Source organism: Roseibium sp. HPY-6, assembly GCF_040530035.1.
Classification (GTDB): domain Bacteria; phylum Pseudomonadota; class Alphaproteobacteria; order Rhizobiales; family Stappiaceae; genus Roseibium.
Genome location: NZ_JBEWCD010000001.1, coordinates 509378 through 737978 on the forward strand (window position 1 = coordinate 509378; position 228601 = coordinate 737978).

The following is a 228601-nucleotide window of genomic DNA, read 5'->3' on the forward strand; positions in this document are numbered from 1 at the left end:
GAAACTGGAGACAACAATAGGACCAACGAGAGTTGAGGTTATCGTAACGGCGCGCGGTGCTCTGTCTGCAGCAAAGCCGCTGCTTCCGGAAAAGAGCTAATTCCATTTGCGCTTCGCGCACGCTTGTGGCCTGTTAGGGCCTTCTAAAGGGCCGTGCATTCTTCGGCCAGCCATTCTGTTCCAAATTCAAGGATCCGTTATGAGTTCCATCGATAAGGTCTTGGCGCGCATCGAGACCAATTTCGAAGCCAGCCTCGATCGACTGTTCGACCTTCTCAAAATCAAAAGCATATCGACCGACCCTGAATTCGCAGCACCGTGCCGTGAAGCTGCAGAATGGCTCGCGCGTGAACTGAAATCGATCGGCATTGAGGCATCCGTGCGCGATACGGCCGGTCATCCGATGGTTGTCGGGCACCGCAAATCCGGCAAACAAGGCCCGCATGTACTTTTTTATGGCCATTACGATGTGCAGCCTGTCGATCCCCTGAACCTTTGGGATCAGGACCCGTTTGAACCCAGCATCAAGACACGCGAGGACGGCAGTAAGATCATTGTTGCCCGCGGTGCATCCGACGACAAAGGTCAATTGATGACATTCGTCGAAGCCGCCCGCGCGTTTATTGAGGAAACCGGCGACCTGCCAATCGACGTGAGCATTCTGTTCGAAGGAGAAGAAGAATCCGGTTCTCCGTCGCTTGGCCCGTTTCTGGATGCGCACAAGGATGAACTGTCCTGTGATCTAGCCCTCGTATGCGACACGGGCATGTGGGACGCGCGGACGCCGGCAATCGCGGTCATGCTGCGCGGCATGGTCGGTGACGAAATCATCGTCAAGGCCGCGAGCCGCGACCTCCACTCCGGCATGTATGGCGGATCGGCACAAAACCCCAACCACATTGTCGCCAGCATCATCGCCGGTTTGCACGATGAAAACGGCAAAGTGACCCTGCCCGGCTTTTATGATGGCGTGATCGAACTGCCTGAAGACGTCAGCAGGATGTGGGATGGTCTCGATTTTTCCGTCGAGGATTTTCTCGGCGAGGTTGGGTTGAAGTATCCGCGCGGTGAAAACGACCGCAAGCCACTGGAGCACCTTTGGTCGCGACCGACCGTTGAAGTCAACGGTATGTGGGGCGGTTATCAGGGCGCCGGCTCAAAGACGGTCATACCTTCCGAGGCCCATGCCAAATTCACGTTCCGGCTGGTAGGCGATCAGGATCCGGACAAGATCCAGCAATCCTTCCGTGACTATGTCCGCTCCAAGATACCGGCTGACTGCTCCGTCGAATTCATTGCCAAGGACGGCAGCCCTGCCCTTCGTCTCGATTTCCAGATGCCCGCGCTCGAAAAAGGCGAAGCCGCCCTCAAGAACGAATGGGGCAAGGAGGCGGCTCTCGTCGGAATGGGTGGGTCTATCCCCATTGTCGGCGATTTCAAACGCACCCTGGGCATGGACACCTTGATGATCGGCTTCGGTTTGGAAGACGACCAGATCCATTCGCCGAACGAGAAATATAATCTGACAAGTTTTCACAAGGGCATTCGGTCCTGGGCACGCGTCCTTGACGAATTGTCGAAGAACTGACGGCGGACAGCGGCAAACCGGCATCTCTGCAAGTTGAAAGCGTACGGGATAAAAACATGAAATCCATTTGCGTCTTTTGCGGATCCAGCTTCGGATCGCGTGAAAGTTATAAGGAAGCGGCCCGCTCAACGGGCCGCGTCATTGCCGAAAACGGGTATCGGCTCGTTTATGGCGGCGCCAAGGTCGGTCTGATGGGAACCGTTGCCGACGCTGCTCTTGAAGCCGGCGGTGACGTTATCGGGGTATTGCCGAAGTCGCTTCAGGAAAAGGAAATCGGTCACGAAGGCCTGAATGAACTTCATCTCGTTGGTTCGATGCACGAACGAAAGGCGATGATGGCGGATCTGTCCGACGGCTTTATCGCCTTGCCCGGAGGCGTCGGAACACTGGAGGAAATCTTCGAAGTCTGGACCTGGGGCCAGCTCGGTTATCACGAAAAACCCTGCGGTTTTCTCAATGTCGGCGGCTACTACGATCACCTGATCGCTTTTTTGGATCATCAGACCGAAGAAGCCTTCACGAAGCCGGTGATGCGCAGCATGGTTCAGATCAGCGAATCCGCACAAGGCCTGATTGACCAGTTTAAGTCCTATGAACCACCAAGTACGCCGAAGTGGATAAAGAAAGACGAAACCTGAGGAGGTTCCAGGGAACGCAGCGGGCTGGGCCTGAACTTTCCACAGCACCGTCTCGCTGCAATTGCAAAATAATCCAGAGTTGTTAAACCCTTGTGAGAACTGCGTGCAAAGCGCAGCCCGCAATAACGATGTGTTTGGTCCATGCGCTGCCGATTTTTAAACGCTTTTACAGTCTCATTTGCCCTGGCTGTTGCGGCCTGCTCACCGACAGCCGATTTTGACGGGACTTCAGGCCGGCTTGTTCAGACATCAAACGTCACGCTTGTCCAGATTACCGAAGATAGTGTCGGCGGAATCACGCCCGAGACACGATACGGCTCCAAGTCAATCGAATCGGCTCTGCCCGGCTTCACCACCGAAGGCATTCAAACGGCGGTGGAAAACAAAACCGAATGGGCGCTTGCGGCTTTCAATACCGATGGCTTTCAGGTTCTTCAGGTCTTCAAGGGTCAAAATGGCAAGGTGCGTTCGGTTCACGGCGTTACCCATCATCTGCAGGGGCCCAATGGCGAGCGGATCGGTATGACATTGGGTGACATTGGCACCGCCAAGGCCGATTGCCGCGCCGGCAAGAATCTCTGGCGTGGGATGGCCATCTGCAAATCGCGCGGACACCCGAACGTTGAACTGGTCTACGCGATCCCGGGTTACCAGGGACCATTCGACCGGCTGCCGCCGTCAAAGGAGCTGTTCGACGCCGAGTTGCAGCGCATTTTGTGGACGCCGAAAAGCTGACAAAATCGTCTGCCTGTAGGGCTCTCCCGGACGAATTGTAATCCACATCACAATCCGAAAACGCGTTCCCCGCTAAGCTTTTTCCACGCTAAGGCGAGGAAGCGGTCATGATGAGGTATGGAGACAAACGCAAGCAACATATCCAGATGGTGTGTCCAGCAGTGCGCACGCCGCTGCAAAAGAGCGAAGACCAGCAAGAAAAGGTCAGTGTAAAGCAAAGTTGACCTTGCCGGAGCTTTCTGGCGCCCCGTCAGGATGGACAATTTGCACCAGCACCCGATACTCGATGTGCATTTCATCGAATCGGACAGGGCTGGGGTCCACCATTGAAAAAGGCATTCTTTTGCACGCTAGTAGGCCTTGCATCCCTTTTAGGCCCGGCAATTGATGTCTTTGCATCGCCACCTTCACCGGAAGCAACCAAAATCCTTTTCGTCGGGAACAGCCTGACGCTTGGCAATGATCTGCCTGGACTGGTGAAAAGCATTGCTGCCTCCAAAGGCGTGAGCATCGTCACGCGGACAGCCGCCAAAGGAAGCGCACGCCTGGCACACCACGCCGAAAACCCTCAGTTAAGAGCACTCCTTGACGAAACCGCCTGGGATTTCGTGGTTCTTCAGGAGCACAGCCAGTTGCCGGCGCTGCGCGACGAAGACGTGGCCAAAAAAACGCTCCCCTACGCGAGCTGGCTTGCAGAGCGCGCGCGACTCATGTCGCCTGCAACCCAGGTCGTTTTCTACATGGCAATGGCCCATAGAGACGGTGACCAGTTCAACAAGACCAGTTTTTCGGAGGTAGGAACATACGAAGGCATGCAGCAACGGAGCAACGTCACCTACAATCGAATGGCCAGGGAGAACGAGGCTTCGGTGGTCCCGGTCGGTGTTGTGTGGTCCCATATGCGAACCAGCCATCCGGACGTTGAGCTTTACGTTGATGAGCGCCACCCGACAGTCGCGGGCAGTTACTTGGCTGCGTGCGTCTTTTTCACCACTTTGTTCTCACAAGGCTGCGAAGGGGCATTTCAGCCCGTGACACTCGCTGACGGCACGGGCCTCAAGATCCAGAACCTGTCCGATGACGTGTTGCTTCGCAATGCCGGCATCCAGTGACCTGACCCCTCCTATTCCCCCAAATGGCACCGTGACCTTTGCCGAATCCTGGTTTAAGCCTGGGACATGACATCAAAGGCGAAAACAATCGATCCGCAAATGCTCGCAACGGATCTGAAGGAAGGCAAACGCGCGGCTCTCGCCCGCGCGATTACACTTGTTGAATCGAAAAAGGCTGACCATCGCCATGTCGCGCATCAGTTGATTCAGGACGTGCTGCCGCTGACCGGCAAGGCCTTGCGGATCGGTATTACCGGCGTGCCGGGCGTTGGCAAATCAACGACCATCGACACGCTCGGTTCCAATCTGACGGAAGAAGGCCACAAGGTCGCGGTTTTGGCGGTCGATCCCTCGTCAACCCGCACCGGCGGATCGATCCTGGGCGACAAGACACGCATGGCAAGGCTTGCGACCGATCCGAAAGCGTACATCCGCCCCTCCCCATCCGCCGGAACGCTCGGCGGCGTTGCCGCCAAAACCCGCGAGACCATGCTGTTGTGCGAAGCTGCCGGTTTCGACGTGATCCTGGTGGAGACTGTCGGTATCGGCCAGTCTGAGACGACCGTTGCCGACATGGTTGATTTCTTTCTTGTTCTCATGCTGCCGGGCGCCGGGGATGAACTTCAGGGCATCAAGAAGGGCGTGCTGGAAATTGCCGATATGATTGCGGTCAACAAGGCAGATGGAGATGGTGCAACCCGTGCACGCTCGGCTGCGGCCGACTACCGTGCTGCCCTCCACATTCTCGCGCCGAAATCTCCCAACTGGACACCGCCGGTCATTACCATATCGGGTCTCGTCAATCAGGATCTCGACACGCTTTGGCAGCAGATTGAACAATACAGTCACCGGATGCAGGCCAGCGGCGAATGGCAGGAAAAACGCTCCCGGCAACAGGTTGCCTGGATGTGGGACATGTTGCAGCAGCGCATGAGCGAAGCGCTCAGAACCAACAAAAAAACAGCCGAGCGATTGAAGTCTCTCGAAAGCAGCGTTCACGACGGAACAACTGCGGTTTCGCTTGCCGTTGACGAACTTGCCGACCTGATGGGCCTATCGGAATGACAGGAGCAGCCAAGACAATTCTGGTGACGGGTTTCACGCCGTTTCCGGGGGCGCCGGTCAACCCGACGGAACAGCTGATGAGGCGTTTGAGCAAACGTCTGGGCAAGCATCAGTCCGGCGTTGAGTTCATTTTTGAGGTACTGCCGACAACCTGGGCCGGACGGCAGGAGGTTACTTCGAAGCTGCGCGAAGAACTCCGGCCGGATGCAATTGTGCATTTCGGTGTCGATGGCACACGGCGGACGCTCAATGTCGAAACCCGGGCTGTCAATCGCGCGACCAGAATCCGCACAGACGCTGATGGCAAATCGCCCACGCGCCCTGAACTTGCCCCAGGCAATGAAAGGGCAAGGTCGGCGACGCTTCCCGCACGCGCCCTGCTCGAAGCCGCGAAAACAGCCGGTGTACCGTCATCTCTTTCAACGAATGCCGGAACTTATCTTTGCAACGCCACCTTGTGGGATACCCTGGGGTCCGGTGTGCCCTCCATTTTCATCCACGTCCCGTCCCTGCCGAAAGGCAGGCAAGACATGCGCCCGTCCTATCCGGCCATTGAGGAAGCCGCAGTCAGATTGCTGAAGGAAACCGCAAGACGGCTGCGGTAAACCACTCCCGGCAAGTCGAGCGCTGTCCCGGACTTTATCCAGGACCTTTCTCAACACTTGAATGGGCCTCGGCTCAAAGCCGGGGCGACATCGAAAGCGCGGATGAGGAAAAAGTTACGAATTTCAGTTTAGATTATCGAAGATAAATTCAGTCACGCAAGGCCCCGAAAACGACGACAATGCCGCCTTATGAATTGAGCTTTCCGCTGAAAGTAATATGCACCCTGATCGTAGTCCTTCCGCTAGCCTGGCTCATCTCGGCATTTACAGAGGGTCATTTCCTGACGACAGCCGTTTCACTCATCTGCTTTGTAATTCTTATGGAACTTGTGAAAGCATTTGCACGGTCATTGCGCTGAAAAAGGCTGGCCAGTATTCGAAAAGTCTTGTTTTGACATCAGTTCGACGTATTGGACTTCAGCGCTCAAGAAGCCTCTCTACCTGCCGGACACAGTCCGCAGCCATTTCCGTTGACAGACCTGCACGTCCCAGAACCCTCAGCCCGAAATAGGCGGAAAGCACCCCGCGTGCGGTTTCCCGGTTCCCTGCGTCATCCCGAGGCCGATCGTCTGTCAGAGCCTTGAAAAAGGCATTTTCCAGCCGGTGTACCATCGCCTGAAGCTTGTTTTCCGCTTCGCCACCTTCCGCCGCCTTGTCGATCAGTGCATTACACAAAAAGCAGCCGAGCCGGTCTCCGTCCGCCCTCACCGCCTGTGCCACCTTTTCGAAAAGCCCCAGGATGCGGTCGCGGCCCGTGCCCTGGGCAGTGTCGGACAGATAGGCAACGGTCCCACTGATAACCTTGTCATTGTAGCGATCAAGCGATTCCAGATAGATGGACTGTTTGTCCTGGAATGCCTTGTAGAAAGACCCCTTGGTTATTTCCATCGCCGCAAGAAGCTCCGACAGCGAAGCCTCTTCATAGCCCACGTCCCAGAACAGGGTCATGGCCTTGTCCATCGCCTCTTCGGGGTCAAACTCACGTGGTCTTGCCATGTTCCATCCTCGTCTTCACAAAGACATCAACCGGCACTCACGCTCTTGTGTTTTGTACCGATCGGTTCCCAACCGTATGTTTCTTTCACCGGCATGAACGGTCGACTCTGATCAGTTAGGAACCGAATGGTACCGAAATATGGCGATCAGGGCAATCTCTTCCAAGCCGGCTCAAATCGAACGCCTTTCAAAGGCTGACCCCTGGGAGTCTTTTCAAATGCTCAAGAACCTGATCCGCGGCTCCGTTGCTGCTCTCGTTGTTGTTTCCGGTCTCGTATCCAGCGCCTTTGCTGCCGGTTTTGACGTGAACGCAACCGTCACCGGTCTCGCGCTGCGCGGTGTGGACCCGGTCTCCTACTTCACAAACGGCGCTCCGCTGGACGGCGACTTCTCGATCACTGAAGTTCATAGTGGCGCAACCTACCGTTTCGTTTCTGAAGAAAACCGTGACCTTTTCAAACAGAACCCGGAAAAGTACCTGCCGGCATATGGCGGCTTCTGCGCCTTCGGAACGGCCATGGGCGTCAAGGTGGACGGTGATCCCGACCTGTGGAAGATCGTCGACGGCAAGCTCTACCTGAACCTGTCCGAAAGCATCCAGGAACGCTGGAACAAAGACATTCCGGGCTTCGTCAGTTCCGCAGACGACAACTGGACGCAGATCGAAAACACCGATCCGAGCGAACTCTAATCGATCTTTCTGCCCCCTGAAGATCGATTGCCACCGGCCGGGTGCGTCCCGGCCGGTTTTTTGTTGCTCCTGTGCGGTGTGAAGATCCCGGCTTATGTCCGGACGACGTAAAGCGCACGCCGCTTCCGCGAACCTGAAGCAATTCCTGCCACTCCGGCACGCCCCTTGCTGAGTTCTAAGTCAAAACCTGACTTGCCTCCCAACTTGGGACGCTTCCAGCTAATGGTCTTGCCGATGACACGCGATATTTCAAAACTGAGCCGACGGGCGTTTCTTGCCGGGACAGCAGTGTGCCTTTCCGGGACAACCTCTGTGGCACAAATGAAAGTCGCCGATCTCCGAGGCTCGATCGATTCCGCCGATCTGGGTCTTCTGCCTAATGCGGCGAATGACCAGACCGCCCAGTTTCAGAACGCGGTCAACCGGGCCGTAGAACGTGGGCGGGCGCTCTTTCTTCCGGCAGGAACCTACCCCGTTGCCAACCTACGCCTGCCCTCGGGCACGCTGATTGTCGGTGTTCCGGGCAGAACGCGGCTTGTCTATCAGGGTGGCGGCGGTCAGTTGATCCGGGCCGAAGGCGTCAGCAACATCGGAATCCAGGGCGTCACCTTCGACGGCGCCAACCGGTCGATCGGCGATTTCACCGAAGGGCTTCTTCATTTCGTTGGCGTTCGCAATCTCTCGCTCGACAATTGCGACATCGCCGGCTCCTCGAAGATGGGTGTCGTGCTCGACAGGTGCTCGGGCCGGGTTGAAAACTGCAGGATCTACGGCGCGGCTGAAGCAGGTCTCAGGTCCAACGAGGCAGACGGCCTGTCGATCACGGGAAACACCGTGACGGATTGCGCCAATGGCGGCATCTGGATCCATCGCTGGCGCGACGGCGAAGATGGCACGATCGTCTCGGGCAACCGGATCGAGCGCATCGATGCGCGTTACGGCGGAACCGGTCAGTTCGGCAACGGGATCAACGTTTTCCGAGCACATGGCGTTCTCATCTCGAACAATCGCATCACCGACTGCGCATTTTCGGCTATCCGGTCCAACACCGGCTCGAACGTCCAGATAATCGGCAACTCCTGTCTGCGATCCGGCGAATGCGCGATCTATTCGGAGTTCAACTTCCAGGGCGCGGTCATTTCCAACAACATTGTCGATGGCGGCACCACCGGCATTTCAATCGCCAATTTCATGGATGGCGGCCGCATGTCGGTCTGCTCGGGCAACCTCATTCGGAACATCACCGAAGACGGCCCCTACCCGCCCGAAGTCTCCGGATTTGGAATCGGGATCGCTGCAGAAGCAGACACGACGTTGACCGGCAATGTCATCGAAGGTGCACCGAGGTTCGGCATGCTTCTTGGCTGGGGCCCATACATGCGCAACATCGCGGCCTCGCAGAACATTCTGCGCGACTGCGGCACGGGCATTGCGGTAACCGTCGTTGACGGCGCCGGACCGGCAGCCATCACCAACAACATTGTCCAGGGGTCGAAACTCGGCGCGATCAAGGGGTATCGCTGGCTGGAAGCGGCAACGGATGAACTGAACAATACAACACGTTTTGCCAACCTGACCGTGACAGGCAATCAGGTAAGCGCCTGAGCGTCACTCATCGGAAAGGGCGAAGCGTAACGAAAGGCATGAAAGGCCGCCGTCAACCTTGCGGGCTTCGTGGGTTGGCAGCGCAATGGTCGAAAAACCGGCAGCTTCGATCGCTGCCCGGGTCTTCGGATACGCTTCTGGAACAAGAACGACATCGTTGATCCGGATCACGTTGGCAGCATACTCCTCGCCGTCCGGAACAATGACGACCTTGCGATCCCCGAAGAACCCGCTTCCCGCCATGACACCCGTCGCAAGAACAACGCTGTCACCGAGTGTCGAGCAGGCCGTCTTGAAGTGAAGGACGCCTTCCGGCGTCTCGCAGATTTCGGCCGAATATCCCAATTCTGAGAGAATATCGCGGAAAGCGCGGGCACCCTTTTGATCCGTGCGTGCCGACAGACCGATCAGGATAGTGTCGTCCAGCATAAGCACGTCTCCGCCGTCGACATGCCCGCCCTCGGGCAACTCGATGACTTTGTCAAACCTGGCGGCAAGCGCCGGACGGATGTGCACAGCTTCACCGGCGCGGGTTTCAGCTCCCGGACGGAGCAGGATCGCGCCCTCCGGCAGGCAAAAAGCAGGGTCCTCGACGAAGCAGCTGTCCGGATACTGTTCAAGCGGCGGCAGGACATCCACCGTCAAACCCGCCTCTTGCAGGGCGCTTACATAAAGCGCATGTTCTTCGCGGAATTTGGCACCGATCGGGTCACCGGCATCAAGCGCCCGCAGTCCGTTTGCAACGCTGTCGGACGGCAGCCGCGTGATGGCATGCGTGAAACGAAACGAAAGTCCTGGCCCGTGCGGCATCTGGAAACTCCAATGAAACAATCAGCGCTACGAGCAACCATCCGATTGGCTGTTTTGCAAGACCTTCCGCACCTGAAACAGTGTATCGAACGGGCATACGCACAGGACAAGGCCCGGATCAAAAACCTTCCCGACGTTTCTGCCGGTCTGGAAGAGGCCTTTCACTCAAACACTATCCTTGTCGCGGAAGTCGACGGCAGGCGCGCCGGCTGCGCCATTTTGAGCTTAAAGGGCTCAGAAGCGCATCTGATCAACCTTGCCGTCGACCCCGGCTTCATGGGGCGCGGTCTCGGCAGGCAGCTGGTTGAAGCGGCAGAACGGAAAGCGATTGAACATGGTGCGCTCGACATGCATCTTGCGACCCATCCGGAGATGCCTCGCAACGTTTCGATGTATTCGAAGCTCGGCTGGAATGAAGCTTCAAGAAATGCTCATAAAATCCTGATGCTAAAGAAATTAAGATAATACCTGCTTCAATGCAGACAGGAATCCGTCAGTAGGTTTGATATGGCCCGCCTGAATGCCTCTGCGGGTGAGCACCGGCGGATTGACGAGGCTGTCAAGCAGGACCGATTCGTCTTCATTAAGGTCAAGCATGACCTCCAATATCGCGCCGATCATCACTTCCGACGCCCTCGTTGCGCCATCATCGCATTTCAAGGCGATGCCAAAGCCGAGCTCGGGAACGGCAGCACAGAAGACACCCTCAGCGCCGGTTTTTACGAACACGCGGCCCCGAAAGACGTCCATGACCTGCGTGCAAAAGCGATCGGCACCGGCGACCATGTAGGGTTCGTTGATGCAGGCATCATAGATCTGCCGGGCTGCATCCGCGCGCAGGGGGTCCAGCCCCTCGCCTGTCCCGAAGGCGGCGAAAGCGCCAGCGAAATTCTTCAAAGGTGACGCATAGGTCGGGATCGAACACCCATCCGTGCCGCAGACATCTTCAGAAAGCGTGTCGCCCGTGAGTTGCTCCATGACAAGTCGAATTTCGCGTTGCACGGGATGATCGGGGTTTATGTACCCGCGAGTCTCCACACCCATGCTTTTCGCAAGGCCGAGGAACCCGGCATGCTTGCCCGAACAGTTGTTGTGAAGCCCGCAGGGGACTTCATCGGCAAGGATCAGCTTGGCGGCATCTTCCATGCGTTTTGGCCATTGAGGACCGCATTCCAGATCGTCCTCGCTCAGTCCCGCTTTCATCAGCATCACGCGCGCTGCATTTGCATGGACTTCTTCGCCGTTGTGAGACGCGCATGCGAGGGACAACTCGGCATCCGTCAGATCCAGCGCTTCCGACGCACCGGACTCCACAAGCGGCAAGGCCTGCAGCGCCTTGATCGCGGATCGCGGAAAAACCCTGGCCTCAACATCGCCGATCCCGCAAACGAGCGTACCCTTTGTGTCGACAATCGCAACACTGCCACGATGCTGGCTTTCCGTGAGATTGCCACGCGTGACATTCACCAGAGCCGGATTGTCCATGAGGTTTTTCATCCTGTTAATGCGGTCGTTCCAGGCTAAGCGGATTCGCGGTCGTCTGCAGTCAAAAACGACGAGAGCCGCGCGATCGCCTCATCGATGACCCAGTCCTTCTTGCAAAAGCAAAAGCGAAGATAGCCGGTCGGTGCATCAGACCCGTAGAACGCTGAAACCGGAACGGTCGCAACGCCCGCCTCTTTGACGAACTTTTCGCACACGCCGACATCGTTGTCGCCGAGCCCGAGATCTTCAATGCCGCAGGTCAGGAAATAGGTGGAAGCGCAAGGCAGCACCGAAAACCCTAGCGCGCTGAGACCTTTGGCCATGCGGTCCCGCTTCAAAGTTAGGTCCTGCGCAAGACCCGCATAGTACTCATCGTCCTTTTGCAGACCATAGGCAACGGCGCGCTGAAGGTTCGGGGGCGTCGTAAACGTGACCCACTGATGCGCCTTTCCGATCGGGTCGATCAGGTGCGCCGGACCGGTAACATATCCGACCTTCCAGCCCGTCAATGAAAACGTTTTGCCGGCAGAACCGATGCGAACCGTGCGCTCGCGCATGCCATCAAACGTCATCAGCGGCCGATGCGCAGCGCCGTCGAACACCAGATGTTCGTAGACCTCATCACAGATCGCATAGGCATCATGTTCCTGGCACAGTTGCGAAATCAGCGTGAGTTCGGCTTCAGAAAACACCTTTGCCGTGGGGTTCATCGGGTTGTTGATCAAAATGGCTTTGGTGCGACCCGAAAAGGCGTCGCGGAGCGCCTCTTCGTCGAGGCCCCAATTCGGTGGGCTTACCCTGACCCTGACAGGAATACCGCCCGCGCGCCGTACAAGCGGCAGGTAACAGTCATAAAGCGGCTCAATCAGAACAACCTCATCTCCCGGCGACACCAGCGCCATGATGCAGTCTGCAAGGGCCTCTGTGGCACCTGACGTCACCAGCACCTCGCTCGCAGCATCAACCTCAAGGCCGTAAAACCGTTTGTTAGTCGCTGCAACGGCCTCGCGCAATTCGGGAAGGCCGAGCATCGGCGGATATTGGTTCGGGCCTTCGATCAGCGCTGAAGCAGCGACCTCTCGGATATCCTCCGGTCCGTCCACATCAGGAAAGCCTTGACCGAGATTGACGGCATTATGCGCCATCGCGAGCCGGGACATTGTTTCAAATACGGTTGTTTCTATTCCGGTGAACACCGGATTGCTCGGCTTCATAACTACTCCCAAACCTGTTTTGCCGGTTCTAGTCGTCCCGCGAACGACAGTCGAGCAATTTTGTCCCGTAACAGGCGGAGTATCCTCCCCCGAAATTACCTGAAGAACGCAGAAACTCGGCGCAACTTGGCGTTTCCTGCATGGCAGCTATTCACCGCCGCTCTTGCTGCATTGCAACAAATCTATTAGAAAGCTCTAAATTGATTTAGGTCAGTATATGTGTCCCAGTCCGGCTGGGCGACCGTCTCACCGAATAAAACAGACTGGAGCCCGTCTTGACAGCACGTGCCGGGGCCGTTGCGCCTTTACAATCGACAAAACTGGATGCTTCGCGCATCAAAACCGAATTGCTCGCGGGCTTGACTGTTGCGCTGGCGCTGGTGCCGGAAGCCGTTGCCTTCGCATTTGTGGCGGGCGTCAATCCGCTCGTGGGTCTATACGCTGCCTTTTTCGTTGGCCTGATCACCGCCTGCATCGGTGGTCGTCCCGGCATGATCTCCGGCGCAACCGGTGCCTTGGCCGTTGTCATGGTTTCGCTTGTGGCTCAGCACGGCGTTGAATACCTGTTCGCGACCGTGGTTCTCATGGGCATCTTGCAGATCGGTGTCGGCGTCCTGAAATGGGGCAAGTTCATTCGAATGGTCCCCCACCCGGTGATGCTGGGTTTCGTCAACGGTCTGGCGATCGTCATTTTCCTGGCGCAACTTGGCCAGTTCAAGGTCCCGGACGGTGCCGGCGGCTTGACCTGGATGGCCGGCCCGCAGCTTTTCCTGATGCTTGGACTTATCGCGCTCACCATGGCGGTTATCTGGATACTTCCAAGGTTCACCACCGCGTTTCCGGCACCGCTTGCCGGCATTCTCGTGGTGTCCGGCCTGGTACTGGGGTTCAACCTGGATACGAGATCGGTGGGCGATCTCGCATCGATCGCGGGCGGCCTGCCGGAATTTCATATTCCAATGGTTCCACTGACGCTGGAAACGTTGCAGATCATTCTGCCCTACGCGGTCATCCTCGCGGCTATCGGCCTGATTGAATCCCTGCTGACGCTGAACCTCGTTGCCGACCTAACCAACACCAAGGGCGGCGCTTCCAAAGAATGCGTAGCCCAGGGCACCGCCAACATCGTGACCGGCTTCTTCGGCGGCATGGGCGGCTGCGCGATGATCGGCCAGTCGATGATCAACGTGAAATCCGGTGCGCGCACACGGATATCCGGCATCGCAGCCGCGCTGTTCCTCCTGTCCTTCATCGTAATTGCCTCGCCGCTGATCGAACAGATCCCGGTCGCAGCGCTTGTCGGCGTGATGTTTATGGTTGTCATCGGCACATTCGCCTGGACCAGCCTCAAGATCGTGCACAAGATCCCGCTGACCGACGCACTGGTGATGGTCATCGTGACCGGTGTCACGGTCTATGCGGATCTGGCGGTTGCCGTTGTGGTCGGCGTGATTATCTCCGCCCTCGCCTATGCCTGGAACGCGGCCAGCCGCATCAGCGCGCGCATCGGCACCAGCAAGGAAGGCTGGAAGGTGTACCGTCTCTCAGGTCCGCTGTTTTTCGGTTCCACCACCGGTTTCGCCGACCTGTTCGATCCGCAAAAAGATCCTGAGGACATCGTCGTCGACTTTATCGACAGCCGCGTCGTCGACCACTCAGGTCTCGAAGCCATCGATGCGCTGGCTTCAAAATACGAAGCTGCCGGAAAACGTCTTCACCTGCGGCACCTGTCTCCTGACTGCAAGAGGCTTCTTGCCAAGGCCGGCAACCTTGTCGAAGTCTCCGTGCTCGAGGATCCGGACTACGAAATTGCGGTGGACTACGGACAAACCTTCGAGGCGACTGAAAAAGCATCCTGACGTTCATAAAGCACTCGCAGCAACCAGGCCCCGGCGATCCCAGTCGCCGGAGCCTGATTTTTTTCGGTTTCTTTGAATTTCATCGTGAATGTTCACGGCAATGTGAAATAACGTCTAAAAATACGCTATGAATTCAGTGACACCGCACCTGTTCACTCGGAAAGTGCCGTCTTGCTGCGCAACAAACTCTTCATAACGCCAACCCTGGCGACCGTTATCGGCACTTTTGTTGTTATTACGGCCGCTGCCATCCTGATGATCCAGGCCGTTATTTCAGAAAAGCTGATCCGCCAGCTTGGTGGCGGGCTCGTTGATCTTGGCATGGATACATCTGAAGCCGCCTTTGTAGAGCAGCTTCACGCCGTTACCGAAACCGCCGACTATACCCACGCCGGATGGGAAACGGGAGAGCTGACTTACGACGATCCGGATCACCTCGTCGCCTATATTTACGGTGCCCTGGCCCCTCAGGATCGTGTCTCGTTCATGGTCATGGTCGACGAAACCGGCAAGGGCGTGGACGTCGACCGCGGCGATGCCGATGGCGACATTTATGGCGGCGACGTTGATGTTGCATCGGAAATCCCGAGCCTCATGCCCCTTCTGAAAAGAGCGTCGGAAAAGGCTGGTCCGTTCTGGAGCGAACCGCTCTACATGCCCAGCAGGAAACATACCTATTTCGTTTACACCTACCCGTTTTACAGAGGAGACACCTATCGTGGCAGTTTCCTGATCGGAATGTCTCTGGAGCGCATCTCAGACATTACCTGGTCGATCTCCACAGATGACATCACCGTATTCCTGATGCGGGAGAAGACCCAAGAGATTGTCGCCCACCCATTGCTGGAAGACCACTTCGAAGAGTTGGACCAGGACGATCCCCTGCTTCATGTCAGCCAGATTTCCGATCTTTTCCTGTCTGACTTTTCCACGATGCGGGTTATCGACAACACGGACTACAACATCGCGGACGGTCTGGAACTACGTACCGGCTTTGACACGGAGGGCAACAAACGCTTCATCATCATTGAGCAGGAAAACGCCAACCTGAAGGGTTTGCCCGCGCGCATTGGTGTTCATTTTCCTGCCGAATACCTGGATCAACCGCTGCAGCAGCTTCTCGTCGCCATCGTCGTCGGCCTTGGCCTCCTGATGCTTTCCCTGATCGGCGCTGTTCTCCTGGCGCGCCGCATTGCCAAACCCGTCCGGCGGGCGGCGAGTGCCGCAAAGGATGTTGCCGGACTGAAATTCAGCGACGTGGATCCACTGCCCCCCTCCATCATCAGGGAGCTTGATGATCTTGCGAACGGCTTCAATGCCATGGTTGGCGGTCTGGCAGCGTTCAACCGCTATGTGCCGCGCACGCTCGTTCAAAAACTTCTGAGCGAAGGGCGTGCCGAAGCCGTCCCGGAAGAACGTGAGGTTGCCGTTCTCTTCACTGATATTGCCGGTTTCACATCCGCATCGGAGGGAATGTCGGCGAGCGAAACCGCTGCGTTCGTCAACCATCATCTGTCTCTGTTGGGAGCGGAAATTGCGAAACAGGATGGAACGATCGACAAGTATGTCGGTGACAGCGTCATGGCCTTCTGGGGCGCGCCGGAACACCTGGAAAATCCGGCCGAACCCGCTGCCCGCGCAGCGCTTGGCATGGCGTCAGCGATTCACGCGGATAACGTGGCGCGTGCGAACCGGAACGAAGCGCCTGTCCGGATCCGGGTTGGAATTCACATGGGTCCCCTGGTTGTCGGGGATATCGGAGCGCCGGAAAGGGTCAACTACACGGTGATCGGCGATACCGTAAACGCTGCTGCGCGTCTGGAGAGCCTCGGCAAGGAAATCGACGATACCGCAGAAATCATCATCCTTGCCTCGGTCGATATTGCATCCAGACTGAGCCCCGACATACGTCAGGAACCGATCGGCCCGCAAATGGTGAAAGGCAAGTCGGAACCGGTCGAAGTGGTCCGGCTCCTGCCTGACTAAGACGCATCTAGCGCAAATTGGGGCGGCTCTAGGCGACAGCTCTTGGCCGGGGCGTGTTGGATTGCGCCGGGAAGATATCGCGGTGCAAAGACGGTGTACCGCCGATTGCACTTTCAACAGCGCGCAAAAACGCTCCGAAGGTCCACTCGCCTTCATGCCGGTTGGTTACGCGGAACGAGTCATGCGGAATGCGGCACCCCAGTTCCCTTTCGACCGCCATGATCAGACCGATCGCGTCCAGGCTATCGGCCCCCAGTTTGCTCAGCGTAACATCAGATGTAAGCATCCAGGTGGACACGTCGAGATCTCTCGCCACAATGGCTTTAACTTTCTCAGCAATTTCAGACATTTGAACCTAATGAATAATATGGTGCGTACATTAAATGAACTAACACGCACAAATAGCATCAGGGTTGTATCAAGGCAATCTTCCGATTGGTAAATTTCACGAGACCGGGCAGTTATTTCGCTGTCATAGTAAATTTCCGGTGGAAAGTCTGGACAGGGAAAAGCCTGCGCCGTCTTGCGTGACCGCCCCAGGCAATTCCCGGTAGCGGAATCGATCTTGTCGAAATCACTTTTTGTCTACTGACGCGCCTTGAGACGCAGGCGGTGCTGCTCAAATCTGTTTGCCAGCAGGTAGGCGCCTGCAGCAGCAGCCGCAACCGCCAGAAGTCCGATACCGAGGTCTACCGGAGCCGAAAAAGGCAGTCGGAATGCGAATTCGAAGATCTCGATGTAGCCGGCGGTAAAGACTGCAAACAGGCAACCGGCGACGAGGAACATCACGGCATCTTTAGAAAGAACACCCCGCCTCCGTCTGGCTTGAAACGTTTGAGAAACGAGGAAATAGCCGAAGACCGCCAGGAAAAAGGCCGCAAAGGCGACCAGCAGTAGACCCAGATTGACCAGAAGTGTCATGACGCAAGACCCGCATCGTATCGTTGGAGACTTTGTGGACTTTGAGCGCAGCCGTGACGGGCCACGCAAACAAGAGAGCGGCAGCAGTCTGCTGCGCCTTCCAAGAATGGTGTTTGAAGGCCTGCATATCCAGCTTTGTGACCAACTTTTAATTTGTCCTATGAGGACAGGATCCAGGAAAAGGCGAACAAGCCCCCCACTACGACCTTCCATCCGGTAAAGCGTTTCTCGCCTTCTTGTGACGTTTGCGGAGCTGAATGTGCGTTTCAATGGGGCATCACGCTCCCAATCTAAGGCGAAGGCCAGAAGGCCCGACCGCAGAATTCACCGAACACCATTTGGAAACGACAGGACCCCGAAAATGCAGACCCGCAGACAGTTTTTCGCCCTCAGCACCGGATTGGCAGCCACCGCGATTGCCTCCAGTACATTGCCGTCTTTCGCTGCTGGGAAATCGAGAAAGGGCAATTTTTCAGGCCGCAGCAATCATGTGACGACAGGCCAGACCGTGCTCAACTCCAACAACGTCGTCCTGCAAAGCAACTTCAGTCTCGACGGGGCACCAGACCCCAGGGTCGGGCTCGGCAAGAACGGCAAGTACGACCCGAAAACCGATCTCGGTGCTTTGAAAAAGCTGAACGGCAAGCAAACCTACCGCCTCGGCGGCGGCATTGATGCGTCCGGTTATAACGAGGTCTACATCTGGTGCCGTAAATTCAATGTGCCGCTTGGGGTGGCAAAGCTGGGCAACTGAGCCCTTCGAAATTGCTCAGCCGCCCCGGCCTCAAGCCGGGGCACATGGCTGAATGGAAGTCGGGCATGCGAACCGACTTGGAACTCGGATGGCCCCGCGCGGCGCTCGCATCAACGTTTGACAAGATGATTGGCGATCAGGCTTCCAATGACGATGCCAGTGACAAAGAAGCAAAACAGGGTGGCCGCAGGCAACAGGCCAACTGAAACAACGCTAAAAATCAGGTACCAGTCTGCAAAGGAACCATTCGCTGTCGGTCCTTGCGGGACTGCCAGCATTCGAAAGGCAAAGAACGCGGATACAAGAATGGATGTACCGCCAGTGATCGGCGAATTCGGCCAACGTTTGCGCTTTGGCGGGAAAATGGACCAGGCAAAGACGGCAAACAAAAGTGCGGCGACATGAACTGCGAGCAGCAGATTGTTCAGGCCTATACCGTCGACGAAACTATCCAAATCAAAACCTTAGTCAAAAGGACCTGAAGCTGCTGAAACTTAACTCAGCCGCCCCGGCCTCGAGCCGGGGCCAATTGTCGGAAAAGGTCCCGGATCAAGTCCGAGACTTCGCAGAATTATGCGACGTAATCACCGCACCAGGATGTTCCTGAACTGCCAGGGGTCCTTCTTGTCGAGGTCTTCTTTGAAAAAGCCCGGGCGCCCGTCGAGCGGGGTCCAGTCGGTGTAGTATCCTTTGACCGGACCGAGGTAAGGCATCTGGACTTCTAGGCAGCGCTTGTAATCCATCTCGTCGGTTTCAACGATGCCGGCCTCCGGGTTTTCCAGAGCCCAGACCATGCCCGCAATGACAGCGGACGTCACCTGCAGTCCGGTGGCATTCTGGTAAGGAGCCAGTTTGCGCGTCTCCTCAACGGAAAGCTGCGAACCGTACCAGTAGGCATTCTTCTTGTGGCCATAGAGCAGGACACCGAGCTCGTCGATACCGTCCCGGATTTCATCTTCTTCCAGAACGTGGAGTTTCTCTTGCACCTTGCCGGCCGCCCCAAAAAGCTCGTGCAATGACAGCACCGCATCATTCGCCGGGTGATAGGCATAGTGACACGTCGGCCTGTAAGTGACCTTCTTGCCGTCTTCCAGCGTGAAGTAATCGGCGATGGAGATGGATTCGTTGTGCGTCACCAGAAATCCGAACTGCGCGCCCGGCGTCGGGCACCAGGTGCGTACACGCGTGTTGGCGCCCGGCTGTTCCAGATAGATCGCCGCGTTGCAGCCTTTCTTGTGACTTTTGGCGTTTGCAGGTTTCCACTTTTCGTGCGTTCCCCAGCCGAGTTCTGCCGGCTGAAAGCCCTCGGAAAGAAACCCTTCGACCGACCAGGTGTTCCAGAAGACGTTAGGCGGTTTCGGTCCCTTGGCGCGTTGCGTGTCGCGCTCGGCTATGTGGATGCCCTTGACGCCGACTTTTTTCATCAGCTTTGCCCAGCCCTTGCGGTCGGTCGGCTCCTTGAACTTGACGCCGGTTTCGGTCGCAACATCGACAAGCGCTTTCTTGACGAACCAGGACACCATGCCCGGATTGGCACCACAACAGGAGACCGCCGTCGTGCCACCGGGCTTCTTCTTCTTTTCGCGGCGAACCGTTTCGCGCAGAGCGTAGTTCGTGCGATCTGCGGCCGGCGCATTTTCATCAAAGTAGAAGCCAAGCCACGGCTCAACCACAGTGTCGATGTAGAGAACGCCGAGTTTGCGGCACAGTTTCATAAGATCGAGAGAAGACGTGTCGACCGACAGGTTCACAACAAATCCCTGCCCTTCGCCTTCGGTGATCAAAGGCGTCAGGATGTCCTTGTAGTTGTCCGGCGTCAGCGCGACTTTGTGGAACTTATAGCCGCGATCCGTCACCAGCTTGGCGTCCGTATCGACCGGATCGATGACGGTGAACCGTGACTTGTCGAACTTGAAGTGACGCTCGATCAGCGGGAGCGTTCCCTTGCCGATGGACCCAAGCCCGATCATGATCACAGGTCCGGTGATGGTTCCGTGAACAGGATACGCAGTTGAGCTTGCCGGGGCCTTGGGAGCCGTCTTTTTCGGGGGCGCCTTGCGCGCTGTAGCCGGTTTGGTCGCGGAAGCCTTGGCTGCGACCGGCTTTGCAGCTGCGCCCTTTGGTGCTGCGGGCTTGGCAGCAGCCGGTTTTGCCGCCGCACTTTTGGGAGTGGCCTTGCTTGCTGCCGGTTTGGCAGCTGCGCTTTTCGGAGCCGCTTTGGCTGCGGCTGGTTTGGCTGCCGCGCTCTTCGGAGCCACCTTCGCGGTTGCGGGCTTTGCCGCTCTGGTCTTTGGGGCGGCCTTGGCTGCAGCCGGCTTCGCCGTTGCGCTCTTCGGAGGGGCCTTGGCTACAGCAGGTTTTGCTGCTCCTGCCTTCGAAGCGGTCTTTGTTGCCGCTGGTTTCACCGCTGCACTCTTCGGCGCGGCCCTGCTTGCTGCCGATTTCGCCGCTGCGGTTTTTGGAGCAACTTTGGGCGCTGCCGGTTTCGCTGCTTTGGTCTTCGGGGTGGCCTTGGCTGCAGCTGGTTTCGCCGATGCGTTTTTCGGAGCAGCTTTGGCCGCTGCCGGTTTCGCTGCCGCACTCTTTGAAGCTGCCTTCGTCGCTGCGCTCTTCGATGCTCCGGCCTTGCCCGAAGCGGATTTTGCTGCCGCGCTTTTGGGGGCGGCAGCCTTCGCCGCCGCTGGCTTCGCTGTTCTTGTTTTCGGGGCCGTCTTGGTTGCAGCAGGCTTGGCGGCAGCAGCTTTAGCCGCCACGGGCTTCGCCGCTGAACTCTTCGGTGCCGCTTTGGACACAGTGGGCTTTGCTACCGCCTTTGCCGAAGTCGACTTTGCTGCCTGGCTCTTCGGTACTGCTTTTGTTGCCGCCGGTTTTGATGCGGTCGTTTTCGATGTGTTTGTTCGGGAAGAAGGGGCTCTGGATCCTGAGGACTTCGTCGCTCCGCGTTTTGCAGCAGGTTTGCGCGTCGCCGGTGCTTTAGTGGCGGCCTTCTTCGGCGTGCCGCCGTTGGATTCATCAGTCAAGTTCCGAACTCCAATCTTTCCCGCCGGCCTCGTCTCTGGACAAAGCGCGGCTTTAGGTGTTTCCCCTCAAAGCGAAGAGGCGCACTTATTGCACCTTGCGTTACCTCTGACGGTTTTCGAGCCGGATTTCAAGTCTTGAATTGGTCTTTTTCTTGGCGGGCGAACACCAGCTACACTGATTTCCTGAGGTCCGGAGTGTTTTTGCTTCCATTAAAAACCAACGTCGTGTTGCTCTCTCCGGCAGGTTTCAAGAGACCGTCCAGTCTTGCAAGATGACCGACCGACAAGTCGATACCTAGAAACCGTCGCTGATCAAAAGGTCCGGGCAAATCGACACGATCCAGCCTGCCCGGCTGAAAGCCAAAGCGATCATAGTAAGCCTGATCACCGACAAGGATCACAGACCCATGGCCATGTACAGCAGCCTGGGTCAGCGCATGGCGCATCAGCCGGTCGCCGATTTTCAGGCCGCGCATGAGGGGACAAACAACGAGCGGTCCGAGCAGCAGGCTTTGGTTTCCCGCCTCGTCCGCAACGGACCAGAGCCGGACAGAGCCGGCAAGCCGGCCTGCCGCATCCGTTGCCACAAAAGCAAACACAGGCAGTTGGCCTTCGCGCAACCGCTCGCAGGTTTTCAAGTGACGATCTTCGCCGAAACTGAGGTCGAGCAAAGCCTCGCGGGCGCTGAAATGCTCCAGCGCCTCGTCAACGATGGTGATCATGGCCGCTCGTCCTAGATGACGTGGGACGCCAGTGGCGCAAAGCCGTTGAAGCCCACCGACGAATAGGTCGTCGTATAAGCGCCGCAAGCCTCGATCAGAACCTTGTCGCCTATGGAAAGGCTGACTGGCAGTTCGTACGGCGTCTTTTCGTAAAGAACATCGACGCTGTCGCAGGTCGGCCCGGCCAGAACACAAGGCGTGGTCCTATCGCCATCGCGCGGGGTCCGGATCGGATAGCGGATCGCTTCGTCCATTGTCTCGGCAAGGCCGTGGAACTTGCCAATATCCAGATAGACCCAGCGCACCTCTTCCTGCGCGGACTTCTTGGAAATCAGAACGACTTCGGCTTCGATCATACCCGCATTGCCGACCATGCCCCGGCCCGGTTCGATGATGGTTGAGGGAAGCCGGTTGCCGAAATGTTTGGACAGCGCCTGGAAGATGGCCTCGCCGTAGCGCGGTACGCCCGGCACGTCTTTCAGGTAACGGGTCGGGAACCCGCCACCCATGTTGACCATCTTCAGCTCGATGCCGCGCAGCGCCATTTCCCGGAAGGCACCTGCCGCCATGGCGAGAGCGAAATCCCAGGCTTCGAGATTTGCCTGCTGAGAGCCGACGTGGAAGGAGACGCCGTAGGCCTCGAGGCCGAGCCGGTGGGCGTGTTCCAGGACGTCGGGTGCCATTTCAGGGTCGCATCCGAATTTGCGGGAGAGCGGCCATTCGGCGCCGACACCGTCGCACAGGACCCGGCAGAAGACTTTTGAGCCGGGAGCGACACGGCCGATTTTTTCGACTTCTTCGATGCAGTCGACCGCAAAGAGCCGGACGCCAAGGTCAAAGGCACGCGCAATGTCCCTCTCCTTCTTGATGGTGTTGCCGTAGGAAATGCGGTCTGCCGAAGCGCCGGTGGCCAGCACCATTTCAATTTCACCGACCGAGGCGCAGTCGAAAGAAGAGCCGAGGCTTTCGAGAAGCGAGAGGATCTCCGGTGCGGGATTGGCCTTGACCGCATAATAGACCGATGTGTCCGGAAGGGACCGCGCAAAGGCTTCAAAATTGTCACGCACGATGTCGAGGTCGACAACAACGCAAGGTCCGTCGTCGTCGCGTCGTCGCAGGAAGTCGCGGATACGCTCGCTCATGGGGATCTCCCCTTTCCAAATCTGGCCGCAGGCACGCAAAGTCCGGTTGGCGCGCTGCAGTTCACGTCGCAGGGTGCCGCAATACGCACCGGGCCTCCCCCGGGATGGAACCGGAGGCCGGGTTGACTGCGGCGACGGTTGGGCGATCGCGACACTGAACATGTACGCAAACGCTTTCCCGCGTCGGGAATGCCGTTGATTGGATCGGAGATACCGAACCGCACGTCGGGCAAGGATGTAACAAGTGCCTCTTCAGTGACGCCGGAGGTTGGAAACCCCGGCAGAGACCAAAAAAGCCCTCTTACGTCGTTGCTTTAAGCCGTACGGATCTGCTGCCCGCCCCTTGGCGGTTTTTGTGGCAGCGGCCCCTTAAGAGATGTTTTTCTAAAACACCCCATGAACGACCTCGGGCACGTGCGAATTTGGGCAGGCGCTATATGCGCTTGTTTGGATTTCCGCGCAAGCAGAAAATGACCGGGCTGCAGGATTTTTTCATCAACTTCTTCTGACCGGGTTACCCCCGGTCGTCAAAGACCGCCCGTTCGGCCGTTCACGTGCGCTTAGAACGTCTCGTCATGGATCTTGTCTTCACGAACACCGCGTGCCTCAAGGCCGGATTTGAGCTCGGCGAGAAATCCTGCGGGACCGCAGAGGTAATAATCGGCATCCGCGTTTGACACCAGACCGGTCAACAGATCTGCCGATACCCTGCCCTTTTCCTGATAGTCCCGGCCGTGCAGATCTTCGGCATGCGGACGGCTGTAGACGATATGGGTCCTGATGTTTGCCCTGCCCTTGACAAGTTCGCAAACTTCGCTGCGAAACGGATGATGATCCCCATCACGCGCGCCGTGCACAAACAGGATCTCCCGCGCATCCTTCTCTTCGATAAGTTGATGCAGCATGCTCAGCACTGGCGTTACGCCGACGCCTGCGCTGACAAGAACGATGGGGCCGCTGCCTTTTTGAAGGACAAAATCACCCGCGGGCTTGCGCGCCTCCAGCATAGCGCCAACCTCAAGCTTGTCATGAAGAAACCCGGAAACCAGGCCGTCGGCTTCACGCTTTACCGAGATCCGGTATCGGCTTTCGTTCGGCGGTCCGGACAGCGAATACGTCCGCTGCACTTTGGCATCGATTTGCGGGATCATGATTTCGACCGGCAGGTGCTGTCCTGCCTTGTGCACCGGAAGCGGGCCGCCGTCGCGCGGCTCAAACACAAAGGAGGTCACATTGGCGCTTTCCCAGATCTTATCGACAAGCCTCAGGGAACGGGCGGTACTGCCGTCCTCCTGCCAGCGCAATCTGAGTGCGCCGGAAAGCTCCACGATCTCCTCGATTTCGAGCGATACAAGCTGACGCGCACCGGGAAAACGCGCCACATCTTCAGAATCAAAGTCGATCGACGCCTTGCCGGTCAGCTGCAACAGGCTTCCGGTTGAAAAATCGAGAAAGAGAAAGCCTGCTCGCCCGTCAAGCAGGATGTTTCCCAACGTATTGTAGAACTTGTTGCCGGCATAATCGGGAAAGCGGATCCTGCTTTCGCTCACGACTTCGACAAAGCCGCGCTCGCCGCCGCGATGGGAGGCATCCATGCCAAAGGACCGGTTTTGCCCTTGCCCTTCGTATCCGGACCCGATGAAAAACGTGTCTGCGTTTCTGATCCAGTTCTGTTGTGCAGCGCTCAGCGCCTTGCTGCGCGTTGTAGTCCCAGACGGTTCTTTCTCGCTCCACCAGTAGTCGCGCGAGCGGATATATTGCGGGCAGTTTCCAAAGGACTGGCCAACTGTAAAGCGGAGCCCATTGTCGTCAGCGCCGACGAGCCTGCCATTCACGCGGTTGCGGCGGCGGGTTGCGAGTTCGATGCCAACCAGACCGATATCCGCACCTGTCGAAAGCGAGCCTTCCAAAGCATCGCCTGCCGCCGGTTTGGACAAAATCTCAAGCGAGGTCGGGTCAGGCGAACGCACGAACCCGACAGGTCCTTCGAGCACCGTCGCCCAGGGTCTGCCCTTTTCATCACGTGCGGACACGATCATGAAAGGTTGATCCTGGAAGAAGTTACGGTGCTGGTCGGGCATGAAATCGCGAATGGCGCCGCGTGCCCAGCGCTCGACATCAAAGTCGCCAAGCCGCTCCTGCACCTTCCGTTCACCGTCATGAAACGGTGAAACAGTCCTGGACATCTGATCGATCGGTTTCACGCTACCATCCTCGCTCTTTGACGGGTGGCCGGACACGCCCAGTGCGTGTCCGGTCAAAACGCTGTTTTACGCAGCCAGTCCGGCTTTCGTGGCCGGCATGGCTTCAAAGCCCGGCAATCCTTCAACACGCTTCAGGAAGCTTCGAATGTTCGGATAAGGCTCTAGGGAGACATTTCCTTCCGGCGCGTGGGCCGTATAGGTGTAAATCGCAACATCGGCGACGGTCGGTTTCTGACCGACCAGCCAGTCGCGACCCGCCAGATGGCCTTCCAGGATCCCGAAAACATAGTCGGCGATCGCCTTCGCCTTGTCCGTATCGAGCTCCGCACCGAAGACGGTCACAAGCCGGGCAGCGGCAGGCCCATTGGCGATTTCATTGGCGGCGAGCGAAAGAAAGCGCTGGATCTCCGCCTCTTCAACCGCATCACCAGACAGCCAGTCCGGTGCATATTTGCGTGCCAGGTAAACCAGGATCGCATTGGAGTCGGCAACGACAACGTCGCCATCTTCAATGACAGGAACCTTGCCGGCCGGATTGAGCGACAGGAACGGCTCCTTCTTGTGCTCACCGGCGGCGAGATCGACGAAGACGAGCTCGTGATTGATACCGGCAAGGCCGGCAAACAGTTCAACCCGGTGACAGTGTCCGGAAAGCGGAAAATTGTGAATGCGGATTGCGTTGGACATGACGGTTTCCCCTTAAGGTCCTGGTCTCTCGGTGGCACCGGAAACTCCCGCCCGATGCGCTGAACGCAATATGTCACCTCACCATCACGGGGATAATCTTCTTTTTCATTCAATTATTATGTACAAAGCATACATAATATAAATGCTCTGTTCGCGCTGAAAGGCAGGCACCTTGGACAAGATCGAAATGATGCGGGCGTTTGTTGCCGTCGCACAGGACAGCTCCTTCACCGCCGCAGGGCGCCGGCTTGGGCTGTCAACAAAACTCGTCAGCAAATATGTACAGCAGCTGGAAAGCCAGCTTCGAACGCAACTCTTCAATCGCACGACGCGCAGCGTCTCGCTGACGGATGTCGGCGCGGCTTACCTGGAGCATTGCCGGCCGATCCTGGAACAGCTCGATGACCTCGATTCCCTGGTGCAGGAACGTCAGGGCGCTCTTGCCGGGCTCATCCGGCTGACCGCGCCGACAGGCTTCGGCAGCACGCGGCTCTGCGAGGCTCTGGCTCCGTTTTTGCGCGATCATCCGGATGTTGAACTCGACATGCGGCTGACCGACAACAGACTGGCGCTTGTGGAGGAAGGACTGGATCTTGCAATCCGCATCGGTGCCTTAAAAGACTCATCCCTTCGGGCGCGCAAACTTGCCGACATGCCGCTTGTCCTGTGCGCATCCCCCGACTATCTGGACCGCCACGGCAGGCCGAAAGACCCAAGGGCGTTGAGCACCCATGTGTGCCTGGTCGACAACAACCAGTCGGAGATGAATGTCTGGCGGTTTCGCTCAGGCGGGAAAGAAAACGTGCTTCGCCCGACCGGAAACGTCCGGTCCAATTCTCCGGGCGCTCTGGCGCGCATGGCGATGGGCGGCCTCGGCATCACGATCGCGCCCCTTTACGCAATAGAGGACGCTCTCACGGACGGGCGGCTCGAACATGTGCTTCCCGAACATGCTACAGACGCCTTCGGGGTCTATGCACTCTATCCGCCGAACCGTCATCTCACACGGCGGGTGCGGGCGTTGATCGATTTTCTGGCAGCTGAGTTCGGCTCACGGTGGCAGGCGGATACGATCTCAACCGGCAGTCGGAATTGAGTTACTCGACACTCCGCAGGACTCTGATCAGATGCTCGGCGAAGGCACGCACCCGGCGGGGTTGGGCACGGCTCGGCGGGAACAGGATCTGCAATGGTGAACCCGGTGGCTCATAATCGCGAAGCAGCTGGATCAACCGGCCAGCGCGGATGTCCGCCGCGCAATCGAATTCAGACTTCAAGGCAATGCCTCTGCCTTGCAGCGCCCATTCGCGCACGAGCGCGCCGTCATTGGCGATCAGGGTGCCGTTCACCGTGACAACGTGCTTTACGTCCCCTTTCCTGAATTCCCAGCTGTTGTCGATATTCTGGCCGAACCGCATCATCAGGCAGGTGTGGTCCCTGAGATCCGCAGGGGTTTCCGGCGCACCGTGTCTTTCAAGATAGGCCGGTGAGGCGCACAGGATCCGCCGACGGGTGGCAACGTGTTTGATCCTGAGAGAACTGTCGCTGATAGCGCCAAACCGCACCGCCAGATCAATCCCGAGCCCGACAATATCGACATAACCGTCCGACAGATGCAGATCGATCGATATCGAGGGATGGTTGGTCTGAAAGTCTGCAATCGCACCTGAAATGATGTTGCGCCCTAAGTCTTCAGGAGCGCTGATCCGGATCAGGCCGGACAGTGTTTGCGCGCCTGAGCGAATACGGCTGTCCAGCTCCTCGACCTCGCCGAGAACGGCACGCGCACCCTCAACCAGAACCCGCCCCTCTTCCGTCAGACTGATTGACCGGGTTGTCCGGTTGAGGAGAACAACATCGTAGTGGGCTTCAAGCGCAGCCAGCCGCTCTGACACAGTGGTCGACGACAGCCCGGCCTCACGCGCCGCGGCGGCAAGACTGCCTTTTTCAACGATCGCCAAAAAGAGAGAGATATTATCGAGGAGCATTATACGGATTTTCCGGATTGTTTCTCCGAATTCTGCCTGTTTATCCGAAATCGTCAAGCAGCTAGGTAGTTCCCATCGCAAATCAAACAGGAACCCACCCCATGGCCAAGCTCACAATCGTCGCAAATATCAAAGCCAATCCGGACAAGGTCGAACTCGTCAAATCCGAGCTCTTGAAACTGATCGACATCACGCGCGCCGAAGCCGGCTGCATCAACTACGACCTGCACCAGGACAACGAAAACCCGGCTCATTTCATGTTCTATGAAAACTGGGAGAGCCGTGAACTCTGGCAAACCCATATGAGTGCGCCGCACCTGGCCGCTTATATGGAGGCCACAGAAGGTGCCGTTGCAGAATTCACGCTGAACGAAATGACCGTAGTCGGCTGAAGACTTTTCTTTCCGGCGGCCCGCCTGACAAAAAGACACCGGCCGCCCACCTGAATCAATCTGGAAACAAATCCATGAAAGCCGTTGCACTGACTCATTATTTGCCGATCGACGACCCGAACTCCTTTCTGGATGTCGATCTCCCGAAACCTGTTCCGGAAGGCCGTGATCTTCTCGTCGCCGTGAAGGCGGTTTCCGTCAACCCGGTTGATACAAAAGTGCGGGCCCCGAAGGACACCGTTGAAGAAACGCCCCGTGTGCTCGGTTGGGACTCAGCCGGTGTCGTTGAGGCGGTCGGACCCGATGTCACGCTCTTCAAACCTGGAGACGAAGTATATTATGCCGGCGACATCACCCGGTCCGGATCGAATTCAGAGTTCCAACTAATCGATGAACGCATCGTCGGTTTGAAACCGAAAACCCTGGGCTTTGCAGAGGCCGCCGCGCTGCCTCTGACCACGCTGACCGCTTACGAATCCTTCTTTGATCGGCTCGGCATCGACCGGGACGGCGGCAACAAGGGCGAGAGCATTTTGATCATTGGTGCGGGTGGCGGTGTCGGGTCGATCGGCATTCAGCTGGCAAAAGCAGCCGGTCTGAAGATCATCGCAACCGCCTCACGCCCGGAAACCTCCGCCTGGGTGCGGGAACTCGGAGCCGATGAAGTGGTCAATCACCGGGAAGACATGGTCGCCCAGGTGCGCGCTCTCGGTCACGAGCATGTCGACCATATCGCCATCTTCAATGACATGCGCCATTGGGAAACGGCGGTAGAGTTGATCCGCCCTGAGGGAGCCATCGTTACCATCGACGACACCAGTCTGCCGATGCCCATGGAAAAAATGAAAATGAAGGCGGCCAGCCTCCACTGGGAGTTCATGTTCGCAAGAGCCATGTTCCAGACACCGGACATGATCGAACAGCACAAGCTTCTGACCTATGTCGCCGCAGAGATTGATGCTGGCCGTATACGTACAACACTCGACACCATCCTCAGTCCAATCAACGCGGCGAACATGCGCAAGGCGCATGCGCTCATTGAAACCGGCACCGCGAAGGGCAAGATCGTGCTAGAAGGGTTCTGATCTGCTGCGCAGCCGGAAAACCGGCTGCGCTTTGCCAAACCGTCATCATTCACATTCCGGGAACATGCTCCATGGCTGCACTTCAACCGCCCGTCTGCGACTTCGGCTGGCAAGCGCCTCATTTCACCCTGCCTGCTACGGACGGCAGCACCTATAAACTGGCAGATGTCGCCGGAGAACAGAGCACGCTGGTGATGTTCATCTGCAATCACTGCCCCTTCGTGTTGGCTATCATGGACAAGATCATCCGCGACGCCCACGACATGAAGGAACATGGGATCGGTGTGGTTGCGATCTGTTCGAACGACCCTGTTTCCTATCCTGCCGACAGTTTCGAAAACATGCAGCTGATGGCGGAAAAGCACGCGTTCCCCTTCCCTTACCTGCATGACGCGGACCAGAGTGTCGCGAAAGACTATGATGCCGTGTGTACGCCGGATTTCTTCGGGTTCAACAAGGATATGCAACTGCAATACCGCGGCCGCCTTGATGCAACACGCATGGGATCATCGCCTTCCGACTTGCGCCGCGACCTTTTCGAAGCCATGAAACAGATCGCGGAAACCGGTAAGGGTCCGGAGGATCAGATCCCGTCGATCGGTTGCTCCATCAAGTGGAAATAGGAGATCAGGCCAAGATGCAGATAACCCAGCTCAACCACGTCAACCTGCGCACCACGCAGCTTGACGCAATGATCTCCTGGTACCAGGACGTGCTCGGTCTCAAGTCGGGTCCCCGGCCTGATTTTCCCTTTCCCGGTGCCTGGCTCTATGCGGGCGAAACGGCATTTGTGCATCTGGTTGGCATTGATGGCGATGCTGGAACGGGTTCCGAGGTCGAACTGAAGCTTGAGCATTTTGCCTTTTCTGCAAACGGGGCGAATGAGTTCGAAAACCGGCTTCAGGAACGGGGTGTAGAGTTTCGCAAATCCGAAATTGCGGCCGTAAACCTCGTTGCCTTTAACGTCTGGGACCCGGACGGCAATCACATTCACGTTGATTTCCGCGTAGATGAATAACTGTCCGGCGATCGCTGTTGCCTGACCGGACGCCCGCGCTAGCTTTCACTTTGGTTCCGACACGTTATGACCCAGAGAATGAGGCCAGACATGATCCGTTTCCTCACAGGCGCAGCCGCATTGTCCCTTGCCGCGACACAGGTGGCAGCCGAACCCCATCGCTATGAAATTGACCCGACACACACGACGATTGCCTTTATGGTCGACCATATCGGCTACGCGGACACCCTCGGTGTTTTTCTCGATTTCGAAGGCGGGTTTACCTACGACATGGATACCAAGGAGCTGTCAGACCTCGAAATCACGGTCAAGACGGCAAGCGTGGAATCCTTCAATGAAGCCAGGGACAATCACGTTCGCAACAAGGACTTCCTGGATGTCGAGAATTACCCGGTCATGACATTCACGGCTCAAGGTGGAAACGCCACGAGTGACACCACCGGCACGGTTGAAGGCAATCTGACACTTCTCGATCAGACACAACCTCTCGTTCTGGAGGTGACACTCAACAAGGCGGCCAAATATCCATTTGGCCACAGTCGCTTCACCCTCGGGATCAGCGCGCGCGGTACTGTTCAACGCAGCGCGTTCGGTATGACCTATGCGGTCGAGAACGGCTTCGTCGGAGACGACGTTGAGCTCATTATCGAAACCGAAGCCATGCGCGTTGAAAACTGACCGGGCAGAAGACGAAGCCTAGACCGCCTTGTCCATCAGCGGACGGAGCGCCGGATGAATGTTTGGGCTTTCCTCGCGGATGAACCGCAGGAGAGCCTTTTCATTCTCATGCAGAACACCATCGCGGCCAATCCGGTCCACAAGCCAGCCGGCCTCGTCTTCAGTCACGACTTCGTTCAGCGCGATCTCGGTCTCCATTGCGGCGCTCCTTGCCGCGAACGGATCGGACTCGTCCGCGTAAGCGCTCCGGATACCGCTGACGCCGCCGCTGACCATCTTGCGGAAGAAGCCGCCAAGACCGCCCTCGTAACCGCCAGGCTGGCTGAGCCAGTCTTCACGCGCGAGCGCAGTCTCGCGCGGCGGTGGTGTGAAACCCGACATGGCCATGAGGTGGTTTGCGATTGCCTTCGAGAAGAGCTCCGACCAGGCAGGCGCGTTCTCTGATTCAATGGTGGCATCATTCAGATCGAAGAGTATCTCGGCTTCCGCCCTTGAGATGGCAATCCCGCCGCAGCCGGCACCGGCATAAAGGACGCGCCGCAGAATTTCGACTTCGCCGTCAGAAACAACGCCCGGTTTCAGCTCATTGCCTGCTCTTGTCGCCCCTTTTCCGGAAACGACGGCATCGGCAACGCTCTTCAGGGCAAAGTGCTCCAGGCGCTCCGGCGCTTCGCGCGCCTTTTCAAGAACAAAGAGAACGGCGTCAAGTTCCGACCGGCTGCAGACATGCCCATCGGCGGTGATCTGACCGATCAACCAGCCTGCATTCTCCTCAGAGACATATCCTTCCGGGCGTACCTGATTGACCAGGATATCGGCGACCGCTTCCGGAAACAGTTCGTACCAGGTTTGCGCATACGTCAAACCGGCATTGTTCAGTCTGAACAAGGCAGCGCCTTCGTCAAGCGACACAACCATATCCCCATAGATATGGCGGCGCAGGTTAATGACGTCGTCTACTCCGACATGTCCGTCAGCGATTTTCGCGGCGACAAATTCACTCAAATCCGGCTTGGCCATGTGATCCCCCTGGAAACTTCTAGGGGTAGTATTGCCGATAATTCTTGAGATTCCCGTAACGGAAAAAGGGAGCCACTTTCGTGGCTCCCTCAGTATCTCCCCGCACTTGGGGGCATTCAGACGCGGGGAGATTATTCAGGGGAGTTCGGGGTTTCAGCCGCGGTGCTTCTTGCCTTTTCCGCCTTTCTTTTTTCCACCCTTGAAGTCTGCTTTGGTGATTACGCCATCCTTGTTCCGGTCTGCCCGTTTCATCAGGTTGTCCAGGCGTTTTCCGGCTTCTTCCTGGGTAATCCCGAGGCTGCCGTCGGCATCGGCGCGCTGGAACATGTTGACGATCCTGTTTTCATTGACGGCCATCCAGAGCGGACCGAACTCTTCAAGCGTGAAGGATCCGCTGCCATTTGTGTCGGCCAAAGCAAACAGCTCTGCCCGTTTTGCATCGAAGTCTTCTCTTGTGACTGATCCGCTGCCGTCCGTATCGAACATTGTCATGAACATGCGGGCCGGACCGCCGCGCCCGCGGCGCTCACCACGTTCGGCGCGCTGTTGACGTTCGCCGCCGTTTTCCGCCGCTTGTCCGCGCTGGCCGCGCACACGCTCGATCGTGCCGTTACCATCGCGATCAAGCCGGTTGAACATCCGGTTTGCGACGACGTCCACTTCTGCCTGTGTCACGGTTCCGTCGCCATCGGAATCAAGAAACTGGAAGGCACGTACCATCCGGTCGTTGGAACGCTCCATGAAATGGGCCTTGAATTCTTCCAGGCTGATTTCGCCATTCGCGTCAGCATCCGAAGCTGCGAATTCCTGGGCCCGAACTTCCGATATCTCGGCTTCGGTGATCACGCCGTCCTCGTCGGCGTCGAAACGCTCGAACAGACGCTCTGCGCGCTGTTCACGGTCGCCACGGCCATGCCCGCGGCCCCATTTGCCGCGTTCGCCCTTATGCGCGATCTGCTTGCCCTCAGCCTGCTGTATCTGTTGCCCCCCGTCCCCTGCCGCAACACCGCTTTGGGCGAAGGCGGGAAGACCGGCTGTCAGCGCGGTTCCCGCGACACTCGCAGCCAAAGCGGCAATTGCAATTTTCTTGAACGGTTTCATTCCAACAACTCCTTGTTCGTTGATGGGCTCAAGGTAGGAGGCAATTGTCGCAGGAATACCCATGCAACAACCCTTAAGTGTCGCCAACTGTCCCCGCATGCCCCGGCGATACACTTTGTTACAAGTTCGGCTCGCAAGAAGACCGGCCTGTTATTATTTTGGCCGTAGAAACAAACACCTTGCATGCGCCCATACTTTAAAAGCAGAGGCGCGCCCGGTAAGACAACGGATACGCACGACAGGAGAGCCATGTGAGCGACCCGAGCCCGCATATTCTGGTGGTGGACGATCACCGCGACATTCGCGAGACGCTGGCCCGTTATCTCATCAAAAATGGGCTCAGGGCCACGACGGCTGAAAACGCGGCCCATGCACGCAAGGCTTTGAAAGCCGCGTCCATCGATCTCGTCGTGCTCGACGTCATGATGCCCGGTGAAGACGGGCTGTCCTTATGCCGTCACCTCGTGGAGACCGGTTCGATGCCGGTTATCCTGCTCACGGCCATGGCAGATGATACCGACAGGGTCATCGGGCTTGAGATCGGGGCAGACGACTATGTGACCAAGCCCTTCAACCCGCGCGAACTTCTGGCAAGAATCCGCGCCGTTCTCAGACGGACGTCGCTCGCTCCGCGGGAGCGCGACCCGATCGAGCAGGAACGCCTTCATTTCGACGGCTGGCAGCTCAACGTCTCACGCCGCGAACTGACGGATCCTGACGAGGTGACCGTTCCACTTTCTAGTGGTGAGTTTCAGCTGCTGTGTGCGTTTTTAAAACGTCCAAAAATGGTTTTGAACCGCGATCAGCTCTTGGATCTGACCACGGGACGAACGCCCGGCGTCTTTGACAGGTCGATCGACAATCAGGTCTCGCGACTGCGCCGGAAAATCGAAGTTGATCCCAAAGATCCCAAGATGATCAAGACGGTCTGGGGCGGCGGTTACATGTTCACCGCAGAAGTGAAAGATCACGCTGAATGAATCTCGGTTTCGCGAAAAGAGGCCTCGGATTTTTGTGGCCCCGCTCGCTGGCGTCCCAGCTGATCGTGCTGCTGCTGGCAGCGATTTTCGCTGCACAGGCCCTCAGCATCTGGATCTTCCATGACGAACGGCGCATTGCCCTTGTTGCCGCCGCACGCGACAACCTGCTCGCGCGCGCGGTTTCGATTGCCGAATTGCTCGAAGATACGCCGGCCGCCCTGCAAAGCCGCATCCTTGAGGCCAGCAGCAGCCGCTTCGCCGTGTTCTGGCTGGGCGACACGCCGCTTGCGCGAACGCCGGGAACGTCGCGCTTCGAGCAGCGCCTGCAGGGGATCATTTCAGAGCGGCTCAATCACGGTCAGACCGTTCACCTCAATATCCTTGCCGACGAAAAACGCGGTCCCAAGGTTCGCCGAGATGCAAATGGCGACACGGTTGATCCGAGCTGGCGGTCCGTTCCAAAGAAAGAACGTCCCTACAATCTTCGCAAGATCATGAACAAGCCTGAGGACCTGTCGCTTTCCATCCAGATGACCGACGGACGCTGGCTGAATGTGGCGACCAGCTACCGTCCGCCCGATGGTGCTTTCAGGTCGCTGATCGTACAGCTTCTTCTTACCTCGATCGCAACCGTTGTCATAATCGGGTTCGCGGTACGGCGCGTCACCCGTCCTTTGAAGGAACTGGCCGTTTCAGCTGAAAAACTCGGCCGTGGCGAGGAACGCAAACCGCTCGATCCGAGCGGACCGAAAGAAGTCCGTGCACTGACGTCTTCCTTCAACGACATGCAGGACAGGCTCACCCGGTTCGTGAAGGATCGAACCCGCATGCTGGCCGCGATCAGCCACGACCTGCGCACCCCGATCACCTCCTTGAGGATCCGGGCGGAGTTCATCGATGATGATGAAAACCGCGAAAAGATGATCGAAACCTTGGAGGAAATGGCAGCAATGACCGAGGCAACGCTTCGTTTTGCAAAGGACGAAGCGCATTCGGAGGGTGCGGAAGAAACCGACCTGGGCGCAATGCTGGAAAGCCTTGCTGGAGACCAGAATGATCTCGGGCATGATTGCAGCGTGACCCTTGAAAAGGACGTCCTGCTCACCTGCCGTCCGGTCGCGCTCAAGCGTGCCTTGCGCAACCTGGTCGAAAACGGTGTCCGCTACGGCGGCTGCGTTTCTATCTCGGCAGCCACGACGAATGGCGAAGTGGTTATTCGGGTGTCGGACCAAGGTCCGGGTATTCCCGAAGACCGCTTCAAGGATGTCTTTGAACCCTTCGTCCGGCTTGAAGAATCCCGCAGCGAGGAAACGGGCGGCATCGGGCTTGGTCTCGCCATCACGCGGTCGATCATCCATGCCCATGGCGGAACCATTCAGCTGACGAATGGAGATGAATCCGGGCTGGTGGCAGAGGTTAGATTGCCACTTGGTGCGGGACAGTCGACTTAGTTGCGAGTTGGGAACAACACTCCGTATTTCGGCCGAAATGTGTTTCGGCAACACCGATCCGACAATCGCCTTTTGTAGCGGCGTTCGCCCACAAACAACTTCAATTTGATGCTACCACAATCAGCATGCCTCATCTGCAATCCTGTGGAGCTTGTTCCACACTAACCGTAGTCTGGATCTTGAGATGGACCCCTTTGCCCCGGAAACATTTGGCGAGCTGAACGCCCATGACTACGACGAGCGCAACGATCCAGGTACAACGGCGGAAGAAGTTGCCCTGATCCGGGAGATGGCCGGCAATGGCCGCGTCCTGGAACTGGCAATCGGCACGGGCCGGGTCGCCATTCCCCTTTCGCAAGCTGGCGTAGACATCACAGGGATCGAAGCATCGCAACTGATGGTGGACCGTATGCGGGAAAAACCTGGCGGCAAGGACATTCCGGTCATCATCGGAGACATGGCCAAAGTCGCCGTCGACGGTTCCTTTGATCTCGCCTTCCTTGTGTTCAATACAATCTTCAATCTGCAAAGCCAGGAAGAACAGATCCACTGTTTCGAAAATACCAGTAAGCATCTGAAGCCAGGCGGAACTTTTCTGGTTTCAGCCTTTGTGCCCGATTTCGGCTCTTTTCAGAACAATCAGCAGGTTGGCATTCGCCACATGGCGCGTGACAGCGTCTGGTTGGATACTTGCCGACATGATCCTGCGGGGCAGCTGCTGGAGTTTCAAAGGGTCAAAGTCACGGAAAGTGGTTTGCGTCTTGTGCCCTTGCGTTTGCGATACATCTGGCCCGCCGAAATGGACTTGATGGCCCGTATGGCCGGCCTCGTTCTCAAAGACAGGTGGGCGGCGTGGGACCGGTCTAAATTCGGACCCGACAGCAAGATGCATGTTTCAGTTTATGAAAAGAGGACTTAAACCACTAATCAACGACCTCTGTCGCTTTTGAATTTTACGTCTTTGAATACGTCGCCTCGTCCACCGCCTCAAGCCAGTCGGCGACGGAACCGTCCATCTCCTCGTGGATCGCAAGATGAACCATGGATGTCTGCGGACCGGCACCGTGCCAGTGCTTTGCACCTGGCGGGATCCAGACCACGTCCCCGGGCAGGATGGCAAGCTTGTCCTGGCCCCAGAGCTGGACGAACCCTGCCCCGTCGAGCACATGCAGGGTCTGGCCGAGCGGATGTGTGTGCCAATGGGTGCGCGCGCCCGGTTCGAAAGAGACTTTCGCGGCCCGCACCCGAGCCGGGACCGGTGCTTCGATGACCGGCTCCTGCCAGACTGTCCCTGTGAAATAGTCTGGATTGGCACGTTTGCTCGGTCTCGACCCGGCTTTGTAAACGGTCAGAAAGCTCATGGTTTCACCTCGCCGGTTACTTTCTGGCACTCGATGGCACCGTTGTGCTCATGCGCTGTGGCCAGTTGATCAGAACAACACCTGAAATGGCAAGGCAAATCCCGGCAAAAGTTTCCGCGTCCAGGCTTTCGGACAAAAAGACGACACCGAGGACAACGCCGACACCCGCGCGCAGATACGCCTGGCTGGCAGTCCCCATGGCTCCGAGCGTGATCAGCAGACGAAAGTAGATCAGAAACGCGAGCGCAGTGCAGACCACGCCAAGCATGATGGCGGCCGTCCATCCCGTTGGGCCTGGCGTGAGTGTCCAGGGCGCTTCGGTCAGAAGGCTCAGCGGCACGAGCACGAAAGACGAGCACAGAAGCATTCCGGTTGCGGGGACAATGGGCGGAAGGCCGCGAAAGAGCTGACCGCGCAGCGCCGCGACACCGTAGAGCGCTGCGCTGAAGAAGACCGCGAGTTGAGGCAGGATGTTTTCGCCGAGATTGTCAAGCGCGCCGACGCCGATGATCAGCACAACGCCGGCAAAGCCAAGCAAGGCCCCGGCGAGCTGGCGTCCGCCTGGAAGCTGGCCGCGCTTGAGCACGAGAAACGAGATCGCAAACACCCAAAGGGGCGACGTTGAATTCAAAACGCTGGAGACCGCCGTGCCTGCATATTGCTGCCCCCAGGCCAGAAGCAACCAGGGTCCGGTCCCGTTGAGAAGCGACTGAATGAAAAACAGTCGCCAGTTGTGCCGGTCGAGAGGCATGCGAATGCCGCGCAGGGCCATGACAAGCAATAAAATGAGGGAGGCCAGCGACACACGCGCGGCCATCAGGGTCGCAGGGGGAACGGTGTCCAACGCTAGGCCGATCCACATGTAAGACGAGCCCCAAAGCAGCGCCAGAACGCCGAGCAGCAGATATTCAAAAGACCGGTTTTCCATGAAAAGAAATGTCAGCCATGTAAGGCGCGGCTGTCTTCCGGCGCTTCGTCACGGTCTTCCATACCGTAGTCGCGCAGAACATGGGCAACCCGGAGACGGTAATCCTTGAAATAGTCTTCCCGGCCAACCTTCTGGGCCTGCCGATGTCCCGTGAGCCTACGCCATTCATTGAGCGCGGCCTCATCGCGGAAAAAGGAGATGGACAGAAGCTTTTCCGGATTTGTCAGGCTCTGAAACCGCTCGACGGACAAAAACCCGTCAATCTGCTCCACGAGCGGGCGCATCTTGGCAGCCATATCGAGATAGTTCTGCTTCTTGTCCGCATGCGGGATAACTTCGAAAATAACGGCGATCATATGCTTTTGTTCCTCTCCCCATGCGGTGCGGAGGCCAGTTTCAGGAAGGTGCGGTCTTCCCGCAAGATGAATTTTTCGCGTTGTGCGAACTCATAGTTCTGTTGCCCGAGAGGATCGGCGGCAAGCCGGGCGCGATAGGCTTCATAGGCAGCAAGATTTTCAATGGAATAGACACCGTATGCCAGCGTCGTGGATCCTTCATGGGGTGCAAAATAACCGACAAGATCCGCTCCGCAGCGGGGAATCGCCTGTCCCCAGTTGCGGGCATATTCTTCAAATGCTGCCTTTTTGGTCGGGTCGATGTGATAGCGAATGAAACAGGTGATCATGCTCCGGTCCTTTTCAGTTGGCCTCTAAGCCTGTTTGTGACATGGTTTTGAACATGAATGCTTCGACAAGGATCGAACTATGAAAGAAGGCCCGGACATTGCCCGTATTGGCGCGCTGATCGGAGACCCGGCACGCGCCAACATCCTGGGTGCGCTTCTGGGCGGCAAGGCGCTCACGGCAACCGAACTTGCGACTGAAGCCGGGATCACCGGCCAGACCGCGAGCTCGCACCTGAAAAAACTGGTGGACGGCAGCCTTCTTGTTCAAACCAAGCAGGGTCGGCATCGGTACTTCACGCTGGCGGGGCCGGAAGTCGCCGCCGTGCTTGAAGCCGTCATGGGATTGGCAGCGCACAAGGGTCACCTACGTGTGCGCACGGGGCCACGGGATCCGGCCATGCGCGCCGCGCGCGTGTGTTACGACCACCTCGCCGGCGACATGGCGGTACGGATTTTCGACAGCATGCAGTCGCGCGGTTTTCTGAAAGTCACACAGGAAAAGAGCGGTCTCGGCCTTACGGAGTGCGGTGAAGCCTTTGTCTGCGACGTCGGGATCGACTTGGAAGGCCTGAAGTCTGCGCGCCGCCCCCTTTGCCGCGCTTGTCTCGATTGGAGCGAGAGACGAAGCCACCTGGCCGGATCGCTGGGGGCTGCATTCCTTGCAAAGTTCCAGGACGAGGGCTGGATGAGGCGCGAAAGAGACAGCCGCGTTGTCCAAATCTCGCCAATCGGAAATGAGCGCCTCGTAAAGCTATTCCCCACCCCCTAAATAGGGATCGACAAACTTTTCTCTTGCCGGCCACGACAGCTTAAGTTGGCTTCGCAAACTTTTCAGGACTTCTTGAGACGTGTCTCAACCAAACGAAAACAAGAAATCGACCGCCCTCATCATCAAGGTCTACCCCGTTGCCCTCATATTGATAAGCCTTGCGCTGAACCTCACTGTTTTCAATGTTGAGGGCAACGCAATCGCTCTGCCGTCGCAAGACGTTCTCGCGGCACTCGCCGTCGCAAGCCTCATGCTGGTCCTCAACCACACATGGCTGATGACGAGCACCGAATTGACAAGACTGAAATATGATATCCGTGCAACGCCCGAAGAATGGATGACGAGCGGTCTTTCGAAAGGCGATGTCACTGATACCGGATTTGCTGAGCTGGAAAGGCGCCACAATGCACACAGAAACGCGACGGAGAACACGACGCTGTTCGTTTTGCTCGCCTTTCCTTTTGCATTGATATCGCCGTCGGCTCTGGCGGCCAGCGTCTGGCTGGTCGGTTTTGCGATCGGACGGCTTGGCCACACCTACAGTTTCCTGAGCGGAATGAGCGGTGCACGCGGCTTGTTCATGAGCGTCAGCCTGCTGTCTCTCTACGGTTTGGCCGGACATTTGGCGCTTGCTGTGCTGCTTTGACGAAACCAAACTCACTGGTCACTCGCTGCTCAAGCAATGTGGTGTGACGATTGCGCAGCACCGATCGCATTGCCAACAATACATCCATAGTTCGACCTTAGCCGAAGCATCAACCCGGCAGACCACCTTATGCTTGCGACCTTCGCAAGCATAGGAGATCGGAATGGATCAACTCTCTTTGTATTTGCCGGGAATTTTGCTCGCTTACTCGGCTTTTCTTCTGGCAATCATCAGTCCGGGGCCGAATGTCCTTGCCGTCATGGGAGCATCCATGAGTATAAGCCGAACAGCGGGACTGGCACTTGCGTTCGGGGTGGCAGCGGGGTCGCTCGCATGGGCGACGCTGACTGTCCTTGGGCTTTCGGCAATCGTGGCTGCCTATTCAGCCGCTCTCACGGTCATCAAGGTGGCAGGCGGGCTTTATCTGCTTTGGCTCGCGTACAAAGCTTTTCGAGCCGCGCGCTCCAACCAGGATTTCAACATCAAGCAGATTGAGGGCAGCCATCGCTCACAACTCGGTTACGCCGCGCAAGGCTTCATCATTCAGATGACCAATCCCAAAGCCGCTCTCGCCTGGATCGCCATCGTTTCGATCGGCATGCAAAAGGGGGCACCGTTTTGGGTCGGCGGCATCATTGTTGCGGGTACATTCGCTTTATCGTTGCTTATTCACGCACTTTACGCGCTTGCCTTCTCCAGCCCTGCCATGGTTGCCCTCTACAGAAGGGCAAGGCGAACCATCCAGACCTTGTTTGGCTGTTTTTTTGCGGCTGCAGGCGCGCGGCTCCTCATCAGCCGCGACTGACAGCTTAGTCCAAAACACAAAAAACCCGGCTTTCGCCGGGTTTTTTAGGAGGGTGGCAGATGCCTGGGGGCAATTCAGCATCTGATTGTCCGATTTTGTCGTTTTTGTTGGGGTCTTCGGGAGAGACCCGTTTCAAAAGCCTTACGCAGGCTCTTGCTTCCGGGGGATTGCCTCCCGCCAGGAGCGGTAAAGCCGCTGAGGCAGCCATGCGAGGCGATCCCGGTTGTAGTCCCGTCTTTGTCTAACCAGAAAAATTCTGGCTACGTGCACAGTCATTTTTTTCTCCTTCAGGACGTCGAAGCGTTGCCGCGTCCCTTCTGTAAAATAAATAATAGCGCACTGCGTGCACTTTACAAGAGTGCACTTGGTGCATTTTTGCAGAAATTTGCGAGGAAACACCTAGGTCACTCAGTTTATTCACAAAAATGGGGTGTCCCCCTGTGGAGATTCCACAGGAGGTTGGTAAACACTTGGTAAATTTCAGGAGATTTCGGCTATTCAGCAGCCACCAGTCGAGCCGGATCGTAGTTGAGAATCGGTGCCAGCCAGCGCTCGGCCAGGGCAACATCCCAGCCCTTTCGCGCCGCATAGTCTTCAATCTGATCCTTCTCGATCTTGCCAACGCCGAAGTAGTGGCTGTCCGGATGCGCGAAATAAAGACCTGAAACGGAAGATCCCGGCAGCATCGCCTTGCTTTCGGTCAGCTGGATGCCCGTGTGACGTTCAGCATCAAGCAAACGGAAAAGCGTATCCTTTTCGGTGTGGTCCGGTTGCGCCGGATAACCTGGTGCAGGACGGATGCCCTGATAGCGTTCGCCGATGATGTCCTCGGTGGAAAGGGTCTCATCAGCCGCATAACCCCAGATGTCCTTCCGAACGATTTCATGCAGCTTTTCCGCAAACGCCTCGGCGAGCCGATCCGCAAGTGCTTGGGAAAGGATCTTGTTGTAGTCGTCCCCTTCCCTTGCATATCGGGCTGCAAGCTCATCTTCACCATGTCCTGATGTGACCGCAAATCCGCCGACCCAGTCCTGGACCCCACTCTCAAGAGGCGCAACAAAGTCGCTCATCGCAACATTTGCACGCCCGCCGGCTGATCGGGACATCTGCTGGCGAAGCGTGTGGAACGTTGCCAGCTCGTCAGTGCGGCTTTCGTCGGTGAAGAGGCGGATATCGTCGCCAACTGCATTGGCCGGCCAGATACTGGCAACACCACGTGCCGTCAGAAGTTTTTTCTCCACGATCTCGTCCAGCATGCGGCGCGCATCGTCATAAAGCGCTTTTGCCGCCGGCCCGTACCTGTTGTCCGTCAGAACGGCCGGATACCGTCCCTTGATTTCCCAGGTGGCAAAGAACGGTGTCCAGTCGATCACCGGAACCAGATCTTCCAGCGGGAAGTCGTCGAATACCGTCGTCCCCGTTTTGAGCGGACCAACGGGTTGCTTGCCGTCAAAGTCGCATTTGAAGGCATTCTCGCGAGCCTTTGCGATCGAGGTGCGCTGCTGATCGCCACGGCTTGCCGCATGCTTTTCGGCAACGTCGGCATACTCGGCCCGCACATCTGCGAAATAAGGCGCGCGCCCGCCTTCACTCATCAACTTCGTTGCAACACCCACCGCGCGACCGGCATCCGTTACATAGATTGCCTGTCCGCGCTCGTAATTCGGGTGGATCTTGACTGCCGTATGGATCTTGGACGTCGTCGCACCGCCGATCAGAAGCGGAAGATCCATATTCTCGCGCTCAAGCTCGGCAGCCACATGGCACATCTCGTCCAGAGACGGCGTGATCAGCCCGCTGAGGCCGATCATGTCGACCTTTTCCGTTTTCGCGGTTTCCAGAATCTTCGCCGCAGGAACCATGACACCTAGGTCGATGACTTCGAAATTGTTGCACTGGAGAACGACACCGACGATGTTCTTGCCGATGTCGTGGACATCGCCCTTCACCGTCGCCATCAGGATTTTACCGGCCGAAGACTGGCCCGTCAGACCCTGTTCTTCCTTTTCCTTCTCCATGAAAGGCATCAGATAGGCGACGGCCTTTTTCATCACGCGCGCGGATTTCACCACTTGCGGCAGGAACATCTGTCCGGAGCCGAAGAGGTCGCCGACCACGTTCATGCCGTCCATCAAAGGCCCTTCAATCACATGAAGCGGCCTGTCGAACGCCTGGCGGGCTTCCTCCGTGTCCTCCACGACAAAATCGTCGATCCCGTGAACAAGGGCATGTTCCAGTCGCTTGGCAACGCCCCAAGTGCGCCAGGTGAGATCAGCCTCTTTCTTCTTGCCGCCCTCGCCTTTCCAGCGCTCCGCTGCTTCCAGCATCCGGTCGGTCGCGTCATCGCGCCGGTTCAGAACGACATCTTCACAGTGGTCGCGCAGATCCGCATCGAGATCGTTATAGACCGCGAGCTGACCGGCATTGACGATCGCCATGTCCATGCCCTGCTGGATGGCATGATAGAGGAACACGGAGTGCATCGCCTCGCGCACGGCCTCGTTGCCGCGGAAGGAGAAGGACAGGTTCGAAACGCCGCCCGAGACATGCGCATGCGGCAGGTTTTCACGGATCCAGCCCGTCGCCTCGATGAAGTCGACACCGTAATTGTTGTGCTCCTCGATGCCGGTCGCAACCGCGAAGATGTTCGGATCGAAGATGATATCCTCAGGCGGGAACCCGACTGTTTCAGTCAAAACCTTATAGGACCGCGCGCATATCTCGGTCTTGCGAGCAAGCGTGTCGGCCTGGCCCGTTTCGTCAAAAGCCATCACCACGACCGCCGCACCGTAACGGCGGATCAGTTTTGCCTGTTCGACAAAGGCCTCTTCACCTTCCTTGAGAGAGATTGAGTTGACGACACCCTTGCCCTGAATGCACTTGAGACCAGCCTCGATCACTGTCCACTTGGAACTGTCGATCATGACCGGAACACGGGCAATGTCCGGTTCTGCAGCAACCAGATTGAGGAACGTCACCATGGCCTCTTCGGAATCAAGCAGGCCTTCGTCCATGTTCACATCAATGATCTGGGCGCCGTTTTCGACCTGCTGACGGGCGACATCAAGCGCGGTCGCGTAGTCGTCTTCCTTGATCAGGCGGCGAAAGCGGGCTGAACCGGTCACGTTCGTACGCTCACCGATGTTGACGAAATTGGTCTCCTTGGTCAGCACGAACGGCTCAAGGCCTGACAGCCGCATATGACGGTCGACCTCCGGGATAGCGCGCGGCGCCTTGTCGGCCACCGCATCCGCGATCGCCCGGATATGCGCCGGTGTCGTGCCGCAACAGCCGCCAACGACATTTACAAGACCGGCGGAGGCAAATTCCTCGATCAGCCCGGCCATGTGTTCGGGGCTCTCGTCATATTCGCCGAACTCGTTTGGCAACCCCGCGTTCGGATAAGCGCATACCAGCGTGTCCGCCACGCGGCTGAGCTCATCCACATGAGCACGCATTTCCTTTGCCCCAAGAGCGCAGTTCAATCCGACAGTAAGCGGGTCCGCATGGCGAACCGAGTTCCAGAACGCTTCGGGTGTCTGGCCGGAGAGCGTGCGTCCGGACAGATCCGTGATCGTCCCGGAAATCATCACGGGCCGGATCTTGCCTGTTTCCTCAAAGACCTCGTCAATGGCAAACAGAGCCGCCTTGGCGTTGAGCGTATCGAAAATCGTCTCGACCAGGAGAATGTCTGCGCCTCCGGCGATCAGACCGCGTACGGCTTCTGCATAGGCAATGCGCAGATCATCGAACGAAACGGCACGATATCCGGGATTGTTGACGTCAGGCGAAATCGATGCGGTCCGGTTTGTCGGACCGAGCGCGCCTGCAACAAAACGAGGCCGGGACGGATCTTGCGCGGTGACCTGGTCACAGGCTTCCCGCGCGAGCTTCGCGCTCTCGTAGTTGAGCTCATAAGCGAGCTCTTCCATGCCATAGTCGGCCTGCGCAATGGTGGTGGATGAAAATGTATTTGTCTCAAGGATATCGGCCCCTGCATTCAGGTAGTCGACATGGATCTTTCTGATTGCGTCCGGCTGGGTAAGGCTCAGGAGGTCATTGTTTCCCTTCACATCGCTCGGCCAGTCGGCAAAGCGATCGCCGCGGTAACCGGCTTCATCCAGCTTCAGGTCCTGGATCTCGGTGCCCATGGCTCCGTCAAGAATGAGGATACGGGACTTGGCGAGGTCACGAAGGCGCTCGAAGGCGTCGGACTTGATCACGGGTACTTCCTTCCAGAGGATCCTGAGTACATTTGAGGCACGTCACGAAAGTGCCTGAGAAGTCATTTTGTCGGCGATCGGGTGCGTTGCTGGCGCGGCGCGCCCAACTTCGATCCGGTCTCATCCTGCTCGCCTTTCGCAAAGCCCCGTTCCCACGTCCCTTGCCAACAAACAAAGGGACTTGGGCAGAAGCATTTTGCGTCAGGCTGCGAGGTTTTCCGGTGCCTGCTGACCCATGCCGAGCATGTGGCAGATGGCATAGGTCAGATCCGCACGGTTCATGGTGTAGAAATGAAAGTCGTTGATGCCGCGATCGACAAGGTCCATGACCTGCTCGCAGGCAATCGACACGCCGACGAGTTTCCGGGTTTCCGGATCATTGTGGAGGCCTGCAAACCGGCGCGCGAGCCATTGCGGGATGCTGGTTCCGCATTTGGCGGAAAACACCATCGTCTGTTCAAAATTGTGGATCGGCAGAATGCCCGGCACGACGGGGATATTGATGCCGGCGGCGGCGATCCGGTCCAGATATTCGTCGAAAATGTCGTTGTCGAAGAAGTATTGGGTGATGATCCGGTCGGCACCGGCATCGACCTTGCGCTTCAGATTATCGATCTCACTCTGCCAGCTGCCACTCTCCGGGTGCTTCTCGGGATAGCCGGAAACCGAGATGTCGAAATCGGCGATCTTCTTGATCCCGGCAACGAGGTCGGAGGCGTACGGGTATCCGTTGTTATGCGGCGTATACCGGGAACCGATCCCCTCAAGCGGGTCGCCGCGCAATGCAACCAGGTGACGAACACCCAGGTTCCAGTAGTCTCTGACAATCTCGTCGACCTCACTTTGCGAAGCGCCCACGCAGGTCAGGTGCGCAGCGGGCAACAAATCGGTTTCGTTCAAAATCCGCTCGACGGTCTTGTGGGTCCGCTCCCGTGTTGATCCGCCTGCACCGTAAGTTACAGACACGAAGGACGGACCGAGCGCTTCCAGACGTTTGACTGTGGTCCAGAGCGTCTCTGCCATCTTGTCCGATTTCGGCGGAAAGAACTCGAATGACGCCGTAATTGGCGAAGGAGCAGCCTGGTGGGAGCGGCGGGAAGAAAATTCAGTCATGTCAGGCGACCTCTCGGGACGTGTCGCGCGCGGGCCAATCGGTGACGATGCGGCGATCACGGGCAAGCCAAAGTGTAACGGTTAGGTTGTTTTCGGTGTCGTCTCCCGGAACAAGGTCTGTAACCTGCTCCAGATCAAGTTCAAGCGCGTCCAGCCAGCGCTCCATTTGGTCGTGCGCGAAGCCCAGCCGGCGATGAGCGTGGCTTTCGCGCAGGAACTCCAGCTCATGAGGCGCAAAATCGACAATCATCAGGCGTCCACCCGGACGCAGGGCGCGTGTCGCCTCGGCGAGCGCGCGTGAAGGATCATCGAGGAAGTGCAGAACCTGGTGGATGGCAACGACATCAAACGATCTCGGCGGAACGTTCAGCGCGTAGACATCGCCGTGACGGACTTGCGCGCTGGTCAGGTTGGCCCGGGCAAGGTTCGCGCGCGCAACAGCCAGCATGTCGTGGGAGGCATCAACACCAAGCGCGGAAGTGTACTGGCCGGAAAAGACCTCCAGCAGGCGACCGGTTCCCGTTCCCAGATCCAGGAAAGACTGGAAGGGCTTGTCTCCAAGCGCTGAGCGCATTGCCCTTTCCACATCCTCTTCTGCCACGTGGAGCGACCGTTCCCGGTCCCATGTAAGAGCGCGCGCAGCAAAGTAGGCGGCTGCCTCTTCCGCCTTGGCTTTCCGGATCGCGCGAAACCGTTCCTGATCCGCCGCCAGAACCGGATCTTCCTTTGAAATGCGTTCAACAAGCCCCCTGGCAAGCTGCCCTTCAGGACCTTCGGCGAGACGGTAATAAACCCAGGATCCCTCCGGAAACCTGCGGATGAGATCGGCTTCGGCGAGAAGCTTTAAATGACGGGAAATGCGCGGTTGGCTTTGACCGAGGATCGCGGTTGCGTCTTTCACGGTGAGCTCGCTTTCGGCCAGCAAGGCGATGAGCCTGAGACGTGTCGCCTCGCCGACGGCACGAAGGGCGGCAAGTGTGTCTTCTACGGAAAGGGTCGGGTCGTCGGTCATTCAGCGTCGCTTCGGCCTGCAGGACATCAATGTCGATATAAAGATATCTTTATATCAATGTTATTCAAGATGCAAGCAACAGAAACATTTGCGACATGGATTTGTGAAAATACGGTGCCCAAGCGGTAAAGACGCGACCTCAGGTATCAGTCTTACATTTGACACACGGCCGATATGCAACGACACTCCCCTAATTTACGCAACGTTATTTATTGTTCTCGACCGCCAAGGCAGGCTTGAAGCGTTTTTTTAGAACCGGTAACCGCCAAGCAACTCGTCGCCTGAACCGTCGATTTCTATTGGGGACGTTTCAATGAATCTCAGCGACTGGCAAATCATTCTCGATCAACCGGCCAAAACACCTGAACTCGGCTTTGACCGATACGCACAGGCATTCACGGATATCGTGCTCAACAGTCCGCCCCGGTTCGCAATCGGCATTTTCGGCGGATGGGGCTCCGGCAAAACCACGCTGATGGAAGGCATTCAGCGGAACCTGAAAAACAACAACAACATCGTGCAGGTGGAATTCAGCGCGTGGCGCTACGAAAAAGAAGACCACCTCATTATCCCGTTGCTCGATTCTATTCAGTCTGCGCTCGAGGCATGGTTTGAAGAGCAGGGAAGCAATGACAGCAAGATAGAAGCCCTGATCAACACGATCGGTCAGGTGGCGTACTCGATCACGGCCGGGCTTTCCTTCAAAGCAGGTCTCGGCGACGCTCTGTCTGTCTCTGTCGACGCTAACAAGGTGCTGGCGACGGCCAAGAACATCAAGAAGGAAGAAGAAAAGGCAAAGATCTCCAAATCCTCCTACTTTGTGAGTTTCCAGGCCCTCAGTCAGGCATTCGAAACCTTCTCAAAGGACAACAAGGACCGTCGTATCGTCGTCTTCATCGACGATCTTGACAGGTGCCTTCCCAAAGGTGCTCTGTCGGTTCTGGAATCCATGAAGCTCTTCTTCGACCTGGACGGTTTCGTGTTCGTCGTCGGGCTCGACAAGGACGTCATCGTCTGGAGCATAGACAGCATCTACAAGACCGCCTCCAAGGAAGGTGACACGGAAGCAGCGCTCACACGTCCGATTGAGGGTGCGGACTATATCAAAAAGATTTTCCAGGTACCGTTCGAGTTGCGCCCGGTCAGCCGCGACAATGTCGAAGATCTCGTCCTGTCCATGACAACGGAAGCCAAGCTTCCTCCGGCACAGAACCAGGTCCTTCTCGACGAAATCCTCCCTCACCTTCAGTTTCTGGTCTCTGAAGGTGGCGGGGTGAACCCGAGGGACGTAAAGCGCTACATCAACAATTTCATCATGGCCTCGAAAACGCGTGATCCCGGCAAACCATTCGACAACAGCGTGTTTTTGACCCTGCAGACGCTTGCAGCAAACCCGGATTGGCAATTTGTCTACGACGCCCTTCGCGGCAGCCGTGACATGTTCCGCCTCGCGCTCGACAAATACCTGTCCGACTCGCCCGATGCGCGCGATGCCCTGCGTGGGTACGACCCATCCTTTCCCGCCTTGCCCCTCTTGTTGGAAGACTACCTGCGTGCTCCGGACCTCGGACAACCACTGGTCAAGACGGACAATTTGTCCGACTATCTGGAGATCGGTGCGGCCAACCTGGACAGTACCGAAGACGTGATTCCTGAAGGCCTCGCCACCGCAATCGCGGACCTGCGTTCGCTGCGCACCGAGGTGAGCGACTTGCCGCTCGACCCACAACCCGAGAATTCGGACCTTTCCGAACTGTCCGACAGGTTTTCGCGCATCCGCAGCTCAATTGCGAGCAATCTGCCCACCACGGAATTCCTGAAGCTGGAAAGCTACTTTCAGATCGTCGAAGACAAGCTGGGGTTCCGTTTTCCGGACGACCCGGCCGCTGATACGACGGACGTCCGGCTACCTGACGCGTGGAAAACCGAATTGGCCACGCTGTTCTATGACAGTCTGTCGGCACTGAGTTATTACGTGAACGTGGTCAGGCGCAGACCGCCTCAGCTGCAAAACACGCTTTCCTGAAAAACCGGAACACAAACGACGAGAAGCGGCGGGACGTCTGCGAAAGACGTTTGCGTCCCCCTAAGCACCCCTGCAATCCGGGGGAAAAGCCGGCCTGAGTGTCCCTGCCCTTTGCGACCTGCTACGCAAGGATCTTTTCGATAGCGCCTTCGTCCCAGAGTATTCCGGCACCCGGGACCTGCGAAGGCATCGCATGGCCGTCGGAGATTTCAGGCGTTGAGGTGGTGATTGTTCCTGCAATATCGAACCATTCCAGGATCATCGCTGTCGGGGTTGCGTTTAGCAAATGTGCGGAAATCTCTACAAAGAGGTGGCTGGCAATCGGCAAAGAGGCTTCGTCGGCCAAACTGGCTGCAGCGCGCCACCCGGTAACACCACCGATTTTCATGACATCCGGCATCGCGAGGTCAGAAGCATTCGCAGCCACGGCTTTTTTCATATCCGGGACACCCCACCAGTTCTCCCCCGTCTGGACCGGTGTTTGGATTGCAGCGCGGACTGCGGCGTGTCCCTGATAATCTGATGCATGAACAGGCTCTTCGATCCACGCGAGCCCCTCTTCGTCCAGCATATTCATGCGGCGAACGGCTTCTTCCACGTCAAAGGCCTGGTTGAAATCCGCCGCGACCCAGACGTCTTTTCCCGCAACATTGCGAATGGACCGGACGACAGCGACGTCTGTTTTCGGATCGGGATGCCCTGCCTTGATTTTGAAGGCCTGAAATCCGCGCTTCAGCGAAGCCTCGACCACCCGCGCCGTTTCGTCCGGACCCATTTGCCCCAGACTGTCGTAGACACGCACAGGCCCCGCCTTTCCGCCCAGGAGCAGACACAACGGCTTTTCTTCACGTTTTGCCGCAGCATCCCACAAGGCCATATCGATCCCGCTGATCGCCATGGCGACAAGACCCTGATTGCCCAGAAGACGGAACCGGGCATCCAGCAGTGCTGAGACAGCCACAGGTTCGGCCGTTTCGCCCACAAGACTGGTTGCGATGTTTTTTGACAGCGCTGCGAGAGGCTCAAGCGCCATGGGCGTATAGGCAAAGATATAGGTGGACCCCACGACACCATCATCAGCGATGAGATCGATCAACACCAGCGGCGCGGCTTCGAGTGTGCCTGACGCTGTTTTGTGAGGCATCTCGAGCGGCGCCATCACCGGACGTATACGGCAGTCCGAAATCCGTGCGTTCTGTTCGTTCATACTCGAAAGATAGAAGCGCTTTTGTTGAAGTGTCTAGGGTGATTGCCAGTTTGCAAATCGTGATCGGTGCCTCGAAAGAAATAGCTAACCCCACACTTTAAATAACGTCTGTTACACAAATAATCAGTAATAATTCAGCCTAAAATAATCCCAATGTCGTAAAAAAATAAACACATCAATGAAATATTTCGTAAAATTTGTTTATTAATTTCACAATTTAAACTTCAAAATATCAACTTACTGACGAATTTGATTTCTAGATTTCCAAACATAATAAATAAAAATACGGGCTGGAACTCTAGAAGAGCGCTCCCGCAAGAACAAATACTTGCAAGCGCAGTCATTAGGAAGGAGATTCCAAATGAAGATCGTGTACGTGATTGGTGTTGTTTTCGGCCTGCTGGGGCTGGCTGCCTGCAATGGAGAAAATCCCAATCAGACCGATGGAGCCGCTGATCCCAATCAAAATGTAACGCCTCAGAGCTCAGCTCCCAATACCACCGCGCCCGCGATTGGTTCTGCTGAAAGCACCCAGGCGCCTGCCCCGGTAACCACGCAGTAATCAGACCGGGAGGCGTGGAGGCAACACTTTGTCGACCGCTTTCATTTGAAGAAAGATCAATTTCATAGACTGAAATTGTCTCAGGTGGGGTCCTATTGCATTCGTTGTGGCGGCTGTCGGTGCAGAGAGCGCAAACAGCCGCCACATCACGTTTGGTTGCTGGCGCTCCGGGAGCATGGATTGCAATGCTGCGCGGGACCGGTCTGGTCAGCCTTCCTCTCGCAACCAATCAAGAAAACTGTCCGCAAGCCTCTGCTGTCGATGCCGGCCGGTAACGATGGCGCCGAAGCCTTTTTCAATTGTATGAAAACCAAATGGTGCAATCAGCCGCCCGTCTTGCAGTTCTTCTTCGATCAAGCGCCGTTCCACAAGCGCAAGTCCGAACCCGGCAAGGGCGCCCTCAATCACAAGAAACGTGTGCGCATAGGCAATAGTGTTTTCCGACACGGCTTCGATCCCGGTTCGCCGTTTGAAGTCGCCCCAAACATCACCCGGCAACTCCTGAACGCAGCGCGTCTTCGCAATCAGCGCTTTGCCTTGCTTCTTCACATCAAGCCCAGGGGCGTGAACAATGCCGAAGGAAACATCACCAAGTCTCTCAATGTCTTTCCGATCGCCGAAATCCCAGCGCAAGCGATCCCAGGTAAGAATGAGGTCGACGTCGCTGTCTGCGATCCTGGCTTTGCCCGTCATGCGGAAATTCACCTGCGCATCCGGATGGCGCTGATAGAACCTCGACAGGCGCGGCATGAGCCAGCGCATGGCGAACGTGGAACTGATGCCGATATCAAGCACAGGATTTTCTGAGCGACTGGTCAGGTCTTGCCATGCCTTTTCAACCCCGTTCAACGCGGAATGAACGGCGGCGCTGAGCAATGCTCCCTGCTCCGTCAATCGTACGCCAGCGCCATCGCGCTCAAAAAGAGGCGTTCCGGCCAAATCGGAAAGATGAGCGATCTGCTTGCTGACTGCTCCATGCGTTCGGCCCAACTCCTCAGCCGCAGCGCTCATCGATCCCAGACGTGCAGTCGCTTCGAATGCCGGCAAGGCATTCATTGGGGGCAATTTTCTCATCGCGTCTCCAAATCGGAAAACAGCCATTTCTATAAGCAAGTTACCACTTCAAGTCTTGTGAACGTTTTTCACATTGAAGAGAAATCTTCTCCATAAATTTTTTGCGTTGCGAGAGTCATAATCTAGGTAACTGGAACGACGTCGAATTGGCCCAAATCATGCCGGAATCGCTCATATTTAGAGAAAACACACGCAATGACCCGGGAAAACTCTGCTTTCGCAACACAATTGTCGCGGCGACACCTCAAACAGATCGCTCCATTCGATTCGTTCTCTTTTCTCACATAAAGTCTGGCATTCGCCATTTTAGGTCACTAACGCAGAAATGGAAGAACCGAAGACAGTTTGAAAAAGAACGCGCAAATCTCATTGAGCACGAACCGGACAGCGTCCTTCAGGACCTTGGCATTACGCGCGAGCAGCTTAAGAGCTATACCTATCGGCCGGCCCTTCGGCACCGTTTGCAATCTGCGGAGATCATACCATTCCAAGCCGCACGTTGGACCGGGAACACAGATCCGGCAGTGCAGCCGCATGAACCGGATAATCGTAAAAAGAGTGAAAGCAAACCTTAACACCTTCCGCGCACTGTCGGTGACGTCCGGGCGGCTGTCGTCCGAACGCAAGCGGAGTGGGATATCCTGGGGTGGAGAGAACTTTCGAAGCGGCGCGTCTCGACATTTCCGATCTGGCCGCAAGAATGCCTGTCGGGTCTTCTCTCGCAATCGAAACAATTCGCAAGGCCGACATGAAACGTCTGAATGGTCTTGACGGCCTGCCCTTGGCGACCTTGAGCTTGCGGTGGCTATCCGCACCGGATCTCGAAGCCGTCCCCTTGCCAGCAACGCTGACGGAACTCAGGATCTGGCATTCGTCAAAGCTCAAAAGTCTCAAAGGCATCGAGACGGCATCCGACCTGGAAACGCTTGAAGTGAGAGAAATAGGCCTTTTGGAGGACGCGGCAGCCTTGAAATTGCTTCCGAAACTGCGGAGCCTGTCGATTATTGGTGGCCCGCCCTCGCTCCAGAAAATTGCCAGCCTCGACTTTCTCGATGGCCTCCCGATTGCCGAGTTGACGCTGACGGCCATTGATGGCGCGAAACTCGATCTGACACCCGTTACACGATTGCCGAACCTGGAGCGGCTCTATCTTCATGGCCCGAATTTTCAGCCTGCCGAGCTTGCAAAGGTCGCTGCGGCCTATCCCTGGTTTTTCGACCAACTGATGGATTTGCCGGACTACTCAATTGACGGCATGCCGTGCAAAAAGTGTCGCAAGCGCCGAAAAGAACTGTTTCTAAAAGGCAAAAAAGGGCTCTGGTGCCCGCAGTGCGAAAGCAAAGGGCTTACAAAGGTCCTCGCCGATTTCTCTGAGCTTGTCGCCTCGTTCCGGTCAGTTTGACCGTCTGAAGCGGCGCTTTGCGAGGCCTAGAATATCTCCTTTGACAATGAGACCGTCAGGACACCCAGTTAAAGCCAACGGCAACCGCATTCGTAAATCGCGCCTTTCCAGGCTTTTCCCGAATTGCTCTATGAAAACTGGATCTCCTGCGCATGCTTCACCTCGACCACATCACTATCATTGCGCCAACACTTGAAGAGGGTGCCGAGCATGTCCGCAATTGCCTGGACATCGAGGTCCCTTTTGGAACGCGTCACCTTTACATGGGCACGCACAATCACCGGCTCCAGCTCGGAGACCGCATCTATCTCGAGATCGTCGCATTGGACCCCAAAGGAACGGCACCCGGCCGTGCCCGTTGGTTTGGCCTGGACGATCAAAGATCGGTCAGAAAAGACTGGGAAAGCGGCAGGCGCTTGCGGGGATGGGTCGCAAACATAAGTTCCTTCAGGAACTTGCCACCTGCACACCGGAGTATTTTCGGCGAAGAAACCGCCCTTCCCGTCGACACACCAGGGTTTTCGTTCTCCATTCCGCAAGATGGTTCGCTGCCTCTGGATGGGGCCGCACCGTCGCTGATCGATCATTGGGGCAATCCGACAGCCATGGCCGATATTCCGGACTTGGGCGCCCGGCTTCGCGCGTTCTCGCTGGAGCACCCCGAGCCGGAGGCTATAGGGTCGCTCTACCGGGATCTTCAAATCGGCCGGCAGCCATCAATCGCCAAGGGCGCGCAGGTGCGTTACGAGGCAAAGATAGATACGCCGGCGGGTGTGAGAACCCTGACTTAAGCCACGTTTGCTTTGCCGGGCAATGCCCGTTCAAGAGCCCGGTCTGGCGAGCATGTGATCAAAGTTGCCCGCCTGAACACATTCGGGCAGCGTATTTGTGCTGACAAGCTCGGTTCCCAGGAGCTCCATTTCATAAAGCTTCTGAATGTCGCTCGTATCGACCGTTTGACCGTGAACGACCGAGTCCAGTTTGGTCTTGAACGCTTCCAGTCCGCCCATCGATGAAAAATGCCACCCCGCGTGCGGCAATATCTTCACTGGTCGGCTGATACCCGACAGACTGTTGTTGCGGACCCTGAGAAACGGTTGGGCGGCAATATCGGGCACGTAGGATTTCTTCGTCATCCGCGCCTTCGTGCGCCGAAGCTGTTGCGGCGTTGTCAGATATCGGTGTTGCAGCATCCGGCTTCCAAGCAGCCAGGTCTTGTCAGGGACGATCCGGTTGAGATGATGCTTGTGAAGGCTTTGTTCAAAAACAAGGAGCCGCCCCTTGTAAAGACGCTTTTCGAGCACGCGCTCAAGCACATGGCCGCGCACAACTTCATCGACATCGGACAACATGACCAGGTCATCCGGATCACACTTCTCAAGCCCTTGCGAGATGCAATTGCGCTGATAATTCTCTCGTTCCCAGTCCTTCTTGCGCCGGTTTTTGTAGACGCCGAGTGCGGGAGGCAACTCCTCTGGAAACCTGATCTGCAAATCGATAATCTTGTCGGCCCAAGGAGCGAACCGTTCGCGGTTTTCGTCGAAGTAAAAGGGCTTGGGTGCACCTCGCTGTGTCTGGTCCGCTTCCACCAGAACGAAACGGTCGACATGATCGCCCATTTCCCGCAGACGGATCTCGAGCAAATCGAATTCGTTATGAAAAACAAAACAGTCGTAAAGCATTTTCGTCTCTATCGCCGGGCTGTCCTTTAAAGGCTTTTCCAGAGCCGGAATTTCGCTCTCATCGCCTTTTCCTCCAGGAAGCGCCTCGCCTTGAAACCGGCAGGAAGGTGCAAGCTCTGCGCCGTGTAGTCTCCCGACAGGAAGGCGCTTTCAAACCGGCGCATGACAGATTGCGGTCTGTAGGGTTCGACCGACGATCGGGCAAGATCCATGTCGCGTATGTCGGGTTCGTATTCGGTCAGCAGGCTCTCAAGATCTTTGCGGGTGCGGTAGAGCCACGCCTGTTTCGGGCTCATCACAACATGGTTTTGATCCATGCCTCCAGCCCAGCTGAAAACCGGTTTGCCGAAAAACAGGAATTCGGCGATTGCGAGACCGAAACTTTCACCGATCTTCTTGGCATTAATTCCCGCATCACAGGTGGCCAGGAAGCGAGCTTTTTCAGCAGTTCCCACAATGGGCGGCAGAAACAGTGCGCGCGAGTGGTCGATGAATTTTTCCGTATTTACGAAGAGAAAATAGAGGTTTGACCGTCTTTCCAACGCGGTTTCAACAGCCTTGTGCGCAAATGGCAGATTGAACTGGTCGAACCCACCGTACCGGCCAACAACAAAGGCGTCATCCGGTATGCCCAGATCCGGGCGAAGACTGCTGCCGGCGTCCGGAAGATCAACGATGTGAGGCACGGCCGGGGCACGCCCTCCCGTCATCCAGTCAGACAACCAATCTGAAACGTAGGCATATACATCACCATGCGGTTCAAAGTGCCGGAAAACCGCGTGCACTCCGGTGCGCTCTGCGCTGATTTCAAGCGGCCGCTTTCGCCCGTCCCGGATAAAATAGCAAAAATCCAGATTGTCGCGCTCACTCAGGCGACGCGCATCCTGCCCCAGCGAAACTGGCACCAGGCGAAGAGATTTTTGAAACTTTTCGACAACCGAAGCATCACTGCCTGTCTCGGCATAGTAGACCACAGCCTCGTGGCCGAGAACGGTTTGCACGCCGAGCGCATAGTCGTGGAGCGCGACGCTCATCCCGCGCTCGTTAATGGCGCCAGCCTGAAATCCGATCAGCATTCCGGTCCCGTTTGTTCCTGGTTGCGGGACCGATACAGGGTTTCGACTTCAAGGTCCATGAATTTGAACGCGGCGCGGCATCAGCATCGCCAACCCGTGGCAGGCAACGACCGGGCAGGGTTTCAGAGTTGATCGGTCGCTCCCTCGCTACCCGCTTCGTCAGGATCAAAAATACCTGCTGCACCACCCCCTGCTGCGGCAGCCTGGATGGCGGCCTGTACAGCCGCTCTTGCCGACTCGGGCGACACTTGACCTTCGCCATTTTCGCCGGCAACCCGCACGGTAACCTGACGGTGGGCAAACTTGATGCCATTTTGCTCGAACAGATCCCGCAAGCCCGCATAAACGATCTTGCGGAGTTCGAATTGCTTTCCAGGCTTGGTCGTGAACTTCACACGCGCGATCATGGCTGAATCTTCCATCGACATGATGCCCTGCGACTTCAGCGGGGCCAGGAACATCGGCCCGTAATATTCATCCTGCAGGAGCTCCTTGCCGAAGTTCTTGATCAGCTTGCGCATCTTTTCCACGTCCGTGTCATAGGTGACACGGAAGGCAAGTTTCATCACGGCCCAGTCACGCGAGAAGTTTTCGACCTGCTGGATTTCCCCGAACGGAATGGTTGTCAGAGCGCCGCGGTGATGCCGCAGCTGCATCGAACGGATCGAAATCTTCTCAACCACCCCCTTGGCGCTGCCAATGTCGATGTACTCGCCTTTGCGGAAGGCATCATCGACCAGGTAGAACGCGCCTGAAAAGATATCACGGATAAGGGTCTGCGCACCAAAGCCGATCGCGAGGCCAACCACCCCGGCACCTGCAAAGAGCGGCGCAATGTTCACGCCAAGCTCGGACAGAACGACCATGGCGGCAATGACGACAATCGTGATCAGGAGGAAATTCCGGAATATCGGAAGAAGCGTCGCAATACGGCTTTCACCGGCACCACCGACCTCGACTTCCTCATCCTCCTCCGCCGGCGCTTCCTTGGCGATCTGCCGGTCGATAACGATCTTCACCGCCTCATAGGACATGTAGCCAAGGAATGTGACGAGCAGAACCTCAACGAAAGAGCCGATCAAAGAACTGCTGCCGGCAAGCGGCACACCCCACCATGACGCCAGAAGATCGAAGGAAGCAAACAGGACGAGGATCACGGCCCCGCGATCGAACAAATCCCGAAAAGGCGAACGCTGTGCTTCCCGTTCGGCTGCTTCCGCACGTGCCTGGGCCATTGCGCTTTCCGGGTCGTCCTGCAGACCCTCGCTTTCGTCTGTCCGCTTGATGTCCTCGGCAATTTTCGCCTGAACGTCCGCCGTATCCAGTCTTGGAAGCAGAACCTTGTCGATAATCAGCACAAGGATGCCGTAGGCCACCGATGCCAGCAACATGACCTGCAGCGGCGCGCCGACAAGCCCGGTCGCATCGGGCAGATCCAGAAGGATGCGGACAGCGGAAATGCCCCAGGCGACAACAAAGTAGAAGACCGCAACAAAGTGCCAGACATTTGCCAGAACCTTGCGCCAGATCGGCGCTCCAGCCCCTGCCTCGCCCCGTATCAGACGCGCAATCACCTTCCTGTAAGCGATCGAAATTCCGATCAGAATGATCATGGACAGGGCCGAAGCACCAATGAGCGCGATCTTGTGCGCGTCCTGAGACAGCCCGAGCCGTTCCATCCACAGGCAGAAGCCAATGGTAAAGAGCGATACCGCACTTCCGATAAGAAGCGCCTTGTAGAGACTACCGGCCTCCTGGCCGGACATGTTCAAGAGGCGGTGGCTGTCCGCGTCCGGCGCAAGGAGATTGAGAAAAATGATGCGAAGAACGAGAAAAGAAGCGAAAACACCAAAAACCACCAGAGCTGTCTGGTTGGCGGCTTCCAAACCTGAGCCGACCACGAGATAGACCAGAACGGCGACGATGAAGAAAAGCACAACGCCGACTATCATCAGGAGTGCGCGCAGGAACAGATAGATGATCTTGTCAGACCGGCTATAGACGTTTTCATGGTACATGCCCACGAAGTGCCTGCGGCCCCATCTGGCAAGCAGTGTCATCGCCAGAACGCCGAAAATAATGCCGGCAGCTATGTCGATGAGTGCCGTTGGTATCCAACTCAGGCCACGCCCTTCTCCCTCAGCTCTCAAGGTCCACAACATCGTCTGGTGGATGATTGGGATTTCTTTCAGGATCGTCTTGAAAACGTCCCGCGCCGAAACGGCCTGGTCCACGAACTGGTCAGCTTCCTGGAGGATACCGGCACCTTCACCAGCCTGTACTGCGTTCTGTGTTCCTGTTTCATTCGTGTCGGCCGCTTTGGGATCGGCAGCTTCATTGTTCTCGGTGCTGTCATCCGACGCCAATCCGGTCACGACACCCGTCAGACCTTGAGCCTCAGCTGCGTTTGATCCGAAACCGATCCCGGGTGCAAACGACAAGAACGCTACCAGGGCAAAGGTGAGCACCCATGCTGCTGTTGATCTGGAAACAGAATTTGGGAAGCGGATATCGGTCGCTAACATTTTGGCCCCGTGCGAGTCGCTGTTTTTTCTTTGCCTCTGTTAAGCACGGTTCCGTACAATTTGAAAGAAACCAGCCATTACCGCATCCGGAGGCATCAAGCGCAAAGACAGGATGAAAACAAAAAGCCCGGCTGGGCACCGGGCTTTCGCATTATCTATTTCCTGGACTGGGAACGCGTCAGCTGACCACGTTGGTGTTCCAGTGTGACATCTTGCGTTTCGCCTCCGCGACTGTCAGCCGGGCAAAATACGCTATAGCGAGATTGCGCACCTCCGGAGTGAGACGGTGACGCCAGGGTCCGATCGACAAGAGCGCGCTGACGGAGATGGAGGAAAACCCGAACGCTTTTGCCAGAACGATAAACGGTTCGGGATTGGGGCTGACCATGCAATGGCTTAGCTCCTCAACATCGCCGCGGATCATCAGGGCAAATGTTGCGACCGCCTCAGCAAAACGGTCTTCGGACGCAAACCGGCGCAAGGCGGCCTCGTTCACCATGCCGCGTTTTGCGAGCAGCATCACACGCGCTTTTGCCGTGTCGAAATCGTATCGCCCAAGCCAATACTGATTGGACATATGCTGCGCGGCGATATCGGCCGCTTCTCCGACACGTTCCGCCGCCTCGCTTTGCCCGCTATCGCGCAGCTTTTTGCGCACTTCGTCGCTTGCGATCGCAACAAGGCTCGATATGTGAGCTTCGGCGAGGTCTCCTCGGTCACTCAGGAAGTTCTGCAGGGTTGCATCTGAAGCCGCGTCGCTGATGAGCGATTGGACGGACGCGTCGGAAAGACTTGCCCCATCATTGCTTGCAACCTTGCGCTTCACTTTCAGATCGCCTCGCTGTACGAGAATATCCGTGACATTCTCGGAAAGCACTTCACGTTGCGCGATGGCATAGCAATGCGAATTGCCACGTTTTTCGGCGATCGAAATCAGGTCCTCATCACTGAGAATGGATGAGCGCAGAAGGATCGGTTCAGCGACCTCAATATCGTCATCAGCAAGCCGCCGGATTGTGTCCAGAGGACCGCGGCGCAGACCTGACATCTGCTCGGAGACGTATCGTCGAACTTCAGATTCCACCATGTCGACGAGCCGGAGCAGAACAGAATCGTAAACACCTACCTGTTCGTCCGAACACCTTTCCGATGTCAACGCGAAGAGGGCTGCAACATGCCGGGCAAGCTCTGCTTTCCGGGCGCTGCCAGCTTCCCCGGTCAGCTCCGAAAAGTTCACCAGTTCGGTTTTCAAGGCTTCACTCATGCTTCGATACCAGTTTTCAGATGTGCCGTTGCGGCGTCTTATCGAAAATGGATGTGAGACTTAAAGAAGAACCCAACAGGAATGTCGGGAATGTAATCGTCTTTGTGCCAAATTTAGTGAAAATTCTAAGCGCATTGCAGAAGTCGAGACTAGTTTATTGAAAGAAAAGAAGAAAGCGGACATCAACCGGCCCTTCTGGCACAATGCATACACAGGAAAAAAATTGTAAATTCGATCAAAAAAAGTTGGCTTTATCTGCGGTTGAACGAGCGATCGCTCGATTGACAAGGCGATTTGCCAAATGGCGGCCAGGCGACATGCTCAAAGACGAACATCACTTCGTAATCGCATGGGTCATGATCGGGCGTCCTGGATGGGGATGTGCCGCCACTGGTCAATCTTCTTGAAACAGGTTCACCAAGGGGCGCAACCGGTTTGCCACCGGCTAAACTCCTATTCCAGCGCCGGGCGAACTACTCCGCCGCTTCCAGGAACTGCGACGTTGCTGCCTCACGATCCCCACCGCTGCTATCTGTTTTGTTGAGCTGCTTGAGCAACAAATCACGTTTATCGAACGCCTTCTTCAGATTGGCCTCCTTGACCGGACCGAACCCACGGACAAGATCCGGCACGCGCGCCAATTCAACAAGAAGACCGTAGTTTCCGTCCGGCAGCCTATTCAGGATTTCTGCGATATCGGATTTGTACTGGCGGATCAGCGCCCGCTCCGCCGTTCGCTCAGCTGTTCTGCCGAATGGATCATACCATTTGCCGCGAACACCCTTGAACTTGGCCAACAAGCCGAAGGCCTGGAAAATCCAAGGTCCAAAGGCGATTTTTTCCGGACGTCCGGTTTTGGGATCCTTCCGGTGCGCCAACAGAGGCGGTGCCAGATGAACCTTGATCCTCTTTGGATCCTGAAAACGCTGCGAGACCTTTTCCTTAAAGTCGGGAGACGAATAAAGACGTGCGACCTCATATTCGTCCTTGTAGGCCATCACCTTGAACAACATGTCGGCAACGGTCTGCGTAAGTCGCATTGTTCCAGGACCGTGCAACGTATCGGCTGATTTCACTTTTTCGACGAGGTCGCGGTAACCTGCAGCGTAGTCCGTATCCTGATACCTCGTGAGTTCTTCTTCGTTGAAGGCTATCTTTTCCTCGAGCGTGAACGTCGGCTGCGCTTCGGCGGCAGGCAGCGCGCTCAGAAGTTTGTCCGGTTGCGCCACCAGTACGCGTCCCGCCCGGAACGCCTTGATGTTGTTTGCAACAGCAGCCCCATTGAGCTGAAGTGCGGTTTCCAGCGCGTGATCCGACACAGGCAGAGCACCGCTCTGGTAAGCCATCCCGACAAGCAGCATGTTTGCAAAGATGGCGTCGCCAAGAAGCTTTTCCGCTATGTCCGCCGCATTCATGGAGACATAAGTACCCGATGCCTCGCGCAAGGCCGTATCCATGCGCTTTTCGTCAAATGAAAGCGTTTGTTTGAGAACAAATTCCGCGGTCGGCGCAACTTTGGTATTTGCCACCGTGACTGTGTGTCCACGCCGTGCCAAGGCTAGCTGATCTGCATTGGTGGCGACCACCATGTCGCTTGCGATCAACAGATCAAGGCTGGCCGTTGGAACCCGTGGTCCCTCGATGGACCTGTCACTGGCAGCAAAACGTACGTGAGATGTAACCGGCCCGCCCTTTTGGGCAAGCCCGGTCATATCAAGCGTCGATGCTTGCTTGCCATCGATATGCGCTGCCATGGCAAGAACAGCGCTGATGGTCGTGACGCCCATACCGCCGATACCGGCAACGAGCGTGTTCTGAGTCCGCTCAAGCGATGGAAGGACCGGATCGGTCAAGGCGTCTGCAAGAACGTCGATGTCGATCTCGGCTTTTTTCGGCTTGCGAAGTGCCGCGCCATCGATTTCGACGAAGGACGGGCAAAAGCCCTTGATGCAGGAAAAGTCCTTGTTACAGCTCGACTGATTGATAACGCGCTTTTCACCGAACGGCGTTGCCAGGGGTTCGACAGACAGGCAATTCGACTGAACCGAACAGTCTCCACACCCTTCGCAAACCCGCTCGTTGATAAACAGTCTCTTGTCCGGGTCCGGAAACTGTCCCCGCTTGCGCCGGCGACGCTTTTCGGCGGCACAGGTCTGATCATAGACAATAACCGAGACGCCTTTGAACGTCTGGAGATCTTCCTGGACATCCATCAGTTCGTCGCGGTGGTGGATTTTCGTACCCTTTGCAACGGGTGTCCAGGAACCATAGTTTTCCGGGTTTTCGGACACAATGGCAATGCGCTCGACGCCTTCGGCCTCCAGCTGTCGCGTGATCTGCGGCACGGTCAAAAGGCCATCGACCTTCTGCCCGCCGGTCATTGCGACCGCGTCGTTGTAAAGGATCTTGTAGGTGATCGGCACGTTCGAGGCGAGCGCCTGACGGATGGCCAGGATCCCGGAATGGAAGTAGGTGCCGTCACCCACATTGGCGAAGACATGACTGTCGTCGGAGAACGGTTCCTGTCCCACCCAAAGGACACCCTCGCCGCCCATCGCGATCTGGCCTTCGGTCGTGCGGCCAGCCATTTCGGTCATGGCATGGCACCCGATCCCCGGCATGGAGCGCGACCCTTCGGGCGTTTTGGTTGAGGTCGAATGCGGGCATCCTGAGCAGAAATAGGGAATTCGCGCTGCGCGTTCGGCATGTCCCTGCGCCCACATGACCTGCTTGGTCATGCGGTCGGCAACAGCGCCCATGTCCTGCGACACCACCTCTTGCGGCAGCCACGCCATCAGTCCCTTGATCAGTTCGGCAACGGACAATTCAAGCACATCCGACAGGAACGGTTTTCCGTCCGGACGGCGCTTGCCCCAGATTTCCGGGCGGCTCATGTCCGGCCAGTGATAGGAAATCTCCTTGATCTGGCTTTCCATGAAGGCACGCTTGTGCTCGACAACGAGCAACCGCTCTGTGCCGCGGGCAAATTCGCGAAGCCCCAATGGCTCCAGGGGCCAGGTCATTGCCACCTTGTAGACAGCAAGTCCGATGGACTTGGCGAGATCCTCGGTTATGCCCATGAGATTGAGCGCCTGCAAGAGATCGCGGTAGGCCTTGCCGGACGTAACGATACCGAGTTTAGCCTGCCCGCGCGTTCCGTAGGTGACACGATCAAGACCGTTTGTCCGGACATAGTTATGAGCTGCCGGGATACGAAGGTCCCGGACAAGCCGTTCCGTTTCCAGCCGGTTGCCCAGCATAAGGTCACGGTTTTGCCTGTAGTCCTTGCGCGGATCACCTTCCAGCGGGCGCATTAGCCGGAGCCTGTCGCCGGAGATATCGATCGTCGCAGACGCGTCCATCGTGTCTGCAACACAGATCAACGCGGTCCAGAGGCTTGTAAATCTGGACATTTCGAGCCCGTGAAGACCGAAGTCCAGCACGTCCTGAATGTCTGAAGGGTTCAGAACGGGAATCTCAGCGTGTTCAAAAAAGAACTCGCTTTGCGCGGGGAGGATGGAGGATTTTGCGAGGTGGTCATCGCCCGCCAGCGCGAGTACGCCGCCATTCCGGTCGGTCCCCGATGCATTGGCCTGGCGCAACACGTCGCCGGCACGATCCACACCTGGAGCCTTGCCGTACCAGATGCCGAAAACGCCATCATAGTCTGTCGGCCTGCCGACGCCGCCCTCGCCTCTCAGTTTCTGGCTGCCCCAGACCGCCGTTGCGCCAAGTTCCTCATTGACCCCCGGTTTGAACACAACATCATGAGTGTCTAGGTGGCGCTGAGCGCGCATGAGCTCGGTGTCGTAACCGGCAAGCGGCGATCCGCGGTAACCTGAAATAAATCCGCCAGCCTTCAGGCCGGCGTCACGGTCCAGCCGCGCCCGATCCAGTGCCAGCCGCACGAGTGCCTGTATGCCAGTCAGATAAACCCGTCCTTCTGTCGCGACATATTTGTCTTCCAGCGACACGGTTGGCATATGAACATTCATCCGGCGTCCTCCTGAAACGTCGATCTTGGCGGCAGCGCCTCCCCGCCACTTTCTTCTAGATAAATATCATCCTTTTCTTGGGCAATTTCTGTGCTATCGTCACGGTCAATAACCTCAGAACCGCATAAAAATTCCCCAAATAGGCGATGACCGAAAAATATCTTCTCGACCCGTCCGACATCCGTGTTCTCCGAGTCTTGCAGCGGGATGCATCGCTGTCCATCGCCGAAGTGGCCAAAGAAGCGGGAATGAGCCAAACGCCGTGCTGGCGGCGGATCAAACGCCTCAAGGAACAAGGGATTATCCGCCAGATTACCGCGATAATCGACCGGGAGTCCGTCGGTCTGGGTTTCGTCGCCTATTCTTTCGTAAAGCTGGCCGTCCCGAGCCGGGACAATATGGAGACATTCGACAAGCTGGTGCATCACTGGCCCGAAGTCGTCACCTGCGAACGCATCACCGGCGCCGTGGACTACCTGATCAAGGTCGTCACCGACGACATAAAAACCTATGACAATTTTCTGCGGCTGAAGCTGCTGGACAACACGCTGGTCTCCGATGTCCAGTCAAGGATCGTGGTCAATACGGTCAAGGATACCGTCGCTTTGCCGCTTCGGGAAAACTGAACCGGGTCGTGCGGCAACCCAATCGTTGCTAGATGAAACGCACATGCCCCTGGATCCGCTTTGTGCGTCAGTCGCGCTCCACAGCCGTTACCTTTCCGGATTGCGGATCGATTTTGATCTCGAACTTGCTGCCGTCAAGGATTGCTTCCACCTCGATACGAGACCGTTTGACCTCAATCTCACGAATGTCATAGCCGCCCGTTTCAAGCGCCAGGGCAATCCCGGACACTGAAGTTCCAACGGTATCTCCGGCCTGAACCTGGGCGGACGCGGCTGTGCCGGTTGCCAGGAAGGTTGCCATAGCAAGCGTCGCAGCCTGAATTGGATTTGCCAACTTTGGTATTTGCAACGTGTGTTCCTCGTCTTGATCAGTCGGTTGTGTGTCGCCGCTGCTGATGTGGTCTCTCGCGAGCACGTTGCAAATTAAAGAAAATCCATCATTCGAAGTGCATTGAAACCAGGTTCGCGCCATAGCCAACTCAAATTGCAAATCGCGAAGGCGCAAATGCTGTCAGATCCAATCCCGGGTCCTTGCCTGCAATCTGTTCGGCCAAAAGACGCCCGGTGACGGGACCAAGCGTGAAGCCGTCGTGTGCGTGTCCGAAATTCAGCCAAAGGCCAGGTGTCTTGTAGGACGCTCCGAAGACAGGCAACGAGTCCGGAAGACACGGACGGGATCCCAGCCAGGGCGTTTCCTGAAGTGCCTTTCCCAGCGGAAAGAGCTCCGTCGCACGGCGCCGCGCCCGCTTGATGACATTCGGATTGGCTGGCGCATCCCGGTCCGTCAGTTCAACACCTGTCGTCAGACGAATACCGTTGTCCGTCGGTGTCAGCGCGAAGCCGTGGTCAAGATCAACGACGGGCCTGGAAAGCGTCGCTCCGGGTTCGGGCTGAAAATGCATGTGATAGCCGCGCTTCGCGACCAGCGGAAAGTCTTCACCCAGGTTCTTCAGCAGATCCATGGACCAGGCCCCGAGCGCCACCACAGCATTTCGCGCGTTGATGGAACCACGCTCACACTCGATCCGCCAGCCTCCCCGCTGCCGCTGCAGTTTTCGTGCATCGCCCCTGAAAGAGCGACCACCTTCTTGTATATAGCCACGCCAGAAGGCATCGACCACGGCTCCGGGGTTCGAAACGGAACAACTCTCGCTCCAATGCACTGCCTTCACATGCACGGGTTTCAGACCTGGCTCGAGAGCGGATGTTTCCTCGCTGGTCAGTTCATTATAGGAGACCCCATGAACGCGCGCGTAATGACGCTCAATCTCGTCCTCACGAAATGAGCTGATTGACCGGTAAAGGTGAAGCCAGCCGCCCCTGCGGTAATACCGCTCGGCGATCGACAGACGCGCGAGGTCGAGATGGTCCTGCGCAGCCAGGGCCCTGAGCGGCGCAATCGCTCTGGAATAGTGCTCGATCCCCCGTCCGCTGCTGGCCGCGTGATACTGTTTGAGCCAGGGTGCAAGTGAGATGATTTTTTTCAAGTCGCAGGACACAGCGCTGGATTGGCCGGATAAGATGCTGAGAACCTGCATCGGTTTTAAGGGGATGGGGTGCGGAACGAACCCGTTGCACTGAACGATGCCCGCGTTGCCGAATGACGCCTCTTCGCCGGGGTGAGACCGGTCCAAAAGGGCAACATCGAGCCCCAGCAGTTTCAGGTGAAACGCTGTCGACACCCCGACGATTCCGGCCCCGAGGACCACGACGTCGAATGAAGTGTATTGACCGTTTTCTTCTGTCATACCAACGCTAAAGACAATTCAGGCGCGCCTTTGCGTCTGGTATCGGCGCCCCCGTTCGGTTAAGTAGCGCAAGGAGCCTGCCTCACCTTGCTGTTTCTGGAGACACACTAGATGATTCGACTAATTGGGGCAGGATTGGCTTTTATCGGACGGCACGGAACCGCCGCCCTTGCCGCGAGCATATTCATCGGCATGGCGCTCCCGGTCTTGTCCGCTCATCTGAGACCCTTTCTTGCACTCGCTGTCTTCAGTCTCCTGACACTGGCTTTTCTCCGGGTGGATCAGGATGCCATCAAGACCCGTTTGAAACGACCTGCACTCCTGATCGCAGCTCTTTTCTGGATGATGCTGGGCGCACCACTGCTGACCTATCTGCTTATCAGGCTTTCAGGCGTTTCCGCGCTTGGGCCGGACGTTGTTCTGGCGCTCTATATTGCAACGGCAGCACCACCGGTCATGGCGGCTCCGGCTTTCATTTATCTCCTCGGTCTCGACGGGACGCTCAGCCTTGCTCTTTCGGTTGCAGCTCTGATCGTGACACCGCTCACGGCGCCCTTTATCGGCAGCCTCATGCTCGGCTCGTCCCTCCCGTTGAGCGTCGGTGGACTGGCAACGCAATTGTCCATCCTGCTCGCAGGGGCGTTTGTGCTCGCCATGCTCCTCAGAAAGCTTGCCGGAGAGGAGCGGCTTAAGCGAAGTGCGAACCATATCGGTGGTCTGAACGTTCTTCTCCTTCTTTTCTTCGCGATCGCCGCGATGGACGGCGTGGCTGCCAGTTTCGCGGACCGGCCGCTTTATACGCTCATGATAACCGCGCTCACATTCGGTCTGGCGATTGTTCAGATCGGGCTGTCGCTCGCGCTGTTCGCCCCGGCGACGCGGGAAGACGCCTATGCGATCGCTCACACCTGCGGCACGCGAAACATGGGGCTCATGGTTGCCGCCTTTGGCGGAACTCTTCCCGAATTCACGTGGCTCTGGTTCGCGGTCGGACAATTCCCGATTTATCTGCTGCCCATGTTCCTCAAGCCATTTGTACGTGTTTTTTGCCGCCAAAACGCAAAAACTGTGACGCCGGAGAACTGAAACCGGGATTTCCTATGCTTAACTACCGGCACGAACGTTTGAAGTCGGAGGAAAATGCATGCCCGTCCCGTCCTATCTGAAGAAGAAGCTTCAGCAAGCCGTGTTTTGCTTGCTGCCTTCTTTCATGATGATCTGCGCATCAGCCGGTTTGGCCTCGGCGGGGGACGACGCAAAGTTGGAAATCTTCGGTTTTTCCAAACACGGAGATTTCTTCGCCTTCGAACAATACGGGTTCCAGGACGGCTCGGGCTACCCTTATTCGGACATCTTCGTGATCGACGTGCTTGGCGATAGCTGGGTGAAACCCTCGCCTTTTCGCCGGATAGATGAGATGGAGTACCTGGAGGGCACGGACGAGTATGCGTACTTGACCGACACCCGCGCCCGTAATTTTGGTGCCGCGGATAAGCTGCTCGAAATGAAGGGCATTGCTGGACGGGGTCAAACTGTCGCTTTCAATCCCAGAACGGAATTGGGCTCAAATCCCCATAAGATGGTGGTGGCCCCCAGGCTGCCGCTTCTGTCCGGCGAAACGTCGGTCGAACTGACCCTGTCTGAGTTTCCATTACAAAACGCCCAATGCACCGCCTATGACGTCGAGAGCAAAGGGTTTCGGTTGACCATGGTCAACAACGGCGTGACACGGACATTGAACCACGACACCACCCTTCCAAAGAGCCGTGTTTGCCCCACTTCATACAGAATGGAGCGGTTTTTCACCTACTACCCTGAAAGTGCCCCACCCGTATTCGCCGTGCTGATCCAGATGGAAAGCCTCGGATTTGAAGGGCCTGACCGCAGGTATCTGGCGATAGCGGGCCGGCTCTAGGAAACCGCAACTTCGGCAAAAAGAGTTTGAAACTCTTTGGCGCGCATGATAGCCGCGCAGGCGATACCGTCTGTCCGGCTGGCAAAGCACTCCGGGCGCTGATTTTTCCGGGAGCCTGTCATGCCGCACAACACAATCATCGCCCCGTCGATCCTTGCCTCCGACTTTTCCAAGCTCGGACAGGAGGTTCGCGACGTTGTGGAGGCCGGCGCCGATTGGATCCACCTGGACGTCATGGACGGCCACTTCGTTCCGAACATCACTTTCGGTCCGGATATCATTGCGAAACTGCGTCCGCATTCCGACAAGGTGTTCGATACCCACCTGATGATTGAACCCGTCGATCCATACCTTGAGGCCTTTGCAAAAGCCGGATCGGACATCATCACTGTGCATGCAGAAGCAACACCTCACCTCGACCGGACACTTCAGGCGATCCGCGATCTTGGCAAGAAGGCTGGTGTTTCGCTGAACCCATCGACGCCGGAAAACGTGCTGGAATACGTATTGGACCGCCTGGACCTTATTCTGGTAATGACAGTGAACCCGGGCTTTGGCGGTCAGAAATTCATCCACTCGCAAGTCGAGAAAACGCGGCGGATAAAGGACATGATCGCAGACCGCCCGATTGACCTTGAAATCGATGGCGGCGTGACGCCGGAAACCGCCCCTTTAGTGACTTCCGCGGGCGCGAATGTGCTGGTAGCTGGTTCGGCCGTCTTTAAAGGAGGCACGAAAGAGGCCTATGCAGCGAACATTTCAGCGATCAGGGATGCTGTAAAATTGTAAGTATTTTCGAAGCACTCTCCGGTTGTTTCAATGTAAAAACAACGATGCAAATCTTCAAAAGCTTGAAATTTGTGCAATCGCTTTAATTGTTTCGAAAGTCCGTTCGCCCAACCTCTCGCATTCAGACGCAAAGTCACTTCAAACGGACAGCGGGCGCACATGTTACGTGAAAGAAAACTATCCGATCTAATACTTGACCGCGCCCTTTATGCCCTAGCGGAAATGATGCGAAAGCGCGCGTCAAAGAAAGACCGGTTTACCCATATTTGCGTACCGATGAATGATGTGATCGGGATGCGGTTGTTCAGCACCGGCAGTTTCGAACAAACCCAGCTGGATGGAGTTCTCGACTTTCTCGATGAATACCCTCCGGATGAAGACGCGATTTTTCTCGATGTCGGCGGCAACATCGGGGTTTATTCGATCCTGCTGCGTGACCGCTTCAAGACCGTTTATTCCTTTGAACCAAACCCGGTCACGTTTGAAATTCTGAAGGCAAATCTCGGCCTGTCGGGCGCCCGGAATGTCGAAGCCGTGAACATGGCCCTCTCTGACCGTCAGGACCAGGTCCCGATTTTCATTCCGCGAAATGGCAATCTAGGCTGGGCGACGCTGGACGCCTCTCATCACGATATCGCAGTCGACAAGGTCGACATCAAGTGCACCACACTCGATGCATTCGTGGAGGAAAATCAGCTGGACGCCGCCAGGATCAAGATGATCAAGATCGATGTCGAAGGACACGAAACCAGCGTCATCAGCGGCGGCGTCGAAACGCTTGCAAAACACACGACGCCGCTTCTTTGCGAGGTTCTGTCCGATGAGAGCGGAGCCGATCTCATTTCAACGCTTGAGGCTCTGGGCTATTCGCGGTTTGAAATCTTCAAACGAGACGTCAGCAAGATGTTCTTGACCCGCGTTAGACGGGAGCCCTTCGACGTGGACAAGAACGGCAAGGCCGCACTGGTCCTGGCGCGATAGCAGGTCCTGGTCTCATGGTACCAGATCACTCGCGCGAAGCTTGCAAAACGCGCACCCCCCCAAAGGTTTCCTGAACACATTTCACAAACCCGACTTCCCGACCGGGTATCCCCTCGGCTAAGGTCGTGTGCAATGCTTTATTGATTGTCTGGGGGACATCTTGGCACATATGCGCCGCAGCATTGGGCTGTTGGGACTCACATTTGTCGCCATCAGCGGCATACTGGGGTCTGGCTGGCTGTTCACACCGCTCCTTGCTGCCCAGGCTGCCGGGCCTTCGGCGATGATTGCATGGGTCATCGGCGGCTTTGCAATGCTCCTGCTTGCCGCAACGTTTGCGGAAATCGCGACGATCCTCCCCGTCGCCGGCGGTATCGGCCGCGTGCCGCATTTTTCACACGGCTCGGTCGTGTCCATGACAATGGGGTGGACGGCCTGGATCGGATACAACACCGCTGCAACCATCGAAGTCGAGGCAGTGCTGAGGTATTCCAGAAGCCTTGCGCCCTGGCTTTACGGCCCGGACGGTCAGCTGACCTTCAGCGGTCTCGGTGTTGCCTGCCTGCTTCTCATGATTTTCACGGTGCTGAACGCTTTTGGGGTGAAGTTTTTCGCACGCATCAACACCGCCCTGACCTGGGTGAAAGTCATCGTTCCGGCCCTCCTGGCAACAGTGATCCTCACATCCGAGTTTCGCATTGCCAACTTCAGTGACTATGGAGGCTTTGCCCCCGAAGGCCTGAAGGGCATTTTGTCGGCGATTTCAACAGGTGGTGTCATCTTTGCCCTGATCGGATTCCGGCATGTCATCGACATGGCCGGGGAAGCGAAAAACCCCAAGGTGAATGTACCGCTGGCACTCGTTCTGAGCCTCGTCATCTGCCTTCTGATCCTCGGTGGATTGCAAATCGCGTTTCTTGGAGCGTTGGATCACTCGAACCTTGAAGGCGGTTGGCACGCGCTGCATTTTCCAGGACAACTCGGGCCCATGGCATCGCTTGCCACTGCGGTTGGAGCCCTCTGGATCGTGAGCATTCTCGACACCAGCGCACGCATTTCCAGTTTTGCCTCCGGCCTGGTCTCGGTCGGCTCCAATGCGCGCCTTGGGCTTGCGATGGCCCAAAACGGTTTGTTTCCGAAGTTCATGGAAACACTCTCCCGTCGCGGCGTTCCGCTGTTTTCGCTTCTGGTAAACTTTCTGGTCGCGGCCGTGTTCTTCGTGGTGCTGCCCTTTCAGCAGGTTATTGCGCTCAATACGTCTTCCATTGTGCTGTCATTTGTCGTGGGCCCGATAGCGGTGCTTGCCTTCAGACGCTTGCTACCGAACACGCCAAGGGCGTTCGTTCTGCCTGTCGCGCCGATTACGGGATGCCTGGCCTTCGTGGTCGCCAGTCTGATCATCTATTGGAGCGGCTGGGACACGATGGTTCATCTGGTCATATGCCTGCTGATCGGTTTGGCGCTTTTGCTTTTACGCAATGCGCAGGGCGGCTTTGACAGTCTGGACTGGCGGGAAGCGCTCTGGCTTCTACCCTATCTGCCTGGCCTCGTTGTCCTGTCTTATCTGGGGTCCTTTGGTGGCGGACTGGATGTCATCCCGGTCGGCCCGGACATACTTGCGGTCGGCGCGCTTGCTTCAGGCGTCTATTTCCTCGCCAATCGTCTCAGCCTGCCCAAGGACAAATTTGATCTCTATCTGGCGGAAGAAGAACTTGATGAAATCGGTGAATACGATGTTGTGGAGGATGCACCCGTCGAAGAGCCTGGTTTCAAGCGGGACTGACCGCGTTCAGCTAAGGCGCGGTTTCATCGCTCCGGACCGGCCTGGCTCCATCAGCTTTTCCCTGAGCCCGGTCGGGTAAAAATCCAGCCCCTTGGCGTCCAGTTCCGCGAATGAGACCCATTTGGCAATTCCGGATGTTTCATCGCTGTCTTCAAACGCAATACTGTCCTTCTGGTAGAACCGGCTTTCAGCAAAATGAGCATGGCAGGCAAAGATGATCTCGTGGCCCGCGACGCCATGATGTTCGAAAAGATTCTCGACAACGAGATAGCTGTCGAGAAGTGTGATACGAGCCCCCAGTTCCTCCAGAAATTCCCTCTGCAGCGTATCCCGCCAGGGCTCGCCGAATTCGACGGTTCCACCCAGGGGCCGCATGCCCTTGACCCGGCCGGTATCATCGAAAATATCGGACAGGAGCAATGCGTCGTCCTGCCAGATCAGTGCGAGTGCCTTGACGGTGATTGTATTTGCCGGACGCCAGATTGGCATGTGTCTCTCCATCACCTGAAAGGTTCTTCTACCCCTCCCCAGCACGTAAAATTCACAAGGAGGACGTCACCTGCAAGCAAAATCGGCTTCGCTGCATTGATGGGCAAGCGCTGCTCTGCTATTTCGCAGCCACACACTCCTTCCACATGAGGTTCTGCCCGCGATGATCCCGCGCTATTCCCGCACTGACATGGTGTCCATCTGGTCTCCGGAATCGAAATTCCGTATCTGGTTCGAGATCGAGGCCCATGCCTGCGACGCGCTGGCCAACCTCGGTGTCATTCCCAAGGAAGCCGCGGCGACCATCTGGGAAAAAGGAGGCAGCGCCACTTTTGACATCGACCGCATCGACGAGATCGAGCGCGAAACAAAGCACGATGTCATTGCTTTTCTGACCCATCTGGCGGAAATCGTCGGACCGGACGCCCGCTTCGTTCACCAGGGCATGACCTCGTCCGACGTCCTGGATACCTGTTTCAACGTACAGCTGGTCAAGGCGACCGACCTTCTCCTCGAAGATCTCGAAGCGCTGCTCGCCGCGTTGAAACGCCGTGCGATGGAGCACAAGGACACCGTCTGCATCGGGCGCTCCCACGGCATTCACGCTGAGCCGGTCACCTTCGGTCTCAAGATGGCCGAAGCCTACGCAGAATTTGACCGTTGCAAGACCCGCCTTCTGGCCGCTCGCGAGGAGATCGCGACATGCGCCATTTCCGGCGCTGTCGGCACGTTCGCGAATATCGACCCGAGTGTCGAAGAGCATGTGGCCAAGGCCATGGGCCTGAAGCCGGAACCGGTTTCCACACAGGTCATTCCCCGTGATCGTCATGCCATGTATTTCGCAACGCTCGGCGTGATCGCATCCTCGATTGAACGGGTTGCAACGGAAATCCGGCACCTGCAGCGTACCGAAGTTCTCGAAGCGGAAGAATTCTTCTCCAAGGGGCAGAAGGGCTCATCGGCCATGCCCCACAAGCGCAATCCGGTGCTGACCGAAAATCTGACCGGGCTTGCGCGCCTTGTGCGCGGTTACTCCATCCCTGCCATGGAAAACGTCGCGCTGTGGCATGAACGCGATATCTCGCATTCCTCCGTTGAACGCATGATCGGTCCGGACGCAACTGTCACGCTCGACTTTGCGCTTGTCCGACTGACGGGCGTCATCGACAAGCTCATGGTCTACCCTGAGCGCATGATTGGGAACATGGACCGGCTCGGCGGACTGGTGCATTCGCAGCGCATCTTGCTGGCTTTGACCCAGGCAGGATCTTCGCGCGAAGACGCCTACAGGCTGGTTCAGAGAAATGCGATGAAGGTCTGGGACAGCTACCAGGTCGCCGGCGCTGCCTCTGTCGATTTCCTGACCGAATTGCTGGAAGATGCCGATGTGCGCAACTACCTGTCCGAACAGGAAATTCGCGACCGGTTCGATCTTGGCTATCATACGAAGAATGTCGACGTGATCTTCGAACGGGTGTTCTCTGACAACTGAGGCGCAGGCACCACAACGGCATTCGTCGCATTTGGCAGCAAAGACGGAGTATCGCTTTCCGGATCTTCATTTCTTCCGGGATGACAACCGGATTGAAATTTGCCACGTTTGTCGCGACTGAGATTGATCAGCTCGCAACCAAACCTGGCAAATGCTCGAACCTGAGCTTGCAGAGACGCTGCAGGGTGGTTCGAGCGAGATTGCTCCAACCAAAAAACCTGGCTCATTGTGCCTGTCCGGCGGAGATCATCATGAAAATCGGCGTCGTATCCGACATTCACGGCAACCTGCTCGCTCTCGAAGCGGTTATTGCGGACCTGAAGCATGAGAGCCCGGATGTAATCGTCAACCTCGGCGACTGTGTTTCGGGTCCGCTTTGGCCCGATGAAACCGCGGACATCCTCCGTGAAAAAAACTGGCCGACCGTTCGCGGCAATCATGACCGGTTTCTGATCGAGGACCCTCTTGAAGCCCTCGGACCAACTGATGTCTTTGCAGCGGAGCGGCTGTCACCGGAGAACCTGGACTGGCTGCGCACCACCGGAGCAACAATCCGTCTGAGCGACGACATTTTTTTGTGTCACGGAACGCCGGATAACGACAACCGCTATCTGACCGAAAAGGTCGAGGGACCAAAGGGCCATCTGCCGGATGAGGACACCCTGCTTGCAGAGATAAAAGGCGAAAAATCAGCCATCATTTGCTGCGGGCACACGCATATTCCCAGGATCATTCGCCTCAATGCGACAGGACAGACCATCCTTAATCCCGGCAGCGTCGGCCTGCCCTCCTATCAGGACGATCATCCAACGCTGCACAAGATGGAAGTCGGCAGCCCGCATGCGCGATATGCGCTGATGACAAAATCGGGAATGACCTGGAACTTTCAGGAAAAGATTATCAGCTACGACTGGGATGCAGCCAGCCGCGAAGCGGCAAAGAACGGTCGGTCAGGCTGGGCACGCGCTTTGGCGCATGGATTCTATGGCCCGCTTTCCTGACCTTGCAGACCTAAACAAGGCACACGAATGAAAATCACTGAAACAGACATATTGCTCATTCCAGGTTACGGCAAACCGCTGCCGGGCCATTGGATCCTGCGTTGGCGCGACAAGATGCCAACGGCCCGCGTCGTCAAGCAGACGGAGCTTCTGGCACCGGTCAAAAAAGACTGGCTGGAAAAACTTGTTGAAGACGTTGAGGCAGCTGAGCGACCTGTCGTCCTGGTGGCACATTCACTCGGCTGTATTCTTGTCGCCCACGGCGCGCATGTGCTCAAGGACAAGGTCAGGGGCGCCTATCTGGTGGCACCCTCAGACTGGGATCGGCCGGGGCTTGTCGAAGGCTTTGATGGCGGCGACTTCAAGCCCGTTTCACGCGACCCGCTTCCCTTTCCAGCCCATCTCGTGGCCAGCCGCAATGACCCCTATTGCACCTATGAGCGCGCACAGGAATTTGCCGATGCCTGGGGAGCGACGTTTCAGGATGCCGGCGAAGCGGGACATATCAATCTGGAAAGCGGACACGGCCCCTGGCCAGAGGGCATGATGTCCTTCGCACATTTCATGAAGCGCCTGGGTTGATCCGGCAACAACAACGGACGCACTGATCGCGTCCGCCTAGCGTCGGAATCCCGATGTTCGCCCGCTCGTCAGTAGCCCGTTCCGCTCGCTTTTGAAACCTTGTCCTTGAGCCAGCTGACTTCGCCAAGTGCGTCGCGCGCTGCACTGTCGATAAAGACCGTGTCGATCCCGTGCGAGATCAGGCGGTATCCCATTGAAACGGCCTCCTCTACCTTTTCGCCGCTCAGGCAGAAGATCCCGGCGAGCTTGCCTGCCGCGAGGGCCTTTTGCGCGATCTCGGCACAGGCGCGGGCAGTTGCCTCCCCGTTCGGGTCGAGTGCAGAACCATTGGAAAGTGACAATGACAGGTCGCTCGGTCCGACAAAAATACCGTCAAGTTCAGGCACCGACAGGATATCGTCCAGAGCATCGATCGCTTCACGTGTCTCTATCATCGCGAGCCCAAGCGTTTGGGAATTGGACGCCTTCAGATACTCTTCATTGCTCTGACCCGTCAGCATCACCGCGCGTCGAGGTGACCAGCTGCGATCTCCGACCGGCGGATATTTCAAGGCTCGTGCGAACGCCTCCGCATCTGCCTTTGAATTGATCATGGGTGCAATAATGCACTCAGCGCCCATGTCGATCAGCCGTCCGGCAAGCGCATTGTCGCCAACCGGGATGCGGACAATGGGATGCGCACCGCCAAGGGCAATATGCGTCACCGCATCCACTGTCCCATCGAAATCGTACATGCCGTGCTGCATGTCGATCGTAACGGCTCCATATCCCGCTCGGGCAAGAATCTCCGGGATCATCGCCGACCGAAGAAAACACCAGCTTGTCACAACCGGCTGCCCGGACCGCATCTTGTCCGCGAGAAATTGTTTTTCCGTCACGCTCGATCTCCCATTTGTTTTGCCGCGATCAAAGCGCGCGCGGGCAATGGCTGCAAGCCCTGTCGGAGACAAATTCGTACAATGATCCCGCAATGAATGGTTCAACTCACGGCATCTTTGCTTCGTACACCACCGAGAACGTACAAACCGCCCCTTTCCGGCGGACTTTTTTTGAAATTTAGCCGTTCTTGAAAGCTCGAGAACCCCTTTTTCCTTGACCGAAGAATCTACATTCCTTACGCTAGGTAATCTTTAATTATTTTATTTAGAAAAATGTTCAATTCTGTAGCAATACTAGCGCTAATTTCGGCGTTTTTTTACAGTGTCGCAATGGTCGCGATGAAGTCCTTGGCGGAATTTCCAAGCATCGGTCTGGCCCTGATCATTGGAGCCGCCCTGCTCACGGCAGGCGCTTTCGAAGTGTTTGCCCTCAGGCAGGAAAGACTCGGCCTGATCTATGTCGGCATACTGGGTGCGGAAGTGATTTTTATCGGTGCAATGACCCAATTGCATTTTGGTGAAAGTTACTCTTTCCGCGAACTCACCGGCATGGGGCTAGTCCTGATCGGAACGGCCATCGCCTGGACCTGAATGTCAGGTTCTGAGCAGCGTGCACCTTGATGCTGAGGTCGGATCGTCCCGCAGGGTCGCCTCCGCGCGGGACCGGTGCGTCAAAAGTCCGGTTGCCTTGCCACTGGAACCAAAGCGCGTGTCCGGTCGGGTTGCTTGCGCATCGTAAGAAATCGACTGCCTTGCAAACATTCCACAGCATGCGTCACACACGCGTGTCTTTGTGGAAACGCGCACTGGACTGTTCTGCTCGCTCACAAACAAAACGCCCGCCGTTCCCGGCGGGCGTTGAACGTTCCTCGCACCATTTGAAAACGGTGTCAGCCTTCGTTTTGCAGCTGCTCGACAGCGGTCGCCATCAGCTCATCCATATTGCGGCGGATCTGGTGGTCGGACTGGTCGATGTTGTTGGTGTCGAAGTCTTCCCGGATCTTGCGGAAGACGTCTTCGTCACCCGGCTCTTCGAAGTCTGCGCGGACGACCTCCTTGGCGTATTCCTCGGCCTTTTCGCCTTCATAGCCCAGCAGTCCGGCAGCCCATTGGCCCAAAAGCTTGTTGCGGCGTGCGGTCGCCTTGAACCGCAACTCCTCGTCATGCGCGAATTTGCTCTCAAAGCCCTGTTCGCGCTTGTCGAATGTGCTCATACTCTTCGTCTCCTGAACTGCGCTCATGCACTGCACCCCATATGGGGATTCGTTGGCCTCTTGCATATCCCCGCAAGCGCGCCAAATCAACGCGATACATACACACTTGCGTCAAAAGCATGACAAACGCGCCAATTCGGGCACCCGCAACAGCCACGGAAAAACATACGATTGTACTTTTGCCGCGCTTCGGGTAAGTTCCGCGCCGCAAATCGGGGATTGCAGCCTTATTGGCACCTGCCGGTTGACCAGGAAATGTCCCGCAGGATTTTTGACAAGGTAAGCAGAGCCCGTTCAAAGGTTTCACGAAAAAACGGTATAGCCCATGAATCGCCGTCGGCGCATTTACGAAGGTAAAGGTAAGATTCTCTATGAAGGCCCGGAACCGGGAACTCTGGTTCAGCACTTCAAGGACGATGCGACCGCCTTCAACAACAAGAAGCATGAGATTGTTGACGGCAAAGGTGTTCTCAACAACCGCATCTCGGAATTCATTTTCAATCATCTGAATGCAATCGGCATCCCGACCCACTTCATCCGCCGCATGAACATGCGCGAGCAGTTGATCCGCGAAGTCGAGATCATTCCGCTGGAAGTTGTCGTTCGCAATGTTGCTGCCGGGTCCATTGCCAAACGCCTTGGCCTTGAGGAAGGCACGCAACTGCCCCGCTCCATCATCGAATTCTACTACAAGAACGACGAGCTGGACGACCCGATGGTCGCTGAAGAACACATCACGGCGTTTGGCTGGGCAACTCCGCAGGAGCTGGACGACATGATGGCGCTCGCCATAAGGGTCAACGACTTCCTCTCTGGCCTGTTCCTGGGTGTGGGCATCCGCCTCGTGGACTTCAAGATCGAATGCGGACGCCTGTTCGAAGGTGACATGATGCGCATTGTCGTCGCCGATGAGATCTCTCCCGACAGCTGCCGCCTTTGGGACATTGAGACCAACGACAAGATGGACAAGGACCGGTTCCGCCGTGACCTTGGCGGCATGCTGGAAGCCTATCAGGAAGTCGCCAAGCGGCTCGGCATCATGATGGCGACGGAACGTCCGCCCAATTCCGGCCCGACACTGGTGCAATGAGGAACAACCGCCCTGCAATCAGAGGGTGAGTTATTTCGTCGCGTTGCAATTGTAAAAACTGCCAATTAAACGCCTCCTTGCAATTCAAGGGGGCGTTATCATTATGAATATCCAAACACTCACGAAAACAGCAGCCGCCATTCTGCTCTGTGGAATTTTGGCCGCATGTCAAACGAGCGGGTTGAAACCCGGCAGCATCCAGACGAACTACGCGCCAAGTGGCTGGACAAAGAAGTCGTCAAACGGCTTTACCGGTTATGTCTGCGAAGTACCGCGATGCAAGTCCGACCGGCTGATCGCCCAGGGTCCGATCAAGGTATCAGGCGATGCTGAACAGGCGATCAAGGACGGTATCCTGTCGCGCGAACTCTTCAATGCGATCGCAAACGTCTACAACATCGCTGCAAAAGACCGCGCGAAGCTGACCATCACACGCCGTGTTGTGAAAAAGAACTATGCAGGCTTTGATTTCAGCGGATACTTCAGGGATAGGAAGGGCCGTATCTGGATAACCGGACGGTTTGTCATTCAGGACAACCGGGGATCCGTGCTCGTCTCCGCCGCGCGCAGCAAAAGCGTCGCCAACACATATTTCAAACGTTATCTGAACCAGACAACAATCAGGCGTCTGCCATAATTCCCAGCAATTGTGCGCATTCCTCTTTCTCTTCCGGGGCTCCTCGTGTATGGGGAGCCCCAAACTGTTTGTTGCTGCAGCATCTGCAGACCATTGCGGGAAGCCAACCATGAAAGCACGCGTGATCGTCACTCTGAAAAACGGTGTTCTCGATCCTCAGGGTAAAGCAATCGAAGGCGCGCTTGACGGCCTCGGCTTTGATGATGTCGGGTCCGTCCGTCAGGGCAAGGTGTTCGATGTTGAGCTCACGGGATCCGACAAGGATGCCGCAAGAAACGAACTCGAGCAGATGTGCGAAAAGCTGCTCGCGAACACGGTCATCGAAAACTACGCGATCGAAATCGCGTGAAATCCGGATCCGGGAGATGGATGAGGACACCCGCAACGCCATTCGTTTCATGGCGATCAAGGCGGCGGTGTTCATTCTGATACCGGCCTTGGCGGCGCTTATTGCCGTTCTTGTGATGCTCTAGAAATAACGGGATCGCCCTATGAAAACCGCTGTCATCGTTTTCCCAGGATCCAATCGTGACCGTGACATGTTCCACGCCCTGGAGCTTATCACCGGTTCACGGCCCCAAAGTGTCTGGCACACCGAAAGCACGCTGCCCGACGCGGATCTCGTGGTTGTTCCCGGCGGCTTTTCCTATGGCGACTACTTGCGTTCCGGCGCCATTGCCGCCCGCTCGCCGATCCTCAAGGATCTGGTTGCGAAGGCCGAGAGCGGCGTTTCTGTTCTGGGCGTCTGCAACGGCTTTCAGATCCTGACGGAGGCCGGTCTTCTGCCCGGCGCTTTGATGCGCAATGCGGGCCTCACCTTTGTCTGCAAGGAAGTGAGAATGACGACGGTGAACAACGCCACGCGGTTCTCGTCAAAGTTCACCGAAGGTCAGGTCTGGCGCTGTCCCGTCGCGCATCATGACGGCAACTACTTTGCCGACGAGACCACGCTTGCCAGGATCGAGGACAACGGTCAGGTCGTTTTCAGATACGCTGAGGGGACCAATCCCAACGGCTCGATCAATGACATCGCGGGGATCACGAACGCGAAAGGCAACGTTCTTGGAATGATGCCGCACCCGGAGAATCTGGTCGAACCGCTCAATGGCGGCCTCGACGGTCGCCTTTTGTTCGAAAGCCTCGCTGACAAGGCGGCCTGATTCGCGGCCGGCAGGATGACGCCATGAAGGAACTCAAGCTCGACAAGGAAGTCAGGACGCGCCTGACTGCCCAGATCCAGAGATATCTCGATGATGAGCTGGACCTTGAGGTCGGCAACATGGACGCGGAGTTCCTGATTGATTTTTTGAGCGGCTCCCTTGGCGCCCACTTCTACAATCTCGGTCTGAAGGACGCGCAGGCGCTATTTGCGCGCAAAGCCGATGATGTCACCGACGAGATCTACGCCATGGAGCGCAAGGTCGAGGATCGAAAGTAGTCCAATCAGGCCGCTTGATTGCGCTTTTGTTTCGGCGGATATCCGAAACGGCGTGAAAAAGCGCGCGAAAATGCCGCCGGGCTCGAAAAACCGCACAGCGTTGCAACCGACTTCACTTGCCGCCCGGCCTCAAGCTCGGCCCTTGCAATATCCAAACGCCAGTTGGAGAGGTATCCCATCGGCGTTGCGCCGACCAGATCCTTGAAGGTGACGGCGAACTGTGTCCGCGACATGCCCGCCGTTTCGGCAAGCTTCTCCAGTGTCCAGGTTTCCCCGGGCGCTTCGTGAATGGCTACGAGGGCTGCAGCAATACGCGGATGCGCCAATCCGTTCAGGAGACCCGTATCGGCCCTGCCCTCCTCCATGGCATGACGCAACAGACGGATCACGACCACTTCGCACAAACGCTGGAAGGCCGCCTGCCCACCGCATCTCGGCATCGTCGCTTCTTCGATCAACGGTGTCACCACGGCGGTCAGGTACGGTTCTTCGGAAAGCGGCACGGAGATGCACGCCGGCAAGGCATTGATCAACTGTTTGCCGATGCCGGAAATCGTAATATGCGCGGCCACAAGCGGCGTTTCGCCAGCCAGAGGCGCCGTTTCGGGAAACACCCGGGTTTCCTCGTCCTTCAACGGACAGAAAACCAGCCGGCGGGCACCGGCGGGGTCCGTGAAGATGACAAGATTTGCGACACCGTTATTCGGTTCATCAATCAGTGCATTGGAGACCTGAACGCGCAAGCGATCGATGAGAGACGACAGCCGATCGAGCTTTCCGCTGAATGATGTTCGATACGCAATCGGCAATTTCGTACTCCTGATCATCTTTTCGGGATGTTTCATCGTCAAACGTTCGCTAATTTAAGCGCATCGAAAGGCAAATGTGAAGCCTTGCCCAATAAGTATGAGGAAAAAGATGCTTATCCCACGTCAGCAGGTTCCTGGCCTGACCGTTGAAACCCTAAACTCGGGCACGTTCGATCTTGCACAGGATGCGGCGGACTTCGCAACGCTCGTGGTTTTTTACCGCGGCCTTCATTGCCCGATCTGCGCAACGTATCTCAAGGAACTCGGACGCCTCACGTCCGACTTCGCCGCAAAAGGCGTCAAGACGGTCGCCATATCGTCCGACGAAAAGGACCGCGCCCAGCAGATGGCCGACAAGGTTGGCCATGAAGACCTTCGTTTCGGATACGGACTGCCTCTGACAGTGGCAAAGGAATGGGGTCTCTACGTCTCCACAAGCCGTGGCACGACGTCCATCGGCATCGAGGAACCGGCCCTTTTCTCAGAACCGGGCGTGTTCCTCGTCAAAGGGGATGGCACGCTTTACTTCGCATCCGTTCAGACGATGCCGTTCGTGCGACCGCATTTCCAGGAAATGATCGGCGCACTCGACTTCGTTCAAAAGAACGACTACCCGGCCCGCGGCGAATACACCGGCGCGGTCTGAGGGTCGTATCCCCGGGCCGCGATCCCACTTTCGGCCCGGGGAACTGAATAATAAGGTGGGTCAACACCGCACTAGGTCCGGACCGGACCCGTTTCACGTCTTGCGTATATGCCTTCTGAATCGAAGTGGCCGTCACTTTCCCAGAAAGGTCTCTGTGCTTCCTGGAGCGCAGCTTCCCATGTCAGATTGACGTCTTGCAATTCTCTGTCCGTCAGTTCGAGCAATTGACGGCGTGTCCTATAAAGGTGCGACCAGGTCAGCAGTTTTTGGATCAAAACCCTGCCGAAACGGGTCCACGTGGTTTGTGCAGGAAAGATTCCTGCCCTCATTGTAACTATTGAACTCATAATATCACCTGAATTTGGGGCACAATCCGTGCTATTCTTAAATTGTATCGGTCCAATTATATGAATTGACTCTTTCTGGGGTGCAATATACTAAATTGTCACCATGACAAATTGGCTCCCAAACATACCTGAGGGACAAGCCCCCATATACATTCGGCTCGCCGATTGCATCGGAGAGGACATCGCGACAGGAAAGCTGCCAGCCGGCACGAAACTGCCGCCACAACGCGACCTTGCTTATGATCTCGGCGTCACCGTAGGCACCATTGGCCGCGCCTACGCGGTTATCAGGCAACGTGGGCTTGTCAGCGGCGAGGTTGGACGGGGCACCTATGTGCTTGGCACCAACGCTGGCGAGTCCCTCGACGATCGCTTCGGGTCTCCGGACAAGAGTACACGACCCGGGAGCGCGGGCGCTGGTCAATCGGCTACGACCGGGATGTCCTGGGTCCAGGGCGCCATGAAGGCCCCCAAAGACGTCGCGTTTTCCGGCACACGCATTACGGTTCCCGCGCCCGAAGCCATCCGTTTCGACAGCACATCTGCACCGGATGTCGGTCAAGCGCAGGCCATTCGCGATCTGACGGCAAAAATCACCGATGACTGTCCCTATGACATCGCAAGCTACACACGATCCGTGCCTGATAGCTGGCGGCAGGCGGGGCGCATCTGGCTATCACGCGGCACGTGGCATCCGGATTTGGGGTCTATTGTTCCAACGACCGGTGCTCAGGCCGGGATTATGTCAATTATCTCGGCAACAACAGCGCCAGGCGACCAGGTTGCCTTCGAAGATCTCACTTATAGCTCCATAGCGCGCGGCTCAGCGCTTTCAGGGCGCAGACCTGTTCAAATACAAAGCGACGATGAAGGCCCTCTCCCGGACGACCTTGCGCGTGTTTGTGCCCAGCGGCATCCGAAGATTCTGTTTGTCATGCCGACAATGCACAATCCAACGACCAGACTGATGGGTGCTCAAAGGCGCTCCGATCTGGTGGAAGTCGCACGCCGGCACAATCTCTGGATTATCGAAGACGAAGTTTACGGGTCCCTTCGCACCACGGACATTGCACCGTTCGCCGAACTTGCGCCTGAGCGCACGTTTCATGTGGGCTCACTTTCCAAAGCGGTTACAGCGGGCGTGCGCGGCGGCTGGGTCTCAAGCCCGAATTCTCACGCACAGCGTATCTACACAGCTCATAAAATGCTCACAGGCGGCGTATCCTTCCTGCTGTCTGAACTGTCTGCCCGCCTCGTGCTGGGCGGCATTGCTGAGACCTTGCGTGAGCGAGTGCTCAACGAGATCGCGGCCCGCCACGAACTCGTTCAACAATATATCGGTCCGTTCGAGCACGTCTCTGCGAAGGACGCGCCGTTTTTCTGGCTCAAGGTTCCAGAGCCCTGGCTGTCCGGGACCTTTAAGGCGGCAGCCGCTGCTTTTCACACGCTGATCGACGATGAAGACGAGTTCAAGTCAGGCCGCTCCGGAAGGGTTTATCACCATGTCCGTGTCGGCGTTACCAATCCCCTCACCCGTGAGGAGACAATCAAGGGGCTTGAAGTCCTGAGGAACCTGCTCAACGACAGCGGTGCCGGTTACGACAGTTTCGAGTGAGGTGCCCTTATGGCCGCGATCGTATGTGAGGCAAAGCGACCCAAGCCTTCTTTGCAACCCTGAGCATTCTGGAGAACGTCCGCGCTTCAACCGTGATCATTTGCCGAAACATTGCGACGGGATCCGCGCTCAAAGGACGCATTGCGCGTCAACGGACTGTACGTTAACGATCGTTTAAACTTTTAGTTATTTTGTCACTGTTTTTCTTTACAATCCCATCACAACCCATTACTCTACGCGAAGTTGTTCAGAAGTCTTTATATCAAATCTCACCTAAAGTAAAATAGTGTACAGCCATGGAATTAAATGATGACGTAATTGTTGTATTTAAGAAAATACTTAATTCTCAAGGTACAAATTCGAATAAGCGCAGTTTCGCCATGCAAGTAGAAAATCATACTGATACGACCAAGGAGCTGACAGCCGAACGGTTACTGCTCCGGATCATGAAACTTGAACACACCGTGCAAGAACTTCGACAGGAAAGTTCTTTCAAGGACAAGGAAATCAGACGGCTTGAAGGCCAGATGCGGGACTGGCAACAGGTGACGCTGAAGCTTCAGTCACGCGTTGCCAAGCGTATCTGAGGCCGCTTTCGTTCGTCTCATGCCTAGTTGAACCAGGGTTTTGTTTCTGGCGGCTCTCGATGTAAGCCGGCCGGAAACAAAGTTTGTTCGTTCCCCTCCCTTTTCCGGACGCAATCTGCTAAACGGCGGCAACATTGCGCGACCGCGGCTGCCCGACCCACAGACGGCGGCCACAGAACACTGGAACGACATGATCCCGAACGACATCAAGATCACGCCCGACCTGATTGCGTCCCACGGTCTTAAGCCGGACGAATACGAACGCATCCTGGACCTGATCGGCCGAGAGCCATCCTTTACCGAGCTCGGCATTTTCTCAGCCATGTGGAACGAGCACTGCTCGTACAAATCATCAAAAAAGTGGCTCAAAACCTTGCCGACCGAGGGCCCACGCGTGCTCCAGGGTCCGGGTGAAAATGCAGGTGTCGTCGATATCGGCGACGGCCAGGCAGTGGTCTTCAAAATGGAAAGTCACAATCACCCGTCCTACATCGAGCCCTATCAGGGCGCTGCGACGGGTGTGGGGGGTATTCTGCGCGATGTTTTCACTATGGGCGCGCGCCCCGTCGCTGCCATGAACGCCTTGCGATTCGGTGAACCTGAGCATCCGCGCACGCGCCACCTCGTCTCGGGCGTCGTGTCCGGTGTCGGCGGTTACGGCAATTCCTTTGGCGTTCCGACAGTCGGCGGCGAAGTCGAATTCCACGCACGCTACAACGGCAACTGTCTTGTAAACGCCTTTGCAGCAGGCCTTGCGAATTCGGACGCGATTTTCCTGTCCAAGGCGGAAGGCGTCGGTCTGCCGGTTGTCTATCTTGGCGCCAAGACCGGCCGGGACGGCGTCGGTGGCGCAACCATGGCCTCTGCCGAGTTTGACGATACGATCGAAGAAAAGCGTCCGACCGTGCAAGTCGGGGACCCCTTCACCGAAAAGTGCCTGTTGGAAGCCTGCCTGGAACTCATGGAAACGGGCGCCGTCATTGCCATCCAGGACATGGGTGCAGCCGGCCTCACCTGTTCCGCCGTTGAAATGGGAGCAAAGGGCGACCTGGGTATCGATCTTGATCTCGACAAGGTACCGGTGCGCGAGGAGCGCATGAGCGCCTATGAGATGATGCTCTCCGAGAGCCAGGAACGCATGCTGATGGTTCTGCGCCCGGAGATGGAGCAGGAAGCTGAGGCCATCTTCCGCAAATGGGGGCTCGACTTTGCGATCGTCGGCGTTACGACTGACACGCTGCGTTTCGTCGTCAGGCATCAGGGCGATGTGGTCGCGGATCTGCCAATCAAGGAACTCGGCGACGAAGCACCCGAGTATGACCGCCCCTGGAATGAACCGGTAAAGCAGGCCGTACTCGCCGCATCGGACGTCGAAGAACCAGGCGACTACGCCGAGGCGCTAAAGACACTCATCGGCAGCGCAAACGGGTCTTCCCGCCGCTGGGTTTACGAGCAGTACGACACGCTGATCCAGGGCAACAGCGCGGCAACACCTGGCGGAGACGCGGGCGTCATCCGTGTTTCAGGAACGCGCAAGGGGCTGTCGTTTTCCGTGGATGTCACGCCGCGGTATTGCGAAGCCGACCCTTATGAAGGTGGTAAACAGGCTGTCGCCGAGGTCTGGCGTAACCTGACCGCTGTCGGCTCCGAACCGCTTGCTGCGACCGACAATCTCAACTTCGGCAACCCGGAAAAGCCCGACATCATGGGGCAGTTTGTCGGGTGCATCAAAGGTATCGGCGAAGCTTGCAGCGCGCTCGATTTCCCGATCGTTTCCGGCAACGTCTCACTGTACAACGAGACACATGGTGAAGCGATCCTGCCGACCCCCGCCATTGGCGGCGTCGGCCTGTTGCCGGATGTCACGGTTCGCGCAGGCGCGGCCTTTGCCAACGAAGGCGACGCCATTCTTTTGATCGGCGGGCACGGCAAACATCTCGGAGCCACACAATACCTTGCTGACGTGCTCGGCCGCGAGGAAGGGGCTCCTCCTCCCGTCGATCTTGCAGCGGAAAAGCGCCGTGGCACCATCGTGCGCCAGTTGATAGGCGCAGCGCGGCTCAGCAGTGTCCACGACATTTCATCCGGAGGCCTTGGCGTGGCCCTTGCGGAAATGGCTATCGCGAGCGGCATCGGTGCGACGGTTGAAGTCGACGGCCCCGCGCATGCGGCGCTCTTCGGTGAAGACCAGGGCCGCTATGTGCTGACCGTCGCCGAAGACAAGCTGGACGCAGTTCTGGAAGACGTTCTGGACGCCGGGATCGAGGTACAACAAATCGGCAAAACCGGCGGAACCGATTTGACTGTTGACGGCATTCTCACCATATCCGTTGCAAACTTGCAAAAAGCGCACGAAGATTGGTTCCCGAACTACATGACGGGCAGCTAACCTGCATGCCTTTCAGGAACTTAATATGAGGACTGACGTACGATGCCGATGAACGCAAACGAGATCGAGACCCTGATCAAAGAGGCCCTGCCCGATGCTCAGGTTGAGATCCGTGATTTGGCTGGCGACGGCGATCACTACGCGGCAAATGTGGTCTCGGAATCCTTCCGGGGCAAAAGCCGCGTACAGCAGCACCAGATGGTTTATGAGGCACTGAAGGGGAATATGGGCGGTGCCCTGCATGCCCTTGCGCTTCAAACGAAAGCGCCGGATTGAGACTGACAGCCAAAACAAATTGCCCTGCACTTTGTCCGGCCTCTTGAACTTCCACCGCGCTGAAACACATATGCAAGCGAAGCAATAGGAAATTCGATGGTTTTGCTCCTCCTTTCAGTTTTAACGATCATGCTGATCATGGAACTGCGTATATGGAGAGCGTTTGCACAACTGGTTTATCGTACGGGTCGCCGAACACTCGCGCCCGCGAAACACAAGGATACACATCCATGAGCATCCAGGACTGGATCAAGAACGAAGTCGACAGCAACGATGTGGTTTTGTTCATGAAGGGCACGCCGAACTTTCCGCAATGCGGATTTTCGGGCCAGGTCGTACAGATACTCGACTATGTCGGCGCCCCATACAAAGGCATCAATGTCCTGGAAGACGATGAATTGCGCCATGGCATCAAGGAATTCACCAACTGGCCGACAATACCGCAGCTCTATGTAAAGGGCGAGTTCGTCGGTGGCTGCGATATCATCCGTGAGATGTTCCAGAATCAGGAACTGCAGGGCCTTCTCACCGACAAGGGTGTCGAAACGGCGCAACAGCCTGCATGAACTGAATCAGTTTCTGAAACGACCAGGCTAAGGGGCGGATCTTCCGCCCTTTTTTGCGCTGTCGGCTGCACTGAAATGAATGTCCATTCAACATTGACAGCCGACCACAAGATCCTTTCTGGCTGCACCACTCGCCGTTCTCAGCGCGAAAGACAGCGACTCCAAGCGCCAAAACCACCCAGGATTGTACTTTATCCAACGTTAACTCGAATCAAATCGGGCCGAATTTGGGCGATCGCTCGGAAAATTCAAACGAATCACCTAGTATGAACGCTAGGTGAATGCGGATGTCAGAGTAAGTACAGGTGCGTTCCGCCATTCTCCGACCATATCACGGGACCCGGCACAACGACGGGTCAGGAAATGGGACCGGGGACAATGAACAAGTTTGCTGTTGCAACCACCTCCACTTTTGTACTGGCTTTGGCAGGCCTTGGAATAGCCGTGTCCGGCAGCCCTTCGACGGATAGCGAACTACGGCGCATCGACTGTCAGGCGATTACGATGTTCACGCCGACGCAAAGCAGAAGCGCAGAGGATCTTTGTGCAAATTACGGCGGCGTTGCGGAAAACGGATCCGAGCCGAGCAAAGCCGGCCTCGTCATCCTCGTCCGCAATCAGCCAATGGGCGGTTTCCTGGGCGAAAACACGGTTCGCTGAAAACGCTCAGTCTCCGTCACGGCCATCGCCATTTTCCGCGATAATCGCGAACGCTTCGACGGGTTCCGCAACGTTATGCAGTGTCAAGCTACCGAGGCTCTCTACTGCAAAGCTGATATGACCTGCCACCTCATCTGACGCGACTATTTCCCTGCCATGAATCTTGCCATGTTCGCCAAGCCTTGCGGCAATATTGGCCGCGCTGCCAATCACGGTGAAATCAAGCCTTTCCTTTGACCCGACATTGCCATAGGTCACATCGCCATAGGCGATACCTATGGCGCAGGTGAGCGTCAGGTCATTCAGGTTTTCGTCAGGGATTGCCAGCATTCGCACGATTTCATTCGCACTTTCAACCGCCTGCCGACAGGCATGATCGTGTCCGGTTCCTGCCGGGAAAATCGCAAGCACGGCATCGCCGATAAACTTCAGCACCTCACCTTCATGCGCGTTGACAATTTCCGTCGCGGTTTCGAAAAACCTGTTCAAGACGGCGACATAGTCGTCGCGCCCGAGTTCGGATTCAAGGCGTGTGGAGTGGCGCAGGTCGCAGAACAGGATTGCCGCGTCTATAACGTCGCCATCACCGCGCCGGATCTCTCCCCCCAGCACACGTGCACCGGTGCGTTTTCCAAGATACGTCTCAAGAAGCGATGTCGCGTTGGACGTCAGCGCAAAGACCTCGAACAAACGGCTAATCAGCGCGGAGCATTCGAAAATCAGCCCGAGATTTGCCGTCGTGAAACCGTTGGGATGATCTGAAGCCAATGTAAGAACATTGATCCGTCCATCGGAAAACGGGAGTGGCATTGCCACATAGTCGGTGACACCCTGTTCCTTCAGGTCTTCCATGATCGGGAAGTTGAACTCGTCCGGATTGGTATCGAGTTTCTGGCGAACACCGCCAAGCCCTTCAGCAACGTGCTGAAAAGGGCTTTCCTTGAAGACCGGACTGTCGAGAAGCTCATAGGACGGGTATCGGCTGGTCACCTCGTCTTCGTCGCGCTGCCAGATGCAGTTGTGGCCCGCGATCATCGGGTGAAGCGACCAGATGAGAATGCTCATTCGGCTGACGGCAACACCGTCTTCAACGAGTTTCTTTCCCAGTGCGGCAAGCAAATCCTGTGGTGTCTTCGCCAGCCACGCCTCACGCAGCAGCCAATCGACGACCGGGCCCGAGATGTTGCCGGTCGGCATATCCTCAATTTCAGCGCCCTGATGCTCTATCCGCGTCGCAACGCTCGGCATGAATGCAAAGAAGCCGTCGACGGCCTGTCCTTCCGGGAGCGCATTGGGATAGTGCCAGGCGCCATAATTGAGCACCTCCCCCTCCACTTGGACATGCCTGTAGGAAGCCGTTCCCTTGAAGGGGCAAAACGTCTTGTGATCGGGCGCAGCAACCAGCTGGGCAACAATGTCCTCAGACGGAAAATAAACGACAGGTGGCAATCGGGTTTCATACATGACCCTTGCCCTTGACGAGCGTGCGAGCAGCTTCCCGTCCCGCCAGGCAGTCACCTCCCCCGACAACGGTTCAACCACTATTCCGTAGTCATTTGATGTCTGTTGCACACGTATGGTCATGGCGAACAGATAGGTGAGCGAAAAGAAGCTGTCCAGCCTTGACGCCTTGCGCGAAATCCGAATTCACCGCCGGTCGCTGCCATTGTCAGTCTTTGAACCAGGCGTCCCAGGCGCTCCAGTTGTCGACCAGATTGGCAATCATGGCGTATCCGGTACCATCGCAATGCATCTTGTCGCCCCGGGTAAGGCTGCTCATGTAGTCGCGGTTGGCAAGCAGTGGTGTTTGCAGGTCGAGATAGGGAATGGAGAGAGCCTCCGCCACGGCCTTGAAGCGTTCATTGAGCTCTTGGCCTCTGCGCTGGGTAAAGGAGACTTCCAGTCCTTCGCTCGGCTGCATCGGTGAACAGGCTTCATTTGCCGGGGGCAAACCAACCCACAAGGTCGGATACAACGCAGAGACTTCACTTACGAGCGCTTCGGCCTCGGAAATGGAAACGTCTTCCTCAACCTGCCGGCCCTTGTCGGTAACTTCGGCAATATCGTTCATACCGAACTGGAGTACGACCCGATTATCGGCTCCCTCCTGGAAACGGACATCGCTTTCCTGTTTCCAGCGCAACCGGATTTCCGGTGTGGTTTCGCCGCGAATTCCCAGATCATAAAACGACAACCGATAGTCCCAAGCGAAACGCCTTTCGCATAGGCGCCCGATCCAGCCAAGGCAGCGCTCGTCGCCGGTCCCGTTAATATAACTGTCACCGACGAAGCAGATACGCAGGTCCCGCATGCAGTTCCTCCCGAACAATTTGCGATACCGTCGCGCTATTTTCGCGACAGGTCCAGTGCCTTGTTGCGGAGCAGACCATGCAGGTTGTTTTTGCTTTGACGGCGTCTGATCCAACGATTCTGTCCAAACGCCGATATCCTTGTCTCAGAAAACGTCTTTCAAATGGCGGGATATGCTGAGGTCTTGGCGCGCTTGTACGGCCACCAAGATCACCAGAATTCCGTACCCGGAGCGCCTTTGGGCATCCCGCGAAGGTTTGGTGTAATCCAGCCGCCATAAAACGTACCGGCTTGGGGATCAACGCGCGCGTCGCCAACAAAACACGCATCCATTTTGGTCGCATAAAACGCGAGACAGTCTCTGATACTGGAAAAGGACGGCACCGGTTTCTCGTAGGACCATGCCGCGCGGGACGCGGAGATGGATCCGGCTTTTACATCGAAATACCGCGCATTTCCCTTCCATTCGCAGAAGCTGGTCCCGGGCACGGGAACAAGGTCACAATCAACGTCTGAAAGCGGAATGTAGTATGTGGGCGGGTGATGTGTTTCAAGAACGCGCACCGCATTGACTGTGTCGACGATCGTGAGCTTCGAAAGCTCTATTCGTATCCTTTGCGGAACCGCTTCCACGATTGGTGGCCTTGGATAGTCTTGAACGTTTTCGATCTCAAGCTCTGGAAACTCGAACGTCATATGAACCTCGTCAGGACATAAGCTGCAGCTGCAATGTGAGCGAGGGTCACGATGACTGAAAGGCTATGAAGCAGCTTGAAACGCGCTTTGTTATTCGCGTCGGATGCGTGATTGATCGCCGGCATGAGTATTTGCCGTGTTGGCACGGTCGAAAGAGCGATTGCGGCCAAAATGCCCGCTGAGACCGCATTGATCAAGGCGAGGCAAATCGCGGCGATCGCTGACGCGAAAAAGACAAACAGATAAAAGAAAGGAAACGCTCTCCGGATCGTCGGGCTTGCGACCTCCGGGGGCAAGGCTGAAAACACGAATGCGGCAAATCCAAACGCGTACAGCACCATTCCACCAAAGAGCAGTGCTGACACCAGCAGCGCAACCGTCTCCATCATTGGTTCTCCCTTCGCTTCGAAGACCCTGCGGACGGCACTGCCTCCGGATCCATTCCAGCGTTCTTGTGACCGGTTTTTACGCTCACCCCCGGGATCATGTAGGGCACCTCAGCACGATAGGCCTGAAAGCGATCGCCGAACGCAACATGGAACCGTTTCTCCTTCAAAAGCGGGGCTGCAAGGCAATAACCTGACAACGCGAGCGCAAGCGCCAGTTGGTCCGGCGTCCAAACCGGAACGGTCCAGAGAGTCAGGGCAAAGGCTGCATAAATTGGCTGGCGCACGACCCGGAAGAGCCCCCTCACCGGCATGTCGGGATAGACGGGTTTTGCTCCCGCCAGCAGTGACATCCAACCAAGTGCGCCGGACTGCACTTCAAGCCCGGCATCGAAACTGGCCTTCATCAGCAAAATCCAGGTCGATGCATAAACCGCGCACAGAAGCCAGAACACCGATCCTTCCGCCTGCCACCAGACTATCCCGGACGGTGTCCAGAAACCGAACAAGGCAATGAGCTGAAGGGAGGCGATCGTTGCATAAGTCGTCGTTGAAAGAGTTGCCCCATGAGAACCCGGAATGAGACGCCGCAAAAGGTGGCGGCCCCTTTGTGTCAACAACGCGGAATGGATTAGTGGGAACTGCAACAACAGCAGCAGATTTGCTGCGGCTGCCCAGGGCCATGGCACTGCTCCAAGGCTTTTGCTCATGCCAAAAAACATTGCTGTGATCATGCACAGCACTGCGGCAGCAAAGACGAAATGGCAGATTGCGCCATAAAGCACAGCCAGAAGAACACGCTTGGTGCCGGGTGCCGGCTTCATCGCTCCCTGGATCAAGCGGGTAACCCCGGCTATGCGCGGATCAAGAGGCATCGAGGTGCTCCAACAGATTTTCCGCTATCGCAACGCCACTCTGCCATGCAGCCTCGACACATGCGTCCAGACACCAGTCCCCGCCAAGATAGAGCGTCCCGGCACTGTTGCGGACAAACGGTTTGCCAAGTGGCGTCTCAACGTTTGCAAAGCGCCATCGATGAGCGGAGGCGTATCGCACGCTGGAGGGCGCGAGCCCGAGTTCATCGCAAAGGAGGAAGAGCATTTCTGTCTTGATCTCTTCCGGATCACTTTCCAGGTTGTCCGCGCTCCAGTCCGCATCCGCCTGGGCAACCCAACAATTCACGTCTTGCCGACCCGGCTTGGAACTGTTGAGGGCAATCCAGGTAAGCGGGTTGTTGGGGACAAAGCGGTTCGTGAATTCGGTGGCTATTCGCTCAGAAGCTTCGGAAAATGCAGCCATCAATGTCCAGCAAGGCGACATGCGGGCGTGGGAAATCTCCCTCGAGAGCGGATTGCCTGCACCCAGAAGTGTCAGCGCCTGGGGTTGAGGTACGGTAATGACGAGGTGCTCGCAAAAGATCTCCGAGCCATCTGTAGCGAGTCGCCAACCGTTGCCCGTTTCTGAAATGGACGTGACCAATGTGTTTCGCCGGATATCGAGCCCTGCGCCGATCTCCTTCGCAACGGCATTCATCGAAGGCACGCCCACGGTCACCGCACGATCCTGTACAGGCCACTCGCCTGCCGCACCGGTTCGTGTCAGCTGCTCCAGAAGCGCGTCAAAACCGGACGTTTGCGCCGTTATGAACTGGGCACCGTGATCGAACTGAAAACCTAGATCGGTTCGGCGTGTTGCCAGGCGCCCGCCTATGCCTCTGCTCTTTTCAAGGACCAAGGGGCTATGACCGCTCTTCTTGAGCAGCTGCGCGCAGGACAAGCCTGCAACGCCTGCACCGATGACGCCGATGGGTTGGCTATTCATCGGCAAAACCCACGTCCGTCACCTGGCAATCGCGAAGCCGGGTCCGTCTCGTCCGTCGCGGCGGATGATCATTTGGTCTGGTATCTGGCGTGCGCATGGAGACCGTCCAAGGTAAACAACAGAATGCTTACGTGGATGCGGCCGAGTTGGATGGCGGCATTGCGCCGCATGTCAGTGCCTTCAGCGCAGTCTTGATCGAGCCCCGGTTGTTACACGACCTGACGCACCTGCTCCAGGAATGCGCCGACCTCGCTCCTTAGAACGTTGCCTTTTTCCTGCAATTCGTCTGCGGCGCTCAGGACCTGAGCTGTCCCGTCAAGCGTTTCGTTCGCCATGGCGCTGATGGAGCCAATATTTGAGCTGACTTCCATCGCCCCGCTGGACGCCTGGTTGATGTTCCGGGCAATCTCTGACGTGGCAGCTCCCTGCTCTTCGACAGCTGCTGAAATCGCCGCCGCAATTTCGTTCACCTTGGAAATTGTTCCGCCAATTGAACGGATAAAGTCGACCGCCTGGCCACTGGAGGACTGGATCTCCTTGATCTGCAGACCGATCTCTTCGGTCGCCTTGGCTGTCTGGCTTGCCAGTTCCTTGACTTCTGCGGCGACAACGGCAAAGCCTTTGCCCATTTCACCGGCGCGGGCCGCTTCGATGGTCGCGTTCAAAGCCAGAAGGTTAGTCTGATTGGCTATATCGGTGATCAGCGAAACCACTTCGCCGATCTTTTCCGATGCGTCGGACAAGCCGGTTATCCCTTTGTTCGCCTGCTCGACTTCATCTACTGCCTCACTCGCGATCTTGGCGGACTGGTTGACCTGCTGATTGATCTCGTTGACGGACTGGGTCATTTCTTCTGTTGCCGCCGCAACCGAACCGACGTTGGAAGACGCTTCTTCGGCATGGCCGGCCACCACTGACGCCTGATCGCTCATGGATGTGGATGTCTGGTTCATCGACTTCGCGTTGACCTGCATCTGTTCCGCAGCTGCGCTGACGGATTCAACAACACTTGTCATCTGCGCTTCGAAATCACCGACGACCTCCCGAAAGGAGGTGACACGGCCTTCCATTGCTTCCATTGCATGGTTGATTGAATCGCTCGCCTCACCGAATGAACCCGTCATCCCACGGACTGAAATGCGCCGGAAATACTTGTTTTGGGAGACGTAGTCGAGTGAAGCCTTGGTTTCGCGCACATAGGCGTCCGTGCGGTCGATCATCCGGTTGATCGCGTGAAGGAGCCGTCCGGCATCTCCGGTTTCGGTGATATTCAGGACACGGGCTTCAAAATCACCTTCCGCAACGCGTTCGACAATTTCAAGGGCCTTGTTGACAGCCGATTTGTTGTTTCCAAGCATGACGTCCTCAACGGGTATGGAAAAATTGAAAGGGATACAGACCAGTGTGGATCAAAGGCGGGCTATGAACTCGTCATAGGCGATGCCTTTTCTGCAAAGGAAATCATCAATCAGCTGCTTGGAGGCTTGCAGGCCTTCCTTTCGATTTCCATGACGCTGTTCTTCTTTGAGCAGGTCGTCATAGAGCGGAAAAATTGCGCTTTCCAGAATGTCGCGATCCGGTACACGGCGGTTCGAATGGTATCCCAGGATCGTGCCGGACCGGTCCCGGCTAGGAGTTACATGTGCCTGAACCCAATAGTGATCGCCGTTCTTGCACCGGTTCTTGACGTAAGCGAAAATTTCACGCCCGCCCTGAATGAATTCCCAGAGCAGATCAAAAACACAACGCGGCATTTCGGGATGTCGAATAATGCTGTGCGGATGGCCGACGCATTCCTTTTCGGTGTAGCCCGCAATTCTCAAAAAGACGTCGTTGCAGTAGGTAATTCGACCCTTCAGGTCTGTTTTGCTGACAATAAGCTCGTCTTCACCGAAGAATTGCTCAACACCTGTAACAAGTACATCTCTAGACATCTTTGCCCCCACAACGAAATCAACCGTCCAGACACCGAAGGCTCTCAGCAAATCAAAGAATAGAAGCTGCGAAACGAGAATAAATTGCGAATAAATTGATCGAAACATGGAATACAATCAATAATTGTATCGCAAATTTCTCTCAATACATTTATTCCCCTTCGGAAATCTTGACTTCGTTATTAGACGCAGAAATATTTCTGAGATATTAATCCGTTAGAGAAAGTTATCAATCGGAACATGTTTTTGCGCGACATGTCAAAAAAAACTACCCTTGATATAAAAACTGCACGCCGGACAACAAATACTTGTATAAGTATTAATACATACTCTTTCGGCGCTAGGATAGAAATCTTTCGGAAAGAACGGATACACTTTCTGAAAGTAGCAAAAAAGAATTGCTCAACTTTACGGCAACTTCACCCGGTGATTGCTTTCAGTTCCAGGAAATCCTCCAGGCCGAATTCACCATATTCACGGCCGTTACCGGATTGTTTATAGCCGCCGAATGGTACATCCCAATCCGGACTTGCCCCATTAATGTAAACGCTGCCCGCGCGCAGTTTTCTGGAAACGCGTTTAGCGCGCTCCGGATCGCCAGTCTGGATGTATGCCGCGAGGCCATAAGGCGTATCATTGGCCATGGAAATGGCCTCGTCCTCGGTTTTAAACGGGATCATGACGAGTACCGGACCAAAAATCTCGTTCCGCGCAATGGACATCTGGTTCGTGACATCTGCAAAAACGGTCGGCTTGACGAAATAACCCGTTTCAAATCCTTCGGGTTTGCCTGGTCCGCCGGCAACGACCCGGGCGCCGTCTGCAACGCCCCTTTCGATGTGACCCTGGATGCGCTCAAACTGCAGTTCGGAGATCACCGGCCCGATATGGTCCCCTGCGTTCTGCGGGTTGCCGACCTTTGTGTCGGGCGCAACTGTTTCTGCCAGTGCAACGACTTGCTCGTAGACACTGTTTTCAACGAGCAGCCGCGTGGGGGCGTCGCAGGACTGCCCCGTATTGGAAAAGCAGCTTTCAAGCGAAAACCGGACTGCCGTCTCAAGATCGGCGTCGGCAAAGATGAGGTTCGCGGATTTGCCGCCAAGCTCCAACGCGACGCGCTTCACTGTCGGCGCCGCGCTTTGCAAGACGGCAACCCCAGCACGGGTGGATCCGGTGAACGACATCATGTCGATATCCGGATGCGCGGACATTGCGGCCCCAACGCCCGGACCGTCGCCATTGACCAGATTGAAAACCCCAGCCGGGCATCCAGCCTCATGCAGCATCTCTGCAAACAGCAAACCGGAAAGCGGAGCGATTTCACTCGGCTTTAGGACCATTGTGCACCCGGCGGCCAGAGCCGGTGCAACCTTGGCGGTGATCTGATTGATCGGCCAGTTCCAGGGCGTGATCAGTCCGCAAACGCCAATGGGTTCGTGGCGCAGCAAACTTCCGCCCCGGGGGCTAGGACGCTCAAATGCGTGTGCCTTCAGTGCTTCGAGCGTTGCCTGAAGATGCCCGACACCAGACGGCGTTTGTTGCGTGCGCGCAAAGTCGACAGGCGCTCCCATCTCAAGACGGATCGCTTCGTCCATCTCACCAGACCGGCGCTCGTAAATTTCGATCACCCTTTGCAGCAAACCGGCGCGTTCGTCGACACTCACTTCCGACCAGAATGCAAAGGCAGCCTTTGCAGCCTCAACGGCCAAATCGACATCAGCAGCGCTTCCAAGAGATATCACGGCAACAGCCGCTTCGGTCGCCGGATCGATCACCTCCAGATCCCGGGAGGTAACCGGATCTACCCAGGTGCCACCGATATAGAATTGCCGCTTTTCAATCATCAGCCCGCTGCTTTCCGAAAATCCTGCCCAAATGTTGCGCCACGATTCGGCACAACCTCATATCCGGCTTCTTCGGGCTCGTCGTCAAGCATTTCCGGAGGGAATCCAGGTGCCCGAACGTCGAGCCCGGTCGCCTCCTCAAGACGGCGAATGATGTTCGGAGAGAGCTCGCGTGAACCATATCGTTTGATCGCGTCGGCAAAGAGGCTGTTCAGCAGCGGCGATACGTCTAGTGGCACGTCATGTGCCTCTGCAATTGCTTGAAACAAACCGATGTCCTTGGCAACAAGATCCATCGTGAAGGAGATATCGCGCGACCCGTTCAAGATCACCTGGCTTTCGGTTTCATGGACGAAGGAATTGCCTGACGAAATGCGGATTGCTTCATAAGAGGTACTGAGATCAATGCCCGCTGCTTTGCACGTGACCAGGGCTTCTGCAAGCGACACAAGATTTGCCGTGGCGAGGTAGTTCGTGACCACCTTGAGGATAGATGCCGACCCGATATCGCCAGTATGGAGCACGCGCCGTCCAAGCACTGTGAGCAACGGCAGCGCTTTTTCAAAGGTTTCTCGCGTACATCCGGCAAAAATGGAGATGTTCCCGGTCGCTGCCCGGTGGCACCCGCCCGAAACGGGACACTCGATCGCTTCCGCGCCTCGGGCTATGACTTGATCAGCAAGGCGCCGCGTTTCGTTTGCGTCGGTGGTAGACATTTCCGCCCAGATGGTGCCCGGGCCAATTCCTTCAAGGATCCCACCGGGACCTTCAACGACTGCCGCACAAGCGGCAGGACTTGGCAGACAGGTCACCACGACATCACAGCTCGATGCAAGCTGGCTGGGGCTTTCGCCGCGTTCGGCTCCCCTGGAAACGAAGGTCTCCATAAGGGTCCAGTCGAGATCCAGAACACTTAAGGCATGGCCATTTCGAAGGACACTGCCAGCAAGTTTTCCTCCGACATTTCCAAGCCCGATAAAGCCGATATGCATTTAAAGCTCCTCCCAGAAGCGCAGTTGATTGCATGCAACAGTCTGCGCCGCAGAGAAAAAGAAGAGAAACGATATAATCTATAGACATTCCTCGATTTTTTTTATCAATTAGAGTTATGCAGACACTTCCCAACCTGCTCTGGCTCCGAAGCTTCGAGGCCGCCAGTCGTCTTGGAAGCTTTACCGCTGCCGGGCAGGAACTTGGGCTGACACAGGCTGCTGTCAGCAATCACATCAGCTCACTGGAAAGTCAGCTTGGGCACCAGCTATTGGAGCGCACAACACGCAAGGTGGCTCTCACAGCCAGCGGGCAAGCCTATTTGCCCGCCGTTCGAAAGGCATTGCAGGATCTGGCTGTTTCAACGGCAGGTCTTTTCGGTAACCGGACGTCCGGTTCGGTCACGATTCGTGCGCCAATTTCCGAAAGCGTTTTGATCATTGCCCCTGCTCTTCCCGCGTTTCAGCAGGATCATCCAGGTCTCGACCTCCGACTGCTTTCTGCGATTTGGGCTGACACTGTTTTGGAGACCGGAATTGACCTCGAAATCCGCCTCGGAACTGGAATTTGGCCGAATGTGCGCTCTGAGGCACTCGGGTCGGAATTCGTCGTTCCCGTGTGTCATTCTGATCTCATAAAAGAATTGAAGAAACCATCCGATCTAATTGAAAAAAGTAGAATTCATACACTTGGCTTTGATGATCATTGGAGGCGTTACTTTGAGGAGCTCGGGCTTGGAACACCATCAAGGTCTGCCAGTGTCACCGTCGACACCTCACTGGCCGCCGTTGAACTCGCGGCTGCGCGAGGCGGCGTCGCCCTCGTCCTCGAACGGATCGCCATAAGGCTCGCTGCGACCGGCCGACTTGCAATCCCGTTTGAAACGAGAATACCGTCACGCCAGAGCCACTACCTGCTGCACAGAGAAAACGCCGGGCCTCAAAAACCAGCCGCGCGTGTGGTAGAGGCCTGGTTGAGACAGTTGTTCACCGCAGACGACAAAAGCGAATGAAACAATCATTCGCAAGATCGACCCCGCAGGGTTAGATCGACGCTTGGTCGAAGGCCGTGCTCACTCTGTTGCAAACAGTTTCGCCGTCATGGCGAGGCTTGCGCCGCAGGGCTCTTCCGCTTCCCCGCCTGAAGCATCTGCAGGGCTCTCTGCGGGCCGAAGATTGGTGAAATCGTAGAGCGAACGGTCGAGCAGATGGGACGGCCGGGTATGTCCGAGCGCCCTGGCCATAACGCCAAGCCGGCCCGGCGTTTCCTTTTCCCAACCCTGAAGCATGCGTTTGACTTCCTCGCGCTGCAGTCCGTCCTGCGAGCCGCAAAGGTTGCAGGGAATGATCGGAAACCGCATGCCGTTTGAAAAGCGTGCGATATCGCTTTCGGCCGCATACGCAAGTGGCCGCAACACGAGCAGATCGCCTTCATCATTGATCAGCTTCGGCGGCATGGACGCCAGCCGTCCGCCGTGGAACAGGTTCATGAAGAAGGTTTCCAGGATGTCGTCCCTGTGATGGCCGAGCACGATAGCTTCGCAACCCTGCTCGCGGGCGATCCTGTAGAGAATTCCGCGCCGCAGCCGTGAACACAGCGAACAATAGGTCCGGTGCTCCGGGATCTTGTCGGTCACGATGGAATAGGTGTCCTCGCGCACAATGATGTGCTCGATCCCGTTATCCTCGAAGAACCTTGGCAAGATGTCGGTCGGGAAACCTGGCTGCGCCTGGTCCAGATTGCAGGCGATGAGATCAACCGGCAGCAAACCCCGCCATTTCAGTTCAACCAGTACGGCCAGTAGCGTGTAGCTGTCCTTGCCGCCGGACAGGCAGACCAGCCATTTTGGTCTTTTGTCGTTCGAGATGTTCTCGGGCAGCATGCCGAAGTCACTGATTGCCTCGCGCGCCTGACGCAACAGCCGCTTGCGCAATTTCTTGAACTCCACGCTGGATGGCGCGCCCCGAAGAAGCGCCGGAACATCGGTATCGGTGCTGTTGGCAATGTCGTTCATTGGAGCGCCCAGGTTCGAGAAATTGCTGGTGAAGCGTGTAACGGAACCATAGCGAAATGAAAAGACCTGCCAGACGGCAGGTCCCTTCGTTCTTTTTTTCGAAACGACGTTTCGTGAACTTTACGAGGGCAACAAATAGCCCACGCGGGTAGTTCAAACCGGCCGATACTGCTGCGCTGTCATATCAAAGGCAAATCGCGTATCAATGCCCCGGATCTCGGCAATAAGATCGAAATTGTCGCTGCCTGTCGAGGAATAGCCCTCATCGACGTAAAGCCTGCCGAGCCCGTCCGCCGCGATGCTGCCCCACCAGCGGTAGCGCGAGCCGCCCACCGGTCCCGCAATCTCGATCGCCTGCCCTGCGAGCGAAGACACGCGGAACATGATTGCCATTTTCGATAGGATACCGTCCGCATTCGCCTGCACGGGCTGGGCGGATACGAGTGCCTGCTGCAAGGCAAGCGTCGAATGGGCTCCGACCAGCTGCGGGCTAATGTCGATGAACGCGCGGACCTCCAGCGGCCGCCATCTTTCAACTTCGCGCCGGAACGCGGTCGAACGTCTGTTTCCGCCTACGCCGAAGAGCGCACCTGCGAGCGCGGGGATATCGGGACGGTTACCGATACGCTGCGTGGCCGGGCGTCCGGGCGCATCCTGCTGCGGCGAACCGGTTGTCCGAAGCCCATTGCGCAATTCATCCGGCGTGAAAACAGGCCTGTTACGCGCGCGCGCCATACCCTGCACGCAGGCCAGTGCACCCGTGACGATCGGTGACGCGCTCGAGGTCCCGGAGAACGTATCCGTGTACCAGAGGTCCTCATCGCCGCCGCCCTGCAAATCGCCATAGCCGCAGGTCGTGACCTCGCGGCCCCAACCCTGTGCGTCGACCAAGGCGCCGTAATTCGAAAACCCCAGCCGGGATCTGTCAGGTCCATGGGTCCGCCCGTGCGTTCCAGGAGGCGGCGCGCCCGCGCCGACGACGATGGCACCCGAATCCCGGTTCGCCCGTCTGAACGGGTTGGTCCAGCCCGCCGGAAAACCGAACCCTGGCGTTTCATACAGCGCATCATCGAGATCTTCAGCTCCGTTTCCGGCCGCCTCCACGACGATAATGCCGCGCCTGGAGGCATTGAGAATGGCAGCAAAATCGTCAGGCCACCATTCGACGGCGATGTAACCACGCTGATCGGGCCTTAGACGAAAATTGTGCCTGGGACCGGGCCGGTGCATTTCCAGAAGTAGAATATCCCCGGCATTAAGCCTGGCTGCGGCGTGATTGATTGCGCCAGCGGAACCGAGTGTCCGGTGCGAAACCGCCGTGCAGATCGCATCCGGAGAAATTCCGGTGACGCCAAAGGGATTAACATCACCGCCATATTCACCGAGAACCGCGGTGCCGTGATTGCGCCAGCTCACATCGTTGAATTCGACACCTCCCACGACACCGCCCTGCCGCTCGGTCAGGTCTTCATGGCTGAACCGCCATGCTCCCTCGATATCGGTAATGTGAATTCCGGCACCGCGGCCACCAGCCTGGTTCCACGCCCAGCGCGCGTCGACGCCGGCAGGTGCCGGGTCCAGGTAAATCTGACGTGCGACAAAATTTGGCGTTGCCGGTGGCGGAACATCCGAAAGCGCGACCATTTCATTCATCGCGGCTTCGACACCCTTCGCTTCTTCGGGCAGTTCCACCGGTGGCTTTATGTAGACACCTTCGAACAGATCGTTATCGAGCAGCTCTTTCTGCAGATCTTCTAGGTCCGCGTCCGGTGCGGTCAGTTTGTAAAAGCCCGAGAGGTTTTCAAGCGGTGCCATGGCGTGAGGTGCATGAGCGGCAACAGCTGCCTCCACCCGTTCTTCCGATGGACCGAATAAAGGCGCGGCGACGCAATTGTGCTTTTTCAGCGCCTTCTCCGCCTTCGTCGTTTTCGTCCCGCCCAGGGAACGAAGCGAAGCGCCGGCCATGCGCAGACCCACATCGGGTTTGGCGACAGCAATGAGCTCCGGCTGACGTGATGGCGCTGCAGTAACTTTCCTGGTCTTCCTGGCCATTGGATTTCCTCCTGTCTGGAGGACGGACTGACCGGCAGTATTATGGAAGCCCCAATTCAGGCTTCATCACGACAGATAAAACTCCGTCGATTTCCCTTATTTTTTCGGCAAATTCACCGGCCCGTTCGTCCACAAAAAACGATACAAAATAACTGTTGCCCGTATCGGAGTTGGGCGTTGCAAGACTGAAATTCGAATGCGCGTTATAGGTTTTGCTGTGTCTTGCCAGCTCTCTCGCCTGGTCACCTACCGGCTCACCCTTTTGCAAGTCGAACAGCAGGAAATCAGACATGAGAACAGCGATCTCAGCCAATGAAGCAACCTTCAAAACAAACAAATAACAGAATAAGTCTATGATCAAATTTTATGCATGACAACAACATGTCACGACGCTCAAAGATTCAACTTAGCAAACAACCAGAAGATGCCGTAGCGGCAAATCAAAAAAAGGATTTGAAATCAAAACACATCTGGAAAAAATAAAACCAATTATTCAACACTATTTCGAATCCGACTTCAAAAATTCAACAGAAATGACGTGATTAAAGAGCATATTCATAAGTTGTACCTATGAATCATCCACGATAGCGTTGTAATCTTCACCTTGCCTGCCAGTCGTTCGGACTGAATGAACCGGCGGTGCAATGTGGGAGGTTTTGAAAATGACGGTTACTCTCGATATTCAGCAGCCACAGCCTTTTGATCTTGTCGGCTCAACGATTTTGATTGCAGGCAATGCGACCGCGTTCGAAGGCACGCTAAGCATTCGCGTTTCGGAAGGCCATGATGAATACACGTCTTTCACAAATGTCGGCTCGCTTGGGCTCCGGCAGTTTCAGGCGTCGATTGCAATTCCTGATACCAACAGCTTCCAGCTTAACCGGCTGTTCCTGACGCTTGCCGACGATACGGGCAACGAGAACGGCCCGTCGGTTGTCATCCCGGTGCTCTTTGGCCCGAAGATCCTGCCCGGATATGGCGGCTGGCAGCCTTACACGGTTCAATCAGGAGACACGCTGAGCCAGATCGCGCAGCAGCAATACGGCAATTCGAACTTCCAGCCGATTTTTGAAGCCAACCGGCATATTCTGAGCGATCCGAACGTCATCTTCCCGGGTCAGCTGCTTCGCATACCGCGCAACGATATTTGAGTTCTTTCGGCTGCCTTAAGAGGATGCAGCGCTCCACGAAACTTCCGGCGAACGTCCGCCCGCATATCGCGGGCGGTCGATGGAAAAGCTGTGTCAGCGGCGCAAATTCAAGCAGTCATCGGCGCTTCTTTAAAACCACAATCGATCAAGCATCTGAAAAACAAAAGTTTTTTAGATAACAAAAGACCTTTTCTCGAATTCTCGAACCGCAGGGCAAGTCCACTCGTATCACTTTGCGAGACGCCGATAAAAGCTTCTGCACCATCGGCACTCAAAAGGAAACGCCGGACGTTTCGAACCGGCAAGATCAAAGTGTCGAACTGAACCCGATGAGAAGGATGCGTCATCACATGAAACGACAAAACACCCGATTTGCCGCCCTATGCGCAAGCCTGTGTATCGGAAGCCTGACAGCAAGTGCAGCGCTTGCAGACCTTGCCGTGCGCTTTGACGAGGGCGCTCCCAAAGACAGATTCAGTTTCGAGAATGTCGGAAGCTGCACCATAGGGTCCTCCGAGCTGACACTGGATATCTCAGGTTCGGAAGCGGGCCTCATTTTCGATACGACCGACACGGGTGCGGGCGTGGAAGTTTACCAGCCGCTTGAAATCGTCACAGGATCTGAGTCGCTGACCGCCGTGACACCGGTTGCAGATGGTGACAAGACCATCACGCTCAGCATTCGCGAACTGCAGCCGGGTGACACCATCGCCTTCACTATCGATGTCGATGACACCGCAGGACAGCGCGAGATAACGGTGTCCGGCTCAGAAATTGAAGGAACCGCCCTGGTTCACAAGGCCGATGGGCGGACATCGTCGGCGGTCATTTCGTCCAACGCCAAAGCACTGATCAAAACAGGGTCCTGCTAAAAGGGAGCCCGACCGCTGATTTGCGGTCGGGCTGTTTCTAAACGCGTCTAGCGGAAGCAATCACCGCTTTTGGAAACCGGCCTTTCAGGGGCGGCTTCACTCACACTTACTCTGCGTCCAAATCACGTTCGCTCTGAAAGATAGAAATCGGAAAACCGGTCGACAAAGTCGGCAGGAACCGACTTCTCCACCATGCCGGCCTGCAGGGGTTTGAAAGTTAAAATTCCCTTGTCGAAAACTTCAGGTTCTTGACCAATTGCAGAGGCGGTTTCTTAACGCACGAAAAATAAAGTGTCCGGAAAAGTGTTGCAGATCACAGTCTGGCAAGAGCCTTTGACCTAGTTTTCATTAACGGACGACACAGTCACATTGGAGAGATCGCCATGAGCAGTCTGAATTCCAACACAGGTGAAAAACTTGCTGGCGAAAAGCTTGGCGAAATCCAGCCTGTTACCGTGACTGTCTGGACCGACTGGTCGCGCGATACCCAGAAAGACTCAACGCCCGTCAAGGCTTATCAATTGCGCTCCGTTGCCACCGCAGGCTCGGTTCGCGGGAACCCGTTTCAATAACCAGCCCGCACAATTAGCCTGTAGACGCAGCAGCTCACTTTGCCTTGCGCGCACGCCCTGCCCTGTGGATCGAGGCATCTCGTTTCATGAGTGTGAAGTGCCGCTTCGCTGCTGAAACGCCTTGATCGTTTCCGCATGCGGCGCGATAAGTTCGGCGACCGTCATTTTTGCCAACTCATCCTGAAAAACCGATCGCGCTGCTTCAAGCGCATCGGCTGTTGCCTTGTTGGCCGCCTTTTCAAGCAGACAGGTCGGATTGTCCGATGATGGCCCCACCGCGAAAAGCTGCGGGGCGCCCAAGGCGGCATAAACATCTGCGAGCGAAATCTCGGTCAGTGATTTGAGCAGATACCAGCCTCCGCCATGTCCCTTTGTCGAAGCGACAAAGCCGGCATCCCGAAGTCCGGCCATAACCCTACGCACAAGTGCAGGATTCGTGGCCAGCATCTCGCCGATCTGTTGCGACGTGACCGGGCTATCAATCTGGTCCAAATGCAGCAGGACATGAAGCACTCGTGGCAGGCGGCTGTCGGTTGGCAAGTCTCTCTCCGTTTTCTCGGATCATAGATGACACGAGGATTTGTGACAAACAAAGTTACAAGACATTGACATGCGTATTCATGAAACTTATTAAGTTACGTGACTCGTTTCCTTCTTGCCCGACCGGAGTTTTCGCATGTCGCTTGTCGCTGCTGACCCGGCCATCGGTGCGCGACATCGCCCCCTGGCCGTCGCGGCCCTGTTCCTGGCCGCCTTCATGAACATTCTCGACGTAACGATCGTGAACCTTGCCCTGCCCGCGATCCGAACCGAACTGAATGCAACGACAACCCAGCTGGAGTGGGTTCTGATTATCTATGTCCTCACTTTCGCGGCGGGCCTGTTGCCCTTTGGTCGCTTCGGCGACTCTTTTGGTCGAAAGCGCGTCTTTTGCGTTGGTGTCGGTGGATTTCTGGGAAGTTCGGTGGTCTGCGGTCTCGCGCCGGATATCCAAACCCTAATTGTGGCCCGAGCCGTCCAGGGTCTTACGGCAGCGATGATGATCCCACAGGTTCTGGCGATCGTGCACGTGATCTTTTCTGCCGAAGAGAAAGGAAAGGTCATCGGGCTTTTTGGAACCGTCAACGCACTTGGTGCGGTCGCAGGTCCGCTGCTCGGAGGCGTTCTCATCACTGCCAACATTGCCGGACTCGGGTGGCGGCCGATTTTTCTGATGAATGTGCCGTTCTGTCTGCTGTCGCTGATTATCGCACTGCGCTTCGTGCCGAGGATCGAGGTATCGGTGCGAACAAGACCCGATTGGACAGGCGCAGTCCTGTTTGCCGCTGCAATTGGCTGCGTCATCTACCCCCTGACCGAAGGAAGGCATCTCGGCTGGCCGTGGTGGTGTTTTGGACTGATTGTCCTCGCAGCTGCTTTGGCGGCGCTTTTCGTTCACATGCAGATGCTGCATGCGCGGCTGGGTCTGTCACAAATCCTTCCCGCCAAACTGATCTCCGACAGCGCCTTTATGCGAGGCCTTGTCATCGTGACCGCGTTTTTCTCGGGCATTGCCGGGATCCACTTCATGTTGGCGATCGTGCTGCAGTCCGGATTCGCCCTGACGCCTCTACAAGCGGGCCTGGCAACAGCTCCTCACCCGATTGGCGTCATGATCGCGTCAACGCTGACAGGCCGTCTGGGAAATCGTTGGCTTCAGATGCGCATGGTTGTCGGCGGCGGTCTCCTTCTTGTCGGCATGGTCTGGGTCAGGAGCGTGCTTGGCCAGAATTCAGCGGATATCACCTTTGCTGATCTGTTCCTTCCCATGCTCGTGGTTGGCTTGGGCATGGGCACCGCCATTGCCGCCATGTTCCAGTCCGTGCTTATCCGCGTCTCTCCGGCTGATGCCGGCGCTGGGTCGGGCGTTTTGCAGGCCGCACAGCAGGTTGGCATTGCAGTCGGCATCGGCATTGTCGGGCAGATTTTCTTCGCAACACTCGACCCGTCGGAAAGTCGCACCGACTACGTGCGCGCGGCCCAAACGGCTCTGCTTTTCCCGGTCGGGATCTATCTATTGCTTGTAATCACAGGCGTTTGGAATGTGTACGAAAACAAAAGGTCACGTCATGAAGCCCAAAGAAAACCAGTCGCCCATTGAATTTTGGGAAGAGGTTTATGCAAATGCATCTCCGCGCACCAAAGGGCAGCCATCAGCCGCATTGGCAAGATTTGCTTCAGATCGCCTGCCCGGTCACGCCTTGGAACTCGGTTGCGCAAAGGGCGACGATACCGTCTGGCTGGCGAACAAGGGCTGGACGGTTGTTGCCGTCGATATCTCGGCGACCGCCCTTTCCTATGCCGAGGCCAATGCGCAGGCGCATGGTGTTCTCGGCAAGATCGATTTCCAGCAGCACGACCTCGCCCATTCGTTTCCTGACGGAGAGTTTGATCTCGTTTCAGCAATGTTCCTGCAAACCCCATTTGAATTTGCGCGCGAAGCGGTCCTGAAACAGGCGGCCTAAAGCCTGAAAAAGGGCGGACTGTTTTTGGCTGTAACCCACGGGTCTAGACCATCTTGGTCCTGGGACAAATCCAACGCGCCCTTCCCTTCGCCGCAAAAGCGTTTTCAGGATCTGGATCTGATCCCGACGCATTGGCGGGATGTGTTTGTCGGAAACGAGGAGCGCATCGCGACCGGTCCCGACGGCCAGACAAGCACGGTAACGGACACTATCGTCTGCCTGGAACGCCGCTAGTTGACGCACAAAAAAAGCCCGCCAGACGGCGGGCTTTCCTTGAACTGTATTCGGCGCTGATCAGCGCGAATAGAACTCAACCACCAGGTTCGGTTCCATCTGCACCGGATACGGTACATCGGAGAAACCGGGGATGCGGTTGTAGGTAGCGGTCATTTTGGAGTGGTCGGCATCGACATAGTCCGGCACATCACGCTCTGCGGACTGGACTGCTTCCAGAACGAGAGCAAGCTGCTTGGACTTTTCACGAACTTCAACGACATCACCCGGGCGCAGCTGGTAGCTCGGGATATTGACGCGCTTGCCGTTGACCTTGATGTGGCCGTGGTTGATGAACTGGCGGGCCGCAAAGACGGTCGGAACGAACTTGGCGCGGTAGATGATCGCGTCGAGCCGGCGTTCCAGCAGGCCGATCAGGTTTTCAGACGTATCGCCTTTCAAACGCGACGCTTCTGCATAGACCTTGCGGAACTGCTTTTCGGAAATGTTGCCGTAGTAGCCTTTCAGCTTCTGCTTGGCGCGGAGCTGAACACCGAAGTCGGACAGTTTGCCTTTGCGGCGCTGGCCGTGCTGGCCTGGGCCGTATTCGCGCTTGTTGGCCGGGCTCTTCGGACGACCCCAGATGTTTTCGCCCATCCGGCGGTCGAGTTTGTATTTAACGCTGTGGCGCTTTGACATCGCGGTTTCCTTTGAATTCGCGTTGTTGTTCTAAAAGGAAACGCGCCCTCCTTTATCTTCCCGATGCCCAGAGGATACCGTTCGGATCGACAGGGGCTCAGCTAGACGGCGCCGGCTGAACACCCACGGGTGCGTAGATCCGGGAGACATTTGTCTGCCGGACCGCGCGGGAGATACAGCCTATATGGCGAAATGTCAACGCCGCACCCCGCGCTCCACTGGGCACTCTTCCCGTTCGCCACCTTGCAACCTGTCTTCCCGATCAACAGGTTCGGGCAAAGCGCGCCGCATGCGGTTTGAGGCGGAACAGATCCGGCAACCCAAAGATGAAGTCACCTTAGGACACTTACCCGTATGAAGTGGTACTGCAGACCTCGTGAAAATACTTACAAACCGCAGAATTCCGCCACTTACCTGCAGAATCAGGTCATTTTGCGCCTTCGCGCCCGTCTGTTCCCATAAACAGGGAAAAACAATGCATACATTTAGGGAATGTTAATTGGGGTTTTTCACTATGCAATCCGGCCCACAACCATGGATAATTATATCAGTGGCTATTGAGCCGACACGTCGCGTCATATATCGGAACCTCTCAAAACGGACTTGGTAGCAGGACTAAGGATGACATCGGATCGAAGTTCAAATCAGAAGACAGACGGCCAGAGTTCGGGTACGGCCCCGCAATCGGTCAATGCTGTTTTCGACGATTTGGATTATACGCTCCAGCCCATCGTGGATATCGGAACGGGTGTTGTCTATGGCTATGAAACCCGGGCTCAATCACTGAACGAGCAATTCACCCGGTCAAACCAGGTTGAAAACGCAAGCGCGCACGAGAGCGCCGGTTTGCCCGGCGCAGCCGTGGAACAATTCAGAAAAGCCCTGAAACGCTTTGGAAAACTGCGGATTGCTCAGGGAACAAAGCTCTTTTTCAAACTGGATGGCTCCGAACTCGGCCGGAACAGTGACTTGCACACTCAAATGGCGACCCTGGTCCGCGATGCAGGCCTGCAGAACAACCAGGTCTGTATCGAGTTTGCGGAACGCAATCACCTGACGATCCCGGATGCCACCCAACGCGCAATCAATGGTCTGAGGCAACTGGGCTTTCTCATCGCATTGGATAATTTCGGCCGCGGTGCATGCGAACTTGGTCTGCTACACGACATATCTCCGGACTACGTAAAGATCGACGACTTTTTCCTGAGCAGGGTCGACAGCGACCCGCGCCGAAAACTGTTCGTTACCACCGTCGCCAATCTCGCACACGTCCTTGGCGCAAGGGTGATCGCGCAAGGCGTCTCGACAGAACAGGAGTTCAAAGTCTGTCGTGACGTCGGCTGCGATCTTGTCCAGGGGGATTACATTGCCCCATCGTTTCTGAAACCCGCCTCGGCAAAGCTCTTTTACGACCACGTACGCGGCCCGTCAGCCGGCCCTCAAAGAAAGCGGGAACAGGACCGGATCAGGAATGAGCTCATTCAACTTCCGACAATTTCCATCACAGCATCCCTGAGCGATCTTATTGACATGGTCGTTCACAATCAGGACGGAACCGTCATTCCGGTGATCGATGCCAACATGGAACCGCGCGGACTGATCCACGAACGCGATCTCAAGGCCTATCTCTATTCAGGCGGTCAGGACGACGGAGATTTGCGTCCCCCGCTGGATACGCCAATGCGCTCTTTTGTGCGCGCTTGTCCGATTGCCGACATCGATTCCAATGCGGACATGCTGCTCGTGACCTTTGCCTCGTCGATCAACTCCGACGGGATCATTATCACCGAGAACTTTCGCTATGCCGGTTTTCTGTCCGCAACCTCACTTTTGAAAATCATTCACGAAAAACGTCTTCAGGAAGCTCAGGACCAGAACCCCCTTACCCGCCTGCCCGGCAACAGCGCCATTTCACGCTATATCGCCGATATCGCAAAAATAGACGCCCAGGACAGGCATCTGTGTTACCTGGATTTTGATAATTTCAAACCCTTCAACGATACCTATGGCTATCGGCAAGGCGACCGGGCAATCATCCTGTTCAGCGAACTGCTGCAGCGCCACATCTCCGGATCAGGCACTTTCCACGGACATATTGGCGGCGACGATTTTTTTGCAGGTTTTCAGAACGCAGACCAGACGGATGTCGCGGCACGCATGCTTGCCCTGAAGCGTGCCTTCCGCGACGATGTCGAGAGTTTTTATGATCCTGAGCACCGGGAACGCGGCTACATGGAGGCTCAGGACCGGTTCGGGACCACACGGCAGTTTCCATTGCTTCAGTGCTCGATTTCCATCTTGAGCCTTGCGCAGGGCGTCACTCTTCATCCAGATACGCTCAATCATGAAATCAGCGAGCTGAAACTTGAAGCGAAGCGCTCGGATGACGGTATCGTCGTAAAAAGCCTCGCCGCCTAACGCGGCCCGATTTCCTCCAGCACAAGACCGAACCCCGACAGCAGTCTTGAAAGTCCCGGTTCGCGCGGATTGGACGTGAACAGCGCACGATCTGGAGCCGCTGACGGGGCAACCGCGGCCTCATCGCCCAGAACCCGTACGAGCTGGCGCGCAATTGCTTCCGCCGGATCGAGCCAATCGACCGGCCAGGGTGCAATCTTGCGAAAACGATTGGCCAGAAACGGGTAATGTGTGCAGGCAAGGACCACAATGTCTGTCCGCCGCGTGTCCTGTTCCAGAAAACAGTCCGCGATTTCGCCCAAGAGTTCCTCGTCGGACACTTCAGAACCGCGCAGGTGCTTTTCAGCAAGAACTGCGAGACTGTCGGACCCGACAAGCCGCACGTGGCATTGGCTGGCAAAACTTTCGATCAGGCTTCTCGTGTAGGTTCTGCGCACGGTTCCAGGGGTCGCCAGCACGGATATCAACCCCGACGAGGTCTGTTCTGCTGCCGGCTTGATAGCGGGAACAGTGCCGACAAAAGGTATAGCCGGATGCGCTTCCCTGAGCGCTTCGCCCGCAAGCGTGAAAGCGGTGTTGCAGGCAATCACCACGGCCTTCGGGTCATGTGTGGCCACCAGATCGGCAAAGAGACCGAGGATCCGCGATTTCAGTTCCGGCTCAGGCCATCGCCCGATCGGAAACGCGGCGTCATCCGCCACATAAATCAGGGTTTCATAAGGTAGAAGATACCGCGCTTCACGCAGAACCGTCAGTCCGCCTAGACCTGAATCGAAAATCAGCACAGGGCGCTGCGAACTCACCGGTCTCTCCCAGGGTACGGACCCATAAATGAAGTTGATTTGGTTTGAATCGTTTTGGCCAGATGAAAGGAGCGAATGCGCAGGAAATGTGGTTCATTTTCCAGCCTTCCGCGACGCGGAAGGTGGCCAAAACGGCCAAATCCGAAGGACGGCAAAATGGCTTCACTTCGCAGCGTCAACGTACTTGACCGGGCACAAAGCCCGCTCTTCGCACGTTTCCTCGCGAGAATTCGCCATTTCTGCCGCCAAATCAGATCCATTTATGCGTCCGTACCCTAGTCTTCACCACCCTCGCCGCGGTCCTTGCGCGGACGCGTTGAGCGTTTTTCCAGGGAAGCAACCACTCCCCTGAGAGCGCGAACTTCCTGTTCGGTGAGTTCTGCTTTCTGGAAGATGTTGCGCAAGGTGCGCACCATATGCGGCCGCCGCTCGGGTGGCCTGAAAAAGGTGACGGAATCCAGCGCCCCCTCGAGATGCTCGAAAAAGCGAAGGACGTCATCCTTCTTTGCAGGAGGGTGCTCTTCTTGCGACAAAATGAAGGGCAGCGCACCGGACGTTGCCGTCTTGCGCCACTCATAGGCGCACACGAGAACCGCCTGCGCTATGTTGAGCGATGCGAAATCCGGATCGACCGGCAGCGTGACGATTTCATCGGCAAGCGCCACTTCCTCATTGTTGAGCCCCCAACGCTCGCGGCCGAACAGATAGCCGGTAGCATGTCCGTTCTCGCCAAATTCGACTGCCTTTTGCGCAGCTTCGTCCGGTCCGCGCACCGGTTTCGGCACCTCCCGAGACCGCGCTGTCGTGGCATAGACGAATTGCAAATCGGCTATCGCGGCTTCGACGCTGTCAAATACCTGTACCTTGTCGATCACGTGATCGGCCCGGCTGGCGGCAGCGCGCGCCTTTTCACTCGGCCAGCCGTCGCGTGGATTGACGATCCTGAGATCCACAAGGCCAAAGTTCGCCATTGCTCTGGCTGCGGTGCCGATATTCTCGCCCAGTTGCGGTTCGCACAGGATCACCGCCGGCGGCCTGGCGGAAACTGCCCGGGCCTCTTCTCTGATCTTTGCATTCTTGCTCATGGGCCGGGGATGTACCGGTTTATTGAAAAGATGAAAAGCGTGGCACAGCAGAATTACCGCCTGAACGCACGCTTTGCCACATCGTTGAAGGCTTTTGTCTTGCGGCCTGTTCGGCTTTCGGCGGCAAACACAAACCAGATCGGCGCCTCGGGCGCGTGCAGGCAGCCGGGCAGCACTTCGAGTAAGGAGCCTGTTTCCAATTCTTCCCTGACCGCCATTCTGGACTTGATAGCCAGCCCAAGCCCCTCAACAGCGCCAACCGTCAGCATGTCAGAGTTTGATACGGCAATGCTTCTTGCGACAGAGAATTGGCGCTTTCGCCCCTTTGCATCATTGACGTCGAACCGTGTTTGCCAGGGCAGACACACCCATGGAAACTCGCGCAGGTCTTCAACACTTTCCGGTACACCGAAAGCCTGGAACAGCGCGGGAGAAGCGCAGATGATGCGATCATTGTCGCATAGCTTTTGAGCGACAAGTGAACTGTCGGCAAGCTGGCCGACGCGAATGGCACAATCCTGTCCCTCCTCGACCAGCGGTACAAATCTGTCAACGGCGAGGAACTCGATCGTAAGCTCCGGATTCTCTGAACGGAATTTTCCAAGCACAGGCATTATGAAGCGTGACAGGATCCACGGCGACATGGTCACGCGCAGATGTCCGCGCAGTTTTGCTGTCCCGCTGCCGACATCAAATTCAGCCTGTTGCAGATCGTCAAGAATGGCATCGACCCGCTCCAGAAACACCTGGCCTTCATCCGTCAGCCGGAAGGTGCGGCTGTTCCGGTGAAACAGGGTCACCTTGAGTGCCTGTTCCAGTTTTGTGATCCGGTGGCTTGTCGTCGCTGCCGAAATCCCGAGCTGACTGGCAGCTGATGTGATGCCGCCATATTTGGCAACAGCAACGAAGGTCTGAAGGTCGGGGATACTATACATTTGAAAAATTCTAACGCTGCTTTCGAAATTGAGGGAATTCTTTTCGAATTCTAGAACGATTAAACCGTCCACATCAATATCTGGAGGACGCTCATGAAACGCTTTTTCGCCGCCCTTGGCATCAGCACCGCCCTGATCCTTCCCGTCGCTGCGGAAGGTCTCGAAACCTATCTGAGCTTCGACAAGTCGACGCCACCGGGTAACCTGGCGATTGGCCCGGATGGTCGCATGTTCATGTCGGTGCACGAGTTTTACGGCCCGGAACTACGTGTCGTTGAGGTGATGAAGGACGGTTCGACCAAACCTTACCCGACCGAAAACTGGGCCCGCGCGCCGCAGGAGGACGGTGACGGCCTCAACGGTGTCCTTGGACTGCGTGCGGACCGGGACGGCATTTTGTGGATGCTGGACGGCCAGGGCGAAAACCAGACCGGGCGCATTGTTGCCTGGAACACCAAGACCGAACAGCTGCACGGTATTTATTATATCGGTGCGCCGGTTTCACGCCCCACGTCTTTCCTGAATGACCTCGCCGTCGACCGGGATCATGAAGCCATCTACATTTCAGATACCGGTGACGGCGCGAACTCGGCCCTGATTGTCGTCGACCTTGAAACCGGCCGCGCACGCCGGGTCCTGGAAGGATCAAAATTCACGACGCCGGAAGACACACCGATGGTCATTGACGGGCGCGAGATCCTTTTGGGCGGCAACCCCGCCAAGATCGGTGTGAACCCGATCACCGTTGACCCGACCAACACCTGGGTCTATTTCGCGCCGATGACGGCAAGTGCGATGTACAGGGTCAAGACCGCAGATCTCCTCAATGAAGAGCTGAGCGAAGAAGACCTGGTCGAGCGTGTCGAGCGCTATGGAGACAAGCCGATCTCCGACGGATCCACCGTTGATACAGGCGGCAATGTCTACATTACCGCAATGACCGACAATGCCATTGGTGTCACGAAGCCGGATGGCAGCTATGAAGTCCTGTTCCAGTCCGATGAAGACCTGCCCTGGCCGGACGGCTTCTCGATCGGCGCGGATGGCTATGTCTACGCGACCATCAACGAGCTGCATCGTTCGCCGGTCCTGAACGGCGGGGAAGACGCCTCGCTCGGGACCTACCGGATTGTCCGTTTTCCCGCTTTGAGCGATGCGGTGAGTGGCCGCTGACGCATTTAGGCCAATCAAGCCCAACAGCAATGCCCGGCAGGAGTGGCCTCATCCTGCCGGGTTTTGTCTGTCACGCTTGCGGCATTTCCCGGATAGGCACGATGATCTGGGTCTTGTCGAAGCCCTTCAGCTCAAATGCGGGGGCATTTTCTTTCGATATCCCGGCAAGATCCGCAACGCGTTCGGACACCACGGTCTGTCCGCTGACAAGGACTGCCGACGCGAGCAGCCGCGCAGCAAGGTTGACCGTCGGGCCGATCGCCGTGAAATCCAGCCTGTCAGAGGCTCCGATATTTCCATATTGCAGTGGCCCGATGTGAACGGCAGCCCTGAAGGGTGGAACAGTCCCGGAAAATTGTGGTTTGTCCGCGCCACCGGACGCCTCATCGAGAGCGTCGAGGGCGCGTCGGCAGGCGTCGCGACTGTCAGAATCGTCCAATATCGGGAAGATCGCCAGCAATCCGTCGCCCATGAATTTCAGCACCTCACCACCACGATCAACGATCGGCGGCACAAGGCAGTCGTAAAACCTGTTGAGGCGGGCCAACACATCTTCTGCTGTTGCTTCGTTTGAAAACTGAGTAAAGGCGACAAGATCAGCGAAAACCACACAGGCAGATATTTTTTCAATATCTCCCCGGTGAACGCGCCCTGACAGGATCCGGTTGCCACTGTCGCGTCCGACATAGGCGGACAGGAGATTTGCCGCATTGAGCCGGAGCATATAGGTCTCGGTGAGACGGGCCAGCGGCAACCGTATTTTTTCCAGTGCCGCCATCATGGCCTCGTCAAAGCCACCTTCCGCTTTCGTCGCAAAACTCACGAGATGGGTCTCGCCGGTCGTGAAAAAGAGCGGCTGAACGACATAGTCCGTGACGCCCTCCTCCCGGAATTGCGTCAGGATGAGGAAATCATCCGGGCACTCAGGATCACAGAGCTTTCGCCGCAGGGTCGTGCCCGTCCTGAGCACAGTCGGTAATGGGTTGTCGTGATATTCAGCCCCGTCAAAAGCTCTGAGATCCGCATCGGACTGGTCGACGCCCTCACCTTTGAGCCAGCGGAACCTGCGTCCCTGAAGGTTGGGATGAAGCGTATAGATAAAAAGCGCAAACCGCTCGATCGGAACGCCGGCTCCCAGAAGTCCCTCGCAGATCTTTAAAACGATCTCGCGCGCATCCGCACTCGGCCGCGCACCGTCCAGCATCCACCAGAAGAGGTTATCGAGTTTTTGTTCGTCGAGCATCAAAGGCTCCGGACAGTTTTCCTCGTTCCATTTTCCCTGCGTCAAAGCTGTTTGTCATCCCCGGTGCGATTGCGATGAACCGTTCCGAGTTTATAAGCTTCATCACCGAGTCAGCGGTGTACTGGTTCCCGGATCTGCGCTTCGCTGCGTCCGGGATGACAATTGGAACGAACACCGCCACACCCTTTGCCGTCCCGGACTTGATCCGGGACCCGCGCACTGATGTTTGACGAGGTATCGACAAAAGGCCAAGGCGGCTCCCTTTGAATACCTTGTCATCCCTGGAAAGGCAGGGATCCAGTAAACACTGGCCCATCGGCAAAACCAGAAACGCTGCGGCGTACGGGTTCCCGGCTCGCGCTCCGCTTGGCCGGGACGACAATTGGAACGCACACCGGCACACCCTTTGCCGTCCCGGACTTGATCCGGGACCCGCGCACTGTTGTTTGACGAGGTATCGACAAAAGGCCAAGGCGGCTCCCTTTGAATACCTTGTCATCCCTGGAAAGGCAGGGATCCAGTATTCGCAGGCCTCTTGGTCAAAGCAAAATGGTGAGTTGCACTGGGTGCCAGCTCGCGCTCCAGGTGGTCGGAATGACAATTGGAACCAACACCGCCCCGTTCGCCGTCCCGGACTTGATCCGGGACCAGTGTGCGGATTCCAATAGCCCCCCCAGGACCACGTTCGCTGCACCAGATGCACATAGCCCGGATGACAGCGGGCGGTAATTGAGGTCAATTCGAGCGATGCAAATCGAGCAATAAGGCCGCCCTCATGCCGATGCCCCAGACTTATTTTCAGGCCTCCCGGGACTTCGATGCCTTCATTCAGGACGTGCGCGACACCTGCATGCTCCAGACCCATCATCAGGCCTACCATACGCTGCGTGCGGTTCTTCATACCTTCCGGGCGCACCTGATGACGGAAGATGCGCTGCGCTTTGCGAATGTCCTTCCTGCCGTAACAAGAGCGATCTTTGTCGAAGACTGGACCCCGAACGAAACACCACCTCCCTTTCCGGAGCGCGTTGCTTTGATAAGCGAGGTCAAGTCCGTGCGACGGGATCATAACCTCGCCCCGGAGAGCGCAATCGAAGATGTCGCGGCGGCGCTCAGGCGATCATCCCTCGATGAACGAGAGCTGGATAGGGTGCTGGCGGATTTGCCGGAGGGCGCGGCGGAGTTCTGGACCATCGCCCAGTAACGCAATTTTAAGGACTGGCAAAGTCACACTGCAATCAGTGATATCAGAACCGCAATACCAGATGAAAGTCGACACAAACCAGATTTACATAGTCGGTTTTGCAACCGGCAAGTTCGTGAAAACAGTTGTGATCACGGGAGTGCCTTTGATCGTGGTCGCATTTGCGATCTACAAAACGCTGTTCAAAGAAGACATCTCAAACGCCTTGCATCCTGTCGAACTGGCCCTTGCGGTCTTGACGGCGGGTGTTGTCGTGCTGGCCGTTACTTGCGTTCGCAATTTTGGAAAACCAATCCTGGAGATTGGTCCGGCCGGCTACCTTGATAGGAGGTGCTTTCGGAAACCCATTCCCTGGTCGTCAATACGAGGCATCTCTTCAAGAACAATTACTGCCGGACGTTCTACCCTCACCAGCCTCGTATTCCAGGTGGACAATCCCGAAACACTGAACTGGCGACCAATACACCGTTGGATGCATTGGCTCAGTCGCAAAGCAGGCTCCGGTGAATTGTTTGAATCCCATGTGAACATGTTGGCTATCTCCGGCGATACGCTGGAACACATTGTCAACACCTACGCAGATGCATGGGGCCAAGGCGGCGACGCGCTGAAGTGACGTTGATCGCACCAGATTTATCCGCCCGATCTACAAAGCGGCCTCGATAGTAGTAGCCGCACGATCCGGGTATCCCGGCATGAACCTGACTTCCCAATCAACGCAAAAACCTGCGAATTTATGTGCATCAGTCAAACCGGCAGTACAATTGAACACGATGTCTATTCTATGTACCGTTCGAGCGCTTCTCGAAACGTTCCCATACCGAGGAATACGTGGCTTTCGACCCTCAAAAAACCATCGAATTCAAACGCTCTCCGGGCAAGACGCTGTTGAAGCTCTCCTTGAGTATTCCATTCGTGGTGTTCGGCATCTTCCTGGCGGCCGACAGCTTCGATGGTCCCGACAGCGAATATTCAGGACTTGCCCTGGGTCTTTTCAGCGCCGGATTTTTTGGCTTCCTCGGTGTCTATGGTCTCGTTCAGCTTTATCGCAATCCGGATCAGAAAATCGAAATCGGCCCGAACGGTATCCTCGATCAAAGGATCTCAAAGGTACACCTTCCCTGGTCGGAAATCGAATTCATAAGCGTCTGGAGCAGCCGGGGGGCTTCCTTCTTGATGCTGGAGCTCAGCGCCGACTTCGAGGCAACGCTCGATCAATCGTGGCGGTACCGCTTGTACAGAACCGCAAATAGTCTGGTCGGCGCACACGGCCATTGCCTGAACCCGGTGGGGTTTGCGGTCGGGTTCCAGGAGCTCCGCGAAACCATAATGGCCTATGCGAACGCCCACGATTCTCCGGCGTCCTATGCCTGGGACTGACAGATCGCTCACAAGATGAAGGGCAAGAAACGCCTGCCCTTCACTGGGCAGGACCCGCTGCGGCGTACTTCTTCCCGGCTCGCGCTGCGCTTGGCCGGGACGACAACTGAGACGAAATCCGCCCTCCATTGCCGTCCCGGACTTGATCCGGGACCTGCTCTCAGCACTATCTTGCCCCCGGCTCTAGGCCGGGGCGGCTCCTCTAGAGGAATTTGTCATCCCTGGGAAAAGATTACTGAAATATATATTGATGAGTTTGGGTTCTTTAGCATGCTTTTCGTTGAATTTACGGATCGGAGTTACGTTCTTCGACGCTACCGGCTACTGAAGAATACTTGGCTACTTCGCGGGGCTCGTGCCAGCGGTTACTATCCGCTCTGCGGATTGGCTTTCGATCGCGAAAAGTTGGGTTTTCCTCTTGATCAATGTTCAGCCGTTTTTCGCGACCCGCCAGACAATTTAAGGTAGTCCGCTTTGAGCGTTGTCGATAGACATTTCCCGCCCGTTTGCTAGAACGTGCCCGATCAACAGCCTTTGTCTTTAGAAGGGCTGGCTTTTGATTGCGTACAATTGTATACGCTGGTCGCAAACCGACCCGGGGACGCCGAAAAGTCCTCGCCGACCTCACTTCGAACACTGGGAATTGTGAGCACCATGGCCGATATCATCTACACCAAGGTCGACGAAGCGCCCGAACTGGCAAGCGCCTCCTTCCTGCCCATCATCCGCACTTTCACAAAGGCGGCCGGGCTTACCGTGGGCACGCGGGACATTTCCCTTGCAGGCCGCATCCTGGCGAACTTCCCGGAATATCTGACAGACGAGCAGAAGCAGTCCGACGCGCTTGCCGAACTCGGCGAGATGGTGAAGCAATCGGACGCCAACGTCATCAAGCTGCCGAACATCTCCGCGTCCCAGCCGCAGCTGAATGCCGCCATCGCCGAACTGCAGTCGCAAGGCTACAAGCTGCCCGACTATCCGGCTGAACCGGCAAACGAGGAAGAAAAGACCGTCAAGGCGAAATACGACGCCATCAAGGGTTCTGCCGTGAACCCGGTCCTGCGTGAAGGCAACTCGGACCGGCGTGCACCAAAGGCGGTCAAGGAATATGCCAAGAAGAACCCGCACCGCATGGGTGCGTGGGCGTCTTCCTCAAAGACCCATGTCGCTACGATGGGTGAAAACGACTTCTTTTCCAACGAAAAGTCGGTCACCGTTCCGGCCGTTTCCACCGGTGCGGCCAAGATCGAATTCGACGCAAAAGGTGGCGATCTGACGGTGCTGAAGACCGATTGGCCACTGGAAGAAGGTGATGTCATCGACGCGACCTTCATGAGCGTCAAAGCGCTGAAAACGTTCCTGGAAAAGGAAATTCAGGACGCCAAGAACCAGGGCGTTCTGTTCTCGCTGCACCTGAAAGCCACCATGATGAAGGTCTCCGACCCGATCCTGTTCGGCCACTGTGTGAAGGCATTCCTGAAGGATGTCTTTGACAAGCACGCAACGACCTTTGGCGAGCTTGGCGTCAATCCGGATCTCGGTGTCGGCGACCTGGAAGCAAAAGTCGCAACGCTACCGGCGGACAAGCGCGCGGAAGTGGAAGCCGACATCAAGGCTGCGCTCGAGGGCGGACCGGATCTTTACATGGTGAACTCCGACAAGGGCATCACCAATCTGCACGTTTCCTCCGACGTCATCATTGACGCTTCCATGCCAGCGCTGATCCGCGCGGGCGGCAAAGGCTGGGGCCCGGATGGCAAGGAACATGACGCAAAGTGCGTTATCCCGGACAGCTCTTACGCCGGCGTTTACTCCGCAGTCATCGATTTCTGCCGCGAAAACGGCGCGCTCGACCCGGCGAAAATGGGCACCGTGCCGAATGTCGGCCTGATGGCCCAGAAGGCAGAGGAATACGGTTCACACCCTCAAACCTTCAAGGCACCCGCCGACGGCACCATCCGCATTGTCGATGAAGCCGGCAACACGCTGATCTCGCATGAGGTCGAGGAAGGCGATATCTGGCGCGCCTGCCGCACCAAGGACGCACCAATCCGCGACTGGGTAAAGCTTGGCGTCACCCGCTCGCGCCTCTCCGGCATGCCGGGTGTCTTCTGGCTCAATGAGAACCGTGCCCACGATGCGGAGCTGATCAAGAAGGTCAACGCCTACCTGCCCGAGCACGACACGTCTGGTCTGGACCTGAAGATCATGGCCCCGACGGAAGCGGCGAAATACTCCACCGAACGGATCGCTCGAGGCGAGGACACGATCGCGATCACTGGCAACGTCCTGCGCGACTACCTGACCGACCTTTATCCGATCCTTGAAGTCGGCACCTCCGCCAAGATGCTGTCCATCGTGCCGCTGATGAACGGCGGGGGTCTGTTCGAGACCGGTGCTGGTGGTTCTGCTCCCAAGCATGTCCAGCAGCTTCAGGAGGAAAACTACCTCCGTTGGGACTCGCTCGGTGAATTCTGCGCCCTCGGCGCGTCGCTCGAGCATCTCGCCAACGCAAAGGACAATGCCAAGGCGCAGGTCCTGGCCGATGCCCTCGACGCAGCTATCGAAGGCCTGCTCGACAATGACAAGTCCCCGGCGCGCCGGGTTGGCGGCCTCGACAACCGTGGCAGCCATTTCTACATCGCGCTTTACTGGGCAAACGCCCTTGCGGCCCAGGACAAGGATGCGGAGCTGAAGTCGCACTTCACGCCGATAGCCCAAGCGCTGTCTTCCAACGAAGACAAGATCGTCGGCGAACTCAACGGCGTCCAGGGCTCCCCGGCCGACACCGGCGGCTACTACCACGCGCCGCAGTCCAAAGTCGACGCGGTGATGCGCCCGAGCGCGACGCTGAACAGCATTATCGGCTAGTCGATCGGTTACGACAAGGATCTTGAGGGGCGGATTTTTCCGCCCTTTTTTGGATGAAGTCTGAGCAACTCCAACATTTTGGACAGTTAACAGTCTGCGTCCTCCCGGACTAGATCCGGGATCCAATCCACGGCGCTTCGCACCGGACAGGCGAGTGTTGGAAAAAAGAGGTGCCTTCGAGTTCATCCAAGACCTGCTCTGGAAACGATTGGATCCCGGATCGTCGCGCCGCTCCGTCCGGGATGACACCTGAGGAGAAGGTGAACCGAAGAGTTTGCAGCACATCCTTCGAGACGGATCTGACGATCCTCCTCAGGATGAGGCCGGAGGATTGGCTGGTGCCTGCTCAGGATTTCAGCGTCCGTTGTGATGTGCAAACACACGTCAGCACACCCTCACCCCTCATCCTGAGGAGCCGCACCGCGGCGTCTCGAAGGATGGGCCGCAAACTCTGAGTGGGCCGCGTATCCTTCGAGACGGATCGAGCGATCCGCCTCAGGATGAGGCCAGAGGATTGGCTAGCGCTTGCTCTGAGTTTCAGCATCCGTTGTGGTCCGCAAACAAACGCCTGCAAACTCTCACCCCTCATCCTGAGGAGCCGCGCCAGCGGCGTCTCGAAGGATGGGCCGCAAACTCTGAGTGGGCCGCGTATCCCTCGAGACGGATCTAGCGATCCGCCTCAGGATGAGGCCGGAGGATTGGCTGGTGCCTGCTCAGGATTTCAGCGCCCTTTACGGTCAGAAAAACGAACCCCAGCACATGCTCACCCCTCATCCTGAGGAGCCGCACCAGCGGCGTCTCGAAGGATGGGCCACAAACTCAGAAATCACTGCTTCAGACAACTGATTGCTCCGCTGGCTCAAGGCTATCAACCGAGGTTATTGTCAGATCCGGCGTCACGCATTCCCCATGCGACGCATCTGGCCCGGTGTCTGGTTGAACTGGCGCTTGAAGGCGCGGTTGAAGGCGGCTTCCGAAGCATAGCCGATCATCTCGGCGATATCGATCAGCGGCAGGTCGGTTTCGCGGATGTCCTTGCGGGCCTTTTCCATGCGCCAGTGCGTGACATAGGCAAGTGGCGTCATGCCGACGAGTTCGGTGAAGCGTTCCGCAAAAACCGTCCGTGACATGCCGGCCTCGCGTGCCAGCGTCTCAACGGTCCAGGGCTGCTCGGGCGCTAGATGGATCTGGGACATGGAGCGTCCCAGCTTCGGATTGAGGACGGCGGCGAGACATCCTGCCCTGTCGCCCTGCTGATCGACAAACGTGCGCACGACCTGGATAAAGATGATCTCCGTCAGCCGATGCACGATTGCGTCCGACCCCGGCAGCGTCGCCCGGACTTCGCTGGCGACAAAACGCATCACCGTTTCCAGCCAGAATGCGTTCATCGTTTCCGTATTCGGCACGTGAATGACCTCAGGCAGCGCGTCGAGGATCGGATGTACCGAGCCGTCTTCGAACTCGAAATGCCCGCAAAACAATTTGCAGCTCTGTTCCTCGTCCGATCCGCCGAAATAAAGCGCCCCCTCACCCGTATAGCCCGTCTCCTGAAGCACCCGGTCGACGGACGTGGCCTCCCGCCCGATCTCGTCGCACAGGACGTGTGCCGCCCCATGCGGGATGACCACCAGGTCCCCGGTCGAAAGGTAGATCGGCGCAGCGTGACCTTCGACCTTCAGCCAGCAGGCGCCGCGCATTGCCATATGGAATCGCGCGACGTTTCCGAACGCAGGCACTTCCACAGCCCAAGGCGGCGAAAAGCTGGTGTGAAAGTAGATCGATCCGCGCAGCTTCAGCGCGTCAAGGATCTGGCTGAGGGCGTCATGTCTCATGTTTTTCCATCGTCAGGTTGATAACGGCTCATTTTTGCGATGCATGGAGAGGTCTCGCAAGCCTCCCGGACGATCAGTCAATTTTCGGGGACTTTCGTGCATGGATCAGTCGACCGCTACGGATCATCTTTAGCCCCGAGAGGCACTCGCCTCCCACCAGTCATTATCCAGGAGTTCGACATGAACATTCGCTTTGTCACAAAAACCATCCACGCCTATCTCGACTATCCTGTCGCAATCGCCCTCATCGCCCTGCCGATGGTGCTCGGTCTCGGTCAATCCAGCCCGATTGCCTTCTGGCTGTCAGTTGTCACCGGCATTGCGGCGCTGGCCCTGACCATTCTGACAGACCACGAGACCGGTCTGATCCGGGTTCTGCCCTATTCGTTTCACCTGATCGTCGATTTCGCGGTCAGTGTCGTCTTCCTCGCAGCCCCGTTCGTCCTCGGCTTTAAAGGCATCGACTTCGCCTACTACATCGTCAACGCGCTTGCCGTCCTGACCGTCGTGTCTCTTCACAAGCCGGAGGTCAGCGAACCGCGCCTCGCGTAAAACAGTAACCCTCCCCGCACCCAGACCTGAAAACGCCGGCTCTCAGCCGGTGTTTTTCTTTTTTGAAAGCTCCCGGACGATCTGCAAATTCAGGCGGCGTGTCGCGCATGGATCAATCTGAAGTCTGAACGCAAAGTATACGTGGCTGGCGCATAGGCCGGCAGAACATCATTCAGATCCAGATCAGGAGTAGTCTAAATGTCCTTCTCAAAAACACTCGTAGCCGTCACGCTTCTTGGCATCGCAAACCTGTCGGGACCTGCCTTTGCCGCCGACGAATACAACACCTCCAGCGGTCTGACCGCTGCCGGTGCCCCGCTCGGCATGCACGGCGTTGACCCGGTCGCCTTCGTCAATCTCGGCAACCGGATCGATGGCGCCGCCCGTCATACGGCTGTGCATGACGGCGTTGCCTACTATTTCTCCTCCAAGGAAACCATGGACAAGTTCACGGCCGACCCGGCCGCGTACCTGCCGCAAAACGGCGGTTTTTGTACATTCGGTGTTTCGGTCGGAAAGAAATTTGACGGCGACCCGCAATTCGCTGCCATCGTCGACGACAAGCTCTATCTCTTCCTGAACGAGGAGATCTTCCGCGCGTTCCAGAAGGATGAGGCAGGCACCATTGCAAAGGCCGAGGAGAACTGGGTAAAGATCCGCTCAACCGCTGCCAAGGACCTCTGACAAGGTCTGCACCTCTTCAGGTGCAAACCTTGGCCAAAGATCAGGCGCGCCCGTTTGGGCGCGCCTATGTGTTTGAACAAAGACGTCTCTTATAGGCGCGTGGCAGAACCACAACACTCTGGTGCAAACAGCCAGTTTAAAGGGCAGACTAGTTGTGCAAAGCCATTGCAGCGCCTATGTAATCGGCACCGCGCGACGCGGCACCAAAACTTTTGAAAACGGGACAACAACATGACCACCATGTTCTGCGCGCCCAATAGGGCGGCAAACCTGAGCTGATCTGCGATAGCAGTGCGGCGAAGGCTATCGGGGCAAGACTGACTTGCACCTGACGCTTTCCTGTTTTCAAAAGGGTTCCCAACATGGGCACTTCTCAAAAGGAAGGGCACGCGTCTCCACAAGAAGCCGCGCCCATCCATCGATTTTATTCTGAAGCCACCTGGATTGAAGGCGCAGCCGAAGACCAGCTCGATGCCGTGTCGAAAATGTCCGGCGTCTCGCATGTCGCGGCTTTTCCGGACCTGCATCCAGGCAAATACGGTCCGGTCGGCAGCGCAATCCTCGCTGACCGCATCTATCCTCAGCTGATCGGCAACGATATCGGCTGCGGCATGAGCTTTTTTGTGCTCGACCTGCCGGCCCGCAAGCTGCGGCTCGACAAGGCGGCGCAGAAATTCCGCGCCCTCGAAGGGGTGTGGGATGGCGACGCAGGCGCTCGTCTTCTGAGTGAGGGGCTTCCAGCCGATCTGCACCCACTGGCACTCGGCACCATCGGCGGCGGCAACCATTTCTGCGAACTGCAGGAAGTCGAAGCCGTCGCCGACGGGCAAGTGCTCGCCGATCATGAAGTCAAAAAAGGCGATCTGATGCTGCTGGTACATTCCGGCTCCCGCTCACTTGGAATGACGGTGTTCAGCGCGGTGCTGGAGCAATTCTCGGGGATGGACCCGAACAGTGAAGCCGGCAAGGACTACCTGTCAGCGCACCGGGACGCCGTCCGTTGGGCCAGCCTCAACAGGCAGCTGATCGCCGAAAGAGCCGCGAAGGCACTCCGGTCCGATCTTCGTCTGCTGTCGGACGCGCCACACAACCTGATCGAAGTACGCAAAGGCGAGATCCTCCACAGAAAGGGGGCCGCAAAGGCTGATCTTCCACTCGTTCCCCTCGCCGGGTCGCGCGATGCGCTCAGCTTTGTTCTCGCCCCGGAAGGAGGCAATCCGGGCGCTCTTGCCTCGCTCGCCCACGGATCAGGACGCAAATACGATCGCCGCTCGATGCTTGGCCGCGCAGGCGCAACGCGGACCGATCGGGAAAATCTTGCCAGAACATCCTTCGGAGGACAGGTGATCTGCGAAGATCGCCAGCTGCTGGTCGAGGAAGCACCCAATGCCTACAAGGATCCGAAGCAGGTTCTGGGTGATCTTCAAACTGCTGGTCTTGCACGGGCCGTCGCAACCCTCAAGCCGTTGCTGACCTTCAAGAAAGCGGTCAGTCAGGAGCTGACGGACGCAAGACAGGAAAAACGTCAGCGCTTGAAAAACCGGAGGGGGATGCGATGACGCCGCGCAAGAAATTCCATCTCCTCGTAACAAGCGGGGATGGTCCACGCGAATGCCAAAGGGCGGTTGCCCATGTCGTTCGACAGATGGCGCGGGAGGCTGCGCAGTCCAACGTCGGGTTCAGCGTCGATTTGCCGACGGATCAAGCAGGCAAAGTTCCAGCGTCTGCACTGATTACGCTGTCTGGCAGCAAGGCGGCTGAGATGTCACGACGCTGGTATGGCACAATCCAATGGATCTGCAAGAGCCCCTTCCGCCCACATCATAAGCGCCGAAACTGGTTCGTAGGCGTTTTCGCAGTCCAGCACGGCGATCTTCCGAAGGTTGATCTGTCGCCGGATGCTCTCAAGATTGAAACCTTCCGCTCCGGCAGTCCAGGCGGCCAGCATCAAAACACCACGGACAGTGGTGTCCGGATCACCCACCTTGCAACCGGGCTTGTCGCCATTTCGACCGATGAAAGATCCCAGCATCGGAACCGTGAAGTCGCCCTCGACCGACTGAAAGCGCGCTTTCTTCTCAAACGAGAAGAGAGCCTTGCCCGGGACCGGTCAGCCCAGAACCAGTTGCACAGACAGCTGGAACGCGGCAATCCGGTTCGGGTGTTTCAGGGGGAAAAGTTTCTGGAAGCTAAGTAACTCTTGCCGAAACCAGCCGCAAGGACCGGCAGAACTGACGTCACAATCCTCAAAAACTGCTGACAGCCTGCGCCCAAGTTACTCACCCTGAAGCCAAAAGTTCTCTCGCGCGGCCTCCAAACCGCGCGATTGGAACTGGCAATGCAGGTGGCAGGAAACAGTGTCTCGAAGCAAACGTTTGAAAACAGGACTGGTGGTTGCTGCACTATCCTTCTGTGCACCTCTATGGCTTTTTTGGCAACTGGACAAACTTGAAAAAAGCAGCCGATTTGTCGACTATATGCCGGCGCATATCGAACCCGTTGGAGTGTTAATGCGCCAGGCCCGTATTGGCTCGTTTCATGCGTTGATTGCGGACGCGTGCGGTATAAACGCAATCTACATTTCAGATGGATCCGCCAGGAAAATCGCCAATGAAGGTCTTGAATTTCTGAACTCCAACTTGATGCCGCGAAAAAAAACCGGCAGCAGAGCGCGAGCCTTCGAACCTTGGAACGAAATGACCTATATGCGCAAAGCTCATTTCGGAGAAACGCTCGTAGCATCAGTATTTTCGTGCGCGGGCAAAAGCGGCGTCCCGGCGCGCAAAATCAAGAAGGGTTTGATGAGTGGAAAGGGTTTCGTATCAGGTAACGGCGGCAATCACTATTACGTCTTTCCAGACCAAAAACTGTTCGTGCAGGTTTTCTTCTACTAGGCTTGCCCTCCTGAGATAATTGCTATTGCCGCAGCGCGCAGTGTTCATAAAGAGACGTTGAAACCGGCAATAGACTTCCCGGGGCTGTTCCGAACCGGCATCACTTAAGGATTTCATGAATTGAATGCGGACATTCAAGCCTTCCTGTTCGACAAGGACGGCACGCTGCTCGACTTTGACGCCACGTGGACACCAGCTTATGAGGAAGCGGCCAGATTTGCTTCACGATGCGTAATGTCCGATGCAAATCGTTTTCTGGAAATGTCTGGACTGGATCTGAAGACCCGCAAATCAGCAGCAGGCAACTCCGAAGAGATCGCAGAGGCCTGGATTGCAGCTGGCGCGGACTTTGATCTTGCCGATCTGACCGGACACCTCGACCAGATTTTTGTGGCCAGCATGCACCAAGCAAAACCGCTGACCGGCATCCGCGAGACAGTGGACTGGCTACTTGATCACGGTTATCGAATTGGCGTCGCCTCCAGTGACAGCGAAGCAGCAATCAGAGCCTTTCTCAACGGGTCCGGACTGGCTCCGAAATTCGAGTTTGTTACAGGCTATGACAGCGGGCACGGCCCGAAACCGGAACCTGGCATGGTTCTCGGCTTCGCAAGTGCAATCGATCTCCCACCGGCCAAGATAGCCGTCGTCGGAGACAACATGCATGATATCGACATGGCGATGGCCGCCGGAGCCGGGCTGACGATCGGCGTTCTGACGGGGACCAGCGCGCGTGAAGATCTTGAAGCACATGCGGATATCATTTTGCAAAGTGCATCCGACCTACCCCAATGTCTCTCCTAGCCAGGTCAACAACGCTTTTTCCACCCGCCCTTGAGGCGATGAGCGCTCGGACAAAAGCACATAGAGGCTTCCATCTCTTCTGAAGCCCAATGGCGCAGCAAGAAGACCGTTTTCAACATCGTCGTGAACCTGCCGCTTCGGCCCGATTGCCACGCCAAGGCCCGCAACGGCGGCTTGCAGGCTGAAATAGAAGTGCTCAAAGCTCTGCCCAGTGGCTTCAGCCCGCCGGGTGCCGGTCAATTCGAACCATTGCGCCCAGGCTTGCGGCCGCGTGCGCGTGTGTAGACACAGAGCGTTCGGCTTCAATTGACCGTTTTCGAAAAACAACTCCACAAGGTCGGCGCGGCAGACTGGCCCGATTTCCTCATCGAACAATTCAGTGGTCCGATACCGGTTCGGAATGCTGAAATCGTTTCGCCTGATCGCAAACTGAATGTTGGCATCGAGACGGACCGGGCCACCACCGGCAACCAATTGCAGAGTGATATCAGGAAAACGTTCCTGGAAATCCGGAAGTCTCGGGATCAGATACCGCATCAGCAACGTCGGTTCGCAGGAAAGCGTCACCGGCACGCCGGCTTCGCTTTGTCTGATATCCGCAATGGCCTGTTCGATCCGGGCAAAGCCCTCGTCCACCGCGCGGGCCAACCGTCGGCCGTTCTCTGTCAGAAAAACTCTCCGGTTGCGCCTTTCAAACAAAGCAGCACCAAGGTCGTCCTCCAGCAGTCTCACAGCCCGGCTCACCGCACCATGCGTCAGATTCAATTGATCGGCTGCTGCGCTGAAGCTTTCAAGCTCAGCAGCGGCCCGAAAACAAGTCAAAGAAGGCAACGACGTGATTGGCTGACGCATCTGTCAGTTTTAATCACAAATCCAGTGAGAAGTCATCGTTAGTGAAAGTCAAATATTGACGCTAGTGACAGTTCGGGTCGAAACCGGAGGCGCATCCATGACCGAGCTGCTTGCTGTTGTCACCATTACGATTTTTGCCGTCATCAGCCCGGGGCCGGATTTCGCAATTGTCAGCCGAAACAGCCTTTTGACGAACCGGCAGACGGGAGCGCTGACCGCGATCGGCATCGCACTCGGCGTCTTCGTCCATGTTGGATACACGCTTTTGGGGGTCGGAATACTTATCCGGCAGTCGCCGGTGCTTTTGGAGGTCCTCAGATTTGCAGGAGCGCTTTATCTCGTCTGGCTGGGACTGACGCTGATCCTGTCCCGTGGCAAACGCGAGGAAAGCGAACAGCCGGAGCGCGGCATGTCTGCCATGGAAGCCCTGCGAATGGGTTTCCTGACCAACGCCTTGAACCCCAAGACATCCGTTTTCATCATCAGTCTCTTTCTTCAAGTAGTTAGCCCGGCAACGCCGCTTGCAATTCAGATTGCCTATGGGCTGTTCATATCACTGACACACGGGATCTGGTTTTCGCTTGTCGCAGTCTTCTTTTCGGCAAAGACAATGCAACGCATCTTTGCAGCGGCACGCCATCTGATCGATCGCATATTCGGGACCATACTGGTCGGCTTCGGTGCTGCGTTGGTGGTCACTGGTCTTGGGGTTTGAGGCGGCAGTCAGGCTGTGGCCGATTGCTCAAGAAAAGCCTGCTGCCGGTCGTGACCCGCCTGCAAACAACAACCTCTTCCGGGCAGTTTCCCCAATAGAAAGGCCCAGCCACTCCAAACACCATGGTATCAGACCGACGCTGGCATCATCTGCCTGAAGCGCGTATCGTCCGCAGTGCCAACCAATAAGAGGCCGAAATGAATTCAGCAAAAGCTCTACTCTGTCACATTTCATTCGCTATTCTTTTTCTGCTCCTGACAAGTCAGGCTAACGCCACACACAACATGTTCTGTAGCGGCATTGATTCCGATGCAGACGTTACGATCCTGTTTGGAGCCGGTCCGGTCCTGGCGCCTCTGGAAGCCGACATCTATTTTGATGGGAAAGCCATTTCCACCCGGGGGCGCGAAAATGCCGAAGACGCTACGATCGTTCAGTTTTCAGCAGATGATGAACACCTTCGCATGCAACTGATAAACGACCAGGCCGACACGCTGCTTGCGACGGTGAGAGTGTTGCGGCACTTCAACGATGTTGAAGAGCCCGTCCAAATCGGTCTGCTGCAGTTCGGCGCTTCAACACCGGTCGGCATCACCTGCGAGGGGCCGTAGCGGCCCCTTGCCGGAAGGAGGCACTCGGGTGCGGCTTTATGAATGCGCCCCGGTGCTGATCTGATCAGGTGAAAGGCGCTTAGACGAGCAGCGTCATGTCATCCAGGATCACGCCATGGTTGGATCGCACGACGACTTCATCAACTTCGTTGAATTTCGAATCCGTCAAAGCCAGCTTTTTCTCCCGGTTTGCACGAACACCGAAGTCTTCACTGCCGACAAGCTCGCCATCCAGATAGCCTTCGACCGTCAGCGTGACCTTGCCGCGGCCCAATGCGGTAAAGACGGCTTCTTCAAAGTCGAAACTTTCACCATCTGCGCGGGAAAACGAGAGGCTGTCGCCGTAACTCCGGCCGGCAAGTTCACCTTCCGAAACACCACGATTGCGGCCGGTCACGTACGTGTCGGCAAAGACAAATTCGTCTTCTTCATCGAACCAGTCGCAAAGCGACCCTTCTTCGAAGCCGATATGCGTTTCAACCGGCGCGGTGCCTTCGCCATCAATCGTGATGGTGACCTCTGCGGTATCGACTCCGCCATTGCCATCCGAAACCTCGTAGACAAAGGCATCTGTCGCGCTGTCGCCGTCATAAAGACCGTTAAATGCCCCGTTCGGGTCGTAGGTAAACGTCCCGTCGCTCGCGAACGTGACAATCGCGCCGGAAGCCAGGACGGCTACACCTCCGCTCTGCCCCGCAAGTGAAAGGAGCGAGACGCCCTCTCCGTCCGGATCCCGGTCATTGCTCAGGAGATTCCCGCCAACAGTTGCGTCTTCGCTGGTCGCATAGGCATCGTCGGCGGCGTTCGGGTCTTCGTTTCCGCCGGCAGATCCTGACTGATACGTCACAAGGGCAAGGTCATCCACGTAGAACGGCTTGTCCCGCCGGCTGCTGACAACAATTTCGTCGACACCGTCGAAACGATCGTCAAGTTCAAGCTCAAACGCGTCTTTGGAATTGATACGTACCTTCATCGATCCGACCAGAACGCCGTCGTCAAAGGCTTCAAGCTTGATGCGCGCACGGCGCGTTTCCGACTGAAGCAGCAGGCTGTCCAGATCGAAATCCTCGCCACCGGCACTGATCGTAAAGCCGGACGTTGCCCCGGAAAGGCTTCCGGCCAATTGACCGCTCGTCGTGACGTCGACACCCGTAAGCGATATCCCCATCTCACCGGTGTAAGCGCCCGGCGCAAGGCCTTCGAAATCGATCACAACCGGCTTCTCCACAACCGGTTCGGGACCGGGCAGCGGATCGGCAACAGGATCACTTATGCCATCGATGGTCAGAGTAACGGTCGCGGTATCAAAACCGCCTTTGCCGTCTGAAACCTGATAGGTGAAACTGTCATTTCCTGTCTCACCGGACTCAAGCGCCTCAAACGCACCGTTCTGGTCGTACAAGAACGTGCCGTCCGCATTCACCGTCAGCAGTGCACCGGACTCCAGCACGATCTGCGACCCCACCGAGGCGGCGGAGCCGTTCACCGAGGCGACCGTCAAACCGTCGCCATCAGCATCCGTATCGTTGGCGAGCAGGTTCTGACCTGTCAGCAACCCGTCTTCATCGACAGTGTAGCTGTCGTCTGCAGAGACTGGCGCTGTGTTGTCGTGCGAGCCCTCAATGGTGATCGTGACCGTTGCCGGTTCGGAATTCCCCTCACCGTCTGTGGCGACGTAGGTGAACGTCTCTTCCGCGCTCTCTTCGTCGCCGAGATAGTCGAAGGCACCGTTCTGATCGTATGAGAATGTACCGTCCGCGTTGACCGTCAGCAACGCGCCGGACTCCAGCACGATCTGCGACCCCACCGAGGCGGCAGAGCCGTTCACCGAGGCAACCGTCAAACCGTCGCCATCAGCATCCGTATCGTTGGCGAGCAGGTTCTGACCTGTCAGCATCCCGTCTTCATCGACAGTGTAGCTTTCGTCTGCAGAGACTGGCGCTGTGTTGTCGTGCGAGCCCTCAATGGTGATCGTGACCGTTGCCGGTTCGGAATTCCCCTCACCGTCTGTGGCGACGTAGGTGAACGTCTCTTCCGCGCTCTCTTCGTCGCCGAGATAGTCGTAGGCACCGTTCTGATCGTAAGAGAACGTGCCGTCCGCGTTGACCGTCAGCAACGCGCCGGACTCCAGCACGATCTGCGACCCGACCGAGGCGGCCGAACCGTTCACCGAGGCAACCGTCAATCCATCGCCGTCGGCATCCGTGTCGTTCGCCAGTATGTTCTGACCGGTCAGCAAGCCGTCTTCATCGACGAAATAACTATCGTTTTCCGCCTCGGGATCGGCGTTCGGCGTCGCCGTAAGTGAATCAACAATTTCCTGATAGCTGACTGTCTGGTCGGAGAACCCGAGCGCTTCAACAGTGAACTCGACGAGGTCCACGGCGACATTGATGACTTGCAGGAACGAACCGCTGATGGCGAAGCTGTAGTCGGCGAAATTGCCCTCAAAGAGGACCGAATCCGTCCCGGCTCCGCCCAGATAGGTATCGGACCCTTCACTGTTGTGGAATGTATCGTTGCCGCCATTTCCGGTCAGGATGTTGTTTGCACTATTACCGTAGAACGTTTCGGAGCCCGATCCCCCGATCGCGTTTTCGATGATCGTTCCCTCGGCAATCGTCAGGTTGCCGGTTCTGCCGCCGATGCTGGACGCGGAGGGTCCTGAGGACTGACTGTCGCTTGGAGCCAGATTGATCACCGAATTGTTGCCGTAGCCGGACAGGTCCAGCGTGTCGATACCGCCGCTATCCACGATTGTGGACGCCGTCTTGTTGGCATAGCTCGACCATTGTGCCCAGATATCGCTGACATCTGATGTGACCGTCGTGTTGAAGCCCCAGGTCGTATTCTCGGTGAAAGCGTTCGAAACACCATAGCCCTGTGAGCCGTAAATCGCGTCCAGCGCCATCCAGTCGACGGACATGGGTGTTTGCAGCAGAGCCCCAGACGCATCGACATTCGTATTCTCGCTCTGACTGAAGTAGGACATCATCGATGCCTGCCAGCTGTCATTTGCAAAATCGTTGCTGACGCCGAACGTTGCCGAACCGTTGTAGTTGCCCTGGTGACCCAGGCCGAGGGCGTGACCGATTTCGTGGAAGATCGTTTGCAGCGTATAGTCGTTGTAGGTCGACGTACCACCTGACCAGGAACTGGCAACATTCACATAGCTGGCTGCAATCGTGCCGTTGCTGTAGTAGCTGTAATTGGCCCAGGCACCCGAAGAGTTGTCGCTGAAAAAGAAGTCGACTTCCGACGTGTTCGTTGACGTCGTTTCCTCAAAGTCGATCCCCAGCGTCGCCTCAAACAGCTTGAACGCTTCGCGGACAAGCACCTTGCGCTCCTCGGAGATGCCGTTGCTGTCGGACGAATAGCCGGAAACATTATAATAGAGGACGCCGTTGTTTGCGTCTGTTCCGGAACTGCCGAGGTTATGGGAAAGCGTTCCTTCTGAATTGGAAACATTGAGGCCCTTGTCCGCCCAGTATCCACTGGTGAGATATTCTGCCATGTCCCCAAGCGTAGCGGCAGCCCCACTTGTTCCTGACGAACTGGTTCCAGCCTCGGCCTCCATTTTCAGGGTGACGCTGTCTTCCTCCCGAGCCCCGCATCCAGGACACGGACAGGCCTGATCGTGCAGAACAACACCGTCTTCGCCGACAACCGGGGCGAAGGCTTCGAAAGTCGGGGCCGCGCTGCCTTCCGAGCTTTCCGCCGGTACCGTTTTTTCATCCTGAGGTACCGGCTCTCGCAGATCCACCGGTTCTATAGAAACCGGAGCCGGCGCATCGGCAACGGTCACTCCGGCCTCGGCGTTGTCACCACTGCTGCTTTCAAAGAGCGAATCCAGAAGTGCCTTTATCGGGCTGACGCCATCCGCTTCACTCTGCAGCTCACCGGCTTCGGTTTCTTCGATACCGTTTTCGCGAGCGCCGTTACCGGCTTCGAAACTAATGTCTTCATCGGACAGCAGAGGTTTCCATGAAGGCGTTGCTCCCAAAAACTGCGTCCAACGCGCACCAAGAGAACCACCACCAGAAACATCGGGCCCATCTGGGTCACCGGCTGACAAGCCTTGTGAGAGCTCGGATTGCCACTGGCCTGATTTGAATTTGGCTGCAAACGGTGATGCGAATGCCGCTTTTTTGATGGTCGGACCGTTTTTCAATCCAAAGGAAAATGCCGGATGCATGGAACCTCTCAAAACAGGTGTCTCCCGATGCGCTCAACACGGAAACGTGGCGGACTCCGGCTACTCTGAGTCACCCATTCAAAATACTCCACCAATCAAAGGTATATAAAGGCCAGAACTGCAAAGTATAATTTTTTAAAATTTGAATCTAATCTATCTATTTTACAAAATTATCATAATTAACTAAAAGTAAAATTTGGATATCAATCTAGACGCGACACTTCAAAGCCTTTGAAACAAGTGCATTTTCAAACCAAAGCACCAGTAAATTTACCGATGAATAAGGCTAGATATCCAGGTTCGCAGACGCAGCCTAGTTGAAACGTCTGCCGGAACCGCACGGAAAAAAGTGAGAAAATCGTTCGATTTTCATCTCTTGGATGCGTGATCTGGACAGGATTACGGCTTCCGTGCAGTGGCTTAAGCAAAAAGCAAACCCGAAAAGCTTCGTATTGCCTGGGTGGATTTTATTGCATACAAGCGCACACAATTGTTTTCCGGTACAACTCGTCCCGTGAGATGACCTACACCTGTTCCCGCAGCTAATTTCGTGAGGTAAACCCGTCCATGGCAAAGATCAAAGTCGAAAATCCGGTCGTCGAACTCGATGGCGATGAGATGACGCGCATCATCTGGGCCTTCATCAAGGACAAGCTGATCCATCCCTACCTCGATATTGACCTTCTTTATTACGATCTGTCGATCGAAAAGCGGGACGAGACGGATGACCAGATCACGGTCGACGCAGCCAATGCGATCAAAGAGCACGGCGTCGGCATCAAATGCGCCACCATCACACCCGATGAAGCTCGCGTTGAGGAATTCGGTCTGAAGCGCATGTACCGGTCCCCGAACGGTACGATCCGCAACATTCTGGGTGGCGTCATCTTCCGCGAGCCAATCATCATGCAGAACGTCCCCCGCCTGGTACCTGGCTGGACACAGCCGATTATCGTGGGCCGGCACGCCTTCGGTGATCAGTACCGGGCAACAGATTTCACATTTCCAGGCAAGGGTAAGCTGACGATCAAGTTTGTCGGCGAAGACGGAACCGAAATTGAACGGGACGTTTTTGACGCGCCCTCCTCCGGCGTTGCGATGGCGATGTACAATCTGGACGATTCCATTCGCGACTTCGCGCACGCCTCAATGAACTACGCGCTTCAACGAAAGGTCCCCTGTTACCTTTCCACGAAGAATACGATCCTCAAGGCTTATGACGGACGCTTCAAGGACATCTTTCAGGAGGTCTACGATGCGGAGTTCAAGGACAAGTTTGCTGATGCAGGCATATGGTACGAGCACCGTTTGATCGACGATATGGTCGCCTCCGCACTCAAATGGTCCGGCGGCTACGTCTGGGCGTGCAAGAACTATGACGGTGACGTGCAATCCGATACGGTCGCCCAAGGGTTCGGGTCACTCGGCCTGATGACGTCCGTGCTGATGACCCCGGACGGCAGGACTGTGGAAGCTGAAGCCGCCCACGGAACGGTCACACGGCACTACCGGCAGCACCAGAACGGCGAAAGCACATCGACCAACTCCATTGCCTCCATCTACGCCTGGACGCGCGGACTGGCGCACCGGGCGAAACTGGATGGCAACGACAAGCTCGCACGGTTCGCAAAGACCTTGGAGAGCGTCTGCGTCAGTACGGTGGAGTCCGGCTACATGACGAAGGATCTCGCGCTTCTGGTCGGTCCCGATCAGGGCTGGCTCACGACGACCGGTTTTCTCGACAAAATTGATGAAAACCTGGCGAAGGCGATGGCGGATCTGTAACAAAATATGCGTCCCGTCGTTGCGCACGGGGCGCCCGCAGGCTGTGCCTTTTTAGAAAAAGGTTGGCCCGGGCGGCACGATCACGTCCGCCACATAGGGTTTGATCTCATCCGGCACTTGCGTCGCGTGGGCGGCAACGCCAGCGGCTTCTGCCCCCACTTCCAGGCCAAAAACGTCAATGAACGTTTGACGGGAGCCTTCGATGGAAAGTGTCGTTCCGTCATTTCCGGCGATACGAAATCCAAGCGCTTCCAGCGCCTTGGCAGCCGCAGCAACTGTATCTTCCGGGACCCTGTATTTGTCGAGCACACTGGCGGTGACGGATTCCTGAACATCCAGGATGGAAGTTCCGTCCGCTCGTTTCAGTACGACCTGGGCACCATAGGTCACGTTGTCGTCCGTCATTGGTCTCTGCCTTCAAGACGATCTACAGGGAGCGGGCATGCGCGCGAACGCCCATGCCCTCATTCATTCAAACTTCTCCAAGTTTTACCGCGAACGCAAGGTATCAATCATGTCATCGATGAATTCCTTGGAGAATTCCGGCATGGAACCGGACGACACCATCGCCAGCTGCTTCTCCCGGGTCGCATTGAAGAATGTCGCAGCGACATCGCCCATCGTGTTGATGTAAGCCCACTTTGCATCCGCAAGCCCGGCACCTGTGGCAAGGTCGGGTCCGCTTGTGGCCGTGTGCCCCATCTGCGTTGTGCCTTTCTTGACGTCGCGGGCGCTCTTTACCAGCTTGTCCTTGACCTGCGCCGGCGTCAGTGCCCCATCCTTTTCCAGGATCAGTGCGCAAATGCCAGCGATCTGCGGGCAGGCTGCAGACGTGCCTGAGAACAGCCCCCACCCGTCTGTGTTCGAGCCGGTCGAGGGTGCGATGGCGTCCAGCGACGCGCCCGACTGAACCGGCAACATGATACTGGGCGCTTTGGTGCCGCCGATGTTCACTCCCTTGCCGGTCAGGCCGCAAAGATCAGGAACCTGCCGTCCCGGATACCAGGTCGAATTGAAGCTGGAAGCGTAGCTGGAGGCTTCAAGATCATTTTCGTCCGGCAGATTGACGTGAACGCCGCCGACGGAAATCACGTCCGGATGGCTGCCCGGAAAACCAAAGTGACCGTTCCCGGCCGAGAAGCACACAACAACACCTTGTGAAACGGCGTTGGCAACAGCTGCTTCAAGTGGTTTCAGCCAATTGGGGATCGTCGTTCCGGGCTGGTCGACGCTGTAACCCCAACTGTTGGTCAGAATGTGCGGTTTCGGATTGGCATTCAGCGACGCGTTGATTGCCCCAACCGTATCATTGCCCATCTTCGTCATGCGCAACTTGCAGTCGGGCGCGCAAGCGAAAACGTTCGCGCTTTCCCCGGTTCCGTGCCCATTGGCATCGTCCGCCGGATCGGATGCACCCGGCGCCAGTATTGTGGACAGGAGCCTGTAACCGCGTGAACTGAAGAACGGATGCCGGTAGTGCCCGGTGTCGAGCATTCCAACGACGATGTTCTTGCCGGTAACACCAAGCCGGTGCACCCTTGCAGCCCGCAAGACCACCGCAACACCGTCAGGAACCATCATGTAGGGATAGGCATCCTTATGCACTGGCGCGAGTGGCGGGATCGGATGCGTCGCGAAATAGGTTGGCGGCCGTGCAACCACAGCGCCTTCGATCAAGGAACTGAATTCATCTGGTGCATTCATCAAAGCCGCTTCCGGCTCTTCGCTTGTCGCCATGAATTCAACGGTCGTCGCCGGCCGGATCTCTGCCTTTTGCTTGGTCAGTTTTGCTCCGAAGAAGTCCTTGAACAGCTTTGCCGTCCCGCCGATCGAAATGGTGGTTTCGTTCGAGGCATCCTCGAAGACGTGAAATCCGGCCCGGCTAAGCGCTTTTTTCGCATCTCTCGTATCAGAAGGATCGGAATTGAATTGTTTTACATTATCACTAGTGATCGCTTCCTCTGCGTCAAATAAAGAAGTCGGGCCGAGTGAGCGAGGCGAGACCGTCGCGATTACCTCATATTCTCCACTACTCATGATTAATCTCCCTAGAAAAGTCATTTTTCCATGAAAAATACATCCAGCCTTAAATTTGGCCGGGGGTACAATTATTAACGGTATCAGAGAGCTCTAGAATCAATAATGAATAAAAGTATTAATCGGAAATAATTTTCTCCGATCAACCCTTCTATTATTCATTTTTATGAAGAAATATACACCTTCAATACACGGAATAATTTATATTTTACATCGAATTTATTCAGACAGAAAAAAAGAATTGTATTTCTGCGATAGTAACTCCTTAAAACCATACAACCTTTGAAAATACGCCGATTTGTCCCCTTTGAGACTCCAGTTTTGACTGACCGCAGCACTCAAAAAACGCGCCCGAAGGATCATAGTTAAAATTGTCAATGAACCTTTGGTCGCCGCACTAACGCTGAAAGACCTCGGCAGTGTTGATTTGCGCCGCCTCAATGCAAAAAACCGACGGTTTGAATGACGGGGTGCCGGAATTGCGATTGTCGTGGTCAGGGTCACAGCATGCAGCACAGATCTCAATTACGATGGAAACGGAAAACACGGCCCTCAACGCGACTGCGGGATCAAGATCGAGAACGCGAGAAAGGATCACGATGATCGAAGTTTACGGCGCAGACTATTCGGTTTACGTCCGATCTGTCCGGATTGCGCTTGAAGAAAAAGGGCTCTCATACCGTCTTGTGCCGGTCGATATATTTGCTCCCGGCGGTCCGTCTGACGATTATCTGGAGATGCAGCCCTTCGGCAAGATACCGGTTCTGAAATCAGATGATTTCACACTCTATGAGACCGATGCCATCTTGCGCTTTCTGGACGAAACCTGCCCCGCGCCTGCCCTGCAGCCGGCAGATCCGCGCAAACGCGCAAGAATGAACCAGATCCTGTCCATCTTGAACGCCTATGCCTACAGGACGCTTGTCTGGGAGGTTTTCGTCGAGCGTGTGGTCAAGCCAAGCGACGGGACTGCCGCGGACGAAGTGAGGATCCTGTCTGCGCTTGGCCCTGCGCGAAAGATCGTGAGCGAGCTGGAACACCTGTCGGAGGCGAGCCCCTTTCTTTTGGGATCGCAGCCAAGTCTTGCCGACTGTCATGCGGCTCCGATGTTTCACCTGTTTCAAAAAGCAGAAGAAGGTCAGATGATCCTGAAAGGAGCACCCAAACTCAGCGCCTGGCTTGAACAGTTCACACAGCGCGACAGCTTCCGGAACACCGAGCCCAAGTCGCCGGAATAAAGGTCAACCATCCAGCGCAAAGTCGAGCGCTGCCTTAGCGTGGAGCGCAGTGGTATCAAAGGCCGGTATGGAGAAGTCCTGCTGCGAGACAAGAAGACCGATTTCCGTACATCCGAAAATCACGCCATCCGCGCCGGCCTGCAGTTCCTGTTCGACAACTTCGAGAAAGGTCTGTTTTGAATCGGCCCAGATTTCGCCCTTGCAAAGCTCCTCATAGATGATGCGGTGAATTTCCTCGCGCGCGTCAGATGGCGGCACACGTACCGTGACACCATGATTTTCGTGCAGATGGCCTTTATAGAAATCCTGCTGCATGGTGTAGGCGGTGGCCAGTAGAAGAGGTTCTTGGCACCCTGCTTCCTGGATCGCGGGGGCCGTAGCATCAGCGATATGCAGGAGCGGGATACCGATTTCAGCACCAACGTCGTCAGCCACCTTGTGCATGGTGTTGGTGCAAATGACGAGACAGTCCGCACCGCCACGCTCCAGGTTCTTCGCGGCAGCCACCATCAACTCGGCTGCCTTGCCCCATTCGCCCGATGCCTGTGCCGCCTCGATTTCAGCAAAGTCGAATGACCACAGCAGGCATTTTGCCGAGTGCAGACCTCCCAGCCGTTCGCGGACCATGCGGTTTAGATACTTGTAGTAGATGACGGTGCTTTCCCAGCTCATCCCGCCCAGCAGACCAATGGTTTTCATGCTAGCCTTTCGCCGATTCTGCCAGAGCGCCTTCGTGGCAAAAATAATGAGGTTTCCATGCCGGATTCAATTTCTGAAGAAGCGTCTTTGTTTGCAATCTTTCATAGACTTGCCGGCATTCTTCTTAGTGCGTTCCTGATAACCGGCTTGACCGTAACCGCTTCGGCGCAGGCCGTCTATGAACCTGCACGCGGAACTGCAGAACGGAGCGAGATCCTGAACGCAGTCCGCCCTATGCTTGAGGCCAGAGTGGGTCCGCCAGTGGAATTTGTCGTGAACTGGATGCGCTCGGGATCGGGTTGGGCCTTTGTCGTGCTTAGCCCCCAGCGGCCGGGAGGCGGAGCTATTGACCTCTTCCAGACGGCGTTTTCTGAGCAGGCGGAATATATGGATGGGGCAACAACTTTTGCCCTACTGCGCTTTCAGTATGACCGCTGGAACCTGATCGATTTTGCCGTCGGGCCAACGGATGCCTTTTGGCACGGTGATCCGCTCTACGCCCGGCTTCCGCCGGGTTTGGTCCGATAACCTTCAGGTCGTTGCAGAACAGGGTAGCCTTGTTCGCCCCCAAAAAAGAGCCAAGCCTTCTGTGCTTCATTTTGCGGGTGTGCGATCTGTTTCCGGATCTTCGTTGAAGGACAACTCCGGTTCCTCGTCGGAGCGATCGACCGACGCATAAACGCCCGCCTGTTGCAGTTCCTCTTCCGCCAGTTCACCAAGCACCTTCTTTCCGGCACGCACACGCTCCCTTGCTTCGTCCATGATCTTCTTGGCGAGCGTTTCATCCTTATCCATAAGGTGCTGCAGCGCATCGGATTCCAGAACGAGCAATTGGCAATCCCTGTAGGCCGTAACGGTGGCAGTCCGGCGGCTCTGGTTGATCAGGGCCAGTTCCCCGAAAAAACTTCCCTCACCCAGATAGACCGTGTCGTGCGCAAGCTTGATGGCAACCTCGCCTTCCGAAATGAAATACATCCTGTCGGCCACATCCCCCTGCTCTGCGATCACGCCGCCCTTGCGCACTTTCTGTGCCTGCAAAAGCTTTGACACTTCGGCTATCTCGGTGGCCTTGAGATCTTCAAACAGCGGCACCCTCGCAACCATCGACCATGTGACAACGAAATCCCTGGAATGAATTTCGCGCGCAAACGCCGAAGCGATGATGCCGACAGGCAAGGCAATCAGGCCGTATCCCATCAGCATGACGAAACCACCGATCAACTTTCCAAGGTTGCTGACGGGAACCACGTCGCCGTATCCGACAGTGGTAATCGTCGTGATCGCCCAATAGGTGCCGTGCAAAATGCTGCGAAACTTCTCGGGCTGCTCGTTGTGCTCGACCAGGTACATCAGGGTCGCGGACAAAAGGATCACGCCGAATATGATCATGCTCGAGCCCAGAAGCGCCTTTCTTTCGCCGACGACGGCGGAGATCAGCGAACGCAGCGCGGGAGAATAACGCGCAAGCTTCAGGAAACGGAGCAACCGCAGAATGACGACGACGGTGACCGCTTGATTTGGCAGGAACAGCACGAAGAGCAGCGGAAGCGCGCCGATCAGGTCGATTATCGCATCTGGATGAACGGCGTAACGCAAGCGCGACCAGATAGGACCATAGCGGCGCAGCGGCGGGTGCATATCCGCCACATAAAGACGCAACACGTATTCAACCAGGAAAACAAACCCGCTCCCGAGCTGAATGAATCTCAAATGCGGTCCGAAGGTAGCGCGGATTTCCGGAACAGTCTCAAGAACGGCGAGTACGATATTGAACAGGATGAGGAAAACGAGAAATTGGCGCAGCGAACGGGCTGCGAGCTTTCGTTTTCCCGTATCTTCAAGCACTTCATAGAGCGCGCGTTTGAAGCTTTCGTCCTGCACCGTCTGCTCCGTCCTGAAAAACTCTGATTCATGAATAGCCGAAGAACGGTCCAGGACAAAGTTGCCCGTGTCTTCGCATTCACGTCCTCTGCGCGAAGCTGTGAACGACGGGTGCGCCAATGTGATTGGGTTAAATTGTCGCGCACCCCACATCAGTGAGCGTGGGCGAAACCCTGAAAGGAGGGAATTATGACCATAGAAACGAACAAGGCCCGCGCCGGAGAAACGTCACCGCATCACGCTGTCCTCAAGATGCTGATCGTATCGACTTTTCTAACCGCCGCAGCACTCGCTGTAACCGCAGCCCTTCACTAAGCAATACTCAAGTCTCTCAAATGAAAAAGGCGTGCCCCTGGGCACGCCTTTTCATTTTGGGTCGACTCCTGTTACGAAGTACCGCAGATCAAAGGGCGCTCAAATGCGTTTCGATCGCGGCAATCGCCTTGTCCGCGCTGGCACCGTCCGGCCCGCCGGCCTGCGCCATGTCCGGTCGCCCGCCGCCGCCACGTCCGCCAAGCGCTTCCGAGCCAATACGCACGAGATCAACAGCGCTGACTTTATCTGTCAGGTCTTTGGTGACGGCCGTCACGATCGCGGCCTTCCCGTCTTCAGCGACATTGATCAGGACAATGACGCCGGATCCGAGCTGAGCCTTGGCGTCATCCGCCATACCCTTGAGATCTTTCGGGTTGATGCCTTCTACCGTGCGCGCCATTACCTTGAAGCCACCGGCATCCTTCACGGGTGCCGCGCCGTTGCCGCCACCGCCCATGGCCAGTTTCTTCTTGGCGTCCGCAAGTTCCTTTTCCAGCTTGCGGCGCTCTTCCACCAACTGCGAAACCTTCGCCGGAACATCATCGGCGGCAATCTTCAAAAGTGCCGCGACTTCGCGCATGCGCTTGTCCTGCGCGTCCAGATAGCTGCGTGCTTCTGCGCCAGTCAGCGCCTCGATCCGCCGGACACCAGCGGCAACCGCACCCTCTGATACAAGCGTCACGAGACCGATATCGCCGGTCCGTTTGACATGCGTTCCACCGCAAAGTTCAAGGGAGTAGGGTTTACCTTCCTTGGGGCCATGCAAGGCCGTTCCCATGGAGACAACGCGGACTTCTTCGCCGTATTTTTCTCCGAAAAGCGCCATCGCGCCCGCTTCAATGGCATCATCAACCGCCATCAGGCGCGTTTCGACGGGCGCATTTTGCAAAATGATTTCGTTGGCATAGGTCTCGACCGTCGCAAGCTCCTTTTCATCCATCGGCTTTGGATGGGAGAAATCGAACCGAAGGCGGTCCGGAGAGACCAGCGAGCCCTTCTGTGCCACATGGGTGCCCAGAACCTCGCGCAGTGCCTCGTGCACCAGATGGGTGGCAGAGTGGTTTGCGCGTACGGAGCTTCTGCGTGCGTGGTCAACCTTCAGTTCCAGGGCGAGGCCCGGAACGATCTCGCCCTCGTCCACTGTCACGCTGTGCACGAACAGGCCTTCAGCCTTTTTCTGCGTATTTGTGACCGTCACGCTTACGCCCGGCGCCAGCATCTTGCCCGTGTCGCCGACCTGACCGCCGCTCTCACCGTAAAACGGCGTCTGGTTCAGGATCACGTAGCCGCTTTCACCAGTCGACAGTTTGGCGATTTCCGCTTCATCCGAGGCAATCGCGTCTACAACGCCTTCCGCGCTTTCGGTCTCGTACCCCAAAAAGTCGGTCGCACCGTGCTTTTCCTTGAGCGTGAACCAGACCGCCTCGGTGGCTGCACCGCCGGAGCCTGACCAGGCTGCACGGGCTTCGGCCTTTTGCCGTTCCATGGCGGCGTCAAAACCACCGGTATCGACCGAAATGTCGCGCGCTCTCAAGGCATCTTGCGTGAGATCAAGCGGGAAACCATACGTGTCGTAGAGCTTGAAGGCTGTTTCCCCGTCAAGCTGACCGCCGGCCGACAAATCCACCGTCGCATTGTCGAGAAGGCCCAGCCCGCGCTCCAGCGTTTTGCGGAACCTTGTTTCCTCAAGCTTCAGCGTTTCCGTGATGAGATCCTCGGCGCGGGAGAGCTCCGGATAGGCCCTGCCCATTTCCCGAACGAGTGTCGGAACGAGCTTGTGCATCAGCGGTTCGCTGGCGCCAAGTAGATGTGCGTGACGCATGCCGCGCCGCATGATGCGGCGCAGGACATATCCTCGGCCCTCATTGGAGGGCAAAACACCGTCCGCGATCAGAAAGCTGGTCGACCTCAGGTGATCTGCGATCACCCGATGGCTCCCGAGTGCGTCGCCTTCAGCCGCGATGTTGGTTTCGTGCTCGGAGGCGGCAATCAGCGCCTTGAAGAGATCGATATCATAGTTGTTGTGCACGCCCTGGAGGATTGTCGCAAGGCGTTCAAGACCCATGCCGGTATCGATCGACGGGCTTGGCAGGTCGAGGCGTTCTTCGCTCGTCTGCTCATATTGCATAAAGACAAGGTTCCAGATCTCGATGAACCTGTCGCCGTCCTCTTCCGCCGAACCGGGAGGGCCTCCCCAAATGTGATCGCCGTGATCATAGAAGATTTCAGAACAGGGCCCGCAAGGACCAGTATCGCCCATCGACCAGAAATTATCGGACGTTGGAATGCGAATGATCCTGTCGTCGCTCAGACCCGCGATCTTCTTCCAAAAACCGGCCGCAGCATCGTCTTCCGCATAGACAGTGACCAGGAGCCTGTCTTCCGGAAGTCCGTATTCCTTCGTGATTAGATTCCAGGCGAGCTCAATCGCGCGTTCCTTGAAATAGTCGCCGAATGAGAAGTTGCCGAGCATTTCGAAAAACGTGTGATGCCGGGCCGTATAACCGACATTGTCGAGGTCGTTGTGCTTTCCGCCTGCCCGCACGACTTTCTGGGCCGTGACAGCGCGTGAATAAGGCCGCGTCTCGAGCCCGGTGAATACATTCTTGAACTGATTCATGCCCGCATTCGCGAACATCAGCGTGGGATCGTTGCGTGGCACCAGCGGTCCGGACTCGACCACTTCGTGGTCGTTCTTGTCGAAATAGTCCAAAAATGTGGAACGGATTTCATTTACGCCGGTCATTCGGATCTCGCATCAGTCCAGGCCAGAAAGTCGGGCCGATTAAAAGTCTGCCGGTATAGATGTCCCTTTCGGACGCTCACGCCGGAACAGCCTTTTAACTTTGACCTCAAACCCTGTCCAGCAGTTGAACTCGATCCGGACGGTTTCAAGTAAATGCATAACCCGCTGCAGAACCTTTGCAGTACCGAAAAAGGCTCCCTCCGGTGTGGAGAGAGCCTTGAGGATTATTCGTTGGTCGATGGCTGACCCGATCAGTCGACAGATTGGCTCAATCCTCCAGAGCCTCTTCCGCGCCTTCCGCACCTTCCGGATCGATGATTGCTTCTGCAATCAGACCGGCATTCTGGCGGATTGCCAATTCGATCTCATCGGCGATTTCCTGGTTTTCTTTCAGGAACAGCTTGGCGTTCTCGCGTCCCTGACCAAGCCTCTGACTGTTATAGGAGAACCAGGATCCCGATTTTTCGACGACATTGCCCTTGACGCCAAGATCGATCAGTTCGCCCATCTTGGAGACACCTTCCCCGTACACAATATCGAACTCGACCTGCCGGAAGGGTGGCGCAAGCTTGTTCTTGACCACCTTGACCCGGGTCTGGTTGCCAACCACCTCGTCGCGATCCTTGATCGATCCGATCCGGCGGATATCCAGACGAACTGACGCATAGAATTTCAGCGCATTACCACCGGTCGTTGTTTCCGGAGAACCGAACATCACACCGATCTTCATCCGGATCTGGTTGATGAAGATGACCATCGTATTGGACTTCGAAATCGAGGCGGTAAGCTTGCGCAGCGCCTGGCTCATCAGGCGGGCCTGCATCCCCGGAAGGCTGTCGCCCATCTCGCCTTCCAGTTCGGCTTTGGGCGTCAACGCGGCAACGGAATCGATCACCAGCACATCAATGGCCCCGGACCGAACCAGCGTGTCGGCAATTTCAAGGGCCTGCTCTCCCGCATCGGGCTGCGAAATCAGAAGATTGTCAATATCGACACCGAGTTTGCGGGCGTAAAGCGGATCAAGCGCATGTTCGGCATCGACAAAGGCGCAAATACCGCCCTCTTTCTGGGCCTCTGCCACAGTATGCAGAGCAAGAGTTGTTTTACCGGATGATTCAGGACCATAAATCTCGACAATACGGCCACGGGGCAATCCACCAATACCAAGGGCGATATCGAGACCAAGGGATCCTGTCGAGACAGCTTGCACCTCAACGGCCTGCCCCTGTCCCATCCTCATTATGGAACCCTTGCCAAAGGAGCGTTCAATCTGGCTGAGCGCTGCATCCAACGCTTTTGTCTTATCCATCTGGCTGCTTTCTACGAGACGAAGTGTACTTTGCGACATGGCTCACGCTCCTTATTCCATGATGGACGCGTTGTTTCAATGGAGGGGTTTGTACACTATTTGTTCTATTTACGCAAGCCTCGCGAAGCAATTGGTTTTTAAATGAAAATGAAGCTTTGTTTCCAATATGTTCTGAAACGCGCCCACTGCTGGTAACCATGCGTCAGAACAGACGCTGATCATAGCGTGATTCTCTCCCGCTTCAGAATCATGCTGACGGATTGAGGTTGCCGAGTGCAGAACGATCTGTTAGCCCGCACCCCGTTGAGCAAAGGCAGCGCCCCCCAGGGTGCGCGCAAACCGGAAGCGCCAGACACGTGTCGACACAACCAGACTGCCGATTGATCTCGATTGGCGCGGTTCATCAGGATACGATCGCCCATGCACACATAAACGTGCACCGCGAGACGTCCACTCCTGCCCGCTTCAGCACCAGGCCCGGCGGCGTCGCAACGAACATTGCCCGAACGGCTTTGCGACTGGGCGTCGACGCCACGCTGGTCGGTCTTGTGGGAGCGGATTCGGCGGCTCGCGAACTCGCTGATCAGCTGACGGACGAAGGCCTGAAAATTGATCTCGTTCAGCGAAAAGGTTTTGCGACCGGTCGATACCTGGCGCTTCACGACCCGGACGGGTCGCTTGCCGCTGCCTGCGTAGACGACACGATCCTCACGGAAGCCTCCGAGAGCGTATTCGACAGTGTGATAGAAGCCGCGACACAACACGCCAGGCAGCGAACGATCTGGTTTCTTGACGCGAATTTACCCCAAGATACGCTGGCTCACATCGTCGCCAGATTGGGAAACGGCTTTGTCTTCGCCAACGCCGTTTCGGATGCAAAAGCCCCTCGCCTGAAAAAGCTTCTTCAAAAAATCGATTGCCTGACACTCAATCGGAGCGAAGCTGCAGCACTTTTGCAAATGACACCGGCATCGGCAGTACAAGATCTTGCACAAGCCTTGTCCGATCACGGACTAAAGAGCTTCATTCTCACGAGCGGCAGTGATGATCTTCTCGTGCAGACCGGCCATGGCCTTGAAAGAGTGTCGCCGCCGTCTACCGAAATTGTCGACGTAACCGGTGCGGGCGATGCGCTGAGCGCCGGAATAATCGCAGCGCTCGCTCGAGGATATACGCTCAAGCAAGCGATACCTTACGGCATAAAGGCAGCCCATCTGACGCTGCAGAGCACAGGCGCTTTCGCCGAGAACCTCTCCTGGGACGCGTTGAGCCTTGACCAAACGAACGGGCAATAGCCTTGCACCCGGGCACACGCACATATATGGGCGTCACTCTGACCTTTGGATTTCTCCGGTGACAGCCTCAACAGAAAGGCCCTGAAACGTGACCCAATCTGCCGAAAAAAACGCTTTGGCGCAGCTGCTTGTGTACAGCGATGAAGTGCGGGACGCCTTAAAAGCAAGCTTGCCGGTCGTTGCACTTGAATCGACAATCATCACACACGGCATGCCCTTTCCGCGCAATGTGGAGACTGCCCGTTTCGTCGAGGCCGACATCCGCTCGCAAGGCGCGGTTCCGGCGACCATCGCAATAATGGATGGCAAAATCCATGTCGGCCTGAGCGATGCGGACCTTGACCGCCTTGCACAGGCCGAGAACGTGATGAAGTGCTCCCGGGCAGACCTCACATTCGCGCTGTCGACTGGCCAGTACGGCGCAACTACGGTTGCAGCGACAATGATGGCTGCGCATCTGGCTGGATTGAAAGTGTTCGCCACAGGTGGCATCGGAGGTGTCCATAAGGGGGCCGAAGAAACATTCGACATTTCGGCGGATCTCGATGAGTTGGGGCGCACACCTGTTTGTGTTGTCAGCGCTGGTGCCAAGGCTCTTCTCGACATCCCCAAAACGCTCGAAGTGCTCGAAACCAAAGGTGTGCCCGTGATCGCCTTCGGTACGGATGAGTTACCTGCCTTCTGGTCCCGGAGCAGCGGGTTGCCGGCGCCTTACCGGCTTGATACGGCTGCTGAAATCGGTGCTCTTTTGAAGATGCGCGCGCAATTCCCCGACCACGGCGGTGTTCTCATCGCAAATCCGGTGCCGGAAGCTGAGGAAATAGCAAGACCTGAGATGAGCGAGTTCATCGATGCGGCGCTCGCCAAGGCCGATGCGCAGAACATCAGGGGAAAAGATGTCACCCCTTATGTGCTGGGCGCTATTTTTGAGCTGACCGAGGGCCGCAGTCTCGAAACGAACATCGCACTCGTTCGCAACAATGCGCGCCTTGCGGCCAGGATTGCCGCAGAGCTGGTGTGAAGCGGCCTCCATTTGCGGGGCAACCGGGCAAGCTGATCTTGACGCGTCAAGCCATCTCAAGGGCGAGACAGATCGGGTCCGTTTAAGCTCTGCGGACCTTTGGCGCATCAGAAAACTTTGTGCGGTCTGGCGATACATACTTGTCGCGAAACGCGCTTAAAGCTGTTGCAGGCAAGACGCGCTTTTCCTGCATTGGCAAGGTGTAACCGCCGAGTGGCCCTAAGCCGTTGACAGAGCGGCGTAAGCCTGCCCTTACTTGCGGCACGATAGTATAGTGAAACGGCCAGGCAGCCTGATGATCGTACGGAGCTGTCGAGCAGTGTTTCGAAGAGGAGGTCGGAAATGACAGACGCGTCTACACCTGGAAATACGGAAACGGCGGCTACCCCGGTCGGCAGCTTTTCACCTCTTCAATATCTGGATCGTGCATTGTCGACCCTGCGCGATATCGGGATCACCCCGGAATCGGAAGCGGACGCTCCGATCAACGCGCTTCTCGAGCAGGTTTCCGACCTCTCGCCGGACAAGGTTCTGGTCATTTCCCGCACGCTCAGCCAGGCATCCAACTTCAACGAAGTCGTGCGCACCCAGGTTCAGCAGATGGATATCGGCGAGCGCTATGAAGAAATAACAGAGGCGTTCAACTCCATCCGCGACGATGCAAAGACCCTTGTCGACCAACTTGCGGACGGCAAGATTTCCTTTACGGAGAACATGGCCAATAAATGGCGCGACATGCGCCGCGGAACCATCTCCGATCGCTTTCAGGATATCCGTGGCACCTACAAGGAGGTCGCCCGCGCAACCAAAGACCAGATCGAGCGCGAACAGACGATCCTGGAAGCCTACCGCGATTTCCGCGGAGCGTTGAAGCAGGCCGAAGTCACGGCACTGGAACTCTTGAACATGGCGACCGAGCAGCTCAACGGCAAAAAGCTTGCTCTGGAAACGGCGTCCAACGAGGTCGAGGCCTACACAGGTGAAGATCCGGCCCAAAAGGCGCGCCTTGAGCTTTCGCGCGACGAGCGGCTGCGCGAAATGCAGGATGAGGAAAAACGGTACCAGATCGCCAAGGACCTCTCCGACAACCTGACGGTTGGCTACAACACGTCCGAGGTTATCATGGCGCGGCTGGTCCAGACGACCAACGCAAAGGAACGGGTCTACGCACAGTCGGTCAGTTTCTTTTCGACAAACGAGTCGGTCTTGACGGCGCTGAACGCTTCTTTCACGGGATTGCAGGGTCTTCACGAATCTACCGAAACTCTTAACGCCATGAAAGATGGCATCAACAAGAGCCTGGAAACGCTTGCGGAAATCGGCGACGCCGTCCAGAAGGAGGCCTTGAAAGCCGGTTACGGCCCGACGGTCGCAGCCGCGTCGGTCAAGAAGCTGGTCGATTCCGTGGTGAATTTTCAGGTTCAGTCGCGCGAGATCATTTCCGAGATGCGCGACATGTCGACAAAGAACTCAGAGGAAATCCGCAACGCAGTTGAAGAAGGCAAGCGCCGGCTGGCGAAGCTGACCGCGCAGGGACAGGGCCTCTGATTGATGCAGAACCTTTTGTGGCCGGCATTTGCCGGCCAGCTGGCGTGAATTGAAGACAGGTATCGATGGCAAGCACGGCGAACAAATCCGACGCCCCTCTCGACGACCTCATGATGGTGATGGATGTGGTCGACACGCTCCGTCACGAGGAAGGTCAGGTCGCACGGGAGTTGAAAGCCGATGAACGCGATGCGGCCATGCTGGACAGGCTTCGCCAGGTATACGCCTCGCAGGGGATCGAAGTTCCTGATCACATCCTGAAAGCCGGTGTTGAAAATCTCAAGCGGGATCGGTTCGTCTACTCACCGCCCAACACAGGGTTTCAGCGTTCCCTGGCAATGATTTACATCTCCCGGGGCACGTGGTCCAAGTGGCTTGCCGCAGCTGCTGCTATTGTTGTGGTTGCCGCCGCCGCGTGGTATTTTTTCGTCCTCATGCCGCAGCAGCGTGCCGAAGCGGAACTGCTCGCCCGGCTTGAGGCGCTCCCCTCAAATTACACCGAGCTTGTCCAGCGCATCGACGGGCTGACAGAAGACGGCGCCGTCGAAGCAAAGGCTGCTTCGCTGGCTGAGGATGGCCGCCTTGCTTTGCAGGATGGCAAAAATGAAGCTGCGTTCAAGGCGGAAGCAGACCTTCGAGCACTGGCGGGCCGGCTGCAGGAAGTCTTCGAAGTCCAGATCGTCTCGCGCCAGGGTGAACCGACCGGACTGACACGCATTCCGGAAGCAAATCCCAATACGGAAAACTTCTACATTGTGGTCGAGGCAATCGATCCTGATGGAAACACCATCAGCCAGACAATCCTGTCGGAAGAATCCGGAACTTCGGAGACGGTCGACAAGTGGGGCCAACGTGTCTCGGAGGCGATCTATGACGCCGTGCGGCGCGACAAGATGGAAGACGGCATCGTCCAGAAGGGTGTGCTCGGTCAGAAGCGGCGCGGCGAGATCGACATCAATTGGCGCAGCGGTGTCCAGGACGGAGCGATAACGACATGGTAGCAAGTCTTGGCCCTGCGGAAACGCTGGAGACGCGCACATGCTGACCGGGAGGCAAACCCTTGGTACGATCGAACAGTCGCTTGCCGATCTCAGGCGCGAAGAAGCTGAACTGAGCAAGCGCATTGAACGCTCGACGCGGGCCGTGACAGACCTCCAGGAACGTCAAAGCGAAGCCTACCGCGATCTTGCACGCTTCCGGCTCGACACGGATGCGGCCGGGACGCTCAACACCCGGCTGGACAGCGCCGCACGCGAAGCCCGGCGTCTTCTCGACAAGCGCAGTGACGACTACAAGGTTTTGAGTGAACAGTTGCGCCAAAGCGAAACGGAACGCAGCCAGAACCAAAAAAGGCGCCAGGACCTCGATGACGCGCGCGATACGGCCGAGAACCAAATGGATGACCTTATGGAAGCCGTCGACGGGCGCCTGGAAAACGACAGTGCCTATCTCGCGCAGCGAGAGGCCACAGAGCGCGCAATTGCAACGGCGGACGCGGCTTCCGAAAAGGCGAGAACGTCAGAACAGGATCGGGACGTCAAAGGCAAGGCCTATGATGCGGACCCACTATTTGTCTATCTCTGGCAGCGCGGCTATGGAACACCGGACTATCAGTACAGAGGACTGACCCGGTCCCTCGACCGCTGGGTTGCTGGCCTTATCCGGTTTGATGATGCCAGGGCAAACTATGCCATGCTGACGGGCATTCCTGGACGTATGGCGCGGCATGCCGAACACTGTGCGGAAATCGCGGCAGCGGAAGAGGAAAAACTCGCCGAATTCAGCCGAAATGCGATGACGGATGCCGCCGGAACGGATTTGGTCGGCTCGATTGAGACCTACAGTGAAGAAATCGAACAGATCGATACCGGTCTTGAAAAGCTGGACCGGCAGATCGAAACGCTCTCTGCAGCGCTCGCCGACTTTTCCAGCGGTGAAGACGCCGATTTCCAGAAAGCTGAAGAATACTTGTCGGAATCGCTGAAGGCGGACGATCTTCATGATCTTTGGCAGGCGGCCATCGACACACCATCGCCAGAAGACGAAAAAATCGTTCAGCGCATTGAAGACTTCAGGGACCGGGTTGAACAGGTTGCGCGCGAAATACGTCAGGACCGCGAGTTGCAGCGGGATATCGGCCGCCGTCGCGCGGAGCTTGCAGACGTGATCAAGCGGTTCCGCTCCAAAGGTTATGGCAGCTGGGAATCCACCTTCTCCGACGACAAGCTGACAACGGTTCTGCTTGGTGAGCTGGTCAAGGGGGCGATCACGGGCGCTGATTACTGGGCGCGGGCCGAACGGTCGCACCGGCGCCGCAAGCCGCGCGATCGCAAGGTTGCCTTTCCCAACGGATCGGGATTACCGAAGTCAATGGGTGGCTTCGGGCGGTCCGGCCGAAGGTCCGGCGGCAAAAGCGGTCAGTTCGGCGGCGGCGGTTTCAAGAGCGGAGGCGGTTTCGGCGGCGGTGGCTTCAAGACAGGCGATCAGTTCTGAGTTCGTCATTTGCCTGTTATTTGCCATAAGCTTTCGCTAGCAAAGTGGAGCCAGACTTGAAACAACGTATCGTGAGATGCCTGAAGTGTAGTTGTGTCATTGACTGGACCTGGACTAGAACATGGTTTGACCGGACCGAAAAACACATCTTTTGAACTTTGGACCACCTAATGCGACACATCGTGATCTTTGGCTTCTGCGCCCTCGCCCTTGCTGCCTGCCAGTCAACCAACCAGACAGCTTCGCTCGGCAACCAGCCGCGACTTGATGTGCCTGCGGGTGCCCAAAGCGTCAACATTGCAGCTGACCCTGGTACGGTACGCACAGCACTGGTTTCAAGTGCACAGGAACGAGGAACCACTGTCCTTCAGAACCAACCGAACATGGTCATCCTGGAACGCCCGATGGCCGGCGAAAACCCGACCCTCGACAGCGAGTTCGGCCCCTCCGACAATGGCGACCGGGTCATTCGGATCAGGGTTCGGTTTACTGGCTCGCAGTGCCAGACGCTTGCCGTTCAGGACCTTGCCGTGATCAACAATGTCCGTACGGCCCTGGAACAGAGTTTCGTGCTACCGGGCAACCCCAATACGCTGCAGAGCCTGCAGGGCCTCAAGTCCAGAGCGGAGCAAGGTAGCCCCTGCCCGCGGATTGCCTCCTGACCGATCAGGAAACGCAGCGCCGGCTTCTACAACCGCGATTCATGGAATATTTAGATCCAGCTGGGCATCTGAGAGGCGTTTGACAGGTCTTTTTTCGCGCAACCGGAACCAAAACCTGGAATTATCTGGGTCCGGCAGACACATATGAGCAGGTTCTGATGAGGCTGATCGCCAAAGCAATCAGTAGGGATTACCTCAATGTGTCGTTCAAAAGCGGCGACAATACCGTTGAGATCGTCGAACGCCCTGGCCGCTGGATGGACACGGTACGCCTCAAGCGCCTGCAATCGGACCTGGTAAGTGTCGCGACCGCTTCTCTTGAGAGCGGCGCACTCGAATATGGTGTTTTGTCGGGTGAGCGGGAACGGCTTGAAAACGCGATCATAACCCTTGTTCGGCGCTCAAAGGATCAAAAACCGATCGCGTTCAACGCGTTGTCTCTTATGGATGTTCAACAGTCCAGGGCACGAACGCGCGTCATCCATCTCGGCCTCGTTATGGTCGACCCGTCGGAGCGCCAAAAGGGATTGTCCTGGATCCTTTACGGTCTGACATGTCTCCTGCTTTTCCTTCGCGGTGGCTTGCGACCGCTTTACGTTTCCAACGTAACACAAGTACCGGCCGTTGTCGGAATGGTCACTGAGACCTTTTCGGAAATCTGTCCAACACCGGAAGAACCGGAACCCCGAGACTTTCGCAAAGTGCTAATTGCCCGCGAGATCATGCAGACCCATCGCGGCGTATTCGGCGTTGGAGCTGATGCCGAGTTCGACGAGAAACGTTTTCTCATCAAAAACGCCTATACCGGTGGTTCAGACGATCTGAAAAAATCCGTCGACGAAGCCTCCAAACACCGTGACGAAAAATACAATGCCTGGTGCATGCGTGAGCTCAACTACGATCGTGGTGACGACGTCTTGCAGATCGGCCTGATCGATCTCGCCGCGGCACAAAGATATGTTTCACGAACCGTACCGCGGGGATCATTGATACAGCTTGCCGCGCTGGGTGTTCTTGTTGTCACGCGGCGTGTTTTTCTGCCCGCTGCCCATTGGTTCAATTCGAAAAGAGACTACGGACTTTTACGGGCGCGATGACCTTTACTTATTCCGAATTTACCACTCGCAACATCGGTTTCGTCACCGAACAGCAGCAGCAAAAGCTAAACGACGCCTGCGTCTTCGTTTGCGGAACCGGGGGCATGGGGGGCGCAGCGATCCAGTCGCTCATACGCGCCGGCGTCGGAAACCTGATACTGGCCGATCTCGATTGCTTCGAAACGTCCAATCTCAACCGGCAGGTCTTCGCCAACCTCCGCTCTCTTGACCATCCGAAGGCGGAAGCAACACGTGACCAGTGCCTGGAAATCAACCCGGAGGCCAAGATCGAAGTTTTCGACGGCGCCTGGACGGATGACGTCGCGACGCTCATCTCAAAGGCGTCTGTTGTGGTAAACGGCACCGACGATCTTGCCGCCACGCTGCTTTTGTATCGCACGGCACGGAAGCTCGGCCGACCGGTGATTGATGCCTATGCCTCGCCCCTTCCGTCCGTCTATGTCACCCGGCCCGGGCGACCGACGCCGGAGGAACGTTTGGGATATCCCACCACGAAGACACAATGGGACGCCGTCACGGATACGCAACGCAGCGAAGCGTTTTTCGCCGAAGCGGTGTTTGTGATGCTGAACTCTTCGTCCAGGCACTATATCGATCTGGACCTCGCGGGCGAGGTTGCAGCCGGACGGCGAAGCCGGATGTCGTTTGCACCGATGGTGATCAACACTGGGACACTCATGGCCTACGAAGCGCTCGGGCTACTGCTTGATTTGCCGAGCAGCACAGATGAGCGCGGATGGTTTTTCAATCCATATAAAGCGAAGGTTGAGCGACCATTGCCCCGCCCGGTCGCAGCTGTCCTGGAACCGTTTGTGCGCCGGAAACTGACCGGCATGATCGGGTCGTCCGATGGCTGAATCGCAGCTCGTAACCGATCTGACGGTAACCCTGTCAGCAGTGGCGGGTCTTCTGATCGTTCGGTCTCAGATCGATCCGGCCGGCGGCGGTGTCGCCGGGCGGTTTCGTTTCGCACTGATGGTCGTCGCTGCTTTCTATTTTCTGCGCGCTGCCAGTTGGCTGACCGCTTTTGACTTTATCCGCAGCGCAATGTTCTTGTCCGCGGCAATCATTCCCTTTTCGGCTCTGCTTCTTGCCGAAGGTTTCCTGCGGCGGCATGCGCCTGGCTTTGTCAAACTGGTCGTTGCGGTCGGCATGGCCGCGATCGGGTTCCTGTCGCTGGTTCTGCCCAGCGCGGTCACCTTTTCGCCCGCCTTCCTCTATCTGGTGCTGTTCTATCAGTTTGTGTCTTTCGCGCTCGTTTTCTACCTGCTCGTAGCGCGTGACAGGCACAGCCTGACACAGACGGAAAACATCGCAATCAATCGCTTTGCCATCGCAATACCGATTGTCATGATCCTGCTCTTGTCGGACTACGATCTTCTGCCGCCAGAGCATCTGCCTTACCTTTCCGGCCTTGGAGCGCTGACAGTCGCCTGGGTTGCCGTGACGCTGGAAGCAAGGATCGCAAGCGCCACGCGCGTGTTTACCGCGGTTGCCGCAATCGCACTGACTGCCGGATTTGCTGCCTGGTTGATCGATCTTCAAACCGGACTGTCCACGAAAGAAACACTGGAAACGCTGGCAATCGTCGTATCGCTGATGCTCGTGCTCATCCTCGGCCTGTCATCTGCAGCCATCCGCCGGGACCGGAGGCAGACCTCCCTGCTTGGCGCGATGCGAAAGACGGGAAGCCTGGAGGATTTTCTGGCCGCTCTCGATCAGAACGGCCTGACAGCGGGCTACACAATGCTGCGTGGGAATGACCTTCAGGACTATGACGGACAGGCAGTGATTCACCAGTTAAAACACGGCGGTGCCCTTGCGCTTTCCGATCTGCCCAGGAACAAGACACTCGACACGGCGGCACAGAGTCAGCTCAGAGAACTGCTTTCCCGTATCGGTGGAAACGAAGTCATTCTCGTTGCTGAAACGCCGCTGACACTGGCAGTGGGATCTCCCGCAGGTTTCGCGTCAACATCAAGCAGCAGCCTGCGCTCCGCTTTCGCAATCGCCCGTGTGATTGCCCAGCGGGACGCAATCTTGAAGGAAACGGCATGAGCCTGCGGATCGAAACCGGAAACTTCAACGACTTTTTCGAAGCACCGTTCAATGCCTACGGTCCGAAGAGCCCCTTTGTTTCTCCCTTGAGATCCGACTTGCAGAGGTTCGTCTCCGCTGACGAGAACCCGTTGTTCTCGGAACCTGGCGAGATTTCGATCTTCACCGCTCTGAGGGACAACCGCCCGATAGGCCGCATAACCGCACATGTTCACACCGCCTCAAACAAAATGCACGGTCTGCGGCGCGCCTATTTCGGGTATTTCGACTGCGCGGAGGACAAAGAAGCGGCGGAAGCGCTCCTGAACGCGGCAGAAAGCTGGGCCCGCGAACGCAATCTTGAGGAACTTGCCGGAAACTTCAATCTGACGGCCATGCAGCAGATCGGCGTCGTCACCGATGGGTTTGAGAAACCGCCCTATACCGATCAGGTCTGGAACCCGCCTCACATACCGCGATTTCTGAAGGAATTCGGCTATTCGGCAGAGTTCCCGATGACAACGTTCGAGGTCGATCTGAAGAACGAGGCTCCGGTGATCGGACCGAAACAACAGGCGGTCCTCGACGATCCGGACTTTCAGTTCGCGAAGATTTCGCGCTGGAATCTCAAGGAGCGCATGGAACAGGCACGCTTCCTGTTGAATTCCGCTTTTGCCGAGAACCCCATGTTCGTTCCGGTGAGCGCGGAGGAATACGATTTCCAGGCAAAGGACATGGTCTGGATCATCGATCCCAGAATCTCTGCCCTGCTGACCTATCGTGGCGAGCCTGTCGCGACAATCCTGTGCGTTCCGGATCTGAACCCGTTTCTCCAGCGCATTCGGTCCCGTCCTGGCCTCGCAATGCCGTGGCATTTTCTCCGCCACAGGTTCACCAATCGCCGTGCCATTTTGATTTACGCCGCTGTGCGCGCCGACATGCACGGGAAAGGCATCAATCCGGTGGTGCTAAGGCAAGTCATCCTGTCCATGAAGGCAGCCGGATACCAGACACTCGGCAACACCTGGATCGCCGACGTCAACCCGGCGAGCCTTGCTCAAACGGAAAAGGCAGGAGGACATCAGCTTCACCGCACGCACCTTTTCAGAAAGATGCTCCAGTGACCCCTGACTTGCTTGAAACGATCGCCGAAGAAGCCAATCTGGCGCCGTCGGCACACAACACCCAGCCGACGCGCTGGCAGGCTGACGGCGACAACGCCATTCTTCTCAGTCTGAAGCCGTCACGCTTGCTGCCGATCGGCGACCCGGAGAATAAGGACGCTCGATTGAGCGGCGGCGCGTCGCTTTACGGCACGATCATCGCACTAGCCCGCAATGGCATGGGAACGTCGGGATGGGAAGCCGACGGGGATCGCGCCCGCATTGAGCTATCTTCCGACGCTTGTCCCGTGCTACCGGCTGAATTGCTCACGAGGAGAACCACCTACAGAGCCGGATTTGAAGCTCCTTCAAACGACGCCCGCAGAGCGCTTGAGGATCTATGTGCCTCCAGAGACGATACGGCCCTGACCCAGGCGAAGGACCAGATCGAGGCGCTGTCCGAATGGAATGATCAGGCCAGTCTGGCGGTCATGCGCGCGCCGGACTTCCGGTACGAGCTGTTGGATTGGATGCGGTTGAGCCGCTCCAACCCGCGCTGGGACACCGACGGGCTATCTGCCGAAGCGCTTGCAATGTCAGGGCTGGAGGCCCGGGCCGCTGGGCTGGTGCTGCGCCGCCCCCTGTTTGAACTGATCGATCGCATCGGTTTTGCCAAGGCCGTGGTTTCCGAACACAGTAAGACCATCACCGCGACGGGCCTCATCGCCTTTCACAGGCCACAGGGGGAAGATCGCTGGACGAGCGGTGGCAAGTTCTATGATTTCTGGATCGCCCTCACGCGGGCAGGTTTTGCTGCCTGGCCGATGGCCGTGCTGGCAGACAATACCGAAGCTCGGCAAGAGGTCATGCGCCTATATCAACTACCCGACGACCGCGACCTGATCACGGTTCTCCGGGTAGGTCCCCATCCGGGAAATAGGCAACCGCCGAAAGCCAGACTGGCGGCGCACCAGCTTCTTACAGAAGCTTGAGGTATTCCAAAAGCGCATCTTTCTCGTCCTCGGAAAGGATGTCGAATTCGCTTTCGTGTCCCTGGTTTCCGAGCCCATATGCGTTGACGTCAATCTCCTCGGTCAAAGCCCAGGGCGAATGATCTGCCTGCGGCACCCATCCTCCGGCTCCGTCTGCACGTCCTCGTATCCCGACCTTTTCCATATCAAGAGAGTGTCCCCCGACAACGAACTTGAGTGGACGCCGGTCCGGACGCATCAGGTGCCAGAGCGTTGGAACACTGCCATTGTGGAGATAAGGCGCGCTTGCCCAAATGCCGGTCAGTGGCGGAGCCGCATAGGCACCTGTACTTTTGGCGCTGATGTAACGACCGAAGCGGCCGGCGTTGACCGCATCCGCCACGCTCTGATCCGTAAGTTCCATGAGGCCTCGGTCCGTTCCGACATCACCAAGCCAATTTGGGAACGAGACGAGTTCAGGTGTTTCGAGGCTGCTGTTGTAAACGCCGTGGCAGCGGCTGCAGTTGGCAGCATAGACCGACTGCCCGAGGTTCAGCTGCGTTCTGTCTATCTGCCCCGGAAACGGCTGGGGCCGATAGGTTGTCAACCATTTGAGGACGACTTCCGCATCTTCGATATGCGCTTCAGCGACCTCTGCGGTAACACCCATGCTTGGAACCGTAAAGTAAGCGACAACAGACGCCATTTCCTTCAGATGAGTGTTGTCGAGATGCTCCGGTCTTGTCTCCGATTGGAGATCACTTCCAGGCGGGGCATAAACGGCAGTGTTCAGAAAACTGCGCCTCCAGTGACGTTCACCCAGATCCGGAACGGAATTGAAGGCGCTCTTTTCGACGACTGTACCGTTCGGAATGAGGTCCAGTTGGTTCTTAAGGGCGTCCAGACCATTCGTCGCTCCGGGCAGACCGGCCGAGAATGGCAGCAGCCGATCAAAGTCCTTTTCCCGCTCAGTTATTTCCTTCTGGAGAAGAGGCAGGATCGCAAAGCGCAAGGTCTGCCGCTCTGCCCAGGACGTCTCTGGAAACAGACGTTGAACGGCGCTCAGTAGCCGGCCGCTGTCATGACCATAGGTTTTGAAAGCGGAAAAAAGTGCGGACGCATAGGCTTCCAGATTGATCGAGCCATTTGGCATACCGAGCCAGATCCGTTCGGTATCCGGTGTTCCATCGGCTCGATAGGTCACGCTCGCGTGACAGGCGGCACATCCGGTATTGGCAATGGTGACGGCTGTCGGCAGGAATTCGTGCCTTGCAACGCCTGTGTTAAGGCCAAGCGGCTTTGTTAGATCCGGTTTCGGCAACCCGCTCGGCCAGTTCGCAATCTCTTTGGGGCTGTGGAATCCGAAGGTACGGAAAAGTGCACTGACATCCACCTCTCCAACGGCATTCAAATCCCCTTGCGTCTGGTGCAGAGCCAAGGCAGCGACGGCGAGTTTCCAAGGGACCGCCGAGGTTCTGAGCGTGTCTGTGCTCAGCGCGCCAAAATCACCGAAACCGAAGGTGGCTATGCCGCGATCCCGCTCGGACTGAAGTGCTGGTTCAAGGGATGCCAGCGCCGTCGACGACGTCCGAAGGTCAAAGGGTTTGCCGAAGAGGAATAATGCCGCAACACCGCAGAGAAGCAGAAGTACGGCAAACGCAATGCGCTTCATTGTGCCCTTTCGATCCAACACGTGAAAGCCGTTTCATTAAACGGGCTCGAGCCGTCATGTGGCTATGCAAAGAGATACTACAGATAGGAATGCCTTTTCGTGAACACATCCAATTTCCGGTCATTTGGTTAAAACCCAAGGCATTCCTTCCTTGCATAATCCGCCCGGTCGGTTTGAAGCGCAGCCGTCCAGTCCGCGCTTCAATTCCATGACCTTTCGCTGATCAGGCAGGCACGGCATCCGGGGAATATTGGGCGAGAAACTCGGCACTTGGCGGGATCGGCTTGATCACGTCAATCATGACGCCGTTCGGATCTTTGGTGATAAAATGACGCTGCCCGAATGGCTCATCTTTCAGAACCAGCAGGATCGGCAGGCCCTTGTCTGAAAGACGCTCGTAGAGATCGTCCACATTTTCCACTTCGAAGTTCAAAAGCAGACCCGCGGCACCGCGTCCCCGTCCCTCTTCAGGAACGGTCTCATGGTTCTTGTCGAGAATGGCAAGGTTGACCTTATCGTCTTCCTTGGACTGCAGGTGGACATACCAGTCGGCTTCGAACGCAGCCTTGAAGCCAAAGTTATCGAGGTAGAAACGGGCCGTTTCGCTGACATTGTCAGTCATAAGCACGGGATAGTACTGGGTGCATTTCATCGCAATTCTCCTTCGTTTTCCCAAACCTTCCCGTCTTTCGAGACATTCAGGCTTTTCCTTCGACACAAAAAGACATACAGTCTGTATGTAATTTCGAATTAACATACAGGCTGCATGTATGCAAGTTGAAAAACCTCGCCGGTCTCAGGCCGAACGCCGCGCGGAAACTCGCAGTGCCCTTCTGCGCGCTGCGCGAAAGCTGATCGTCGAAAAGGGGTATGCAGAAACCGGGACACCCGACATCGTGAAGGCGGCCAAGGTCACACGAGGTGCGCTCTATCATCACTTTGATGACAAGGCGGACTTGATGCGCGCGCTGGTGCGCCAGGAAGCCGCTGCCATCGCAACAGAAATCAATGCCGACACGAGCACCGACCAGACACCGCTCGATGCGTTCATGGCCGGTGCGCGGGCCTATTTCACTGCGATGTCTGCGCCCGGCCGGGCCAGGATCCTGTTGCTGGAAGGCCCTGCGGTGCTCGGTGTCGAGGAAATGGCCGTGATTGACCGGGAAACCGGCGGTGCCACCCTCCTGGAAGGACTTCGGCATGCTGCCGCACACGGCGCACTTGAGGACATACCTCTCGAGCCGCTTGCCGACCTCTTGTCTTCATCCTTTGACCGCGCAGCGCTGGCCATTGCGAACGGCGAGGATCGGGACGCTTACGAACGCGCAACGCTTTCGCTGCTATCGGGCATCCTGAAAAGCTAGAAGTAAAAAGAAGTTACGCGCGGCGACCTTCAAAACCGCCCCGTTCCCAATCGTGAATTGAAACCGTGTCAATCGCAGGCGCAGGAGATCATTGAAGCCGTGTCGTAAAACTCGAAAAAGAAGACGATCTTGCCGTTCTCGAACTTGATGTAATCGAGCTTCGGCGTCTCCATATGCTTTCCGGTCTTCTTGTTCGTCCAGGCCGTCGAGCCGTAGGCACAGATCGTGTTTCCGTCGGCGACATAATCGGTAATCGTGTAGTGCTCCATTGACCAGTCGGCTTTCAGCCCTTCAAGATACTGGGCGACTTCTGCCTTGCCGTGGCTCGGTTTGGTGAAATCAATGGCGGGATCCTGCGCCATTGCAAGCGACTTGAAGTCGACTTTGTCATCAAGGAGGTCGAGCCACGCCTCAACACTCTCACCCTTGGTTTCATTCCACAACTCGTAGCAGCGCTTCAGAGCGCTCAAATTGTCATCCGCAGTCATTTTTGCCTCCCGAGGCTCCGTTTTGAGCTGTTTGAACTATACACGCCTCTGCAACCAGAGATAACCCCGATGAACATGCTTACCCGGCATCAGGTCTGTTGGTTCGCGCGCTTCCCTGGCATTTGCAGCCGACCATTCGACATCTGCCAGACGGCATTAGCGCTTGCAAAATCCTGGCACCATCGCTGTGTTTTGAACGGCGAGACAGAGAACTTGATCGAAATTTGAGTCAAAATCCGCCACATCGCCCCATTCCTGACTCAGAATCCGCTTATTTCCAGATGTCGGGCGAGAACGTATGGATGTTGCATGAAGCGCAGAGATTTTCTGATCGGAGCGGGCGTTGTTGCAGGAGGTAGCCTGACGACGGCGGCCATGATACCTGGCCAGCTGGAGGCGGGATTGCAACTGGCGCAAAGCGCCATTGACAACCGCAAGGAACCGCTTGTCCGCATCACTTTCCAACGGGACCTGCTCCAGCCGGAGCCATGGGCTGAAAAGCTGATCTCGGCAGCAGAAGACCAGATCGGTGTCACGCTGATCTACGATCCGGCTTATGTCGGTCTCGGCTTCCCGAACGGTGATTTGCCCCGCGAGCGCGGCGTTTGCACGGATGTGGTTGTCCGCGCCTATCGTGACGCATTCGGGTTTGACCTTCAAAAAGAGGTCAATTCCGACATGAAACGCCATTTCGCGTCCTACCCGAAGATCTGGGGCCTAAAGCGGCCCGACCGCAACATTGATCACCGGCGCGTTCCGAACCTGCAGACGTTCTTTGAGCGCAAGGGTGCAACGCTTCCGGTTGGTGACCGGTCCGGCGATTACCTTCCCGGTGATGTCGTTTCGCAGATGCTACCTGGAAATCTGCCGCACATTGCCATTGTCACGCACTATCGCTCCCAGGACGGCGAACGTCCGCTGGTCATTCACAACATCGGTGCCGGTACACGCCTGGAAGACACACTCTTCGACTTTGAAATCACCGGGCGGTACCGGTTCAAGCCGGGTGTCAGCAGCTAACGGACCCACTGCGCAGGTGTTTGCGCCTTGACAATTCATCAATCCCCGATGCGAACGGGCATCCATTTCGCCATCCCTCAAAGATGGTAGCAAACGATACTATGACAGGGTTTACCCCCGGTCACCTTTTGACAGACCTGCGCAACGTGGCTCGCGCAGGTCTTCCGTCGGCAACGGCGGTTGGGACTTCGCAAAAGCCGTTATGCCCGGCAGTCGCCTTGGGATCTGCCTTACTTCGCCGGATCGTAAGGTAGTGACGAGTGGTGTAGGTTGATTTTCAAGTCGCCTGAAGGGCTTTTCACATATCCGAAGGTGTATTCCACTTTGACTTCTTTGCCGTCAGGCCCGGTAAAGAAGTAGTTGCCCATCGCCATCGCGGTTTCGTCCGTTGTGTGGATCCCGTTATTTTCCCAGCGGACCTTGGTCCATCCCTTGATTGCGAAGCCGCTGTCTTCGGACCCTTCCGTTCCGATAAAGTAACTCAGTGCTTCATCATATGTTTCGCGGAACTGGTCTTTCGCCGCCAATGTGGGCTTGAACATCACATCCGCATCACCGTAGGCATAGAGCGATTTGACGTGGTTCTCTGCACGCGCCTTGAAATCAGCCCCCTCCGCGTGCATCGTGGAGATCTCAACGATACCCTTGCCCCACACGATCTGCGCATCAATTACGGCCTGCTTTGAGATATCTTCACCAAAGGCCGTGCCTGCGAGGACGAACGAAAGAGCAGCACTTGCCACAATGGTCGATTTGACGGTCATCATAATTCCTTCAAATTTGGTTGAATTCTGATTTGGACACGCGTCCAGATTGAATAAGAAATTGCGTATGTGACGCGAATATGTCGGTCAGAAGCATGCCAACTTTCTGGAAAACAAATCTTCGTTAGAGCCGCTGCATGCGTGCAAACGGAGCGTCCTATCGACAGACTTCAAGTTCTGACGACATTTGAAAAGTCTCCGATGCCATTGAACTTCCGGACTCGTTCTCCACGAACCCGCTATTACAGGAAGGGCGTCAGCGGTCAGCGCTCAGCGGACAATTTGGTCGTGTTGCAAATCCTGTGAAGGAACTGAATGTGCGCTTGTTGCGGCAAGGGACGTGACCGTTTCCTGACCGATGCATGGTCCCGTTCAAAAAAGGGAATTTAGGAGGTCTGGATAGGAAGCGCGCGCCGTTCTCGCGAAGTAAAACGGGAATTTGCCGTCGTGTCAGAGGTGTTTTCGCATTATCGGCCGCGTTGGTGAGCGACGAGCCACCTCAGAAAAACCTGCTCTTTTGAAAGTATCAAGAAACCCGGTCCACGCATAAACCGGCGGATACTTCTCTTTCGGCGTGTCGATAGGATATCCCTCAATCAAGGAAGCGCCCTTCGACTGTGCCCAGTCTGTTGCAGCGTTCAACAAAGCAACTGAGAGCCCCTGGCGCCGAAAGCCCTTGTCGATAAAGAAGCAGGAGACGCTCCAGACGTCGCGGTCGTCGACCGGCTTCAGGATTCGTGATGTGGCAAGGCGCGGAAAGGCTGATCTCCGGTCAATCTGGATCCAGCCGACAGCTCTGTCGTCGCTCAAGGCGACCAGGCCGGGGACCTCGCCGCTGGCGAAGAGGTCTCTCATCGCTTCCCGGTTGCCCGCGCCTTTTCCAGCTTCCATTTCCTGAGCCGAGCGCCGCCACAACATGCACCAACAGCCGCCGCAGCCACCCTTTTCGCCCATCACGGCCTCAAAGTGAGCCCACGTTGCCGGCCTTATATCAAAGCTCATCGAAAATACCGGTCGGCTTCCCGTCGATTGTGAGCATGTTCTTGCGCCTCCAGTAATCGCGAACACCGTCTTCTCCCATTTTTTCATAGAACGGGACAAGCTCAACGTCCGCACGATTGGCTTTAAAGTCCATCAGAGGAACACCGGTTCCGCAAGACGTCTGGACGAGATCTATCGACAGATCGAAAACCTGGCGGCTTCCGGCAATGTCCGGAAAATCTGCAAGCAATGACTGCCAGTGTTCATCGCGTGGATGCCAAACCTTTGCCTGACCATAAAGCCGCAAGATCATTGCCGGTCCTTCGAACGCGCAGAACATCAGGGTCATCCGGCCCGTCGTCTGAACATGCGCGGCGGTTTCATTCCCGCTGCCACTGAGGTTAAGCCATCGAACGTGGGTGTCATCGACAACCCTTAGCGTCTCCATGCCCTTCGGAGAGACATTGACACGCCCTGCCACATCAGCAGTCGCGACAAAGAACATGGGTTGGCGTTCGATAAACGAACGCAGGGTCGAATTGAGAGAATGTGCTGTCGCCATGAAGGTAACCTGTTCCGTCCGGGTTTGGTCTGTCTGCGCATTTTGTAGACGAGCCATACTGACAACAGGCTGTCAGTATGGTCATGCTGGCATGCGAAAAAAGGCGGAGCGCAATGCAGAGAACCGACAGGCTGTTTGAACTTATTCAATTGCTGAGGCGGCAGACCGAACCGGTGCCGTCAACCTACCTAGCTGCGCAACTGGAGGTCTCTCAACGGACCGTCTACCGTGACATCGTCACGCTTCAGTCCATGCGCGTGCCCATCGAAGGAGAGGTCGGCGTCGGGTATGTCATGGCGGATGGCTACGACCTGCCGCCTCTGAATTTCGACCGCGAAGAAATCGAAGCGATTGTGGTTGGCTTGAGCCTGTTGTCCAGAACCGGTGACAAGACGCTTGAAAAGGCGGCGCAGCGGGTGCTTTCAAAACTGGGCACAACAAACACATCTTCCGATTCACTAAGTGTCTCCGACTGGGGTATCGAGGATATCGATCCGGCAATCATTGGTGCACTTCGCACCGCTGTCAGAGAGGAAAGAAAGGTCGAGATGTCCTACACGGACCTTGCCGAAATCAGCACACGCCGCACAGTCTTGCCGCTGTCGATCACCTATTACGTCAGAGTAGCGGTGCTTGCGGCATGGTGCGAATTGCGGTCCGATTTCAGACACTTCCGGATTGATCGCATCGAGCGCTGCAATCTGTCGGAGGAAAGGTTCGTTGGCACGGGTTCAAAGCTGCGGCAAAAACTGCAAGACATGGAGACAGAGGAGGCTGGGTCCAAGCACTAGCATAGCGACCACTACTCGATGTCCCGTTCCGCCCTCTCGATGATGCAGCGCCTAATTCCGAAATCCGGCTTTGATTTCACCTGAAGCTAAAGGACGCCGCACTCGTGCAATATCGTGTTTGTCCGTTCAGACACCGGTGCCTGCGGCAACTCTCTAATTGTGTATCCCAGATCATCCAAGGTCCGGTTGATCCGGTCATATTCCTGAACCGCCGTGCTGAAATCATGCCTGCGCTCGGCATCTTTCGCAAAGAGCTCCTTCCAGGGCGGGACCACGAAGACTTTCTTCGCATAGGGCCGGCTCCCGTCAAGTGTTTCTTTCACCGTTTGGCCGCCAGAATGTTCCAGAGCGACAGCCGCATCAATGAGCCCCCTATCAAAGAAAACAAGGCCTTCAGCGTTCAGGACTGATGTCAGGTCGGACTTCGCCATTTCGACCGCACGAAGCGCAAACGACCTCAAATTCACCCAGGGCAAAGCGTGGCCGTTGCCGGCGGTTTCTTCCGAAACTATGCGCCGTCCGGGCTCTTGAACAGTTTCAAACCCGCGCTTACGCAATGCCTCCAGCAGTGTTGATTTTCCACCGCATGAGCAACCTGTCAAAAGGATGAAACTGTTCGTCAAATTGTGCGCCTTTTGATGAGTTCGCCCACTTCATGCCAGCTCAAGCATTGGCGCACGGTTTGCAGCCAAAGCTCTTTGGCGACTTTCAGTGGTACTGATCTTTGAAGCGGAGACAAGACACTTAAAAGGGCCATACAGCAGGTTCTTACAAATAGCCGGATCAGTTCGGGCCGGACAAAAGTGGCGAGCGTGGTCACGATGTGGACGCCGGTCAACTCGCTCGTTTGTCTTATTTGCTTTAACGCCCTCTCCGGCTAGATCCAGAACTGTATGACGGAAGCACTAAGCAGGACAGCCATCGTTCCGTTGAACAGATGCCAGTGCCAATCGGAACTGAGGCACCGTGCAATGAGACCACCAGCCAGAGCCCAGACCGTGAGTGACGCCAAAGCCGACAGGCCGAATATCGCGGCAAGGATAACGCCGAGCATCAGGGGCGCTTGCGCCAGCTCTGCGAAAGAGGACGCCACGCCCAAAGCCATTGCCCAGGCCTTCGGATTTACCATCAACAAGAGAGCGCCTTTGACAAGACTGATGGGGCGCTCGTCATCGACGTGAACTGATGCGGGCGGACCAGCCAGGCCAACCTTCAGGGCAAGCCAGAGCAAATAGACCGAACCGGCTGCCCGCACGCCGAACTCCAGGAAAGGCGTTGCCTGAAGCGATGTGGCGAGGCCGGTTCCCGAAACCGCTACCAGGCCGGCAAGCGCAAAAGCGATGCCCAGGATCAGGGGAATGCTGCGCCGGTAACCGAATCTTGCTCCCGAAGCCGTGGCAAGCGTTGTTGCGCCACCGGGTGAACCGGTGGCTATCAAAGCAAACACGACAAGCGCCCAGTATTGATCCGACATGGTTCACCCACGAGCTGTCAGCCCGTTTATTTGATGTCCCGAGCGCCGCCCGAAACTCGAACAGACGCACCTTTCGTGTCGTCCAGAGAAACCCTGATCAGGGAGGGGCTGCCCATGTCTTCGCCCTGGCGGATGATAAAGCTGCCGTTGTGGGGCCACCGGCTGTCTCGAAGGTAACCAGCGAAGGCCGCAGCAGCAGCCCCTGTCGCCGGGTCCTCAACGACGCCGCCTGAGGCGAACGCGTTCCGCGCCACAAAGGTCTGATTGTCCTCGATATAGACTTGCATGACAGTAACGAGATCATGCTCGCGCATCACGGAACGCCCCTTGTCGAGATCGTATGACATCGATGCAAGCCGGGCGCGGTCTTTAAGGGGCAAAACTACGTGATTGGCGCCGCCGTGAATGTACGCCGGCGGCAGCCGCGGATCGAGGTCTTCAGAGGTCAAGCCAAACAGCGACAAGACATCTCGCGCCTCCGCCTCGGTCATCGCACGGCTGATCGTCGGGGGCGACGACAGGGTCGCCATCATGCCGTCCGGCGTGGCCTCTGCGTCCACGGTGATCGTGGCGTCGTTCAGAACGAGGGTATAGGTGCCTGCGCCGTTTTGTTTTCCCAATGCCGCGCCAAGGGCGATGGTCGCATGTCCGCAAAACGGTACTTCGGATTCAGGCGAGAAGTAACGGACCCGCCAGGTTTTGCCTTCATCTCCCTCTTCGGTGGCGAAAGCCGTTTCGGAATACCCGACTTCGGCGGCAACGCGCGCCATCTCGTCTTCGCTGGCAGCGTTCTGCAACAGCACCACACCTGCGGGATTGCCGCCCTCAGATCCTTGGCTGAATGCCGCAATTCGTTGAACATCCATTGGAAACTCCTGTCTTTTCGTGGCTGGATCTTAGTCGACAAGCGGCCGTTATGTCCCCGCATTACCGATTGCCTGTTGGCATTTTCTCTTTCGTATCGTTTCCGATTGCCGTAACTTGTTTTCATGTCGAAAGAGTTGGATCAAACGGACCGTCGGATTGTCGAGATCCTCGACTCCCAGGGCCGCACCAGTCTTACCGATATCGGCAAAGAGGTGGGCCTTTCAGGTCCAGCGGTCGGCGAAAGGCTGCGCAGTCTGCAGGAACGCGGATTTGTCGTCGGTTTTGGCGCGAGGATCGATCTGCGCCGGATGGGCTACACAATTCAGGCGCTTGTCAGGATCAAACCGCGGAGCGGGCAACTTCACACCGTTGAAAAAATGATCGAGGAAGAACCGCGTTTCACCTCTTGCGACCGGGTCACCGGCGACGACTGTTATGTTGCCCGGCTGCTGCTGCGGGATGTTGCCGAACTTGACGACATCCTGCTGCCGTTTCATGACCGCGCGGAAACGAACACCTCCATAGTGAAGTCTTTCGTTTTCGAAAACAGACTTCCGCCGCTCGACTAGGTCGGTATTGAGATCATGAAGGTTGGCCGTTTGCTTCTCTTTCCGGGCTTATTCGAAGCGATTTGATCCTCTGCGAAAGACAACCTTGTCCGAATAAAACTGATAAAAGCCCTGCCCATCTTCAAATACCGGATGGAAGCGCTCAGGCGGCTACGAAAAACAGACATGTCTCGAACGACAATAGAGTGAGAAGCAGGTCGAGCCTCATTTCAAAAGTGTTTTCTGAAAGCCAGACTTGAACGCATTCTGGCAGCTTTAGAGCAGCATCATCGGCTGCTGACGTTTTGTGGGGTTCATCGTCTCGATTTCAACTCTGTAAAGCCTGTAGCCGCCGTTTGTGTAGCTGAACATCAGTGCGTCCCTGTAGGGGTTATGCACTTCGGCCTGATTGATGGCGCTGCCATGCGTATAGATCTCGCCAATCAACATGTGACCAACCTCATGCGCAAGTATGCGTGCGAGCGCTTTTACGTCCGTCGAATGTCGGGTGGAATGATCATCAATGACGCAGATACCTGAGGGAAGACCTCGGTCTTTCATAAATCCTCTGATGTCAGCACCTTTCTGTGCAAGGTCTCTGATTTCACGGACGAAAAACAGGTTGACTGTCTTCACCTCCTCCGCACCGTGAGGCTGCGGAAGGGTTCTGTTGACGGCAAACGGCGTAAGATACTGCAATTCGTCCCTGCTGAATGAGCTGACGGTCAGGGAATGACCGATGCGGCGCCCGATTTCCTCAGTTGACAACTCTCTGTCGTCCTTGAGGTCGAACTCAATGTTACACTGATGCCGCAAAATGTCCGAGTTGGCCATTTGCACGATTGATCGCAGTTCCGAAGAGGAAACACGCGTCTTCATTCGCCGCCCGTGATCGACCCGAAAGGCATAGAGAGGCAGAATCCGAAGTGGTTTGACCGAAACATAAAGCCTCAGATGTCTGCCATCTTGGACGATGTCGAGCCTGCAATCCTTGCACGGTGTCAGACCCTTGATTTTCAGGTTTCTTCCGTTGACCGTCGCCCTCAGCAACCGATCGCGCATGATCGAGTTGACGACACCGTCTTCATCCATGCCGAGAGTGTGGAACTCAACCGGCTTGTCCGGATCGAGATCGAGCGAAATCTCCCTCTCGCCGCCGACAGGAACCATGATCCACGCACCGTCACGATCTACTATTGTGTTGACTTGTGACGGCCCAAGCACTTGCGCCGGTGGCGGGTAGGTATCAAAGCCGCCGTTCTGGTCCACCGGGCCAATAACGCCAATTTTTGGCATCTTGTCGAATAACACCGGGGGGTCGGGATCTAGTTTTTTCGGATCAACGGGCCTTGGTCCGAGCGGCTGCCCCTTCCAGATTGCTTTTGACGCAATGTCATTCAACGCGGAGATTGTCTTGCCCACGGGGTCGACACGTTTGTCAGGAACTTTGAAGCCAACAACCTTCGTCTGAAAGTCTCCGATGAGATCTTTCGTACGCGGGCCGTTGATCCCATCGGGCACCAATTGCGACTGGCTCGGATCGAGCAATTCATTCAGCCGCTCTTGCACCTTGCGCACATCAGCCATGTTGTTCCGTGCCATATGACCGACGGATCTTTCAATCTGAATTTTTTCCAACATGTTTCCAGCTCAAGAATTAGCGAAAATGCAGACATGCGAGGCGCTGATCTCTCTTTGACGTTGAAACAGGAACGTTCGACCGGCACAAGCAGTCTTTCGAGCTGTTTCCACCTCATGCGCTTTCATTCAAATGTGCGAGGCTTCGTTTAAAAGATGCGTTCAACGCATGTCCTGGCCAACCTAGGTCACGCGTACACCTTCTTGAACTGGAATAAGCGCACGAGCCTGTTGCAACGATATATATTCTGCGACCGACCCGGTTTTGGTTCGAACCGCTGATGGTTCAGCCGTTTGATCCAATCCCGTACTTATCCCTGAAGCTGGCGCAGCGTGCGTGGATGCAAACAAAGAGCGTCCGTTATTCTTCGGAAAATCCCTTGAGGTTTATTCCGCGCAACAGGTCTTGACGCAGCATTGCAGGCGCAGTCACGCAGTGTGTCACCTTCTCAACCCACCTCCTCGAACGCCCAGGCCACGGTCTGAGCGACCCGCGCCGCACGCGCGATCAGTTCATTTCTGGGTTCGCCTATATAGGTCGCCGTGAAGTGCAGCGGGGTTGCCTGCCAGCCCGGGTCGAAGGTCGTGATCCGGTTCTCTTCAACAAGGCGGCGGCCCAGAACATGCGGCAGGATACCGACGCCGATCCCGGATGCCACCATTTCAAATCCGGTTGAAAGGGAATTCGTGGGAAAGACCTGCGCGGTGCTGCCGTACCGGTCACGCAGTTCCTGGGTCAGTTCCCGGTGCGGCCGCGAGTTGCGATTATAGGTGATGACCGGCGTCGTACTGAGATCGGGATCTTCAAGATCGACGGGCCGGTACCAGGACAACTCGAATGGCGGCAGATCCAGATTGTCGACGCTGTATTCGGAAATCGGGCCCATCAGGATCGTTAGGTCGAGCGACCGGTCCAGAAGCATTTCCCTTAAGTTGACCGATATATCAACTGACACCTCAATCTTGAGTTTGGGAAAACTGAGGTGCAGTTCTCGGAGGAAATCCGGCAGCCAGGTCTGCGCCACGGTCTCAGCAACACCGAGGCGCAAGAGACTGCTGATGCTGTCCTCGGCCATGACGTCACCCTTGATCCTTTCCATGATCGCCATGATCTGTTCGGCGTGGTTTTGCAGAAGCACACCCTTGCGGGTCAGAACCACACCGGTTGAAACGCGGCTGAACAACTCGGTGCCCAAATAAGACTCCAAACTCGAAATGCGTGTGGAAACAGCCGGTTGGGACACATTCATCTGTTCTGCGGCTCGGCGCACACCGCCCATGCGTGCGACTGTCAGGAAGGTCTTGAGCTGCTCAAATGTCATGGTTGCCACCTCTGAAAAGTGATAAAAAATTTTGATCACTTTGGACAGAAATTCACGATTTGACTTGATAATAGATCCGCAGCAGCATTTTGCCACCGAATTTCGAGGTGGACATGACGCGCCAGAACGCCCAGCTTCCAGACCTGTTTGACCTGGACACTGCCACGCAGCGCAGTCTGATCCGTGAAGGGCGTTACACGGGCCATACCGCAGGTCTCGCCAAGGGACGTCTTCAGTGCAATCTGGCGATTTTGCCGGGGGACCTGGCGGAGGATTTTCAAACCTTTTGCCGGCTCAATCCGAAGGCGTGTCCGCTTGCCGGTGTTTCGAAGCCAGGTGACGTGACCCTCCCCCGGCTCGGAGCCGACATCGACCTTCGTACGGACGCCGCGCGCTACAACATTTACCGGAACGGCGTTCTGGAAAGACAGGTCTCCGATCTTTACGACCATTGGCGCGACGACCTTGTCGCCTTTGCGATCGGATGCTCTTTCACCTTCGAGGACGCTTTGCGCAACGCGGGGATCGCAATGCGCCACATCGACAGCAACGTCACCGTGCCGATGTTCCGCTCCTCGATCGAAACAACGAAAAGCGGCCCCTTTCAGGGCGAAATGGTCGTCTCGATGCGGCCGATCCCGGAAGTGCGTCTGAACGAAGTCAAAGAGATCTGCAGACGCTATCCGCTTGCGCACGGAGCGCCGGTCCATGTCGGCGCCCCGGAGGCGATCGGCATTGCTGATCTGAATAAACCGGACTGGGGTGAGCCCGTCAGCTTTGCAGCCAACGAAGTTCCGGTGTTCTGGGCCTGCGGGGTCACACCACAGGCCGCGATCATGCGATCCCGTCCCCCACTTTCAATGACCCATTCCCCGGGCGCCATGCTCATCGCCGATGTCGGAGAGCACACGGACCCGCTCTACCCCTATAACGATAACTAACTGAAAGATTGAGAAAAACAGAGGATGAACGCAATGAACAGACTGGTATTGTTGTCCGCGAGCTCACTGATCGCGTTCGCTGCAGGAACCGCCGCACAGGCCGAAGAACTGGCCGTCGTCGGCAGTTGGAGCGGGTTGCCGCTCCACAAGCAGTATGAGGCCCCCTTCTGGACCGAAAAACTGCCCGAACTTTCCGGCGGTGATCTGACCGCTTCTCTCACGACCCATGACCAGATGGGCATTGGTGGTGGTGACGTCTTCCGCCTTCTCTCCCAGGGCGTTTTCGATGTCGGCATGACCGTTGCCGACTATGCCGTTTCGGACAGTGTCGCGCTTGAGGGCCTCGACGTTCCGCTGATAGCCACCGATGCGTCCACGGCGCAGAAGGCCGTCGAGGCGGCTCGCCCGATGGTCGACGACATCTACCGCGACGTCTTCAATGCCAAGGTGCTGGGCATTGCGCCCTACCCGCCACAGGTGGTTTTCTGCAACGCCGAGATCGGTTCTCTCGACGATCTGAAGGGCAAGAAAGTGCGCGCCTCCGGCCGCATGACAGCCAAGTTTCTGGAAGCCCTGGGCGCTGAAGGCGTCAATGTCGGTTTCGGCGAGGTTCCGGGTGCTCTGCAGCGCGGTGTTGTCGATTGCGCCATTACGGGTGCCGGATCCGGCTACAACGCCGGCTGGTGGGAAGTTTCAACGCACCTGATGCCGCTGCCGCTCGGCGGATGGGACCCGGTCGTGACCGCCATCAACCTGGACAAATGGAACACTCTGTCGGACGCTCAAAAAGCGACGTTGGAAAAAGGCGTGAAGGAAAACCTGGAGGCAAAGGCCTGGGAAACAGCGCAAAACGCGCTTGAGAACGATGTCGCCTGCCTCACTGGCAACGGCGAATGCCCCTATGGCGAAGCGCGCGGTCTGATCCTTGTCGAGGCAAGCGAGGCCGACCAGGCCAAGGCCAAGGATGTGCTCATCAGCGAAGTGTTGCCTGACTGGGCCGAACGCGCCGGAGGTGACTGGGCCAGCCGCTGGAGCGACAGTGTCGGCAAGGTCACGGGCGTCAAACTCGAAACCAACTAAGGCAGGATTTCAATGACTTCCCTGGCAACGCAGCTCCGGCGGATAAATGACCGCCTCGCAATCGTGGTCGGCCTGGTTCTGCTTGCCTGCGTCGTGTTCACACTCGTGGAGATCATCGCCCGGCGCCTGGGCGGTTCGCTCGGGGGAGTCGACGAAATCTCCGGCTATGTCATGGCGGTAACCACTAGCTGGGGCATCAGCTACGCCCTGACGGAGCAGGCGCATGTGCGCATCGACCTGCTCCGCCAGCGCCTGGTTCCACTCGGCAGGGCTGTTTTCGACATTCTGTCCCTCCTCTGCCTTTCCGGAACGGCCATCGTGGTCGCCTGGAGAGGCTGGGGTGTTCTGGAAAAGACACTTTCAACGGGCGCACGCGCAAACACGCCGCTCGAAACGCCGCTTTGGATACCGCAGTTGCTCTGGTGGGCAGGTTGGGTCTGGTTCGCCGTCTCGGCCTGCATCTTGCTTCTTACCGTCCTCGTGAAATTCGCCTCGTCCGACTACAAGTCCGTCGACTCGATTGCCGGCGCCAGGGGGGAAGCATGATCGCGTTTACATCCGTCGGCCTTCTCGGCCTGCTGACACTCTCCATCCCCGTCGGCATTGTGCTCTTTTTGCTTGCCTTCGGCATTGACGAGTTCTTCAGCCCGTTTCCACTGATGCGCGGCCTTGGTCAGGTTGTCTGGTCCTCGTCCAACAGCGCGACGCTGATAGCCATTCCCATGTTCGTGCTGCTTGGTGAGATCCTGGTGCGCAGCGGCGTTGCAAAGCGGACCTACGCCGCTCTTGAAAAATGGGTTGCCTGGATGCCAGGCGGTCTGATCCACGCAAACATCGCAACCTCCACGATGTTTTCGGCAACATCCGGCTCATCCGTTGCGACCGCGGCGACCGTTGCCACCGTTGCCATGCCGCAGGCCAAAACCCTCGGCTACAATCAGAAGCTTTTTTCAGGAGCGATCGCTGCCGGTGGCACGCTCGGGATCATGATCCCGCCTTCCATCAACCTGATCGTTTACGGCTTCCTGACCGAAAGCTCGATCCCGCAACTGTTCCTCGCCGGTCTGGTGCCCGGCCTCTTCCTGGCGGGTCTCTTCATGCTGATCACGGTGATCATGTGCGTTGTCAGGCCTGGGCTCGGCGGGCCGCGCCGCTCCAGTTCGCTTGCGGAAAAGCTCGGTGGTTTGACGAATCTTCTCCCCATTTTCGGGCTGTTCGGTGCCATCGTCGGCTCGATCTATGCCGGTTGGGCAACCCCGACAGAAGCTGCCACGGTAGGCGTTGCCATTGCGCTTCTGATCGCCGCCCACCAAAGGGCGCTGACCTGGGAGATGCTCCAGGACGCCCTGCGCGGTTCGGTCAAGACTTCGGCCATGATCATGCTGGTCGTGATCGGCGCCTATGTGCTGAATTTTGCGCTTACCGCCGCAGGCGTCAGCCGCGCCCTTCAGGACGTGCTATCCGGTCTTGGAATGGGCCCATTGGAGACACTGCTCGTCATCATCCTGATCTACATCGTGCTGGGCTTCTTCATCGAGACGCTTTCCCTGATGGTCGCGACCATACCGATCGTGGTGCCGATCATCGTCCAGCTCGGATACGACAAGATCTGGTTCGGCATCCTGATGATCATTCTGGTCGAAATGGCGCTGATCACACCGCCGGTCGGTCTCAACCTCTATGTCGTCCAGGCAGCGCGGAAATCGGGCAGCTTCAGCGATGTCATGCTGGGCTGCATTCCCTATGCGCTGGCCATGCTGGCAATGGTCGGACTGCTCATCCTGATGCCGCAACTGGCCCTGTTCCTGCCATCAACCCTCTAAGAGACAAACACATGAAATTCCAGACCAGCAGCGGAGTGCTCTCATGCACTCCCGACCGGCTCATCGTGGCCGGATGGACCGGCCGAGACCGGTCCGCCGTCGACCATCACGTCGCTGAGTTAGCAGCCCTTGGAGTGCCGGCCCCGTCGACGGTTCCCCTTTATTATGAGTGCGCACCAGCCCTCCTGACCCAAGAAAGCGAAATACAGGTGCTCGGCTCCGAGACATCCGGAGAAGCCGAACCATTTCTTCTGAAGATCAACGGTCAGATATGGCTGGGTCTTGCCTCGGACCATACGGACCGCGCCCTGGAAGCCCACTCGGTAGCGGCGTCCAAGCAGATTTGCGCCAAGCCGGTCGCCGAAACGCTCTGGCGGTTTGACGAAGTTGAACCTCACCTCGACGACCTTGTCTTGCGGTCGTGGATTGAGGAAGACGGCGGCTGGACGCTCTACCAGGAGGGAACGTTCGCTTCGATCCTGCCGCTTGATCACCTGATCAAGGGTTCTGAGTTTGCCGAAGGAAGCGCCATGTTGTGCGGCACACTACCAGCAATCGGCGGGATCCGGCCATCTCCAAGCTTCAGAATGTCACTCACCGATCCGAAAAGCGGCCTGTCGATTGACTGGCGCTACCGAACCACTACTCTCCGGGTCATCTCGTGATATCTCCCGCCGACGTTTCAAACACAGGACCCACCAGATGAGCGCACCCTTTCCCTGGACGCCCGATAGTGCCGAAAACCGGCTGGAGCAAACGCTGGAAAAAATCTCCGGCGAAAGTGCCGCGAAATCTGTGTTCTTGAAACTTCTGTCTTCAAGGGCAAGAGAGCAGGCCGAAAAATCTGCTCAGAAGGACAGCCCGCTGGCAGGAGCATTGATCAGCGTGAAAGCGCTTTTCGACGTCGAGGGCGAGACGACCACAGCCGCCACGAAAGTTCTGGCAAACGATCCTCCCGCGAGCGCCGATGCGCCCGCCATAGCCCGTCTCGATGCGGCCGGAGCCGTATTCCCCGGTCTGACCAACATGTCCGAATTCGCCTATTCCGGCATGGGACTTAACCCGCATTACGGCACACCTCAAAACCCGGCCTATCCCGGATGCGTGCCGGGAGGCTCCACAAGCGGTGGAGCCGTCTCCGTGGCGCTCGGTCTCTGCGACATTGCGATTGGCAGCGACACCGGTGGCTCGTTGCGCATACCGGCAGCGTTCACAGGCATTACCGGCTTCAAACCGACGCAGTCCTCGGTCCCGGTGGCAGGCGGCAAGCCGCTCTCCGACAGCCTGGACAGCTTCGGTCCGATGGCGAAAACGGTCGCGGAATGTGAGATTGCCTGGCAGGTCATGGCGGGACGAGACACCATGCCATCGTCCCCAAAGGCTGCAAAACTCATCATACCGGGCAATTTCGGCTTCGACGAGATCGACGCAGATGTGGCAAACGGGTTCAATGCCGTGGTCCAGGCACTGCGCGACGCGGGACTGGAGATCGTGGAACAGGAAATCGCAGCCCTCAGCCACTATGAGCATCTTCCGCCCTGGCATATGACGTCGGTGGAATCCCGCGCCCACTACGAACACTATTTCCAGAGCTCAGCTGGCGATTTCGACCCGCGCGTTCATGCCCGGATGGCGCGCGCGGAAGAGATTACGGCAGTCGAGTACCGGCAGACGCTCAACCGGCGCGCCGTCTTCATCAGAGAGTTCCGGGATGAGCTCGCATCGGCCATGCTATTGTTGCCGACAACACCCACGCTGCCGCCCCGCATTGAAGAACTCGCCGATGACGCGGAGTTCAACCGGTGCAATCTGCTCGCCCTTCGCAACCCGTCGCTGGCCAATGTCGCCGATGCCTGTGCTATCGCCCTGCCCCACGAGCATGGTGGCAAAATCCTGAGCACAATGCTGGTTGCGGGTGGTGGCCGCGACGACCAACTTCTGGCCTGCGCAAAGGTGGTTGAAGCAGCGCTTTGAACTTGGAGGCAGGCTTTCAGAAAACGAAAGCGAAGCCTGCCTCCGCAAGGCCTACATCAAACAAACACAAAATCGTCCGGCTGCAGCACAGAACCGTCTGAAAACTCGAAATTGTCCACTTCGGCACCCAAATCGTTGATGCGAACCTGACCTGTTCCGCCGGCCCAGGACAAGAGCATGTTGCTGTCACTGTCCGTGGAAGCATCGACATCGGCGACCTTGAGATCCTTGAAAAACAGCGTGTCGATGCCGTTTCCGAACAGTTCGACGATGTCGATCCAGCCGCCGTTCGAGGAGACGACATAGGTATCGTTGCCGCTGCCACCTTCCAGTGTTTGCCAGCCTCCGGAAGAACCACCGGCATCCAGGGTATCGTTTCCGGCGCCCCCAATCAGAGTGTCCGTGCCACCGCTGCCCTTTAGAATGTCGTTGCCGCCGCCACCATCCATCCAGTAATCGACGCTCGCATCGTTGCCGACAACACGGTCGTCCTTTTCTGCGCCCTGAAACTGCTCGAACCCGTACCAGGAGAGTCCGGACGTGTTGAATTTCGATTTAGCTTCTATGACCAGCTTGTCCGTGCCGGTTCCACCGACATCGCGTGGCGTGCCGTTATCCCAGAAATTGTCGCCGCTGCCATAGTAGATCGTATCGTTGCCTGTGCCGCCGAAATACGTGTCGCTGCCCCAGCCTCCCCGCAAAAGGTCATTCCCGGCACCGCCCAGAAGCTCATCGTCTCCGGCATTGCCGACGAGCGTGTCGTCGCCGCCGCCCCCATCCAGCACATAATTTACCGAGCCATCATTGCCGACGACACGGTCATCGCGCCCGGCGCCAATGAATTTCTCAAATCCGTACCAGGAAAGTCCGCTGGTGTTGAAGATCGACCCGTTCTCCATAATGAGCGTGTCAATGCCGCTTCCGCCGACATCCTTCGGCGTCCCGTTGACCCAGAATGTATCGCCGTTTGTGTAGTAGACGATATCGTCTCCGGCACCGGCCGACATGTTGTCCTTGCCGAAGCCGCCGCGAAGGATGTCGTTGCCGCCACCGCCAATGAGATCGTCATCGCCATCATTGCCCAGAAGCGTGTTGTCGGAATTGTTGCCGATCAGTTCGTCGTTGCCGCTGCCGCCGCTGGCGTTTTCAATGATGGTACCGCGCGCAACGATCAGGTTCCCTGTCAATCCGCCAACGTTCGAGATAGCTTCCTGGTTCAGGTCGATGCGCTGATTGGATCCGACATGCGAAAAGTCGAACAGATCCGTTCCACCATTATCGTAGATAGTCATCGCAGCGGTTTGATTTGAATCGAAAAACGTCTCCAGATAGCCGCCGGCATTGGAGTTGTTGCCGTAGACGGTTTCGCCTGTGCGAATACCGGTCGGCGTGCCGTAGAGATCCTGGATTGCAACGATGTCGGCAACCATTGGCGTGATCACATAGGCGTAGCTCGCGTTGATATAGGTGTTTTCCGTCTGGCTGAAATAGGACATGACGGTCGCTTGCCAGGAATCGTTCAGGTAGTGGTTGTCAACGCCGTATGTCGCCGACCCGTTGTAGTTTCCACCGTGCCGCAGCCCGAGCGCATGACCGATTTCGTGGATGTATGTCTGGAAGGAGTAGCTGTTGATACTGGTTCCGTAGGAATTCAGCCATGCCTTCGACACGTTGACATCCGCGGAGATCATGTCGCCGTTGCTCCACCAAGAATAGCTGGCATAAGCGCCCGAATTCTCATCGTCGAATGTGATCTGTGCGCCGCTTGTGACAAAGGAAAAATTCAGCCCCGTCACATTCTCCCAGGCTTCCAGCGCATTTGTCGCCAGAAACTTCCCGGCATTGGTCAGCCCGGTGATGTCGACCGTGATCGTGTCACCCGGACCGGCATTGAACGATATCGGAGACCCATTGGATGTTTCCTGCGTGAGCTGGTCCGCAATCTGGTCGTTGGTAAAAACTGGAAGCGGCATCGAAGAAACAGCAGACCCGTCCGCCAGCGCATTGGCCCCAGCGCCAACACCGTCATCGCAGCTGAAGCCGGAGACAACGGGAAGTTCGGAAGTGCGGCCGGTCGCAACACAGAGATCACACATGTCGTACTTACCTCATTTGTTCTTGTCAGATCCGATGAATTGCGGTGACAGCGGAGCACCGGCCACAAAAAAGGCAGCGCGCTGCAAACGCAGCACCACTGCACAAAAGCTCCACCTCATCGCAGACATCAGGTGTCGATGGATGCCCGATTACCCAAGGACGTTTCATGGATTCCAACCTATGAAGAATGCGATTCACTCACAAGTAAAATTAAAATACATTTCCACAACGCAAACTTAAGACATCACAAAAGAAATATGTAATTCGAATTTATTTTGAATTTTTAAGTACTTCATCGACAAATATTACAAGAAATGCAATCAGGCTCTACAGAAAGACTTCGCCACGCAAAGCCGTGTAAATTGACTGGCGGGCCCTGCGCATACACCTTGCGAAAACCGTCAAGACTGTGATCTTTTTGGCCTCAATAGTGAAATACGGCGAGCCCTTGGAGGATCGTGAATGAACCGGCTGGCGGGTTTGATACTGGCAATTGCTTGCGCCTTCGGGCTGGGGATCTGGGTGTCTTCAAGCGGCCTTATTTTCTCAAGCGAAACTGCATCTCAAGGATCTCCGGCGGATGACGCCTCGAACGGGGCTTCGCCGCAATCGGCGTTTCCGACCAACGCCGTCGTCGTGACGGCAACAGCCGTAGCCTTTACTCCTCCCCGCTCCCGGATCCAGTCGATCGGAACCGGAAAGGCGATCCGGCTGATTCATGTCACCGCGGACGTTGCCGGCACGGTTGAAGAAATCCACGTTCAGCCGAACACCGATGTCGAAGCAGGCGACCCGATTGTGACTCTGGAACGCAAAACCCAGCAAATTCTGCTGGAAAGCGCAAAGGCCGAGCTGGACCAGCAGTCTGCGTCCTTCAATCGCTATCAAACCCTCCTCGATCAGAGCAGCAATGCCGTTTCCCAGGCGCAAGTTGACGAAGCAAGAGCGTCCCTGGCCGTCGCCGAAGCAAAGGTTGCGGAGGCTCAGTATGAATACGACCGCAGGACTATCAGGGCGCCGTTTTCCGGCCGCATCAACCTCAATGACCTTACCGTCGGCAGCTATCTGCCTCAGGGTGCGGAAATCGTAACGCTCGTGGACGCCAGCAGCCTTCTTGTGGAGTTCACTGTTCCCGAGACAGCGATCAGCCAGATCAGGACCGGCGTACCGGTTCGCCTGACGACACCCGCGCTCGTCGGACGGGTTTTCAATGGCGAGGTCACGTCTTTCGACAGTTCCATTGACGAGGAATTCCGAACAATCCGCGTCCGTGCGGAAGTCCAGAACCCGCAGAACCTCCTGTTGCCCGGGATGACCTTCAGCGTCAGTCTTGCAAGTAAGGACGAGCCGATGCCAATGGTTCCGGCGGTCTCGATCCTGTGGAGCCCGAATGGAGCCTATGTCTGGAAACTCGGCGCAGAAAACCAGCCGGAAAGGATTGACGTCGTCCTGCGACACCGGCTCGGCGACAATGTCTGGCTGGAGGCCGATCTGAAGGAAGGCGACGAGGTGATCAGGGACGGTGCCTTCAAGGTCAGCCAGGGCGTGACGGTCGCTGTCGAAGTCGCGGAGACGACTGATGGATGATACCGGGCAAGGCAGCTTTTCGCGCAGCCAGCTCGGATTTGCCGCGACGTTTGTCGGCCGGCCCATCCTGGCGCTTGTTCTCAATCTGCTCGTCATCATTGCAGGCGTAACCGCGTTCAGCGGTGTTGAAGTCCGGGAACTTCCGAATGTCTCCAATCCGGTGATATCGGTTCGTGCGATATATCCGGGAGCAGCGGCCAGTACCGTGGATGCGGAAGTAACCAGCGTGCTTGAAGACGCCCTTGCGCGATTGGAAGGTCTTGAGAACATTTCCGCGACATCGTCGTACGGAAGCGCCAGCCTGACGCTGGAGCTCAACACCTCGACCGATGTCACCGAGGCGGCAAACGACGCACGCGATCTTGTTTCAAGGGCGCAACGGAACCTGCCGGACGATGTCGAGGACCCGACGGTGCAAAAGAGCGATGCCGATGCGGATCCGATTGTCCGCCTGGCCCTCAGTGGCAGCCTGCCACTGACCGATCTTGCTTCGCTTGCAGAGGGCATTGTCTCGGATCGGCTTCTGGCCATCGACGGCGTTTCGGAGGTCCAGGTCGCGGGCGACTATGCCCGCATCATGCGCGTCACGTTCTTTCCGGTGGCGCTCGCGAGCCGGGGCATTTCCCTTGCCGATATGCGCGCCGCCCTTTCCAGCGCCAACCTGGATATTCCCCTCGGCGCCCTGGAAACACCCACCCAGGAGCTCGTGGTGCGCTCCGTGGCATCAACGACCACCGAAGAAACCATATCGGCGATCCGCCTCAACCGGGAGACCGTGATCGGGGATGTTGCCTTCGTCCAGTTTTCCTCCGACGACCCGTCCGTAATCACCCGCATCAATGGTCAGCCCTCCGTCGGACTGAATATCATCCGCCAGTCCCATGCAAACACGCTCTCGATCTCAAATGCCGCGCGCATCGCGGTCGCTGACCTCCAGGAAGAACTGCCCGAGGGTGCCAATCTGATTATCGTTGCCGATGATGGCGTTTTTGTCGAACGCTCGATATCCGGCGTCGTCACGAGCATCGGGTTGGCGGTTGTCATCGTGGTCGCCGTGATATTTTTGTTCCTGCGCTCGCTGCGCGCGGTGGTCATTCCCGCGGTCGCCGTTCCGATTGCTCTGATCGGAACGCTCGCAGCGATCTGGGCTGCGGGATTTTCGGTCAACACAATCACATTGCTTGCATTGGTTCTGGCCACAGGCATGGTCGTCGATGACGCCATCGTTGTGCTTGAGAATATTGTGCGGCGACGGAAACAGGGTTTCGGCGCATTCGCGGCTGCCGCAATCGGCACGCGGGAGGTCTTCTTCGCGGTGATTTCGACGACCGCGACGCTTGCCGCCGTATTCATTCCGATTTCGTTCCTTCCGGGGCAAGCCGGCGGTATCTTCGGCGAGTTCGGCTTTGTACTGGCTTTTTCCGTCGCACTTTCCTCATTTGTGGCGCTGACGCTCAGCCCCGCGCTTTGCGCCTTCGTCGATCCGGGTAAACCCGACACGCAAACCGATGGTGTGAAACCACAACAAGGCACCAGCGTCGTCGTGGTTGCATTCGAACGACTGATCGCGGTTATCCTGAAAGCAAGGTACCTGGTTCTTCTCGCAGCACTTGTCTTCGCCGGAGGCTCCCTGGCGCTTTACGATTACCTGCCCCAGGAAATCACACCTTCCGAGGACCGGGGCACGATCATGATCGCCCTTCGCACGCCTTCTTCTGCCAGTCTGGAATATACGAGCCAGCAGGTCGCGCGCGTTGAAAAAATCCTCGAACCCTATGTCGCGTCGGGAGAAGTGATCGCCGTTCAGTCACTCATTGGGTTGAGATCAACGAGTTTTGCCCTCGTATTCGTCCGCCTGGACCAGTGGGAGAACCGGGCACGCAGCCAGCAGGAGATCGCAGCGGAATTTCAGGGGCCCGTCAGCCAGATCCCGGGGGCCTTCATCTCCCTGCGGGCATCCAATAGTCTGGGCATACGCGGCGCCGGACGCGGCGTTCAGTTCGCCATTGTCGGCAAGGAATACGACGAACTGGGCGATCTGACTAACGCGCTCATTTCGAAGATGGAGGACGACCCGGCCTTTGCCAACGTCCAGCTGGTCAACGAGATCAATCAGCCGCAGCTACTGCTCGAGGTTGACCGGGATCAGGCGGCAAATCTCGATATCGAGCCGCGCGACGTGGTGGAAACGCTGAACACGGTCATTGAGGGCAACAAGGTTTCCGAGATTTTTCTGAACAACGAGACAGTAGAAGTCCGCCTCGAGCTTGGAGGCCGTCCGATCAACGACCAGGGCGATTTGGAAAACACATTCATACGGGCCGGCAACGGCCAGTTCGTTCCGATTTCGACCGTTGCGAGATTGTCCGTTGCTGCCGCCGCCTCCACATTGAGTCGCGAAGCAAGAGAGCGGGCTGTCACGGCACAGGCCAATCTCGGCAGCGGTGTCGACCTTGGCACCGCCGTGGACAGGTTGAAGGACATCGCCCCTGACGTTCTGGGGAACGAAGGCCGGCTGGTGTTTCTTGGCGAAGCGGCGACGCTCGAAACCGGAGAGACAACGACGCTGCTTGTTTTCGCGGCCGCACTTCTCATTGTCTTTCTGGTGCTGTCGGCGCAGTTCGAGAGCTTTTCAAGCGCACTCATCATCCTGATCACCGTGCCCTGCGGACTTGGTACGGCATTGCTGGCAATCCTCGTTTCCGGCGGCAGCCTGAACTATTACAGTCAGATCGGACTCGTCATCCTTGTTGGTATCATGGCAAAGAACGGCATTCTGATCGTCGAGTTCGCCAATCAGCTCCGCCAGCAGGGACAGGATGTTGACACGGCGATCCGCAATGCAATGCGGATCCGGCTGAAGCCTGTGATGATGACCATGGCGTCAACTGTTGCCGGAAGTATACCTTTGGTGCTTGCGACCGGTGCCGGGGCCGAAGCCAGAACGGCGGTCGGTTGGGTGGTTGTCGGCGGCCTCGGCCTCGCAACGGTCTTCACGCTGTTCCTCACACCAGCTGTCTACCGCATCATCGCCAGCTGGGCGCAACCGCCGGGCGCGTCTGAAAAACGCCTTGCAGCCGAGCTTTCAACGGTTGAGCAAAACTAGTGGCGGTCTGTCAGGCTGGCTTGCGAGATGGACTGGAAAAGAGCTCCACTCGAAAAAGTGGAGCTCTTCAGCGTGTCAGACGAAGGCAAAATCGTCCGGTTGATATGTGGCGCCGTGCATGAAGACGAACTGGTCGAGATGTGCACCCTCGTCATTGATCGTCACCTGACCGGCACCGTCGTTCCAGGACAGGACCATCTTGTCCTGGGCATTCAGCGACACCTCGACGTCCGACCTTTTCAGATCCTTGAAAATCAGCGTGTCGTTGCCGTTGCCGGCCAGTTCGATGATGTCGACACGGCCCGAATTCGACGAGATGACATAGGTATCATTGCCGGATTGTCCGGAGAGTTTCTGAAGACCGCCTGAGGACGCACCGGGGTCGAGCCTGTCATTGCCGGAACCACCCAGCAGCGTGTCGTTGCCTGCGTTTCCTTTCAGGAAATCGTTGCCACCACCTCCGTTCAGGACATAGGCAACCTTGGCATCGTCCCCGACGACCCGGTCGTCCTTGTCCGCCCCCTTGAAACGCTCAAACCCGTATTTCGACAGCGCGGAGGTTACGAACTTGGATCCCGCCTCCACGACAAGCGTGTCGACACCCGAACCGCCGATATCTCTCGGCTTTCCGTTGTCCCAGAAAATATCGCCACTGCCATAGTGGATCGTGTCGTTGCCAGCGCCACCGAACATGACATCACGCCCGGTGCCACCTTTGATGATGTCGTTACCGGCCTTACCGTAGAGACGGTCGTTTCCAGGGCCACCGAGAAGCGTATCGTCGCCGGCATTTCCCTGAAGGGTGTCGTTGCCGCCGCCACCGCTCAGACGGTAATCGACCCCTGCTTCGTTGCCGACGACGCGGTCATTCTTGTCGGCCCCCTGAAAACGCTCAAACCCGTACCAGGAAAGACCCGACGTATTGAAGACAGACCCTTTGGCGATGACCAGCGTATCGATCCCGGCTCCGCCGATGTCTTTCGGAACACCATTGTCCCAGAAATCGTCGCCGTTGGTATAGGTCACCGTATCGTTGCCGTTGCCGCCAACAGGTGGCGGCGTTCCGCCTCCTTCCGATCCGTCCTTGACGTCGACCTTGACGTTCTTCCCCGATATCGAAAAGCTCTTCTCGATGGTTCCGTTAATGCCGCTGCCCGTAAACTTCGCGGTATAAGATCCGTTTGCAAGCGCAATGCTGTAGCCGCCTCCCGGATCAGTCGCTTTTGTTGCAACGGTGGCGCCGGACGAATTGACAATCGTGACTGTCGTAGCGCCCAACTCCTCGCCGATGTCGTAGAATTTGCTACCGTCTTCATCATCGAAGACAACACCGGTGACATAGTTCTTGGTCGTCCCGGCAAAGTTCTGGGTGCCGTAACTGGTAGAATGTCCTGCATTGCTTGGATGCCCGCCAATGGCATCGCCGATACCGATCACGGTGTAATCCGAATTGAGAATATTCGCCCTGTGTCCGGTCGAATTCATCCAGCCGGTATGCATGCCCTCGACAATCGCCTGCGGAACATAGGCACCGGATATCGGTGTGTGCTGGTTGAAGGGATTATAAGCGATGTTCTCACCCATCGGATATTCGTTCCACCCTTCTGCCTTCATGCGATCCCAGGGGCTCGATCCGCCTGCCCCGGTATGATCAAGAACGCGCCCGGATGCCATCCATTCGGAGTGTTTCTGCGCGGCAGCGTTGATCGGTGCGGCGGAGGCGAGTGGCTCCAGCCCGGCTGCCAACCGCTCCTTGTTGACAAGCTCCAGGATCAACTGTTCGCTGGAACTGAGCTTGTTCACCGGATTGTTGACCATTGCGTTTCCTTTCCTGCTGCAAATTTCACGCGAGAGGCTCGGTGCGAATTCTGGCGAAAGAAACGCCGCATTGCGGAAGCAATTGGCAAAAGATGTGTCAGAAAAATTGTCCCGCGGAGCGAGCAACCAGGGTTGTTGTTGAAATGGAAATCGTGAGCATCATAAGCTATTGAATAAAAACGTTTCTAAACAAAAAGACGCATCGTCCAACGTGGGAAAACGGCAACGCACTTTTGTTTGAGTTCACATCAGTTGTGCTTAAATACTATTCAAAAATCTCACATACAAATCAAATAAGACGATATTGGTTCTAATTTACAAACATATAACAGTTTTCATGTCTATAATATCAGCACCACCTTAGTATTTTCATGATTTTATTTCGAAAATAACTTGAAGGGCGAGGTTCCACGCGAGAGCAAACCTCAACGTCCAGAGGACAGCCGTCGCCGGCACGCCGCATGCAAAAATCAATGTTTCAAACGCTCACAGCGACGGGTGCGCCGCGGATCCTGGTCAGTCTCTTACGCCGACTCGCTCAGGATTTGACCGGATAGCGATCCGACTCCTCAAAGACATCAATCACCTTGGTTCCGGCCTTGATGACCGCACCATGCTCAGCACCGCTCGGGATGTTGTAGATCGCACCCGGTCCGAGCGTTTTGGTCTCCCCGGCAATCGTGAACTCGATTTCACCGTCGAGCACAGTACCCCATTGGGCAAGGTGGGAATGCGGCGGCAGCACCATGTCCTTTTGAAAATCAAAAAACACGACCAGACCGGCATCCGAGCGGATCGCGTGCGAAGTCACAACATCTTCCGGGAACGGAATGTCCAATGCGGGAAAACTTTTGATAAATTCCGGAAGCTGCATTCTGTTTCCTCCACATGCACACTCGTCCAAGACACGGGCACAGTGCATGGTCGGCGATCCGCATTCAAGCGATCTTTGAAAGAGCAACGCTTCGGCACCTATTTGGCAAGGCGCCGTTCGCAAATCGCTGCGCACCATCTCTGTTAATTGTTTTTTCTTTTAAAAGCATAGCGTTGGCACCAAGATCAGAATCAAAATCTGATGACGCACGGGGTGGAGATTTCACTGCCCCGTGCACTCTTTCAAGCAATTTGTGACAAAAGCAAACCGCCGACCGCTGCGAAAAGAAGTGTCCAGAAGAGGTTCACGTGGAAACGCAATAGCAGCAAAGCACACAGCGCTGCGAGCACAAGAACCCGCCAGTCCAGGCTTGAAAGATCCGGAACCCACAGCGTTACCCAGCCCAGCTCTCTTTGCGTGACAGTTGCGAAAAAGACATGAAGGGCAAACCAGACCGACAGATTGAGGACGACACCGACCACAGCGGCGATGATCGCCGACAATGCGGAGTTCAACCGGGGCTGGCTGGAAATCCAGTCGATGTAGGGCGCACCTGCAAATATCCAGAGGAAACACGGCACGAAAGTTGCCCACAGGGCAACAGCGCCACCGGCAAAACCAAGCGCAATTCCGCCCTCATGATACGCGGCGACATATCCGACAAATTGCGTGACCAGGATCAGCGGTCCGGGCGTCGTCTCGGCAAGACCGAGCCCGTCCATCATTTCACCCGCTTCGAGCCAACCGTGAAGCGCGACGACGTCCTGCGCCATATATGCCAGAACCGCATAGGCCCCACCGAACGTGACAACCGCGAGTTTGGAAAAGAACCAGCCAAGATCACCAAGGATTGGCGCGCCGCTCGCCCAGGCAAGAGCCGCGAGCGGTCCGAGCCATAGACTTAGCCCGGCAACGACAACACCCAGTGTACGGGTAAATGAGGTCTCGATCGCAACCTGTTCCTGCGGCACTGTCTGAACCGGCGCATTCATGAAGACGGCACCGTAAAGGGCAGCGGCCAAGACGATCATCGGAAACGGCAGCGACAGGAAATAGATGGCTGTGAAGGCAAGGACTGCGACAACCCATTGCCGCCGCTGTGTCAGCGCACGTTTGGAGAGCCTGAGAAGTGCCTCGATGACAACAATCAGCACAGCGGCCTTGATGCCCAGAAACAACTGGCTGATGATCGGCTTTTCGCCGTATGCCGTGTAGACGAAAGCAAGGGCGAAGATTGCGATCGCACCGGGAATGACGAACAGCAGACCTGCCAACAGACCACCTGCAATCCCACGCAGCTTCCAGCCACAATATGTTGCCAGCTGCATGGCCTCCGGCCCTGGCAACAACATGCAGAAGCCGAGTGCATTGACATAGGTCTTTTCTGACAGCCAGCCCGTCTCGTCGACCAGCTTGCGATGCATCAGGGCGATCTGGGCCGCCGGACCACCAAAGGACAGAAGGCCGATACCGCCAAAGACGGAAAAGAGCCGCTGCCAGGAGGTATCGCCGCTCTGCGGCAGACGCGCGCCGTCGACCGGCTTTCCGGTGAAAGTCGGTTTCGAAGACATGACATCAGCCCTTCCTGCCGGGAGTTGGCCAGTCATGTCCTTCGTCCGCCGCGTCACGCGCCCAGCGGTAGAAGGCGTCGTAGAGGCCCATTCCGGCCTCAAGTTGCTGAAGATCATCCTTGTGCATTCGCGAAAGACCGAGCGAAACTGCAAGCAGACCTGCCGCTTCCGGTGCGAGATCGTGCCGGTTCGTGTCGGCGCCGCGTACGATCATGGCAAGCCTTGAAAGCGGCTCGGTTTGAAGACTGAACTCCTCCAGCATGGTGTCGAAACTGCACATTTCCCCGCGATGGCTCCAGAAGACATTTTCAACGTCAAACGGCGTTGCATTGAACTTTTCCGCAACGGCTTCAACCTGCGCCGGCGATACAAACAGAAACCGCGCTGTTGGATCTACAAACCGGCGTATCAGCCAGGGGCAGGCGATCCGGTCGATTTTGGGTCGATGACGGGTTACCCAGACGGTTTGCCCCTCCTCGTTGCGTTCCGGCAGGCGGGCTGCAGGCACCATCGGCATGCCCGCCGCGCGCCATGCGATACAGCCGCCTTCAAGAATTTCGGCAGCGACACCGCTGGACCGCAAAAATGCAGCTGCACCCTCGGAAATTTTCAGCCCTTTCCAGCAGGCTATAACGACTTTTCGTCCATGCAGACGTGTTGCAATCTCGTCAATTCTACTGTGCGGGTGCCGGAAGGAACCGGGGATCAGGCACGGATCATCGTTGAAATCTTCGTCGATACGCGCGTCAACAATCACCGGTGCATCCGGTGTTCCGATCAATCTGGCGAGCTGGGAAACGGTGATGGAATTCAGAGACGGCATGGCGCGTCCTCCCGTTCAAAAAAGGGGTTCAAGGACGCGAAACTTCAGCTTACGCCTCACGGGGTGTTCGCTTTCCCCATGTGATTTAAGTGCCAAAAGGGTAGCGCTGTGTCAAGAACGCTGCTCCAACCAAGCCCGGTCTCAGCCGTTCAGGACATCCTTCACGGTCGTCGCGAGCTGCTTTAGCGTGAACGGTTTTGGCAGGAAGAAGAATTGTTCGCCCTCGGGCAGGTTTTCCTCAAAGGCGTCCTCGGCATAACCTGACACAAAGATGATCTTCAGATCGGGCTGGGTCTTGCGCAGCTCGACAAGAAGCGTCGGTCCGTCCATTTCCGGCATCACCACGTCGGAGACGACGAGGTCGATTTCACCGTCTGTCTCTTCCATGACTTCGAGCGCTTCGTTGCCTGACCCGGCCTCGTGGACCGTGTATCCCCGCGAAGCCAGGGCACGGGCTGCAAACGCGCGTACCGCTTCTTCGTCTTCGACCAGAAGAATAGACGCCGATCCGGTGAGGTCGGCAACCTTCTCCGGTTCGGTTTCCCTTGGCTCAGGCTTCGGCTCTTCGGTAACTTCGGGAATGTGCCGCGGTAGGAAGAGACGGAAGGTCGTGCCGATATCCACCTCTGAAGTGCAGAAAATGAAGCCGCCGGTCTGTTTTACGATGCCATAGACGGTTGAAAGCCCAAGACCGGTTCCCTTGCCGACTTCCTTGGTCGAGAAGAACGGATCGAAGATCTTCTCCATTACCTCCGGCGGCATGCCGTGTCCCGTGTCGTCCACTTCGACCAGCGTGTACTCGCCCGGCGGCATGCCACGGGTGTTCTCGAACTGGGTGGATTCGCTTTCCAAGACATTCCGCGTACGAATGGTGAGACGACCGCCTTCGGCCATCGCGTCCCCTGCATTCACCGCCAGGTTGACGATCACCTGCTCAAGCTGATTGAGATCGGCCATGACCGGCCACAGGTCGCGCCCATGGATAACCTTCAGCTCCACCTTCTCACCAAGAAGCCTGTCGAGAAGGATCGACAGATCTCCGAGAACATCATTGAGCTCAAGTTGCTGCGGACGCAGGGTCTGCCGCCTGGAGAAAGCCAGAAGCTGACGCACGAGCCCGGCTGCACGATTGGCATTCTGCTTGATGTTCATGATGTCCTGGAAGGACGGGTCGGTCGGCCGATGGCTCGCCAGGAGCAGATCGGAAAAACCGATGATCGCGGTCAGCACATTATTGAAGTCGTGGGCGACACCACCGGCAAGCTGGCCGATGGCCTGCATCTTCTGGCTCTGCGCGAATTGTGCTTCCAATGCCCGTTGCTGTGTGGTTTCCAGGGCATAGACGATCGCGGTTTCACCGTCCCCCTCCCCGTCCTGCACCGCAGAGACGTAGAAAGTCGCCGAGCGGGGATCGTTGCCTTCCACGAGCGGAATGTCGATCGGAGCGATTTCGCCAATACCGTTCGCGGCGGCCGACAGGGCCTTGGACAGTTCCTCGCGACCGCTGTCGGCGACATAGGCTTCCAGTTTCGGCGACTCATCGACGGAATCCACTGCCCCGAACAGCTTGAGGAACGGCGCATTGGTTCTGAGAACCCGGCCATCATTGTCAAGCGATGCAATCGAGATCGGGGTGTTGTTGAAGAAGCGGGCAAAGCGGACTTCGGCCGCCCGCAAAGCTTCTGAAGCTTCCTCGCCCCGTGACCGGTTCAGCACCAGCGTGCGGCTGTCGCCAGGTTGCCCGTTCTCTCCGAAAGGCACCCGGTGCAGGAGACGCACGGCAAGACCGCGGCCGTTCCGGGTTACGAAGTCAAGGTCGAAGGTCTCGCTTTTGACTTCACCTGCCTGCCCTTTGACCGACCGGATCAACTCGGTTCCATCTCCGCGCACGATTTCGGACAGGTCGAGATCACCGGCATCAAACTGGGCCAGATCATAGCCGAGCCAGTCGGCAAGAGTGGCATTCAGATAAACAATGCGGCCTTGTGCATCGCAGGAGAAGAATCCCGCGGGCGCATGGTCGAGAAAATTGATGACCCTTTGCAGCTCCTGGAAGGAGTTTTCCTGTTCGGCCCTATCCCGCGTAATGTCCGCAAGTTGCCAGATCGCCATCTTCTTGCCGCCGCTCTCGCTGGACGGCTCAAGAGGACGCACAGAAACACGATACCAGCGCGCCGTTCCATCCACGCGGCCCAGAGGAAAGGGCATCCTGATTTCTTCTTGTGCCTTGCGTCCGTCACGCATGGCCTGCGACAACCGGAAAATAGCGTCCGCGGCATCGGGATCGGATGAGAACACCCGCTCGACCACGCGAATATCGGCGGCCGTTTCCGCACCGGTGAGGTCCGCATAGGCCTTGTTGGCATAGACCAGCCGCCCATCCATATCCGTGATCAGCGCACCGTCGTCCATTGAGTCGACAAAGGCAGACGCAAGCGGATTGGCTTCTCCGGGACGCGCGGAAAGACGCAGAAAGCCGATGGCACCGGCAAAAAGGCAAAACACGCCGACGACGGCCAGGATGCCGAGCAGCGCAAGGATGAACGGCTGCGCGACTTCCCGGTCCATGACCGCGAACGCAGCAGCTGCCCCCAGAAGCAACAGCGCCAGGCCTATTAGCAGGCCTATATTTCCGGATCGCTCTGGCCGGCTGATCATAGGCCCGCCCGGCGCTCCGTCCATGTCACTCATACATCCTGTCTCCCGGCCCGATTCGCTTTACCTAGGGCCGTTTATAAGCATTCTGTGCTTACACCCTAATTTCAACTGATATGAAGCTTACTTCTGTTGAAATTCACGCGTTTGGCGCTGCCATACAGAGTAATTTCAGCAGCGGGAACGATGATGCCCGCTTAGTTGGCTCTCCAGGACGCACGTTTGCGCATGCGGAAGACGAAGCCAATGACCTCCGCAACCGCCTTGTAATGTTCCTCCGGAACTTCCTGGTCGATCTCAACGGTTGCATGCAATGCCCTGGCAAGCGGCGGGTTCTCCACAATCGGGATCTCGTGGTCCTTGGCGACTTCACGCATTTTCAGGGCGATCGCGTCAGTGCCCTTTGCCAGGCACAAAGGTGCGCCCATGCCCTCTTCGTATTGAAGCGCGACCGCGTAGTGGGTCGGGTTGGTGACGACAACCGTTGCCTGGGGAACGGCTGCCATCATGCGCTTACGGGAGCGTTCCATGCGGAGCTGGCGGATTTTCCCCTTCACCTGGGGATCACCTTCCGTTTGCTTGAATTCTTCCTTCACCTCGCGCAGCGACATCTTCTGCTTATTGAACCACTTGTTTTTCTGGTACATGAAGTCGGCGCCGGCGACGACGGTCATGATCACGAGGATTGCCGCAAGCAGCTGCAGCACCAGCACCCAGACTTCTTCCAGGATGACGCCTGTTTCAGCGAAAATGATGATTTCGGCCTCATCCCTGTGCGGCCACATCACAGCAACCATCGCCGCACCGACAATGGTTATCTTGAACATTCCCTTGGCGAAGTTGACCAGGCTGTCAGCCGAAAACAAACGCTTGAACCCGGATAGAGGGGAAATTTTCGAGAGTTTCGGCTTTATGGTCTCACCGGTAAACAACGGCTGGTGCTGGATCAGGTTTCCTGCGATCGCCATGACCAGCAGGGCAACCATCGGCAGCCCGACGATCAGAGCGACAGATTGGCCGGTGTCGCGCCAAAGTGCCTTCAACGCATAGCCATCGACCGGGATCTGGTGGGCATGCTCCAGATAGCCTTTCATCAGCTCACCCATCGACGAGGCTGCACCCGGAGCGAAAAGGGCAATCATCAGGGTCGCGCCGACGAGCGTGAACCATGTGCTGACTTCCTGCGATTTGGGAACGTCCCCCTTGTCATGCGCTTCTTTCAAGCGCTTTTGCGTGGGGTCCTCTGTCTTTTCTGAGTCGTCGGTATCGTCAGCCACGGCGATGCCTTACCCTACTATGAATTTCCCGAGCGACTCCTGGAAATGATCAAGATAGAACATCATCAGGGTCGCAATCAGGACCATAAGAAGCAACAACCCGACGGCGATGTTCACGGGCATTGCGATGAAGAAGATCTGCATTTGCGGCATTAGCTTGTTGAGCAGGCCGAGACCGAAATAGAACACCAGTCCGACAACCAGAAACGGTGCGCTCATCCGAACGGCGATCGTGAACACATGCGCAACGGTTTCCGTTGCGTTCTGCGCGAAATCACTGACCGGAGGCACATTCCCGGGAGGAAAAACGGTGAAGCTGTCATAAAGGGCGGCGATGATCAGGTAGTGTGAATCGCTCACAAACACCAGTGTGATGCCAAGTACGGCGAGAAAGTTGCCGTAGAGCGCACCCTGCTGCCCCTCGTTGGCTATATCCGTGCCAAGCGCGAAGGCAAGACCGGACTGGTTGGCCATGATCATGCCGGCAATCTGCAGGACGGACGTGATCAGCCGGGCGCACAGACCTATACCGAAGCCGATTGCCATTTCGCCGCCCAGCAACACGATCAACTGAGGCAGACTTGCGGTCAGATTTGGCGGATAGAGCGACGCTGCAACAGGGTACATCACGAGGGTCAGGGCGAGCGCGATCGTCAACCGGAAGCGCATCGGAATGGAGCTTTCCCCCAGCGCTGGCAGCAGCATCAGCATGGTACCAAGCCGCGCGAACATCAGCAGGAACGCAGCAGCGACCTCAGGCAGGAAATCAAGCTGTATGGTCATCGCTCACCCAGCGCCTGACGCCTCAACCGGTCGTCAGGATCATCTCTGTCACACGCCCCATGAACGCCTCAAGCAACTGGCTCATGAAGGGGAGCGTGACGAGAATCGTGACAAAGATCGCCAGGATTTTGGGCACGAACACCAGCGTCATTTCCTGGATCTGGGTCAGTGCCTGGAACAACGCGATGATCACACCGACGACCAGACCCACAACCATCGCAGGCGCCGCCACGAGTATCATGGTCCAGACCGCTTCACGTGCGAGATCGAGGACTTCACCTCCGGTCATGAATACACTCCCTGGAAATCCCGATCAGATCGGCATCCGCATGATTTCCTCATAGGCAGAAATGACTCGGTCGCGCACCGCAACCATTGTTTCAAGTGCCATCTCTGTCTCGGCCACGGCGGTCACCACATCGACGACACCAGTCTTGCCTTCAATCATGCCAATAGCCTGTGCATCGGCCTGTTGGCCTTTGTCGACGACAGTGTCGACGGCCTCTTTCACCATTTGCCCGAAATCGACCGATGCCCGGTCTGGAACACTTTCTTCGACAGCTCGCGCCTGCTGTTGCAGCTGCGCTGCCAGCTGATAGGCATTGTTTGCAATAGACGGAGTGGTCACGGCTCCTGCCCCCTTGTTAGATCAATCCCGCGATCAAGCTCTCAGGATATCGATGGTCCGCTGCAGCATGCGCCGCGTCGATTCAATCACGTTCAAATTCGCCTCGTATGAACGCTGCGCCTCGCGCATATCCGTGGTCTCGATCAGAGTGTTCACATTCGGCTGCAACACATACCCGTTCTCATCCGCCGCCGGATGTCCGGGCATGTATGTCGATTTGAAATCCGATGTGTCTTCCGCAACTTTGCCGAGTTCCACTTTCTCCACTCCAAGTTCCTTGTCGAAATGGCTCTTGAAGGTTGGGATCTTCCGCCGGTAAGGATCCTCCTCGGGCGTGCGTGCCGTGGAGTTCGCGTTGGCGATATTCTCCGCGATAATGCGCATGCGGCCGTTTTGTGCCTTCAGTCCGCTCGCGGAGACAAACAGTGATTTAATCAGATCCATCAGCGATCCTCCTAAGGTATTCCGGGTCTTATGCGCTTCTTGCAAGCGCGGTCCGGATAAGCCCCAGCCCTTTTGTGTAAAGGCTCGTTGCAGCCTGGAAATCCATCTGGTTCTGCGTGATTTTCATCATCTGCTCTTCCAGATTGACGTTGTTGCCGTCCGGCGTGATTTCAAAGGTGTCGAGCTTCTCGACTTTGGCCGGCAGGTTTCCGGAAATCGTTCCTGAAATGTGGCCAACCTTTGTCACTTTTGTCGATATGGAGGCATTTTGAAGACCAACATGGTCAGCAAAAGAATACGACGCCACATCCTTGGACTCGTATCCGGGTGTGTTCGCATTCGCGATATTTTCCGCCAGAACGCCCTGACGTGTTTGATGCCATTGCATTTTCGACTTCAGTGCCTGGAAGATCGGCAAATCCGTAACGGCCATTTCATTCACCTTCCATTAACCAACTAGGCAATCATTGCCGCCCAAATGGTTAATGAATAGTTAACGAATTCCCGGACATATTTCGTAAAGCACTTAAAAATCAGTGGAAGAGCCGGACTTTCTTTTGCATTTCGCGAATTCTACCAACTCAACAACAGGCAATATTTGCCCGCTTCTGTTAACTTTAACCCCTAGAGAGATTCGATGCGTATCCGCAAGTAATACGGGAAGGCTCTTGGAAGAAGCGGGACTGTTTCGCGTCAATGGCGCCCGGTACACGTCCGCAGATTGAAGCCCCTGCGCGACCGCCGGCAGAAGCCGGAAATACTGGGGATAAGCGGAATATTCCACAATTGCGGCAGGAGCCTGCAGTAACGGGTAACCACAATCAGTTCGCTGGCGGGGCGGCATGAGGTAAAGATGTACGACTGGATTGAATCGACATTCAACGTAAGCGGCGGTGCAACTCAGGCAATTGCGGTGGTCTTGGCGCTCGTCGTCGTCTTGCTGCTCTTCAGTCTTTTTGTTTTCGTCTTGAAGCGGCTGATGGGTTCCAATGCTCCCCTGAACAGAAGCAGGCAACCCCGCGTCGCCGTGATGGACAGCACGACGGTTGACACACGTCGGCGCCTTGTTCTGATCCGCAGGGACAATATCGAACATCTTTTGCTGATAGGCGGCCCGAGCGATGTCGTCGTGGAGCAGAACATTGTCCGCAACGCCCCGATCGCGGGAACCCGGCACTTGCCAAACACTGCGGCCGCGCAAACCGGACAGTCTCAGCTTAAGGTGCCGACGGCACCCGGCCCGGATATCCCGTTCAAGCCCGACGAAACCGCACCGCAACCGCAAGCTGCTCCGCGGAAGAACCCGCCCATGTCCGCTCCCATGCGGCAAGCCTCCGCAGGTCCGTCCGCGCTCACATCGGCAAAGCCGGTCACACCGGAAAGGGTCGCGCAACCGACACCCCCGAAAAACAGCAGTGAACCCGTACCTTTCGAGGCAGTGCCTCAAAAAGATCTGCCGGACCAGGCGCCTACAGAACCCGTTCGAAGCACCAACACGGCCGCCAATCTGCTGCGCGCTGCAACGCAAAACGGGTTTAACCGCTCTTCGAACGCCGCGCCGGCACCAAAGGTGGAACCAGTCACGACAGCGCCCGCAGAAACCAGTATCGGAGAAGCACCGGCGGTAAAGGTGGAGCCGCAGGCACTTTCGGAAGCCGGACCCGACAAAATGGCGGAGACCGGATCCTCATTTCGAAACCTCGCCCGCTCGATCGCAGGCCGGGAACGTCCGTCCCAGTCGTCAGGCCACACCATTACGCCGCCGGCATCAGGACCGGCTGCACGTGCAAAGACGGCTCTTTTGAAACCGGTTGAGACACCCGGCGCCGGCGCGAAATCCGAGACCGTTCTGGCTGAACCAGATCTGCAAATCGGTGAGGAAATCGTGGAGAAGGCGGAGACAGATAATGTGCCTGCCGAAGCCCTCGGCGCAGAAATAACGGCTGAGGCCTTGGAAACTGACACGGGCCCGTCTCAGGACATGTCCGAAGCAGCACCGGAGACGGTCGAGGAACCCGTATTCGACGAAGATCCGCAGGACAAAGCGGTCGAAGCGGTTGAACCTGAAACAGCTGAAATGCTGCCCGCGTCAGCCGAAGAGACCGTGAGTGAGGAGACACCGGCTCAAAAGGAAATCAAGCTGGACCTCGACCTTGCAGACCTCATGGAGGAGGATGTTCCCCCCAGCAAACCGGACGAATATGCCCCGCAGAAGCGCGCAGACACGGAGCGACAGCCGGCACAAACTCAGGTGCAGGCCGCAAAGACGACCGCTCCGGTGTCCAGCACCTCGGCGTTGCTCGAGATCGTGCCCGGTGCGCCGCAAGGTCAAGCTGCCCCAAGAGTTGTTCAGGGTCTGGGTGACAAAAACCCAATTGAGGACGAAATGGCAAAAATCCTCTACGAATTGGGTGGACAGCCAAATCAATGATCCAAGACCGTCGCGTTGTGTGGCAGGGCCGGTTCGTGAGGATTTTTCTCACATTTCTGGTGGCGACGCTGGCATTCGCCGCGCCCGCCTCTGCCCAGGAGATCTCCGTTGGTTTTGGAGACGACGCCAGCCTGACCGAACGTGCGGTTCAGCTGGTCATCCTGCTGACCGTACTTTCACTTGCGCCGTCCATTCTCGTCATGATGACAAGCTTCGTGCGCATCGTTGTGGTTCTGTCTCTGCTGCGCTCGGCCATCGGACTGCAAACTGCCCCGCCAAACATGGTAATGGTGAGCCTCGCGCTCTTCCTGTCTGCGTTCATCATGATGCCCACGCTGCAGTCGGCCTATGATGCCGGCGTCCAACCGCTCGTAGATGGAGACATAGAGTTCGAACAGGCCTATGAGCGTGCATCCGGCCCGTTCAGGACATTTATGCTGTCGCAGGTTCGTGAAAAGGATCTGGAACTTTTTCAGGAATTGTCCGGACAGGACGCGCCACAGGGACCGGAAGATCTCTCGATGGCCATTCTCATTCCGGCCTTCATGATTTCCGAGTTGCGGCGCGCGTTCGAAATAGGGTTTCTGCTCTATCTGCCGTTTTTGATCATTGACCTCGTTATTGCATCGGTTCTGATGTCGATGGGGATGATGATGTTACCGCCGGTCGTGATATCCCTTCCCTTTAAGCTCATTTTCTTCGTTCTTGTGGATGGCTGGAATCTCGTAGCCGGGTCTCTTGTAAAGAGTTTCGGCGGCGGCTGAGGTCTGGGTGACGTTGCTAAAGGTAGAAGAAAATTAATCTAAACATGTAAATATTTGCGGTGTCGGGCGCTTTCTGCTGCCTTCAGAGTTTTACGGAAGACCTGTGATACGAGAACAACTAGAACAACTTGCAAGGATCAAGGAACCCGAAGCAAGGTCGAAGCTGATCCGCACGCTTGTCGGCGAGTATGCACGCTCGGAAGAACACGAGCCTACCCCCGTTGAGCGTGAGCTGTTCTCACGCATCGTTCTTTCCGTATTCGATCAACTCGATCGCGAGGCGCGCTACGAATTGGTCGTCAGGCTCGCCAAGACCGACCGGATCATTGCAGATCTGGCGGACCGCCTGGCGCAGGAAGACTACGCGCTTTCAGAACCAGTGATCGAATGCTCACCGATGATAAGTCAGTCAGCTCTGATGCACTTGTCCAAGGCGGGAACCAATGACAAGCGGCTGTCCGTCGCCCGGCGTGATGATCTGAGCGAGGAGATGAGCGACACGCTCATCGCGCGCAGCAGCCGGAATGTCGTTCACATACTTCTGAACAATTCCGAAGTTCCTTTCTCCGTCAAGGGCATGCTTGCGCTGCTTATTTTCGCCAACACGGAACTGGAAGTCCTTGCCGGCATGGCGAAGCGGGCCCTGAAGGACGAAGAGTTTCTGGAAACCCTCAAGCTCATCCTGGAAACAGAGTGCCCGCTCCTTCCCCCGCCTTTGAAGACTGCGCTCGAGGACGATGATCTTGAACGGCTTGCGACCGCAATTGGCGACCTTGAGCGCGACGGAGACATCGAGCTTGACGGTGTCCGCTATTCCCGCCACGAAGCAAGCATACAGATCGCCAACGGTGAATTGTCCTTTGACGCGATCTTGAGAACGCTTTTTGAAGACGAGCGCATTGATGCGGCGATCTGGTTGATCGCGCGTAAGCTCAACCTTTCGGACGAAGTCGTTTCCGAAACACTGAAGTCGGACGCAGACGGTGCAATCCTACGACTTATGCTGCAGACGGGCATTGACGACAAAACCTATCGCGACTTCCTGAAAGCACGCAGCAAATGGCTCGATCGCAACACGCGCACGATCCCGGAGCTCGTCATGCGATACAAGGCAGAGCTCAAGAAGCCGCAATACACTTCGGACACTTCCTTCGCACTCAGCGCTGTCGGCTGACCACCCGTTCTTGTAAGGTCAACCTTGAAGGATCAGCCCGCCGGATCGCCTGCTGCGGTATCGGCTGCAGCCTGGTCATCCGGCGATCGGTTCGGTGACATGTACTGCCGGCGATATTCCTGCAGGAATGTCTCAAGTGAATCTGTGTCGGCCAGACGGTTGGCAACCTCCAGGAATTCGACACCCTGTGTTTCGATGGGGCGTGTCACGACCTCGAATGCCAGCGCCTCGGGGCTTTGCGCCATTTTTCCGGTATATTTGGTTTGTAGGCGCTCCAGGCTGAGTTGATCGCCAGCAAGCGAATAGGCAATCCCCGCACGCAGGACATCCCGGCGTTCCAGTGCGTCCAGCGGGATATTGTCCGACCACCGCGATCCATGCATGGCCTCAAGCTGTTCACCTGCATCGCGCCAGCTCTCCGCGGCCCAGAAGGTGTCTGCGCGAAGCCTGTCGACGTCCGTCCCGCGCATGTTCCGCACCAATTCAAGTGCCAGGTCCGGACGCCCGCTTTCCGTAAGCGCCCGCGCCTCCACAATGTTGCGCTGCCGCTCGAGTGTGGATGGCAGGCTGGCCTGACGGGATCTGTTGAGCACGCGAAGCGCTTCATCCGCCTTTCGGTCCATCAGGTAGATGGCGGCAAGGTCGGCCGCGATTTGTGCGCGCGCGGCCCCTTTCAGGCGATTGTCCACCTGATGACGCAGCAGTTCGGTTGCCTGGTCCAGGAGGTCAACCTCCACAAGGCGCTTGGCAAGCTGACGCACCATTTCATCGCCCTGACGTCCGATTGGCGTCAGTTCCCGGAAATCGTAGTAGAGCGCTAGCGCCTTGACAGGCGGCATTTCATCCGCCTTGCCGTCGAGGAAAAGCGCATTGAAGAGCCCGTTCATTTCCTCTTGCAGCAGGCGCGTCGTGTCAGAATCAGGATCCGCCTGAACGGCCGACTTCATGGCTTCAAAAGCTTCGCGATACTGTCCGCGCTCGGCAAAAAGCTGCGCCAGGAACCGGAGCGTTTTGAGTTCGACTTCGTCACCGCGCCAGGACGTGGCCAGTCCGGCGAGACGGTCGATCGTTTCGTCGACCCCCGCTTCTCCATCCCGGTATCGGATCCGCAATGCGCGATATTCGGCTTCCGCTGCACGCGGACGATCATCAGAACGCGTCACCAGGTCGAACACGGTGAGCGCTTCCTGGGAGCGGCCCGATGCATCGGCGACACGTCCGCGCAAAATGTCATAGCGCGCGGCCTGTGCGGACGTCACTTCACTCGGTTCGATTTCGGCAAGCACCCCATTGGCCAAACCGAAATCGTTGACTTCGACCAACGCCTGTGCAGCGGCAAGTTTGAATTCCGTCTGGATCGCAGTCGGATAATTGCCGATAACCGCGCGCCCACGCGGCATGGCAATGCGCGCGGGTGTCCAGTTTCCAAGGCGGACGTCAACGATTGTCTGCCAGATCGCCGCATCGGGACTGTTCTTGAGATCAGGACGGTTCAGATGCGTGTAGGCTTCCTCAGGCCGGTCGGCCATCGTCTGCGCAGCACCCATCATGAGGTTAAATGACGTGTCCTCGGCAAGAGCAGGCTCTTCTTCCAAGGCGAGCTTCATCAAACCAAGAGCTTCCTGGGCAAACTGGTGCGCAAGGTAGAACCTGGACAACTCAATCAAGGGCTTGCGACGCTTGCCGGCGGGAGATCGTGACAGTTTCCGCTGCAACTCGATCAGTCTCGAGCGGTAAGCGCCTGGCCCTTCCGTGGTGAGCGAAACGAACTCTACGTTCGTGCTTTCGGGATCGACAATATTGTTCAGCGCCCCGGTGCCGCCACGAAGATGCCGGTTCGAAAGCGCTAGCCCGCCCTCGCGCTCAATGATCACATCATCTCCGAGCACCTGCATGTTGATGCCGTCGGACTTGGACACGATCGCAATGCCCTGGGCCGAACTAAGCGCTTCCAGATCCACGAATCTCTGCGGCTTGAGCAAGCCACGCGGCGGCCCAAAACCTGTCACCAGAGAAATCGTGTCGCCCACAAAAGGATCCTCGACTTCCCGGATATGCTGCGGATCCCTGTAAAGGACCCGAAGCACGGACCCACCGTCGCCACGCACATTGCGCTCAAGCTGCAGCGGGATGGATGGTTCAAGGATCATGTCTCCGATGACAAGCGACCAGGCATTGCCATCGACACCCACCGTCGCAAGTACGGGATCGTTCATGTCCAACCGCAGGATCTGGTAGTCTTCAAAATGCTTCACTTCAATCGTCTCGGCCGTTTCGGCAAGAGCAGAAGCCATACCGCGCGTATCAATCGTCGCATCGGTATCGAAGACCAGCCAGATACTGTCGTTCCGGCGGAAAACTGCGCTTGAAACGGGCTCTGAGAACGGGAAAACCACGCGCACCGTGTTCCCAATTCGCCGCGCCTCTGCCGAGACGAAGTTGCGTACTTCCTGTGCAACGCTTTCAGGTGGACGCTCTGGCGAAGGTCTTTGCGCCTCGAACTCGCTGCCCCCGTTTGCGCGCCAGACTTCGGGTGAGGCGTCTTGCCGATTCGGCAGTTCGATTGCCGAAGGCACGCCACTCCCGCCAAATGTGGTGGTGCCTTGCAGCTGAACCGGTTCGGCGGCGTCGGTCATTGCAGGCATCTGTGGGGTGGTATTTTCGTTTGCCGGCTTCAAGGTGGGTATTCCGTTCCCACTGGAAGCTGCAGCTTCATTCTGACTTGAACCGATTGGTTGCTTTGAAAGATCCAGCATCGGGGCTTGCCGCACAGGTTCTTCTTCCTGGGCGATCGCCGGTACCGCTTCGGTCTCCGTCAGCGGCAACGCACCCGGTGAGGCCTGCGCCAGCAACGTCGGTCTTTGAACCGTACGCGCGCCCGCATTCTTTTCAGACTGTCCCGGCAAAATCGACGACGTGATCAAGACATCCAGGTCGCCGCCAGGAAGGACGACGCTCTCTGGTAGGGTCACGCCAACTTCCGGCGCAGGAACGGTTTCGACCGCCGAGGCGGTCGCAATCGAAAAAGTGTCTTCGGACGCCGCATCCCCCGGCGCTTGCGATGGAGCGCCGGTTGTCTGTTCCGGCGGATCCAACGCCTGAACAACTGGCTTTGCCCGCGGCGTCTGTGCAGCAGCGTCATTGTCCGCAGCCCCCGTGAGCAGACCGTTATCTGGTCCTAGGCCCGCGGTCTCCAGGAGATCCGGAGAAGACTGACCTGTTGGGATAACGGAGGACTGTGATGGGACGCTGGCTTCTTCGTCGCGCGCATCATTGCCGATCGGAATGACTGTATAGGCCGGAGACTCGTCTGCGCGGGACTCCTTCAAGACACCGCCTGAACTTCTCCCGGAGCTCACCGGCGGCAATCCTCTGGGATCGCTGACCTCGCGCGTGTCACGAAGCCCCGGTGCCGTGATCATGTTCTTCCGGTTTTCATTATCAGCGACCGAGAGTTCTTTGTTGATCAGCGCGTTGGCCGGATCGTTGACTTCCATGTTCTCCGGTGTCACGTCGATGACGTAAGTCTGTTCCTCGCGGAAAGCACGGATGTCGACCGAAGGTTCGACGCGCATCAGGAACTTCAGTTTTCCTTTGTCGAGAAACGAAGTCGCGTCAACGACGCCCTGTGGGAGATGCGCCCGCAGATGCGAAATATCCAGCTGCGCCGGATGATTGAACGTCAGCTTTATGATGTCGTTTTCGCGAACGAAGGCGGTGTCGAACTTGATCGACCAATCGAAGACAAGCCGGGTAAATGTCGGGTGTTCGCCGACATGCAATGTGACTTCCGGTCCTTGCTGAGATTTCAGCCTGGCCTGTTCAAGCGCGCGCACCTTCCGCATGGCGGCTTCTGCGCGCTTGGCCAGTTCCCGCACGACGTCGTCCGGCAGCCCTGGCGGCAATCCCTGCCAGCTCATCGGAAGGATGTCGACGAAGAGTTTTTCACCCGCTTCCAGTGTGTTGATCTGGTACTGATTTTTCAGAGCAAACCGGATCGCGCTCCCATCCGGATCGCGCCGCGCAATCGTGACATACTCTCCAAGATCAAGCGGAACGTCATCGACCTTGATGTCGACGGGATCTTCAAATGAAATTCTGAGGACACCACCCGTGATGACCGCGTCGTAGATCGGCAGGAGTGTCCGGTCTTTAAAAGTCAGGACGAGCCGTCCATACCCTTCTTCGGGGATCACCTGCAGCTCTACCGGCTCAAGCGTTTCCGCCCTCGCCGAATTGGAGAAAATGAAAAACGCTGCAAGGGCACAGGCAAGGACCGAGACAATCAGACGAAACAGACCGCGCACGCTTATCGCGCGCAGAAATTCGCCGCTTGAGCCCGATTTGAGGATGGATGCCTGCAAGTTGTTCAGTCCCCGGATACCGCCTACACGCTATTGTTAGTTAAGTGTTCTTAACGTGCCCTTACGCGAGCCCTTCAAATCCGAATGGTTCGGTCGGATTTGCTTGGGATAAGTGCAAAGTTTCTCGGATAGGAATTTCGATCGGCGCCGCTCCAGGCATGCGCCTGGTTCAAGCTGTTGTCTGGAACGTGATCTGGACCCACGGCTACCTCCGCGCTCTACAGAATGTCGCTAGTTCGATGGAATTTTCGGCAACATCTCCTGCGCCGGTGCTTTTGCCTGCATGGGCTGCGCAACAGGCGCTGGGGCCGAACTGTTGCTGGCTATCGCAACCGTCAGTCGTTCAGCTGCCTCCGGAGACATTTTCGCGAGGATGTCAGCCATCTTGCGTGGTTTCATCTGACGCACGACTTTCAACAAGATAGGCAGGCTCAAACGGTCGAAAATACGCGCTGCGTCTTTCGGCTTCATCGTCTCGTACATGGTGACAAGCCCGGCCACCTCGTTCTCTTCTTGTTGTTTCTTCTTTTCGACAGCAGCTTCAATGCGCTGTTCAAGTTTCTTCAGTTCATCGACGCGTTTTTGAATCCGCTCTTCGGTCGCCTGAAGCAGCTTCTCACGCAGGTCGAGCTGACCTTCCTGCTCCTGTAAAGTCTCACGGCGGCGTCCGAGACTTTCCAGGACGGCACGTTCGGCGGCGGACCCGCCAATTTCCAGGGTGTCCGGCAAGACCGGCTGGGCCGGCAAAGCTGGTGCCGGTGTCTCGGCATCGACCGGACCTCCGGCTATCTCAGCCGTCATTTCATCATCTCCGCCAACATCGGAGGCAGCCGTTTCCTGTGCGACCGCGCCGTTAATGGGCAAGTTGCCGCTGTCCGCCCCGAAGGTCAGACCAAGCAGCTTCAAGGCAAGCAATGCGCTCGCGGAAACACCCAACAACGGCAGCAGTCTCAAATTCATGCGGCAGCACCATTTCGTCTGCGGAACTGTTCAAGTCGTGCGGTTGCTTCTGCCGCCGCACTTCTGATGTCTGCCGTTCGACTTGCCCTTTTCCGTTCCGGCTCATGAGTCACAGGCGTTGGAACGGGTTGGGCCGGTTGCGCCGGATACGCAGCGGCATGCTGCTGTGTATATGCGGCGGGTTCGGCGGGCGACCGTACGGCGTAAGCATCACCTTGAGGTGCAGCTTGCTGATGTGCAGAAGCGGCCCTCGCGGCCTCCGCAATCTGGGTAATTCTGGTAAATATTTTCTCACCCTCGCCGATCTGTTCAGCGAGATTGCCCGACATGGTTTCCGCTTGTTTAAGGCGGCTGCCGAGCACCTTGTCTGCTTCGGAGGCCGTTGTCTTCAGACCGAGAATGGCGCGTTCCGCAATTTCAGTTGCCGTCATGAGTTCCGAGATGGTCGCACGCAAGACCTCCTCGTCGGCCCTGAGGCGCTGAAGACGCCGGTTCAGCATCCAGCAATATCCGATGGTGATAAGCAACAGAACCGCGACCAGACCCTCGATGATCATTCCGATTGGCAGTGTGCTCATGGTTGCTCCATTTCGTTTTGCATCGCACGCTCGAAGGCCGCAAGGGTCATCTTTGGCTTGCGCAAGTTCTTGGCGACTCGAATGGCAATGGAATCCTCGACCTTGCCGAGTGTGCCCTCGGTTAGCGGAACATTGCCGCACTTGACTGTCACGGGATCGGCTGGGTCGACATCAAAGACGAGGGTTTGACCGATATCGAGACTGAGCACGCGGCTTAGCGGCAGATAGGTCTCATGCAAGACGGCATCGACTTCGACCTCCGCGGCGTAGATTTCGCTCGCCAGGTGACCTTCCCAGATCGGATCTCGGCCGAATTTCTCGCCCATGAACATCTGCAGGAGGAGATCGCGGATAGGCTCCAGTGTTGCATAGGGCATCATGATCTCGACGGAGCCGCCGCGATCTTCCATGTCGATACGCAGTTCGACGAGGATCGCCGCGTTCGCCGGACGGGAAATGGCGGCAAACCGCGGATTTGTCTCCAACCGTTCCAGATTGAAGTGCACCGGTGACAAAGGCGCAAAGGCCTGCTCGGCATCCTGGAGAATAAGCGCAACCATCTGCTGCACGAGGCCGGTTTCGATGGTCGTATAAGGACGGCCCTCGACGCGAACGGCGGATGTACCGCGGCCGCCTCCAAGAAGAACATCGATGATGGAATAGATCAGGCTCGATTCAACGGTGATCAAACCGAACCCGTCCCATTCCTCAGCTTTGAAAACGCCCAGAATTGCCGGCAAGGGAATTGAATTGAGGTAGTCGCCAAAGCGTACCGAACTGATCGAATCCAGCGACACTTCAACGTTGTCCGATGTGAAGTTCCGAAGCGAAGTCGTCGTCAGCCGCACCAACCGGTCGAAGACGATTTCGAGCATCGGCAAACGCTCGTAAGAGACCATTGCCGAGTTGATCAGTGCGCGAATCCCGCTCTGATCGCCAGCGATCGTGTCTTCAATGTTGAAGCCGAGGAGGTTATCGATTTCCTCCTGGTTCAGAACACGATCGGCACCCCGGGTCGCGTTCTCCAGGTCGGGCTCGCTGTCATCGATCATCGCCGCCCATTGAGCGGCCATATCATCCGAACTGCCGGCACCCTGTTCTTCAAGCGCAGCGCCCCAGGCCGCGGCTAGGTCGTCATCGTCGTCCCCACCCGCACCCTGTTCAGCCAGAGCGGCACCCCAGGCATCCGCCATGTCCTCTTCGGACAGATCGTCGTCGTCGCTATCAGCCATTCGTCATGTCACTGAACAAGGATTTCCTTGAACAGAACCCCTTCCACTTTGGCCGGATAAACCGACAAATTGATCCGTCTGAGCAATTCTTCCTTCAAACGGAACAAACCGGCGGACCCTTCCAGGTCGGCTGGGCGTAATTCTCGCAGATAAATCTGGAAAGCATCGAGAATGCGCGGCAAGAACGGTGAAATCTGATCGATCATCGCCCGGTTTTCGACTTCAAGTGCAATTCGCACTTTGAGATAAGTCGTCCGCCCGTCCGTCGCCAAGTTTACGGTCATTTCCGGCAGGTCGTAGAAAACCACCGGTTTTTGAACCTCAACCGGCGCCGCGCCTTCGCTCTGCATTTCCATGGGGGCATTGCTTCCCATCAGGAAGTAATATCCGGCGCCACCGGCAGCAAGCAGGACGACCAGACCGATACCACCAAAAAGAAAGAGCTTTTTCTTTCCGCCAGCGGGCGCTTTTTCGGCCCCTTCTTCGACCACATCTCCGGCAGCTGCAGTTTCGTCAGCCATTCCGAACTCCGCTCATATCAGGCGCTCACGCGCGATATTTATTACTAAAGAGTTAATGGTTAACGAATGGTTACCAGCCCATTAACGCGAGTCACCGGGCAAAAATTGCCAAGTGGTTAACTTCTGCCGGAATCTCTTGCCGCACGCACCCTTGCCTTTTGGCTTTTACCCAGTTTTCCCAACGATTTAAAAACTGGCACGCCGCGTGCATTAACCTTAACGAGCCCGCCGGTCTGGGGAGACAGGCAGGCTCTTCGGGGAGCACAAAGGGACCGTTCGAATGGAGAACGCACTACTTATCGGCCTGTCGCGACAAACCGCTTTGCGGAATCAGCTCGACGTCGTCGCCAACAACATGGCGAATATCAATACGTCGGGTTTCAAGGCTCAGAACCTTCTGTTTGAAGAGTATATGATGCCGATCGCGGAAGCGACCGAGTTCGAAACACCGGACGAGACACTGTCTTATGTCCTCGACTACACTTCGCACACGGATTTCTCAAACGGCAGTTTCAGAACAACCGGTAACGAACTGGACCTTGCGCTCGAAGGCGAAGGGTTTTTTGTCATGCAGATGGCCGACGGCACAGAGGCTTATACGCGCAACGGCGCGTTTCATCTGGATGCGGACGGTCAGCTGGTCACGTCTGAAGGACGGCCGGTCCTGACCTCGGCTGGTCCCGTTACCTTCACACGCGAAGACGGCATCATCGAGATTTCAGAGGACGGTACGATCGCGACCGAACTCGGTGTTCGCGGCCAGGTGCGGGTCGCGACTTTTGAAGATCCGCAGGCGCTGGAAAAGCTCGGGGAGACCGCCTTCGTCGGTGAGAACCCCCAGGTCCCCGCTGAAACCAGGATCGTGCAAGGCGCATTGGAACAGTCGAATGTGGACGGCGTGTTTGAAGTCACGCGACTGATCGAGATCACAAGATCCTACGAAGCTGTATCGAAGATGCTGAAAGACGCAGATGAGTTGCGTCAGCAGGCCATTTCGACACTCGGAAAAATCCAGGCCTGAACGGCACTAGGGAGCTAAGACAATGAAAGCACTCCAGATCGCCGCCACCGGCATGAAGGCGCAGGAACAGAACGTCGAGGTCATCTCGAACAACGTTGCCAACATGCGCACCACAGGCTTCAAGAAGCAACGGGCCGACTTTCAGGATCTGCTCTATCAGAACCTGCGCAGAATGGGCACGGAAACCTCCGACGCAGGAACGATCGTTCCGACCGGCGTTCAGATAGGTTCTGGTGTCAAACTCGCTTCGACCGCGCGGATCATGTCGCAGGGCTCGCTCGAACAGACCGACGACTCGCTCGACATCGCAATTCGCGGAGAAGGTTTCTTTCAAATTGACCTGCCGGACGGAACGACCGGATACACGCGCGACGGATCTTTCGAACGCGACGCTGACGGGCAGCTTGTGACCGTCGACGGTTACACCGTCAATCCGGGCATTACGATCCCCGAGAACATTCAGGATCTGACCATTTCGAACGACGGTTCCGTGCAGGGCGTCGACAACACGGGCACGACGCAGCAACTCGGGCAGATCCAGTTGGCCCGTTTCGTAAACAAGGCCGGCCTGGAAGCGATCGGTGATAACCTGTTCCTGGAAACCGATGCAAGTGGCGCAGCGGAATCCGGAAACCCGAGTGATAACGGCTTCGGCAGCCTCCAGCAGTATTTCCTCGAAATGTCCAACGTCGATGCGGTGACCGAGATCTCGGATCTGATCGCCGCCCAGCGCGCCTATGAGATGAATTCGCAGATCATCCAGGCTGCCGACGAGATGTACTCGACAACCACCAACCTTCGCTGACACAGGATCGTTGAGATGATGAAACACCTTTACAAAGCTGCCATCGGCCTGCTGCTAACGGGTTTCGCCAGCGGAGCTGTGTTGGCAGAAGAACCGCCGGTCCTGCGCTCGCAGGTCATGACCCTTTCGGAAATCGTCACCGTCGGAGACTTTTATTCCAACGCGGGACTGCATGCATCGAAGCCGCTTTTCCGCTCACCCGACATGGGGACATCCGGAAATGTCGCTGCCAGCATCGTCGCCGAGCGCGCCCGTGCGGCCGGTCTTGAGGCTGCGGGAACCGACGGTCTCAGGAGCGTTGTCGTACACCGCGGCGCAACCAAAATAGATCGCGACCAGCTTGAAAGCCTTGTTCGCAATGCATTGGCGGGGCGCAACGCCGCGCTCGCCCCGGACGCTCTGGATGTCAGACTTCTGCAGGCACCAGACCGCGTCCTGGCCGATCCAAAGGTTGCCGACCCGATCCGGTTCGATCGTATCGAGTGGTCGGAAACGAACGGACATTTTGTCATCCAGGCGTCTGTTGCGATCGAACACGGAACTGAGCGTCTGACACTTTCAGGCGTTGCACATGAGATGGTCGACGTCACCGTACTCGCCCAGCCCCTGCGCCGCGGCGATCTCCTGAAGGAAGAAGATCTGACAAGCATTCGCCTCATGCGGTCAAAAGTTCCCGCCGGAGCGCTGCTTGCTCCTGAAGAAATCGTCGGCAAGGAAGCGAAAACCAACATTCGCGCCAACACCCCTCTGTCACATCGAAGCTTCCAGAGACCGGTGCTCGTCAACCGAGGCGACAAGGTCACGGTCACTTTCAACATGCCGGGCGTGAAACTCACATCGCGTGCCAAGGCGCTCGATCCCGGTGCCAAGGGCGACGTCATCGACGTGATGAACCTCCAGTCGCGCCGCATCGTTCCAGCGACCGTTACATCACGCGGACAGGTGCGTGTTCACGCCGCCAATCCTGTCGTCGCCAGCTTGAACAGCGAGACCAACTGATGCAGAAAAACCATTATCGCCAACTGCTTGCAAGCATCGCTCTGGCAGCGCTTGCCGCGGGATGCGGCACCGCAGACCAGCTCGCGCAAGTCGGCCAGCAGCCTGCCCTGAACGCGATTCAGGACCCGACCACAACGCCTGGCTACCGGCCGGTGCAAATGCCGATGCCGGAACCGCAACAGGTGCACTACAACCCGAATTCGCTCTGGCAGTCCGGAAGCCGCGCATTCTTCAAGGATCAGCGCGCCAGCCAGGTAGGGGACATCCTGACCGTGGTCGTGACCATCGACGACGAAGCCGAGATCGAGAACACAACCGAACGCAACCGGACAGAATCGAGCGGAGCGGGTGTCGGCGGCGCGCTTGGCACGGCGATCGACACAATCTTCCTGCCGGCAGGCACGGCTGCCAGCGACCTTGCAAATGTCGGCAGTAACTCAAGCTTCCAGGGCGCGGGAAGCGTCGACAGGGAAGAAACACTGCAAACGCAAATCGCAGCGGTCGTTACCCAGGTGCTTCCGAATGGCAATCTCGTAATTGAGGGCAGGCAGGAAGTCCGCGTGAACTTCGAGGTCCGGGAGCTGATCGTCGCCGGCATCGTCCGGCCTGAAGACATCACCGCCAACAACCGCGTTGCCAGCGAACAGATTGCCGAGGCGCGGATAGGCTACGGCGGCAGAGGCCAGATCACGACAGTCCAGCAGCCGCGTGTCGGCAATCAGGTATTGGACATCCTGCTGCCGTTCTGATCCGGGCCACTCAGACTTCAGTCCCCCGGCCAGCCTCAGACAGGGTGTTCTAGAAACCCTGTCAGTGGCGGCTGATGACGGGCACGGCATCTCGCTCCCCGAGTGCCGTGCCCGTTCTCTTTTCGGGCGTGCGCGCTTATCCAGGGTGTCTGTGGTCCGGGATCGAAATGAAGGACAGTATTCTCAGAGCGGAAGTTCTTCGCACTGGGGCCGCCTAAAAAAATCCAGTATTGTCTGTCTGGTTGTCACAGGACTGTAATTCAACCGAAATACCTGACGCTGCTCGGACCGCGCGAAGCGTTATGGGTCTTTCCCTTGCTCCCCTGGTGCGCGTCATTCAAGCGATTTAGCTGAACTGGAGAAAAATCATGCCAAATGTAAAAGACTTTTCCCTCTCACGGCGGGATCTCCTCCTGGGTACGGCGGCGGCAAGCGTGGCGACAACACTGCATCCCTACTCTGTGCTCGCGGCAGAAAATTCAGCGCATATTCGCCTGATGGAGACCACGGATCTCCATGTCCATGTCTTTCCATACGACTATTACGGCGACCGACCGATCGACACAGCCGGGCTTGCGCGCACCGCGACCCTCATCAGACAGATCCGTAACGAGGCGACAAACTCCGTGCTTGTCGACAATGGTGACTTTCTGCAGGGCAACCCCATGGGTGACTTCATTGCCTATGAACGCGGCATGCGGGACGGAGACATTCACCCGGTCATCAAGGGCATGAATGTGCTGGAGTTCGATGCCGCCGCGCTCGGCAATCATGAATTCAACTACGGTCTGGATTTTATGATGAAGGTCATGGCCGGAGCGAATTTCCCGGTCGTCTGCGCCAATCTCGTCAAGGGTACGACGCTTGCGGCAAGTGCACGCGAAGATTCGCTGTTCATGAAGCCGTATGTCATCCTCGAAAAGGATATCCAAGACGGCGCCGGCAACACGCACCCGATCAAGATCGGTTTCATCGGCTTTGTTCCTCCGCAGATCATGAACTGGGACCGTCGCCATCTGGAAGGCAAAGCAAACGCGCGTGATATCATCGAAACCGCAAAGGCGTTCGTCCCAGAAATGCGGGAACAGGGCTGCGACCTCGTCATCGCCCTTTCTCATTCCGGCATCGACGCCAATGACTATGCCGAAGGCATGGAAAACGCTTCTCTCCATTTGGCCGCGGTCGGCGGCATTGACGCGGTTTTCACCGGTCACCATCACCTGACATTTCCAGGCCCGGATTATGAAGGACTGCCGGGCATCGACAGCACCAAGGGAACTCTTTTCGGAAAACCCGCCGCGATGGGCGGTTTCTGGGGATCTCACCTTGGCGTCATCGACCTGATGCTGGAACGGGACGGAAATAGCTGGCGCATCGCCAACTTCCTGACCGAGGCGCGCCCGATATTCAAGAAAGACGGACGCGACGTGACGCCACTCGTGGAAAGCCAGCAGGATGTGCTCGACGCCGTCACTGAAGATCACGAGGCAACGCTTGCCTATGTCCGCCGGCCGGTGGGCAAGACATCTGCACCGCTTCATTCGTATTTCGCGCTTGTTGCTGACGATCCAAGCGTGCAGATCGTTTCAAATGCGCAGACCTGGTACATTGAGCAGATGCTCAAGGGCACCGAATGGGAAGAGCTGCCTGTCCTTTCAGCTGCGGCCCCCTTCAAGGCCGGAGGCCGTGGTGGCGCCGACTATTATACAGACGTGCCGGTCGGTGACGTCGCGATCAAAAATGTCGCAGACCTTTACCTTTACCCGAACACGGTAAGAGCGGTGGCCGTCAAAGGCAGCATCGTGAAGGATTGGCTGGAACGTTCCGCCGGCATCTTCCTGCAGGTGGAACCTGGCAAGCCGGATCAGCCGCTGATCAATCCGGAGTTTCCGAGCTACAACTTCGACGTTATCGACGGCGTCACGTACGAAATCGACCTGACGCAGCCTTCCAAATACGATCCGCAAGGCGAATTGATCCATCCGGATGCGAATCGGATCACCAATCTTGAGTTCCAGGGCGAACCGCTGGATTTTGACCAGACGTTTATCGTGGCAACCAACAACTACCGGGCCGGCGGCGGTGGCAACTTTCCAGGCATCAGCGACGATGTCGTCGTTTTTGTCGGCCCCGATACCAACCGCGACGTTCTGGTGCGCTTCATCGTCGACAAGGGAACGATTGACCCTGCAGCGGACACCAATTGGAAGTTCAGCCCGGTGCCAGACACCACGGTCCTGTTTGAAACCGGTCCGGGAGGGACGAAGCACGCCACGTCGGTTCAAGGCGTTCGTATTGAGCCGGCAGGCGACGGCGCAGACGGTTTCGCCAGATACAGGATCACGCTCTAACCGGCAATGTCGACAAAAAGAAAAAGGCCTTCCTGGATCAGGAAGGCCTTGAAGTCCCTGGAACCTGCCGCAGAAGATGCAGGTCAGCCGTTTTGGAAATCAATCGTCGCGATATACTTTCTCGCGACGCTCATGCGCCTCCTGAGCCTCGATCGAAAGCGTTGCGATCGGTCTGGCTTCCAGGCGCCGCAGGGAGATCGGTTCACCGGTCTCCTCGCAATATCCATAACTCCCGTCCGCAATTCGTTCCAAAGCATCGTCTATCTTTGAAATGAGTTTGCGTTGTCTGTCCCGGGCGCGCAGCTCAATGGAGCGGTCTGTTTCAGACGACGCGCGGTCGGCAAAGTCGGGGTGGTTCTGGCTCTCTTCCTGAAGGTTCGTCAAAGTCTCTTTGCTTTCCTTCAGGATCTCGTCTTTCCATGCAAGCAGCTTGTCTCGAAAATACTCGCGCTGCCTGTCGTTCATGAACGGCTCGTCGTCCGAGGGTCGATAGTCTGACTCAATTTCAACCGTCATCGATAGCTCCGGATTACCGTTAGGCAGCGCGCAATATATAGCCGGTTCTGTCAGCCGACAACGGTTCATTTCTGAAAAATATCATTAAAAAAAAGTTATATCTTTCAAATTGTTGAGACCCAATAGCACCATTTTACTGCAAATTAATCACGATTTTCGCCGTCACGTGTCCGTGAAACGTCCAAGCTTGGCGAGTTCAACTTTGACCCGCAACTCGATCTCTTCGAGAACCGAATCGATCCGGTCGTCTCCACTGGTCTGCCGGTTTGTAAGCTGGCTTGAAAGCACCTCCAGGCGGTCTTCTGAAACAACGCCCGCCAACAGGTCAGCCCGCACCGATTCCAGTGTATCGAGCAATGTGTGCCCGTACCTTGCTGCTTTGGAGCGGCGCTCTTCGCGCGCATCGACTTCCTGCAGTGCCAGCAAAGCATCCATGCCCTGAATTGCAGTGCCACCGGCAACCTGAGCAGACTGCGTAACCTCGCCTCCCATGTCGGGTGTAAACTGTTCAGTGCCGGAAGGGGTCTGCTTTTTCGCTCCCCTGCCCTGTACACCCGTGACGGGTTTGTTTCCTGTTATGCGCATGATCATGTTCCAGTCCGGCGGATTTCAGGTTCTGCCGGCACTCTCCGGATCTATTCAAGCCTGTCAGAATCTGCCGGGAAGAGTACGTGAGTCCGTGCGAAGGAGGCAATATTTGCCTGCCGACAATAAGGATTGATTAACTCAATTCGAAACGAAACGGCTGCGCCAATCCGAAACACGCCGGGATTTACTCGGTAATTCAGTCATTTAGTTTATTGTAGCTGACATAGACCCGCAATGGCACGCCTTTCGCATAACGCAAAAGCAAAGTGTGTGAGCCGGCGATCTGGCCGAAGCAAAAGAATTGGACCGGGCTAAAATGCGAAAACTGGGCGGGAACTTCATCAATCGGTTGCGGCGGCTTGTCGGCATTGCCGCGCTCGCCCTGGTTGGAGCAAGCGTCGGCCTCACATCTGTTCAGGCAGCCTCCCGCATCAAGGATATTGCGGACTTTGAAGGCATCCGGGAAAACCAGCTCATCGGTTACGGTCTGGTTGTCGGCTTGAACGGCACGGGCGATTCCCTCAACAACACGCCGTTTACCCAGCAAAGCCTCCAGGCAATGCTGGAGCGCCTTGGTGTCAACACACGTAATATTGCCCTGAACACCAATACGGTCGCCGCGGTGATGGTCACGGCCAATCTTCCACCCTTTGCGACACAGGGCACACGGATTGATGTGAACGTCAGCGCGCTCGGGGATGCGGATTCGCTTCAGGGCGGCACGTTGCTGGTTACGCCGCTGGTCGGTGCGGACGGCGAGGTCTACGCCATCGCGCAGGGCTCGGTGGCCATTGGCGGTTTCTCGGCACAGGCGGATGCAGCGTCCGTGGTCCGGGGCGTACCGACAGCCGGACGGATTGCCAATGGCGGTCTTGTGGAACGGGAACTGGAATTCAGGCTGGCCTCGCTGACGTCGCTCCGCCTTGCGCTGAGAAACCCTGATCTGACAACAGCGCGCCGTGTTGCCTTGTCGATCAATGAGCTGATCGGAATGCCGACGGCAGAACCGCTCGACCCTGGAACAGTACGCCTCGATCTGCCGCAAAGCTACGACGGAAACATCGTCGATCTTTTGACTGACATTGAACAGCTGATCGTTGAACCCGATCTCGCTGCGCGGATCGTCATCGACGAGAATTCGGGCATCATTGTCATGGGCCAGGACGTGAAGGTGTCCATGGTTGCCGTCGCCCAGGGAAATCTGACGGTGACAATCGCGGAATCACCGCAGGTTTCACAGCCCCTTCCCTTCAGCGACAATGGTCAGACTGTTGTGGTGCCAAGATCAGAGGTTGGTGTGGATGAGGAAGGCACGAAGCTGGCGATCGTTCCGGAAACCATAACGCTGAAGCAGCTGGTCGACGGGTTGAACGCTCTGGGCATCGGTCCCCGCGACATGATTTCGATACTTCAGGCGATCAAGGCGGCAGGTGCGCTGCAAGCAGAAATCGAGGTGCTGTGATGCTGCAGTCCGTTGCACCGCTTACCAACCAGGCCGATCCTTTAAATGCCATCCGGGGCGTCGACACATCCAACAAGAGTGCCGTGCGCGAGGCTGCCGAGGAATTCGAAGCAGTGTTTCTCAACACAATGCTTCAGAACATGTTCACCGGATTGAACGAAGGTGGCACCTGGGGTGGTGGAACCGGCTCAGACGCCTGGCAGGATCTGTTGATCGACGAATATGCGCGTTCCATCTCCAAAGCAGGTGGGATCGGCCTTGCCGACAGCGTTGAACGTGAACTGATTGCATTGCAGGAGGGGGCACTATGACCGCACAGCCAAACACCAACACTCTTCCGTTTTCGCTGGACCGGCCGACAAGCAAACAGGATGCCGACAACTTCTGTTCTGCGCTCTCCGGCACAATGGAAGCGTTGCTGTCCGTGATCGAGATGGAAACCGATCTGGTGCGTGCCGGCAAGTTGAAGGAAGCCGGGGAGCTGCAGCCCGACAAGGCGCGCCTCATACATGAATACACACGAGGGATGATGGCTGCGAAGGAACACGCAGTCGCCCTCGGCAATCTCTCTTCCGCCGCCACCCAGGCCCTGAGACGCCAGCATGGAGAATTTCAGCCGGTGCTGCGTATTAACCTGGCTGTCCTGTCGACAGCGCGAGATGTTGCCAACAATCTCGTCTCGACAGTGGCAAAAGCGGCAGGCGCCAAGAATGCATCGGCTCCGACCACATATGGCCGCGACGGTGCAGCACCTAACGGTCCGCAGTCAGCAAGGGGCATCGCCGTCAATCAGGCGCTTTGACAAACAGGCCTGCACTGGAATGCATTCTAAGACCTCCCTGCCCGGGAGGTTTTTTTTCGCATTCGGGTCGAAAGAAGATGGCAAACGCGAATCAATTACCTGATTCCCAAATCAGGTGGCCCGGCAATTTCTAATCATTTCGTTAACAGAAGATTCATTTCCTTGCATTATGTTCGGATTTGTACGGGTGTTTGTTTTGAGTACCCCGGAGGAAAAGATGTTGGACACGGGAATTGCCCGGCCGCCATCGCCGACGTACACGGCGATCACGCCGGTAACGCGGGCTCCGGAAAAGACCGAGCCTGCAGCCAGAACGGAATTGCCGGCACGGGAAACCGTTGCCCCCGCAACAGATTCGGCTGAGAGCCAGAGCACCGCGCAAGACCGCCGCGACGGCAAATCACTCTTTGAAAGCACGACACCGCAACTGGACCGCCGAAACGTCGTCGATCCGGAAAGCAACAGTGTGATCTACATGGCCACAAACACCGACACCGGTGAAGTGGTGCGCCAGGTTCCAAGCGAAACGCTCCGTCGATTGCGGGCGTATGCCGAGTCGATTGAAACCCAGGCAACCCCTGCCTCCACGTCCAATCTGCAACGGACCGTGTAGTCCAACACATCAGGCGCCCTCTTCGTAAGTGACGAGGGCGACTCCCCTTTCCGCGCTTGCTTGCGCCGGCGAACTCGCCTCCTCCCAAAAAAATCCACGCCGAGACTGGAATCCGCTATCGTTTTCAGAACGATACGCCATTTCTCGTACGTTGATCTCAAGGTTAAAATTCAGAGTTAAAATATTCCAAATTCCTCGATTAACCAGTTAACCAAATATGTTTACGATATTCATTCACGAATACTTTAGGTTAAATCACGCTAACCAAATAAATTATCATTTAATACAATATCGAACGCCAGAGTTCAGATGCCATTCAGGAAGAATGGTATTTTACAGCAGAAGGAACTCTGTAATGACTGGAATTACACTCTCCAGTGCGGTGCGCACGAACCTGAATTCTCTCCAGGCAACGTCAAGCCTTATGAGCGCTGTTCAGGAAAGACTCTCCACAGGTAAGAAAGTGAACTCGGCGTTGGACAACCCGAATTCGTTCTTCACTGCTCAGGGTCTTGAAAACCGTGCAAGCGACCTCAGCACCCTGCTCGACGACATGGGACAGTCCATCCAGGGCCTGAAGGCCGCTGACAAGGGCATTTCCTCGATCTCAGATCTGGTCGACGCAGCCAAGGCGAAAGCCAACCAGGCTCTCCAGACCTCAAGCCAAACCGAACGCGCCCAGTTCGCGACGGAATACAACGAACTCCTCGGACAGATTGAAGATCTGGCCAAGGATGCCGGTTACGGTGGCAAGAACCTTCTTGGCGGAACGGGTAACGATCTGAGCGTTGTTTTCAACGAAGATGGAACGTCCTCGCTGTCGATCTCGGCCGTTGACTACACCGACACAACATTGTCGACTGGTCTGAACCTGTCCGATCTGGCAACCGCGACAACCGGCACGGCGACACTCGCAGTCACCGGTACGGCCGCTACCACGCTTGATTCAACAGCAAACTTTGCAGCCGGCGATACGCTTACGTTCACTGACGCAAATGGCAGCGAACTGGCAACGCTGGAAATCACGGCAACGACCACGATCGCAGATCTGGAAGCCGTTTACGACGGTATCGACGGTGCAAGCGCATCGTTCGCCTCCAACTCGCTGGCCGTAACGTCGGAATTCAGGCTGACGACAAGTTCCACCGACGCAACGCCGGCGGACTTCACGACCAACGGCACGGACTCCGGCTTTGCAACGGATACGTCGATCGAATCCACTCTGAGCTCGCTGAAGAGTGCCCAGGATACGCTGCGCGCCCAGGCATCGACCTTTGGTACCAACCTCTCCATCGTTGAAAACCGTCAGGACTTCACCAATGCCCTGATCAACACGCTGGAAGAAGGCGCAGGCAAGCTGACGCTGGCAGACACCAATGAGGAAGGTGCAAACCTTCTGGCGCTGCAGACACAGCAGACCCTTGCATCGACCTCGCTGTCACTCGCAGCGCAGGCTGACCAGAACGTGCTGCGTCTCTTCTAAGAAGAGCTGTTGCACGGACATCGCGTCCGATTTGAAACATCGATGCGGCGGGCAATGTACCGCCGCATCTCATTTTTAAGATATGAAACACAACTTGCCTTTAGTTACAGAGTGTTAAGGTTAAGTCACGCTAACCAAATATCTTTAGAGCTTGTTTTCAAATTCAGCCGTTTGATGAGCGTCGAACCCAGGAAGGGTTCTGTATCTCGTATTCCTAGAAGGGAAACAAAATGGCTGATATTACTCTTTCGAGTGCTGTGCGCTCGAACCTCAACGCGCTTCAAGCAACGTCCAACCTCATGTCCTCCGTTCAAGAAAAACTTGCAACGGGCAAAAAGGTGAATTCGGCTCTCGACAATCCGAACTCATTCTTTACGGCGAAAGGTCTTGAGAACCGTGCAAGCGATCTCAGCACCCTGCTCGACGACATGGGACAGTCAGTCCAGACACTGAAAGCCGCCGATGAAGGTATCGGTGCGATTTCTGATCTGGTCGACGCGGCAAAAGCGAAAGCCAACCAGGCCCAGCAAACTTCCAGCCAGACTGAACGCGCTCAGTTTGCGCGGGAGTATAACGAGCTTCTGACTCAGATCGAAGATCTGGCGAAAGACGCTGGTTATAAGGGCAAAAACCTGCTCGGTGGCACAGGTAACGATCTGAGTGTGACCTTCAACGAGGACGGCACGTCCTCGCTGTCGATCTCCGCTGTCGACTATACCGACACCTCCATTTCAACGGGCCTGAACCTGTCCGATCTGGCAACGGCGACAACCGGCACGGCAACACTCGCGGTCACCGGTACGGCTGCCACCACGCTGGATTCAACAGCAAACTTTGCAGCGGGCGATACGCTTACGTTCACCGATGCAAACGGCACCGAGGTGGCCTCTCTGGAAATCACCGCAACGACTACGATTGCGGATCTGGAAGCCGTTTATGACGGAATCGACGGCGCAAGCGCAGCGTTCGCCTCCAACTCGCTCGTGGTTACGTCGGAATTCCGGCTGACGACAAGTTCCACCGACGCAACGCCGGCGGACTTCACGACCAATGGTACGGACTCCGGCTTTGCAACGGATACGTCGATCGAATCCACTCTGAGCTCGCTGAAGAGTGCCCAGGATACGCTGCGCGCCCAGGCGTCGACGTTTGGTACAAACCTTTCCATCGTTGAAAACCGTCAGGACTTCACCAACGCCCTCATCAACACCCTTGAAGAAGGCGCTGGCCAGTTGACCCTGGCAGATACCAACGAGGAAGGTGCGAACCTTCTGGCTCTGCAGACCCAGCAGTCACTGGCATCGACCTCGCTGTCACTCGCAGCGCAGGCCGACCAGAACGTGCTTCGACTCTTCTGATCCAGAAAGCACTTTCGACAACACGGAAAAGGCGGGCTCAGGCCCGCCTTTTTTGATTCCTGCAAAGACTCGCTCAAGCAGCTCTTTATTGCGACCTCCTCGCCTCTTTACGATTTTGCTCGCAATCGCAGATTCCCGCCGATTTTCCCTTCCCGCTCAGTACGTTAAGACCCCGTTAACCGTATAATGCCATCCAATTAACCAATGATTAGGGTTAACAGGAGATGATCCTAATCAACCTGCTCAGGAAGAGCGGAAGTACAGTTTGACCCAGGAAAGGGATATCTACGATGAAGGACATCACCCTGTCAGCTGCCGTGCGGCAGAACCTTCTCACACTTCAATCCACCGCAGACCTGATGTCCGGCGTCCAGAACAAACTGGCGACTGGCCTCAAGGTCAATTCGGCTCTCGACAATCCGAACTCCTTTTTTACGGCATCGGGTCTGAACTCCCGCGCCAGCGATCTGAGCAACCTGCTCGATGACATGGGCCAGTCCCTCCAGACGATCAAGGCGGCCGACAAAGGTATTCAGACGATCACCGATCTGGTCGAATCCGCAAAAGCGAAAGCCAATCAGGCCCTGCAGACGCAAAGCCAGTACGAGCGCAAGACCTTTGCCGGTCAGTACAATGATCTTCTTGAGCAAATTGAAGATGTTGCGAAAGACAGCTCTTACAAGGGTAAAAACCTGCTTGGCGGTGTCGGTAACAATCTGACAACGATCTTCAACGAAGACGCCACGTCGAAACAGACCATCGAATCCGTCGACTACACCGACACATCCCTGTCCACCGGCCTGAACCTTACGGATCTCGCGGAAGGCCAGGGATCGACCAGCACACTTCAGCTGCAGGGCGGAAAGGTAACATTGGCACTGGCAGATGGTGGCGGTGCTGCTCTGAACAGCAGCTCGACCCTCGCCGACGCGACCTTGGTTACATCGACAACCACGACGCTTTCGTTTGTTCAGGACGTCACAACGCCCGTTTCCCTGGGTGCGGTCACAGGCGCTTCGAGTGTTCAGGACCTTGTCGACGGACTGAACGCACTGTCCGGTGTACGCGCCGAGTTCGACAACGGCTCTGGCGAACTGACGATCTACAGTAACGAAGACTTCTACATTGGAAACGACGCTGTCGGCACATCCCTTGTCGGCTCGTTGGTAGACGCAACGGCCTTCGGCACCACAACGGCACTGCTGACCGAGTCTGGCTCCTATGCCGTAGGCGACACGCTGACCCTGACCGACGGCAATGATTTCGAGCTTGGCTCATTTGAAATCGAAGCTGACAGCACCGTAGACGATCTTGAAAACTTCATCAGCGACTTCAACGGCGTTTCCGCAAGCTTCAGCAGCACATCCGGCCGGATCACAATCACGTCGGAAACAGACCTGACGCTGACAAGCGACAATGCGGACTTCAATGCCACCGGGTTCACGCAGGATACAGATGGTATTGTTCTTGAAGCGCTCTCCGACTCAGGATTTGCGACTGACAGCGACATCAACCGCGTGGTCGACAGGCTGAATACGGCGCTCTCGAACCTCCGCTCACAGGCATCCGAGTTCGGTACCAACCTTTCAGTTGTTGAAATTCGTCAAGACTATACAAAGACGATGATCAATACTTTGCAGGAAGGTGCCGGCCTTTTGACCTTGGCCGATACCAACGAGGAAGGTGCAAACCTGCTGGCACTTCAGACCAGGCAGCAGCTGGCTTCAACCTCACTGTCCTTCGCATCGCAGGCGGACCAGACAGTGCTATCCCTCTTCTAAGTCAAGAAGAATCAGTCAGACGCACGACTCACAAGCTGACAAACAGAAACGGCGGGCTCAAAGCCCGCCGTTATCGTTTTATGCGCCGGATGAAGTTTGAACTCTCAAAATTTTTCTCATATCTTTCAATTACTTAAAAGAAAGCTTTTGGTAACTTTTATTTATATCGCGTTAATCAGCGAATGACCGATTAACTTTCCCTTCAGAATTACGTCAATTGTGCGCGCTCAACTTCGGCAGCCTTCGAGAAGCACTTTCGGCGGATACTGAACTTAGGAAAGCGGTGAAGTCTGATGTCTGATATTGTTCTATCAAGCGCGGTTCGGGACAATCTTCTGTCACTCAAGCAAACGGCAGATCTTCAATCGATTACCCAGACACGTCTCGCTACGGGCCTAAAGGTCAACACGGCGCTCGACAACCCGAACTCCTTCTTCACGGCGCAATCTCTGAACGACAGGGCGAGCGACCTGGCGAACCTTCTCGACAACATGGGTCAGGCGGTTCAGACCATCAAGGCAGCTGACAAGGGTATCACGTCGATAACCAAGCTCGTTGAATCGGCAAAAGCTATCGCCAACCAGGCACTTCAGACATCCAGCGAATTCGAACGCAAGCAGTTCGCCACGCAGTATAATGACATTCTCGAGCAGATCGAGGATATGGCGCGCGACTCCAGCTATAAGGGCAAGAACCTACTCGCCGGCCCCGGCAACGAATTGGAAGTCATCTTCAATGAAGACAGCACCTCCAATCTCACTGTTGAACCCGTGGACTTTACAGACACGACCCTCGACGATGGCCTGAATCTGGATGATCTGGACACCGGCGGAACGGGCACGGCCTCGTTCAACCTGTTCGGTGGTACGGGAACACTGGCGCTCACAGGGTTGCAAGCTTCCTCCAATCTCACTGACCTTGGCGACTGGGCCGCAGGTGACCAAGTTACGATCACGGACAGTTCCGGTACAACGACGTTGACGGTGGGAACGGACATTACAACTGTTCAGGACTATGTGGATGCGCTTAACGATCTGAACGGAGTGCATACGACCTTTGACGAGTCGACCGACTCGATCAACCTGACAAGCGGTGTCTCCAACCCGATCTACATCTCCAAGAACGCCGCAGGTGGCGGTACGGCAACCAACGGTGGCGCAACCGGCGGCACAACGACGTCCCTGACGGTTTCCTCGCTGAGTTCGACCGCCACGCTCATATCATCGGGCAGCTTTCAGGCTGGCGATACCATCACGATAACGGACGGCAACGGGTTCGAGCCGGCTTCGATCGAAATCGATGATGAAACAACCGTGAGCGATCTTGTGAGCTTCATCGATAACGTGAAGGGCCTGGACGCCTCTTTCTCGGGTGGTAGCATCAGTCTGATTGGCGAAGTTTCTTTCGATATTACAAGTAGTAATGCGGATTTTGATCGAGCCACTCTTGCCAGCGCCAACGGAACTGTAGGCCTGACAGCGGCAGCGTCGGAGTTCAAATCAGATACGGATATCGACCGAACGCTCCAGGCGATCAATGCCGCTCTCGATGAGTTGCGAACGGCAGCCCGGTCGATGGGGACGTCGCTGTCAACTGTGGAGATCAGAACAGACTTCACACAGAACATGATCAATACGCTCGAGGTGGGCGCGGGTGAGCTTACGATTGCTGACATGAATGAAGAAGGCGCCAACATGCTTGCACTTCAGACGCGGCAGCAGTTGTCGTCGACAGCGCTCTCCCTCGCGAACCAGGCAGATCAGAGCGTCTTGAGCCTGTTCGGTTAACACCCGGGATGAAAAGCATTAAGGTATCGGGGACTACCGTTAACCAATTCGTTAACGTTTGGAAGCGATACTCAAGCGTGGAGGGCACGGAATGGCGCTCAAGGTCGAGCTAAAACCGGGCGAGAGGATTATCATTGGCGACAGTGTCATCACGAATGACAATCAGCGGACCCGCCTCTTTATCGAAGGCCAGGCTCCCATTCTGCGAGAAAAAGACATTCTCACGCCCACGACAGCGGACACACCGGCAAAACGCGTCTATCTGGCCGTTCAGCTCATGTACCTGTCTACGGATCTGGAGAGAATTCAGGAGAACTACTTCACTCTCGTCAACGATATAGTGAAAGCCGCGCCGAGCACGATCCCTTATGTCACAAGGATTAGTAACGCGATACTAACCGGCGCCTTCTATAAGGCATTGAAAGAAGCACGCAAGCTCATTGAGTATGAAGGGACGCTGATCGGTCATGTACAAGCAGGCAGCGCAAGCTTACCAGAAAACGAGTCAGGTGGCGATGTCACCGAGAGAGCTGGAAGCGAATCTGCTGATGAAAGCCGCAGCCCGGCTGCAGCTGATCAAGGATGAATGGGAACAGTCCTCGCTTGCCGAGAAAGACGACGCACTGGTCTACAACCGCAAGCTCTGGAGCATACTCGTAACCTCGGCAACCAGTGATGAGAGCCAGTTACCTCAAGACATCAAGAACAACATCGCATCGCTTGCGGTATTCGTTTTCAAGCAGACGATCACGGTCATTACGACAGATGATGCGGAAAAACTGAATTCGCTCATAAACATCAATCGGGCAATCGCGGAAGGACTGCGCGCCCGTGCGGACGCCGAATAGGCCTCCCCTTCCCTAAAATTGAAAGAAGCCGGTGCATAACGCGACCGGCTTTTTTGTTGTTCAGAGCCGCCAGTGGTGTGGCAGCGAGAAGAGACTAGAGATAGTCGGACAGGCTCAGATTGAAGATAATTGACGAGGCACGATAGGAAACCTCGATGTTGTTCTGCAGTTGCAGAATTTCGGCCGCTACCAGATTTTGATCGATCGCCTCTATGTCGGCGATCGTTCCCTCATATGAGCTTTTCATTTGCACATGCCGTTCGCTCGTGAGGGAAACCGTTCTATGCGTTATGGCTATGTCCGTGGTTATGTCGACAATCCCCGACTGATCGACGCCCACAGGCTGCAGGATGCTGCGCAGATTGGCTGAAAGTTCATTGTAGTACTGTTCGTCGGTGTTTGTTCCGCCGGAAAAGTCAGCCGCCACAAAGGTCGCCAGGGACTGCACAAGCTCTTTGAGCGCAGTTTCGTTCGCTCTCACGCCGTATTGTGCCGTCAAGTCCGAGTCGATTACGGCGTTCTTGTCAGCGCGCGGATCTGTTGTGCTGGTGTTCCGGCCGGAATACCACTCGAGTGTGGTTGACGCGCCGGATGTCTGCGTTGTTGCCGTCGTATACGGCGGGCCGCTGACGCGAAGCGGAACCTCGCCTGAAAACGTTGTAAAGAACTCGTCTCCTGCCCACTCGTCCGAAACGGCACGCAGCGTGGTTTGCGCCTCATTTTCGATTTCCGCGGTCAGCGCAGTCAGCAGGTTCTGCGCGGTTTCCTCCAGATCCGCACCAACCGCAAACGTGCCCTCTGCTTCGTTTGTGGAAGCAGCCGTCAGTTCAATCGACACCGTGTCTGTGTGGGTCGGAGGCATCGTCAGGTTGACGGTGATCGTTTCACCAAGGTTTGGCTGCCCGGTGAACTGAACGTCAAAGCTATCCGGATCCGCGGCCAGAGGCCCGGTGATCGCCGCGTTTGTGAGCGTTGACGTGACACTGGAAATGTCGAAGCCGAAATCGTGTGCTCCGTCTTCTGCGATCGTAAATGTCGAATCCGTCGGCACAAGACCGGCATAGTTCGTCGTCAGCGCGGAGATTGTCAGCCGGCCGTTGTTAGCCGCTCCAAGGTTTGCCTGCGAATATTCACTGATGTAGCTGCGCAGTCCGTCCGCGCCTGTGGTGCCGTCCAGGATCGCGTCGAGGGCCGCGACCGGATCGGAAATCGAATCCGTTCCACCGAAAATATAGTAGCCGGCAATCTCCGTGTTCAGAATGTTCAGCGTTTCCGTCAGCAGCAGTTCGGCGCGTGATTGTGTCTGGGTCTGACCATCGCTCTGAATGATAAAATCATTCGTATCCATTGCAGACTTGGAATCCTGGCGTATGGACTCAAGGCGCTCAAGCGACAGGGAGAGCGTTTCAAGATGGAGGTTCGAGATGGTTATGGTTTCCTGATAGCTCTCGATCAGACTGACCTTCTGGGTCAGCTGGATGTCCAGCAACCGGCTATCCCCAATCTCTCCGTAGGTCGTACCGACTTTTCCGGTGGCAAGCTGTGTTGTCTTCTCAGACAGCTGGTTGTTGAGCGCGCCAAGCTGCTGGGTGAGATAAGACCGGGACGTTGTGATCGTCGAAAAAGTCATTGCGCACCTTACACGATGTTCAGGAGCTCATCGAAAAGCTCTTTGATGGTCTGCATTACACGGGCATTGGCGGCATAGGCATTCTCGAGCTGCACCATGAAGGCAAGCTCTGTGTCCAGATCCACTGAAAAGCTCTCTTCGTACCGGATCGCGAGATTCGTGGTCAGGGTTTCCTTTGCAGTGGCATAGGTCTTGGCATCTTCTGCCTGGTTGCCCTGAAACGCGATTGTATTGTTGATATAGTCGATCACTGTCCCTTCGAACGGTGAAGATGTGCTGCCGATTCCGGCACTGGGATCAAAGAAAACCGCTCCGGAAGTCAGTGCATTGTGCAGAAATTCGGGACGCGCCGGGTCGTTAGACGTGTTCGCCGTTGGCGTGGTCTGGTAGTCGACCAGAAGCGAACTGTCGGCCAAGAGGGCTGGGTTCACGCTGATACCACTGGCATATCCAACCCGCTGACCGCCCGATTCCAGCGCATCCGTGAATGTTTCTGTGCCAGCCCGCTGATCGACGAAGATTGCGAGACCGAGGCCCTGGTCTGAATTCGCACTCACCGTAACATTCGCAGTAAGGCTCTCGACACTGGTCGGACCCGTCACGTCGCCCAGAACACGAAGTTCATCGGATCCGTTGTTGCTCACCTGCAGCCCGGATCCTGCCAGGGCGGCGGTGATGTTGGTGATGTAAGTGGCTGGCAATCCGCTTGAAATATCGATACCGAAAACCGTGTCATTTGCGTCTGCCGTTGCCGAGTTGTCCAAAGGCAGGAGGCTCGGATCGGAGACCGCAACGAGCGTAACGGATTGCGCTGCGCCAACGTTGTCTGTGTATTCAAGCGTGATGGTATTCCCTGACTGCAGCGCGGACACATCAAGGTCAAAACCGTTGTCGAGGCCTACTGTTACGGCACTGCTTTCGACGTTTACGTTTGAGAACGCGAGTGAAATCTCGGCCGCTATCGTATCCAGCTGCTTCTGAGCTTCGATCAGGATCTCGTCCCTGAGCTCGGCCGTTGCGACCATTGCACCTGAGTTTGAGGCCGCAATCACATCATAGGTCGAGCCACCCGGCGTTGTCGCAGTGACGGTTTGACCGGAAACTCCGGGCTGCAGCAGATGCGTTGACGTGAAGCTGAGCGTCGACGCCTGACCGTCTGAGTATAATTGTTGACCATCCGCCGTCTGGATGAACAGCGTATTGTTCGTTCCGTCCGATACCTCGATGTCAAGATAACCTGAGAGCTGCTCAACGAGCCGGTCCCGCTCGTCTTCCATGTCCGCCGTTGAAATGTTGGACTGTGTTGCATCCCGGATGGCGGTGTCGATGTCCTCAATGCTGGTCAGGAGGTTGTTGACGGTCTGTGTCTGCAGCGCCAGAGAATCGTCTGCTTCCTGCCTGAGATCGGTAATGCGCCCATACGCACCGTTCAACTCCCGTGCAAAAGCTTCCGAAGCGGCAATGACTTCCTGCTGGGCTGTGTAATTGCCCGGATCGTTCATAAGCGTCGACAAAGCCGACGAGAGATTGCCGACAAGACTGGACAAACCGCTGTTGTCGCCAATGGTGCCGAAAATGCTGTCCAGGCGATCGGTGTGGTTTGAAATCTGCTTGGCGTAGTTGGTATCGGCAAGAGAATTGAAGTAGTCCGCCTGGATCTGCTCGTCGATGACCCTGGTAAGCTCCGTCGCCGTGAGACCGGCAACATTCCCCTGCCCGTCAAAATACGCAGTCGCTGCGATCGTCTTTTTGGAATAGCCGACTGTGTCGGCGTTGG

215 protein-coding genes (2 of these 215 cut by a window edge) are annotated in these 228601 nt (G+C 56.7%); 119 read left to right on the forward strand and 96 right to left on the reverse strand.

The features are described 5' to 3' along the window. From ABVF61_RS02485 to ABVF61_RS02515, 7 genes are all read left to right on the forward strand, one after another. Positions 1-100, forward strand: the 3' portion of a protein-coding gene (locus ABVF61_RS02485) for a cation efflux transmembrane domain-containing protein (RefSeq protein ID WP_353991943.1). The gene continues 854 nt to the left of window position 1, outside the view; only the last 100 of its 954 coding nucleotides appear in the window; its start codon lies beyond the left edge, outside the window; its stop codon occupies positions 98-100. Between the two features lie 99 nt (positions 101-199). After that, the gene (locus ABVF61_RS02490) at positions 200-1588 is read left to right on the forward strand and encodes a dipeptidase (protein WP_353991944.1); all 1389 of its coding nucleotides are present in this window, start codon (positions 200-202) and stop codon (positions 1586-1588) included. A gap of 56 nt (positions 1589-1644) precedes the next feature. Next, a complete protein-coding gene (locus tag ABVF61_RS02495) occupies positions 1645-2226 on the forward strand; it encodes an LOG family protein (protein WP_353991945.1) in 582 nt (193 codons plus the stop codon). A gap of 141 nt (positions 2227-2367) precedes the next feature. Continuing rightward, positions 2368-2961 carry a DUF1131 family protein gene (locus tag ABVF61_RS02500; RefSeq protein ID WP_353991946.1) on the forward strand — a complete coding sequence of 198 codons (594 nt, stop codon included), beginning with the start codon at positions 2368-2370 and terminating at the stop codon, positions 2959-2961. 326 nt (positions 2962-3287) lie between these two features. Continuing rightward, positions 3288-4073, forward strand: coding sequence for a DUF4886 domain-containing protein (locus ABVF61_RS02505; RefSeq protein WP_353991947.1), 786 nt, complete (start codon positions 3288-3290; stop codon positions 4071-4073). 66 nt (positions 4074-4139) lie between these two features. Next, positions 4140-5138: a methylmalonyl Co-A mutase-associated GTPase MeaB gene (gene meaB, locus ABVF61_RS02510; RefSeq protein ID WP_353991948.1), complete on the forward strand. Its 999-nt coding sequence runs from the start codon at positions 4140-4142 to the stop codon at positions 5136-5138. Beyond that, positions 5135-5743, forward strand: a complete 609-nt coding sequence (locus ABVF61_RS02515) for a pyroglutamyl-peptidase I (RefSeq protein ID WP_353991949.1) — start codon at positions 5135-5137, stop codon at positions 5741-5743. The genes meaB and ABVF61_RS02515 overlap by 4 nt, the downstream gene beginning before the upstream one ends. Positions 5744-6160: 417 nt before the next feature. Here the strand turns inward: ABVF61_RS02515 and ABVF61_RS02520 are convergent, their stop codons facing one another. Continuing rightward, complete coding sequence (locus tag ABVF61_RS02520) at positions 6161-6739, reverse strand: TetR/AcrR family transcriptional regulator (protein ID WP_353991950.1); 579 nt, start codon at positions 6737-6739, stop codon at positions 6161-6163. A gap of 217 nt (positions 6740-6956) precedes the next feature. Between ABVF61_RS02520 and ABVF61_RS02525 the strand changes: the two genes are divergently transcribed. Further along, positions 6957-7430, forward strand: a complete 474-nt coding sequence (locus tag ABVF61_RS02525) for a YHS domain-containing (seleno)protein (protein ID WP_353991951.1) — start codon at positions 6957-6959, stop codon at positions 7428-7430. 234 nt (positions 7431-7664) lie between these two features. Beyond that, the gene (locus ABVF61_RS02530; RefSeq protein ID WP_353991952.1) at positions 7665-9035 is read left to right on the forward strand and encodes a TIGR03808 family TAT-translocated repetitive protein; all 1371 of its coding nucleotides are present in this window, start codon (positions 7665-7667) and stop codon (positions 9033-9035) included. A 3-nt stretch (positions 9036-9038) separates the two neighbouring features. Here the strand turns inward: ABVF61_RS02530 and ABVF61_RS02535 are convergent, their stop codons facing one another. Continuing rightward, a complete protein-coding gene (locus ABVF61_RS02535; RefSeq protein ID WP_353991953.1) occupies positions 9039-9845 on the reverse strand; it encodes a dimethylarginine dimethylaminohydrolase family protein in 807 nt (268 codons plus the stop codon). 12 nt (positions 9846-9857) lie between these two features. Here ABVF61_RS02535 and ABVF61_RS02540 point away from each other — a divergent pair, with 12 nt between their 5' ends. Beyond that, positions 9858-10310 carry a GNAT family N-acetyltransferase gene (locus tag ABVF61_RS02540; RefSeq protein WP_353991954.1) on the forward strand — a complete coding sequence of 151 codons (453 nt, stop codon included), beginning with the start codon at positions 9858-9860 and terminating at the stop codon, positions 10308-10310. On the opposite strand, the gene ABVF61_RS02545 is transcribed toward ABVF61_RS02540, so the two are convergent. After that, entirely contained in the window at positions 10302-11330 is a 1029-nt protein-coding gene (locus ABVF61_RS02545) for an asparaginase (RefSeq protein WP_353991955.1), read from the reverse strand. The two genes, ABVF61_RS02540 and ABVF61_RS02545, sit on opposite strands and share 9 nt — an antisense overlap. Before the next feature lie 35 nt (positions 11331-11365). Continuing rightward, positions 11366-12544, reverse strand: a complete 1179-nt coding sequence (locus ABVF61_RS02550) for an aminotransferase (RefSeq protein ID WP_353991956.1) — start codon at positions 12542-12544, stop codon at positions 11366-11368. 275 nt (positions 12545-12819) lie between these two features. On the opposite strand from ABVF61_RS02550, the gene ABVF61_RS02555 reads away from it, so the two are divergent. Next, positions 12820-14403: a SulP family inorganic anion transporter gene (locus ABVF61_RS02555; protein WP_353991957.1), complete on the forward strand. Its 1584-nt coding sequence runs from the start codon at positions 12820-12822 to the stop codon at positions 14401-14403. 171 nt (positions 14404-14574) lie between these two features. Further along, complete coding sequence (locus ABVF61_RS02560) at positions 14575-16389, forward strand: adenylate/guanylate cyclase domain-containing protein (RefSeq protein ID WP_353991958.1); 1815 nt, start codon at positions 14575-14577, stop codon at positions 16387-16389. Positions 16390-16417: 28 nt separating this feature from the next. Here ABVF61_RS02560 and ABVF61_RS02565 read toward each other — a convergent pair whose 3' ends face one another. Further along, entirely contained in the window at positions 16418-16738 is a 321-nt protein-coding gene (locus ABVF61_RS02565; RefSeq protein WP_353991959.1) for an acyl carrier protein, read from the reverse strand. Positions 16739-16974: 236 nt separating this feature from the next. Beyond that, the gene (locus ABVF61_RS02570) at positions 16975-17310 is read right to left on the reverse strand and encodes a hypothetical protein (protein WP_353991960.1); all 336 of its coding nucleotides are present in this window, start codon (positions 17308-17310) and stop codon (positions 16975-16977) included. A 361-nt stretch (positions 17311-17671) separates the two neighbouring features. Here ABVF61_RS02570 and ABVF61_RS02575 point away from each other — a divergent pair, with 361 nt between their 5' ends. Then, a complete protein-coding gene (locus ABVF61_RS02575) occupies positions 17672-18064 on the forward strand; it encodes a DM13 domain-containing protein (RefSeq protein ID WP_353991961.1) in 393 nt (130 codons plus the stop codon). 110 nt (positions 18065-18174) lie between these two features. On the opposite strand, the gene ABVF61_RS02580 is transcribed toward ABVF61_RS02575, so the two are convergent. Beyond that, positions 18175-18519 (reverse strand): hypothetical protein, encoded by a 345-nt coding sequence (locus tag ABVF61_RS02580; protein WP_353991962.1) that lies wholly within the window; start codon positions 18517-18519, stop codon positions 18175-18177. 129 nt (positions 18520-18648) lie between these two features. Beyond that, on the reverse strand, positions 18649-20034 hold the full coding sequence (locus tag ABVF61_RS02585) for a homospermidine synthase (protein ID WP_353991963.1): 1386 nt from the start codon (positions 20032-20034) through the stop codon (positions 18649-18651). Between the two features lie 85 nt (positions 20035-20119). Here ABVF61_RS02585 and ABVF61_RS02590 point away from each other — a divergent pair, with 85 nt between their 5' ends. Continuing rightward, a complete protein-coding gene (locus tag ABVF61_RS02590; RefSeq protein WP_353991964.1) occupies positions 20120-21223 on the forward strand; it encodes a hypothetical protein in 1104 nt (367 codons plus the stop codon). A gap of 31 nt (positions 21224-21254) precedes the next feature. On the opposite strand, the gene ABVF61_RS02595 is transcribed toward ABVF61_RS02590, so the two are convergent. The 4 genes from ABVF61_RS02595 to ABVF61_RS02610 form a co-directional block, all read right to left on the reverse strand. Continuing rightward, positions 21255-21806: a GNAT family N-acetyltransferase gene (locus ABVF61_RS02595; protein ID WP_353991965.1), complete on the reverse strand. Its 552-nt coding sequence runs from the start codon at positions 21804-21806 to the stop codon at positions 21255-21257. An 11-nt stretch (positions 21807-21817) separates the two neighbouring features. After that, a complete protein-coding gene (locus ABVF61_RS02600; protein ID WP_353991966.1) occupies positions 21818-22948 on the reverse strand; it encodes a type III PLP-dependent enzyme in 1131 nt (376 codons plus the stop codon). A 560-nt stretch (positions 22949-23508) separates the two neighbouring features. Continuing rightward, positions 23509-25152 carry an FAD-binding oxidoreductase gene (locus ABVF61_RS02605; RefSeq protein WP_353991967.1) on the reverse strand — a complete coding sequence of 548 codons (1644 nt, stop codon included), beginning with the start codon at positions 25150-25152 and terminating at the stop codon, positions 23509-23511. A 66-nt stretch (positions 25153-25218) separates the two neighbouring features. Further along, positions 25219-25839 carry a glutathione S-transferase family protein gene (locus ABVF61_RS02610; RefSeq protein ID WP_353991968.1) on the reverse strand — a complete coding sequence of 207 codons (621 nt, stop codon included), beginning with the start codon at positions 25837-25839 and terminating at the stop codon, positions 25219-25221. A gap of 172 nt (positions 25840-26011) precedes the next feature. Between ABVF61_RS02610 and ABVF61_RS02615 the strand changes: the two genes are divergently transcribed. Next, positions 26012-26935: a LysR family transcriptional regulator gene (locus ABVF61_RS02615; RefSeq protein WP_353991969.1), complete on the forward strand. Its 924-nt coding sequence runs from the start codon at positions 26012-26014 to the stop codon at positions 26933-26935. 1 nt (position 26936) lies between these two features. On the opposite strand, the gene ABVF61_RS02620 is transcribed toward ABVF61_RS02615, so the two are convergent. Then, the gene (locus ABVF61_RS02620; RefSeq protein ID WP_353991970.1) at positions 26937-27827 is read right to left on the reverse strand and encodes a LysR family transcriptional regulator; all 891 of its coding nucleotides are present in this window, start codon (positions 27825-27827) and stop codon (positions 26937-26939) included. A gap of 101 nt (positions 27828-27928) precedes the next feature. On the opposite strand from ABVF61_RS02620, the gene ABVF61_RS02625 reads away from it, so the two are divergent. The 5 genes from ABVF61_RS02625 to ABVF61_RS02645 all read left to right on the forward strand — a co-directional run bounded on the left by ABVF61_RS02625 (position 27929) and on the right by ABVF61_RS02645 (position 31000). Continuing rightward, on the forward strand, positions 27929-28219 hold the full coding sequence (locus ABVF61_RS02625; RefSeq protein ID WP_353991971.1) for a putative quinol monooxygenase: 291 nt from the start codon (positions 27929-27931) through the stop codon (positions 28217-28219). Between the two features lie 74 nt (positions 28220-28293). Then, entirely contained in the window at positions 28294-29304 is a 1011-nt protein-coding gene (locus ABVF61_RS02630) for a zinc-binding alcohol dehydrogenase family protein (protein ID WP_353991972.1), read from the forward strand. A 71-nt stretch (positions 29305-29375) separates the two neighbouring features. Next, positions 29376-29927 (forward strand): thioredoxin family protein, encoded by a 552-nt coding sequence (locus ABVF61_RS02635; protein WP_353991973.1) that lies wholly within the window; start codon positions 29376-29378, stop codon positions 29925-29927. Positions 29928-29941: 14 nt separating this feature from the next. Further along, the gene (locus ABVF61_RS02640) at positions 29942-30322 is read left to right on the forward strand and encodes a VOC family protein (RefSeq protein ID WP_353991974.1); all 381 of its coding nucleotides are present in this window, start codon (positions 29942-29944) and stop codon (positions 30320-30322) included. 90 nt (positions 30323-30412) lie between these two features. After that, entirely contained in the window at positions 30413-31000 is a 588-nt protein-coding gene (locus ABVF61_RS02645; RefSeq protein WP_353991975.1) for a YceI family protein, read from the forward strand. Between the two features lie 18 nt (positions 31001-31018). Here the strand turns inward: ABVF61_RS02645 and ABVF61_RS02650 are convergent, their stop codons facing one another. Both ABVF61_RS02650 and ABVF61_RS02655 read right to left on the reverse strand, forming a co-directional pair. After that, complete coding sequence (locus ABVF61_RS02650) at positions 31019-32020, reverse strand: glycoside hydrolase family protein (protein WP_353991976.1); 1002 nt, start codon at positions 32018-32020, stop codon at positions 31019-31021. A gap of 153 nt (positions 32021-32173) precedes the next feature. Next, a complete protein-coding gene (locus ABVF61_RS02655) occupies positions 32174-33121 on the reverse strand; it encodes an EF-hand domain-containing protein (protein WP_353991977.1) in 948 nt (315 codons plus the stop codon). A 251-nt stretch (positions 33122-33372) separates the two neighbouring features. Here ABVF61_RS02655 and ABVF61_RS02660 point away from each other — a divergent pair, with 251 nt between their 5' ends. From ABVF61_RS02660 to ABVF61_RS02670, 3 genes are all read left to right on the forward strand, one after another. Continuing rightward, positions 33373-34101: a response regulator gene (locus tag ABVF61_RS02660; RefSeq protein ID WP_353991978.1), complete on the forward strand. Its 729-nt coding sequence runs from the start codon at positions 33373-33375 to the stop codon at positions 34099-34101. Beyond that, on the forward strand, positions 34098-35552 hold the full coding sequence (locus ABVF61_RS02665) for an ATP-binding protein (RefSeq protein ID WP_353991979.1): 1455 nt from the start codon (positions 34098-34100) through the stop codon (positions 35550-35552). Before ABVF61_RS02660 ends, ABVF61_RS02665 begins: the two co-directional genes overlap by 4 nt. A gap of 184 nt (positions 35553-35736) precedes the next feature. Next, on the forward strand, positions 35737-36471 hold the full coding sequence (locus tag ABVF61_RS02670) for a class I SAM-dependent methyltransferase (RefSeq protein WP_353991980.1): 735 nt from the start codon (positions 35737-35739) through the stop codon (positions 36469-36471). 34 nt (positions 36472-36505) lie between these two features. Here ABVF61_RS02670 and ABVF61_RS02675 read toward each other — a convergent pair whose 3' ends face one another. Genes ABVF61_RS02675 through ABVF61_RS02690 form a run of 4 tightly spaced genes read right to left on the reverse strand, consistent with a single transcriptional unit; the run spans position 36506 to position 38526 of the window. After that, a complete protein-coding gene (locus ABVF61_RS02675; RefSeq protein WP_353991981.1) occupies positions 36506-36913 on the reverse strand; it encodes a (R)-mandelonitrile lyase in 408 nt (135 codons plus the stop codon). 16 nt (positions 36914-36929) lie between these two features. Continuing rightward, positions 36930-37841, reverse strand: a complete 912-nt coding sequence (locus ABVF61_RS02680) for a DMT family transporter (protein WP_353991982.1) — start codon at positions 37839-37841, stop codon at positions 36930-36932. A gap of 11 nt (positions 37842-37852) precedes the next feature. Then, complete coding sequence (locus ABVF61_RS02685; RefSeq protein WP_353991983.1) at positions 37853-38197, reverse strand: antibiotic biosynthesis monooxygenase family protein; 345 nt, start codon at positions 38195-38197, stop codon at positions 37853-37855. Further along, a complete protein-coding gene (locus ABVF61_RS02690) occupies positions 38194-38526 on the reverse strand; it encodes an NIPSNAP family protein (RefSeq protein ID WP_353991984.1) in 333 nt (110 codons plus the stop codon). Before ABVF61_RS02690 ends, ABVF61_RS02685 begins: the two co-directional genes overlap by 4 nt. A 79-nt stretch (positions 38527-38605) precedes the next feature. Here ABVF61_RS02690 and ABVF61_RS02695 point away from each other — a divergent pair, with 79 nt between their 5' ends. The 3 genes from ABVF61_RS02695 (at position 38606) to ABVF61_RS02705 (ending at position 40746) form a co-directional block, all read left to right on the forward strand. Next, complete coding sequence (locus ABVF61_RS02695; protein ID WP_353991985.1) at positions 38606-39295, forward strand: ArsR/SmtB family transcription factor; 690 nt, start codon at positions 38606-38608, stop codon at positions 39293-39295. A gap of 79 nt (positions 39296-39374) precedes the next feature. Beyond that, a complete protein-coding gene (locus ABVF61_RS02700; protein WP_353991986.1) occupies positions 39375-39941 on the forward strand; it encodes an MAPEG family protein in 567 nt (188 codons plus the stop codon). A gap of 163 nt (positions 39942-40104) precedes the next feature. After that, a complete protein-coding gene (locus ABVF61_RS02705) occupies positions 40105-40746 on the forward strand; it encodes a LysE family translocator (protein ID WP_353991987.1) in 642 nt (213 codons plus the stop codon). A gap of 494 nt (positions 40747-41240) precedes the next feature. On the opposite strand, the gene metH is transcribed toward ABVF61_RS02705, so the two are convergent. The 3 genes from metH to ABVF61_RS02720 form a co-directional block, all read right to left on the reverse strand. Continuing rightward, a complete protein-coding gene (gene metH, locus ABVF61_RS02710) occupies positions 41241-44969 on the reverse strand; it encodes a methionine synthase (protein WP_353991988.1) in 3729 nt (1242 codons plus the stop codon). Positions 44970-45170: 201 nt separating this feature from the next. Next, positions 45171-46082, reverse strand: coding sequence for a methylenetetrahydrofolate reductase [NAD(P)H] (metF, locus tag ABVF61_RS02715; protein ID WP_353991989.1), 912 nt, complete (start codon positions 46080-46082; stop codon positions 45171-45173). A gap of 1 nt (position 46083) precedes the next feature. Beyond that, entirely contained in the window at positions 46084-47094 is a 1011-nt protein-coding gene (locus tag ABVF61_RS02720; protein ID WP_353991990.1) for an ArsR/SmtB family transcription factor, read from the reverse strand. Between the two features lie 313 nt (positions 47095-47407). Here ABVF61_RS02720 and ABVF61_RS02725 point away from each other — a divergent pair, with 313 nt between their 5' ends. Beyond that, on the forward strand, positions 47408-49120 hold the full coding sequence (locus ABVF61_RS02725; protein ID WP_353991991.1) for a KAP family P-loop NTPase fold protein: 1713 nt from the start codon (positions 47408-47410) through the stop codon (positions 49118-49120). Between the two features lie 121 nt (positions 49121-49241). On the opposite strand, the gene ABVF61_RS02730 is transcribed toward ABVF61_RS02725, so the two are convergent. Beyond that, positions 49242-50327 (reverse strand): enolase C-terminal domain-like protein, encoded by a 1086-nt coding sequence (locus ABVF61_RS02730; RefSeq protein WP_353991992.1) that lies wholly within the window; start codon positions 50325-50327, stop codon positions 49242-49244. A gap of 361 nt (positions 50328-50688) precedes the next feature. Between ABVF61_RS02730 and ABVF61_RS02735 the strand changes: the two genes are divergently transcribed. Further along, entirely contained in the window at positions 50689-50889 is a 201-nt protein-coding gene (locus tag ABVF61_RS02735; RefSeq protein WP_353991993.1) for a hypothetical protein, read from the forward strand. 207 nt (positions 50890-51096) lie between these two features. Here the strand turns inward: ABVF61_RS02735 and ABVF61_RS02740 are convergent, their stop codons facing one another. Beyond that, on the reverse strand, positions 51097-51963 hold the full coding sequence (locus tag ABVF61_RS02740) for a LysR substrate-binding domain-containing protein (RefSeq protein ID WP_353991994.1): 867 nt from the start codon (positions 51961-51963) through the stop codon (positions 51097-51099). A gap of 646 nt (positions 51964-52609) precedes the next feature. On the opposite strand from ABVF61_RS02740, the gene ABVF61_RS02745 reads away from it, so the two are divergent. Both ABVF61_RS02745 and ABVF61_RS02750 read left to right on the forward strand, forming a co-directional pair. Beyond that, the gene (locus ABVF61_RS02745) at positions 52610-53365 is read left to right on the forward strand and encodes a hypothetical protein (protein WP_353991995.1); all 756 of its coding nucleotides are present in this window, start codon (positions 52610-52612) and stop codon (positions 53363-53365) included. A gap of 152 nt (positions 53366-53517) precedes the next feature. Continuing rightward, positions 53518-54156 (forward strand): VOC family protein, encoded by a 639-nt coding sequence (locus ABVF61_RS02750; protein WP_353991996.1) that lies wholly within the window; start codon positions 53518-53520, stop codon positions 54154-54156. A gap of 30 nt (positions 54157-54186) precedes the next feature. Here ABVF61_RS02750 and ABVF61_RS02755 read toward each other — a convergent pair whose 3' ends face one another. From ABVF61_RS02755 to ABVF61_RS02775, 5 genes are all read right to left on the reverse strand, one after another. Beyond that, on the reverse strand, positions 54187-55047 hold the full coding sequence (locus tag ABVF61_RS02755; RefSeq protein WP_353991997.1) for a glycosyltransferase family 17 protein: 861 nt from the start codon (positions 55045-55047) through the stop codon (positions 54187-54189). 26 nt (positions 55048-55073) lie between these two features. Continuing rightward, positions 55074-56123 carry a glycosyltransferase family protein gene (locus tag ABVF61_RS02760; RefSeq protein WP_353991998.1) on the reverse strand — a complete coding sequence of 350 codons (1050 nt, stop codon included), beginning with the start codon at positions 56121-56123 and terminating at the stop codon, positions 55074-55076. Positions 56124-56245: 122 nt separating this feature from the next. Next, positions 56246-58648, reverse strand: a complete 2403-nt coding sequence (locus ABVF61_RS02765) for a mechanosensitive ion channel family protein (protein WP_353991999.1) — start codon at positions 58646-58648, stop codon at positions 56246-56248. A 178-nt stretch (positions 58649-58826) separates the two neighbouring features. Next, the gene (locus tag ABVF61_RS02770) at positions 58827-59912 is read right to left on the reverse strand and encodes a DUF2336 domain-containing protein (protein ID WP_353992000.1); all 1086 of its coding nucleotides are present in this window, start codon (positions 59910-59912) and stop codon (positions 58827-58829) included. 473 nt (positions 59913-60385) lie between these two features. Beyond that, on the reverse strand, positions 60386-63907 hold the full coding sequence (locus ABVF61_RS02775) for an indolepyruvate ferredoxin oxidoreductase family protein (protein ID WP_353992001.1): 3522 nt from the start codon (positions 63905-63907) through the stop codon (positions 60386-60388). A 146-nt stretch (positions 63908-64053) separates the two neighbouring features. Here ABVF61_RS02775 and ABVF61_RS02780 point away from each other — a divergent pair, with 146 nt between their 5' ends. Continuing rightward, positions 64054-64533, forward strand: coding sequence for an Lrp/AsnC family transcriptional regulator (locus tag ABVF61_RS02780; protein ID WP_353992002.1), 480 nt, complete (start codon positions 64054-64056; stop codon positions 64531-64533). Between the two features lie 67 nt (positions 64534-64600). On the opposite strand, the gene ABVF61_RS02785 is transcribed toward ABVF61_RS02780, so the two are convergent. Then, a complete protein-coding gene (locus ABVF61_RS02785) occupies positions 64601-64882 on the reverse strand; it encodes a PepSY domain-containing protein (protein ID WP_353992003.1) in 282 nt (93 codons plus the stop codon). A 130-nt stretch (positions 64883-65012) separates the two neighbouring features. Further along, positions 65013-66281 (reverse strand): NAD(P)/FAD-dependent oxidoreductase, encoded by a 1269-nt coding sequence (locus ABVF61_RS02790; RefSeq protein ID WP_353992004.1) that lies wholly within the window; start codon positions 66279-66281, stop codon positions 65013-65015. 111 nt (positions 66282-66392) lie between these two features. On the opposite strand from ABVF61_RS02790, the gene ABVF61_RS02795 reads away from it, so the two are divergent. The 5 genes from ABVF61_RS02795 to ABVF61_RS02815 all read left to right on the forward strand — a co-directional run bounded on the left by ABVF61_RS02795 (position 66393) and on the right by ABVF61_RS02815 (position 71749). Continuing rightward, on the forward strand, positions 66393-67367 hold the full coding sequence (locus ABVF61_RS02795; RefSeq protein ID WP_353992005.1) for a sodium:proton symporter: 975 nt from the start codon (positions 66393-66395) through the stop codon (positions 67365-67367). Between the two features lie 58 nt (positions 67368-67425). Beyond that, a complete protein-coding gene (locus ABVF61_RS02800; protein WP_353992006.1) occupies positions 67426-68196 on the forward strand; it encodes a DUF2259 domain-containing protein in 771 nt (256 codons plus the stop codon). 120 nt (positions 68197-68316) lie between these two features. After that, a complete protein-coding gene (gene rpe / locus ABVF61_RS02805) occupies positions 68317-68985 on the forward strand; it encodes a ribulose-phosphate 3-epimerase (RefSeq protein ID WP_353992007.1) in 669 nt (222 codons plus the stop codon). 159 nt (positions 68986-69144) lie between these two features. Further along, positions 69145-69966: an FkbM family methyltransferase gene (locus ABVF61_RS02810; protein ID WP_353992008.1), complete on the forward strand. Its 822-nt coding sequence runs from the start codon at positions 69145-69147 to the stop codon at positions 69964-69966. Positions 69967-70135: 169 nt separating this feature from the next. Then, the gene (locus ABVF61_RS02815; protein WP_353992009.1) at positions 70136-71749 is read left to right on the forward strand and encodes an APC family permease; all 1614 of its coding nucleotides are present in this window, start codon (positions 70136-70138) and stop codon (positions 71747-71749) included. Between the two features lie 6 nt (positions 71750-71755). Here ABVF61_RS02815 and ABVF61_RS02820 read toward each other — a convergent pair whose 3' ends face one another. After that, positions 71756-72238, reverse strand: a complete 483-nt coding sequence (locus ABVF61_RS02820) for an NUDIX hydrolase (RefSeq protein WP_353992010.1) — start codon at positions 72236-72238, stop codon at positions 71756-71758. Between the two features lie 163 nt (positions 72239-72401). On the opposite strand from ABVF61_RS02820, the gene purB reads away from it, so the two are divergent. The 3 genes from purB to ABVF61_RS02835 all read left to right on the forward strand — a co-directional run bounded on the left by purB (position 72402) and on the right by ABVF61_RS02835 (position 75313). Then, complete coding sequence (purB, locus tag ABVF61_RS02825; RefSeq protein ID WP_353992011.1) at positions 72402-73730, forward strand: adenylosuccinate lyase; 1329 nt, start codon at positions 72402-72404, stop codon at positions 73728-73730. Between the two features lie 251 nt (positions 73731-73981). Continuing rightward, positions 73982-74731, forward strand: a complete 750-nt coding sequence (locus tag ABVF61_RS02830) for a metallophosphoesterase family protein (protein WP_353992012.1) — start codon at positions 73982-73984, stop codon at positions 74729-74731. Positions 74732-74758: 27 nt separating this feature from the next. Beyond that, the gene (locus ABVF61_RS02835) at positions 74759-75313 is read left to right on the forward strand and encodes an RBBP9/YdeN family alpha/beta hydrolase (RefSeq protein ID WP_353992013.1); all 555 of its coding nucleotides are present in this window, start codon (positions 74759-74761) and stop codon (positions 75311-75313) included. Between the two features lie 68 nt (positions 75314-75381). On the opposite strand, the gene ABVF61_RS02840 is transcribed toward ABVF61_RS02835, so the two are convergent. Beyond that, positions 75382-76191: an HpcH/HpaI aldolase family protein gene (locus ABVF61_RS02840; protein ID WP_353992014.1), complete on the reverse strand. Its 810-nt coding sequence runs from the start codon at positions 76189-76191 to the stop codon at positions 75382-75384. A 348-nt stretch (positions 76192-76539) separates the two neighbouring features. Between ABVF61_RS02840 and ABVF61_RS02845 the strand changes: the two genes are divergently transcribed. Continuing rightward, the gene (locus ABVF61_RS02845) at positions 76540-76782 is read left to right on the forward strand and encodes a hypothetical protein (RefSeq protein WP_353992015.1); all 243 of its coding nucleotides are present in this window, start codon (positions 76540-76542) and stop codon (positions 76780-76782) included. Positions 76783-77081: 299 nt separating this feature from the next. On the opposite strand, the gene ABVF61_RS02850 is transcribed toward ABVF61_RS02845, so the two are convergent. Next, on the reverse strand, positions 77082-77405 hold the full coding sequence (locus ABVF61_RS02850) for a DUF1476 domain-containing protein (RefSeq protein ID WP_353992016.1): 324 nt from the start codon (positions 77403-77405) through the stop codon (positions 77082-77084). 325 nt (positions 77406-77730) lie between these two features. Between ABVF61_RS02850 and purC the strand changes: the two genes are divergently transcribed. The 6 genes from purC to ABVF61_RS02880 all read left to right on the forward strand — a co-directional run bounded on the left by purC (position 77731) and on the right by ABVF61_RS02880 (position 80570). Next, the gene (gene purC / locus ABVF61_RS02855) at positions 77731-78495 is read left to right on the forward strand and encodes a phosphoribosylaminoimidazolesuccinocarboxamide synthase (protein WP_299480761.1); all 765 of its coding nucleotides are present in this window, start codon (positions 77731-77733) and stop codon (positions 78493-78495) included. 103 nt (positions 78496-78598) lie between these two features. Beyond that, positions 78599-79132, forward strand: a complete 534-nt coding sequence (locus ABVF61_RS02860; protein ID WP_353992017.1) for a hypothetical protein — start codon at positions 78599-78601, stop codon at positions 79130-79132. Between the two features lie 109 nt (positions 79133-79241). Continuing rightward, a complete protein-coding gene (gene purS, locus ABVF61_RS02865; RefSeq protein ID WP_353992018.1) occupies positions 79242-79481 on the forward strand; it encodes a phosphoribosylformylglycinamidine synthase subunit PurS in 240 nt (79 codons plus the stop codon). 16 nt (positions 79482-79497) lie between these two features. Continuing rightward, positions 79498-79605 (forward strand): phosphoribosylformylglycinamidine synthase-associated small membrane protein, encoded by a 108-nt coding sequence (locus tag ABVF61_RS02870; RefSeq protein ID WP_353992019.1) that lies wholly within the window; start codon positions 79498-79500, stop codon positions 79603-79605. 18 nt (positions 79606-79623) lie between these two features. Beyond that, complete coding sequence (purQ, locus tag ABVF61_RS02875; protein WP_353992020.1) at positions 79624-80292, forward strand: phosphoribosylformylglycinamidine synthase subunit PurQ; 669 nt, start codon at positions 79624-79626, stop codon at positions 80290-80292. Between the two features lie 23 nt (positions 80293-80315). Next, positions 80316-80570, forward strand: coding sequence for a DUF2164 domain-containing protein (locus tag ABVF61_RS02880; protein WP_299480749.1), 255 nt, complete (start codon positions 80316-80318; stop codon positions 80568-80570). Positions 80571-80575: 5 nt separating this feature from the next. Here the strand turns inward: ABVF61_RS02880 and ABVF61_RS02885 are convergent, their stop codons facing one another. After that, entirely contained in the window at positions 80576-81379 is an 804-nt protein-coding gene (locus ABVF61_RS02885; RefSeq protein WP_353992021.1) for an AraC family transcriptional regulator, read from the reverse strand. Between the two features lie 109 nt (positions 81380-81488). On the opposite strand from ABVF61_RS02885, the gene ABVF61_RS02890 reads away from it, so the two are divergent. After that, a complete protein-coding gene (locus tag ABVF61_RS02890; protein ID WP_353992022.1) occupies positions 81489-82025 on the forward strand; it encodes a peroxiredoxin-like family protein in 537 nt (178 codons plus the stop codon). Positions 82026-82096: 71 nt separating this feature from the next. Here the strand turns inward: ABVF61_RS02890 and ABVF61_RS02895 are convergent, their stop codons facing one another. Continuing rightward, positions 82097-82372, reverse strand: coding sequence for a DUF1127 domain-containing protein (locus ABVF61_RS02895; RefSeq protein ID WP_353992023.1), 276 nt, complete (start codon positions 82370-82372; stop codon positions 82097-82099). Positions 82373-82475: 103 nt separating this feature from the next. Here ABVF61_RS02895 and ABVF61_RS02900 point away from each other — a divergent pair, with 103 nt between their 5' ends. The 6 genes from ABVF61_RS02900 (at position 82476) to ABVF61_RS02925 (ending at position 88465) form a co-directional block, all read left to right on the forward strand. Further along, positions 82476-83987, forward strand: a complete 1512-nt coding sequence (locus tag ABVF61_RS02900) for an aminotransferase-like domain-containing protein (protein ID WP_353992024.1) — start codon at positions 82476-82478, stop codon at positions 83985-83987. A 380-nt stretch (positions 83988-84367) separates the two neighbouring features. Continuing rightward, complete coding sequence (locus ABVF61_RS02905) at positions 84368-84574, forward strand: hypothetical protein (protein WP_353992025.1); 207 nt, start codon at positions 84368-84370, stop codon at positions 84572-84574. A gap of 190 nt (positions 84575-84764) precedes the next feature. Continuing rightward, positions 84765-86963 carry a phosphoribosylformylglycinamidine synthase subunit PurL gene (gene purL, locus ABVF61_RS02910; RefSeq protein WP_353992026.1) on the forward strand — a complete coding sequence of 733 codons (2199 nt, stop codon included), beginning with the start codon at positions 84765-84767 and terminating at the stop codon, positions 86961-86963. Between the two features lie 42 nt (positions 86964-87005). Continuing rightward, positions 87006-87239 carry a BolA family protein gene (locus tag ABVF61_RS02915; RefSeq protein ID WP_008196307.1) on the forward strand — a complete coding sequence of 78 codons (234 nt, stop codon included), beginning with the start codon at positions 87006-87008 and terminating at the stop codon, positions 87237-87239. 230 nt (positions 87240-87469) lie between these two features. Further along, on the forward strand, positions 87470-87805 hold the full coding sequence (gene grxD / locus ABVF61_RS02920) for a Grx4 family monothiol glutaredoxin (protein ID WP_353992027.1): 336 nt from the start codon (positions 87470-87472) through the stop codon (positions 87803-87805). 378 nt (positions 87806-88183) lie between these two features. Next, positions 88184-88465 (forward strand): antitermination protein, encoded by a 282-nt coding sequence (locus ABVF61_RS02925; protein ID WP_353992028.1) that lies wholly within the window; start codon positions 88184-88186, stop codon positions 88463-88465. 6 nt (positions 88466-88471) lie between these two features. Here ABVF61_RS02925 and ABVF61_RS02930 read toward each other — a convergent pair whose 3' ends face one another. From ABVF61_RS02930 to ABVF61_RS02975, 10 genes are all read right to left on the reverse strand, one after another. Further along, on the reverse strand, positions 88472-90049 hold the full coding sequence (locus ABVF61_RS02930) for a DUF427 domain-containing protein (protein ID WP_353992029.1): 1578 nt from the start codon (positions 90047-90049) through the stop codon (positions 88472-88474). Positions 90050-90134: 85 nt separating this feature from the next. Next, positions 90135-90776 (reverse strand): GDSL-type esterase/lipase family protein, encoded by a 642-nt coding sequence (locus tag ABVF61_RS02935; protein WP_353992030.1) that lies wholly within the window; start codon positions 90774-90776, stop codon positions 90135-90137. Between the two features lie 209 nt (positions 90777-90985). After that, the gene (locus tag ABVF61_RS02940; protein WP_353992031.1) at positions 90986-91471 is read right to left on the reverse strand and encodes a DUF427 domain-containing protein; all 486 of its coding nucleotides are present in this window, start codon (positions 91469-91471) and stop codon (positions 90986-90988) included. After that, positions 91468-91860: a DUF4149 domain-containing protein gene (locus ABVF61_RS02945; RefSeq protein ID WP_353992032.1), complete on the reverse strand. Its 393-nt coding sequence runs from the start codon at positions 91858-91860 to the stop codon at positions 91468-91470. The genes ABVF61_RS02940 and ABVF61_RS02945 overlap by 4 nt, the downstream gene beginning before the upstream one ends. Beyond that, positions 91857-92732: a methyltransferase family protein gene (locus tag ABVF61_RS02950; protein WP_353992033.1), complete on the reverse strand. Its 876-nt coding sequence runs from the start codon at positions 92730-92732 to the stop codon at positions 91857-91859. Before ABVF61_RS02950 ends, ABVF61_RS02945 begins: the two co-directional genes overlap by 4 nt. Beyond that, positions 92722-93678: an NAD(P)/FAD-dependent oxidoreductase gene (locus ABVF61_RS02955; protein ID WP_353992034.1), complete on the reverse strand. Its 957-nt coding sequence runs from the start codon at positions 93676-93678 to the stop codon at positions 92722-92724. Before ABVF61_RS02955 ends, ABVF61_RS02950 begins: the two co-directional genes overlap by 11 nt. Before the next feature lie 209 nt (positions 93679-93887). Further along, on the reverse strand, positions 93888-95036 hold the full coding sequence (locus tag ABVF61_RS02960) for a methyl-accepting chemotaxis protein (protein ID WP_353992035.1): 1149 nt from the start codon (positions 95034-95036) through the stop codon (positions 93888-93890). A gap of 51 nt (positions 95037-95087) precedes the next feature. Beyond that, entirely contained in the window at positions 95088-95612 is a 525-nt protein-coding gene (locus tag ABVF61_RS02965) for a PAS domain-containing protein (RefSeq protein ID WP_353992036.1), read from the reverse strand. A gap of 419 nt (positions 95613-96031) precedes the next feature. Beyond that, a complete protein-coding gene (locus tag ABVF61_RS02970; RefSeq protein ID WP_353992037.1) occupies positions 96032-97456 on the reverse strand; it encodes an aldehyde dehydrogenase family protein in 1425 nt (474 codons plus the stop codon). After that, a complete protein-coding gene (locus ABVF61_RS02975) occupies positions 97456-98448 on the reverse strand; it encodes an NAD(P)-dependent oxidoreductase (RefSeq protein WP_353992038.1) in 993 nt (330 codons plus the stop codon). Before ABVF61_RS02975 ends, ABVF61_RS02970 begins: the two co-directional genes overlap by 1 nt. Before the next feature lie 116 nt (positions 98449-98564). Here ABVF61_RS02975 and ABVF61_RS02980 point away from each other — a divergent pair, with 116 nt between their 5' ends. Continuing rightward, on the forward strand, positions 98565-99458 hold the full coding sequence (locus tag ABVF61_RS02980; RefSeq protein ID WP_353992039.1) for a LysR substrate-binding domain-containing protein: 894 nt from the start codon (positions 98565-98567) through the stop codon (positions 99456-99458). A gap of 60 nt (positions 99459-99518) precedes the next feature. On the opposite strand, the gene ttcA is transcribed toward ABVF61_RS02980, so the two are convergent. The 3 genes from ttcA to ABVF61_RS02995 form a co-directional block, all read right to left on the reverse strand. Continuing rightward, entirely contained in the window at positions 99519-100460 is a 942-nt protein-coding gene (gene ttcA, locus ABVF61_RS02985) for a tRNA 2-thiocytidine(32) synthetase TtcA (protein ID WP_353992040.1), read from the reverse strand. 153 nt (positions 100461-100613) lie between these two features. Then, on the reverse strand, positions 100614-102512 hold the full coding sequence (locus ABVF61_RS02990) for a S8 family peptidase (protein WP_353992041.1): 1899 nt from the start codon (positions 102510-102512) through the stop codon (positions 100614-100616). Positions 102513-102552: 40 nt separating this feature from the next. Beyond that, positions 102553-102825: a hypothetical protein gene (locus ABVF61_RS02995; RefSeq protein WP_353992042.1), complete on the reverse strand. Its 273-nt coding sequence runs from the start codon at positions 102823-102825 to the stop codon at positions 102553-102555. 349 nt (positions 102826-103174) lie between these two features. Between ABVF61_RS02995 and ABVF61_RS03000 the strand changes: the two genes are divergently transcribed. The 3 genes from ABVF61_RS03000 to ABVF61_RS03010 all read left to right on the forward strand — a co-directional run bounded on the left by ABVF61_RS03000 (position 103175) and on the right by ABVF61_RS03010 (position 105107). After that, positions 103175-103663 (forward strand): LysM peptidoglycan-binding domain-containing protein, encoded by a 489-nt coding sequence (locus ABVF61_RS03000; protein WP_353992043.1) that lies wholly within the window; start codon positions 103175-103177, stop codon positions 103661-103663. 350 nt (positions 103664-104013) lie between these two features. Then, positions 104014-104535: an aggregation factor core gene (locus ABVF61_RS03005; RefSeq protein ID WP_353992044.1), complete on the forward strand. Its 522-nt coding sequence runs from the start codon at positions 104014-104016 to the stop codon at positions 104533-104535. Between the two features lie 383 nt (positions 104536-104918). After that, complete coding sequence (locus ABVF61_RS03010) at positions 104919-105107, forward strand: hypothetical protein (protein ID WP_353992045.1); 189 nt, start codon at positions 104919-104921, stop codon at positions 105105-105107. Between the two features lie 84 nt (positions 105108-105191). Here the strand turns inward: ABVF61_RS03010 and ABVF61_RS03015 are convergent, their stop codons facing one another. Further along, positions 105192-105647 carry an RrF2 family transcriptional regulator gene (locus ABVF61_RS03015; protein ID WP_353992046.1) on the reverse strand — a complete coding sequence of 152 codons (456 nt, stop codon included), beginning with the start codon at positions 105645-105647 and terminating at the stop codon, positions 105192-105194. Between the two features lie 136 nt (positions 105648-105783). Between ABVF61_RS03015 and ABVF61_RS03020 the strand changes: the two genes are divergently transcribed. The 3 genes from ABVF61_RS03020 to ABVF61_RS03030 are packed head-to-tail and all read left to right on the forward strand — an operon-like array spanning position 105784 to position 107845. Continuing rightward, entirely contained in the window at positions 105784-107247 is a 1464-nt protein-coding gene (locus tag ABVF61_RS03020; protein ID WP_353992047.1) for an MFS transporter, read from the forward strand. Then, the gene (locus tag ABVF61_RS03025; RefSeq protein ID WP_353992048.1) at positions 107216-107611 is read left to right on the forward strand and encodes a class I SAM-dependent methyltransferase; all 396 of its coding nucleotides are present in this window, start codon (positions 107216-107218) and stop codon (positions 107609-107611) included. Before ABVF61_RS03020 ends, ABVF61_RS03025 begins: the two co-directional genes overlap by 32 nt. A 24-nt stretch (positions 107612-107635) precedes the next feature. Beyond that, the gene (locus tag ABVF61_RS03030; protein ID WP_353992049.1) at positions 107636-107845 is read left to right on the forward strand and encodes a hypothetical protein; all 210 of its coding nucleotides are present in this window, start codon (positions 107636-107638) and stop codon (positions 107843-107845) included. A 60-nt stretch (positions 107846-107905) separates the two neighbouring features. On the opposite strand, the gene rpsD is transcribed toward ABVF61_RS03030, so the two are convergent. Then, positions 107906-108523: a 30S ribosomal protein S4 gene (gene rpsD, locus ABVF61_RS03035; protein ID WP_353992050.1), complete on the reverse strand. Its 618-nt coding sequence runs from the start codon at positions 108521-108523 to the stop codon at positions 107906-107908. 621 nt (positions 108524-109144) lie between these two features. On the opposite strand from rpsD, the gene ABVF61_RS03040 reads away from it, so the two are divergent. Beyond that, on the forward strand, positions 109145-110941 hold the full coding sequence (locus tag ABVF61_RS03040) for an EAL domain-containing protein (RefSeq protein WP_353992051.1): 1797 nt from the start codon (positions 109145-109147) through the stop codon (positions 110939-110941). On the opposite strand, the gene murI is transcribed toward ABVF61_RS03040, so the two are convergent. From murI to ABVF61_RS03055, 3 genes are all read right to left on the reverse strand, one after another. Further along, positions 110938-111783 carry a glutamate racemase gene (murI, locus tag ABVF61_RS03045; RefSeq protein WP_353993658.1) on the reverse strand — a complete coding sequence of 282 codons (846 nt, stop codon included), beginning with the start codon at positions 111781-111783 and terminating at the stop codon, positions 110938-110940. The genes ABVF61_RS03040 and murI overlap by 4 nt on opposite strands. A 236-nt stretch (positions 111784-112019) precedes the next feature. Continuing rightward, positions 112020-112829 (reverse strand): RNA methyltransferase, encoded by an 810-nt coding sequence (locus ABVF61_RS03050; protein ID WP_353992052.1) that lies wholly within the window; start codon positions 112827-112829, stop codon positions 112020-112022. Positions 112830-112882: 53 nt separating this feature from the next. After that, the gene (locus ABVF61_RS03055) at positions 112883-113764 is read right to left on the reverse strand and encodes a LysR family transcriptional regulator (protein WP_353992053.1); all 882 of its coding nucleotides are present in this window, start codon (positions 113762-113764) and stop codon (positions 112883-112885) included. A 93-nt stretch (positions 113765-113857) separates the two neighbouring features. On the opposite strand from ABVF61_RS03055, the gene ABVF61_RS03060 reads away from it, so the two are divergent. After that, positions 113858-114937 carry an L-dopachrome tautomerase-related protein gene (locus tag ABVF61_RS03060; protein ID WP_353992054.1) on the forward strand — a complete coding sequence of 360 codons (1080 nt, stop codon included), beginning with the start codon at positions 113858-113860 and terminating at the stop codon, positions 114935-114937. Positions 114938-115007: 70 nt separating this feature from the next. On the opposite strand, the gene ABVF61_RS03065 is transcribed toward ABVF61_RS03060, so the two are convergent. Further along, the gene (locus ABVF61_RS03065) at positions 115008-116180 is read right to left on the reverse strand and encodes an adenylate/guanylate cyclase domain-containing protein (RefSeq protein WP_353992055.1); all 1173 of its coding nucleotides are present in this window, start codon (positions 116178-116180) and stop codon (positions 115008-115010) included. 775 nt (positions 116181-116955) lie between these two features. Between ABVF61_RS03065 and ABVF61_RS03070 the strand changes: the two genes are divergently transcribed. The 4 genes from ABVF61_RS03070 to ABVF61_RS03085 all read left to right on the forward strand — a co-directional run bounded on the left by ABVF61_RS03070 (position 116956) and on the right by ABVF61_RS03085 (position 121635). Further along, positions 116956-117384, forward strand: a complete 429-nt coding sequence (locus ABVF61_RS03070) for a DUF2267 domain-containing protein (RefSeq protein WP_353992056.1) — start codon at positions 116956-116958, stop codon at positions 117382-117384. 61 nt (positions 117385-117445) lie between these two features. Then, entirely contained in the window at positions 117446-118000 is a 555-nt protein-coding gene (locus tag ABVF61_RS03075) for a hypothetical protein (protein WP_353992057.1), read from the forward strand. A 215-nt stretch (positions 118001-118215) separates the two neighbouring features. Further along, positions 118216-118764 carry an STM3941 family protein gene (locus ABVF61_RS03080; protein WP_353992058.1) on the forward strand — a complete coding sequence of 183 codons (549 nt, stop codon included), beginning with the start codon at positions 118216-118218 and terminating at the stop codon, positions 118762-118764. Positions 118765-119418: 654 nt separating this feature from the next. Further along, on the forward strand, positions 119419-121635 hold the full coding sequence (locus ABVF61_RS03085; protein ID WP_502949926.1) for an NADP-dependent isocitrate dehydrogenase: 2217 nt from the start codon (positions 119419-119421) through the stop codon (positions 121633-121635). Positions 121636-122531: 896 nt separating this feature from the next. On the opposite strand, the gene ABVF61_RS03090 is transcribed toward ABVF61_RS03085, so the two are convergent. Further along, positions 122532-123470, reverse strand: a complete 939-nt coding sequence (locus tag ABVF61_RS03090; RefSeq protein ID WP_353992060.1) for an AraC family transcriptional regulator — start codon at positions 123468-123470, stop codon at positions 122532-122534. 180 nt (positions 123471-123650) lie between these two features. Between ABVF61_RS03090 and ABVF61_RS03095 the strand changes: the two genes are divergently transcribed. From ABVF61_RS03095 to ABVF61_RS03120, 6 genes are all read left to right on the forward strand, one after another. Continuing rightward, positions 123651-124022 carry an SPW repeat domain-containing protein gene (locus ABVF61_RS03095; RefSeq protein WP_353992061.1) on the forward strand — a complete coding sequence of 124 codons (372 nt, stop codon included), beginning with the start codon at positions 123651-123653 and terminating at the stop codon, positions 124020-124022. 198 nt (positions 124023-124220) lie between these two features. Continuing rightward, entirely contained in the window at positions 124221-124706 is a 486-nt protein-coding gene (locus tag ABVF61_RS03100) for a YHS domain-containing (seleno)protein (RefSeq protein WP_353992062.1), read from the forward strand. Positions 124707-125068: 362 nt separating this feature from the next. After that, complete coding sequence (locus tag ABVF61_RS03105; protein WP_353992063.1) at positions 125069-126265, forward strand: RNA ligase RtcB family protein; 1197 nt, start codon at positions 125069-125071, stop codon at positions 126263-126265. Beyond that, positions 126262-126903, forward strand: a complete 642-nt coding sequence (gene prfH / locus ABVF61_RS03110) for a peptide chain release factor H (RefSeq protein WP_353992064.1) — start codon at positions 126262-126264, stop codon at positions 126901-126903. The genes ABVF61_RS03105 and prfH overlap by 4 nt, the downstream gene beginning before the upstream one ends. A 160-nt stretch (positions 126904-127063) precedes the next feature. After that, positions 127064-127600 carry a hypothetical protein gene (locus tag ABVF61_RS03115; RefSeq protein WP_353992065.1) on the forward strand — a complete coding sequence of 179 codons (537 nt, stop codon included), beginning with the start codon at positions 127064-127066 and terminating at the stop codon, positions 127598-127600. A gap of 120 nt (positions 127601-127720) precedes the next feature. After that, positions 127721-128404 carry an HAD family hydrolase gene (locus ABVF61_RS03120; protein ID WP_353992066.1) on the forward strand — a complete coding sequence of 228 codons (684 nt, stop codon included), beginning with the start codon at positions 127721-127723 and terminating at the stop codon, positions 128402-128404. Here the strand turns inward: ABVF61_RS03120 and ABVF61_RS03125 are convergent. After that, positions 128384-129256 (reverse strand): LysR family transcriptional regulator, encoded by an 873-nt coding sequence (locus ABVF61_RS03125; RefSeq protein ID WP_353992067.1) that lies wholly within the window; start codon positions 129254-129256, stop codon positions 128384-128386. The genes ABVF61_RS03120 and ABVF61_RS03125 overlap by 21 nt on opposite strands. Positions 129257-129353: 97 nt before the next feature. Between ABVF61_RS03125 and ABVF61_RS03130 the strand changes: the two genes are divergently transcribed. Both ABVF61_RS03130 and ABVF61_RS03135 read left to right on the forward strand, forming a co-directional pair. Continuing rightward, positions 129354-129971 carry a LysE family translocator gene (locus tag ABVF61_RS03130; RefSeq protein WP_353992068.1) on the forward strand — a complete coding sequence of 206 codons (618 nt, stop codon included), beginning with the start codon at positions 129354-129356 and terminating at the stop codon, positions 129969-129971. A 197-nt stretch (positions 129972-130168) separates the two neighbouring features. Then, positions 130169-130582 carry a hypothetical protein gene (locus ABVF61_RS03135; RefSeq protein ID WP_353992069.1) on the forward strand — a complete coding sequence of 138 codons (414 nt, stop codon included), beginning with the start codon at positions 130169-130171 and terminating at the stop codon, positions 130580-130582. 79 nt (positions 130583-130661) lie between these two features. Here ABVF61_RS03135 and ABVF61_RS03140 read toward each other — a convergent pair whose 3' ends face one another. Continuing rightward, positions 130662-134777, reverse strand: a complete 4116-nt coding sequence (locus ABVF61_RS03140) for a cadherin-like domain-containing protein (RefSeq protein WP_353992070.1) — start codon at positions 134775-134777, stop codon at positions 130662-130664. A gap of 567 nt (positions 134778-135344) precedes the next feature. Here ABVF61_RS03140 and ABVF61_RS03145 point away from each other — a divergent pair. Beyond that, positions 135345-136562 (forward strand): NADP-dependent isocitrate dehydrogenase, encoded by a 1218-nt coding sequence (locus ABVF61_RS03145; protein WP_353992071.1) that lies wholly within the window; start codon positions 135345-135347, stop codon positions 136560-136562. 51 nt (positions 136563-136613) lie between these two features. On the opposite strand, the gene ABVF61_RS03150 is transcribed toward ABVF61_RS03145, so the two are convergent. Beyond that, a complete protein-coding gene (locus tag ABVF61_RS03150) occupies positions 136614-136967 on the reverse strand; it encodes a hypothetical protein (protein ID WP_353992072.1) in 354 nt (117 codons plus the stop codon). A gap of 84 nt (positions 136968-137051) precedes the next feature. Beyond that, positions 137052-138599 carry a S8 family serine peptidase gene (locus ABVF61_RS03155; protein WP_353992073.1) on the reverse strand — a complete coding sequence of 516 codons (1548 nt, stop codon included), beginning with the start codon at positions 138597-138599 and terminating at the stop codon, positions 137052-137054. A 599-nt stretch (positions 138600-139198) separates the two neighbouring features. On the opposite strand from ABVF61_RS03155, the gene ABVF61_RS03160 reads away from it, so the two are divergent. Then, a complete protein-coding gene (locus tag ABVF61_RS03160) occupies positions 139199-139837 on the forward strand; it encodes a glutathione S-transferase family protein (protein ID WP_353992074.1) in 639 nt (212 codons plus the stop codon). A 3-nt stretch (positions 139838-139840) separates the two neighbouring features. Here ABVF61_RS03160 and ABVF61_RS03165 read toward each other — a convergent pair whose 3' ends face one another. Continuing rightward, entirely contained in the window at positions 139841-140536 is a 696-nt protein-coding gene (locus ABVF61_RS03165) for an aspartate/glutamate racemase family protein (protein ID WP_353992075.1), read from the reverse strand. Positions 140537-140593: 57 nt separating this feature from the next. On the opposite strand from ABVF61_RS03165, the gene ABVF61_RS03170 reads away from it, so the two are divergent. Further along, positions 140594-141064 carry a hypothetical protein gene (locus tag ABVF61_RS03170; protein WP_353992076.1) on the forward strand — a complete coding sequence of 157 codons (471 nt, stop codon included), beginning with the start codon at positions 140594-140596 and terminating at the stop codon, positions 141062-141064. Positions 141065-141130: 66 nt separating this feature from the next. On the opposite strand, the gene ABVF61_RS03175 is transcribed toward ABVF61_RS03170, so the two are convergent. After that, positions 141131-142417, reverse strand: a complete 1287-nt coding sequence (locus tag ABVF61_RS03175; protein ID WP_353992077.1) for a cyclic nucleotide-gated ion channel — start codon at positions 142415-142417, stop codon at positions 141131-141133. 189 nt (positions 142418-142606) lie between these two features. Here ABVF61_RS03175 and ABVF61_RS03180 point away from each other — a divergent pair, with 189 nt between their 5' ends. Next, on the forward strand, positions 142607-142732 hold the full coding sequence (locus ABVF61_RS03180) for a hypothetical protein (protein WP_353992078.1): 126 nt from the start codon (positions 142607-142609) through the stop codon (positions 142730-142732). Between the two features lie 88 nt (positions 142733-142820). Here ABVF61_RS03180 and alaS read toward each other — a convergent pair whose 3' ends face one another. Further along, on the reverse strand, positions 142821-145478 hold the full coding sequence (gene alaS / locus ABVF61_RS03185; RefSeq protein WP_353992079.1) for an alanine--tRNA ligase: 2658 nt from the start codon (positions 145476-145478) through the stop codon (positions 142821-142823). Between the two features lie 268 nt (positions 145479-145746). Further along, complete coding sequence (gene recA, locus ABVF61_RS03190) at positions 145747-146826, reverse strand: recombinase RecA (RefSeq protein WP_353992080.1); 1080 nt, start codon at positions 146824-146826, stop codon at positions 145747-145749. 317 nt (positions 146827-147143) lie between these two features. Here recA and ABVF61_RS03195 point away from each other — a divergent pair, with 317 nt between their 5' ends. From ABVF61_RS03195 to ABVF61_RS03245, 11 genes are all read left to right on the forward strand, one after another. After that, positions 147144-148082 (forward strand): PfkB family carbohydrate kinase, encoded by a 939-nt coding sequence (locus ABVF61_RS03195; RefSeq protein WP_353992081.1) that lies wholly within the window; start codon positions 147144-147146, stop codon positions 148080-148082. An 88-nt stretch (positions 148083-148170) separates the two neighbouring features. Then, positions 148171-149103: a pseudouridine-5'-phosphate glycosidase gene (locus tag ABVF61_RS03200; protein ID WP_502949927.1), complete on the forward strand. Its 933-nt coding sequence runs from the start codon at positions 148171-148173 to the stop codon at positions 149101-149103. A gap of 342 nt (positions 149104-149445) precedes the next feature. Beyond that, positions 149446-150651, forward strand: coding sequence for a cell surface protein (locus ABVF61_RS03205; protein WP_353992082.1), 1206 nt, complete (start codon positions 149446-149448; stop codon positions 150649-150651). Between the two features lie 65 nt (positions 150652-150716). Continuing rightward, a complete protein-coding gene (locus tag ABVF61_RS03210) occupies positions 150717-151652 on the forward strand; it encodes a DUF6384 family protein (protein WP_353992083.1) in 936 nt (311 codons plus the stop codon). Between the two features lie 37 nt (positions 151653-151689). Next, positions 151690-153144, forward strand: coding sequence for a coiled-coil domain-containing protein (locus ABVF61_RS03215; RefSeq protein WP_353992084.1), 1455 nt, complete (start codon positions 151690-151692; stop codon positions 153142-153144). 170 nt (positions 153145-153314) lie between these two features. Beyond that, positions 153315-153806: a hypothetical protein gene (locus tag ABVF61_RS03220; protein WP_353992085.1), complete on the forward strand. Its 492-nt coding sequence runs from the start codon at positions 153315-153317 to the stop codon at positions 153804-153806. Positions 153807-153964: 158 nt separating this feature from the next. Then, complete coding sequence (locus ABVF61_RS03225) at positions 153965-154903, forward strand: hypothetical protein (protein WP_353992086.1); 939 nt, start codon at positions 153965-153967, stop codon at positions 154901-154903. Beyond that, positions 154900-155781, forward strand: coding sequence for a HesA/MoeB/ThiF family protein (locus tag ABVF61_RS03230; protein WP_353992087.1), 882 nt, complete (start codon positions 154900-154902; stop codon positions 155779-155781). The genes ABVF61_RS03225 and ABVF61_RS03230 overlap by 4 nt, the downstream gene beginning before the upstream one ends. Further along, entirely contained in the window at positions 155774-156982 is a 1209-nt protein-coding gene (locus tag ABVF61_RS03235; protein WP_353992088.1) for a hypothetical protein, read from the forward strand. Before ABVF61_RS03230 ends, ABVF61_RS03235 begins: the two co-directional genes overlap by 8 nt. Further along, positions 156979-158085 (forward strand): GNAT family N-acetyltransferase, encoded by a 1107-nt coding sequence (locus ABVF61_RS03240; protein ID WP_353992089.1) that lies wholly within the window; start codon positions 156979-156981, stop codon positions 158083-158085. The genes ABVF61_RS03235 and ABVF61_RS03240 overlap by 4 nt, the downstream gene beginning before the upstream one ends. Then, a complete protein-coding gene (locus ABVF61_RS03245; protein WP_353992090.1) occupies positions 158082-159056 on the forward strand; it encodes a nitroreductase family protein in 975 nt (324 codons plus the stop codon). The genes ABVF61_RS03240 and ABVF61_RS03245 overlap by 4 nt, the downstream gene beginning before the upstream one ends. On the opposite strand, the gene ABVF61_RS03250 is transcribed toward ABVF61_RS03245, so the two are convergent. Both ABVF61_RS03250 and ABVF61_RS03255 read right to left on the reverse strand, forming a co-directional pair. Further along, a complete protein-coding gene (locus ABVF61_RS03250) occupies positions 159043-160707 on the reverse strand; it encodes a c-type cytochrome (RefSeq protein WP_353992091.1) in 1665 nt (554 codons plus the stop codon). The two genes, ABVF61_RS03245 and ABVF61_RS03250, sit on opposite strands and share 14 nt — an antisense overlap. Before the next feature lie 223 nt (positions 160708-160930). After that, positions 160931-161359 (reverse strand): VOC family protein, encoded by a 429-nt coding sequence (locus ABVF61_RS03255; protein ID WP_353992092.1) that lies wholly within the window; start codon positions 161357-161359, stop codon positions 160931-160933. A 118-nt stretch (positions 161360-161477) separates the two neighbouring features. Between ABVF61_RS03255 and ABVF61_RS03260 the strand changes: the two genes are divergently transcribed. Beyond that, entirely contained in the window at positions 161478-162071 is a 594-nt protein-coding gene (locus ABVF61_RS03260; protein WP_353992093.1) for a TetR/AcrR family transcriptional regulator, read from the forward strand. Between the two features lie 68 nt (positions 162072-162139). On the opposite strand, the gene ABVF61_RS03265 is transcribed toward ABVF61_RS03260, so the two are convergent. After that, complete coding sequence (locus tag ABVF61_RS03265) at positions 162140-162559, reverse strand: nuclear transport factor 2 family protein (protein WP_353992094.1); 420 nt, start codon at positions 162557-162559, stop codon at positions 162140-162142. A 309-nt stretch (positions 162560-162868) separates the two neighbouring features. Between ABVF61_RS03265 and ABVF61_RS03270 the strand changes: the two genes are divergently transcribed. Continuing rightward, the gene (locus tag ABVF61_RS03270; protein WP_353992095.1) at positions 162869-163579 is read left to right on the forward strand and encodes a DUF1287 domain-containing protein; all 711 of its coding nucleotides are present in this window, start codon (positions 162869-162871) and stop codon (positions 163577-163579) included. Between the two features lie 230 nt (positions 163580-163809). Here ABVF61_RS03270 and ABVF61_RS03275 read toward each other — a convergent pair whose 3' ends face one another. From ABVF61_RS03275 to ABVF61_RS03285, 3 genes are all read right to left on the reverse strand, one after another. Continuing rightward, the gene (locus ABVF61_RS03275; protein ID WP_353992096.1) at positions 163810-164346 is read right to left on the reverse strand and encodes a metal-independent carbonic anhydrase family protein; all 537 of its coding nucleotides are present in this window, start codon (positions 164344-164346) and stop codon (positions 163810-163812) included. 447 nt (positions 164347-164793) lie between these two features. Beyond that, complete coding sequence (locus ABVF61_RS03280) at positions 164794-165345, reverse strand: GNAT family N-acetyltransferase (protein WP_353992097.1); 552 nt, start codon at positions 165343-165345, stop codon at positions 164794-164796. Beyond that, positions 165335-165886 carry a pyridoxamine 5'-phosphate oxidase family protein gene (locus ABVF61_RS03285; protein WP_353992098.1) on the reverse strand — a complete coding sequence of 184 codons (552 nt, stop codon included), beginning with the start codon at positions 165884-165886 and terminating at the stop codon, positions 165335-165337. The genes ABVF61_RS03280 and ABVF61_RS03285 overlap by 11 nt, the downstream gene beginning before the upstream one ends. 113 nt (positions 165887-165999) lie before the next feature. On the opposite strand from ABVF61_RS03285, the gene ABVF61_RS03290 reads away from it, so the two are divergent. Beyond that, positions 166000-166677, forward strand: a complete 678-nt coding sequence (locus ABVF61_RS03290) for a helix-turn-helix transcriptional regulator (protein WP_353992099.1) — start codon at positions 166000-166002, stop codon at positions 166675-166677. 86 nt (positions 166678-166763) lie between these two features. Here ABVF61_RS03290 and ABVF61_RS03295 read toward each other — a convergent pair whose 3' ends face one another. From ABVF61_RS03295 to ABVF61_RS03305, 3 genes are all read right to left on the reverse strand, one after another. After that, complete coding sequence (locus ABVF61_RS03295; RefSeq protein WP_353992100.1) at positions 166764-167300, reverse strand: AAA family ATPase; 537 nt, start codon at positions 167298-167300, stop codon at positions 166764-166766. A gap of 254 nt (positions 167301-167554) precedes the next feature. Then, the gene (locus ABVF61_RS03300; RefSeq protein WP_353992101.1) at positions 167555-168151 is read right to left on the reverse strand and encodes a LysE family translocator; all 597 of its coding nucleotides are present in this window, start codon (positions 168149-168151) and stop codon (positions 167555-167557) included. A 26-nt stretch (positions 168152-168177) separates the two neighbouring features. Next, complete coding sequence (locus ABVF61_RS03305) at positions 168178-169017, reverse strand: PhzF family phenazine biosynthesis protein (RefSeq protein WP_353992102.1); 840 nt, start codon at positions 169015-169017, stop codon at positions 168178-168180. A 123-nt stretch (positions 169018-169140) separates the two neighbouring features. Here ABVF61_RS03305 and ABVF61_RS03310 point away from each other — a divergent pair, with 123 nt between their 5' ends. Then, on the forward strand, positions 169141-169587 hold the full coding sequence (locus ABVF61_RS03310; protein ID WP_353992103.1) for an Lrp/AsnC family transcriptional regulator: 447 nt from the start codon (positions 169141-169143) through the stop codon (positions 169585-169587). Positions 169588-169842: 255 nt separating this feature from the next. Here ABVF61_RS03310 and ABVF61_RS03315 read toward each other — a convergent pair whose 3' ends face one another. Both ABVF61_RS03315 and ABVF61_RS03320 read right to left on the reverse strand, forming a co-directional pair. Beyond that, on the reverse strand, positions 169843-171207 hold the full coding sequence (locus ABVF61_RS03315; protein ID WP_353992104.1) for a peptidoglycan-binding domain-containing protein: 1365 nt from the start codon (positions 171205-171207) through the stop codon (positions 169843-169845). A 446-nt stretch (positions 171208-171653) separates the two neighbouring features. Next, on the reverse strand, positions 171654-172526 hold the full coding sequence (locus ABVF61_RS03320) for a LysR family transcriptional regulator (RefSeq protein ID WP_353992105.1): 873 nt from the start codon (positions 172524-172526) through the stop codon (positions 171654-171656). 113 nt (positions 172527-172639) lie between these two features. Between ABVF61_RS03320 and ABVF61_RS03325 the strand changes: the two genes are divergently transcribed. Genes ABVF61_RS03325 through ABVF61_RS03350 form a run of 6 tightly spaced genes read left to right on the forward strand, consistent with a single transcriptional unit; the run spans position 172640 to position 178344 of the window. Then, the gene (locus tag ABVF61_RS03325; RefSeq protein ID WP_353992106.1) at positions 172640-173467 is read left to right on the forward strand and encodes a putative hydro-lyase; all 828 of its coding nucleotides are present in this window, start codon (positions 172640-172642) and stop codon (positions 173465-173467) included. A gap of 33 nt (positions 173468-173500) precedes the next feature. Further along, complete coding sequence (locus tag ABVF61_RS03330) at positions 173501-174547, forward strand: TRAP transporter substrate-binding protein (protein WP_353992107.1); 1047 nt, start codon at positions 173501-173503, stop codon at positions 174545-174547. Positions 174548-174559: 12 nt separating this feature from the next. Beyond that, complete coding sequence (locus ABVF61_RS03335) at positions 174560-175093, forward strand: TRAP transporter small permease subunit (protein WP_353992108.1); 534 nt, start codon at positions 174560-174562, stop codon at positions 175091-175093. Then, on the forward strand, positions 175090-176370 hold the full coding sequence (locus ABVF61_RS03340) for a TRAP transporter large permease (RefSeq protein WP_353992109.1): 1281 nt from the start codon (positions 175090-175092) through the stop codon (positions 176368-176370). Before ABVF61_RS03335 ends, ABVF61_RS03340 begins: the two co-directional genes overlap by 4 nt. Positions 176371-176381: 11 nt before the next feature. Next, positions 176382-177035 carry a DUF2848 domain-containing protein gene (locus ABVF61_RS03345; protein ID WP_353992110.1) on the forward strand — a complete coding sequence of 218 codons (654 nt, stop codon included), beginning with the start codon at positions 176382-176384 and terminating at the stop codon, positions 177033-177035. Positions 177036-177072: 37 nt separating this feature from the next. Then, a complete protein-coding gene (locus ABVF61_RS03350; RefSeq protein ID WP_353992111.1) occupies positions 177073-178344 on the forward strand; it encodes an amidase family protein in 1272 nt (423 codons plus the stop codon). A gap of 56 nt (positions 178345-178400) precedes the next feature. Here the strand turns inward: ABVF61_RS03350 and ABVF61_RS03355 are convergent, their stop codons facing one another. Next, positions 178401-180440 carry a M10 family metallopeptidase gene (locus ABVF61_RS03355; protein WP_353992112.1) on the reverse strand — a complete coding sequence of 680 codons (2040 nt, stop codon included), beginning with the start codon at positions 180438-180440 and terminating at the stop codon, positions 178401-178403. A 463-nt stretch (positions 180441-180903) separates the two neighbouring features. On the opposite strand from ABVF61_RS03355, the gene ABVF61_RS03360 reads away from it, so the two are divergent. Together ABVF61_RS03360 and ABVF61_RS03365 are read left to right on the forward strand one after the other, a co-directional pair. Beyond that, on the forward strand, positions 180904-182028 hold the full coding sequence (locus tag ABVF61_RS03360; RefSeq protein ID WP_353992113.1) for an efflux RND transporter periplasmic adaptor subunit: 1125 nt from the start codon (positions 180904-180906) through the stop codon (positions 182026-182028). Next, positions 182021-185134 carry an efflux RND transporter permease subunit gene (locus ABVF61_RS03365; protein ID WP_353992114.1) on the forward strand — a complete coding sequence of 1038 codons (3114 nt, stop codon included), beginning with the start codon at positions 182021-182023 and terminating at the stop codon, positions 185132-185134. Before ABVF61_RS03360 ends, ABVF61_RS03365 begins: the two co-directional genes overlap by 8 nt. A gap of 75 nt (positions 185135-185209) precedes the next feature. On the opposite strand, the gene ABVF61_RS03370 is transcribed toward ABVF61_RS03365, so the two are convergent. From ABVF61_RS03370 to flgB, 11 genes are all read right to left on the reverse strand, one after another. Continuing rightward, a complete protein-coding gene (locus tag ABVF61_RS03370) occupies positions 185210-186952 on the reverse strand; it encodes a CAP domain-containing protein (protein ID WP_353992115.1) in 1743 nt (580 codons plus the stop codon). Between the two features lie 538 nt (positions 186953-187490). Beyond that, positions 187491-187826: a cupin domain-containing protein gene (locus ABVF61_RS03375; protein ID WP_353992116.1), complete on the reverse strand. Its 336-nt coding sequence runs from the start codon at positions 187824-187826 to the stop codon at positions 187491-187493. Between the two features lie 242 nt (positions 187827-188068). Then, positions 188069-189433, reverse strand: a complete 1365-nt coding sequence (gene chrA / locus ABVF61_RS03380) for a chromate efflux transporter (RefSeq protein ID WP_353992117.1) — start codon at positions 189431-189433, stop codon at positions 188069-188071. Beyond that, entirely contained in the window at positions 189402-190220 is an 819-nt protein-coding gene (locus ABVF61_RS03385) for a chromate resistance protein ChrB domain-containing protein (RefSeq protein ID WP_353992118.1), read from the reverse strand. Before ABVF61_RS03385 ends, chrA begins: the two co-directional genes overlap by 32 nt. Positions 190221-190361: 141 nt before the next feature. Next, positions 190362-192911, reverse strand: coding sequence for a cell cycle histidine kinase CckA (gene cckA / locus ABVF61_RS03390; RefSeq protein ID WP_353992119.1), 2550 nt, complete (start codon positions 192909-192911; stop codon positions 190362-190364). Between the two features lie 161 nt (positions 192912-193072). Further along, positions 193073-194152: a flagellar biosynthesis protein FlhB gene (gene flhB / locus ABVF61_RS03395; RefSeq protein WP_353992120.1), complete on the reverse strand. Its 1080-nt coding sequence runs from the start codon at positions 194150-194152 to the stop codon at positions 193073-193075. A gap of 9 nt (positions 194153-194161) precedes the next feature. Continuing rightward, positions 194162-194935, reverse strand: a complete 774-nt coding sequence (fliR, locus tag ABVF61_RS03400; protein WP_353992121.1) for a flagellar biosynthetic protein FliR — start codon at positions 194933-194935, stop codon at positions 194162-194164. Positions 194936-194957: 22 nt separating this feature from the next. Beyond that, positions 194958-195224 (reverse strand): flagellar biosynthesis protein FliQ, encoded by a 267-nt coding sequence (gene fliQ, locus ABVF61_RS03405; RefSeq protein WP_353992122.1) that lies wholly within the window; start codon positions 195222-195224, stop codon positions 194958-194960. 24 nt (positions 195225-195248) lie between these two features. Further along, the gene (fliE, locus tag ABVF61_RS03410; RefSeq protein ID WP_353992123.1) at positions 195249-195563 is read right to left on the reverse strand and encodes a flagellar hook-basal body complex protein FliE; all 315 of its coding nucleotides are present in this window, start codon (positions 195561-195563) and stop codon (positions 195249-195251) included. Positions 195564-195596: 33 nt separating this feature from the next. Beyond that, entirely contained in the window at positions 195597-196007 is a 411-nt protein-coding gene (flgC, locus tag ABVF61_RS03415; RefSeq protein WP_353992124.1) for a flagellar basal body rod protein FlgC, read from the reverse strand. Positions 196008-196035: 28 nt separating this feature from the next. Further along, complete coding sequence (flgB, locus tag ABVF61_RS03420; protein ID WP_353992125.1) at positions 196036-196440, reverse strand: flagellar basal body rod protein FlgB; 405 nt, start codon at positions 196438-196440, stop codon at positions 196036-196038. 420 nt (positions 196441-196860) lie between these two features. On the opposite strand from flgB, the gene ABVF61_RS03425 reads away from it, so the two are divergent. The 3 genes from ABVF61_RS03425 to ABVF61_RS03435 all read left to right on the forward strand — a co-directional run bounded on the left by ABVF61_RS03425 (position 196861) and on the right by ABVF61_RS03435 (position 200376). Next, complete coding sequence (locus ABVF61_RS03425) at positions 196861-198438, forward strand: hypothetical protein (RefSeq protein WP_353992126.1); 1578 nt, start codon at positions 196861-196863, stop codon at positions 198436-198438. After that, on the forward strand, positions 198435-199202 hold the full coding sequence (gene fliP / locus ABVF61_RS03430) for a flagellar type III secretion system pore protein FliP (protein WP_353992127.1): 768 nt from the start codon (positions 198435-198437) through the stop codon (positions 199200-199202). Before ABVF61_RS03425 ends, fliP begins: the two co-directional genes overlap by 4 nt. Before the next feature lie 103 nt (positions 199203-199305). Then, entirely contained in the window at positions 199306-200376 is a 1071-nt protein-coding gene (locus ABVF61_RS03435; protein ID WP_353992128.1) for a DUF2336 domain-containing protein, read from the forward strand. A gap of 32 nt (positions 200377-200408) precedes the next feature. On the opposite strand, the gene ABVF61_RS03440 is transcribed toward ABVF61_RS03435, so the two are convergent. The 5 genes from ABVF61_RS03440 to ABVF61_RS03460 all read right to left on the reverse strand — a co-directional run bounded on the left by ABVF61_RS03440 (position 200409) and on the right by ABVF61_RS03460 (position 208031). After that, positions 200409-204665, reverse strand: a complete 4257-nt coding sequence (locus tag ABVF61_RS03440; RefSeq protein ID WP_502949942.1) for a tetratricopeptide repeat protein — start codon at positions 204663-204665, stop codon at positions 200409-200411. A gap of 306 nt (positions 204666-204971) precedes the next feature. After that, a complete protein-coding gene (locus ABVF61_RS03445; RefSeq protein WP_353992130.1) occupies positions 204972-205700 on the reverse strand; it encodes a MotE family protein in 729 nt (242 codons plus the stop codon). Next, positions 205697-206278 (reverse strand): DUF6468 domain-containing protein, encoded by a 582-nt coding sequence (locus tag ABVF61_RS03450; protein ID WP_353992131.1) that lies wholly within the window; start codon positions 206276-206278, stop codon positions 205697-205699. The genes ABVF61_RS03445 and ABVF61_RS03450 overlap by 4 nt, the downstream gene beginning before the upstream one ends. Beyond that, the gene (fliM, locus tag ABVF61_RS03455) at positions 206275-207471 is read right to left on the reverse strand and encodes a flagellar motor switch protein FliM (protein WP_502949943.1); all 1197 of its coding nucleotides are present in this window, start codon (positions 207469-207471) and stop codon (positions 206275-206277) included. The genes ABVF61_RS03450 and fliM overlap by 4 nt, the downstream gene beginning before the upstream one ends. Positions 207472-207518: 47 nt before the next feature. Further along, complete coding sequence (locus ABVF61_RS03460; protein WP_353992133.1) at positions 207519-208031, reverse strand: flagellar basal body-associated FliL family protein; 513 nt, start codon at positions 208029-208031, stop codon at positions 207519-207521. Positions 208032-208311: 280 nt separating this feature from the next. Between ABVF61_RS03460 and flgF the strand changes: the two genes are divergently transcribed. From flgF to ABVF61_RS03485, 5 genes are all read left to right on the forward strand, one after another. Beyond that, the gene (gene flgF, locus ABVF61_RS03465) at positions 208312-209052 is read left to right on the forward strand and encodes a flagellar basal-body rod protein FlgF (protein ID WP_353992134.1); all 741 of its coding nucleotides are present in this window, start codon (positions 208312-208314) and stop codon (positions 209050-209052) included. Between the two features lie 22 nt (positions 209053-209074). Continuing rightward, positions 209075-209857: a flagellar basal-body rod protein FlgG gene (gene flgG, locus ABVF61_RS03470; RefSeq protein ID WP_353992135.1), complete on the forward strand. Its 783-nt coding sequence runs from the start codon at positions 209075-209077 to the stop codon at positions 209855-209857. A gap of 15 nt (positions 209858-209872) precedes the next feature. After that, positions 209873-210856 carry a flagellar basal body P-ring formation chaperone FlgA gene (flgA, locus tag ABVF61_RS03475; protein ID WP_353992136.1) on the forward strand — a complete coding sequence of 328 codons (984 nt, stop codon included), beginning with the start codon at positions 209873-209875 and terminating at the stop codon, positions 210854-210856. Then, a complete protein-coding gene (gene flgH / locus ABVF61_RS03480; protein ID WP_353992137.1) occupies positions 210856-211605 on the forward strand; it encodes a flagellar basal body L-ring protein FlgH in 750 nt (249 codons plus the stop codon). Before flgA ends, flgH begins: the two co-directional genes overlap by 1 nt. Before the next feature lie 368 nt (positions 211606-211973). Continuing rightward, a complete protein-coding gene (locus ABVF61_RS03485; protein ID WP_353992138.1) occupies positions 211974-213956 on the forward strand; it encodes a bifunctional 2',3'-cyclic-nucleotide 2'-phosphodiesterase/3'-nucleotidase in 1983 nt (660 codons plus the stop codon). A gap of 99 nt (positions 213957-214055) precedes the next feature. On the opposite strand, the gene dksA is transcribed toward ABVF61_RS03485, so the two are convergent. Further along, entirely contained in the window at positions 214056-214472 is a 417-nt protein-coding gene (gene dksA, locus ABVF61_RS03490) for an RNA polymerase-binding protein DksA (protein WP_353992139.1), read from the reverse strand. 162 nt (positions 214473-214634) lie between these two features. After that, positions 214635-215057, reverse strand: coding sequence for a flagellar assembly protein FliX (locus ABVF61_RS03495; RefSeq protein ID WP_353992140.1), 423 nt, complete (start codon positions 215055-215057; stop codon positions 214635-214637). Positions 215058-215376: 319 nt separating this feature from the next. On the opposite strand from ABVF61_RS03495, the gene ABVF61_RS03500 reads away from it, so the two are divergent. The 10 genes from ABVF61_RS03500 (at position 215377) to flaF (ending at position 225194) form a co-directional block, all read left to right on the forward strand. After that, complete coding sequence (locus ABVF61_RS03500) at positions 215377-216522, forward strand: flagellar basal body P-ring protein FlgI (RefSeq protein WP_353992141.1); 1146 nt, start codon at positions 215377-215379, stop codon at positions 216520-216522. Beyond that, positions 216522-216833: a rod-binding protein gene (locus ABVF61_RS03505; RefSeq protein WP_353992142.1), complete on the forward strand. Its 312-nt coding sequence runs from the start codon at positions 216522-216524 to the stop codon at positions 216831-216833. Before ABVF61_RS03500 ends, ABVF61_RS03505 begins: the two co-directional genes overlap by 1 nt. Then, positions 216830-217324 carry a flagellar protein FlgN gene (locus ABVF61_RS03510; RefSeq protein ID WP_353992143.1) on the forward strand — a complete coding sequence of 165 codons (495 nt, stop codon included), beginning with the start codon at positions 216830-216832 and terminating at the stop codon, positions 217322-217324. Before ABVF61_RS03505 ends, ABVF61_RS03510 begins: the two co-directional genes overlap by 4 nt. A gap of 217 nt (positions 217325-217541) precedes the next feature. Continuing rightward, positions 217542-217937, forward strand: a complete 396-nt coding sequence (locus tag ABVF61_RS03515) for a hypothetical protein (protein ID WP_353992144.1) — start codon at positions 217542-217544, stop codon at positions 217935-217937. 355 nt (positions 217938-218292) lie between these two features. Then, the gene (locus tag ABVF61_RS03520; RefSeq protein WP_353992145.1) at positions 218293-219420 is read left to right on the forward strand and encodes a flagellin N-terminal helical domain-containing protein; all 1128 of its coding nucleotides are present in this window, start codon (positions 218293-218295) and stop codon (positions 219418-219420) included. A gap of 230 nt (positions 219421-219650) precedes the next feature. Next, positions 219651-220778 (forward strand): flagellin N-terminal helical domain-containing protein, encoded by a 1128-nt coding sequence (locus ABVF61_RS03525; protein WP_353992146.1) that lies wholly within the window; start codon positions 219651-219653, stop codon positions 220776-220778. A 290-nt stretch (positions 220779-221068) separates the two neighbouring features. Next, positions 221069-222559, forward strand: a complete 1491-nt coding sequence (locus ABVF61_RS03530; protein WP_353992147.1) for a flagellin N-terminal helical domain-containing protein — start codon at positions 221069-221071, stop codon at positions 222557-222559. A 293-nt stretch (positions 222560-222852) separates the two neighbouring features. Beyond that, the gene (locus ABVF61_RS03535) at positions 222853-224346 is read left to right on the forward strand and encodes a flagellin N-terminal helical domain-containing protein (RefSeq protein ID WP_353992148.1); all 1494 of its coding nucleotides are present in this window, start codon (positions 222853-222855) and stop codon (positions 224344-224346) included. Positions 224347-224437: 91 nt separating this feature from the next. Then, positions 224438-224932 carry a flagellar biosynthesis repressor FlbT gene (gene flbT, locus ABVF61_RS03540; protein ID WP_353992149.1) on the forward strand — a complete coding sequence of 165 codons (495 nt, stop codon included), beginning with the start codon at positions 224438-224440 and terminating at the stop codon, positions 224930-224932. Next, positions 224862-225194, forward strand: coding sequence for a flagellar biosynthesis regulator FlaF (gene flaF / locus ABVF61_RS03545; RefSeq protein WP_353992150.1), 333 nt, complete (start codon positions 224862-224864; stop codon positions 225192-225194). Before flbT ends, flaF begins: the two co-directional genes overlap by 71 nt. Positions 225195-225288: 94 nt before the next feature. On the opposite strand, the gene ABVF61_RS03550 is transcribed toward flaF, so the two are convergent. Together ABVF61_RS03550 and flgK are read right to left on the reverse strand one after the other, a co-directional pair. Then, complete coding sequence (locus ABVF61_RS03550; RefSeq protein WP_353992151.1) at positions 225289-226824, reverse strand: flagellin family protein; 1536 nt, start codon at positions 226822-226824, stop codon at positions 225289-225291. An 8-nt stretch (positions 226825-226832) separates the two neighbouring features. Next, on the reverse strand, positions 226833-228601 hold the 3' portion of the coding sequence (gene flgK, locus ABVF61_RS03555; protein ID WP_353992152.1) for a flagellar hook-associated protein FlgK. 85 nt of this gene lie beyond the right edge of the window; only the last 1769 of its 1854 coding nucleotides appear in the window; its start codon lies off the right edge, out of view; the stop codon is at positions 226833-226835.

Excerpts from the sequence above, each read along its gene's own strand:
- ABVF61_RS02490 (WP_353991944.1), top strand. The coding sequence starts at position 200 with ATGAGTTCCATCGATAAGGTCTTGGCGCGCATCGAGACCAATTTCGAA.
- ABVF61_RS02495 (WP_353991945.1), top strand. The coding sequence starts at position 1,645 with ATGAAATCCATTTGCGTCTTTTGCGGATCCAGCTTCGGATCGCGTGAA.
- ABVF61_RS02500 (WP_353991946.1), top strand. The coding sequence starts at position 2,368 with ATGCGCTGCCGATTTTTAAACGCTTTTACAGTCTCATTTGCCCTGGCT.
- meaB (WP_353991948.1), top strand. The coding sequence starts at position 4,140 with ATGACATCAAAGGCGAAAACAATCGATCCGCAAATGCTCGCAACGGAT.
- ABVF61_RS02515 (WP_353991949.1), top strand. The coding sequence starts at position 5,135 with ATGACAGGAGCAGCCAAGACAATTCTGGTGACGGGTTTCACGCCGTTT.
- ABVF61_RS02520 (WP_353991950.1), bottom strand. The coding sequence starts at position 6,739 with ATGGCAAGACCACGTGAGTTTGACCCCGAAGAGGCGATGGACAAGGCC.
- ABVF61_RS02525 (WP_353991951.1), top strand. The coding sequence starts at position 6,957 with ATGCTCAAGAACCTGATCCGCGGCTCCGTTGCTGCTCTCGTTGTTGTT.
- ABVF61_RS02530 (WP_353991952.1), top strand. The coding sequence starts at position 7,665 with ATGACACGCGATATTTCAAAACTGAGCCGACGGGCGTTTCTTGCCGGG.
- ABVF61_RS02535 (WP_353991953.1), bottom strand. The coding sequence starts at position 9,845 with ATGCCGCACGGGCCAGGACTTTCGTTTCGTTTCACGCATGCCATCACG.
- ABVF61_RS02540 (WP_353991954.1), top strand. The coding sequence starts at position 9,858 with ATGAAACAATCAGCGCTACGAGCAACCATCCGATTGGCTGTTTTGCAA.
- ABVF61_RS02545 (WP_353991955.1), bottom strand. The coding sequence starts at position 11,330 with ATGGACAATCCGGCTCTGGTGAATGTCACGCGTGGCAATCTCACGGAA.
- ABVF61_RS02550 (WP_353991956.1), bottom strand. The coding sequence starts at position 12,544 with ATGAAGCCGAGCAATCCGGTGTTCACCGGAATAGAAACAACCGTATTT.
- ABVF61_RS02565 (WP_353991959.1), bottom strand. The coding sequence starts at position 16,738 with ATGTCTGAAATTGCTGAGAAAGTTAAAGCCATTGTGGCGAGAGATCTC.
- ABVF61_RS02570 (WP_353991960.1), bottom strand. The coding sequence starts at position 17,310 with ATGACACTTCTGGTCAATCTGGGTCTACTGCTGGTCGCCTTTGCGGCC.
- ABVF61_RS02575 (WP_353991961.1), top strand. The coding sequence starts at position 17,672 with ATGCAGACCCGCAGACAGTTTTTCGCCCTCAGCACCGGATTGGCAGCC.
- ABVF61_RS02585 (WP_353991963.1), bottom strand. The coding sequence starts at position 20,034 with ATGATCGGGCTTGGGTCCATCGGCAAGGGAACGCTCCCGCTGATCGAG.
- ABVF61_RS02595 (WP_353991965.1), bottom strand. The coding sequence starts at position 21,806 with ATGATCACCATCGTTGACGAGGCGCTGGAGCATTTCAGCGCCCGCGAG.
- ABVF61_RS02600 (WP_353991966.1), bottom strand. The coding sequence starts at position 22,948 with ATGAGCGAGCGTATCCGCGACTTCCTGCGACGACGCGACGACGACGGA.
- ABVF61_RS02610 (WP_353991968.1), bottom strand. The coding sequence starts at position 25,839 with ATGTCCAACGCAATCCGCATTCACAATTTTCCGCTTTCCGGACACTGT.
- ABVF61_RS02620 (WP_353991970.1), bottom strand. The coding sequence starts at position 27,827 with ATGCTCCTCGATAATATCTCTCTCTTTTTGGCGATCGTTGAAAAAGGC.
- ABVF61_RS02625 (WP_353991971.1), top strand. The coding sequence starts at position 27,929 with ATGGCCAAGCTCACAATCGTCGCAAATATCAAAGCCAATCCGGACAAG.
- ABVF61_RS02630 (WP_353991972.1), top strand. The coding sequence starts at position 28,294 with ATGAAAGCCGTTGCACTGACTCATTATTTGCCGATCGACGACCCGAAC.
- ABVF61_RS02635 (WP_353991973.1), top strand. The coding sequence starts at position 29,376 with ATGGCTGCACTTCAACCGCCCGTCTGCGACTTCGGCTGGCAAGCGCCT.
- ABVF61_RS02640 (WP_353991974.1), top strand. The coding sequence starts at position 29,942 with ATGCAGATAACCCAGCTCAACCACGTCAACCTGCGCACCACGCAGCTT.
- ABVF61_RS02645 (WP_353991975.1), top strand. The coding sequence starts at position 30,413 with ATGATCCGTTTCCTCACAGGCGCAGCCGCATTGTCCCTTGCCGCGACA.
- ABVF61_RS02650 (WP_353991976.1), bottom strand. The coding sequence starts at position 32,020 with ATGGCCAAGCCGGATTTGAGTGAATTTGTCGCCGCGAAAATCGCTGAC.
- ABVF61_RS02655 (WP_353991977.1), bottom strand. The coding sequence starts at position 33,121 with ATGAAACCGTTCAAGAAAATTGCAATTGCCGCTTTGGCTGCGAGTGTC.
- ABVF61_RS02665 (WP_353991979.1), top strand. The coding sequence starts at position 34,098 with ATGAATCTCGGTTTCGCGAAAAGAGGCCTCGGATTTTTGTGGCCCCGC.
- ABVF61_RS02670 (WP_353991980.1), top strand. The coding sequence starts at position 35,737 with ATGGACCCCTTTGCCCCGGAAACATTTGGCGAGCTGAACGCCCATGAC.
- ABVF61_RS02675 (WP_353991981.1), bottom strand. The coding sequence starts at position 36,913 with ATGAGCTTTCTGACCGTTTACAAAGCCGGGTCGAGACCGAGCAAACGT.
- ABVF61_RS02680 (WP_353991982.1), bottom strand. The coding sequence starts at position 37,841 with ATGGAAAACCGGTCTTTTGAATATCTGCTGCTCGGCGTTCTGGCGCTG.
- ABVF61_RS02685 (WP_353991983.1), bottom strand. The coding sequence starts at position 38,197 with ATGATCGCCGTTATTTTCGAAGTTATCCCGCATGCGGACAAGAAGCAG.
- ABVF61_RS02690 (WP_353991984.1), bottom strand. The coding sequence starts at position 38,526 with ATGATCACCTGTTTCATTCGCTATCACATCGACCCGACCAAAAAGGCA.
- ABVF61_RS02695 (WP_353991985.1), top strand. The coding sequence starts at position 38,606 with ATGAAAGAAGGCCCGGACATTGCCCGTATTGGCGCGCTGATCGGAGAC.
- ABVF61_RS02705 (WP_353991987.1), top strand. The coding sequence starts at position 40,105 with ATGGATCAACTCTCTTTGTATTTGCCGGGAATTTTGCTCGCTTACTCG.
- metF (WP_353991989.1), bottom strand. The coding sequence starts at position 46,082 with ATGACTGAATTTTCTTCCCGCCGCTCCCACCAGGCTGCTCCTTCGCCA.
- ABVF61_RS02720 (WP_353991990.1), bottom strand. The coding sequence starts at position 47,094 with ATGACCGACGACCCGACCCTTTCCGTAGAAGACACACTTGCCGCCCTT.
- ABVF61_RS02725 (WP_353991991.1), top strand. The coding sequence starts at position 47,408 with ATGAATCTCAGCGACTGGCAAATCATTCTCGATCAACCGGCCAAAACA.
- ABVF61_RS02730 (WP_353991992.1), bottom strand. The coding sequence starts at position 50,327 with ATGAACGAACAGAACGCACGGATTTCGGACTGCCGTATACGTCCGGTG.
- ABVF61_RS02735 (WP_353991993.1), top strand. The coding sequence starts at position 50,689 with ATGAAGATCGTGTACGTGATTGGTGTTGTTTTCGGCCTGCTGGGGCTG.
- ABVF61_RS02740 (WP_353991994.1), bottom strand. The coding sequence starts at position 51,963 with ATGAGAAAATTGCCCCCAATGAATGCCTTGCCGGCATTCGAAGCGACT.
- ABVF61_RS02750 (WP_353991996.1), top strand. The coding sequence starts at position 53,518 with ATGCTTCACCTCGACCACATCACTATCATTGCGCCAACACTTGAAGAG.
- ABVF61_RS02755 (WP_353991997.1), bottom strand. The coding sequence starts at position 55,047 with ATGCTTTACGACTGTTTTGTTTTTCATAACGAATTCGATTTGCTCGAG.
- ABVF61_RS02760 (WP_353991998.1), bottom strand. The coding sequence starts at position 56,123 with ATGCTGATCGGATTTCAGGCTGGCGCCATTAACGAGCGCGGGATGAGC.
- ABVF61_RS02765 (WP_353991999.1), bottom strand. The coding sequence starts at position 58,648 with ATGTTAGCGACCGATATCCGCTTCCCAAATTCTGTTTCCAGATCAACA.
- ABVF61_RS02770 (WP_353992000.1), bottom strand. The coding sequence starts at position 59,912 with ATGAGTGAAGCCTTGAAAACCGAACTGGTGAACTTTTCGGAGCTGACC.
- ABVF61_RS02775 (WP_353992001.1), bottom strand. The coding sequence starts at position 63,907 with ATGAATGTTCATATGCCAACCGTGTCGCTGGAAGACAAATATGTCGCG.
- ABVF61_RS02780 (WP_353992002.1), top strand. The coding sequence starts at position 64,054 with ATGACCGAAAAATATCTTCTCGACCCGTCCGACATCCGTGTTCTCCGA.
- ABVF61_RS02790 (WP_353992004.1), bottom strand. The coding sequence starts at position 66,281 with ATGACAGAAGAAAACGGTCAATACACTTCATTCGACGTCGTGGTCCTC.
- ABVF61_RS02795 (WP_353992005.1), top strand. The coding sequence starts at position 66,393 with ATGATTCGACTAATTGGGGCAGGATTGGCTTTTATCGGACGGCACGGA.
- ABVF61_RS02800 (WP_353992006.1), top strand. The coding sequence starts at position 67,426 with ATGCCCGTCCCGTCCTATCTGAAGAAGAAGCTTCAGCAAGCCGTGTTT.
- rpe (WP_353992007.1), top strand. The coding sequence starts at position 68,317 with ATGCCGCACAACACAATCATCGCCCCGTCGATCCTTGCCTCCGACTTT.
- ABVF61_RS02810 (WP_353992008.1), top strand. The coding sequence starts at position 69,145 with ATGTTACGTGAAAGAAAACTATCCGATCTAATACTTGACCGCGCCCTT.
- ABVF61_RS02815 (WP_353992009.1), top strand. The coding sequence starts at position 70,136 with ATGCGCCGCAGCATTGGGCTGTTGGGACTCACATTTGTCGCCATCAGC.
- ABVF61_RS02820 (WP_353992010.1), bottom strand. The coding sequence starts at position 72,238 with ATGCCAATCTGGCGTCCGGCAAATACAATCACCGTCAAGGCACTCGCA.
- purB (WP_353992011.1), top strand. The coding sequence starts at position 72,402 with ATGATCCCGCGCTATTCCCGCACTGACATGGTGTCCATCTGGTCTCCG.
- ABVF61_RS02830 (WP_353992012.1), top strand. The coding sequence starts at position 73,982 with ATGAAAATCGGCGTCGTATCCGACATTCACGGCAACCTGCTCGCTCTC.
- ABVF61_RS02835 (WP_353992013.1), top strand. The coding sequence starts at position 74,759 with ATGAAAATCACTGAAACAGACATATTGCTCATTCCAGGTTACGGCAAA.
- ABVF61_RS02850 (WP_353992016.1), bottom strand. The coding sequence starts at position 77,405 with ATGAGCACATTCGACAAGCGCGAACAGGGCTTTGAGAGCAAATTCGCG.
- purC (WP_299480761.1), top strand. The coding sequence starts at position 77,731 with ATGAATCGCCGTCGGCGCATTTACGAAGGTAAAGGTAAGATTCTCTAT.
- ABVF61_RS02860 (WP_353992017.1), top strand. The coding sequence starts at position 78,599 with ATGAATATCCAAACACTCACGAAAACAGCAGCCGCCATTCTGCTCTGT.
- purS (WP_353992018.1), top strand. The coding sequence starts at position 79,242 with ATGAAAGCACGCGTGATCGTCACTCTGAAAAACGGTGTTCTCGATCCT.
- ABVF61_RS02870 (WP_353992019.1), top strand. The coding sequence starts at position 79,498 with ATGGATGAGGACACCCGCAACGCCATTCGTTTCATGGCGATCAAGGCG.
- purQ (WP_353992020.1), top strand. The coding sequence starts at position 79,624 with ATGAAAACCGCTGTCATCGTTTTCCCAGGATCCAATCGTGACCGTGAC.
- ABVF61_RS02880 (WP_299480749.1), top strand. The coding sequence starts at position 80,316 with ATGAAGGAACTCAAGCTCGACAAGGAAGTCAGGACGCGCCTGACTGCC.
- ABVF61_RS02890 (WP_353992022.1), top strand. The coding sequence starts at position 81,489 with ATGCTTATCCCACGTCAGCAGGTTCCTGGCCTGACCGTTGAAACCCTA.
- ABVF61_RS02895 (WP_353992023.1), bottom strand. The coding sequence starts at position 82,372 with ATGAGTTCAATAGTTACAATGAGGGCAGGAATCTTTCCTGCACAAACC.
- ABVF61_RS02900 (WP_353992024.1), top strand. The coding sequence starts at position 82,476 with ATGACAAATTGGCTCCCAAACATACCTGAGGGACAAGCCCCCATATAC.
- ABVF61_RS02905 (WP_353992025.1), top strand. The coding sequence starts at position 84,368 with ATGCAAGTAGAAAATCATACTGATACGACCAAGGAGCTGACAGCCGAA.
- purL (WP_353992026.1), top strand. The coding sequence starts at position 84,765 with ATGATCCCGAACGACATCAAGATCACGCCCGACCTGATTGCGTCCCAC.
- ABVF61_RS02915 (WP_008196307.1), top strand. The coding sequence starts at position 87,006 with ATGCCGATGAACGCAAACGAGATCGAGACCCTGATCAAAGAGGCCCTG.
- grxD (WP_353992027.1), top strand. The coding sequence starts at position 87,470 with ATGAGCATCCAGGACTGGATCAAGAACGAAGTCGACAGCAACGATGTG.
- ABVF61_RS02925 (WP_353992028.1), top strand. The coding sequence starts at position 88,184 with ATGAACAAGTTTGCTGTTGCAACCACCTCCACTTTTGTACTGGCTTTG.
- ABVF61_RS02930 (WP_353992029.1), bottom strand. The coding sequence starts at position 90,049 with ATGACCATACGTGTGCAACAGACATCAAATGACTACGGAATAGTGGTT.
- ABVF61_RS02935 (WP_353992030.1), bottom strand. The coding sequence starts at position 90,776 with ATGCGGGACCTGCGTATCTGCTTCGTCGGTGACAGTTATATTAACGGG.
- ABVF61_RS02940 (WP_353992031.1), bottom strand. The coding sequence starts at position 91,471 with ATGACGTTCGAGTTTCCAGAGCTTGAGATCGAAAACGTTCAAGACTAT.
- ABVF61_RS02945 (WP_353992032.1), bottom strand. The coding sequence starts at position 91,860 with ATGATGGAGACGGTTGCGCTGCTGGTGTCAGCACTGCTCTTTGGTGGA.
- ABVF61_RS02950 (WP_353992033.1), bottom strand. The coding sequence starts at position 92,732 with ATGCCTCTTGATCCGCGCATAGCCGGGGTTACCCGCTTGATCCAGGGA.
- ABVF61_RS02955 (WP_353992034.1), bottom strand. The coding sequence starts at position 93,678 with ATGAATAGCCAACCCATCGGCGTCATCGGTGCAGGCGTTGCAGGCTTG.
- ABVF61_RS02960 (WP_353992035.1), bottom strand. The coding sequence starts at position 95,036 with ATGCTTGGAAACAACAAATCGGCTGTCAACAAGGCCCTTGAAATTGTC.
- ABVF61_RS02965 (WP_353992036.1), bottom strand. The coding sequence starts at position 95,612 with ATGTCTAGAGATGTACTTGTTACAGGTGTTGAGCAATTCTTCGGTGAA.
- ABVF61_RS02970 (WP_353992037.1), bottom strand. The coding sequence starts at position 97,456 with ATGATTGAAAAGCGGCAATTCTATATCGGTGGCACCTGGGTAGATCCG.
- ABVF61_RS02975 (WP_353992038.1), bottom strand. The coding sequence starts at position 98,448 with ATGCATATCGGCTTTATCGGGCTTGGAAATGTCGGAGGAAAACTTGCT.
- ABVF61_RS02980 (WP_353992039.1), top strand. The coding sequence starts at position 98,565 with ATGCAGACACTTCCCAACCTGCTCTGGCTCCGAAGCTTCGAGGCCGCC.
- ttcA (WP_353992040.1), bottom strand. The coding sequence starts at position 100,460 with ATGAACGACATTGCCAACAGCACCGATACCGATGTTCCGGCGCTTCTT.
- ABVF61_RS02990 (WP_353992041.1), bottom strand. The coding sequence starts at position 102,512 with ATGGCCAGGAAGACCAGGAAAGTTACTGCAGCGCCATCACGTCAGCCG.
- ABVF61_RS03000 (WP_353992043.1), top strand. The coding sequence starts at position 103,175 with ATGACGGTTACTCTCGATATTCAGCAGCCACAGCCTTTTGATCTTGTC.
- ABVF61_RS03005 (WP_353992044.1), top strand. The coding sequence starts at position 104,014 with ATGAAACGACAAAACACCCGATTTGCCGCCCTATGCGCAAGCCTGTGT.
- ABVF61_RS03010 (WP_353992045.1), top strand. The coding sequence starts at position 104,919 with ATGAGCAGTCTGAATTCCAACACAGGTGAAAAACTTGCTGGCGAAAAG.
- ABVF61_RS03020 (WP_353992047.1), top strand. The coding sequence starts at position 105,784 with ATGTCGCTTGTCGCTGCTGACCCGGCCATCGGTGCGCGACATCGCCCC.
- ABVF61_RS03025 (WP_353992048.1), top strand. The coding sequence starts at position 107,216 with ATGAAGCCCAAAGAAAACCAGTCGCCCATTGAATTTTGGGAAGAGGTT.
- rpsD (WP_353992050.1), bottom strand. The coding sequence starts at position 108,523 with ATGTCAAAGCGCCACAGCGTTAAATACAAACTCGACCGCCGGATGGGC.
- ABVF61_RS03040 (WP_353992051.1), top strand. The coding sequence starts at position 109,145 with ATGACATCGGATCGAAGTTCAAATCAGAAGACAGACGGCCAGAGTTCG.
- ABVF61_RS03050 (WP_353992052.1), bottom strand. The coding sequence starts at position 112,829 with ATGAGCAAGAATGCAAAGATCAGAGAAGAGGCCCGGGCAGTTTCCGCC.
- ABVF61_RS03055 (WP_353992053.1), bottom strand. The coding sequence starts at position 113,764 with ATGTATAGTATCCCCGACCTTCAGACCTTCGTTGCTGTTGCCAAATAT.
- ABVF61_RS03060 (WP_353992054.1), top strand. The coding sequence starts at position 113,858 with ATGAAACGCTTTTTCGCCGCCCTTGGCATCAGCACCGCCCTGATCCTT.
- ABVF61_RS03065 (WP_353992055.1), bottom strand. The coding sequence starts at position 116,180 with ATGCTCGACGAACAAAAACTCGATAACCTCTTCTGGTGGATGCTGGAC.
- ABVF61_RS03070 (WP_353992056.1), top strand. The coding sequence starts at position 116,956 with ATGCCGATGCCCCAGACTTATTTTCAGGCCTCCCGGGACTTCGATGCC.
- ABVF61_RS03075 (WP_353992057.1), top strand. The coding sequence starts at position 117,446 with ATGAAAGTCGACACAAACCAGATTTACATAGTCGGTTTTGCAACCGGC.
- ABVF61_RS03085 (WP_502949926.1), top strand. The coding sequence starts at position 119,419 with ATGGCCGATATCATCTACACCAAGGTCGACGAAGCGCCCGAACTGGCA.
- ABVF61_RS03090 (WP_353992060.1), bottom strand. The coding sequence starts at position 123,470 with ATGAGACATGACGCCCTCAGCCAGATCCTTGACGCGCTGAAGCTGCGC.
- ABVF61_RS03095 (WP_353992061.1), top strand. The coding sequence starts at position 123,651 with ATGAACATTCGCTTTGTCACAAAAACCATCCACGCCTATCTCGACTAT.
- ABVF61_RS03100 (WP_353992062.1), top strand. The coding sequence starts at position 124,221 with ATGTCCTTCTCAAAAACACTCGTAGCCGTCACGCTTCTTGGCATCGCA.
- ABVF61_RS03105 (WP_353992063.1), top strand. The coding sequence starts at position 125,069 with ATGGGCACTTCTCAAAAGGAAGGGCACGCGTCTCCACAAGAAGCCGCG.
- prfH (WP_353992064.1), top strand. The coding sequence starts at position 126,262 with ATGACGCCGCGCAAGAAATTCCATCTCCTCGTAACAAGCGGGGATGGT.
- ABVF61_RS03125 (WP_353992067.1), bottom strand. The coding sequence starts at position 129,256 with ATGCGTCAGCCAATCACGTCGTTGCCTTCTTTGACTTGTTTTCGGGCC.
- ABVF61_RS03130 (WP_353992068.1), top strand. The coding sequence starts at position 129,354 with ATGACCGAGCTGCTTGCTGTTGTCACCATTACGATTTTTGCCGTCATC.
- ABVF61_RS03135 (WP_353992069.1), top strand. The coding sequence starts at position 130,169 with ATGAATTCAGCAAAAGCTCTACTCTGTCACATTTCATTCGCTATTCTT.
- ABVF61_RS03140 (WP_353992070.1), bottom strand. The coding sequence starts at position 134,777 with ATGCATCCGGCATTTTCCTTTGGATTGAAAAACGGTCCGACCATCAAA.
- ABVF61_RS03145 (WP_353992071.1), top strand. The coding sequence starts at position 135,345 with ATGGCAAAGATCAAAGTCGAAAATCCGGTCGTCGAACTCGATGGCGAT.
- ABVF61_RS03150 (WP_353992072.1), bottom strand. The coding sequence starts at position 136,967 with ATGACGGACGACAACGTGACCTATGGTGCCCAGGTCGTACTGAAACGA.
- ABVF61_RS03155 (WP_353992073.1), bottom strand. The coding sequence starts at position 138,599 with ATGAGTAGTGGAGAATATGAGGTAATCGCGACGGTCTCGCCTCGCTCA.
- ABVF61_RS03160 (WP_353992074.1), top strand. The coding sequence starts at position 139,199 with ATGATCGAAGTTTACGGCGCAGACTATTCGGTTTACGTCCGATCTGTC.
- ABVF61_RS03165 (WP_353992075.1), bottom strand. The coding sequence starts at position 140,536 with ATGAAAACCATTGGTCTGCTGGGCGGGATGAGCTGGGAAAGCACCGTC.
- ABVF61_RS03170 (WP_353992076.1), top strand. The coding sequence starts at position 140,594 with ATGCCGGATTCAATTTCTGAAGAAGCGTCTTTGTTTGCAATCTTTCAT.
- ABVF61_RS03180 (WP_353992078.1), top strand. The coding sequence starts at position 142,607 with ATGACCATAGAAACGAACAAGGCCCGCGCCGGAGAAACGTCACCGCAT.
- alaS (WP_353992079.1), bottom strand. The coding sequence starts at position 145,478 with ATGACCGGCGTAAATGAAATCCGTTCCACATTTTTGGACTATTTCGAC.
- recA (WP_353992080.1), bottom strand. The coding sequence starts at position 146,826 with ATGTCGCAAAGTACACTTCGTCTCGTAGAAAGCAGCCAGATGGATAAG.
- ABVF61_RS03205 (WP_353992082.1), top strand. The coding sequence starts at position 149,446 with ATGACAGACGCGTCTACACCTGGAAATACGGAAACGGCGGCTACCCCG.
- ABVF61_RS03210 (WP_353992083.1), top strand. The coding sequence starts at position 150,717 with ATGGCAAGCACGGCGAACAAATCCGACGCCCCTCTCGACGACCTCATG.
- ABVF61_RS03215 (WP_353992084.1), top strand. The coding sequence starts at position 151,690 with ATGCTGACCGGGAGGCAAACCCTTGGTACGATCGAACAGTCGCTTGCC.
- ABVF61_RS03220 (WP_353992085.1), top strand. The coding sequence starts at position 153,315 with ATGCGACACATCGTGATCTTTGGCTTCTGCGCCCTCGCCCTTGCTGCC.
- ABVF61_RS03225 (WP_353992086.1), top strand. The coding sequence starts at position 153,965 with ATGAGGCTGATCGCCAAAGCAATCAGTAGGGATTACCTCAATGTGTCG.
- ABVF61_RS03230 (WP_353992087.1), top strand. The coding sequence starts at position 154,900 with ATGACCTTTACTTATTCCGAATTTACCACTCGCAACATCGGTTTCGTC.
- ABVF61_RS03235 (WP_353992088.1), top strand. The coding sequence starts at position 155,774 with ATGGCTGAATCGCAGCTCGTAACCGATCTGACGGTAACCCTGTCAGCA.
- ABVF61_RS03240 (WP_353992089.1), top strand. The coding sequence starts at position 156,979 with ATGAGCCTGCGGATCGAAACCGGAAACTTCAACGACTTTTTCGAAGCA.
- ABVF61_RS03250 (WP_353992091.1), bottom strand. The coding sequence starts at position 160,707 with ATGAAGCGCATTGCGTTTGCCGTACTTCTGCTTCTCTGCGGTGTTGCG.
- ABVF61_RS03255 (WP_353992092.1), bottom strand. The coding sequence starts at position 161,359 with ATGAAATGCACCCAGTACTATCCCGTGCTTATGACTGACAATGTCAGC.
- ABVF61_RS03260 (WP_353992093.1), top strand. The coding sequence starts at position 161,478 with ATGCAAGTTGAAAAACCTCGCCGGTCTCAGGCCGAACGCCGCGCGGAA.
- ABVF61_RS03265 (WP_353992094.1), bottom strand. The coding sequence starts at position 162,559 with ATGACTGCGGATGACAATTTGAGCGCTCTGAAGCGCTGCTACGAGTTG.
- ABVF61_RS03270 (WP_353992095.1), top strand. The coding sequence starts at position 162,869 with ATGAAGCGCAGAGATTTTCTGATCGGAGCGGGCGTTGTTGCAGGAGGT.
- ABVF61_RS03275 (WP_353992096.1), bottom strand. The coding sequence starts at position 164,346 with ATGATGACCGTCAAATCGACCATTGTGGCAAGTGCTGCTCTTTCGTTC.
- ABVF61_RS03280 (WP_353992097.1), bottom strand. The coding sequence starts at position 165,345 with ATGAGCTTTGATATAAGGCCGGCAACGTGGGCTCACTTTGAGGCCGTG.
- ABVF61_RS03285 (WP_353992098.1), bottom strand. The coding sequence starts at position 165,886 with ATGGCGACAGCACATTCTCTCAATTCGACCCTGCGTTCGTTTATCGAA.
- ABVF61_RS03290 (WP_353992099.1), top strand. The coding sequence starts at position 166,000 with ATGCAGAGAACCGACAGGCTGTTTGAACTTATTCAATTGCTGAGGCGG.
- ABVF61_RS03300 (WP_353992101.1), bottom strand. The coding sequence starts at position 168,151 with ATGTCGGATCAATACTGGGCGCTTGTCGTGTTTGCTTTGATAGCCACC.
- ABVF61_RS03305 (WP_353992102.1), bottom strand. The coding sequence starts at position 169,017 with ATGGATGTTCAACGAATTGCGGCATTCAGCCAAGGATCTGAGGGCGGC.
- ABVF61_RS03310 (WP_353992103.1), top strand. The coding sequence starts at position 169,141 with ATGTCGAAAGAGTTGGATCAAACGGACCGTCGGATTGTCGAGATCCTC.
- ABVF61_RS03315 (WP_353992104.1), bottom strand. The coding sequence starts at position 171,207 with ATGTTGGAAAAAATTCAGATTGAAAGATCCGTCGGTCATATGGCACGG.
- ABVF61_RS03320 (WP_353992105.1), bottom strand. The coding sequence starts at position 172,526 with ATGACATTTGAGCAGCTCAAGACCTTCCTGACAGTCGCACGCATGGGC.
- ABVF61_RS03325 (WP_353992106.1), top strand. The coding sequence starts at position 172,640 with ATGACGCGCCAGAACGCCCAGCTTCCAGACCTGTTTGACCTGGACACT.
- ABVF61_RS03330 (WP_353992107.1), top strand. The coding sequence starts at position 173,501 with ATGAACAGACTGGTATTGTTGTCCGCGAGCTCACTGATCGCGTTCGCT.
- ABVF61_RS03335 (WP_353992108.1), top strand. The coding sequence starts at position 174,560 with ATGACTTCCCTGGCAACGCAGCTCCGGCGGATAAATGACCGCCTCGCA.
- ABVF61_RS03340 (WP_353992109.1), top strand. The coding sequence starts at position 175,090 with ATGATCGCGTTTACATCCGTCGGCCTTCTCGGCCTGCTGACACTCTCC.
- ABVF61_RS03345 (WP_353992110.1), top strand. The coding sequence starts at position 176,382 with ATGAAATTCCAGACCAGCAGCGGAGTGCTCTCATGCACTCCCGACCGG.
- ABVF61_RS03350 (WP_353992111.1), top strand. The coding sequence starts at position 177,073 with ATGAGCGCACCCTTTCCCTGGACGCCCGATAGTGCCGAAAACCGGCTG.
- ABVF61_RS03355 (WP_353992112.1), bottom strand. The coding sequence starts at position 180,440 with ATGTGTGATCTCTGTGTTGCGACCGGCCGCACTTCCGAACTTCCCGTT.
- ABVF61_RS03360 (WP_353992113.1), top strand. The coding sequence starts at position 180,904 with ATGAACCGGCTGGCGGGTTTGATACTGGCAATTGCTTGCGCCTTCGGG.
- ABVF61_RS03365 (WP_353992114.1), top strand. The coding sequence starts at position 182,021 with ATGGATGATACCGGGCAAGGCAGCTTTTCGCGCAGCCAGCTCGGATTT.
- ABVF61_RS03370 (WP_353992115.1), bottom strand. The coding sequence starts at position 186,952 with ATGGTCAACAATCCGGTGAACAAGCTCAGTTCCAGCGAACAGTTGATC.
- ABVF61_RS03375 (WP_353992116.1), bottom strand. The coding sequence starts at position 187,826 with ATGCAGCTTCCGGAATTTATCAAAAGTTTTCCCGCATTGGACATTCCG.
- chrA (WP_353992117.1), bottom strand. The coding sequence starts at position 189,433 with ATGACTGGCCAACTCCCGGCAGGAAGGGCTGATGTCATGTCTTCGAAA.
- ABVF61_RS03385 (WP_353992118.1), bottom strand. The coding sequence starts at position 190,220 with ATGCCGTCTCTGAATTCCATCACCGTTTCCCAGCTCGCCAGATTGATC.
- cckA (WP_353992119.1), bottom strand. The coding sequence starts at position 192,911 with ATGAGTGACATGGACGGAGCGCCGGGCGGGCCTATGATCAGCCGGCCA.
- fliR (WP_353992121.1), bottom strand. The coding sequence starts at position 194,935 with ATGACCATACAGCTTGATTTCCTGCCTGAGGTCGCTGCTGCGTTCCTG.
- fliQ (WP_353992122.1), bottom strand. The coding sequence starts at position 195,224 with ATGACCGGAGGTGAAGTCCTCGATCTCGCACGTGAAGCGGTCTGGACC.
- flgC (WP_353992124.1), bottom strand. The coding sequence starts at position 196,007 with ATGGATCTGATTAAATCACTGTTTGTCTCCGCGAGCGGACTGAAGGCA.
- flgB (WP_353992125.1), bottom strand. The coding sequence starts at position 196,440 with ATGGCCGTTACGGATTTGCCGATCTTCCAGGCACTGAAGTCGAAAATG.
- ABVF61_RS03425 (WP_353992126.1), top strand. The coding sequence starts at position 196,861 with ATGTACGACTGGATTGAATCGACATTCAACGTAAGCGGCGGTGCAACT.
- fliP (WP_353992127.1), top strand. The coding sequence starts at position 198,435 with ATGATCCAAGACCGTCGCGTTGTGTGGCAGGGCCGGTTCGTGAGGATT.
- ABVF61_RS03445 (WP_353992130.1), bottom strand. The coding sequence starts at position 205,700 with ATGAATTTGAGACTGCTGCCGTTGTTGGGTGTTTCCGCGAGCGCATTG.
- ABVF61_RS03450 (WP_353992131.1), bottom strand. The coding sequence starts at position 206,278 with ATGAGCACACTGCCAATCGGAATGATCATCGAGGGTCTGGTCGCGGTT.
- fliM (WP_502949943.1), bottom strand. The coding sequence starts at position 207,471 with ATGGCGGATGCCTGGGGTGCCGCTCTGGCTGAACAGGGTGCGGGTGGG.
- ABVF61_RS03460 (WP_353992133.1), bottom strand. The coding sequence starts at position 208,031 with ATGGCTGACGAAACTGCAGCTGCCGGAGATGTGGTCGAAGAAGGGGCC.
- flgF (WP_353992134.1), top strand. The coding sequence starts at position 208,312 with ATGGAGAACGCACTACTTATCGGCCTGTCGCGACAAACCGCTTTGCGG.
- flgG (WP_353992135.1), top strand. The coding sequence starts at position 209,075 with ATGAAAGCACTCCAGATCGCCGCCACCGGCATGAAGGCGCAGGAACAG.
- flgA (WP_353992136.1), top strand. The coding sequence starts at position 209,873 with ATGATGAAACACCTTTACAAAGCTGCCATCGGCCTGCTGCTAACGGGT.
- flgH (WP_353992137.1), top strand. The coding sequence starts at position 210,856 with ATGCAGAAAAACCATTATCGCCAACTGCTTGCAAGCATCGCTCTGGCA.
- ABVF61_RS03485 (WP_353992138.1), top strand. The coding sequence starts at position 211,974 with ATGCCAAATGTAAAAGACTTTTCCCTCTCACGGCGGGATCTCCTCCTG.
- dksA (WP_353992139.1), bottom strand. The coding sequence starts at position 214,472 with ATGACGGTTGAAATTGAGTCAGACTATCGACCCTCGGACGACGAGCCG.
- ABVF61_RS03495 (WP_353992140.1), bottom strand. The coding sequence starts at position 215,057 with ATGCGCATAACAGGAAACAAACCCGTCACGGGTGTACAGGGCAGGGGA.
- ABVF61_RS03500 (WP_353992141.1), top strand. The coding sequence starts at position 215,377 with ATGCGAAAACTGGGCGGGAACTTCATCAATCGGTTGCGGCGGCTTGTC.
- ABVF61_RS03505 (WP_353992142.1), top strand. The coding sequence starts at position 216,522 with ATGCTGCAGTCCGTTGCACCGCTTACCAACCAGGCCGATCCTTTAAAT.
- ABVF61_RS03510 (WP_353992143.1), top strand. The coding sequence starts at position 216,830 with ATGACCGCACAGCCAAACACCAACACTCTTCCGTTTTCGCTGGACCGG.
- ABVF61_RS03515 (WP_353992144.1), top strand. The coding sequence starts at position 217,542 with ATGTTGGACACGGGAATTGCCCGGCCGCCATCGCCGACGTACACGGCG.
- ABVF61_RS03520 (WP_353992145.1), top strand. The coding sequence starts at position 218,293 with ATGACTGGAATTACACTCTCCAGTGCGGTGCGCACGAACCTGAATTCT.
- ABVF61_RS03525 (WP_353992146.1), top strand. The coding sequence starts at position 219,651 with ATGGCTGATATTACTCTTTCGAGTGCTGTGCGCTCGAACCTCAACGCG.
- ABVF61_RS03530 (WP_353992147.1), top strand. The coding sequence starts at position 221,069 with ATGAAGGACATCACCCTGTCAGCTGCCGTGCGGCAGAACCTTCTCACA.
- ABVF61_RS03535 (WP_353992148.1), top strand. The coding sequence starts at position 222,853 with ATGTCTGATATTGTTCTATCAAGCGCGGTTCGGGACAATCTTCTGTCA.
- flbT (WP_353992149.1), top strand. The coding sequence starts at position 224,438 with ATGGCGCTCAAGGTCGAGCTAAAACCGGGCGAGAGGATTATCATTGGC.
- flaF (WP_353992150.1), top strand. The coding sequence starts at position 224,862 with ATGTCACCGAGAGAGCTGGAAGCGAATCTGCTGATGAAAGCCGCAGCC.
- ABVF61_RS03550 (WP_353992151.1), bottom strand. The coding sequence starts at position 226,824 with ATGACTTTTTCGACGATCACAACGTCCCGGTCTTATCTCACCCAGCAG.